Consider the following 229,120-nt stretch of genomic DNA (forward strand, 5'->3'; position numbering starts at 1 on the left):
TCGCGGTCGATCTGGAGAGCGGGGGAGTGGCACGGCTCTGCGCCGACGCCGGCGTTCCGTTCGCGGTGATCCGGGCCATCGCCGACCCGGCGGAGCGGGAGTTGCCTCCCGCGGCGCTGGTCGGCATGGGACCGGGCGGGCGGGTCGCCCTGGGCGCCGTCCTCGCGAGCGTCGCGGCCCGGCCCGGCCAGATCCCGGCCCTGGTCCGGGTGGCCCTGGACACCCGGCGGGCGTTGCGCGCGCTCGCCGCCGTCAGGCTGGCTTGACGTAGTTCTGCGGGAACAGCGAGCGGAGCGTAACCTCGTCGAAATCTCGCTTGAAGGGGATGTCCTGCGCGATCCGGCGGACCCTGGCGACGGCGGGGCGGGAGTCGATGGCCTGGAACCAGCGCTTCAGGTTGGGCGTGGCATCCAGCGGCGTGTCGCTGTCGTTCATCACGTAGGGGGCGCGGTCGATCCAGCCCCAGGCGGCCATGTCGACGATCGTGAACTCGCCGCCGACGAGGTAATCGCGCTCGGCCAGCCGGTCGTCGAGGACCCGGTAGTGGCGCTCGGCCTCCCGGCGATAGCGGTTGGTCGCGTAGGCGCTTTCCGTATGGGTGCGCTGGAAATGCACGGCCTGGCCGGAATAGGGACCGAGGCCGGTCGCGACGAACATCAGCCACGACAGAAGGCTACCCCGGTCTTCCGGCTTCCCGCCGAACTTGCCGGTCTTCTCGGAAAGATAAAGCAGGATCGCGTTGGAATCGAACACCGGCACGCCGTCGTCCTCGATCGCCGGCAGCTTGCCGTTGGGGTTGACCTTGAGGAAGTCGGGGGAGTGCTGCTCGCCCTTGAAGGTGTCGACCGGAACCACCTCGTAGTCGAGGCCGGCCTCCTCCAGGAAGAGGGCCACCTTCATCGGATTCGGCGTGTGGTGGAAATAGAGGCGTATCATGTCGGTTCTTCCCGGAATGTTGCCCTGTAGAATTGCGGTTCGGCACCGATTTGTGCCGTGCCCGGTCAGCCGCTGCGCGCCGCGACGAGGTTCATGACGACGTCGATCCACTCCAGCCCGACCTGGATCTTGACCGGGACCCGGGGTTCGCCGGGCAGGGGGCTCGCGAACCAGGCCGTCGCGGTGCGGTCCACGCCGTACTGGAAGAACTCGCCCTCGTCACGGTCGCGTTCGAATCCGGCGACGGGATGGATGCGGATCGTGCATTTCTCGGCGGCGCCCTGGTGCATGTTGCGCGGCGATTTCTGGAGGGTATCGGGGCCCTCCGACGTCACGGTTACGTCGTAGCGGCGCCGGCCGTCGAAGACCGGAAAGGTGCCGGTGCATCCGGTTTCGCCGCCCGCGGCGATGATCCCGACCGCGGCGCTGACCGGGTCCAGCGTGTTGGGGCGGAACTCCGGCGCGACCGCGCCGGAGGCCAGTTCGGACTGGGGCGGCTCGGCCGTCACGGACACGTTGCCGGCACCGTCATAGTCCAAGGCCAGCGTGCGGTGGCGCTTGCGCTGCCGGCGGTCGGAGCGGAATTGCTCGGGCTCGACGCGGGTGCCTGCCTCCACCCGGCCGTCGGCTGATGCCCGGTAGGACCAGCGGGACAGCAGGTCGATCAGCCGGCCGCCCTTCGCCTCGACGCCTGCGGAGTAGCGGTCGCCCGCGATGTCGAGGGTCATGGCTCCGCTGACAAGGAACAGACCCCCGGCATAGACGTCGTAGTCCAGCTTCATGGCCTCCGCCTGGAGAGGGAGTGCGCACAGGGCGACGGCGGCGGCGCAGGTGCGGATCAGTGCCATGGTGGTTTCCCCGGATCTGGAGAGTGCGGATGATGGTTAACCGCATTCTCCAGGTCCGAGTGGCGACACCGTGGCGGAAAAATTCAGCCCCGGCCGGCGCCCCGGGCGCTGCCCCGGCCGGACAGGCTGGGATTCTGCATGAAATAGGTATGGGCGTTCGGGGCGCCCGGCTCCGCTTCCATCCGGGTGAAGGCGCCGTCCGGTCCCATCAGCCAGCTCTGCGCCCGGTCGCGCAGGTTGGTGCCCATGATCTGCTCGACGATCTGCTCGTGGACGGTGGCGTTCTCGATCGGCACCAGCGTCTCGATCCGGCGGTCCAGGTTGCGCGGCATCCAGTCGGCCGAGGAGATATAGACCTTCGCCTTGGGGGAAGGCAGGGGGTGGCCGTCGCCGAAGCACATGATACGGCTGTGCTCCAGGAAGCGGCCGACGATGCTCTTGACCCGGATATTCTCCGACAGCCCGGGCACGCCGGGGCGCAGGCAGCAGATGCCGCGGATGATCATGTCGATCTGCACGCCGGCGTGGGACGCCTCGTATAGCTTGTCAATGATGTCGGGATCGACGAGGGAGTTGAGCTTGATCCAGATCGCCGCCTTGCGGCCGGCGCGGGCGTGGGCGATCTCCCGGTCGATCATCTCGACCAGCCGGCTGCGCAGGGTCAGCGGCGCGATCGCCAGCTTCTCCAGGTGCTGGGGCTTGGCATAACCCGTCATGTAATTGAACATGACCGAGGCATCGTGGCAGAGCGCCGGGTCGCAGGTGAAGAAGGACAGGTCGGTGTAGACCTTGGCGGTGATCGGGTGGTAGTTGCCGGTGCCGAAATGGACGTAGCTGTGCAGCCCGTCGGCCTCGCGCCGCATCACCAGCGACACCTTGGCGTGGGTCTTCAGGTCGACGAAGCCGTAGACCACGTGGACGCCGGCGCGCTCCAGGTCGCGGGCCCACTGGATGTTGGCCTCCTCGTCGAAACGGGCCTTCAGCTCCACCATGGCGGTGACCGACTTGCCGGCCTCCGCCGCCTCGATCAGGGCCGCCACGATGGGCGAGTTCTTGCTGGTCCGGTACAGCGTCTGCTTGATCGCGACCACCGCCGGGTCGCGCGCCGCCTGGAGCAGGAACTGGACCACCACGTCGAAGCTCTCGTACGGGTGGTGGACCAGGATGTCCTTGTGCCGGATCGCCGCGAAGCAGTTGCCGCCGAAGTCGCGGATCCGTTCCGGGAACCGGGCGGTGAAGGGCGGGAACAGCAGGTCGCTCCGCTCGTCCAGGATGAGTTGCTTGACGTCGCCCAGCGCGATCAGGCCCTTCTGGACGAAGACGTCGCCGGGCGAGACGCGCAACTCGCCGACCAGGAACTCGCGAAGGTCGAGGGTCGTCTCCGCCTCGACCGCGAGGCTGATCACCTTGCCGCGCCGGCGCCGCTTCAGGGCGCTCTCGAAGGTGCGGACCAGGTCCTCGGATTCCTCGTCGATGTCGATCTCGCTGTCGCGCAGCACACGGAACAGGCCGTGCCCGGTCAGCTTGAGCGGCGGCGGGAACAGGCGGTCGAGGAACATCAGCACCAGATCTTCCAGCAGCAGGAAGCGGGTGCCGGAGCCGGGAAGGCGGACGAATCGCTCCAGCTGGGTGGGCAACGGAATCAGCGCGTCGAGCGGTTCGCTCTTCTCCGGGTCCTTGAGCTGGAGGACTAGGGCCACGCCCCGGTTGGCGATGAAGGGGAATGGATGGGCGGGATCGACGGCGATGGGGGTCAGGACGGGGAAGATCTCGCGCAGGAAGCGGTCCTCCGCCCAGTCCCGGTCGGCGTCGGACAGGTCCTTGGGGGCCACGACCCAGATGCCCGCTTGGCGCAGCTCCTCCAGCAGGGCGTTCGCGCAGTCCTGCTGCTGGTCGTTCAGCTGGATGATGGCTTGGTTGATCAGGGCCAGCTGCTGTTCCGGCAGGAGGTTGTCGGGCGTGAGCGCCTTTACCCCGGCGCGCTCCTGGGCCTTCAGCGCCGCGACCCGGACCATGATGAACTCGTCCAGGTTGCTGGCCGAAATCGACAGGAAGCGCAGCCGCTCCAGCAGCGGGTGGTTGGTGTTGTGGGCCTCCCCCAGCACCCTGTCATTGAAGGAGAGCCAGGACAGCTCGCGATTGATGAAGCGGTCGGGCGGCAGTTCCAGCGGTTCGGCCTGCGGCTGCTGCCCGGGCTTGTTCGGGCGCGCCGCCTTCTGCTGGCTGGTCGCTTCCACGGTCGTGTCCATTTCCTTCCCCCAGATGCTGTTCGTCAGCCGTGCCGGTCATCAGCGGCGCAACATGCGGCAACATTCAAGGCTGCCGCATGCAACATTTGTTAACATTTTGTGTCGATTGCCGTCCTGTGTCATATCGCCCCGGCGGGTCCTTGACTTCGACGATCGTTCCGCGTGTCTGTTGCCGCGGGTATCCAAGACGGAGAACAGACATGAGCCGGTACGGTTTCGCCGGGGCGCTGGTCGGAGCGCTGGCCGGGGTGGTGGTTGGCTTGGCTTCGGCGGTTCCGGCCGGGGCGGAGGAGGTGGGCTGCGTCACCACGGCCTGGAAGCTGCTCGGGGCCAACCACAGGGTCTGCGTAGAGGCGTTCGACGACCCGAAGGTCCCGGGCGTCGCCTGCCATCTGAGCCAGGCGCGGACGGGAGGGGTCTCAGGCAGCCTGGGGCTGGCGGAAGACCCCTCGCGATTCTCCATCGCCTGCCGGCAGATAGGCCCGATCACCGTGCCTGACCGGCTGCGCGACAACGAGGAGGTCTTCACCGCCGACACCTCGATCCTGTTCAAGGAGACCCGCGTGGTGCGCATGTTCGACCGCAAGCGCAACACCCTGGTTTATCTGAGCTACAGCACCAAGATGGTGGACGGATCGCCGATGAACGCCGTCTCGACCGTGCCGATCATGCCGTGGCGGGACTAGAGGGGTGCCGAGCGCCCGATGACTGACGAGACCTGACGTGACCACACGAACCCATCCCATCTCCGTCGCTCCCATGATGGACTGGACGGACCGGCACTGCCGGTACTTCCTGCGACAGATCAGCCGGCATGCGCTGCTCTATACCGAAATGGTCACGACTGGAGCGATCCTGCACGGCCCGCGGGAGCGGCTGCTGGCCTTCCATCCGGACGAGCACCCGGTGGCACTGCAGCTGGGCGGCAGCGATCCCCAGGCCCTGGCGGAATGCGCGCGGATCGCGGAAGCCTTCGGCTACGACGAGGTCAACCTGAATGTCGGCTGCCCGAGCGATCGGGTGCAGTCCGGCCGCTTCGGCGCCTGCCTGATGGCGGAACCCGGCCTCGTCGCCGAGCTGGTCGGCGCGATGCGGTCGGCCGTGTCGATCCCCGTGACGGTCAAGTCGCGGATCGCGATCGACGAGATGGAGGAATGGCCGACGCTGGAGGGCTTCATCGCGGCCGTGCGCGCCGCCGGCTGCACCCGCTTCATCGTCCATGCCCGCAAGGCCTGGCTGAAGGGGCTGAGTCCCCAGGAGAACCGCGACATCCCGCCGCTGCGGTACGATCTGGTCCACCGGCTCAAGCAGGAGAACCCGGACCTGGACATCACGATCAACGGCGGCATCCTGGACCTGGACTCGGCGGCCGAGCATCTCCAGGTGGTGGACGGGGTCATGCTGGGCCGGGCCGCCTACAAGAATCCCTACGTGCTGGCGGAGGTCGACCGCCGATTCCACGGGAGTGGCGAATCGGTCCCGACTCGGGAGGAGGCGGTGCGCCGGATGCTGCCCTATATCGAGGCGCGGAGGGTCGAGGGCGTGCCCCTGAATGCCATCACCCGACACATGACAGGTCTGTTCCAGGGGCAACGCGGCGGCCGGGCGTGGCGGCGGCATTTGAGCGAATTTGCCCACAAGACCGGCGCGGGGCCTGAGGTTGTCGAGGCTGCGCTGGCCCGGATCAATCCCTCGAAGGGATTTTCCCAGGCCGCCGAATAAAGGGGCGCGACAAAACGGCCTGTACCGTGTTGTCTGGAATTCGCGGTTTAGCCCTTGACAAACTGCCCGTAAAGACCGAAATGGCCGGCCGTTCACCGATCGGAAATAGCTGTGTCAGATTTTGGTAACGTGAGCGGTGCCGCGAGACGAAGGCGGTGCCGTGACAATGGTTTCCGAACCGAGTGAATTTCTATTCCTCCGCCTCGGCAGGGGTCGGCGGGACTGAGTTGGAAATCCGAGGACAATCGTTATGACCGCCCTTGAAATCACGGCGCAACCTGTCGCCGACGCAGATCGCGCCACTGCGGTGCGCAACGAAACCGCGGGAGCCCGCGGCAACATCGCCTTCGCCGAGCATTCGACCGACCCGGTCCGGCTGTACCTGCGTGACGTGGCGCAGCACCCGCTGCTGACGCGTGAGCAGGAGGTGACGCTCGCCCAGCGCATGGAGGCCGCCCGCTCCGCGATCGATGACGTGATCGCGGCGAGCCCCTTCACGTGCACTCGCCTCATGCAGAGCCTCCAGGGCCTGCGGGACGGTTCCGTGAATGTCGGCACCGTCGTGGACCTGGAGCGCTTCGCCCGCATGGGGGCCGAGGCCGAGAGCGAGGATGCGGCTCTGGACGACGACCTCGCCGAGGTCGCCGATGCGGATTCGGAAGTAGCGGAGGCCGTGGCGGTTCCGGTCGTATCCGCTGCCGAACTGGCCGCGTCGGTGGTCGAGGCGCTGGAGCGGATCGAGGCGGTCCAACGGACCGACGCCGCGGCTGCCGCCGCGCTTATCCGTGAGCTGCCGCTGTCGATCGACCTGCGCACCGAACTGATCAACACCATGCGCGATGTCAACCGGCGCATCGTCGGCGTCGATGGCCGCCTGGCCCGCGTCGTCATGGCCGCAGGCGTCAAGCGCGAGGCCTTCCTGGAAGCCTATCTCGGCTCCGAGGACGAGCAGGACTGGCTGGCGAAGCGGGCTGCCAAGGGCGGTGCCTGGGCCAAGCTGGCCGAGCGCAAGGGCCAGGAAGTCGACGCTCTGTTCGCCGAGCTGGCCGAGATCGGCCAGACCGTCGGATTGCCGATCGGCCAGTTCCGCGAGTTGTCCGCCCGCCTGCAGCGGTCGCAGAACGACCAGATCCGCACCAAGGAGTCCTTCGCCAAGGCGAACCTCCGTCTGGTCGCGGCCCTGGCCCGCAAGCACCTGAACCGGGGCCTGCCGTTCCTGGACCTGGTCCAGGAGGGCAACATCGGCCTGATGACCGCGATCGAGAAGTTCGACTGGCGGCGCGGCTACAAGTTCTCGACCTATGCCACCTGGTGGATCCGGCAGTCGATGACCCGTGCGCTGGCCGACCAGGGTCGCACCATCCGCATGCCGGCCCATGCCTGCGAGGCGCTGACCAAGATCCGCCGCTGCGCGGTCCAGCTCCGCCTGCGCCGGGGCATCGAGCCGACCAACGAGGACATCGCGACCGCGCTGGCGATGCCGGTCGAGAAGGTCGCCGAGCTGCTTCGCATGGCGGCCGACGCGGTCAGCCTCGACGCTCCGGTCGGTGACGACGACGACGGCGCCCGGCTGGGCGACTTCCTGGAGGACAGCGCCACGACCGGCGCGTTCGACGCGATCGCCGCCGGCTCGCTGCGCGAGAAGCTGTCGGAGATCCTGGACGACCTCACCCCGCGCGAGGCCGACATCATCCGCCGCCGCTTCGGCCTTGCCGGGACCGAGGAGACGCTTGAGGACATCGGCCGCGACTACAACGTGACCCGCGAGCGTATCCGCCAAGTCGAGGCGAAGGCTCTGCAGCGGCTCGGCCGGGCCAAGCACGCTCGCGTGCTGAAGACCTTCCTGGAAGGCTGAGGCCGGCCCGGGAGTGAGGGCACACGAAAGCGTCGGCGGGAGAGCGATCTTCCGCCGGCGCTTTCGATTCGGCCTTCCGGATCAGCCGCCGAGCCTGGTCTCCAGCCGCGCCATCAGGCTGTCCAGTTCCTTGTGGTCGTCGGCGTTCAGCCTGGGGCCGGGTGCCCGGACGGCGGCCGAGGACAGGACGCCGCGCCGTCGCAGGATCTCCTTGCGGATCGCGAGGCCGATGCCGGCCTGCTGCTCGTGGCGGACGATCGGCAGGTAGGTGTCGAACAGGTCCTCCGCCCCGTCGGCGTCGCCCGCGAAGAAGCGCCGGCAGACCTGGACCAGCATCTCCGGATAGGCGAAACCGGTCATGGCGCCGTCGGCGCCGCGCCTGAGCTCCTGGGGCAGGTGGAGCCCGCCGTTGCCGACCAGGATGCTGATGCGGCGCCCGCCCGTGTCGGGCCAGGTCCGGATCTGGCTCAGCTTGCGCAGGCCGGGCGCGTCCTCGTGCTTCAGCATCACGATCTGGGGGTGGTCGTCGAACACCCGCCGCAGCGTCGCGACCGACACGGGGACCTGGGTCACCTGCGGAAAATCCTGGAACACCACCGGCACGTCCGGGCCGAGGATGCGCAGGGTCTCCGCGAAGTAGTTGATCACCTGCTCCTCGGTCTTCAGGCCGGACATCGGGGCAATCATGACTCCGGCGGCGCCGGCATCCATCGCGGAGTGGGCGAACGCCGCGAGGTTGTTGGTCCCCGGATTGCTGACGCCCACAATCACGGGGATACGTCCGGCGATCCGGTCGAACACGCGCCGCATGAAGCCCTGCTGCTCGTCCGGGGTCAGTTTCGGCGCCTCGCCCATGATGCCGAGGATCGTCATGCCATCGACGCCGCACTCCAGGTAGAAGTCCACCATCCGGTCGGTGCTGGCAAGGTCCAGCTTGCCGTCGTCCTCGAACGGGGTGGCGGCGATGATGTACACGCCGCTCGCCCGTTCGTTCAGCTTTTCGCCCATTCCTTTTCCTCCCTGCGGCCCCGGATCGGCGGACCCGCGGCCAGCTTATCACCGGTCCGCAGTCTTTTCCTGGTCTGCGGTCTTTTCCTGGTCCGCGGGCTTGTCGCCGCCTTCGCCGGTCCAGTCGTCGGTGATCATGGATTGGGCCTCGCTGATCTGGTCCACCTCCTCCTTGGACGGCGGGCGCGGGATCCGGGGGCTCTTCGGGCTGGTCGCGGTCTCGTTCGGGCGCTGCTCATCGGCCATGCTGATCCTCCTCTGGGGGTTCACCAAGGCTAACAAGAAAGGGAGCGGATGATCACCCGAGCGAGACGTCCAGGTACAGCATGATGACGAACCCAAGCATCAGGCCGACGCTCGCCGCCTTCTCCAGCCCGGCCCGGTGGGTTTCCGGGATGATCTCGTTGCTGACGACGAAGATCATGGCGCCGGCGGCGAAGGCGAGGCCCCAGGGCAGCAAGGGGGCGGCCAGGGACACGGCGAGAAGCCCGAGCAGGGCGCCCAGGGGCTCGACGAGCCCGGTCGCCAGGGCGATGGCGACGGCCTTGCCGCGCTGGTAACCGATGCTGTGGAGCGCCACGGCCACCGCCAGGCCCTCCGGCATGTTCTGGAGGCCGATCCCGAAGGCGAGGGGAAACCCGGTCGCGGTGCTGCCGGTGCCGAACCCGACGCCGACGGCCAGCCCCTCGGGGATGTTGTGCAGGGTGATGGCGATCACGAACAGCCAGATGCGCCGGAAGGTATCGGTCTCCGGCCCCTGGCGGCCCTTGATGAAGTGCTCGTGCGGGGTCAGCAGGTCGAGCGCCCACAGGCAGGTGGCGCCGAGCAGGATTCCGGTGCCGACCACGGCCGGGCCGGCCCCGGTCTCCAATGCCGGCAGGATCAGCGAGAAGAACGAGGCCGCCAGCATCACGCCGGCGGCGAACCCCAGGAGCCCATTCTGGAGCCGGCTTGAGACCTTGCGCAGGAACAGCAGGGGCACGGCCCCGAGGCCGGTGGCGGACCCGGCGGCGAGGCTGGCAAGAAACCCGATGAGAATTATGGACACGCCTTTTCCGTCAATCGTCGGCTGCGGTCGCCACCGTCTCGGCGCCCGGGGGAGAAGTGGTTGATGAAGCGCTCTGGTAAGGGATGAGGAAGGCGAAGGTTGCACCCTCGCCCGGCGCGGTTTCCAACCAGATGCGACCCCCCAGATGTTCGACGATGCGTTTGCAGATGGCAAGGCCCAAGCCGGTGCCCTGCGGCTTGTCGGTCATGGTGTTGCCGACCTGGCGGAACTTGTCGAAGACGATCTCCGCGTCGCCCGGTGCTATGCCCGGACCGTTGTCGGCGACGGAGACGCGGACCCCCTCCGCGACCGGCTCGACGCTGACCACGACCCGGCCGGTTCCGGACGGGGTGAACTTGGCGGCGTTGGACAGCAGGTTCATCGCGACCTGCGTCAGGCGGTCGTGGTCCCCCCATACCGGCGGCACGTCGGCCGGGATGCGCTGTTCCAAAACGACGTCCTTGTCCTTGAACACCTGCGCGGTGGTCGCCGCCGCGTCGCGCATGATCGCGGCGAGATCGACCGGACCGATCGTCCAGTCGATCTCGCCGGCCTCGATCTTGGCCATATCGAGGACCTGATTGATCAGCCGGGTCAGCCGCTCGCTCTCCCGGATGATCACGCCAAGGAACTCCTGCGACTGCTCGCGGTCGATATCGGGGTTGTCGTGCAGGATCTCGGCGAAGGCGCGAACGGAGGTCAGCGGCGTCCGCAGCTCGTGCGTGACGGTGGACAGGAAATCGTCCTTGAGCCGGTCCAGTTCGAGCAGCTTCTCGTTGGCGGCCCGGAGCGCCGCGGAGGTGCGCTCCAACTCGGCGGACTTCTGTTCCAGCTGCCGGCTGTATTCCAGCACCTGGCTGGTCTCGTCCAGCATGCGCAGCAGCTCGGCCATGGTGACCTCGCCGCCCTTGACCGCGGAGGCCAGGGCCACGCGGGCGGACGCGGCACCGACCGCGCCGGCCATCAGCCGCTCGCCGAATCGGACCAGTTCGGCGGTCGCCTGGCGGTCGCGGCGCAGGTCGATGTTGCGGCCCCGGGCGAAGCCGGCGAAGGCCTGCTCGGCCCGCTGCGGCCCGAGGAACCGCCCGACCAGGGCGATCAGGTCGCCGATCGTCGTGCTGCCTCTCCAGGTGCCGCCCTCGATCGAGCGGTCGGTTTGGCGGAACACATCGACGAAGGCGTGTGCCTGCACCCGTTCCCCGACGCTGGGCCGGTCGAACAGCGACACGCCGACATAGAGCCCCAGGTTGGCCAGCATGCTCCAGAACAGCGCGTGCGACAGGGGATCCAGCCCCTCCAGGCCGAACAGCGCGTAGGGCCGCAGCAGGGAGATGCCGGCGGGGCCTTCGGTCAGGAAGCCGGGGTCCAGCCAGCCCGACCGCGCGAAGGACGGCAGCAGCAGCGTATAGGTCCAGGCGGCGATCCCGGCGACCAGCCCGGCGATGGCGCCGCGCCGGGTCGCCCGGCTCCAGAAGATGCCGCCGATCAGCGCCGGGGCGAACTGGGCGACGGCGGTGAAGGAGATCAGCCCGATCGCCCCCAGCGCGTAGGCGCTGCCGGCGAACCGGAAATAGGCGTATCCCAGCAGCAGGATCGTCAGGATGGCGACCCGCCGGATCGCCAGCAGCAGGCGCGTCAGGTCCGGGTGACGGTCAAGCTTCAGGAGGCGCAGGTTGAGCAGCGCCGGGATGACGAGGTCGTTGGACACCATGGTGCTGAGCGCCACCGTCTCGACGATGATCATGCCGGTGGCCGCCGACAGGCCGCCCAGGAAGGCGAACAGGGCCAGGGCGCGCCAGCCTTCCGACAGCGGCACTGCCAGGACGAACATGTCGGGATCGACCGTCCCGCCGGGGAACAGCATCAGGCCGGCCACCGCCACCGGCAGCACGAACAGGTTGATCAGCAGCAGGTAGAGCGGGAACAGCCAGACCGCGCGGCGCAGGTGGGACTCCCGCATGTTCTCCACCACCGTGACCTGGAACTGCCGCGGCAGGCAGATGATCGCCGCCATTGAGAGCAGCGTCACCGTGATCCAGCTGCCGTCCGCCAGGGCCGGCTCCGCGGTCAGCAGGCGGGCGGTCCTCGGGTCGGCCGCGGCATTGTCGAACAGATCGGCGAAGCCGTCGTGCAGGCCCCACACGACCATGATGCCGACCGCCAGGAAGGAGAGCAGCTTCACCACGCTCTCGAACGCCACCGCCGCGACCATGCCCTGGTGGTGCTCGGTCGCGTCGATGCTGCGGGTGCCGAACACGATGGCGAAGGCGGCCATCAGCAGGGCGACGTAGAACGCCTTGTCCGCGAGGAGCGCCGACTGCGGGCCGGTCCCGAAGCCCGACGGATCCGTGCCCGCCAACAGGTCGAAGCTGACCGACACCGCCTTGAGCTGGAGCGCGATGTAGGGCGTGATCCCGACGATCGCGATGGCTGCGACCAGCCCGCCGAGCAGGTGGCTCTTGCCGTAGCGGGACGCGATGAAGTCGGCGATCGAGGTGCTGCGCTGCTTGCGCGCGATGCGCAGGATCTTGGCGAGCACGAGATATCCCAGCACCATGACCAGCGTCGGCCCGAGATAGACCGGCAGGAACCCGATGCCGAGGGTCGCCGCCCGCCCGACGCTGCCGTAGAAGGTCCAGGTGGTGCAGAAGACGCCAAGGGAGAGGGCGTAGACATAGGGGCTCGCGATGACGCTGCGGCCCCGGTCGGCCTGGCGGTCGGCCACCCAGGCGATGGCGAACAGCAGGAACAGGTAGGAGAAGGAGGCGACGGCGATCAGCCAGGCCGGCATTACCGGTCGCTCCCGTCCCGGTTCTGGCCGTCGCGGCCGAGGCCCTCCCGCTGCCGGCGTTCCATCGCCAGCCCGAGCAGGATGATCACCAGGGCCCAGGCGCCGAAGATGTAGACCAGCAGAGCCGGCCACCCGAACAGGGTGCCCGGCGCTCCGAACGCCTTCAGGAGCGGCGGGTTGAACAGCACCAGCGCCAGCAGGAACAGCGCGACGAGGCGTTCACCGGAGGGTGATCCCGGAGATCCCCCCGCCGGCGCCCTGTCGCGCCGGGCGGTCAAAACGCCCGCTCCCGGGCGTGCAGCTCGACCAGCATGTTGGCGCTGCGGATCGCGTCGTCCAGCGTGATGACGTTCTGCTCCCGCAGCATGTCGACGAACCGCAGGAAGATCGCCGCGGTCAGCAGGCTGTCGCCCAGCGCGGTGTGGCGGTCGACCACCTGGATGCCCAGCCGCTTGGCGATTCCGTCGAGCGTGTGGTCGGCGTCCGGCCCCTGGAGCTGGCGCGACAGCAGCATGGTGTCGAGCACGGGATGGTCGAACCGCACTCCGCTGACCTTCTCCTTCATCTTGAGGAACTTGAGGTCGAAGGCGGCGTTGTGCGCGACCAGCACGGCACCCGACACGAACAGATGGAACTGCGGCAGCACGACCGATGCCCGCGGCTTGCCGCGCACCATGTCGTCGGTGACGCCGTGGAACTGGATCGTCTCCGGCGGGATCGTCCGGCCGGGATCGACCAGCTGGCTGAAGGTCTCGCCGGTCAGGATGCGCCCGTTGACGATCCGGACCCCGGCGATCTGGATGATCTCGTCGCCGTCGGACGGGCGCAGGCCGGTCGTTTCGGTATCGAAAACGACGAACGTCAGTTTGTCGAGCGGTGTCCGGCCCAGCTCGGCCGTGGCGATCGGCTGGTGCAGCAGGGAGAAATCGAAGAATTCCGGCCGGGCGGAGGGCGGCGCCCGGTCGGCATGGCCGTGGAGCTGCTCCGTCGGCGGCAGCGGCACCCGCATGCGCGCCTGTCCCGGCCGGGGCGCGTCGCACCACAGCTCGCTGCGGTGATGCTGAAGGACGTCGGTGACGGTCAGGCCGCCCAGGGCGTCGGGCAGGGCCTGCTCCATCCAGCCGTCCACGACGGAGGAGGCGACCGGCGTACCGCTCCACGAGATGTCGACGAAGACCCACGAGCCCCCGGTCTCCGCCGAGAGGTCGAAGTTCCGGGCGCCGGTGACTTCGCCCAGCCGCCGCACCAGATGGTCGAGCAGCACGACGAGGCTGTAGCTGTCGCCGTGCAGCCACTGCGGCAGGCCGGTCAGGGTGATGGCAGGCCCGCCGGCGGCGGCGACCCGGGCGATGACCAGGTTGATCAGGTTGCCGGAATGGATGTCGCTCATCGGCCAGGCACCGGTGATGATGCTCCGGTAGTCGGCGGTGACGCTCTCCAGGCGGCCGGACAGGGCCGCGCATTCCTCCAGGATCACCTGCTCGAAGGCCCTGCGCGACTCCCGGTCCAGGTCGGGGTTGTCGGACAGGGTCTCGGCCGCGGCCAGCAGGTTGGCGACCGGCGGCCGGAACCCTTCCGTCGCGGCCCGGAGCACCGCGTCGCGCTTGCCGAGCGCCGCCAGTTTGGCGGTGACGTCGTCGAACGTGACGACATAGCCGGTCAGGGCGTCCTCCTCCTGGAGGATCAGGCTCATGCGTCCCTGGAGCAGGTAGCGCCCATCGGTGGTGGCGGCGACGAACTCGGCCGTGACGCCCATGGGGTGGCTATGGTGACGCCCGTCCTTGACGCGCAGGGTCAGCCGCTCCAGCGTGTGGAGAACCGGCGCCCGGGTCACCACCTGGAGCAGGTTGCGGCCGAGTCCCAGATCGGCGGTCAGGTGGAGCAGCGTCAATGCCGCCTGGTTGTAGAGAAGGATCTGGTGCTGCTGGTTGCAGACCAGGACACCCTCGTGCAGGTCGCGCAGCAGGGTGGACAGCCGGCTCTTCTGTTCCTGCACGACGGCGGTGGAGGAGGCGACCGCCTCGTCGATGTCCGACCGGGCGGCGGCCAGCTTCTCGCCCAGCTCGTTGATCGCCTGGGGCAGGGGGGAGAGCGCCGCGTACCGCTCCGGCGGGACCCGGGCCGCCACGGTGCCGTGGCCGATCACGCGGGCCTCTCCGGCCAGCGCCGCCAGGGACCGCAGGATGCTTCCGTCGATGATCCGCCACAGGGCGAACACGGTGGCCACGGCGACGGCGACCCCGCCGACGGCCTGGGTCACCACCGGATTGCCGGCCCCGTCGGCGTTGGCGAGCGCCGCCGGCAGCAGGATCATCAGGACGGCGGCGACCGCACCGACCGACGCGAACAGGAGGGCCATTCTGCGGCGTCCGTCCATGGATTGCAGGCTCCCGTGCCGGCGTCAGGCGGCGAGGTGCTTGCGCACCGTTTCGACGAGGTCGCGTGTGGAGAAGGGCTTGGTGACGTAGTCGGTCGCCCCGAGCGCCATGCCCTTCTGCCGTTCCACGTCGCGGCTCTTGGCGGTCAGCATGATCACGGGCAGCCGCTGCCAGTCGGGGTTGGCCCGTATGGTCTGGCACACGTCGAAGCCGTCGCGCTTGGGCATCATGGCGTCGAGCAGGATCAGGTCCGGGACCGATTGCTCCAGCGCCTGGATGACCTCCTCGCCGTTCTTGGCGAGGCGGACCTCGAAGCCGGCTTTCTGAAGCAGGAACTGGAGCGAGAGCAGGATGCTCGGCTCGTCGTCGGCGATCAGGATGGATTGGCTCATGGACGGCATTTCCTCCGGCGCCCAACCCCGCGGCCGGGGTCGTATTCTTATTAGTTATGGTCAACACCAGTGGAGCCCAATGTACCCAGAGGGCTTCTATCCGATCAACAGAGACTATAAGAAAATTGTGATCTATCGGACGCGGATGACATTACCGCGAAGATTTGCCGCACTCCGGAGTTCCGTGGACGCGTCGGCGGCCTCCTTCTCGGTTCCGTAGCGGCCGACCCGGACCACCTTCCAGGTCTTGCCCGCGCCGTTGGTCCAGTCCGAGACGAAGGCGTCCCAGCCCTTCCCCGAAAGCTCGCGCGCGAGGCTGGCGGCGTTGGCCGGGTCCTGGAAGCTGCCGACCTGGACCGTGTAATAGCGGCTGGGGATCTGCTCCGCCGGCCGTTCCCGTGCGGGCCGGTCGGGCACCGGCAGGGTCGGAGGCACCGCGGGGGCGGGAGTGGGGTCGCGCGGCTTCGACACCAGGTCGCTGAGCGCCGCGAGCGCCGGATCGATGGCCGGTTCGGCAGGGGCTTCCGGCTTCTCCGGCGGCGCTTCGGTCACAGCGCCGGGAGACGGTCCGGGCGCCGGCTCCGCCGCGGGGGCAGGCGGCGGCGCTTCCACCGGGGCCGCCTCGGCGGGAGGCGGCTCCAGGGAGGTGGGCGGTGCTTCCGGAACGGCTTCCGCCGTCGTCTCGGCCGGCGGAGGCGGCTCGGGCACCTGCGGCTCCGACGCGCTTTCCGCGGGCGGCTGGGGAGCGGGCGCGGCTTCCTGGGCCGCCTGCGGCGGCGCGTCCTGCGCCGGTGCCGGGACCGTCGGCGCCGGCGGCGGCATCGGCGGAAGGATCGACGTGGGCGGCGGGTCCGCGGCGACCTGCGGAGGAGGGCTCGCCGGCGGAGGCGGGGGAGAAACGGGAACGGCAGGTCGGGGCGGCTCTGCCGACGGCTCGACGGTCACGGTGGTGGTGCGTGGCGGCGCCAGCATCACCGTGCTGACCCAGGCTCCTGCCGCGAAGGTCAGCACCAGCCCCACGGCCATGGCGGTGGATTTGAAGTTCATCGAGCGCTATCCGGCCCGGGCGCGTCGCACCGTCCGGGCAAACTCCGTCTATTATTCCGTCCTTCGGTCGAATAGGCGCCCGGAGGTCTTAATACCCCGTAAATCAAAATGGGGAGGACCCACCGCACAGGCCGCGCGGTGGGTCCTCCACAGTCCGGAATGACCCTGCGGGGCGTTCCGGTCAGGTGCGCGAGACGGTATCGCGGGGCAGCTCGGCCGGCCGGCCGGCGGGGGCCGCCTGCACTTCCGGGGATTCGTCTTCCCGGAGGCCGTTCCGGAACTGCTTCATGCCGCGGGCGATATCGCCCATCGCCTGGGGAATGCGCTTGGTACCGAACAGCAGCATGACGGCTGCCAGAACGACGATCCAGTGGAAGAGGCTGAAGGAACCCATAGTCTTGTCTCCAGTGAGGCCCCGCCTTGCCGGCAGTTCCCGGTTGAGTGGTTTTCCGCTGATGGCTTGCTGCACTTGAAGGATGGGCGGCGGGCCATCCGCCTGCAACCCTTCCGCCTCCTCCAAGCATGATCCGATATTCAGTATAGATGCTCCGGTCGCAACATGACAGCATTAGCTTAATAAGCTTTATTTGCGGCTTGTCGGGCGCGACCGCTGATGATAGCGAAGCGTGCGCCATTGAAGTCCGCATCCCGCGGCCGGCCCCCGCGCCATATCCGGAGTCCGATGTCCGCCCTCACTTTCCAGACCATCGTGGTCTTCGCGCTGCTCGTCGGCGTCTTCGTCGCGTTCGTCCGCGAGTGGGTGCCGCCGGACATCGTGGCCCTGTCGACGGCGGCCATCCTGCTTCTGACCGGCATCCTGGACACCGACGAGGTGCTGTCCGTGTTCAGCAACAGCGCCGTCGCGACGGTCGCCGCGATGTTCGTGCTGAGCGCCGCGCTGGAGCGGACCGGCGTGGTGGAGGCGATGGGCAACGCCGCCATGAGGGTGGTGGGGCGCGACAGGATGCTGGCGTTCCTGATGCTGGTCGGGCTGGCGGTGGTCACCTCGGCCTTCATCAACAACACGCCCGTCGTGGTGATCCTGACGCCGGTCGCAGTCCGGCTCTGCCTCCATCTCGGGATGGCGCCCAGCAAGCTGCTCATCCCGCTGTCCTTCGCCGCGATCTTCGGCGGCACATGCACCCTGATCGGGACATCGACCAACCTGCTGGTGGACGGCGTCGCCCAGCGCATGGGCATGGAAGCCTTCGGCATCTTCGAGATCACCGGGTTCGGCGTGATCATGGCCCTGGTCGGCATCGCGTATCTGGTGCTGGTCGGCTACCGCCTGCTGCCGGAGCGGGAGACCACGGGAGAACTGCTGTCCAACCAGCCCCAGCGGCAGTACCTGACCGAGGTGGTGGTTCCGCCGGGAAGTCCGGTCACGGGCATGACCCTGAAGGAGGCCAAGCTCGTCAACCTCGCCAACGCGCGGGTCATCGACGTGGTGCGGCAGGACGAGTCGCTGCGCCGGCAGCTGGATACCGTCGTGCTGCGCGCGGGAGACCGCATACTAATGAAGAGCGGGATGGAAGGCGTGATGGGCCTGCGGGAGCATGCCGGCTTCGCCTTCGATCCGCAGGTCGACCTTCAGGAGATGTCCACCCGGAGCACCCGCGTCGTCGAGGGCATCATCGGCCCGCGCTCCGGCTTCGTCGATCACCGCTTGGCCGAGTTCAACCTGCGGCGGCGGTACGGGCTTTACATGATTGCGGTACACCGGCAGGGGGTCAATCTCCGGGAGAAGTTCGAGGAGGTCCGCCTCGAGGTCGGCGACATGGTGATCCTGGAAGGTCCCGAGGAGGGGGTCCGGCGGCTGGTCGACTCGGGCGACCTCATCAACCTGACGGAGCCGGTCCATAACCCGATGCGCCGCGCCAAGGCGCCGATCGCGATCGGCGCGGTCCTGGCCGTGGTCATCCTGGCGGCCTTGGACATCATGCCGATCGCCGGGCTTGCGCTGATCGCCGCGGTGGGCGTCGTGCTGACCGGCTGCCTCGATCGCGACGAGGCCTACCGCTCGATCGAGTGGCGTATCCTGTTCCTGATCCTGGGCATGCTGACACTCGGCGCCGCGATGGAGAAGACCGGGGCGGTCGAGCTGGTGGCGGGAGCCGTCGTCGACGCGGTCGGCCGCAACGAACCCCTGATCATGCTGTCGCTGGTCTATCTCCTGGCCTCCGCCCTGACGGAGATCGTCAGCAACAACGCCGTCGCCGTGCTGCTGACGCCGATCGCCATCGGGATCGCACAGCAGCTCGGCGTCGATCCGAGGCCCTTCGTGGTCGCCGTGATGTTCGGCGCCTCGGCGAGCTTCGCGACGCCGATCGGCTACCAGACGAACACGTTCGTCTATGGCGCGGGGGGTTACAAGTACATGGACTTCGTCAAGGTCGGGCTGCCGCTCAACCTGCTTTTCTGGGTGGTCGCGACTTTCCTGATCCCGGTGTTCTGGCCGTTCTGACCGGTGGGGACGGGTCAGTCGGCGAAGCGCGGCATCTTGGACCCGCACAGCAGGTCGTCGAGCCTGTAGGCCATGTCCATCGCCATCTGGAAGGTAGGTTTGTCGAAGCTCGGCTGCGGTCCGGTCTCGTAGCAGAGAAGACGCGCATTCCGGATGGCGGAGTTGATGCTGGCGGGCTGCAGGTGGTGGTTCATGGCGCGTACCCCGGTCGGTGGCGACGGTCCGGCTGGGATCCGGACCGCCTGATCTGTCCACAGGGTACGTGCGCTTAAGGTGAAGGAATAGCAAAAAGCTTTTGAGCTTATGGTAAGGAATCCCTTGATGATCCCGCTTCAAAGCCTCAGTGCATTCCTTCCAGTTCCTGCGCGGTCTGCTGCCCGGGAAGCTTGCCCAGGATGATCATGCCGAGGACCTCGTCCTTGGTGACCTGGGATGTGTGGCAGGTGCCGACCAGCTTGCCGTTCTTCATGACGCTGACCCGGTCCGACAGGTCGAAGACGTCGTGCAGGTCGTGGCTGATCAGGAAGATGCCGATGCCTTCCTTCTTCAGCTGCTTGATCAGTTCCGCCACCTGCCGGGTCTCCTGCGGTCCCAGCGCCGCGGTCGGCTCGTCCATGATCAGGATCTTGGCGTTGAAGTGCAGGGCGCGGGCGATCGCCACCGACTGGCGCTGGCCGCCGGACAGGTTCTTGACCGGCTCCTTGATCTTGCGGAAGTTGGGGTTGAGCCTGCCCATCACGTCGCGGGTCGCCCGCTCCATGGCGTCGTCGTCAAGCGTGCCCCAGGGGGTCATCAGCTCCCGCCCCAGGAACAGGTTGCCGGGGGCGTCGATATTGTCGGCCAGCGCCAGGGTCTGGTAGATCGTCTCGATGCCGAGCGCCTTGGCGTCGCGCGGGCTGCGGATCTCCACCGGCTGGCCGTTGATCAGGATCTGGCCGGAGTTCGCCTGGTAGGCGCCGGACAGGATCTTGATCAGGGTCGACTTGCCGGCGCCGTTGTGGCCCAGCAGCCCGACCACCTCGCCGGGATAGAGGTCCACGGTCACGCCGTCGACCGCCTTGATGCCGCCGAACTGGATGGAGATGTCGCGCATTTCCACCAGCGGAACGTTTCCTGTCATCTCTCGGGCCCTCCTAGCGGCGGCGTTTCTGGTAGACGGTATCGAGCCAGACGGCGAGGATCAGCACGAGGCCGATCACGACCGGCTGCATCGGCGTCGAGATGTCCAGCAGGATCATTCCGCTCTGCAGGCTTTGCATGATCAGGGCGCCCAGGATCGCGCCGGCGATGGTGCCGACGCCGCCGGCCAGCGAGGTTCCGCCGATCACCGCCGCGGCGATGACGGACAGTTCCAGCAGCGACCCGGTGGAGTTGAGGCCGGCGTTCAGCCGCGCGGTCTGGATCGCGCCGGCGATGGCGGCCAGCACGCCCATCAGCACGAAGATCATCACCGTGACCTTGCGCACGTTGATGCCGCCCAGTTCGGCGGCCTCCGGATTGCCGCCGATGGCAAAGACGTAGCGGCCGAACTTGGTGACCTTGGTCAGCGCCGACATGGCGACCGCCACGACGATCAGGATCAGCACGGGGATCGGGATGCCCTGCGGCACCTGGGTGCGCGGCCGATAGTAGGAGTTCATCACCATGACGAACGCCACGATCAGGCCGATGGAGACCGCCAGGATCAGCGCCTCGGCCCAGAGCGGGCGGACGGGGAAGTTGAACCGGTTGCGCCGCTGGCGCGTGCGGACCGTCTTGAACAGCACGGCGGCGATGAACAGACCGCCGACGACCCAGCTCCAGAAGGCGCCGATCGAGCCGTCCAGGCCGCCGCCCAGGAGCTGGAAGGTCGGGTCCATGGGGGCGACGGTCCGGCCCTCGGTGATCCACCAGGCGAGGCCGCGGAAGATCAGCAGCCCGCCCAGCGTGACGATGAAGGCGGGGACGGCGCGGTAGGCCACCCACCATCCCTGGAAGGCGCCGATCAGGGCGCCCATGGCGAGGCCGGCGACCAGGGACACCGCCCAGGTCCAGGAGGTGCCGATCGGCAGCACCTCGACCTGGAGGACGGCCATGACCATGCCGACGAAGCCCAGGACAGAGCCGACCGACAGGTCTATGTGGCGGGCGACGATCACCAGGACCATGCCGGTCGCCATGATGCCGACGACGCTGGTCTGGACCGACAGGTTCCACAGGTTGCGCGCCGTCAGGAAGATGCCGCCCGTCATGATGTCGAGCCCGACCCAGATCACCGCCAGGGCCGCCGCCATGGCCAGCAGCCTGGTGTCGATCTCCAGGGCGGCGATGAGGTTGCGGGCGCCCTGCGGCCGCGCCGTTCCGGGCGATTCAACGACAGTCGTCATTGTCAGGTACCCTCATGCGAAAATCGCGGACCGCCGGAGGAAGCCCGGCGGCCCGCGATCGCCGTTCAACGATTCGGGAGGCGACGGCTCACATGCAGGCTTTGGGAGCCTTGGCCTTGTCGACACCCTGGCAGGCCACGGCCTTGGTCACCCAGCCCGCATCGATCACCAGGTTGAGGTTGTCCTTGGTGATCGGGATCGGGGTCAGGAAGATCGCGTCCAACTCGACGCCCTTGGCGCCCTGGTTCCACTTGGTGGCGCCCTTGATCTGCGAGGCCTCGGCGCCCTTGGCGAGTTCCACGGCGATGTTGGCCGCGGTCTTGCCGAGCTCGCGCGAATCCTTCCAGACGCTGACGGTCTGCAGGCCGCGGGCCACCCGGTTGAGCGCCGCCTGGTCGGCGTCCTGGCCGGACACGGGGATGCCCTGCAGGCCCTGGGCGGAGAGCGCGGCGATGGCACCGCCCGCCGTGCCGTCGTTGGAGGCGACGACCGCGTCCACCTTGTTGTTGTTGGCGGTCAGGATCTGCTCCATGTTCCGCTGGGCGTTTTCGGGCAGCCACCCGTCGGTGTACTGCTCGCCGACGACCTTGATGTCGCCCTTGTCGATCGACGGCTTCAGCACCTCGACCTGGCCGGAATGCAGGAAGTCCGCGTTGGGATCGGCGGCGCTGCCCTTGATGAAGACGTAGTTGCCCTGCGGCTTGACCTTCAGGATCTCGCGGGCCTGGATGCGGCCGACCTCCTTGTTGTCGAAGGTCAGGTAGAACACGCCGGGCGCCTCGATCAGGCGGTCATACCCCACCACGGGGATGCCCTCGGCGGTCGCCTTGGAAATCGCCGGCATGATGGCGTTGTTGTCCTGGGCCAGCACGATCAGCGCGGTGGCCCCGCGGGTGATCAGGCTCTCGACGTCGGCGAGCTGCTTCGAAGGCGAGCTCTGCGCGTCGGCGCTGATATAGTCGGCGCCCAACTCGGCCAGGCGGGCCTTGATGGCGGCCTCGTCGGTCTTCCAGCGTTCCTCCTGGAAGTTGGACCAGCTTACCCCGACGACGACTTTCTGCGCCCAGGCCCCGGTCGATGCCGTCATGACGAGCACCGCGCCCACGCCCATCAGCGCATGCTTGATAGCATTCATTGAGTTCCGCCTCCCCCATAGGTTCATTCTTGTTGGCCCGGCATTACCGTGGCGATCTATTCAAAACTGCTTGAGACAACGCCCGGGCCACCGGACGGTGCGGCATTGTCGCTCTGCTACACACTGCCGCGGCCCAACGATGCCATGGCGCACAGGCCAAATCAATCGGCCTCGCCGGGCATCGGCACCGCCGGCGAAGCGCGGCGGCCGACGCCCTCTCCCGCGGCCGGGAGAGGGCGGAACCGGCGCCTACTGGGCGTCGGCGGCGACCTGCATCTTGACGATGCGGTCGGGGTCGGTCACCGCGCCGTTGCGCATGGACGACCCCTTCTTGATGTTGTCGACGAACTCCATCCCCTCGACCACCTGGCCCCAGACCGTGTACTGGCGGTCCAGGTGGGGGGACGGGGCGAACATGATGTAGAACTGGCTGTCGCCGCTGTTCGGATCCTGGGCCCGCGCCATGGAGACGGTGCCGCGGACATGCTTGTAGTTCGAGAACTCGGCCTTCAGCTTCTGGCCGGACCCGCCGGTGCCGTCGCCCCGGGGGTCGCCGGTCTGGGCCATGAAGCCGTCGATCACGCGATGGAACACGAGGCCGTCGTAGAAGCCTTGGCGGGTCAGTTCCTTGATCCGCGCGACGTGGTTGGGAGCCAGATCGGGCTTCAGCTCGATCACGACTCGGCCATCCTTCAGGTCGAGATAGAGGGTGTTTTCAGGATCCAAGGCAAAAGCCTCCCCACTCCAGAGAAAGGCGCCCATCAGGGTCGCCATGATTAGGGTCTTCAACCAGCGCATCGTTGCTTCCACAGTGCAGGTCGGTGACGCGGGGACCATAGTGGAAGCTGTCGCGGGAAGAAAGCCGTGCCTCGCGACCACCCGTCGGGGGCCGGCCGTCAGCTAGCCGCCGCCAGGGATTTCGACCCGGCGAGCCGCTGGGCGAGCCAATGCGCGAGGCGCTCGGCACCCTCGGCCGGGACATGGAGGCCCAGCTTGGTCCGGCGCCACAGGATGTCGTCGGCGGTGCGGGCCCATTCCCGGTCGACCAGCCAAGCGGCCTCGCGCTCGTACAGGCCGCCGCCGAAATCGGTTCCCATGTCCTGGAGCGAGGCGGCGTCGCCGACGATCCCCTCGGCCATGGTGCCGTAGAGCCGGCACAGGCGTTGCGCCACCGCGGCGGGCAGCCAGGGGCGCCGGGCCTTGAACGCGGCGGCGAAGGGCTCGAACCGCGCGTCCGGCATGTCGCCGCCGGGCAGCGGTGCCTTCGCGGTCCAGGACGGCGCCAGGCCGGGGATGAAGCCCGCCAGCTTGTCCATGGCGTGCTCGGCCAGGCGGCGGTAGGTGGTGATCTTGCCGCCGTAGATCGACAGGAGCGGCGCTTCCCCGGTCCCGCCCGACAGGTCGAAGACATAGTCGCGCGTGACGGTGGACGGGTTCGCGGCGCTGTCGTCGTCATAGAGCGGGCGGACGCCGGAATAGCTCCGGACGACGTCCTGCGGCCCGATCTCCGTCCGGAAATAGCGGTTCACCGCGTCGCACAGGTAGGCGGTCTCCTCCGGATCGATCCGGACATCCGAGGCATCTCCCTGGAACGGGATGTCTGTGGTGCCGATCAGGGTGAAGCGGTGCTCGTAGGGAATCGCGAAGATCACCCTGCGGTCGGTGTTCTGCAGGATGTAAGCGTGGTCGCCCTCGTACAGGCGGGGAACGACGATGTGGCTGCCCTTGACCAGCCGCATGTGGGCATTGCCCTTCTGGCCGGCGATCCCGTGCAGGAAGCGCTCGACCCAGGGGCCGGCGGCGTTGACCAGGATCCGCGCGGTGACCACCCGCTCGGCGCCGGTCGCCAGGTCCTTCAGCCGCGCGGTCCAGCGGCCGCCCTCGCGCCGCGCCTCTACGCAGCGGGTGCGCGGCAGGATCTCCGCGCCGCGCGCGCGGGCATCCATGGCGTTGAGCACGACCAGCCGGCTGTCCTCGACCCAGCAGTCGGAATAGGCGAACCCGCGGGCCAGCTCCGGCTTCAGCGGCGCGCCCTCCGCCCGGTCGGTCCGGAAATCGAGGCTCCTGGTGCCCGGAAGGCTGCGCCGTCCCCCGATATGGTCGTAGAGGAACAGGCCCAGCCTGATCATCCAGGCCGGGCGGAGCAGACGGTTGTGCGGCAGCACGAACCTCATCGGCCAGATGATGTGGGGGGCGATCCGCAGGAGCACCTCGCGCTCCGCCAGGGCCTCGCGGACCAGGCGGAACTCGTACTGTTCGAGATAGCGCAGCCCGCCATGGATCAGCTTGCTGCTGGAGGAGGAGGTGGCGCTGGCGAGATCGGCCTGTTCGCACAGGATGACGGAAAGCCCGCGGCCGGCCGCGTCGCGCGCGATGCCGGCGCCGTTGATGCCGCCGCCGATCACCAGAAGATCCACCGCCGAATCCTGCCGATCCATCTTCATCCTCCGAAAAGCCCCTCGGTATGTTCGAAAACGAACATAATGCGCGTCCTGTGTTTTCGCAAACGAACATTCCCGAATGTCCTTTTTCTGACACGACGGAGTGCTAGCTTCCGTAGGTGAAGCATATCGGCGAGCGGGAGGTGGGGACGCGATGGCGCGTCGCTGGACATGGATTTTGCTGGCATTGATCGCCGTGCTCGGGACCGGGGTGCTGGGCCTGCCGTCCCTGGTCGAATGGCAGGGCGAGCGGATGCTCCGCGACTCCGGCTGGCCGGGCGCTCGGGTCGACGTCGTGCGGATGGACCTGTCCGGCACCGACATCGACATCTGGAACGACTCGGCGAGGGAGCGGCGGATCGGTCGGATCGAGCTGGCCTATTCCTTCGCCGCGGGGATCGGCGGCCGGCTGGACCTGGACATGCCGCTGTCCGGGCTGATGCCGGACGGGATCGAGGCGAAGGATGCCGCCTTGCGTACCTCCGGGACGATCCGGTCGGAGGACGGCCGGTGGAGTTATGTCCCCGACGGGTGCGTCACGTTGACCGCCGCCGGGGCCGCCGCCGGGCCGGTGAAGGTGAGCGAACCGAAATCGCTGTGCCTGCAAGCCGTGCCCGGCAAGGGCTTCCTCGACTACAGCCTGGCCGAGGGCACGACGCTGGCGTTCGCGGTCAAGCCAGCGCCGCTCAGGCTGACCGTGCGGGGAATGCCGGTGGCCGGACGGTTTCCCGCCATGGTGGTCGATGCGGCCCTGGCGGCGACCGGGGCTCCCACGGGGCTTGACGTCGCATGGCGGCAGGGAACGATCTCGCTTCCCCGGCAGGCCGTCGTGGGCGAGGGCCTGTCCGGCACGGCGAGTTTCGATCCGGCGAAAGGACGGCCCCTGACGGCCGATTACGCCATCGCGACGATTCGCCATGACCGGCCGGAGCCGTTGGTGGCGCCGCTTCGGGCAAAGGGCCACGCGGAGGGGGACCCCCTTGCAGCGGTGCGCTTCGATACGCGGCTGGAGGATGCGGCCGGCACGGTCGCCGTCGCCATCTCTGGCGAGCAGGACATGGCTGCCGGGGCGGGGTCGGCCGAGGTTAGGATGCCGCCCGTCCGCTTTCCGCCCGATAGCCCGGGCCTCACCGGCCTGTTCCCCCTCCTGGGCGAGTGGGTCGATAGCGCAACCGGCACCTTCGGCGTGGACGGAAGCTTCGCCTGGGGGGAGGGGAGCGGCAAGGGGAGCGCATCGATCCTGATCGAGGACGCGGCGATCGTGGCCGGCGGCGTCACGGCGCAGGGCATCAACGCGGTCCTGACCGCGGACAGCCTGGCCCCGCTCCGCCTGCCGCCGGGGCAGATCCTGTCGGTCGCGCTGATGGATGTCGGCCTGCCCCTGACGAACGCCGTCGTCGATTTCGGGATCGCGGCGGACAGGCTATCCGTCGCGCGGGCCGAATGGCAGTGGGCCGGCGGGTTCGTGAGGGCCGTTCCGTTCGATGTCGGGCCCGGCGATTTCGAACCGGGAGGCGAGGAGCGGACGATCGAGCTGGAAGCGACGGGAATCGACCTTCAGAAGCTCCTGTCGGTCGCGGCGGTCGACGGACTGTCGGCCACGGGAACCCTGGGCGGGCGCCTGCCTGTCCGGATCGGCCCAGACTCCGTGACCGTCGCGGACGGCAAGCTGGAAACCACGGGGCCGGGCACCATTCGGTACGATCCGGAGGCGCCCCCGTCCTTCCTGGAGGGCGATCCCGGCAGCAGCACGGACATGCTGCTCCAGGCGCTGACCGACTTCCGGTACGAATCGATCGAGTTGGAGGTCAACGGGACGGCGGGCGGCGAGATGGCGATCGGTTTCGCGATCCGCGGATCAAATCCCGATTTCTATGATGGATATCCGGTGGCGCTTAACCTTAATGTCGACGGCGCGCTCGACACGATCCTGCGGCGCGGCATCACAACCTACCGGATTCCGGAAGCGGTACGCGACCGGATCCAGGAATTCCAGGCCCAGGACAAATGACGCACATCCCGATCGCGCGCCGGCGCCTGCTTCTCGGAACGGCGCTGGCCGGCCTCGCCCCGGTGCTGGCGGCCTGCAGCCCGACGGTCAAGGTCGAGGCTCCCGACAAGCCGATCGAGATCAACCTGAACATCCGCATCGAACAGGAAGTCCGGATCAAGGTCGAGCGTGACCTGGAGCAGGTGTTCGCCGACGATCCCGAGCTCTTCGGGTTGCCGTCCGGCAGCGCGCCCCGGAGCGGCGGACAAGGTGCCGGCGAAAAGGGAGGCGGTACGCCATGAGACGTTTGTTGATCGTAGCCGCGCTGGCCCTGTGGGCCGGGGCCGCGGCTCCGGCGGTGGCGCAGGCTCCCCTGGACCAAGCCAAGCAGGCGGGACTGGTCGGCGAGCGGCCCGACGGGCTGATAGGCTTCGTCGCCGGAACCGTTCCCGCCGACATCCGCGCCCTGGTGGACCGGATCAATGCCCAGCGGCTCGACCGGTATGCCCAGGTGGCCCGGACCAACGGGGCGTCGGTCGAGAGCGTGCAGGCCGTGGCCGGCCGCCAGCTGATCGAGCGGACGCCCGGCGGGCAGTACGTCATGACGGCGTCGGGCGACTGGCGGCGCAAATAGGATCAATCCGCCGCGGTTGTTTTTCTACCCTGCGGCACGATCCCGTGCTACGATTTAGGGGTATGTGAACTTCGGCCGCCAGGATACCGTCCCGGCGGCCGAAGACAGGGCTCCAGAGAAGACAGGGCTCCAGAAAGGAGTTTCGGCCATGGTGACGATATCCAGCTTCCTGTCCGCCTATTCGACGACGAGTGCGGCCAGCACGGCCAGGACATCGGCCGCGACGACCGACTCGGCCGCCACCCCGGCGGCTTCGGAGAAGGCGTCGCCGACGACCCGGTCCAGCGGTGCCGCGGGGGCGATCAAGCTGGAGTTCGACCAGGCCAAGCCGCGTACCGCCGACAGCCTGCGGGATCAGCTGCGGACCAAGCTGAACGACGTGCTGGGCGGAATCTACAAGGACAAGGACCAGCGCGCGAAGGCGACGGAGGAGTCGCTGAAATCCCTGTCGTCGCAGATCGACAAGGCGGCGTCATCCAAGGACGTGAAGGGCGTCGAGATCCGGGTCGGCTCGGTCAGCACCAACTATGGATCCTCTTCCAGCGTGCGCTCGATCGGCGTCGAGGTCGGACTCGTGCGGGACAAGAAGGTTTCGTCATCCGACACGACCGTGCTCGACTATCAGGGGAAGACGGTCGGGTTGTCGGCGAAGGAGGTCGCTTCCGGACTGGCCAACGCATCCTATTCGACCACGGGCCGGCTGCCGGCCGATGCGTCCAGCGCCGGGTCGGCCGCCTTGGAGAAGGCCCGGACGGCGTTGTCCAAAGTGCAGCAGACCTCCGACGCCCTGAAGGCTTTCCGCAACGGCGACAGCGGCCCCCTGGACGAGTTGCGGGCGCAGATGCAGGGCGGCAAATCCTCCGCTTCGGCGGCGAGCCAGTCGTCTCCCTCCGATCCCACGGCGGCGTTGATGAGCAGGGACCCGAAGGTCCGCCAGCAGATGCTGTCCCAGATGATGGCCAACCATTACGGCCAGTTCGTCCGCTGACCGGCGGACCGGTGATCCTTCATCCAGGGCTTGGTTATTCCCGGCGGGACGGCTAAGTGTCGCCGTCTCGACGGACGACCGCGACTGGGGAAGAGACCATGACCGCCTTGATCATGCCGCACCACGGCAAGTCACCTGCAATCCATGAAAGCGCCTTCATCGCGGATACCGCGGTGGTCATCGGCGACGTCGAGATCGGCGAGGATTCCGGGATCTGGTTCGGCTGCGTGGTCCGGGGCGACGTCAACGTCGTCCGGATCGGTGCGCGCACCAACATCCAGGACGGCGTGGTGATCCATGTCGCCTCGAAGGGGCAGGGGACCTATATCGGCGACGACATCACCATCGGCCATATGGCCCTGCTGCACGCCTGCACGCTGGAGAGCGGCTGCTTCGTCGGCATGAGGGCCTGCCTGATGGACGGCTCCTATGTGGAGACCGGCGGCATGGTGGCCGCCGGCGCCCTGCTGACCCCGGGCAAGCGGGTCCGCAAGGGGGAGCTTTGGGCGGGAACGCCCGCGCGCTTCATGCGCGAGGTCACCCCCGAGGAGATCGACTTCTTCCCGAGGTCGGCCCGTCAGTACGTGGACTTGGCGGCGAGCTACCGGCGGCCCTGACGGCCGGAAGGCGGCGGGGCAATCGGTGCGCCCGCGCCGCCCGGCCCCTTCCTCAGGTGATCCTGACCGCGACGTAGGAACCCGGCGCATCCTCGATCACCGGCAGCCCGCCGGTCCCGGGGATGCGGGCCTCCACCTTGCCGCCGCCATGCTTGGACAGCCAGCGCTGCCATTCCGGCCACCAGGAACCCGGGTTCTGCTTGGCGGTCGCCAGCCAGTCGTCCGGAGCCTTGGGCAGCTTGGCGTTGGTCCAGTAGCAGTATTTCTCCGCCGCTGGCGGGTTGACCACGCCCGCGATGTGGCCCGACGCCGACAGGACGAACCTGACCGGGCCGGAGAAGATCTGCGTCCCGGCATAGGTCGATTTCCAAGGCGCGATATGGTCCTCGCGGGTCGACAGCATGAAGACGGGCGTCCTGATCTTCCGCAGGTCGATCGGCTCGCCCTTCAGGCTGATGCCGCCCGGCTGGATCAGCAGGTTCTTCTGGTACATGTTGCGCAGGTAGAAGCTGTGCATCCGCGCCGGCATGCGGGTCGAATCCGAGTTCCAGTACAGCAGGTCGAACGGGAACGGGTCCTTGCCCAGCAGGTAGTTGTTGACCACGAACGACCAGATCAGGTCGTTGGCGCGCAGCATGTTGAAGCTGGTCGCCATGGTGCTGCCGTCCAGGTAGCCCTTCTCGTTCATCTTCTCCTCGAGCATCTGGAGCTGCTCTTCGTCGATGAACACGGACAGCTCGCCGGCCTCGGAGAAGTCGGTCATGGTCGTGAAGAAGGTGGCACTGGTGATCCGCTCGTCGCCCTTCGCCGCCATATAGGCCAGGGTTGACGCGAGCAGGGTGCCGCCCAGGCAGTATCCGATGGCGTTGACCTCCGCCTCGCCGGTCGCGAGCTGGATCTGGTCGAGTGCTGCCAGCGGCCCCTCGACCATGTAGTCCTCGAAGCTCTTGGCGGCCAGTTCCTCGTCGGGGTTGACCCAGGACACCATGAAGACGGTGATCCCCTGGTCGACCGCCCACTTGATGAACGAGTTCTTCGCCCGCAGGTCGAGGATGTAGTACTTGTTGATCCACGGCGGCACGATCAGCAGCGGACGCCGCAGCACCTGCTCCGTCGTCGGGCTGTACTGGATCAGCTGCATCAGGTCGTTCTGGTAGACGACCTTGCCCGGGGTCGAGGCGATGTTCCTGCCGACCTGGAAGGCGTCGTAGTCGGTCATCCGGATGCTGAGCTGGCCCTTGCCGCGCTCTAGGTCGTCCAGCAGGTGCTCCAGGCCCTTGACCAGGTTCTCGCCGCCGGACTCCATGGTGGCGCGAAGCACCTCCGGGTTGGTCATGACGAAGTTGCTGGGCGCCATCGCGTCGACGAACTGGCGGGTGTAGAAATCGACCTTCATGGCCGTCTTGTCGTCCAGACCGTCGACGCCGCGGACGCTCGACTGCATGAAGCGGGCGGTCAGCAGGTAGGACTGCTTGATGAAGTCGAACAGCGTGTTCTCGTCCCAGGCGCTGTCCTTGAACCGGCGGTCGTCCTTGGCCGGCAGGATGACCGGATCGGCCTCCTGGCCGAGGAAGCGCTGGGTGGTGCGCTGCCACAGGGTCATGTAGTCCTGCCACAGCGACATCTGGGCCTGCATCAGCTTGACCGGGTCGGCCATCAACCGCGTGGTCATCTCGATGAAGGCATGGCCGATGTTCAGCGGATCGGTCGACGGGGCATGGTTCCCGTCATGAACCTGCCGGGCCAGGAACTCGGATACCAGATGCTGGCTGTGCTCGGCGATGCGGGCCATCGCCCGGCTCAGTTCGACGGGATCGGGGAACTTCACGTCGGAGCCTTGCGTTTCGGCTCCATGCGTTTCGGCCATGTTTTTCGGTCCTCTGCGACTCTACTATGATCTTGCGGTCGGCCGCTGCTCTCTGTGGAAATGCCGAACGCGGAATGCCGGGCTTGCTGGAACGCGCACTTTGATACAACATCGGCGTAATTTTTTCAGCGCCGTGATACTGCGGCGTATGGTTCCGGCGCATTTCGTCCGCGCCCAAACGACGCACCGGGGGGCGCCGAAACCTCCGCCGTGGGAGACTATGACGGCAATGGGTGACAGAAAATATAAAATGGCGACGCAATGACCGGCCCAAGCCCGAACCAGCATCCGCATTCCCGCCCGCGCCGGGCGGCCGCCTGGCGTCTCCTGGCCGCCGCGGCCCTGCTGGCCGGCACGGCGGGATGCGCCGACAGTCCCGTGCTCGACCTGCTGGGCGGCGGCGCCGGCCTGCCGCCCGAGGGGGCGGAACAGGGGCTGATCCGGCGCGCCACCGACGAGGACAAGACCTGGCCGAACCTCGCCAGCGTGCCGCCGCGGCCGACCGCCTTCAGCAAGCCGGCGGAGCGACAGGCCCTGCTGGACAGGCTGAAGGTCGAGAGGGGCGAGGATCTGGCCTCCGGCGCAGACCTGGATGCTCGGGCGCCGGTCGCCCCGGCGCGCCAGGCGCCGCCGACGCTTCCCCCCATGGGGGGCGAGGTTCCGCCGCCGGTCAGCGCCATCCAGATCCCGCAGGCCCCGCCCGCGGCCCCGTGAGCTTCCGCCCGGGGCTTCGGCGGGGCAGGCACGCGCCCCGTATCTTTTGGGGTGAAGCCGCCGCCGAAAAATCTCGATTCCGGAGCGTCGGGGCGGTACATACTGGCTCCCCGCTCCGGTCCGGCTGAAATGCCGCGGCCGGATGGGGCGGCGCGCATTTTTCAGGCGCCCGTATCTCCAGGTTTTCGGGGCACCCATGACGGATAGCGAATTCCACCGGATCAAGAGATTACCGCCGTATGTGTTCGCGGAAGTGAACGCCATGAAGGCGCGAGCCCGAGCCGCAGGCGAGGACATCATCGATTTCGGCATGGGCAATCCGGATCTGCCGACCCCGCCGCACATCGTGGAGAAGCTGATCGAGGCGGTCCAAGACCCGAAGACCCACCGCTATTCCAATTCGCGGGGCATCCCCGGCCTGCGGCGGGCGATCTGCTCCTACTACAAGAAGCGCTTCAACGTGACGCTCGACCCGGAGAGCGAGGCGATCGTCACGATCGGATCCAAGGAAGGGCTGGCCAACCTGGCGCAGGCGATCACCAGCCCGGGCGACATCATGCTGGTGCCCAATCCCAGCTACCCGATCCATCCCTTCGGCTTCATCCTGGCCGGCGCCGCGATCCGCCACCTGCCGATCGGGCAGGGCTACAGCTTCATGGAGTCGCTGGAGCGCGCGGTGAAGCACAGCGTGCCCAAGCCGCTGGCGGTCGTGCTGAACTATCCGTCGAACCCGACGGCCGAGGTCGTCGATCTCGACTTCTACCGGCCGATCGTCGAGTTCTGCCTGAAGCACGGCATCTATATCCTGTCCGATCTGGCCTATTCCGAGATCTATTTCGACGACGTGCCGCCGCCGTCGATCCTGGAGATCCCGGAAGCGCGGGAGATCGCGGTCGAGTTCACGTCGATGAGCAAGACCTATTCCATGCCGGGCTGGCGAATCGGCTTCGCGACCGGCAACAAGAAGCTGATCACCGCCCTGGCGCGCATCAAGTCCTACCTGGACTACGGCGCCTTCACCCCGATCCAGGTCGCCGCCGCCGCGGCGCTCAACGGTCCGCAGGACTGCGTCGCCGAGGCTCGGGCGATCTACAAGGCGCGCCGCGACGTCCTGATCGAGGGGCTGGCGGCGGCGGGGTGGCAGGTGCCCAGCCCGCCGGCCAGCATGTTCGCCTGGGCGCCGATCCCGGCCCAGTTCGCCCACCTGGGCAGCCTGGAGTTCAGCAAGCTGCTGCTCCAGGAGGCCAAGGTCGCCGTGGCGCCCGGCATCGGCTTCGGCGAGTACGGCGACGGCCATGTCCGCCTGGCGCTGGTCGAGAACCAGCACCGCATCCGGCAGGCCTGCCGCAACATCCGCCTGTTCTTCCAGGAAGCCGGGATCGCGCCGCAGGGTACCGCGCGCCGCCCCCCGGTTCCCGCCGGCGCCAAGCAGCGGGCCGCGTCGTGATCGCCCCGCTGAAGATCGGGGTCGCCGGCCTCGGGACCGTCGGCGGCGGCGTCCTGAAGCTGCTGGACGGCCATGCCGACCTGCTGGCCGGGCGGAGCGGCCGGCGCATGATCGTCACCGCGGTCAGCGCGCGGACCCGCGGCCGTGACCGCGGCGTGGACCTCAGCGGCGCCCGCTGGTACGAGGACGCGACGGCGCTGGCCGCCGATCCCGACGTCGACGTCGTGGTCGAACTGATCGGCGGGTCCGAGGGAGTCGCCCGCGAACTGTGCGAGACCGCTCTGTCCCGCGGCAAGCACGTGGTCACCGCCAACAAGGCGCTGCTGGCGCTCCACGGCACCGGCCTGGCCCGGCTGGCCGAGGAGAACGGGGTGGCGCTCGCCTTCGAGGCGGCGGTGGCCGGCGGCATCCCGGTGATCAAGGGACTCCGCGAGGGGCTGGCGGCCAACGGGATCAAGGAAGTCCACGGCATCCTGAACGGCACCTGCAACTACATCCTGACCGAGATGCGAGAGACCGGGCGCGAGTTCGGCGACGTGCTCGCCGAGGCGCAGAAGCTGGGCTATGCCGAGGCGGACCCGAGCTTCGACATCGACGGCGTGGACGCCGCCCACAAGCTGGCGATCCTGACCTCCGTCGCGTTCGGCTGCGCGGTCGATTTCGAATCCGTCCATATCGAAGGCATCCGGCACATCTCCGCGCTGGACATCGACTATGCCCGGGAACTGGGATACCGGATCAAGCTGCTGGGCATCGCCCGGCGCTACAACGGAAACGTCGAGCAGCGGGTCCATCCGGCCATGGTGCCGGTCGATTCGCCGATCGCGTCGGTCGACGGCGTGTTCAACGCGGTGGTGGCGGACGGGGATTTCGTCGAGAAGGTCACCTTCGTCGGCCGCGGTGCTGGCGCCGGCCCGACAGCGTCGGCGGTCGTCGCCGACCTCGTGGACGTGGCGCGGGGCCGGATCTCCCCGGCGTTCGGCGTCCCGTCCGATCGGCTTGAAAGCGTCCGAGCCGCCCCGCCCGAGGAACGCCGAGGAGCGTACTACCTGCGCCTCATGGTGGTCGACCGCCCCGGCGTGATAGCAGAGGTGGCGGCGGCGTTGCGCGACGAGAATGTTTCCATGGAATCGTTCCTGCAGCGCGGCCGTGCGCCGGGAGAAGCGGTTCCCGTCGTGTTGACTACACACGATACCGACGAGGCGTCCATGCAGCGGGCGCTGGAGTCGCTGTCGCGGTTGGAAGCGGTGCTGGAAGCGCCGCGGATGATTCGCATCGAGCAGTTCTGAGCCAGGTCCGACGGGTCGGAGGCCCCGAAAACAGGGCTCCGGCGGAAATTCAATCGACTGAGGAAATTGGGGAAGAACCCCAGGGGGAAAACGATGGTAGAGCAAGCAGCGCGTCAGATGGACCGCAACCTGGCCCTCGAGGTCGTACGCGTCACCGAGGCGGCCGCCCTGTCGGCATCGCTGCTGATCGGCCGCGGCGACGAGAAGCTGGCCGACCAGGCGGCTGTGGATGCGATGCGCCAGGCGCTGAACAGCCTGGCGATCGACGGCACCGTCGTGATCGGCGAGGGCGAGCGGGACGAGGCGCCGATGCTCTATATCGGCGAGAAGGTCGGCACCGGCGGCCCGAAGGTCGATATCGCCCTCGACCCGCTGGAGGGCACCACCATCACCGCGACGGGCGGCCCGAACGCGCTCGCCGTGGTCGCGATGGCGGAGGAGGGCGGCTTCCTGAACGCGCCCGACGTCTACATGGACAAGATCGCGGTCGGCGGCAACCTGCCCGAAAATGTCGTGGACCTGGACGAGACGGTCGCCAATAACCTGAAGAACCTGGCCAAGGCCAAGGGCGCCGAAGTCTCCGAGCTGCTGGTCTGCATCCTGGACCGGCCGCGCCACTCCGAGCTGATCGCCAAGGTCCGCGAGGCCGGCGCCCGAATCATGCTGATCTCCGACGGCGACGTGTCCGGCGTGATCGCGACCTCCCAGCCGGAAAGCGGCGTGGACATGTACATGGGCAGCGGCGGCGCGCCGGAAGGCGTCCTGGCGGCGGCGGCCCTGCGCTGCATCGGCGGCCAGTTCCAGGGCCGGCTGCTGTTCCGCAACGACGACGAGAAGGCCCGGGCGGCGCGCTGGGGCGTCACCGACCTGACCCGCAAGTACGAGCTGAACGACCTGGCCAGCGGCAACGTGATGTTCGCCGCCACCGGCGTCACCACCGGCACCATGCTGCGGGGCGTTCGCCGTTTCGCCGGCGGGGCCGTGACCCACTCGATCGTCATGCGCTCGAAGAGCGGCACCGTCCGCATCGTCGAGGCGCACCACAACTTCCGCCGCAAGACCGGCTTCGGTCCCGCGGATAAGTGAGTTCGCAACACGCCTTCCTGAACGTTACCCGCTCGCTCGGCGGCCGGCGCTGGATCGCCCGGCCGTCCGACGAGCGGACCGCCCTGGCGCTCGCCCAGAGCCACGGCCTGCCGGAACTGGTGGGCCGCGTCCTCTCGGCGCGCGGCGTCGATCTGCCCACGGCGGACAATTTCCTGTCGCCGACGCTCAAGGCGTTGCTGCCCGACCCCAGCCACCTGAAGGACATGGACGCCGCGGCCGACCGCATCGCGCGCGCGATCCGGTCCGGCGAACGGGTGGCGGTGTTCGGCGACTATGATGTGGACGGCGCCACCTCCTCGGCACTGCTGCGCCGTTTCTTCCGCGCGGCGGGGGCGGACCTCTCCGTCTATATTCCGGACCGGATCGCCGAAGGCTACGGCCCCAACGCGCCGGCGCTGATCCGCCTGAAGGAAAAGGGCATCAGCCTGGTGGTCACGGTCGATTGCGGCGTTACCGCCTTCGATCCGCTGGCCGCCGCCGCCGCCGCGGGGCTCGACGTGGTCGTGGTCGACCACCACGCCGCGGAGCCGCGCCTGCCGCAGGCGGTCGCGGTGGTGAACCCCAACCGGGTGGATGACGCCTCGCCGCACAAGACCCTTGCGGCGGTCGGCGTCACCTTCCTGCTGGTCGTGGCGCTCAACCGCGTGCTGCGGGATGCCGGCTGGTGGTCGGCGGGCCGGCCGCAGCCGGACTTGCTGGGCTGGCTCGACATCGTTGCCCTGGGCACGGTATGCGACGTGGTCCCGCTGGTCGGCCTCAACCGCGCCCTGGTGAGCCAAGGGCTCAGGGTGATGGCGCGGCGGTCCAACCCGGGCATCACCGCCTTGTCCGACCTGTGCAAGCTGGCGGAGAAGCCGGACGCCTGGCATGCCGGCTATATCCTGGGGCCGCGGGTGAACGCCGGCGGGCGGGTCGGCGCGTCCGACCTGGGTGCCCGGCTGCTCTCGACCGACGATCCGGCCGAGGCCGCCGACCTGGCGCGCATCCTCGACCAGCACAATACCGAGCGCCGCGCCATCGAGGCGGCGGTGGTCGAGGAGGCCATGGTCCAGGTCGAGGCGGCGCTGGAGGACCTGGGCGGGCTGGTCTTCGCGGTCGGCGAAGGCTGGCATCCGGGGGTGATCGGCATCGTCGCCGCCCGCCTGAAGGAGCGCTACAACCGCGCGGCCTGCGTCGTGGCGCTCGACAAGGGCATCGGAAAGGCGTCCGGCCGGTCGGTCCGCGGGGTCGACCTGGGGGCGGCGGTGATCGCCGCGCGCCATGCCGGCCTGCTGATCGCCGGCGGCGGCCACCGCATGGCGGCGGGCTTCACCGCGGCTGCCGAGCGGCTGCCGGAGCTGAAGCAATTCCTGTCCGACCGCATCGCCGCCCAGCAGGAGGGCGGACCGCTGGCCCCGACCCTGGAGCTGGACGGCGTGCTGTCGGTGGGGGGCGCCACGCCCGACCTGGTCGGTACGCTGGCCAAGCTGGGGCCGTTCGGCACCGGCAATTCTGAGCCCCGCTTCGCGCTGGCCGACGCCCGGATCGCCCATGCCAGCGTGGTCGGCGAGAACCATGTCCGCTGCATCCTGACCAGCGGAGGCGGCGAGCGCCTGAAGGCCATCGCGTTCCGCGCGCTCGACAGCGACCTGGGCAAGGGCCTGCTGAAGAGCGGCGGCGCGCCGCTTCATGTCGCCGGTCATCTGCGCCCCGACAACTGGCAGGGACGCAACGAGGTCCAGCTGATGATCGAGGACGCCGCCCCGGTCTGGGGAGGGAACTGAACCCTTGCCGGGGCGGAGAAATTTCCCACAGAAACTTCGCCGCCCCAGCAAAATCCGCCTTGATTTACCCCCGTCGCCCGGCTATCCATCCACTCACTTCAGCGCCTCGTCCCCTTCGTCTAGAGGCCTAGGACACCGCCCTTTCACGGCGGCGACACGGGTTCGAATCCCGTAGGGGACGCCAGCACTTTTCGATGACTTAGCTGGCCGCGCACTCTTCTGAACAAGCTTTGTCGGGTATTTTGTCGGTAACCCGCCCGCGAATGGTGCTTTGCACGGCCTTGGATCGGCTTGCATTGGTTTGGACTCCAATTCTCAATCCGGGCTGTTTCTCGACGTCTTGGCCGATTCGCGGCTGATGAGCAGCTTGCCGGCCAGCTTCTTCACGACAGGGTCTTTCCCTTCTCTCATCATGGAGAAGAAAGTGCCTCGGCTGATCGAGTGAGAGCTGGCTCAGGAAATCTGGACAGCGGGATAAGTGGAGTTTCTGCCTGAAGGCGGCCGGTATGTGTGCCGCACAGGAGAGAGCATGACGAGAAGACCCCGCCGGAACCACACACCGGCTTTCAAGGCGAAGGTGGCTTTGGCTGCCGTCAAGGGCGAGAATACGCTGGCCGAGTTGGCTCGGCAGTTCGACATTCATCCCAACCAGATCACCCAGTGGAAGGCGCAGTTGCTCGACGGGGCGGCCGGGGTGTTCGGATCGGACAGCTGCGGCGAAAGCCAGCGTCCGGAGGTCGATCTGACGGTGCTACATGCCAAGATCGGAGAGCTGACGCTGGAGAACGATTTTTTGGCCGGCGCGCTCGGCAAAGCGGGCAGGCCTTGCGCAAAGCGACGATCGACCGCTCCCATGATCTGCCGATCACGCGGCAGGCCAAGGTGCTCAACGTCAGCCGGGGCAGTGTTTACTACCTGTCGAGGCTGGCCTCGGCCGCCGATCTCGCCCTGATTCGCCGGATAGATGAACTGCATCTTGATTTCCCCTTCGCAGGCAGCCGCATGCTGCGCGACCTGCTGATCGCCGAGGGCTTTCGGACCGGCCGCTGGCATGTCGCGACGCTGATGAAGCGGATAAGCACCCAGGCCCTCTACCGTAAGCCCAACAGTTCGAAGCCAGCACCGGGCCACAGGATCTATCCGTATCTCCTGCGCAATCTGCCGGTCACCCGTGCCAACCAGGTCTGGGCCATGGACCTGACCTACGTTCGCATGGCGCGTGGCTTCGTCTGCCTCGCCGCCGTGATCGACTGGTTCAGCAGGCGCGTCCTGTCCTGGGGGTTCTCGATCACGATGGAGGCCGGGTTCTGCGTTGAGGCGGTCGAGGAAGCTTTGGCCCGCCATGGCAAGCCGGAGATCTTCAACAACGATCAGGGCAGCCAGTTTACCAGCGCCGCGTTCACCGGCCTGCTGACCGACAACGCCATCGCCATCAGAATGGACGGCAGGGGGCATTGCGCGACAACGTGTTTGTGGAGCGGCTCTGGCGCTCCGCCAAATATGAGGAAACATACCTCAAGGCCTACGATACGGTAGCCGAGGCGCGGAAATCGCTCGCCAGTTACTTCGGCTTTTACAACTCCCGCAGACCTCATTCGAGCCTTGACCGGCAAACACCCGATCAGGCCTACTTCACCCCGCTTCCGCAGGTCGCGGCAGCCTGAACCCCGCAGGCGCTTCACTTGTCCGCTGAAAATGCTGTTCAAATAAATGGAGCCACCTCATTAATTCCGGAAACAGGTGCGCTGGCAAGCGCGCCGGGGCAATCATTTGGGCTGATTTGTGAAGGGTGGATTGGCGTTATTGACTGAAGCGGTGCCTGCTTTCTCTTCTACAATGCTTGCCTGAGAACCTTCTTGTTTGGGCATCACATTAGGTGGCGCTCCAAAGCCGCCTCCCTGAAGCTGGATTCCTGATCGCTCGCTGACATGGTTGTTTGCTCCAACACTAGCACTTACAACCTGAGAAGGCGAAAGCTTAGGTTTCTCGAGTTCCGCATCGCTAATGGTGTAAATATATAGAACATAGACCAAAAAGAACGCAAACGATATAATTAGAATGAATAGGCCGGTTATTGAAGATTTTAGGGACACTTTTCCTTGCTCGAGTGCTATGTTGCTATCTTGAGAAAATGAATCTTTCCCATTTAATGCTAATCGATAGGAGGCCATTAGTTGGAGTGCAGCCAGCATGACACCCGATATAGTTATCGAAACCACCATCCACAGAGTAACGCCTTCGGCATAATACTGCCTTTCAAATTTCGTTTTGCGGATTTTGTAATCGTTGAGCGCGCTTTCATTAAATACCACTGAAATACAAAGATTAGAGAATTCGTATATAATATCTTTCGACATTGTCTGATAACCAGCTAGCTTCATGTAATTGCTCATGCACGAATTCATCGATAGTTTGTCAAGATCATTTTCTGCTGACGTGGCAATCGGTGTTTGTGTCTGGTTGTTGGTCAAGCTGTGATGTGAGAAAAAGATGCCGGCTATAAATCCGAAAAGTACTGCTGTGAGTAGAGTTGTAACTAGTAAGAATAAAATTTTCAGGACATAATTTGATTGCCCGGCATCAATTTCGCGAATAAGTTGGTTGCGTTTCACTGGGTAAATCCATATATCGGTCCTTTGAAAGAGTTGCAATAGCAACTAACTCCAGGAGAAACCGGAGTTGACGGAATATAACAAGTTCCGAACGGAGTTGCACACATAACTAAATTCATTTGCGGTGGGGGAGGTGTCTGCGCCGGCACGAATGGAGCTTGATTTGGGAAGGAAGGAAGCGGAGCGGGTGGTGCCTGAGATGGGCAATCTGTGCTTTGGGTTCCATCAGGGTATGTAGTAGTTTTGCATCCACTCTGAGCATAGGAGGGATAAGCTCCTGGTATAATTTGGATTAGTGCTGATACCAACAGAACATACTTCATGGAAGAGCTCCTCCAGAACTTGTTTAGCCGCATCATACTCGTCTGATACATTCATTTACATGAACTTCGCATTGGTATCAATATTCCATTAAGTGTTATGCCACATTCGGTGGTTCTGGGCTAATTTATAGTTGGCTCATGAAACTATTCAGATCTTGGAACCACTGTCGCTCATTGTAACTTCCGGCCTTGTCGTTTGGCGTAACCGACACATCAGCGATAGGTACCTAAATTCCGGCTGGGCTGCTTTATTCAGAGTGCAAGAGGGTGTTGAGGTGAAGGCTAGCCAAATTCGAGCGATGTGATGGCGTGAGGCGTGAGGCTGATCGCTTGTTGATCTGGAAGGGGGCGCAGCGGGATCCAGGAAGACGCGCGATGGCGGACAAACCCCACCCAACGGATCTGACGGATCAGCAATGTGAACTGATCCGGCTGTTGCTTGAGCACAGCCATGGACGGCGTGGCCAGCGGCACTACAGTCTACGGCGGGTCGTCGATGGGTGCTTCTATGTTCTGCGGGGCGGTATCCCCTAGCGCATGATGCTTCACGATCTGCCGCCGTGGGAGGATGTCTACTATCATCTGCGCACTTGGCGCCGGAAGGGGACCTGGGAGCGGGTCAACCAAGTCTGCGTGAGTGTCATCGGGTCGCCAAGGGACGCAAACCCCAACCTGCCGCGGGGCGATCGACAGCCAGTCGGTCAAGACCATCGAAGCCGGTGGTCCGCGCGGCTATCGCGGCGGCAAGAAGGTGACCGGTCGAAAGCACCATGTGCTGGTCGATACCGAGGGCACCTTGCTGAAGGCCAAGATCCACCCGGGAGAGTGTCAGGAATTTCGTGTGAGGGCGGGCGGTTTCGCATGATCAGGCGAATGCCTTTGTGAAGCGCTCACCGAAGAGGACGGCGAACTGAGCCTTTGCCATGGCCCATTCGCGTGCCGGCATGGTCCACTGTTTCTCGGTCCTGTGCAAGACCAGGAAGATCAGCTTCAGGGCGGCATCGTCAGTCGGGAAGTGGCCTCGGGCGCGAACGGCCCGGCGGAGCTTGGCATTCAAGGATTCGATGGCGTTGGTGGTGTACAGGATGCGCCGGACCTCGGCCGGGAAGGCGTAGAACGGCACCACCTCGTTCCAGGCGCGGCGCCAGCACGGGCCGATGGCCGGATACTTGCGTCCCCAGGCGCTGTCCTCGAAGGCTTCCAGCGCGGCCTCGGCGGCCGTGGCGTCGATCGCCCGGTAGATGTCCTTCAGGGCGGCTGCGACGGCCCGGCGGTCCTTCCAGGAGACGAACTCCAGGCTGTTGCGCAGCAGGTGCACGATGCAGGTCTGGACCATGGCCTGCGGGAACACCGCCTGGATGGCGTCGGGAAAGCCCTTCAGCCCGTCGACCACGGCGATCAGGATGTCCTCCACGCCGCGGTTGCGCAGCTCGTTCAGGACACGCAGCCAGAACTTGGCGCCCTCGTTCTGCTCCAGCCACAGGCCGAGGATCTCCTTGGTGCCGTCGGCCCGCACACCGAGGGCCACGTGGACGGCCTTGTTGCGGACCAGTCCCTCGTCGCGGACCTTGACCCGCAGGGCGTCGAAGAACACTAGCGGGTAGACCGGCTCCAGCGGCCGGGCCTGCCAGGTGGCGATCTCGTCCAGCACGGCGTCGGTCACGGCGCTGATCAGGTCGGGCGAGACCTCCACGCCGTAGAGTTCGCGCAGGTGCCCGACGATCTCCCGGACGCTCATGCCGCGGGCATACATCGATACGATCTTGTCGTCGAAGCCCGGAAAGCGCCGCTGGTACTTGGCGATGAGCTGCGGATCGAAGGTCGCCCGCCGATCGCGCGGGATCTCCAGTTCCAGCTTGCCGGTGTCGGTCAGCACCGTCTTGCGGCCGTAGCCGTTCCGGCCGTTGCCGGCCTCGTCCTCGCCGGCGAGATGATGGTCCATCTCGGCATTCAGCGCCCGCTCGGCAAGTGCCTTCTTCAGGCCGTCCAGAAGGCCGTTCGGATCGAACGCGCTCTTCGCGTCGGACCCGGCAAGAAGTTGGTCGAGCAGGGCGTCAGGGATGACGGGTGGTTTGCGACGAGCCATGCGGGATCTCCTTTTCTCCCAGTATGCCCGCCCTCACACGAAATTCCTGACACTCTCTCCACCCGGTCGATATCCATGACGAGTCGGGCGACATGCTTCTGCTCACCCGCCTGCACGTCCTGCTCCCCACCATCGTGCTGTTCTGGGCCGACAGCAGCTATCAAGGCCTGAATAGCTGGATCCAGGAAAACCTTGGATGGACCCTGACGATTGCCAGGCATTGGTGGACCGGTGTCCGGGGGTTCTGGTGTGCCCCCGGTCAGGAGCCCCCGACCATTCCCGCCGCCTTCCATGTCTTACCGCGCCGGTGGCGATGGGTCGTTGAAAGATCGCTGACCTGGTTCTGCCGCAACTACCGTCTGGCCAAGGACTATGAACGACTACCGGAAACCGGCGAGATGTTCTTCTACATGGCCTTGAGCCGCATCCTGAACATACGGCTGGAAAAACACCTGGAACTGACAACGTAATTTTCGGCCATGATTTAGCAAACCTTCACCTCAACACCTTCTCATTCCTGAACTCATTCCCGAAAAGTTTGTTTTTGTTGGGTATTCTGCCGGCTATGGGGTTTGTGGTCGCGGCGATCGGCTTTGGTTGGAAATGATCAATCCGCTGTTTCCAAAGGAGATAAACGTATCCGGTTTGTACTGTTTTGGACTTTTTCGCGACCCTATCGCGGCTGCGACACGGGTTCTAATCCCGTAGGGGACGCCACTCAAAGTAGTGGTTACGATCGCGGAAAAGCGTGGCTTGCCCAGGCAGCGTCGCCGATCGGCCGGCGGATCGAATGGCCGGGACAATCCTCCGGACTTCCCCCGCGACGCAGTAGACGCCGCCTGCCGAGCGCGCCGTGATCTTTACAAGAGATGGCAGGCTTCAGGACAGCCTAAGGGTCAATGCCCGCACCGCGGTGGCTGCACGACCGTACGGTGATCCAAAGATAGAATATCCCTGAATGGTGCTTCCGTTACACTGATTGAAACGACAGTGTTCATGGAGGCTGCCATGCGCTTGTTTTCTCTTTTCGTCCTTTTGACTCTCGCCATGAGCATTGCGTCTGAAAGCGCACATGCCTGTCCCAAGGGCTATCGGCCCTGCGGGAACTATTGCTGTGGCCAGTGACGGGGCTGGTTCCACCATGGCGATGACGCGATCGACCCTGTTGAAACTGGTGGCCGCCGGCCTCGCGATTGGCGTTCCGACGGTCGGGTTCTTCTTCGCTTCGGCGCAAACCCGGCCGGCCAACGCGATGCGGGAGTCCATCCAGGAACTGGGCTTCTACCCCGTCGTTCCGCCGACGACGCTGGTGGGACCCGGCTCGGTGTATCATGTCACTCGGGACGGACGATTCTACAGGACCATCTGCCGGGCGGATGAAACCGACGTCAGCAAAGTCCTCGTCCGATCGCCCAGCGAGGAAATGATCGCCCACGAACTCCAGCAAGGTGAATACAAGGCAGGTGGGCAAGTCGCCGATTTCCTGAACGCCAAGCTGGGCCGAAACGTCGTCGAGACGGTCACTTACAAGTTATCCGACGTGGCCATGCTGGAGATTCCGCTCGACAAGAACGAGGAGATTTTCGTCAAGCTGACCGCCGAGCCGGGCTGCAAGGCCTGGGTGGACCGCCTGCTCAGCGAGAACGAATTCGTCTGCCAGGGGCAGTCGGTCCTGATCGCGAGCGTCCAGTACAACCTGAAGACTCGCACCGGAGGCGACATCCGGACCGAGGTCAGCGTGCCCGAGATGTCGGAGATGACGTCGAAGCTGGCGGAGGCGGTCGTCGAGGCGCCGAAGGCCTTGGTGAACGCCGATCTGCAGATCCAGGGAGGCAAGATCGTCACCGGTTCCGGATTGAGCTACGGCGTCAAGGTCAACCCTGTCTGCGCCACCCGTCCCGACGACTGGTACCCGCGGCGCATTCCGTGGTCGCTTTATGAGCAGGCGAAGAACTTCGTGTTCATCGACCTGCTGGGGGGATAACGGCCGACCTGTTTCACGAGTGGACGACCGCCCCGGGTTTGCCGAAGGTCCTGGTCCTTGGGACGGTGCATGGCTCCTGACGCGTTCGGCTGTTCTTTGAAGCTTACGCGGTCGTCCGGTTCGGCAAGGCCAGATCCTGCGCTTCGTGCAGTCGTTGGTAAAGGCCGCCGGCCCGGATCAGGCTTTCGTGTGCCCCCTCCGCCGCGATCCCGCCGCCGTTGATGACGACGATCCGGTCGGCGTCGCGGATCGTGGCCAGACGATGGGCGATGATCAGCGAGGTGCGGCCGCGGGCCAGTTCCTGCAGGGATGCCTGGATCGCCCGCTCGGTCTCGGTATCCAGGGCGGAGGTCGCCTCGTCCAGGATCAGGATCGGGGGATTCTTCAGGAAGATGCGGGCGATCGCGACGCGCTGCTTCTGTCCGCCCGAAAGCTTCACGCCACGCTCGCCCACGATCGTGTCCAGGCCGTCGGGGCAGTCGGCGAGCAATCCGTCCAGCCGGGCGCGATGGGCGGCCTCCAGGATCTCGCTTTCCGTCGCGTCCAGCCTGCCATAGGCGATGTTGTCGCGCAGGGTGCCGGCGAACAGGAAGACGTCCTGCTGCACGATGCCGATCTGCTGGCGCAGGGACGCCAGAGTCAGGTCGCGGATATCGTGGCCGTCGATCGTGATCCGCCCCCTGTCGACCTCGTAGAAGCGCGGCAGGAGCGACAGCAGGGTGCTCTTGCCCGCCCCGGAAGGTCCGACGAACGCGACGGTTTCGCCGGCGCGGACCGACAGCGAAACGCCGTCGAGGACCGGCCGGGCCGGATCATAGCCGAAGCGCACGCCCTCGAAGGCGACGGCTCCCTTGAACGCCGGTGCCGCGACGGCGCCGGGACGGTCGGTGATCTCGGGTTCGGTGGCCAGGAACTCCTGGTAGCGGCGGAACCCGGCTATTCCCTTGGGATAGTTCTCGATCACCGCCGCGATCCGCTCCAGCGGCTGGTAGAAGACGTTGATCAGCAGCAGGAAGCCCACGAACTCGCCGATGCTCAGGCTCCCGGCATGGACGAACCAAGTCCCGGCTACCAGCACGACGACCTGGACCAGCCGCATGCCCAGGTAGTTCAGTCCCAGGCTATAGGCCATGATACGGTAGCCGTTGAGCTTGGCTTGCCTGTACTGGCCGTTGTCCTTGGCGAACATGGCCCGTTCGTGGGCCTCGTTGGCGAACGCGCGGACGACCCGCGCTCCGCCGACGACCTCCTCGATCCTGGCGTTGAACGCGCCGACGCGGTCGAACTGGGCATGCCAGTTGGCCGTCATGTCCCGTCCGAACCGCAGCACGATTACCATGACCACCGGCACGATCAGGAGCGTGATCAGCGCCAGCTGCACATGCACCGACATCATCAGCGCCAGGGCGCCGAGGAAGGTCATCACGGCGATGAACAGGTCCTCCGGCCCGTGGTGGGCCAGTTCGCCGATCTCCTCCAGATCCTTGGTGAGGCGGGCTACGAGGTGCCCGGTCTTGTTCTGGTCGAAGAATCGCAGCGGCAGCCGTTGCAGGTGGTCGAAGGCGCGGCGGCGCATCTCGGTCTCGATGCTGATGCCCAGCACGTGGCCCCAGTAGGTCACGACGGCGATCAGGCCCGTGTTCACCAGGTAGACCGCCAGCAGGCCGACGCTCGCCAGCAGGATCAGCTCCCAGTCGCCCTTGGGCAGCAGGTGGTCCACATAAGCCGTCACCGCGAAGGGAAAGCCCAGGGAGAGCAGGCCGGACAGGATCGCCCCGCCGAAATCCACCAGGAACAGCCGGCGGTGCGGGCCGTAATAACTAAAGAAGTCCTTCAACACCATGGGCCCCAAGAATTCTGCCGGACAACGGCCACGAACATGGCAGCCGCGGCATGCGGCTCCGATCCTAAGACGTTCGACGCGTCGGAACCTTCTAAAACGACCCGGCTCCGGCCTGCGCAGTCGGCTCAATCCCGTTCGGCGCGGGAGATCGTGTCGAGGAAGTGGCCCATCGCCAGCTTCATGTCGTTGAAGACGGTACCCTGGGAAATGCCGAGATGGTCGGCGATCTTCGGATAGGACCAGCCCTCGACCCGATTGAGGACCCACACCTTGCGAGCCCGCTCCGGAAGCGTCGCGAGTGCGCCCTTGAAGTTGTTCAGGCGCTCCCGGTGGAGCAGATGGTCCTCGGCCGAGGGGGTTTCGGAGGCGATCTCCAGCGCATCGAACGTTTCGGGCGGACAGATCTCGAACCGCTCCCGCGTCTTTCGCCGTCTCAAGTGATCGAGCGCCAAGTTCTGGACCGTACGATGCAGGAACGCGCCAACATTGTCGATCGACCCGCTCTCCGCCGCCTTGTGGGCCCGCAGATAGCTTTCCTGAAGCACGTCCTCGGCCGTGTGGAGATTTCGCACGACCCTCATGGCGCGCCCGAGGAGGGAATGGCGATGATCGAGATAGATGGCGTTCAAACTTGCGGGCATGGTCAGCCTTATCATGCGTTGCAGGCGCACCTTTCGCGTCGCGGCGGGAGATTTGCCTGCCTGTCCCGGGACTGTTCGTTCCCGGGGGCCTGTGGGATCGTTGCCGCGAAGCCTTGCCAGAATTACCGACCCTCTGCAACTGATAATTATTCGCATTATCAGGGCGGGCGAGCCCGCAGCCTCCGTGCAGAAATCTCCTCCGCATAATGTGTTGTGCATCCCCAGGGACGTCTAAGCTATATACATACCCGGAAATGGAACGGTGGATGACCCGAGTGGAGCAGAGAGAAGCGGACCGTCCGGGTAGTGCCGGAAACTACCGTCACCCCGATTCGATCACCGACGCGGCACTTTCCTGGTTCGTGGCGCTTCAGGACGGAACCGCCGATCCGGAGACCCTGGCGGCCTATGATGAATGGCGCCGCAGCGATCCCCGTCATGGTCCCGCCTTCGACTTCGTCGCGGGCGTCGGTGGAATGCCGGAACTGCGCTCCGCGACACTTGCCAGTCCCGAGGCGTCCGCGCTCCGGACCCGTCCGGCCCGGAAGCCGTCGCGAAGCCTGTGGTGGGCCTCGCTCGCGGCGGCGTCGGTGATCCTGGCGGCCGGCTTCCACCGGCTGCCCGCCATGATGCTGCGATGGAACGCCGACTACCTGACTGATGCCGGCGACCGGCGGGAGGTTGCTCTGCCCGACGGTTCGCGCCTCCTGCTCGACTCCGCTTCCGCCGTGGCGCTCGATTTCGGCGAGGGACGGCGAAACGTCCGCCTGTTGCAGGGGGACGCGTTCTTCGACGTAGTCCCCGACCGGGCGAGGCCGTTTCGCGTGACCGGCAGTTTCAGCACCGTCGAGGTCACCGGAACCGCCTTCGCCGTTCATTCCGACGGGGTGGAGGATGCGATCTTCCTGGAGAAGGGCCGGATCGCCGTCGGCGGGCCGGGCGGTGCCGGGCTGCCCCTGATTCTCGAGCCCGGCGAAAGGGTGACGGCCACGGAAGGCGGGCTGTCCGCCGCCGTCCGGATGGATCCGGCCGTGGCGCTCGCTTGGCGCGAGGGCCGCTATGTTTTCCACGAGCAACCGCTCGGCGAGGTGATCGACAACCTGCGCCGCTACTACGCGGGAACGATCCTGGTGCTCGCCCCCCGGATCGACGAAGAACTGGTGAGCGGGAATTACCGGCTGGACGACCCGGTCGGCGTGCTCCGGTCGCTCGCCGGGGTCGCGGGCGCGAGCCTGACCGTCCTGCCCGGAGGGGTCGTCATCCTCGCCTGATCTTTTTTTGTGAGACCCGCCCGCTCCGGACGTCTGGCTGGATGGGGAGGCGCACAGCCGCGTGCGACCGCTCCCCGACGCCAGCATAAGACGGGAGTTGCAGGGAATGGATTGCCGGACGGGTGTAGCACCTGAAGTTTCGACGCGCGTAAGTGAGAAGGCCGCCCGGCATCTGATCCTGGCCCTGATGGCATCGACGGCCCTGGGTTGTGCCCTGACGATCCCCTCGGCCGCCTCGGCCCAGCAGCAGGCGCCGGCCGGCACCGCGGTCGGCCCCGTCGACTTCGCGATCCCGGCGCAGCCGCTCCAGGCGGCGCTGGACAGCTTCATCCGCCAGACCGGCTGGCAGGTCGGTTATCCCAGCGCCCTGGCTGCCGGCCGCACGTCCCGGCCCGTCGTCGGCGCCATGCCGCCCGCCCAGGCCCTGGAAACGCTGCTGGCCGGGACGGGAGTGGGGTTCCGAATGGCCGGATCGGCGACAGCCTCCCTGGTCTCGACGCAGGCACCGGCCCAGGCGAGTGCGGAAGGGGCGGCGATACCGGCGGGAGCCTTGATGCTCGACCCGGTCACCGTCTCCGGTTCAACCGGCGGCTGGGGAGTCGGCCGGACTACGATCACCGCGCAGGACCTGGAGCGGAGGAATCCCACGAGCCTCCAGCAGGTTTTCGCCGGGGAACCCGGCATCCGGGTCGGCAGTTCCGTGCCGATGTCCCAGAAGGTCTATGTCAACGGCGTCGAGGAGACCAACCTCGCCGTCAGCATCGACGGCAGCCGCCAGAACAACAAGGTGTTCCACCACAACGGCACGACCCTGATCGACCCAAGCTTCCTGAAGGTCGTCCGGGTCGACGCGGGCGTGGCGCCGGCCGATGCGGGGCCCGGTGCGCTGGCGGGGGCCATCGCCTATGAGACGAAGGACGCGCGCGACTTCCTGTCCGAGGATGGTGTCGGGGCCTTTGTCAAGTCGACTCTCAACACCAACGGGCCGGTCCTGACGACCAACCTGGCCGGTTACGGGATGCAACAGGGGCTGGAAGCCCTCGGATACGTCAACTACGGCAAGGGCGGCAGGTTCAAGGCGGGCAACGGCGACGAGGTGGCCGGCACCGGGACCGACATCGTGAGCGGGCTCGGCAAGGCCGCCATCGAGACCGACGGCGGCAACCGGTTCCAGATCAGCTACGAGCGGGTCTACGACGATGCCGCCCGGCCGTTCCGGGCCAATGTCGGCGGTATCGCGGGGCGCCCGCCCTGGGAACCGAAGGTTCGCGACTATACCCTCGATCGGCAGAATACGGTCTTCACATATACCACCACCCAGCCGACGGACCTCTGGGATCCGAAAGTGGTGATGGCCTATGGCCGCACCGACGTGGAAACGCCGATCTTCCTGCGTCCGGTGCCGCCAAGCACCGTTCCCGGCAGCTTCCCCGGCAAGGGAAAGACGGACTCGCTCAACGGCAAGGTCGAGAACCGGTTCTCCTTCGGCTTCGGATCGATCACGGCCGGCACGGACTTCTACCGGGACGAGGGCACCTACGGGGACGAGACCTTCTCCGCCACCGAGAAGGCGAACAATTTCGGCCTCTACGCCCAGGCCCGGGTCGAGCCGTGGGAGCGCCTGCGCCTGTCCTTCGGCCTGCGCGGCGACCGGCAGAAATTCGAGGGAACTACCGGGGAGGAGTGGACCAATTCCGGCATCAGCCACAACGCTTCGGGCGAATTCGACCTGATCCCCGAATTCCTGACCGCCAAGGCGGGATATTCCCACTCCTGGGCGGGCATCCCGCTGGCCGAGAACTTCATCATGAACAGTGCTTGGCGCTACGGCACCGGGCCTGAGCCGGCGACCGCGGACAACGTGACAGCCGGCCTGGAGGCCCGCTACCAGGGGTTCACGGTCGAAGGACGGGTCTTCCGGACCGATATCGACGACGCCCGGGCCGCGCGGTTCGCGGTTGCCAGCGCCACCCTCAGCCGCGACGTCGAGTCGAAGGGCTATGAGCTCGGGGCCGGCTATTCGTGGAACGAAGGCTATGTCCGTGCCAAGTTCGCCGACATCGACGTCACCATCGATGGCCAGCCCGCGGATTCGGACACCGGGACCTATCTCGCCACGCCGATGGGGCAGATCATCACCCTGGGCGGCGCCCAGTCCATCGCGACCTGGGACATGACCGTCGGCGCGGATATGGAGATCGTGCTGGACTACGACGAGGTCCAGGCCGGTCAGCGCCCGCTGGACGGCTACGAGGTGTTCAACGTCTTCGCGGAGTACCGGCCGGCCCAGTATTCGAACCTGAGCTTCCGGCTCGACGTCCGCAACCTCTTCGATGCCACCTACGCGGACCGGGCGACCTACGGGCAGGAATTCGGGACGGTCACGCCGCTCTACCAGCCGGGCCGGTCCTTCCTGATCAGCGCCTCGGCCAAGTTCTGACCCGCGGACGCCGGTACGGCCTTCTTGTATGCCACCGCCAGGATTGGCAAATCATGCCTTCAACTCAGCAGATCGCCGAGCAAGTCACCTTCCAGAGTTTCGCCAACTGCTACTGGCGGGAGATCGATGCCGGCAGATCGGCCCGGCATACCGTGCCGGACGGCTCGGCGGTCGATTGCGTCGAGTGGACCCTGACCTCCCAGCGGGCGGTCCTGCGCAGCGAGATCGTCACCCGGTCGCTGTGCGGGCCGAGCTGCTTCGGCAGGCTCTGGACCCGGTCCCTGGCGGACAGCGTGTGGCAGCAGGTCGAGCCGTTCTCCGCCCTGTGCTCGCTGGCACGGGAAAGCTACGGTCAGGTGCGGGCCGAAGGCGCAGCCGATCTCCGGGACAGCGAGCTGGAACTCCTGCTCCGGGTACTCCAGAGCTACCAGTCGGTGCGTTGCTATCTCGATGCGAACCGGGATTGCCCCGCCGCGGCGGACGATTTCATCGCCGCGGAGCAGTCGCTCGTGTTCGGCCACTGGCTTCACCCGACGCCCAAGAGCGTGCAGGGCATGACCCCCTGGCAGCAGCCGTGCTACGCTCCGGAACTGCACGGGCGGTTCCGGCTCCAGCTCTTCGCCGTCGCGGCGGACCATGTCAGCCACCGCTCCGCTTTCCGGCGAACCGCCCCGGAGATGATCGCCGATGCGCTGGGGACCGACGCCGGCCGGTTCGATCTTGCCGCAGGCGAGCAGATCATCCCCATGCATCCGCTCCAGGCGGAAGCGTTGCTGCTCGATCCTGCCGTCCAGGCCCTCCAGGCGCGGGGCGTGCTTCGGGCGCTGGGGCAGGGCGGGCCGTGCTTCACGGCCACCTCTTCGGTGCGTACGGTCTACAGCCCCGACAGCCCGTGGATGCTCAAATTCTCGCTGCCGGTCCGGATCACCAACTCCGTAAGGGTCAACCGGCGGCACGAGTTGGAAGCCGGCGTCATCATGGCGAAGCTGATCGGCTCCATCGGACCTTCGCTCGGGCAGCGTCTCCGCTTCCTGCTGGACCCTGCCTACATCACGCTGGAGGCGCCGGGCGGCGGCGAGAGCGGGTTCGAGGTGATCATCCGCGAGAACCCGTTCTCCGGCGGCCGGCAGAACGGGATCGTCGCCATCGCCGCCCTCGCCGCCGACCCTCTGCCGGGGCAGGTCTCGCGGCTGGAGCGGATGGTCCGGCGCGTCGCGGCGGCGCACGGCTGGCGGCCGAAGGAAGCGTGCCGCCACTGGTTCGGCCGGTATCTCGCCTGCGCACTGGAACCTCTCGTGAGGTTCTATGACGAGCACGGGATCGCCCTGGAAGCCCATCAGCAGAACGGCTTGCTGGACATCGGAGAGGGGCTGCCGAGCCGCTTCCACTACCGCGACAACCAGGGATTTTACCTGTGCAACTCGTACCGGGAGTCGCTGAGGCGGCATGCCCCGGAGGCCGACAACCTGCCGTCGCTCTATTACGACGAGGACGAGATCAACAGGCGCTTCTCCTACTATGCGATCGTCAACCAGGTCTTCTCGGTGATCGCCCGCATGGGCAAGGACGGCCTGATCGACGAGGAGGACCTGCTGCGCATCCTGCGCGGGCATCTGGAATTCCTGGCGCCGCAGATGAGGTGGGCCGGGCGGTCCTTCGTCGGCGGCCTGCTCGACAGCCCGACGATCGGTGCGAAGTTCAACCTCACCGCTCGGCTGCTCGATATCGACGAACTGCGGACGGCGAACGAGGCGGCGCTCTACGCGCACCTGCCCAACCCCCTGTGCGGGCTGGCGGTCGAGGACTCCGGAAGGGAACGCCATGCCCTTACCCCTTGACCTGCCCGGCCGGGCTGACGAGCGGGTCCTGAGGCAGCTCGTCGGCGCGCTGCTGTTCGAACGGGTGCTGGAGGCCCGGACGATCGAGGTGGACGGAAGCCCGGGCCTCGAATGGGAGTCGGGCGGCGTGCAGTTCCGGTGCAGCGGCTCCGCCGGACCGTTCGGGCGTTTGCGGATCGTCCCGGGATCGGTCCTGATGCGTGTGCCGGGCGGGCAGTGGGTGCCCGCCGACCCTCGCCCTCTGGTCGAAGGCTTGGCGACGCCCGCTGCGTACAAGGTGGCACTGCTGGCGGAACTGGACCGCACGGTGGCGCTGTGCCGGTGGAACGACGCCAACCTGCCCCGGACGCCGCGCCGCGGGATGCCCTTCGCGGACCTGGAAGGCGCGTTGGAGGAGGGCCATCCCTATCATCCCTGCTTCAAGGCCCGCCTCGGTTTCGACGAGGACGATCATGCCGCCTTCGGACCCGAGGCGGGGCGGAGCTTCAGGCTGGTCTGGCTGCTGGTCGAGCGCTCCCGCCTGCACCAGAACCTGGGCGGCGACGAGGAGGCGTTCTGGCGCGCCGAACTGGGCGGCAGGATCTGGGAAGAGCTCGAGGCGCGCCGGGCCGCCGCCGGCAGGAGTGCTGCCGACTACGGCTTCCTGCCCGTCCATCCCTGGCAATGGCGCGCTCTCCGCGACCGCGAACTGGCAGGCTGGTTGGCCGACGGGCGCGCGCACGTCCTGGGGCCACTCGGCGACCGCTATCGCGCCAGCCAGTCGGTCCGGACGCTGATGAATGTCGACGATCCCCGCAGGGCGGACGTGAAGCTGGCGATGAACATCGTCAACACGGCCTCGCGCCGGATCATCACGCCCCATTCGGTCTGCACCGGGCCGGCGATCTCCCGCTGGCTGACCGGCGTCGTGGAGTCCGACCCGTTCTTCGATCAGGTCTGCCCGTTCACCCTGCGGACGGAATATGCCGGCATCATCGCCGACCGGGACGGGCCGCTCGCCGGGCAGCTGGCCGTGCTCTGGCGGCGCAGCGTCGCCGAAACCCTGGGTGCGGGAGAGGCGGCGGTTCCCTTCAACATGCTGATGGTCGTGGAAAGCGACGGCGAACCCTTCATCTCGGAATGGGTCGGGAAGTTCGGCCTGCTTCCCTGGCTGGACCGGCTTTTCGAGACCGCGATCCTGCCGGTCTGGCATCTCCTGGTCTGCCACGGCATCGCGGTCGAGGCGCACGGCCAGAACATGGTCCTGGTCCACCGGGACGGCTGGCCGCAGCGGCTGATCCTGCGCGACTTCCACGAGAGCGTGGAGTACGTCCCCGACTTCCTGAAGGACCGGGAGAGCGTGCCGGACTTCGCCGCTCTGGATCCGGTCTACCGCGACGCTCCCCCCGACCGGTACTACTGGTCGGATCGGGTGGACGCCCTGCGGGAACTGGTGATGGACACCTTGTTCATCTACAACCTGACCGAAGTATCCCATCTCCTGAACCTTCATTACGGCCTGCCCGAACCGGTGTTCTGGCGGAAGGCCCATGACTGCCTCGAGCGCTACGCCCGGCGGCAGGGCCTGGAGGAACGCCATCGGCGGATAGGGCACGCGGCGCGGGAAATACTCACCGAGTCCCTGATGAGAGGAAAACTGCTCAATGCAACGGAAGAACTTCACCATCCGGTCCCGAACGTCTTCGCGGATTTCCGGGGCTGAAGGGACAGGGACCCTTCCGGACGATCGAGGTGCCGCATGATCCGGATCGACGACATGGTCCACGGCCGCACGGAGATCGAGGACCGGGCGGCGCGGTTCGCGGATCAGGCGGGCCTTTCCGGCCGCCCCGGCGTCCGGTTCGCCGCATGCTTCAGCGAAACGATCGACTGGCTGGCCCTCTTCTTCGCCGTCCGGGCCGCCGGCGGCAGCCTGTTGCCGCTCCATCCCAGCACCCCGCCCGTGGCGGCGCGGCGCATGGCGCGGGAAGGGGGCTGCCGCTTCCTGTTCCTCGACGGCATGACGCCCGAGGAGATCGCGCCCGAGGCGGTGGCCGGGGATACCGGCCAGCTGGTGCAGATGAGTTCGGGCACCACGGGCGCTCCGAAATACATCGCCCGGAACTGGGCCGACATTGACCGGGAGATCGAGAGCTATGTCGGCCATTTCCGCGAGCCGGAGGGCATGACCCCGGTGATCGCCTGCCCGACCACCCATTCCTACGGGCTGATCTGCGGGCTGCTGGTCGGGCTTCGGCGGGGAGCGGAGCCGCTGATCCTGAATACCGGGAACCCGAAATACATATTGAAGAAACTGGCCGAGTTGGAACGGCCGCTGCTCTACTCGTCCCCGGTGATCCTCCAGGCGCTGGCGAAGCTGCTTCCGGAGGGAGGGAAGATCCACGCCGCCATGACCTCCGGATCCTTGCTGCCCGACCCCTGGTTCGCGCGGATCCGCCTCAAGACCCGGCACCTGTACCAGCAGTACGGCTGCTCCGAGGCCGGCTGCATCGCCGTCAATCCCGACATGACCTCATCGAACGACATGGGCCTGCCGCTCCCGCATCATCGGCTGCGGACCGGCACCGGCCCGGACGCTCCGGAGGAGATCGTCGTCGAGGGTCCCGACGGGGAGATCCGCACCCGCGACCTGGGCTACCGGAGGCCGGACGGCATGCTGGTCTTCATCTCCCGGCTGGACGACACGATCAACGTCTCGGGCCTGAACGTCTATCCCAAGGATGTCGAGGACGTGGTGATGGCGCTGCCCGGCGTCACGGACGCGGTCGCCTTCCGGAAGGCGGATCCCTTCGCCGGCGAGCGGGTCGGCCTGGTCTTCAGCGCCACCGGGCCGGTGTCCCACCAATCCATCCGCGCCTGGTGCCGGGAGCATCTGGCGGCCCACCAGCAGCCGACCGAGATCTTCCAGGCCGACGCCCTGCCGCGCATGGCGAACGGCAAAATCAGCCGGCGCCAGGTGGCGGAGTCCTACGCGGGGGCCGGCCGATGAGACGGGAAGAAGTCGTCGAGGCCATTCGCACCGTCCTGCGGGACCACCTCCAGAACCAGCACCTGCATCTGTTCGGCCCTTCGGCCCGGCTGAACGAGGACCTCTACATCGACTCCATCCTCATGATGGAAATCTTCCTCCAGTTGGAACTGTCGTTCGACCTCTCCGTGCCGGATCATGTCATGACCTCGCGGGAACTGGCGACCGTCGCGGATCTGGCGGGCCTGTTCGCGGAGGAGGAAGCCGCTCCGCCGGCCGCGCCGGAACCCCCGCCGGGAAGCGTCCACGGCGAGGAGTATGTCGATATCAAGGTGCATTGCTTCGTCAGTTCCGTGTGCGACGCCCTGAAGCGCACGCCGGGCATCGACCACCGGCCGTTCTACTTCGGTGTCTGGGACGCCGATTTCGCGATCGGCGACGGCACGCCGGGCAAGGAGTGGACGCTGCTCTACCACGCCCCATCCGTCAGCCACGACTTCTTCCGCCACTGGTTCCGGCGCCTCTACGGGCCGGAGGTCCGGGAATGGTACGACAGGAACCGGAGCAAGTCCGAGAACCTGACTACCCTGTTGGACCTCGTCGAGACCAGGTCCGACACGCTGAGCGTCATGGCGATGGTGGATCTCCATCACCTGCCCGAACGCGAGAACAAGTTCAACCAGAACCCGTTTCCCCATTATCTCATGCTGGAGAAGTCGGCCGATCCGGAGGTCTTCTTCGTCTCGGACCCCGATTTCCGCTGGGAAGGCGAGATCGCGAAAGAGAAGATCGTCCATGCCTTCTGCCAGCCGACGGTCGGCGGCGGGTTCGCGTTCGACCGGAGGGAGATCCAGGCTCCGGCGGCCGAGGACCTGAAAGCCTACTTCGAAGCCTGTTTCCAGCCCGACGCCAATCCGCTGACCGCCGCGGTCCGCCGGATCGTGGCGACGCACCTCGCGGGAAAGGACGGCCGGAAGCCGAGGGACCTCGGGGCGGCGCTGCGGGAACTGCCGGTCATCTCGATCCGGAAATACGCCTACGAGCACGGGTTCGCGTTCTTCTGGCGCGCCCTCGGCCTGCCCGACGAGACGTTCCTGGTCCATTGCGACAGGATCGAGGAGCTGATCCAGGGTTTCAAGGCGCTGCACTACGCCGTCCTGCGGCTTGCCGAGACCGGCGACACCGGCCTCGCCGCCGACATGTTCGAGCGGCTGGACCGGCTGGACCGGCTCGAATTCGCCGTCAAGGCGGCACTCGGTGCCGTCTTCCGGTCCTGGTGCGAGGCGAACCGACTTTCCGACGATCGACGCCGGCGCGACGCCGAGGTGGCCTGATGAAGATCTCGCTCTGCACCATCACGTTCCGCCATCACCTGCTGTCGCTGGAGGACCTGGCGGTCTGGGCGCGGGCCAACGGCTTCGAGGGCATCGAGCTGTGGGGCGCCCACGCCCGGAACATGGCGCACGATCCCGGGCGGAACGCCGCCTGGCTGGCCGGGTTCGGCCTGTCCGTCCCGATGCTGAGCGACTACCTGCCGCTCGACGGGGACACGGGCGACCTGATGCGCAAGACGGCAGATCTCTGCCGCCTGGCGCAGCGCTGGCGGGCGGGTAAGATCCGCACCTTCGCCGGCGGCACCGGAAGCCGGGAGACGCCGACGGCCCGGCGGGCTTTCATCGCCGACCGGCTGCGCATGATATGCGACTACGCCGCCGCCCACGGCCTGTCGCTCCTGGTCGAGACCCATCCCGGGACGCTGGCGGACAGTCTGGCGGCGACGCGCGCCCTGATCCGGGCGGTGGACCATCCCGCCTTGGGGATCAATTTCGACGTGCTGCACGTGTGGGAGGGCGGCGACGACCCGATCGAGGCCCGCCGGGAGCTGCGCCCCCATATCGGCCATTACCACCTGAAGAATATCCGCTCGCGGGCGGACCTGACGGTGTTCGAGCCCGCCAACGTCTATGCCGCGGCGGGGCGGCGCGACGGGATGGTGCCGCTGTTCGACGGCATGATCGATTACCGCGCCTTCCTGGCCGAGATTTCCGGCGATCCCGACGCCGAAGCCTCGCTCGAATGGTTCGGCAACGATTGCCACGAGACCCTGCGCCGGGACCGTCTCGCCATCGGCGGCGAGCGGGACCGGCACCGGAGGCCGGACGCATCGCCCGCCGCGCGCCGGCCGGCCCCGCCGGACCGTTTCGCCGGGGTCGCGGCCGGGGAGGGCCGGCCTTAGCGGTCGATCTCGCCGAACACGATGTCGATGGAGCCGATGATCGCCACGGCGTCGGCCAGCATGTGCCCCTTGGCCATGGCGTCGATCGCCTGGAGATGGGCGAAGCCGGTTCCGCGGATCTTGCAGCGGTAGGGCTTGTAGGTCCCGTCCGCGATCAGGAACACGCCGAACTCGCCCTTGGGCGATTCCGTCGCCGTGTAGGTTTCCCCGGGCGGGACGTGGAAGCCCTCCGTGTAGAGCTTGAAGTGGTGGATAAGCGCCTCCATGGAGCGCTTCATCTCGCCCCGGCGCGGCGGGGACACCTTGTGGTCCTGGACCCGCACCGGCCCGTCCGGCAGTTGCTCCAGGCATTGACGGATGATTCGGTTGCTCTGCCGCATCTCGTCCATGCGCACCAGGTAGCGGGCGTAGCAGTCCCCGGTGAGCCCGACCGGAACGTCGAAGTCCATCTTGTCGTAGACGTCGTAGGGCTCGGCCTTGCGCAGATCCCATGGAACGCCGGAGGCGCGGAGGCAGGGACCCGTGAAGCCCCAGTCGAGCGCCTCGGCCTCGCTGACGATGCCGATGTCCACCGTCCGCTGCTTGAAGATCCTGTTCTCGGTCAGCAGGTTCTCCAGGTCGTCGACGAACTTCGGGAACTGCTCGGTATAGGCCCAGATGTCGTCGGCCAGGCCCGCCGGCAGGTCCAGGTTGACGCCGCCCGGGCGGAAATAGTTGGCGTGGAGCCGGGCGCCGGATACCCGCTCGTAGAACCCCATCAGTTCCTCGCGCTGCTCGAAACCCCAGAGCGACGGGGTGATGGCGCCGACGTCGAGCGCGTAGGTGGTGATGTTCAGCAGGTGGTTCAGGATGCGGGTGATCTCCGCGTACATCACCCGGATGTACTGGGCCCGCGGCGGTGCCTGGATGCGCAGCAGCTTCTCGATGGCGAGCACGTAGGTGTGCTCCATGCACATCGGGGAGACATAGTCGAGCCGGTCGAAATAGGGGATGGACTGGAGATAGGTCTTGTACTCCATGAACTTCTCGGTCCCGCGGTGGAGCAGGCCGATATGCGGGTCGCAGCGCTCGACGACCTCGCCGTCCATTTCCATGATGAGGCGCAGGACGCCGTGGGCCGCCGGATGCTGCGGCCCGAAATTCATGGTGTAGGTCTTGATCTTGCCGGGCTCGGCGGCGTTGGTCGCTGTCTGGACGGCCATCACTTGTTGCTCCCCGGCTGGTCCTGCCCCGTCGGCGCCTCGGCTTTCTCGTCCCCGGCCAGCATGACGTTGGTCATGCCCTCCCAGGGGCTGAGGAAGTCGAAGGTCCGGAAGTCCTGCTGGAGCTTCACGGGTTCGTAGACCACCCGTTTCTGTTCGTCGTCGTAGCGCATCTCGACGTAGCCGGTCAGGGGGAAGTCCTTCCGCATGGGATGCCCCTCGAAGCCGTAGTCGGTCAGGATGCGGCGCAGGTCCGGATGGTCGGAGAAGAACACCCCGAACAGGTCCCAGATCTCCCGCTCGAACCAGTTGGCGACGGTATAGACGCCGGTGATCGAAGGGACCGCCGAGTCCTCGTCGGTGCTCAGCTTGATCCTGATCCGCTGGTTATGGCGCAGGCTGAGCAGGTTGTAGACCACGTCGAACCGCTCTTCGCGCTGGGGATAGTCGGCGGCGGTGATGTCCATCATCTGCTGGAACTGGCACATGGCGTCGTCGCGCAGGAACGTCATGACCTTGACGGTGTCCCTCCGCTCGATCCGGAGGACCAGTTCGTTCAGCAGAACCTCCGCCGACCGGACTGCGCCGGGCAGGCTTGTCCGGATGTGGTCTCCGAGCTTCTGAAGCGCTTCCGTATTCATCGCAAGTGTCCTTTCCCGCCGCCGGCTCCGGTCGAGCCGACGCGGGCCACAAACAGTCCGTCGGGAGAATTGTCCCGGGGACTCGTGGGTAGACACCCTTCGGACAGGGGCGGCTATTCTTCCGCCAGGGGGAGTCCGCGCGGTGAACGGACGCCGCCGATCCAGGTGTCCAGGACGCGCAGTCCGGCATCGAGCAGGACGAGGTCCGCCCGGTACCCCGCCTCCAGCCGGCCCAGGAGGTCCCGCATGCCCAGGAACGTCGCGGGATAGAGCGACGCCATGCGCAGGCTTTCCTCCAGCGGCAGGCCGAGGAGATCGACGCAGTTCCTGACGGCCGAGGCCATGTCGATGTCGGCACCGGCGAGCGTGCCGCCTTCGGTCTCCAGCCTTCCGCCCCGGCGGAGGATGCGCCGGCCGTACAACTCGAACCCGTCCGCGTCGGTCCCGACCGGGGGCATGGCGTCGGTCACCAGGAACAGCCCGGCCGGTCCCTTGGCGGCCAGCGCCATGCGCAGGGTGGCCGGATCGACATGGATGCCGTCCGCGATGATGCCGCACCAGGTGCCGTTCCGTTCCAGCGCCGCGACGGCCACGCCCGGCTCCCGGCCGGCGATGGGCGGCATGGCGTTGAACAGGTGGGTGAAGCCGGTCAGCCCGTGCCGGACGGCGTCCAGCGTGCGGCCGTGACTTGCGATCGTGTGTCCGGCCGAGACCACGACGCCGGCCCCGGCCAGCCGGGCGACGGTCCGGTCCTCGACCTCCTCCGGGGCCAGGGTGACCAGCACCCGGCCGTGGGGCATCCGCTCCGGCAAGGCGCAGAGGAAATCCAGGTCGGCGCCGTCGGGGTGCCGGATGTGTCGGGGATCGTGGACGCCCGGCTTGTGCGGACTGATGAACGGCCCTTCGAAATGGATGCCGAGGATGCCGCTCCCCGGCCGGCGCATCGCGGCGATCACGGCCTCGGCGGCGGGCGCCATCCGGGAGCGGTCGTCGGTGATCAGGGTCGGCAGAAGCCCGGTGCAGCCGAACCGGCGCAGGGCTGCGGCCATCCGGAGGACGGTCTCCTCGCCGGGATCGCCGTTGAACAGCACGCCGCCGGCTCCGTTGGCCTGCACGTCGATGAAGCCCGGGGCAAGCAGGCTGCCGGCCGGCAGCCGGACGGTCGCGGGACCGGCGGGAACGTCCGCCTCCGCCACCAGGCCGGCGATCACCCCGCCGTCCAGCGCGATCGCCTGGCCCTCGATGATGGCGTCGCCGGTGAACAACCGGGACCCGGCCAGAAACTGTACCAAAGAAAGCGCCCCCCGTATCCGGACCGATGATCGCACCTATAACACCCGGCGCCTCAGGCGGCATCGTGGAAGATGATGCCGAGGGTGTGGCGCTCCCCGGAGCGGACCCGGCTGACGCCGTGCCGGAGGGCGACCCGGTACCAGCCGCGGCTGCTCCGGACGGGCCGCTGGTTGACCGCGAAGACGACGCCGTCGCCTTGCCCGAGCGGCACCACCTCCGCCCGCGACTGCATGCGGGGGCGCTGTTCCGTCAGGACGAACTCGCCGCCGGTGAAGTCGCGGCCGGGTTCGGAGAGCAAGAAGGCGACCTGCAGCGGGAACACGTGCTCCCCGTACAGGTCCTGGTGCAGGCAGTTGTAGTCGCCCTCGCCGTATCTCAGGAGCAGCGGCGTCGGCCTGCCCTGGCCGGCGGCGTGGCAGCGCTCCAGGAACTCGGCATGGTCGGCGGGGAACCTGATGCCGATCCCCAGCGCCTCGTTCCAGCGGTTGGCGATCCCGGCCAGCCGGGGATAAAGCGCGTTCCGCAGCCCGGCGACCGGGTCGGGCAGGGGATAGGCGAAATACTTGTACTCGCCCCGGCCGAAGCCGTGCCGCGCCATGACGACACGGCTTCGGAACGGCTCGTCGCGGCCGTAGAGCGCCGCGACCGCGGCGCACTGCTCGGGCGTCAGGACGGACCCCACGGCGGCGCAGCCATAGGCGTCGAGGTCCGTCCCGATCCGGGTCCAGTCCAGGTGATCCAGGTTCACGATGCGGTTCCTCCCCGGTGATGCCGTCGCCATCGATGACAAAACCGGGAAGGGAGCGCCACCCGGAACTTGCGGGCCTACTCCGCCGCGAGGGCCGCCGGCTGGGTCGGCAGGCGCCGGGCGACGCCCTCCGCGTAGGCCGGGTCGGCCTTCTCGAAATGGGCGAGCTGGCGCCGTTGGATCGCCGCCGGGGCCTGGCCGAGCGAGCCGGCGATGTTGTCCATCAGCCGCTCCCGGGCATCCGCGTCCATCAGGCGGAACAGGTCGCCGGCCTGGGTATAGTCGTCGTTGCCGGCGCGGTGGTCGTAGCGCGCGGCGTCGCCCCGGAGCGCCAGCGGCGGCTCGGCGCGGCGGGCGTCGTCGTCCGGCCCGCCGAAGCTGTTGGGCTGGTAGTTCGGCGTGCCGCCGCCGTTGCCGTCGAACCGCATGGCGCCGTCCCGCTGGTAGTTGCTCACCGGGGCGGAATGGGGCCGGTTGACCGGCAGCAGGCCGTAGTTGCCGCCCAGCCGGTAGCGGTGGGCGTCGGCATAGGCGAACAGCCGGCCCTGGAGCATCCTGTCCGGGCTGAAGCCGATGCCGGGGACCACGTTGGCCGGGCTGAAGGCGGCCTGCTCTACCTCGGCGAAGTAGTTCTCCGGGTTGCGGTTCAGCTCCAGCCGGCCGATCTCGATCAGCGGATAGTCGCCGTGGCGCCAGACCTTGGTCAGGTCGAACGGGTCGAAGGCGTAGGCGTCGGCCTCGGCTTCCGGCATGATCTGGACATAGACCCGCCAGCTCGGGAAGTCGCCGTCCAGGATGGAGCCGAACAGGTCGCGGGTCGCGTGGTCCGGATCGACGCCGGCCATCCTGACCGCCTGGTCGGCGGTGAAGTTCTCGATCCCCTGGTCGGTCTTGAAGTGGTACTTGACCCAGAAGCGCTCGCCCGCCTCGTTGATCCAGGAGAAGGTGTGGCTGCCGAAGCCGTCCATGTGGCGGTAGCCGCGGGGCGTGCCGCGGTCGCTGAACAGGATGGTCAGCTGGTGCATCGTCTCCGGCGAGAGGGAGAAGAAGTCCCAGACCATGGTCGGGCTCTTCAGGTTGGTCAGCGGGTCGCGTTTCTGCGTGTGGATGAAGTCGGGGAACTTCAGCGGATCGCGGATGAAGAAGACCGGCGTGTTGTTGCCGACCAGGTCGTAGTTGCCTTCCTCGGTATAGAACTTCAGCGCGAAGCCGCGGGGGTCGCGCTCGGCGTCGGCCGAACCCTTCTCGCCGCCGACGGTGGAGAAGCGCAGGAACACCTCCGTCTCCTTGCCGATGCGGTTCAGGAACGCGGCCGTGGTCCAGGCCGACACGTCGCGCGTCACCCGGAAGGTGCCGTAGGCGCCGGCGCCCTTGGCATGGACGACGCGCTCGGGGATCCGCTCCCGGTTGAAGTGGGCCAGCTTCTCGATCAGGTGGAAGTCCTGGATCAGCACCGGGCCGCGCGGGCCGGCGGTCAGGGAATTCTGGTTGTCGCCGACGGGAATGCCGAACGTGGTGGTGAGCGTGCTCATGGACTCGACTCCTCCGGGATGGGGATGGGCAAGGCTGGATTGAAGCCGGGCTGGATCGGAGGCGGTCAGCGGATCGATCGGGCGATGTGGCGGCGATAGCGGTGGACCTTCAGCAGAAGGTCGTCCGGCAGGTCGCCTTGCACATGCACGCCGCCGCCCCGGACCTCGAGGCGCCCGCCGCGACGGGTGACCTCGTCGATCAGCAGGCGAAGGCTTTTCCGAATTCCGTTCATCGATCGTCGTCTCCTTGTGGCTTCACGATGCCCCGCCCGGCGTGATAAGACCAATCGATGGTTTGGATTGTATCGATAAGCAGAGCCTATCGCCGGGGGCGCCGCCCGTGAGCTTCGCCGGCCTGTCCCTGCGCGACCTGGAGTACCTGGTCGCGGTCGCCGACCTGCGCCATTTCGGGCAGGCGGCGCAGCAGTGCGGCGTCAGCCAGCCGGCGCTGAGCGGCCAGATCCGCAAGCTGGAGGACCTGCTGGGCACGCCCGTGTTCGAGCGCGCCGGCCGGAAGGTGTTGCTGACGGCGCGCGGCGACGCCCTGGTCGCCCAGGCCCGCCGCGTCCTGGAGGAGGCGCAGCGGCTGGTCGAGCTGGCGCGCGACCTGAACGAGCCGCTGAGCGGGCGGCTCGGCCTCAGCGCCATCCAGACGCTGGGGCCGTACCTCTTCCCCCATGTGCTGCGGCCCCTGCGGGAATGCTTCCCCCGGCTCGACCTGATCCTGGGGGAGGGCAGGACCGGGGAGCTTCTGGCGGGCCTGCGCGCCGGGCGGATCGACGCCGTACTGGTGGCCCTGCCGGTGCGGGAGCGCGGCGTGACGGTGGAGCCGCTGTTCTTCGAGCCCTTCCTGCTGGCCCATCCCGCCGGCCACCGGCTGGGTTCCGGCGCGGCGGTGACGGCCGCCGATCTGCCGGCGGACGACCTGATGCTGCTGGAGGAGGGGCATTGCCTGCGCGACCAGGCGCTGGCCGTGTGCGGCGCCGGCGGTTCCCCGGGCGGCCGGGCGCGCCACGCCACCAGCCTGGAAACCCTGCGCCACATGGTCGCCGCCGGGGCCGGTTACACCCTGATGCCGGCGCTCGCCGCCGGGGAGGACGATACGCTGGGTGGCTTGGTCGCCTACCGTCCCTTCGTCCCCGATCCGCCCGGCCGCACCATCGCGCTGGCTTGGCGGAGCAGCGATCCGCGCGCGGCGCAGTTCCACCGGCTGGCCGACTGCCTGGCGGATGCCGCCCTCAACGCCCGCCCGCCGCGTCCCCCGGGGTTGACGGCGCCGCAGCGATAGCCGGGACAGGAGTCGGGTGGAGATGGGTCGGGTGGAGGTGCTCGATCCGGAAGCCGAAGCGGTCGGCCAGGGCGTCGGCGACGCGCTGGCGGTGGCAGACCGCGGGGTCGGCCTCGAAGCAGAGCAGGGCGCTGGGACGCGCCTGCGCGACGTCGGCGGCGCGCAGCAGGTCGAACTCGGCCTCCGGCGTCGCCATGCGCTCGTCCACGATCCTCCAGAACAGCTCGTGGTCGCCGCGCCGGGCGGCAAGCCTGCCCTCCTTCGGCGTGCCCAGCCCCTTGAGGTGGAGATACTCGATTCCGGCCGCTTCGAGCGAGGCGCGCAGCGTGCTCTTGGAGAATCCGGCGCGCCGCGACAGGGGCAGGTCGCGCACGTCGATCAGCACCTTGACGCCGGCCTGCCCCAAGGCCGCCAGCAGGGCGTCCGACGAGGCCTGCTCGTAGCCGACCGTCCAGATGGTTGGCCCGGTGGTTGGCGCTGCGGCCATGGGTTTCCTCCCGTTCGACTTTGCGGTGATCCCGTCCCGGCCGATCCTGTACAGTCGGGAGAGGCTGGGCAAGGAGGTTACGATGGATCTTCTGGAAACACTCGTCGTCGCGCGCACCGGGGACATCGGCGGGTTCGCGGTCCGCCGGGCGCTGCCGTCGGTCAAGCGGCGCATGGTCGGCCCGTTCGTCTTCCTCGACCAGATGGGGCCGGCGGAGTTCATCATCGGCCACGGCCTGGACGTCAGGCCGCACCCGCATATCGGGCTGGCGACCGTCACCTACCTGTTCGAGGGCGAGATCCTGCACCGCGACAGCCTGGGCACGATCCAGCCGATCCGGCCCGGCGCGGTGAACTGGATGACGGCGGGCAGGGGCATCTCCCACTCCGAGCGCACGGCGCCTGAGCTGCGGGCGCGGGGCTTCAGCCTGTTCGGCATCCAGTCCTGGGTCGCCCTTCCCGCCCATGCGGAGGAGACCGATCCCGCCTTCGTCCACCATCCCGTCGACGACCTGCCGGTGATCGAGGGCGAAGGCAAGCGCGTGCGGGTGATCGCCGGGGCGATGTACGGCGCCGCCTCGCCGGTCGCGACGCTGACCGAGACCTTCTACGCCGACGCGGCGCTGGACGCCGGGGCGAGCATCCCGCTGCCGGCCGACCAGGAGGAACGGGCCGTCTATGTGGTCCAGGGACGTATCGACATCGCGGGCGACCGGTTCGAGCCCGGTCAGCTCCTGGTCTTCCGCCCCGGCGACGCGATCACCGTCACCGCGCTGGAACCGGCGCGGCTGATGCTGCTGGGCGGGGCGGCCATGGACGGGCCGCGTCATATCTGGTGGAACTTCGTCTCCAGCTCGAAGGACCGCATCGAGCAGGCCAAGGCCGACTGGAAGGCCGGGCGCTTCGGCGCGGTGCCGGACGACGCGGAGTTCATTCCGCTGCCGGAGCGGTGACCCGCGCGCCGGCGGCAGAGGCGGTCCGGAAGGGCGCTTTCTGGAAAGGCGGCACCGGGACGGACAGGGAGGTGGAGCCGAACAGGGCCGCCGTCTTGGGGGAGGTCACTATCGGGAGGGCCGAAAGGTCACTATTCCGCGTCGCGGCGGGCCGGGAGGGCTTTGCCGGCGCGGGGTGACGGGCCGCGGGCCTGTCCGGGGCGGCCTGGGCGGGTTCGTCGTCCGGATCGCAGTCCAGGCTCTCCAGGTCGGCGTCGGGGTGCGGCCGGTCGCCGAGGAAGTGGTGCGGGATGCGCCTGTCCTGGACCACGCCGCGCAGCTTCAGCCACAGCTCGACGGCGCGCAGGCTCAGCCCGAGGCTCTTGCGCTCCAGGGCCTCGTCCATGATCGTCCGGACCAGGGCGGCCGCCTCCTCCAGGTCGGCCTGATGGCCGGCGCGGCGGTCGGCTCGGAGCTGGGCCACGCGGACCTGGATCTCCGGCAGGCCCATCAGGACGGCGCCGCGCTGTTTGGCACCCTTGGGCGAGTACCCCGCCCGGCGCGCCGCCTCCGCCGCGCCGACGTTGCAGGCCATGGCTTGGCAGAAGGCTTCCTGGCGGGGCGTCAGCACGATCACGGGCGGGGCGGAGGCGGCTTGTGGCTGTGTCTGGGGCTGGTGGTCGAGCATGGCTGGGGCGCCTTGGCCGTATGAGAACAATTCATGAACATTAGCGTGAATTAGAGTCAGGTTCAAGTTATCCGGAGGGTGCGCGTCCCGCGCACCGCGGGCGGCGGGACGCCGCCCCTCCGCGAGGCTCCCGCTGAGGTGGCGCTGAACCCCCTCACCCCGACCCTCTCCCCCAAAGGGGGCTAGTCTATCAACAGATCTTTTGCCGGAGAGCTACGCCCTCGCACATTGTTGCGAAACGGGCGTAGCCTCTGGCAAAAGTGATGGGTCCAGCCGGCTTGGATTTGGGATAGCCGTCCCAGCCGCCCAAACGGGCGATAAACCATGCGGCCCAAGCCAGCGTGTCGGGCGGATGTGGGTTTTTGCGGGCGGCGGTGCGGCCTTCCAGACGTGGTTGTAGGGCGATCAGGACGCTGACCTGCTGTGCGGAGAAAGTGTCGTCGATCGGGCGAACCAGGACGCCGTCGCGAACGCCGAGCAGTTGCAGGATGTGCGTGGCGGCGACCAGGGCGACGAAAGCCAGCCGCTGAAGGGCGTCGGCGCTTTCGACCTGGCTCGACTCGATATCCAGCCCCTGCGTCTTGAGAGTACGGAAAAGCTGCTCGATGGTCCAGCGCCGCCGGTACCAAAGCACGATTTCCAAGGCTTTTGCGGTGTCCTCGACCTGATGTGTCGTCAGCAGCCGCCAATGTACCGGGTCTTCTCCGGCGGGGGCGTCCACTTCGCGAACATCGACCATTCGAAGGGCGAGCGCCGGTGCGGCGCCGGGGTGTGTCCCGTTCCTGGGCCGTTTCACCGCGACCGCGCCGTAGCGCAGTTCCAGGGTCGCCGTGCGGGCCGAGCGCTTGCCGGGGCGTTCGGGAAGGTCCAGCGTGAAGCGCTCCGCCACCGCCAGCGCGTCGCTCCAGGCGTATAAGTAGCCGCCTCCGGCCAGCGCCCTGTCGCGGCAGGCCCGCGTCAGAAGATCGAAACCCGTTTCCGGCAGCCGCTCCCATTCCTCGTAGATGTCGCTTTCGCGGTCGGCGACGACCGTGACGTGCCGGGCCGTATCGAGATAGTGCTTGGCTGTCTGCGCGCCCTCCAGCCAGCGCATCGATTCCTTGCTCTCGATCGGCAGAGCCCGACGGTGCTTGGCCGCGGTTTCATGACGGGCGTAGACCTGCGCTCCGACAAGTCCCAGACAAGCTCCGCTTTCGGCCTCGACCGCCAGCACCGGATGGACGAACAGCCCGGCGTCCCGGCCATTGCCCACGGTGCCCAGGCCCCGCGTTCGTCCGGCATGGGCCTGATAGTTCAATTCGCTGGTGTCCTGGATGGCCAGAACATGCAGGCCGACGACGCGCGCCCGCATCTGCTCGCCGATCGTGCATTCCATTTCCACCAGTCTTACCTTGGCATTGTTCAGCCAACGCCCGAAGCGAGCCTCTTCGATCCGGTCGTTCGACAAACGCCGAATGCGGACGGTCGAGCGCTCGACCATCCTTTGCAGCAGTTGCCGCCCCCTTTTTTCAGCCGTTCATCGTTGAAACGGCCGACGATATCAACCTGAATGTCCATTCGTGACGCCCTCCGCCTGAGAACGTCACGAACAGAATCACATCCCCGCCAAACTACGCAACTACAGCGACAAACCCGAGTCAACCTGCCGCACCTAAAAAGATCTGTTGATAGATTAGCCCAAAGGGGGCGAGGGGGCGCTGTATGGAAAGCGGTCGCCGCGAGCAAAGCTCCCTCGCCCCCTTGGGGGCTAGTCTATCAACAGATCTTTTGCCGGAGAGCTACGCCCTCGCACATTGTTGCGAAACGGGCGTAGCCTCTGGCAAAAGTGATGGGTCCAGCCGGCTTGGATTTGGGATAGCCGTCCCAGCCGCCCAAACGGGCGATAAACCATGCGGCCCAAGCCAGCGTGTCGGGCGGATGTGGGTTTTTGCGGGCGGCGGTGCGGCCTTCCAGACGTGGTTGTAGGGCGATCAGGACGCTGACCTGCTGTGCGGAGAAAGTGTCGTCGATCGGGCGAACCAGGACGCCGTCGCGAACGCCGAGCAGTTGCAGGATGTGCGTGGCGGCGACCAGGGCGACGAAAGCCAGCCGCTGAAGGGCGTCGGCGCTTTCGACCTGGCTCGACTCGATATCCAGCCCCTGCGTCTTGAGAGTACGGAAAAGCTGCTCAACCCGCCACTCCTAACACCTCTGTAAGTTTGACTGCTCCGAACCCGGCGCCCAGAGTGGGCTGCGACGCGTTGCTGTCGCTGGCACGATGGTTGGCAGGTCGCCATGAGCGATCGGAGGCCGGCGAGCCCGGAGATCTGGCAGACTGTTCCGGCGGATCGGAAGTCCCACCTGATCCGTCTCCTCGCCGGCATGGCCTGCCGCACCCTGGCGGTGCCCGAACCGTCGACGGAGGCGCCTCATGAGCACAATCACGGCTGTGGTCGCCGGACGCGACGGCGGCAAGCTGACGGCGGACCACTTGACCCGGTCGGCCGTCGTCTATGTCCGCCAATCGACCCTCCAGCAGGTTGAGCGCCACCAGGAATCCACTCGCCTGCAATACGCCCTGGTCGAGCGCGCCGTGACCCTGGGATGGCAGCGTCGCCAGATCCTCGTTATCGACGATGACCTCGGCCGATCCGCAAGCTCGGCCGAGGGCCGGCCCGGGTTCCAGCACCTCGTGGCCGAGGTCGGCCTGGGCCACGTCGGCATCGTGCTGGGCATCGAGATGTCGCGGTTGGCGCGGTCCTGCCGCGACTGGCACCAGTTGCTCGAGATCTGCGCGATCTTCGGGACGTTGCTCGGCGACGCCGAAGGCATCTACGACGCGAAGAATTTCAACGACCGCCTCCTGCTGGGCCTCAAGGGCACCATGAGCGAGGCCGAGTTGCACATCCTGAAGACGCGCATGCTGCATGGCAAGCAGGCCAAGGCCGACCGGGGCGCTCTCCAGCTCTGCCTGCCGCGCGGCTATGTCCGGCAGCCCGACGGGACCGTCATTCAGGATCCCGACGAGCAGGCGCGCGCCGTCGTCGCCCTGCTCTTCGACCTGTTCGACCGCCATCGGACGCTGAGCGGCGTCCTGCGCCACTTGGTCGAGCACGGGATCGAGCTGCCGTACCGGACCGGGGGACGGCCCGGCGAGCCGCTCGCCTGGCACCGCCCGAACCGGGCCACGCTGAGCAACCTCTTCCACAACCCGATCTACGCCGGGGCCTATTCCTACGGCCGACGGCCGACCGATCCGCGCCGCCAGAAGGCCGGGCGGCCCGGGACCGGCCGCCGGGTCGCCGCCCCGGGCGACTGGGCGGTGCTGCTCAAGGACCGCTTCCCCGCCTACATCACTTGGGAGCACTATGAGGCCAACCTTCGCCAACTCGAGGCCAACATGGCGCAGGCCACGGGGGTGAGCCGCGGCGGGACCGCGCTGCTGTCGGGACTGGTGGTCTGCGGCCGCTGCGGCCAGCGGATGACCACCCAGTACAGGAGCAACGGCCACGCCGCGCGCTACGTCTGCAACCGGGCGGCATCCAGCTACGCCGCGCCGCTGTGCCAATCCCTGGTCGCGGCGACCGTGGACGAGGCGGTCACGGCCCTGGTGCTGCAGGCGCTGGAGCCGGCCGCCCTCGAGGTCAGCCTGCGCGCCGCCGAGGACCTCGCCGCCGAACGCGCCGCGGTGCAGCGGCACTGGGCGCAGCGGCTCGAGCGGGCGCGCTACGAGGTGAAGCGGGCGTTCCGGCAATACGACGCGGTCGAGCCCGAGAACCGTCTGGTCGCCCGCACGCTGGAACGGCACTGGGAGGCGGCGCTGGCGGCCGAGGCCGACCTGCGGGCCGAGTACGAGCGCTTCCTCGCGCACCAGCCCGCCGTCCTCAGCGGCGAAGAGCAGGCGGAGATCCGCCGCCTGGCCGCGGATCTGCCGGCGCTCTGGCACGCCCCGACGACGACCATGGCGGACCGGCAGGCCGTCGTCCGCCAGATCCTCGACCGGGTGGTGGTCGGCGTGGAGGGCCACAGCGAGACCGTCACGCTGGAGTGCCGGTGGGCCGGCGGCCACAGCACCCGCACCACGCTGGCCCGGCCGGTCGCCCGCCTGGAACAGCTGAGCACCTACCCGGCGTTGCTGGAGCGGGTCGCCGCCCTGCATGCCGACGGCCGGACGGCGCCGGCGATCGCCGACACGCTCAACGCGGAGGGCTGGGTCCCGCCCAAACGCCGCGGTCCCTTCTCGGCGGCAACGGTCCGGGGCCTGCTCTACCGGCAGGGGCTGAAGCGGTGGCCCAACGAGCGGGCCCGGCGCACCATGACGGCATCCCCGCACGATTGGACGCTGGAGGCCCTGGCCCGTCACCTGGACATCCCGAAGCCGACGCTCTACGCATGGCTTCGCAAGGGCGTGATCACCGGCCGGCTGGTCACCGGGGAGGGCAAGTCAGTCTGGATGATCCAGGCCGACGACGCCGAACTGGCCCGGCTACGGACCTTGCACGCGACGCCACGCATGTGGAACCCGGGCTCGCCCGACCCTGTCGAGGACGGCCCGATGTAATTACGGAGGCATCATGTCTGGTCGATCTCGATGGTCCAGCGCCGCCGGTACCAAAGCACGATTTCCAAGGCTTTTGCGGTGTCCTCGACCTGATGTGTCGTCAGCAGCCGCCAATGTACCGGGTCTTCTCCGGCGGGGGCGTCCACTTCGCGAACATCGACCATTCGAAGGGCGAGCGCCGGTGCGGCGCCGGGGTGTGTCCCGTTCCTGGGCCGTTTCACCGCGACCGCGCCGTAGCGCAGTTCCAGGGTCGCCGTGCGGGCCGAGCGCTTGCCGGGGCGTTCGGGAAGGTCCAGCGTGAAGCGCTCCGCCACCGCCAGCGCGTCGCTCCAGGCGTATAAGTAGCCGCCTCCGGCCAGCGCCCTGTCGCGGCAGGCCCGCGTCAGAAGATCGAAACCCGCTTCCGGCAGCCGCTCCCATTCCTCGTAGATGTCGCTTTCGCGGTCGGCGACGACCGTGACGTGCCGGGCCGTATCGAGATAGTGCTTGGCTGTCTGCGCGCCCTCCAGCCAGCGCATCGATTCCTTGCTCTCGATCGGCAGAGCCCGACGGTGCTTGGCCGCGGTTTCATGACGGGCGTAGACCTGCGCTCCGACAAGTCCCAGACAAGCTCCGCTTTCGGCCTCGACCGCCAGCACCGGATGGACGAACAGCCCGGCGTCCCGGCCATTGCCCACGGTGCCCAGGCCCCGCGTTCGTCCGGCATGGGCCTGATAGTTCAATTCGCTGGTGTCCTGGATGGCCAGAACATGCAGGCCGACGACGCGCGCCCGCATCTGCTCGCCGATCGTGCATTCCATTTCCACCAGTCTTACCTTGGCATTGTTCAGCCAACGCCCGAAGCGAGCCTCTTCGATCCGGTCGTTCGACAAACGCCGAATGCGGACGGTCGAGCGCTCGACCATCCTTTGCAGCAGTTGCCGCCCCCTTTTTTCAGCCGTTCATCGTTGAAACGGCCGACGATATCAACCTGAATGTCCATTCGTGACGCCCTCCGCCTGAGAACGTCACGAACAGAATCACATCCTCGCCAAACTACGCAACTACAGCGACAAACCCGAGTCAACCTGCCGCACCTAAAAAGATCTGTTGATAGATTAGCGGTCATGATGAGAGGGGGAGCCTCTGCCCGGATCTTTTGGTTTTTGTAGGGCGGGCGCTGCGGTCGCGGACGGCCGGCGCGTTGGTGTCAGCGATCTTTAGGCCGGCCTACGAGGACAGGCCATAATGATGGTGCCGGTGCGGATTACTGGAACAGGCCGAGCAGGGCCTGGGGGGCCTGGTTGGCGATCGACAGGGACTGGCCGGAAAGCTGCTGCTTGGCCTGGGCGGCCGACAGGGCGGCGGCTTCCTTGGCCAGGTCGGCGTCCACGATCTCGCCCAGCCCGGTGTTGGTGGCGTCGATGATCGAGTTGTTGGACTTGATGGAGTTGTTGACGCTCTTGGCGTCGGCCGACAAGGTGTTCAGGGCGGAGCCGAGGGTGTTTTCGGCCTGGGCGAATTGGCCGCCGGGCTGGAGCAGGGAGGCGGCGGCGCCGGCGGTGGAGACGTCGGCGCTGGACAGCACGTTCACGAGAGAGGTCTGGAGGTCCTGCGCCCTGACCGAGACGGAGCCGCCGCTGCCGTTGGAGACGATGTTCTGGTTCTGCGCGCCCTGGTCGAGCAGGTTGACGCCGTTGTACTTGGCGTCCTTGACGAAAGCGCCGATGTCGCCGACCTGATTTTTGAACTGGGCCTGATAGTTCGCGCGGTCGTCCGCGCTGAGGGACGGGTCGGACAGTTTGATCAGCGTGGCCCTGGCATCCTGGAGGGACGAGGAGATGAACTGCCCGGCCTTGACCGCGACGTCGATCATGCCCTTGCCGACGGCAAGACGCTCGTTCGCGGCGCCCAGCGCGGCCGTGTCGCCGCGCAATCCCTCGGCGACGCTGAAGGCGGCGCCGTTGTCATAGGCATCCGCGACCTTGCGCCCGGAGGCGATCCGCTTCTGCGACGCCTGCACGGCACTCTCCGCCGCGCCGAAGCTGCGGATCGAAGAATAGGAACCGGTGTTGGTGTTGAGTGAACTGATCATGCCGTCACCTCGGCATCGAAATTACCTCTTTATTGCGGATAAGTCAATCGGCTTCCAACCTGGACACCTATGCACGCATACTTTGAAAATCTGCTCGACGCCCTGGCGCCGGCCGACATCGTCCAGCCGCCGCAACGTCCCGGCGCGTTCATCAGCTACTTCCTGAAGCCGATCGGCGGATTGCTGGCCGTCACCCTGGCGGTGGCGGGACTCGCGTCCTTCTCCGAGCTGGCGCTCTACGCCTTCCTGGGCTGGCTGGTGGACTGGATGGCGACCACCCCGCGGGAGGAGTTCCTTCAGGTCCACGGCTGGTCGCTGGCGGGGATGGCGCTGGTCGCGGTCGTGATCCGTCCGGTGCTGGTGCTGGCGTCGCGAGGGCTGATCAACCTGACGCTGATCCCGGCGCTGACCAGCCGGGTCCGGTGGCGGAACTACCGCTGGGTGCTTCGGCAGAGCCTGACCTTCTTCCAGAACGATTTCGCCGGGCGGGTCGCGCAGAAGGTCATGCAGACCGGGCCGGCGCTGCGCGAGGCGGTCGTCAACGTGATCGACGGCGTCTGGTTCCTGGTCACGTTCCTGGTCGGCGCGATAGCGCTGTTCGCGGCGCTGGACTGGCGGCTGCTGATCCCGGTGCTGGCCTGGATGACCGGCTATTCCGCCGTCATCTGGGTCATGGTGCCGCCGGTCCGCCGCAAGTCGGAAGCCCTGTCGGAGGCGACCTCGGCGCTGTCCGGCCGGGTGGTGGACAGCTACACCAACATCCTGTCGGTCAAGCTGTTCGCCCACGCCGAGCGGGAGGACGAGTTCGTCCGGAGCGGGCTGGTGCGGCAGCTCTCGGCCTACCGCGTGGTGATGCGCGCGATCTTCGACATGACGGTGGCCCTGACGGTGCTGAACAGCCTGCTGCTGTTCGCCATGACGGCGCTGGCGATCCATCTCTGGCTGGCGGGGTCGATCTCCGCCGGGGCGATCGCGGTGGCGACCGGGCTGATCATCCGCCTGACCCAGATGTCGGGCTGGATCCTGCGCACCGTCACGACGTTGTTCGAGAATATCGGCACCATCGAGAACGGCATCGAGACGATCTCCAAACCCCACGGTGTGACTGACCGGCCGAGGGCGCCCGACCTGACGGTGACGCGCGGGGCGATCCGGTTCGAGAACGTGCGCTTCCACTACGGCAAGGAGGGCGGCGTGATCGAGAACCTGTCGCTCGACATCCGTCCGGGCGAGAAGGTCGGGCTGGTCGGACGGTCGGGCGCCGGGAAATCCACGCTGGTGAACCTGCTGCTGCGATTCTACGACCTGGAGGGCGGCCGCATCCTGATCGACGGCACGGACATCTCGACGGTGACCCAGTCCAGCCTGCGGGCCCATATCGGCGTGGTGAGCCAGGACACGGGGCTGCTGCACCGCTCGATCGCCGACAATATCCGCTACGGCCGGCCGGACGCCACCCGGGAGGACATGGTCCGGGCGGCGCGGCTGGCGGAGGCGGACGGGTTCATCGACGGGTTGAGCGACCAGCGCGGGCGCGGCGGCTACGACGTGCTGGTCGGCGAGCGCGGCGTCAAGCTGTCGGGCGGGCAGCGCCAGCGGATCGCCATCGCCCGCGTGATCCTGAAGGACGCGCCCATCCTGGTGCTGGACGAGGCGACCTCCGCCCTGGATTCGGAGGTCGAGGCCGCGATCCAGGGGCAGCTTAAGACCCTGATGGAAGGCAAGACCGTGATCGCCATCGCGCATCGCCTGTCCACGATCGCGGCGCTGGACCGGCTGGTGGTGATGGACGGCGGGCGGATCGTGGAGGAAGGCAGCCACCGCGAGCTGGTCCGGCGCGGCGGCCTCTACGCCCGCCTGTGGGAGCGCCAGTCCGGCGGCTTCCTGGGGCTGCCGGCGGAGTGAAGGGGCGTCTTGACGGGGCGGCGGGAGCGGTGGTTTGATTGGTTCTCTAACAAAATAGAACGGTCCGCACGAACGGCATCCGGAAAGGCCCACAAGGGCCGGCATCCACTGGGAGGAAGCACATGAGGAAGTTCCTGGCCGCCACCGGCCTCGCGCTGGCGCTCGCCTTCTCGCACACTCCGGCGCAGGCGCAGAAGCCGACGATCCCGATCATCGTCAAGGATACCACGTCCTTCTACTGGCAGATCGTCCTGGCCGGCGCCCGGCAGGCCGGCATGGACCTGGGCGTCACCGTCCAGGAGCTGGGCGCCCAGTCGGAGGCCGACATCAACGGCCAGATCGGCATCCTGGAGAACGCCGTGTCGAGCAACCCGGCGGCGATCGTGATCTCCCCGACCCAGTTCGCGGCCCTGGGTCCGGCGATCACCGAGGCGGCGCAGCAGGTCAAGATCATCGGCATCGACAGTGCCGCGGACAGCAAGGCCTTCACCTCGTTCCTGACCACCGACAACGTCCAGGGCGGGCGCGCCGCGGCCGACGCGCTGGCGGCGGCGATCACCGAGCAGTACGGCAGCCCGGAGGGCGAGGTGGCGCTGATCACGTCGCTGCCGGGCGTCGGCTCGCTCGACCAGCGGGCCAAGGGCTTCAAGGAGCAGTTGGCCGCTAAGTATCCCAAGCTGAAGCTGACCGCCGACCGGGTCGCCGACGGGCAGCCGACCACCGGCCTGAACATCATGACCGACCTGATCACCGCCAACCCGAACCTGCGGGGCGTCTTCGCCAGCAACCTGATCATGGCGCAGGGCGCGGGGCAGGCCATCGCGGAGAATAATCTGGGCGACAAGATCAAGCTGATCGGCTTCGACAACGACGAGCGGCTGGTCAGCTTCCTGAAGGAGGGCGTGATCGCTGCCCTGGTGGTCCAGGACCCGTACCGCATGGGCTATGACGGGGTGAAGACCGCCCTGGCGGCGTCGAAGGGCGAGGCGGTGCCGGCCGAGGTGGACACCGGCGTCAACGTGATCACCAAGGCCAACATGAACGACCCCCGGTCCCAGGAGCTGCTGAACCCGAAGGTCGAGTGATGACGGCGGCGCCGGTTGCCGCGGGCGCGGCAGCCGTCCCGACGCTGGAACTGCGCAGGCTCGACAAGCGCTTCGCCGGGACCCATGCGCTGAAGGCGGTCAGCCTCGGCTTCCTGCCCGGCGAGGTCCACGCGATCGTCGGCGAGAACGGGGCCGGGAAATCGACGCTGATCAAGCTGCTGACGGGGGTTTATCCCAAGACCTCCGGCAGCATCCTGTGGCAGGGACGGGAGGTCGAGTTCGCCGGCCCGCAGGACGCGCTGGCGCTCGGCATCAACGCGGTCCACCAGGAGGTGGTGCTGTGCCCGCACCTGACGGTCGCGGCCAACATCTTCCTGGGCGACGAGACCACCCGGTTCGGGCTGCTGCGCAAGCGGGAGATGAACCGACGCGCGCAGGAGATCCTGGACGGGCTGGGCTTCCACCTGCCGGCCGACGCCATGCTGAGCGACCTGACCATCGGGCAGCAGCAGCTTGTTGCGACCGCGCGGGCGGCCAGCCGGGGCACCCGCTTCCTGGTGTTCGACGAGCCGACCGGCTACCTGACCCGGGCGGAGACCGACCAGCTTTTCGCCCTGATCCGGCGGCTGCACGCGGAGGGCGTCACGATCATCTATATCAGCCACCGCATGGAGGAGATCTTCCAGATCGCCGACCGCGTCTCCGTGCTGCGCGACGGGCAGCTGATCGGGACGCATGTGGTGGCCGAGACCAACGAGCGCGACCTGATCCGGGAGATGGTGAACCGGCCGCTGGACGAGGTCCACCACAAGGAGGAGATCCCCCTGGGCGAGACCCTGCTGGAGGTGCGCGGCCTGAGCGGCCCGGGCTTCCAGGAGGTCTCCCTGACGGTCCGGCGCGGCGAGATCGTCGGGCTGTACGGCCTGATCGGGGCGGGGCGGAGCGAGTTCGTGCAGTGCCTGTTCGGCCGGACGCACAAGACGGCGGGGGAGGTGCGGCTGAGGGGGCGGGCGGTCGATTTCCGGCGGGAGGCGGACGCGATCGGCAGCGGGCTCGTGCTGCTGCCGGAAAGCCGCCGGGACCAGGGGCTGTGCCTGAACCTGCCGGTGGGCTTCAACCTGAACCTGCCGGTATTCCACAGGATCAGCGTCGCGGGCTTCATCCAGCCCGGCGAGGAACGCGCCCGGGCGGAGAAGCAGATGCGGGACCTGCGGATCGTCGCCGCGTCGCGGAGCGTCGATGCCCTGACCCTGTCGGGCGGCAACCAGCAGAAGATCGTGATCGGCAAGTGGCTGAACCATGGCGCCGACCTCTTCATCTTCGACGAGCCGACCGTCGGCGTCGATGTCGGCACCAAGGCGGAGATCTACAAGCTGATGGCGGCGCTGCTGAGGAACGGCGCCGGGATCATCCTGATCTCCTCCTACCTGCCGGAGGTCCACGACCTGGCCGACACCCTGCACGTCTTCCGCAAGGGGCGGCTGACGGCCAGCTTCGGCCATCGCGGCACCGACCATGAATCCATCCTCGCCGAGGCCATAGGGACCTGAGGGCGGGACCTGAAGCGGAACGAGAAACCATCGGGGGAACCGCCTGAAATGGCTGACGACCATGGCTGATATGGCAATTGCGACCAAGCCCCGGCGGGGGCTCCGGTTCGGCTTCCTGCTGAACCTGACGCTGCTGGGCCTGCTGCTGCTGATGTGGCTGGTGCTGAGCGTCACGACCGACAGCTTCATGACCACCAACAACATCGTCAACCTGCTGCGCCAGGCGTCGCTGTGGGCGATCATCGCGATCGGGCAGACCTTCGTGATCATCACCGGCGGGATCGACCTGTCGGTCGGCGCGGTGGTCGGGCTGTCGAGCACGGTGGTGGCGCTGCTGCTGAAGGCCGACGTGCCGATCTGGCTGGCGGTGACGCTGACGCTTCTGCTGGGGCCGGTGATCGGCTGCTTCCACGCCTTCGGCATCCTGAAGCTGGGGCTGCCGCCCTTCATCATGACGCTGGCGACGCTGACCGCGTTCCGGGGCATCGGGCTGCTGATGACCAACGGCGCCACCATCAGCGGCTTCCCGCCGGCGTTCACCGGCTTCTCCCGGCTGGAGCTGCTGGGCGTCCCGTCGCTGTTCTGGGTCGTGATCCTGATCGCGATACCCAGCTACGTCCTGCTGCACCACAGCCGCTGGGGCCGCTACATCTACGCGGTCGGGAGCAACGCGGAGGCCGCCCGGCTGAGCGGCGTCCACATCGCCCGGACGATCTACCTGGCCTACATCCTGTCGGCCACGCTGGCCTGCCTGGCCGGGGTGCTGACCGCCAGCCGGATCGCGATCGGCGTGGCGACCACCGGCGAGGGCTGGGAGCTCCAGTCGATCGCATCGTCGGTGATCGGCGGGACCAGCCTGTTCGGCGCGGTCGGCAGCATCACCGGGCCGCTGCTCGGCTCGATGCTGCTGACGACCATCAACAACGGCGCCAACCTGCTGAACGTGAACCCGTTCTGGCAGCGGATCATCACCGGCTTCCTGATCATCGCCATCGTCTTCTTCGACCAGCTGCGCCGGCGGAAGAGGCGGTGAGCGGACAGGGGCGGCGTGACGCCGCCCCCTCCCGGGATCAGCGCGACGAGGAAGCGCGCCAGAGGTCGATGCCGCCGTCCGTGGCGAAGCGGTCGATCTCGGCCAGCTCCTCGGGCGTCAGGGGCGAGCCGTCCAGGGCGTCCAGGCTGTCGTCGAGCTGCTCGACGGTGCGGGCGCCGATCAGGGCCGAGGTTACGCGGGGATCGCGCAGCACCCAGAGCAGGGACATCTGGGCCAGCGACTGGCCGCGCCGCCGGGCGATCTCGTTGAGCTGGCGGATGCGCTGGATATTGTCCTCCGACAGGAAGCCCTCCTTGAGGGAGCCGCCGCGGGTGGCGCGGGAGCCTTCCGGGATGCCCTCCAGGTACTTGGAGGTCAGCATGCCCTGGGCCAGCGCCGAGAAGGCGATGCAGCCGATGCCCAGTTCCTCCAGCGTGTCGAGCAGGCCGTCCTCGATCCAGCGGTTCAGCATGGAGTAGGAGGGCTGGTGGATCAGGCAGGGGGTGCCCATGGACTTCAGGAGGTCGGCCGCCTTGCGGGTCATCTCCGGCGAGTAGGAGGAGATGCCGACATAGAGCGCCTTGCCCTGGCGCACCGCCTGGGCGAGCGCGCCCATGGTCTCTTCCAGCGGTGTGTTCGGGTCGACCCGGTGCGAGTAGAAGATGTCGACATAGTCCAGGCCCATGCGCTTCAGGCTCTGGTCCAGGCTGGCGGTCAGGTACTTGCGGGAGCCGAAATTGCCGTAGGGGCCGGGCCACATCTCGTAGCCGGCCTTGGTCGAGATCACCAGCTCGTCGCGGTAGGGGCGGAAGTCGGACGCCATCCAGCGGCCGAAATTCTCCTCGGCGGAACCGGGCGGCGGGCCGTAGTTGTTGGCCAGGTCGAAATGGGTGACGCCCCGGTCGAAGGCCCGGCGCAGGACGGCGCGGCCGGTCTCGAAGACGTCCTTGCCCCCGAAATTCTGCCACAGGCCGAGCGAGATCGCCGGCAGGTCGAGCCCGCTGCGGCCACACCGGCGGTAGGAGAGCCGTCCGTAACGGTCGGCGGCGGCATCATAAGGCATGAAAAGCTCTCTTCCTGTCGAAACACCGTCGTGAAAGAGGCTTAACGCAACGCACCGCCCGCCGGTTGCCGCCCATGCTCAGGCGGAATAGCCGATGCGCAGCAGCAGCGGCCAACGGACCTGCCGGACCTCGCCGGCGTCGGGCCACAGCCGGGCGACCGCCTCGGCGAAGCCGGGCAGGGGGTCGAGGCCCCGCTTCTCCGCCGCCTTGACCGCGGACCAGGTGCCGATGTAGCCGATGAATTTCGGCCGGTCCCACTGCGCGGTCATGTCGATCCGGGGTGGCGGCGCTTCGCGGAAGGGGAAATCGAGGTCCCGGTAGCCGGTGTCCACCAGCTTCCGCTCGGGCGGCCAGAAGCGGCCGATGCCCCCAGTGCCGTCGCCGTAGAACCCGTCCACCACGGCGTCCAGGGCGGGGTCGATCCGCAGCAGCCCGTAGCCGACCAATGCTGCGAGCCCGCCGGGCCTGAGCACCCGGCCGACCTCCGCCCAGTAGGCGGGCAGGTCGAACCAGTGGGCGGCCTGGGCCGCCACGGCGAGGTCGCAGCTCCCATCGGGAATCCCGCTCGCCTCCGCCCTGGCCACCCGGTAGGCGACGCGGGGATGGGGCGTGGCCTGGGCGATCTGCTCCGCGCTGGCGTCGGTCGCCTCGACCCGGTCGAACTCGGCGCCGAGCAGGACCGAGAGCTGCCCGGACCCGCAGCCGCTGTCGAGGGCGAGCCGCCGCGCCGGGGCGGCCGAGGCCAGCGCCTGGGCCAGCGCCGGCGGGTAGCTGGGGCGGCAGTCCGCGTAGAGGGCGGCATGGCCGGAGAAGTGATCCTTGAAGCCGCCCATGTGTCCTCCCTTTGAGGTCGTGTCAGGCGTGCGCCCCCTTGGCCTGGGCGAGGGTGCCGCCGGTCGCGACACCGTAACGCCCGATCGTCATCCCTTCCAGGTCGATGTCGGCGGTGCGTCCCGAGACCATGTCGGCCAGCACGCGGCCGGAGCCGGCCGCCATGGTCCAGCCCAGGGTGCCGTGGCCGGTGTTGAGGTACAGGTTGGCAAGCGGCGTCGGGCCGATGATCGGCGGGCCGTCCGGAGTCATGGGGCGGAGGCCGGTCCAGTACTCGGCCCGCGACACGTCGCCGCCGCGCGGGAACAGGTCGGTCACCACATGGTCCAGCGGCCCCCGGCGCGACGGGCGGAGGGTGAGGTCGTAGCCGGCCAGCTCGGCCGTGCCGCCGACTCGGATGCGGTCGCCGAGGCGGGTGACGGCGACCTTGTAGGTCTCGTCCATCACGGTGGATTCCGGGGCGCCGGCCGGGTCGGTGATCGGCACGGTGAGCGAGTAGCCTTTGACCGGGTAGACCGGGATGCGGATGCCGAGCGGCTTCAGCAGCAGGGGCGAGTAGCTGCCCAGGGCCACCACGTAGCGGTCGGCCGTCAGCTCGCCCTGGTCGGTGACCACGCCGGTGATCCGGCGGCCGTCGCCGGCCAGACTCCGGATGCCGACGCCGTACCTGAAGGTGACGCCCAGGTCCCGGGCGCGCTCGGCCAGCGCCTGGGTGAACTTGAAGCAGTCGCCGGTCTCGTCCCCGGTCAGGCGCAGGCCGCCGGCGAACTTCTCGCGCACCCGGGCCAGCGCCGGCTCCGCCGCGATGCAGCCGTCGCGGTCGAGCAGCTCGAACGGCACGCCGAACCGCTTCAGGATCGCGATGTCGGCGCCGGTGGCGTCGAGCTGCTCCTGCTTGCGGAAGAGCTGGAGGGTGCCCTTGGTGCGCTCGTCATAGCGGATGCCGGCCTCGGCGCGGAGGTCGCGGAGCGTGTCGCGGCTGTATTCGGCGATGCGGACCATCCGGGCCTTGTTGATCTCGTACCGTTCCGCCGTGCAGTTGCGCAGCAGGGACAGGCCCCAGGCCCACTGGGCCGGGTCCATCTTCGGCCAGATCACCAGCGGCCTGTTCTTCATGAACAGCCACTTGACCGCCTTGAACGGCAATCCCGGCGCCGCCCAGGGGGAGGAGTAGCCGGGGGAGACCTCGCCCGCGTTGCCGTAGCTGGTCTCCAGCCCCGCCGCGGGCTGGCGGTCGACCACGGTGACCTCGTGGCCGGCCTTGGCGAGGAAATAGGCCGAGGTGACGCCGATGACGCCGCTGCCGAGAACCAGTACCTTCACGAGACGGTCTCCTTGGGAGAGAGGGGGGCGGGCTCAGCCGCCGAGATAGTGGCGGAAATACCGGCCGCCGAGGCTGGTCAGGATCTCGTAGCCGATGGTGCCGGCGGCCTCGGCCACGGCGTCCACCGGATTGTGCTCCCCGATCAGGTCGACCATGCTTCCGGGGGCGAGGGTCTGGTCGCCGAGGGCGGAGACGTCGAGCGTGACGGTATCCATGGAGACCACGCCGACGACCGGCAGGCGGGCGCCGCCGCGCCACGCCGCACCCCGGTTGCCCAGGCTGCGCAGGTAGCCGTCGGCATAGCCGACGGAGACGGTCGCGATGCGGGCGGGGCCCGGCGCGGTCCAGGTGCCGCCGTAACCGACGCGGGCGCCGGCCTCGACGTCGCGCACCTGGATCACCCGCCCCTGGAGGCGGACCACGCCGCGCATCGGGTTGGGCGCCCCGGCGACCGGCGCGACGCCGTAGAGTGCCGCGCCGGGCCGGGCCAGGTCGAAATGATAGTCCGGGCCGAGGAAGATGCCGGAGGAATTGGCGAAGCAGCCCGGCGCGGCGGGCAGCCGCGCCCGGGCCTCGCGGAAGCGGGCGAGCTGTTCGGCGTTCATCCCGTGGGTCTGCTGCTCGGCGCAGGCCAGATGGCTCATCACGAAGCGCAGGTCGATCCCGTCGAGCCGGGCCGGGTCGGCGGCCAGAAGCTCCATCTCCGGCGCCGACAGGCCCAGCCGCGACATGCCGGTATCGACCTGGAGGATCGCCGGCAGCCGGCGGCCGAGGGACCGGGACAGGCCGGTCCAGGCGTCGATCTGGGGCAGGCTGTTGAGCACGGGGATGACGCGGTGGGCGACGCAGTCGGCCTCCACCCCCGGCATCACGCCGTGCAGGACGAACAGGTCGGCATCGTCGGGAAGGTGGGGCCGAAGCGCTATCGCCTCGTCAAGGTGGGCTACGAAGAAGTGCCGGCACCCTTCGGCGGCCAGGGCCGGCGCCACCCGGGAGGCTCCCAGCCCGTAGGCGTCGGCCTTGACGACGCCGGCGCAGGCGGTGCCGCCCAGCCGGTCGCGGAGCAGACGGTAATTCGCGCGGATCGCGTCGAGATCGACGGTCAGCACGGCGCCTGCGCTTGCTTCACGGGTGTCCAGCATGGGGAGCCTTCTCCGGTTTCGGTAGAGATGTATTCAGCAATCGCCGTGCCAAGCGGGAAAATGCCGATGACCGGCGGGGCGGGCGGTTCCGGCGGGTGCCGGGCTGTACGCGGATGTTTACGGCGGGCGGCATGGGGCGGGCTTCCGGCGCGATTGTCCCTGGGATGCAAGGGTATGGGAAGTCCGTATCGGATTCGTTACACTGTAAGCGATCTTGTACGGAGTGTCCCGGCGTGCGCATCGCCATCAGCTTCACCGACCGCGTCGGCATCGCCCACGAGGTGCTGGCAGTCCTCGCCGCCCGGCGGCTGAACGTCGTCGCGGTGGAGGTCGATCCGCCCGACATCTTCATCGACGCGCCAGAGCTGGCCGGCGAGGCGCTGGACGGGCTGCGGCAGGCGCTGCTGGAGGTCGCGGGCGTCGAGGGCGTGGCCCCGGTGGACATGCTGCCGGGCGTGCGCCGCCGCCTGCACCTGGCGGCGGTGCTGGCGGCGATGCCCGACCCGGTGCTGGCGGTCGATGCCGAGGGGACGGTGATCCTGGCCAACGCCGCCGCCGACGACATCGTGGGCGAGGCGGCCCTGTCCGGCAAGGCGCTGGCCGGCAAGCGGATCGCGGAGCTGACCGGCGACGGGGATTTCCAGCGCGAGATGATCGCCAACGGGTTCCAGGTGCCCGCGCGGGAGGTGATGCTGCGCGGGCAGCCGTTCCAGGTCGATGTCCGCCCGATCGCCGACCAGCCGTCCCGGGTGGCTGGCGGCGTGCTGACGCTGCACGCGCCGAGCCGGATCGGCGAGCGGCTCCAGGCCTTGCGGAACTTCGACGAGGGCGGCTTCGACGCGATCCTGGGCGACTCCCCCGCGATGACGGGGCTGAAGGCCCGGGCCGCGCGCCTTGCCGCGGTCGAGGCGCCGCTGCTGATCCTGGGCGAGACGGGGACCGGCAAGGAGCTGATCGCCCATGCCTGCCACCGGGCCAGCAGCCGGATGGGCAGGACCTTCCTGGCGCTGAACTGCGCGGCATTGCCGGAGAACCTGGCCGAGAGCGAGCTGTTCGGCTATGCGCCGGGCTCCTTCACCGGGGCGCAGCGCGGCGGCAAGCCGGGGCTGCTGGAGCTGGCGCACCAGGGCACCGTGTTCCTCGACGAGGTCGGCGAGCTGTCGCCCTATCTCCAGGCCAAGCTGCTGCGGTTCCTGAACGACGGCAGCTTCCGCCGGGTCGGCGGCGACCACGAGATGAAGGTGGACGTGCGGATCATCAGCGCCACCCACCGCAAGCTGGACCAGATGGTGGCGGAGGGCGGCTTCCGCGAGGACCTGTATTACCGCCTGAACGTGCTGGCGCTCCAGGTCCCGCCGCTGCGGGAGCGCGGCGACGACATCCTGCTGCTGGCCCGCCACTTCATCCTGCGCGCCTGCGCCCAGGTCCAGCGCCGACCCTGCCGGCTGACCGCGGGCGCCGCCGCCGCGCTGCTGGCGAACCCGTGGCGCGGCAACGTGCGGCAGCTGGAAAGCGTGATCTTCCGGGCGGTGACCATGACCGACGGCCCTTGGCTGGACGCGCCCGACCTGGAGATCGCCACCTCGCGCATGGCGGCGGAGCCGGGGCGGGGCGGCGACGGGGCGGGCGAAGGGGACGCCGGGAGCTGGGAGGAGGCGGTCGCCGAGTTCGAGCGCGCGCTGCTGGACCGCCTGTTCCCGCGCTTCCCCTCCAGCCGCAAGCTGGCGGCGCGGCTGAAGACGTCGCACACGATGGTGGCGAACAAGCTTCGGAAGTACGGGATTCCGCAGGGGCGGGGATAGGGGGCGCCGATGCTCCTCACGGCGTTCGGCGCGGCAGGACCCAGCAGGACAGCCCGACGCCGACCAGGACCAGCGCGCCGACGATGATGGTATCGTAGGCGACCGTCAGCGGCCCGAACCGGGCCGGCATGTGGTGCAGGGAGACCCCCAGCAGCGGGATGACGGCGTAGTAGCCGAAGGCGGTGAAGGGCAGGGCGATCAGCGGCAGCAGGGGCCCCCGGATCACCAGCAGCTTGCCGTCTCCGTCAGCGGCGGTGAACGCGCTGGTGTCGCGGGACGCCACGGTGAAATCATGCGCGGCGACGATCGCGGCGATATAGCGATCGGGGATCTGAAAGCCCTTTCCGGCAGTGTGTGCCCTGACGGCCAGATCGGCATAGCGTCGTGCCGCCCTGGTGTCGAACGACAGGATCCGGTCCGCGAACAGCTCCAAGGACGCTATCAGATTCGGAGGGCGAACAGTTCGCTCCGTGGCGCGAGGCGGCCGACTGGTCGGGTGCCGAAAAGTTCTACAGCCGGGGACCCCCGCGCGATTCAGTTCCAAGATCGTCAACCCTCTGCCGGCCTGACCCTTGCCGTGGCGCCGGTCACTTTGCCTATTAGGCGCAGCGCATGCTCCAAGGAAGTTGCGGTCAGCGCCGTCGACAGCGCGTCCGCAGTCGTCGCGTCGTCGGCGATCACGGTCGCCGAGAACACCCGATCGGCGCCTCGTCCGCTTCGCCGTCGGGCAAGCCCACGACCCAGCGCCGGCCATCGGGATGCGGTCCAAAGCCTTCACTTCCCCCATGTCCACCAGGACGCTGGTCATGCCTTCGGCGCGCAGCCGGTCGGCGATCCGGTCGGTGACGTAGCCCTGGGCGATCCCGTTCAAGGTGATTTCCATGGCGGTCCGGGTGAACCGGATCCCGTCCTCCCGGATGTCCAGCATGCGGTGATCGACCAGGGATTCGGCAGCCGCGACCGCGAATGTCCGCGCTCCCCGCGATCTACCGCCACATCTCCTGCGGCTGAGTCCATGCCGCGGTCAGGCTTTCGGGCGGAAGGCCTTGCAGACCGCCGGATCGGTTTCCAGGCGGGGGCCGCCGATCAGGTCGATGCAGTAGGGGACGGCCGGAAACACCGCTTCCAGGCAATCGGCGATGGCCGAGGGCTTGCCCGGCAGGTTGACGATCAGGCTGCGCCCCCGGATGCCGGCGGTCTGCCGCGACAGGATCGCGGTCGGCACGACCCGCAGGCTGACGGCCCGCATCAGCTCCCCGAAGCCGGGCATCATCCGCTGGCAGACCGCCTCCGTCGCCTCCGGGGTCACGTCGCGCGGGGCGGGGCCGGTGCCCCCGGTGGTGACCACCAGGGAGCAGCCCTCGACATCGCACAGCTCGACGAGCCTGCCCTCGATCTCTGGCCGCTCGTCGGGGACGAGACGCCTGACCGCGCGCCAGGGCGTGACCAGCAGGCGCGCCAGCTCCCGCTCGATCGCGGGGCCGCCCAGATCCTCGTAGACGCCCCGGCTGGCACGGTCCGACACGGTGAGGATGCCGATGGGGATGGAGATGGGGGTTGCTGTCATGGTTCAGCCGCCGCTGCATCCGCCGCAGGTCGCCCGGCCCTTGCGGTCGATGCTGATGATCCGGGACGTGTCGTCGAGTGAAGTCATGGAGTGTTTTTCCTGCTGGACCGTTCGATACGGCGGCCATTCGACCACGGGGCAAGCGACCGTTACTTGACTTCGGTCATCCGGTCCGGAGCGACGCCGCCGCCGGCATGGACGCGTGCTTTCACGTGCCGTCATTCCTCCGCCGGGTCTTCCTGGCAGAACTCCCGAAGGGCGTCGATGTCGGAAACCGACACCACGGCGCCCTGCACTTCGACGCCGATCGGCCGCAGCTTGGCGAGCGCGCGGGAGAAGGTTTCCGGCTGGATGCCGAGCCGGCGCGCGACCAGCGATTTTTCGAGCGGCAGCATGAAGGAGGCGTTGCCGGCGCCGGCCGGGCACAGCTTCAGCAGGAAGCCGCCGACCCGCTGCGGGGCGGATTGGACCTGGAGCTGCTCGATCTGCTGGACCAGCGTGCGCAGCCGCATCGACAGCGACCCGAGCATCGCGAAGGCGGTCCGCACGTCGGCCTGGACGCAGCGGGCGAAGGCCTGGGACGTGATCGACAGCGCGCGCACGTCGGTGACGGCCTGGGCGCAGACGGGGAAGTTGCCCTGGGCGAACATGGCGGCCTCGGCGAAACTCTCGCCCGCGTTGACCATGGTGACCACGGCCTCCGCCCCGTCGCGGTTGATCCGGTACAGCTTCACCCAGCCTTCCAGCACGATGTAGAACCGGTCGGCCGGATCGCCCTGCACGAACAGGTCGGTTCCCCGCTCGATCGTCCGCACCGTGGCGGTCGCCAGCAGGGATGCCAGCACCGGCTCGGCGAGCTGCTGGAACAGCGGAAGGTTGCGCAGCAGCGCGGAGTCGCGGGGTGACAGGTCGGCGAGTTGGGCGGGCATGGCGGTCGCGTGCTCCTTCGGGCTGGCCCCGCCGACTATAGCAGTTCGGCGAATGGCAGGAAGTCGACCCTGTCGCCCGGCTCGATCCGGGTGGTTCCGTCCCGCAGCTCGATCAGCCCGTCGGCCTCCACCATGGAGGAGATGACATGCGAGCCGTCGTGGCGAAACTTCGCGACCCGGCCGCCGTCCAGCAGCCGGCCGCGCAGATAGTCGCGCCGGCCGGCCGGCTTGTCGTGGGCGAAATCGGCCGCGACCTGCCAGCGCCGCGGTTCGGCGGCGGCCGCGCCGGCGATCCGGCGGATCAGCGGCCGGGCCACCAGGGCGAAGGTCACCATCACCGCGACCGGGTTGCCCGGCAGGCCCACGAACGGGACCGCGCCGACATGCCCGACCGCCACCGGCTTGCCCGGCTTGACGGCGAGGCGCCAGAACCCCAGCGAGCCCAGCTCGCCCACGGCGGCCTTGACGTGGTCCTCTTCGCCGACCGACATGCCGCCTGATGTCACGATCAGGTCGTGCCCGCAGGCCGCCTCGGCCAGCGTTCCGACGACGCTCCGGCGGTCGTCGCGCACGATGCCCAGGTCGGTCACCGCGCAGCCCAGCCGCTTCAGCATGGCCGTCAGGGTATAGCGGTTGATGTCGTGGATCCGTCCGTCGCCCAGCGGTTCGCCGGGCTCGCACAGCTCGTCGCCGGTCGAGAACACGGCGACCCGGACGGGGGCCCGGACCCGCAGCGCCGCGTGTCCCAGCGCCGCGGCCATGCCGATGTCCTGGGGTCGCAGCACGGCGCCGCGCGCCAGGCAAAGCGTCCCGGCGGAGACGTCCTCGCCGCGCCGGCGCCGGTTGGCGTTCCGGGCCACGGCCGGCGGCAGCGTGACGAACCCTTCCGCCGCGGCGCAGTGTTCCTGCATCACCACGGTGTCGCACCCGTCGGGCAATGCCGCGCCGGTGAAGATCCGGACGGCCTCGCCCCGCCGGACGGGGCGGTCCAGCGGGTGGCCCGCGGCGACCCGCCCGACGACGGGAAGGGTGGACGGCCGGCCGGGTTCCAGGCCGTCGAACGCCACGGCGTAGCCGTCCATGGCGGAGCAGTCCCGGCTCGGCAGGTCTCCCGTCGCGACGATGTCTTCGGCCAGCACGCGGCCGACGGCGTCGCCCAGGCCGACCGTCTCGGCGCCGGCCCCGGGGATCTCGACCCGGTCCAGAAGCGCCCCCAGGGAGGCGACGGGCAGGAGCCGGTGATCGCCGCCGCAGCAGGGGGCGGGGAGGGGGAGGGGGAAATGTGTATCGGGCATGGGATTCAGGCCTCCACGGGTACTCGGGGCAGGGTCTCGGCCATGCGGCTCACGAAGGTGGCGACGTCGAACGCGGTCCGGCAGGCGCAGCCGTGCTCGCAGGCGGTTTCCGTCTCGCCCAGCGGGCGGGCCTCGCCGCGCACCGGCAGGAACCGCCGCTCCACGCCGTCATAGGCGTGCAGTTCGGCGGCCCCCAGGTCGAAGTACCAGCCGTGGAGGGCCAGCCTTCCGGCGACGACCCGCTCCCGGACCCAGGGATAGGTCATCAGGTTGCCCAGCGACTTGACGACCGCCGCCTGTTCCAGCACGCGCCGGCGCACCTCCGGCGGGGCGTCGGAGAGCCGCCGGAAGACTTCCTGCCGGGCGGTCCCGGCGATCTCGACCCAGGCGTCCAGGAAGGTGGCACCTCCGCCGCAGCCGCAGCCGCGGGGATGGGCGGCGAGCGCCCGGATGCCGCCGCACATGGCGTGGCCCAGCACGACGACGTGGCGGACGCCCAGCCCGCAGACGCCGAACTCGATGGCGGCGCTGGTGCCGTGGTGGCGGCCGTCGATCTCGCAGGGCGGCACCAGGGCCGCCACGTTGCGGACCACGAACAGGTCGCCCGGCCGGCAATGGGTCAGGATCGCGGGATCGACCCTGCTGTCCGAGCAGCCGACGACCAGCACCTCGGGCGATTGGCCCTCGTTGACCAGCCGGCCGTACAGGGCGGCATCGTCGCCAAGGGCGCTGCCGCGGAATTCCTCGAACCCGTCGAGCAGCCGTTGCAGGGGATGGGGCATGGCGCGCCTCCTCCCGCCCTACTGGACCAGCGGCGTTTCGGCGCCGCCCAGGTCGATTCCCTCGATCCGGGCCTTGCCCGCCAGGATCTGGAGATACTGGTGGACCGCCTGCCGCCACGCGCTGTCGCGCAGGAAGCCGTGGATCGCGTCCCTGACCGCCTCGTAGGGCAGGTCCTCGCCGTCGATCCTGTGCTCCAGATGCAGGACATGATAGCCGTAGGGCGTCGCCACCGGCACCGGGCAGAGCTGTCCGGGTTCCAGCGCCACCATGAAGGTCTCGAACTCCGGCACGGTCTGGCCGCGCTCGACCTGCCCCAGGCTGCCGCCCTGCGCGGCGGACGGGCAGGCGGAATGCTCCCGCGCCAGGTCGGCGAAGCGGCCGGGATGGTCGGCCAGTTCCGCGATCAGGGCCAGAGCCTTCCGCTTCGCAGCCTCCCGCGCCGCCGCGTCGGAGGGGGCCGCGGGCAGCAGGACATGGCGCACCGCGAACAGGTCGGCGCTGCGGAACCGGGCCGGGTTCCGCGCGTGGTAGCGGCGGCAGACCGCGTCGTCCGGCTCCGGCACCGCGACCTCCGCCCGCAGCAGGGCCTCGACCGCGGCTTCCTCGTCGTCCAGCGGGATGCCCCGGGCGGCGCAGGCCTGCCGAAGCAGCTCCCGCACCGCCAGGGCGTGGGCGGCGGCGGCGCGGGCCTCGGCCAGGGTCTCGCTGGGGTGGTACTGGACCTCGCGGTCGATCTCCGGGCCGGTGATCGCCACGCCGTTCACGCGGATCTCGGAAGGAGGCATAATGGTGTCGGGCATCGGGATCCCTCCCCCTCAGCGGGTGCGGACGATCTGGTACTGCCGGCCGACATAGGCGAACGGCACGCTCCAGACATGGACGAGGCGGGAGAACGGGAAGACCAGGAAGATGGTCAGGCCCAGGACCAAGTGCAGCTTGAAGACGGCCGGCACGTCGGCGATCAGCTCGGCCGCCCCGGGCCGGAAGGTGACGATGTGCTGCGCCCACTCCATGAACTTCACCATGGTCTCGCCGTCCGCATGGGCGATCGAGAAGGGGATGGTGATCAGGCCCAGGATGAGCTGGGCGTAGAGCATCAGCAGGATCGCGATGTCCATGCGGCTGCTGGTGTTGCGGATGCGCGGGTCGGTCAGCCGGCGGCGGACCAGTATCGTCAGCCCGGCGAAGCACATCAGACCGAACACGCCGCCGGCGACGATCGCCAGCACCTGCTTGGCGCCGTGGCCGATGCCGAAGGCGTCGAACACCGCGATCGGCGTCAGAAGCCCCACGGTATGGCCGACCAGCAGTCCCAGGATGCCGACATGGAACAGGTTGCTCGCCAGCACCATGCGCTCCTTGCGGAGCATCTGGCTGGATCCGCTGCGCCAGGTGTACTGCTCGCGGTCGAAGCGGACCAGGCTGCCCAGCAGGAAGACGGTCAGGGCGATGTACGGATAATAGCCGAACAGCAGTTGGTTCAGGTGGCTCATGACGGTCTCTCCGGTCAGGCGGCGGCGGGGCGGACGGGTGGATGGCGCAACTTGGGACAGGCGGCGTCGCCGGGGCCGAAGGTGACGGGCTTCTCCTCCCATTCCTCGTCCAGGGCGGACAGGTCCTTCGCGTCCTCGATCCTGTCGGCCTCGATCACTCCGGCCAGTTTCGCCGGGTCGACCTCGGCCGGGGCCAGCGCGCGGAGCCCGGCGAACACGGCGGCATAGGGGCTTTCCTTCCGCTCCAGCCTGGTCCGGACCGCCTCCAGGATGTGGGCGGCGTCGGCCAGGATCGGCAGGCTGACCTCGGCCGGCACGCAGGCCAGGAACTCGCACAGCACCGGCAGGTAGTCGGGCAGCTCCGACGCGGTCAGCTCCAGCCCGTGGGCGGCGTAGAGCTGGCCGAGGCTCACCATGGCTTGGCCGCGGTCGCGGGACTCGCCATGGACATGCTGGTAGAGGTGCAGCGACAGGGCGCGGCTGCGGTCGAACAGCGCCAGCCATTCCTCCTGCAGGTCGATCAGGTCGCCCCGGCGCAGTGTCTCGATCAGGGCGGCGAGGTCGAAGCGGACCCCGCGCGGCAGGATCTCGTCGTTGGCGAGAACCGCCTCGATCGCGTCCAGCGCCTCGACCGTCTCCGCCTGCGGATAGTCGATCAGCGCGCCGAGCGCCTTGAAGCTCAAGGGCTTGAGCTCCGGATACCTCGGGTTCGACATCACACCGTCTCCTTGCCGGGAGCCTTGCCCCGCGCCTTGTTGCCGCCGAACAGCGAAACCTCGCTCTCGCCGTGGCCGCACCCGTTCCCGAAGCTGAAGCCGCACGAGCCGCGCAGGTCGAAGGCGTTCTCGGCATATTCCCGGTGGGTGGTGGGGATCACGAACCGGTCCTCGTAGTTCGCGATGGCGAGGATTCGGTACATCTCCTCGATCTGGTTCGCGGTCAGCCCGACCTTGCGCAGCACGTCCTTGTTCAGCTTGCCGTCCACATGCCGGCCGCGCTGGTAGATCCGCATGGCGAACATGCGGTTCAGCGCCGTCACCACCGGCTCCTCCCGGCCCGCCGTCAGCAGGTTGGCGAGGTACTTGACCGGGATGCGCAGGCTTTCCACGTCCGGCAGGTCGTCCTTGAAGCCGACATGCCCGCGCTCCGCCGCACCCTGAATCGGCGACAGCGGCGGCACGTACCAGACCATGGGCAGCGTCCGGTACTCGGGATGCAGCGGGAAGGCGATCTTCCAGTCGATCGCCATCCTGTAGACCGGCGAGTTCCGGGCCGCGTCGAGCCAGGCTTCCGGCACGCCGTCGGCGCGGGCCTGCCGGATCACGTCGGGGTCCTTGGGGTCGAGGAAGATCTTGAGCTGGGCCTCGTACAGGTCCTGCTCGGAGAAGGCCGACGCCGCCTCCTCGATCCGGTCGGCGTCGTACAGCATGACGCCCAGGTAGCGGATCCGGCCGACGCAGGTTTCCGAGCAGACGGTCGGCTGGCCGACCTCGAGGCGCGGATAGCAGAAGGTGCACTTCTCCGCCTTGCCCGATTGCCAGTTGTAATAGATCTTCTTGTACGGGCAGGCGCTGACGCACATCCGCCAGCCGCGGCACTTGTCCTGGTCGATCAGGACGATGCCGTCCTCCTCCCGCTTGTAGATGGAGCCGGACGGGCAGGCCGCGACGCAGGCCGGGTTCAGGCAATGCTCGCACAGGCGCGGCAGGTACATCATGAAGGTGTTCTCGAACTCGCCGTAGATCCGTTTCTGGACCCCGTCGAAGTTCTTGTCGGCCGACCGCTTGGAGAACTCGCCGCCCAGGATCTCCTCCCAGTTCGGCCCCCACTCGATCTTCTCCATGCGCTCGCCGCTGACCAGCGAGCGGGGGCGCGCGGTGGGCATGGTCCGGCTCTCGCCCGCCTGCTGGAGGTGCTGGTAGTCGAAGGTGAACGGCTCGTAGTAGTCGTCGATCTGCGGCAGGTTGGGGTTGGCGAAGATCTGGGCCAGCAGGCGGAACTTGCCGCCTATGCGCGGCTCGATCTTGCCGTTGGGCTTGCGCCGCCAGCCGCCCTGCCACTTGTCCTGGTTCTCCCAGTCCTTCGGGAACCCGACGCCGGGCTTGGTCTCGACATTGTTGAACCAGGCGTATTCGACGCCTTCGCGGCTGGTCCAGACGTTCTTGCAGGTCACCGAGCAGGTGTGGCAACCGATGCATTTGTCCAGGTTCAGGACCATGGCGATCTGTGCGCGGATTTTCATGATCGGATAGCTCCTTACTCGGCGGCTTCGGCGGCGGTGCTGGCGGGGGAGGCCGGCCCTTCGAGCCAGTCCACCTTGTCCATGCGCCGGACGATGACGAACTCGTCCCGGTTGGCACCGACCGTTCCGTAATAGTTGAAACCGTAGCTCTGCTGGGCGTAGCCGCCGATCATGTGGGTCGGCTTGGTCACCACCCGCGTCACGGAATTGTGGATGCCGCCGCGCTGGCCGGTGACTTCGCTGCCCGGCACGTTCACGATCTTCTCCTGGGCGTGGTACATGAAGCAGGCGCCGGCCGGGATGCGCTGGCTCACCACCGCGCGGGCGGTCAGCGCGCCGTTGGCGTTGTAGGCTTCGACCCAGTCGTTGTCCTGGATGCCGACCCGCCTCGCGTCCTCCTCGGAGATCCAGACCACGGGGCCGCCGCGGTTGAGCGTCAGCATCAGCAGATTGTCGCTGTAGGTCGAGTGGATGCCCCATTTCTGGTGCGGCGTGATGAAGTTCAGCACCACTTGGTCGTTGCCGTTGGGGTGCGCGTCGATCACCGACCTGACCGTGCCGGTGTCGATCGGCGGCTTGTAGACGCAGAGCTGCTCGCCGAAGGCCCGCATCCAGGAATGATCCTGGTAGAGCTGCTGCCGCCCCGTCAGGGTGCGCCAGGGGATCAGCTCGTGGACGTTGGTCCAGCCGGCGGTGTAGCTGACCTTCTCGGACTCGATGCCCGACCAGGTCGGCGAGGAGATGATCTTGCGCGGCTGGGCCTGCACGTCGCGGAAGCGGATCTTGTCGTCCTCCCGGGTCAGCGCCAAGTGGGCGTGGTCCAGGCCCGTCGCCTTGGACAGGCTCTCCCACGCCTTGACCGCCACATGGCCGTTGGTCTCCGGCGCGAGCGCCAGGATCACCTCCGCCGCGTCGATCGCGGTGTCGATCCGGGCCATGCCCTGGGTCTGGCCCTCCTCGATGACGACGCCGTTCAGCTCCTTCAGGAAGTCGATCTCGTCGCCGGTCTTCCAGGCCATGCCCTTGCCGCCGTTGCCCAGGCTTTCCATCAAGGGGCCGACCGCGGTGAAGCGCTTGTACAGGTTGGGATAGTCGCGCTCGACCACCGCCACGCCGGGCATGGTCCTGCCGGGTACGGGCTCGCACTCGCCGCGCTTCCAGTCCTTGACGTCGACCGGCTGGCCCAGTTCCTGCGCGCTGTCATGCTGGAGCGGCAGCAGCACCACGTCGTTCTCGACGCCCAGGTAGCCGGGCACGATCTCCGAGAACTTGGCCGCGATCCCCTTGAAGATGTCCCAGTCGCTGCGCGCTTCCCAGGCCGGGTCCACCGCCGCCGACAGCGGGTGGATGAAGGGATGCATGTCGGAGGTGTTCAGGTCGTTCTTCTCGTACCAGGTCGCGGTCGGCAGGACGATGTCCGAATACATGCAGGTGGTGGACATGCGGAAGTCGATGGTCACCAGCAGATCCAGCTTGCCCTCCGGCGCCTTGTCGCTCCAGGCGACCTCCGCCGGGCGGACGTCGGTCTCCTCCGCCATCACGGCGTTCTGGGCGCCCAGCAGGTGCTTCAGGAAATACTCGTGGCCCTTGCCGGACGAACCCAGCAGGTTGGACCGCCAGACGAACAGGTTGCGCGGGAAGTTCTTCGGATTGTCCGGGTCCTCGCACGACATCTTCAGCGAGCCCTTGGCGAGCGCCTTGGCGACGTAATCCTTGGCCTCGGCCCCGTCCGCCCTGGCGGACTTGGCGACCTCCAGCGGGTTGGTCTGGAGCTGCGGCGAACTGGGCAGCCAGCCCATCCGCTCGGCCCGGACATTGTAGTCGATCATGCTGCCGGTCCAATCGCCGGGCTCGGCGGTGGGGGACAGGATGTCGTCGACCGTCAGCTTCTCGTAGCGCCACTGGTCCGTATGGGCGTACCAGTAGCTGGTGGCGTTCATGTGCCGGGGCGGGCGGCCCCAGTCCAGCGCGAAGGCCAGCGGCGTCCAGCCGGTCTGCGGCCGAAGCTTCTCCTGCCCGACATAGTGCGACCAGCCGCCGCCCGACTGCCCGACGCAGCCGCACATCACCAGCATGTTGATGATCGAGCGGTAGATCATGTCCATGTGGTACCAGTGGTTCAGCCCGGCGCCGACGATCACCATGGATTTTCCGTGGGTCTTGTCGGCGTTGTCGGCGAACTCGCGGGCGACGGTGATCACCTTGTCACGGCCGACGCCGGTGATGCGCTCCTGCCAGGCCGGCGTATAGGGCACGTCGTCGTCGAACGATGCCGCCACGTTGCCGCCGCCGAGCCCCCGGTCGATGCCGTAGTTGGCGACGAACAGGTCGAACACGCTGGCAACCGGCACCTCGCCGTCCTTCAGGGCGAGCTTGCGGACCGGGACGTTCCGCATCAGCACCGAGTCATGGTCGGTGCCGGTGAAATGGTCGTGCTTCCTGTTGCCGAAATAGGGGAAGGCGACCGGAGCCACGTCGTCGCGGCGGTCGATCAGCGACAGCGCCAGCCGGGTCGGCTGGCCCGACGAGGACTTCTCCTGCAGGTTCCACTTGCCCTGCTGGTTCCAGCGGAATCCCACCGAGCCGAGCGGCACCGTCAGGTCGCCGGTCGTCTCGTCGATCGCCAGGGTCTTCCATTCCGGATTGTTGGTCTCGCCGAGCGCGCCGTCCAGATCCGAGGCCCGGAGGAAACGCTCGGGAACATAGCCGTCGCCCTGCTTCTTCAGCCGGACCAGCATCGGCATGTCGGTATATTTGCGGCAGTAATCCTCGAAATACGGGGACTTTCCGGCGAGGTGCCATTCCTTCAGGATCACGTGGCCCATCGCCATGGCGAGCGCCGCGTCCGTGCCCTGCTTGGGCGCCAGCCACAGGTCGCCGAACTTGGCGGCCTCGCTGTAGTCCGGGGCGACGACGACGCTCTTGGTGCCGCGATAGCGGACCTCGGTGTAGAAGTGCGCGTCCGGCGTGCGGGTCTGCGGGACGTTCGATCCCCACAGCATCAGGAAGGTGCTGTTGTACCAGTCGGCGCTTTCCGGAACGTCGGTCTGCTCGCCCCAGGTCTGCGGGCTGGCCGGCGGCAGGTCGCAGTACCAGTCGTAGAAGCTGAGGCAGGTGCCGCCCATCAGCGACAGGTAGCGGGTACCGGCGGCGTAGCTGACCATGGACATGGCCGGGATCGGCGAGAACCCGGCGACCCGGTCGGGACCGTAGGTCTTGACGGTGTAGGCGTTGGCGGCGGCGATGATCTCCTGGACCTCGTCCCACGACGCCCGGATCATTCCGCCGCGTCCCCGGATGCCCTTGTAGGCACGTGCCTTCTCCTTGTCCTCGACGATGCTGGCCCAGGCCTCGATCGGGCCGAAGCTGCGCCGCGCTTCCCGCCACAGGCGGATCAGCCGCGACCGCACCATCGGGTATTTCAGGCGGTTGGCGCTGTAGAGATACCAGCTGTAGCTGGCGCCCCGCGCGCAGCCGCGCGGCTCGTGGTTGGGCAGGTCGGGGCGGGTCCGGGGATAGTCGGTCTGCTGGGTTTCCCAGGTGACGATGCCGCCCTTGACGTAGATCTTCCACGAGCAGGAGCCGGTGCAGTTCACCCCGTGGGTGGACCGCACGATCTTGTCATGGCTCCAGCGCGCCCGGTAGGCGTTCTCCCACGTCCGGTCTTCCGTCGTCACCACGCCATGACCGTTGGAGAAGGTGCCGGCATTCCTTTTGAAGAATGCCAAGCGGTCGAGAAAATGACTCACGCTGGTCTCCTTGATCCTCACCACGGGCAGGCGGTCGAACCGCCCCGCTTTCGATGGGTGGATACTCGGAGTGGACTGGTGATGCGGCCTTGACTTGGATCAAATGGGCGGGATGAATTGAGATTAATGGCGTTTTGCTGTAGCCATTATTACATTTTGTTCAATGGTGACTTAGCATTTGTCAAGCGGTGAGGGGTGAAGGACGAGATCACGACCGAATGATCGCGTTCAGTGCTCACCTGACTGCGGTTAGGAGAAGGCCTGAAACCGCTCTCGGCTACTGAGCAACCAAGTGGTCGGCGATCAGGAGAGCTGCGCCTTCCGTGCCAGCTTGGGCGATCGGAATGCGATCGATGGGATCCTCATGCAATGGCGGCAAGCGGCGGACCGCAAGGGCATGTCGAGTAGCAACAGGGTCACGCCCCGCCTTCGAACATTTCCTCGATCCGATGAACCAAGTTGCTTTAGTTCAGTTCAGGCCGGTGTATTGCGAAATGAGGGTCGCGTGTCTCAGGTCGCACCGCAGCACCCCTTCGGCGAAACTTCGGCAGGAACATGACCGCATTCCCGCGTCAGCGCCCGAGACGGAACTGCGGATCGAGCCGCGCGGCGGAGCCTTTCGCCCCGCCGCTTCGGCCGTGTTTGCGTCTCAGCACCGCACCTCGGCGCCCTTGCGGGTGTAGAACCACCAGGTGCAGACGATGCAGCTCAGATAGAAGGCGATGAAGATCTCCAGCGCCAGGACCGGGCTGCCGGTCAGCGAGATCGAGGTGCCGAACAGCTTGGGAATGAAGAAGGCGCCGAATGCCGCGACGGCCGAGGTGAAGCCCAGGACCGCCGCCGCCTCGCGCGACGCTTCCGCCGCCGCCTTGACCGCCGCCACGCCGTCCGTGCCGTTGGCGCGCCGGCGCAGCGTCAGGAAGATCGCCGGGATCATCTGGAAGGTTGAGGAGTTGCCGACCCCGGACGCCGCGAACAGGACCATGAACATCGCGAGGAAGCCCCAGAACCCGACGGACTTGTCGGGGAATCCCAGGAAGAAGATCACGCCGGCGCTGGCCGCGATCATCGCCGCGAAGACCCAGACCGTGACCCGCGCGCCGCCGAACCGGTCCGAGATGCCGCCGCTGACGGACCGGGAGAAAGCTCCGACCAGGGGGCCGAGGAAGGCGTAGGCCAGCGGATCGACGCCCGGGAACTGGATCTTGGTCAGCAGCGGGAACCCGGCGGAGAACCCGATGAAGGAGCCGAACGTCCCGATATAGAGCCAGCACATGATCCAGTTGTGCTTGCGCTTGAAGATCACGGCCTGGTCGGCGAACGACGCCTTGGCGTCCGCGATGTCGTTCATGCCGAACCAGGCGGCCACCGTGCTGAGCACGATGAAGGGGACCCAGACGAAGCCGGCGTTCTGGAGCCACATCGCCTTGGTCACGTCGCCCTTGGCCCAGGTCTGCGCGTCTCCGCCGAGGCTGCCGAAGATGCCGGCTGTGATCACCAGCGGCACGACGAACTGCACGACGCTGACGCCCAGGTTGCCCAGGCCGGCGTTCAGCCCCAGCGCCATGCCCTTCTGCGCCTTCGGGAAGAAGAAGCTGATGTTGGACATGCTGGAGGCGAAGTTTCCTCCGCCGAAGCCGCACAGCAGCGCCAGCACCAGGAAGACGGAGTAGGGCGTCGCCGGGTCCTGGACCGCGATGCCGATGCCGAGGGCCGGCAGCAGCAGGCTGGCGGTGCTCAGCGTGGTCCAGGCGCGGCCGCCGAAGATCGGCACCATGAAGCTGTAGAACAGCCGCAGCGTGGCGCCGGACAGGCCCGGCAGGGCCGCCAGCCAGAAGAGCTGGCCGGTGTCGAAGGCGAAGCCGATGGCGGGAAGGTTGACGACGACGACGCTCCAAACCATCCAGACGGCGAAGGACAGCAGCAGGGCCGGGATCGAGATCCACAGGTTGCGCCGGGCGGCCCGCTTGCCGCTTTCCGCCCAGAAGGAGGCGTCCTCCGGACGCCAGTCGATCAGCACGTGGCCCGGAGCCCGGACCGCGGTTTGGTCTGTCATGATGGGGATCCTCGTTTCAGGCGGTGCGGCCGTGGGGGAGCGGGGTTCCGGCGGACGCGGGGACGGGATTGGCGGTTACGCCTTCGGCCAGCTCGGGCACCACGTCGGCCCTGCCGAGGTCGGGATAGCGCCGGCGTTCCATCCGCACGATGGCGGCGTGCATCCACAGGAAGGAGACCGAGACGATCAGGAACAGCAGCATGAAGCAGCTGGACCAGACGCCGGTCAGGTCGTTCAGCGCACCGAAGGCGAGCGGCAGGACGAACCCGCCGAGCCCTCCGATCAGGCCGACGATGCCGCCGACCGAGCCGACATTGTCGGGGTAGTAGACCGGGATGTGCTTGTAGACCGCGGCCTTGCCGAGCGACATGAAGAAGCCCAGCAGGAAGGTCAGGATCGTGAAGGCGACGACGTCGATGCCGAAGGAGAAGGTGATGTCGCCGCGGATGCCGTGGACCGTGTAGTCCGTCGAGGGATAGGACAGGACGAACGTGCAGGCGACGCCCACGGCGAAAGTCCAGTACATGACGCGGCGGGCGCCGATCCGGTCGGACAGCACGCCGCCGAACGCACGGAAGATCGAGGCCGGGATCGAGTAGGCCGCACCCAGCATGCCCGCCGTCTTGATGTCGAGCCCGTAGGCGCCGACATAGTAGCGCGGCAGCCAGAGCGCCAGCGCCACGAAGGCCCCGAACACGAAGAAATAGTACAGCGAGAACCGCCAGACCTGGATGTTGGCCAGGGGCGCGAACTGGGCCGCCAGGCTCGGGGGTGCTGCATTGCTTTGGCGCCGCGAGCGGATGACCGGGTCATCCTCGGTCATGAACCAGAACAGGGCGGCCATGACCAGCAGCCCGGCCGCCCACACCTGGGCCACGGCCTCCCAGCCGAACGCGACCATCACGAAGGGGGCGGCGAACTTGGTGACGGCGGCGCCGACATTGCCCATCCCGAAGATGCCGAGCGCGGTTCCCTGCTTCTCCCGCGGGTACCAGCGGGACACGTAGGCGACGCCGACCGCGAAGCCGCCGCCCGACAGGCCGACGCCCAGCGCCGCGACGAGGAACTCGCCATAGGTTTCCGCCCAGGTCAGGACCCAGGTTGCCAGCGCGGCGGCCACCATGATCGCCACGTTGACGATTCGACCGCCGTACCGGTCGGCCCAGACGCCCAGAATCAGCCGGCTGAGCGAGCCGGTCAGGATCGGCGTGCCGACGAGCAGGCCGAATTCGGTTTCCGAAAGGCCGAGGTCCTTCTTAATCTGGATGCCGATGATCGCGAAGATGGTCCACACCGCGAAACACGCGGTGAAGGCCACGGTGCTCAGGGTGAGCGCCCGCGTCTGCTGAGCGGTCGTCACTCCCGGTTTGGCCCCTTGCATAACCGTTACCTCCTAGTTTCGGGAAGGTCGCGTTATCGGGGTCGCGAGCCTTTCTCCTGAGGCCTTGTATGATCGCGAAGGGGCAGCAGGCTTGACTCAGGTCAAAACCGATAGTAACTGCGACAGGAAGTCCAGTTTTGATTTTTTGCGAGTTGATGATTGATAAATATCAATTCCACTAACTATAAAGTGATTGAGACTCTATTGGACGGGGTGCCCTGACATGAAGGATTCGGATAGGGATTGGATTTCCAGCCACCCGGTCTTCAACTCCTTGCCGGCCAGCGATCTGGTCGTTCTGCTCCAGGGGGTGATCGTGCAGGATCTTCCCGCGGATGCGGTCCTGTTCAGCCAGGGCGAATCACCGGATTTCCTGCACGTCCTGATCGACGGAAGGGTGGGGCTGATCGGCGAGGGCGCCGACGGCAAGCAGGTCGTGGTGGAGTTCATGGAACCCGGAGAGAGTTTCATCCTGGCCGCGGCCTTGACGAACGCCCCGTACCTGATGACGGCGAGGACGCTTCATCGCTCGCGGGTGATGCTGATCCCGGCGAAGCAACTCCGGGAACGCGTTTCCACCGATGCCGCGCTGGCGTCCAAGATGCTTGCCTCGCTGGCCCGGCATTACCGCATGCTGGTCCGCCAAATCAAGGATCTGAAGCTTCGCTCCGCGACCGAACGTCTCGGCTGCTACCTGCTGGCGCTCGCCGAGCAACGGCCCGCCGGACCGGACGCATCGGTAACCTTGATGCTGCCGGTCGAGAAGGCGCTGCTGGCCACGCGGCTCGGCACCACCCCGGAGAATCTGTCCCGCGCGTTCGCCAACCTGCGCTCCGCCGGCGTCAGGACCTCCGGAGCCACGGTCACCATCGCCGACCTGGCACGGTTGCGGACGGCTTCCTTCTCCGACCCCGCGATCCCGGACTGAGCGCCCCCATCCCGGACGGCCATCGGCCGGGGCGCTGGTCAGGGTCGGAACGAATTCCAGGGGGATCGAGAAGGACGCGACCCTCCCCCGGCGGCCGCTTCAGGGCGACAACCAGTTGCCGAAGATTATCCAGGGCGTCACGTTCCGCAATGGCATCGAGCTCGATGAGCGACCTTGCCCATCACCCAGGCCTGATCCCGGGTGACGCTCGGACGGAACACGGCTTCCCCGTCGATCCCGAAATAGAACGACAGATCGGCATTGACCACGGGGCCGCGCACGATGAACTCGTGCTGCGAATGGCTGACCGGGACCAGCAGGGTCCGGTCCGTCCCGGGAACCGGGAGCCCGGTGTCGATCCGGAACGGCGTGAGGACATCGCGGCCGTGATAGATCAGGTCGCCGAAATTGGCGAAATACCGGGAATCCCTGACCTCCAGATCATGGCCGGTCATCGTCATCGCCTCCAGCAGGGCGTTCGGCGTCTCCACCAGCCGTCCGCCCTCGACGGCGATCCGATACCGTGCCCCGCCATTCGGTGAGTTCAAGGAGAGGCGGTTCAGCAGCTCCGAAAGCCTCAGGCTGTCGGCATACCGTTCGGCCAGCACCGGATCGATCCGGTCGCCGGCTTCCAGTCCGAAACCCAGGGGCCGCAGATAGGTATCCGGTGCCGGGGAATCGCCGACGGCGGGAAATCCCAGTTCCTCCTCGATGGCAGCCCCGCCCGCCGCTCCGGCCTGCGGAGAGGACTCATTCGCCGGATGGTCCATCGCCGCCGCGGCAAGCCGGACGGCGCGGCCCAATCCCGATACGGTCATGCCTGGGAAACTGTCCAACTCCTCGAAGTCCTTGCCGAGGACCAGTTCGCGCAGCCGCTTGATTTCATCCGGTCCAAGGATGCCTCCCGCTCTCGGATCACGACCCAGGCGCTTGTACAAGGCCTCCACGAAGTCCGGGTTTCGGGACAACTCGGACATCACCTTTGACACGGGCGGCGCAGGCGCCTCGTCCGCCAGCAACGGGCTGCGGCACGCCAGCATGCCTGCAAGGAAGAGAGCCGAAAGATAAAACGTGTGCTTCAGGCCGGTATTCATGGCAACTCGTTTGCCACGAGGGCAGGGCGGTCAGGTTCCTGCCCGCAATTCCCGCGCTTGGTGCAGGACTCAGCCAAGTGGACGAGAAGGATACGCCGCACCTCCTCGATCGTGTGGGGATTGGCTTGCGTCGAATGGCCGGATCGGACGATGTATTCGGATTCGACGCCCTCGATATGGGCACTCCGGTATTCGACGACGCCGTCGTCGCCGACCTCGACAGGGCCGTCCCCGCGCACGGCGATGATGGAGTGGGCCTTGACCCCTTCGGTGATGGGTGTACGCGCCAGCGTCTGGACCAGCACGCTGCCTGGCGTCATGCCGTAGACGCTGCCGAACCCCGTCTGGCTCGTCAGCGTGGTGGTCTCCCCGTCGCTCTGCGCAAGGACTTCCGAGGTCGCCCTCAGGATGTTTCCAGGCAGACGCACCAGACTCGCGATGTAGTGGCTGATCCGGTTTCCAGCGACATAGCTGCCGCCATGGGGGGTCGCGATGAAGACGAGGCGCTTGACCGACGGAACCGGCTTCACGAACAGGGAGCGCTTCAGCAGGTCGCGGCTCTCCGGGCTCATTCGCAGTTCGTCGGGCGGCTTGCGGAATGCCGCGGTCCAGAACCTGTCGCCCGACTCGACCGCCGTCAGTTTCGTCAGCAGGCCGCCCTGGCTGTGGCCGATGACGACCATCTCGCGCAGTGCCGGATCGCTTCCCGACGGGTCCAGGGCGGAAATCGCTTCTTGCAGGGATTCCCGCAGCAGCATTGCCGAGTAGGGGACCGGATTGCCGGTTTCGTAACCGAAGAACCAGAATTGGAAGTGATCGCGGATGCGCGGGTCGCTCCTCAGGTCGTTCAGCATCTCGGCCCAGCGTGCCGGGCTCGACGCCGTCCCGTGGACGAAGACGACGGGAAAGCGGCCGGGTTTATAGGGTTCCAAGGCGCCCAGGCGGGTCGGACTCTCGGCCAGCAGGCTGCCGCGCAGGAAGCCGGCGAGTTCCCAGTCCCAGACCGTCGACCCGCTGAGCATGTAGGCGAGCGTCGACGTGTATTCGATCTCCAGGGGAACCTGCTGACGATCGATCAGAACCGCCTGGGTGTCGGAGGAAGCATGAAGTTCAAGCTGAGCCCGCACCGATCCATGCGCAAGCTGGCGCCGGGGATCATCGACTCGGAGCAGGGCGGTCACCGGCACCTTCACCCGTTGGCCGACCTGGAAGCCCTTGGTGACATTGGTCTGGGTCGTGCCCGCCGCCAAGGGTGCGCCGATGCCGGATTGGCGGTAGCGGTTGTCCAGGCCGCGGATCTCCAACTCGGCGACAGGGAAGAAGTCTGCCAGCTCGCGTCCACCCCACTTGAGGTCCCCCGGATTGAAGTCCACATCGAGCCGGCCGAACGGCAGCGGATAGCTCGCCGACTGGATGGCGATCCTCTTGCCGTCGCCGTCGGTCAATCCCGATGTCAGGCCGCGATTGTACAGGTCGCTCGCGAGCCTTAATCGCGGGTCGTAAGGATCGGGCGGCTGGCCGGCATCTCCGGGAAACAGAAAGGCGTAGGCATAAAGGGCGGATGCCAGATAGTAGGGACGTCCGCCGCGCTCCTCGGCGTGCAGGAACGACATCTCCGCAAGGGCGAAGATGTCGTTCGCTTCGCCGCGTCCTTCGGTGACGGCGGCATGGAGTTCGGCGATGGCGTGTTCGGGCTTCTCCCGGAAGCGGTCCGTCAGATATCGTTGCCGCAGCACGTTCCTGGTCGGATCACTGAGAGTATGCGCCGACAGGACGTTGCGGGTGAGTTGCTGATGGACCGTGGCATGGTCCACGTGTTCGACGCTGATCGGCGTGGCGCAGCCGCCGGCGAAGAGAACTCCGGCCAGCAAGATCAGGCTGACGAAGCGGTTTGAGCAGGTTGGCCACATCATGCGGAAGACATCCTTGCCGGTCAACCCGATGAACCAAGGGGGCCTAGTGACCAGGAGGCGGGTTGACCGTGACGTACGTGACGCTTCCGTTCACATAAGCCTGGTTGTACCAGGACCCGCCGCACCCGTAATAGCTTGTGCCGCCCGCCGACACGATGGTCGGTGAGCAGGGAAGCACCGTCACATAGGTCGGGCCGGCGACCACCGGGGCCGCCGTCGCGGCGCCGGCGACGTAGCCGAGGGTCGCGCCGACCGCGGCGCCCGCCAGGGCGTATCCCCACTCATCGTCATCATCATCGTAATGGTAATGGCTGTCCCAATCGTTGGATATGTTCTGCGCCGCCAAGGCACGGGCTTGCGTGCGCTCGGTGGCGCCCTGCTGGCGGATATCGGTGCGCTCGGTATAGCCCTGCTGGCGGCTGTCGGTGCGCTCGACGGAAGCCGTCTGCCGCTGCTCCTGCCGCTCGGTCCGTTCCTGCTGGCCGGATGTGCGCGTATCGGCCCGCGCCTGGGTGCGGGTCTGCTGGGTCTCGGCGCGCTGTCCCGAACGCGCCGTGGATCCTGCCTGGCGAGACGCGGTCTGTGCGGAATCGCTGCGTTGACCCGACCGTTGGGTAGCTCCGGCCTGCCGTGCCCCTGTCCCTCCGGCGGGTCTCTGCGCCGAGAAGCTGCCGCCTGCCGCGGCGCCCGAACGGGAGTAACCTCCCCCACCGGCACGTCCGCCGCGTCCGCCGGCGGCGTTGGCTTCCGCCACCAGCGTCGCCGCCAGGATCAGGGACGAAGCGACCGAGACGGCGGTCCTGGCATGTCGGGTCTTCATTTCGGTAATCCTTCCATGCTGCCGGACGCTGCCGGCATTCCGTCGGCTGGTGCTTCACCGGTGATGGACGGCTGATCTGTCCCGGACCGGCGAACCCGGACCACGAACGGGATGGCTTTGGCACCCTCCGGCGGGCGGAAGGCCAGATCCACCTTCGAAAGGTCCGGATCCAGCTTCCAGTCCGAGAACTCGGCCCGGTACTGCGGCGCGCCCTCTTCGTTCTTGTAGGTGATCGACACCCGTTGCGGCAGGGGCGCATCGCCGGCGGCAACCCAGAGTTCGAAGTCGACATCGGCGCTCCGGCCCGCCAGATGGTCGGTCGGCACCCGGGTGAGGGTATTGCGCTCCACGTAGTCTATCGACTCAAGCCGCTGCTCAAGCTCGTCCGGCAGCGTGGTGACCAGCAGCAGTGCCAGCGGCAGCCGCATGCCCAGATCCTGGATCACGTAGCGCACCGCATCGTCCACGGTGCCCGCCTTCTCGATCTGTCCGTAGACGTTCTCACCGGGATTGAACACGGTTATCGCCTTGCCATCGAAGAACACCAGGGCCTGCGTCCCGTCGCTCTCCTCCACCTCGACCCGCAGCCGGTCGGGACGGCTCAATGCGACCTTGCGCCGTTCGCCGAACTCGATCTTTTGGCCCGTGTCCTGGATGACGTCGTAGCCGGCCTGGATGGTCACGCTGAATCCCTGAGCCTGAGCCAGAGTCTCGGCCATGAGATCGAGAATGCCCAACGCCCGGGCGTCCATCGGCGCGTCATCGGATGACGGCTCGTCGAGTGAGTGTTCGTCGAGTGGCTGTTCTTCGGCTGCCGGTTCATCGACCGGCGGTTCCTCGGCGGCCACGACAGGACCGAAAATCAAGGAGACGCAGAGCAAGGGCCATGCCGGCCACCTCGCGATTCTCATCGCTGCCCCTCCTGAACGCCACGCTGGTAGGCCCGCTCCTCGGTCTTCTTGTGGTAGTCGTAGAGCATGCCGCCGGTCAGGCCGACGCCCGCGCCGATGGCCGCTCCCATGCCGGCGTTGCCGGCGATGGCCCCGATCACCGCCCCGCCGGCCGCACCCCCCGCCGTACCGCTGAGCGTACGCTGCTGTGTCTGGGACATGTCGCTGCACGCGGCAAGGGCGAGTGCGACGCCCGCGATGCGGGTCAGCCGTGCAACGGTCCGGGACAGGTTCGTATCCGTGCCCATGGTTGTTCCTTTCGATCGGAAGCCGGTCATCATCCGTGGCAGGGATAGCGTTGGGCCAGGTAGCGGAAGATTCCTTCGACCGGCGGCGTCTCCATCGCCCGAGGGTTCTGCCGCGCCCAGGCGACGAATCCGGTGATGGCCTCGTTGCGCGACGGTCGCGGGCTCGGCTCGCAGAACAGCGGCGGCTTGTCCGTGGCCGCGATCTGATGGTACTGGTAGGCTCCGACCGCGAAACCGTGGCAGAAGTGCAGCGCGGCGATCCCGGTGGGATCGGTCGGTTCAGCCTCGCACAGCCGGACGAGATCGCCCGTGGTCTTGACCAGGAAAGCCGTTTCGGAGGGGCTCGATCCCGTCTGCGCACGTACGGGAGCAACCGTCAGGGCAGCCAGGGCCGCAATGGCGGCTGCGAGAGCGGGCATGGATCGATGGTTCATCGTTTGCTCCCAGTTTTCCTGCATCGGCAGCCCAGGCGCCGTGCTCAGCGGGCCTCCCGGCCCTGGACTCGGTCGACGCCTTTCCGCAGGTCCTCGGCCGCCTGCCGGGCGGCTGAGCGGGCGGTGTCCATGGTCGACAGGGTCGCTTCGAGATCGAAGACCGGCGGATTGTATTTGCGGACCGCGGCGACGAGCAGTTCGGACGACTGACTGTCATAGACCTCGGCGGCCAGGATGACCGCGCCGGTAAAGGATCCGCTGCCGCCGGAGGCACCCTGGACGGCATTGGCGACGGCGCCGATCGGCAAGATCCGGGACACCGTGGCGGCTCCGGGGACCGTTTGCTCCACGCCGACAAGCTTCGTCACGATGCGCGCCGTATTGGGGCCGGGCTGCGACGTGACCGCGTAGCCGCCGCTGCTCAGTTCTCGGCGCATCGCGCTGGTGAGATACCGGGCGATCTCGGTGATCTGGGAGCTGGTCATGCTTCCGAAGCTCGCCTCGGTGCCGCGGTAGACTTCCACCGGCTCGATGATGAACCGGGTGTACTGCCGGAGGTCGGCGTTCGATGTCCGGTAGACCCAGGCGCCCGGCCTCTCCGGATCCTGGCTCATGGACGCGGCGGACGCCATGCCGGCGGGCCGCTGCGTGGAATCGGTGGACGAGCACCCCGCCAAACCGACGATGATGGTCAGGGCCCCGGCCAAGGCCCCCAGCGGACCGATCGAGAGCTTCATGTTGTTGTCCTTGGCACTTTTATTCCGAAGACTATTGAGCCGCGCCCGGGGTCCGATTTAGAAGTATCTTTCGCCCTAGTTTTCGTGATGCAACGGTAACCTGCCACCGTGTTACCGTAACCGATCGCCATTTCGGGAAGGTACGGGCGCGCCCGCCGGAGGGAAGTGTAGAATGCCTATGCGCGCACGTTCGGCCTGTTCGGGCGCTCGGCCAGCATCGTGGTCGTGCGGATCGGAACCAGCTTCACCACCTTCGGCGTGACTTGGCAGTACACCTGGTTCGATTGAATCCGCAGCCGCCGGACAGGCGCTCAGTCTCTCTCGCCGGCGGCTTCCCAGTACGGGGCGACGTCCAGCCCGGCTTTCCTCAGCCCGTCGATCATCCTGGCGATGATGGCCGGATCGATGTTCCGCCGCTCGAACTCGAACACGGCCTTGTCTCCGAAATTCGGGTAGAGCCGCAGGATCTCGTTGATTTCGTGGGCCGCGTCGTCCTTGCTGCCGGTCTGGCCATGGATCATCGCGAGCACGACATGGGTGTAGACGAGGTTCGGAGTCCCGATCCTTCGGGCCTCCGCCAGAGCCTCGTCGTACCGTCCATGCATGTAATGGAACAAGGCGATGAAGAGGCGATACCAGCTGGGTTGAGCCGGGTTGCGTTCGAACGCCTCCCTTATGAGGGGAATACCCGTGTCCCAATCACCGGTGAGACTGTAGGCCCTGCCGAGATCGGCGAGGATGTCGCTGTCGTGCGGGTTGAGAGCAAGCGCCCGCTCGTACGACGCGATGCTGAGAGGCACCTCGCGCCGCAGCCAGTGGGCAATCCCGAGGGCCTGGAGCGGCAGCGGATTGTCCGGCGCCAAGGCCACGGCGTGACGCGCCACCTGGAGGGCCGTGCCGACCGGATCGGGACGCTCGGTGCTCGGGTTGAAATCGACCCGGAGCTCGTCCGTGTAGATGAAGGCGAGGGCCGCCCAGGCATCGGCGTAGTTGGGATCGGTCTCGACCGCCCGTTCCAGGCAGGCCCGGACCTGTTTGTGCATCTCCGCGTCCGGCTGCCGCCAGTACTCACGGGTCCGCAGGACACATTCGTAGGACGACAACGAGTCGGAAGCGCGCCCGGCGGTGCTTTGCAACTCCACCTTCTCTATGACGCCGTGCGGCTGCACCAGCACGCGGGCGGCCTTGGCGGCGATGTCGTGCCGCAGGTCGATCATGGTACCGGAATTGAATTCCCGCCGGAAGCTGTCGGACCAGAGATACCGGTTGTCCGAAGCCCGCAGCAGGGCCGCGTTGACCTGGATCTCGCCCGCCACCCGGGTGATGCTGCCCTTCAGCACATAGTCTATGCGGGCGTCCGGGACGGCGTCGCGCAGAGCGGGCCCGGTGCGGAAACGGAAGCTGGTGTCGGCATCGTAGACGAGGACGTTCTTGAAGCGTAGCAGGGCGTTGATGACTTCCTCCGTGATTCCCCTGGCGAAGATTTCCTGCGCCGGGTCGTCACCGTCATTCTCGAACGGCACCACCATGATCGAGGGAACCCGCCCGGTGATTCTCCGCTCCTCTTCGGAAACCTGGGTCTGGAGAGAAAGGCCTTCTCCCCAGAGGGGCATGATCAGCACGGCCGACAGGGACAGGATGCCCACCAGAAGGCAAGTCCGCTTCGGCAAGGACCAGCGGGACGGCGTCAAGGGCGGACTCGAAGGCACCGCCTCCCCGGCGACCTGATCGGCAGCCGCGGGAGTTGGATTGATCTCGACCAGTCGTCCCGCAGCCAACCGTCCCTCGGCTGGCTGTTCATCATCTTCCAGGGGGACGGGAACGGAGGCTGCGGCCTCATCCCTCACGATGAACCGAGGCACATAGCCACCCTTCGGGATCGTGATCCGGACCCGGTCCGCAATTCCCTCGGTCAGATAATAGTGCTCCAGGCAGCGGCGGAGCCGGCCGGCCTCGATCCGGACCACCGGATCGGTTACGGGGTCGAAGCTCGGATCCCGGTCGAAGGCGTCGATCGCGATGGTGTAGGCTTTGATCCGATCGGCTTGTCCCGCAAGCGTTTCCTCCACGATGAATTTCAGGAAACGCCGCTTCCTTTCAGAATTGATGAACTCCCGGCTGTTGATGACGCGCTGGAGCGTTTCTTGGATGAGCTGGGGCGGAATCACTTCGTCGGCATCATGAGACATGGGACTGCCTGACCGTTTGTCGCACTCGAATTGAGGTCGATACATCGGCGCTCTGAGAGTTTCGACTTTGCACAGCGATTAGAGAAGACTAGCAAATCTCTTGCTGGATTCGTTGAATGATATCAATGGTAGTTCATGAGTCCAACTGACTATCGGCAATATAGAACCGCTTCTAGAGCATCTTGATCAACCCGTGCGCACGCACTGAGAGTTCAAGAAGCCTGACTGCTCTGCAATGGGTGCAATCGTCCAGATTTTTGAAAGTAAATTCATGACCATTAGTTTATATTGATATTAATTGATGGTCACAAAAAAGGTAGGCTCAATACTTTTGCTAATGCCACTGATCCGCAGTGATGGATAGCCTTTATGAAGACTATAGGATTGTGCCTGATCTTTCAGGCCGCGAAAAGTGATATGTTCCAATAACCCAGCGATACCACCTTGGCATCCCGCTTGCGCACGGGATTCGCGTGATCGACCTGTTACGGTATCAAGTTTACGGTTGCAGGCTTTACAGGTGCGGGCGAGCCGATCAGCCTTCTGGCTGGCTTGTTTGACCGCTCGACCTATCAGCCGATCAGCCGCGGACTCAGCTTCCGCCTTCTCAAGCATCGAAGGCTTTACTCCAAAACCGGTGAGAGCGTCCATGTCGGAGAGGGTTCGGTATATCGTCGAACGGTTTCCAGACTTGGCGTCGGCTGTCAAGCAGTACAGTTCGGACAATCGCTTCTTCCGCGGACTATGCGAGGACTACGGAGAGGCGGTCGAAGCCTTGCTGCAATGTGAAAGTTCGAACAGTCCCAGGGATTCCGAACGTGCCGACGCCTGCCGCGAACTCATCATGGATCTTGAACGTGAAGTCCTGATCGAGCTGCATCGGTGGAACGATGACCACGGAGGTCCCGCCTGAACCGCATCGGAGGCCCGGAAACGGGTCCGGGCCTGATGCAGGTTACCGTAGCATACTCCCGCCGATCCGCGCCCGGTCCCATCCTGCAGCCCTTGATGCATGAACTTGCCCAGAGGGCAAAACCACGGGAGAAAACAATGGGCAATAGAGCCGAGAGCCGCACCTGGTCATCCCCGCTCATCACCGCCGGCATCGTCGTCAGCCTGCTTCTCGGCGGTTTCGCCCTGTCCCCCACCATCGCGGCCCCCCGGACCGCCGAGACCGAGAAGACGGCCGACAAGAAGAACGCCGAGCACTATATCGAACTGGTGCGCCGGGATCTGCGTCAGGACAGGCGCGAAATAATCGGGGAGGCGCTGGCCCTCAATCCGTCAGAAGCCGAAGCGTTCTGGCCGGTCTACGAGCGCTACGAAGCGGAACTGAACCGTCTCGGTGACGAGAAGCTCGCCTTGATCAATGATTACGCGGATAACTACAAAACCATGACCGAGGCCAAGGCCGGCGAACTGACCCGCAAGGCCATAGACCTGGACATCCTGCGGACGAGCCTGCTGCAGCAATACCTGCCGCAATTCCAGAAGGTGCTGACCAACAGGCGCGCCGCGCAGTTCTATCAGATCGAGATGCCCCTGCTGAAGATCGTCGATCTTCAGATCGCCGCCCAGTTGCCGATGATGCCCTGATCGGCCGGCGCTCACGCCTCGCTGTGGGCGGCAGGCTTGCGACTCCGCCTCTCTTTCTCCATCCCGATCCATTCCATGACCAGCGTACAGCCGAGGGCGATAAGGCACGGTCCAAGAAACAGCCCGATGAAGCCGAAGGTGAGCAGGCCGCCGAACAGTCCGAGAAGTATCATCATCATGGGAAGGTCGCTGCCCCGGCTCACCAGGAAGATTCGCAGCAGCGCCTCGATCACGCTGAACACCATGACGCTCCAGACGATCAGGAAGATGGCCCACCCGGTCTCCCCGATGGTGAACAGCCAGATCGTCGCGGGCAGCCAGATCAGTATCGGCCCGACCGGGACCAGCGTCAGGAAGAAGCATAGGAACCCGAGCAGGATTGCCCCGGGGACACCGGCGATCCAGAAGCCGATCGCCGCCAGAACGGCCTCCGTAAGGTTGGTTCCGATGATGCCGTAGACGACACTCTTCAAGGTGCCGGCCGCGACATCCAGCAGACGGGGGCCTCGCCGTCCGGCCAGCCGCTCCAGCACGGAGCCGAGGGCCACGGCGGCGCGCTGGCCATCACGGTACAGGAACAAGGCGATCAGCAGGCTGATGAAGATTTGCAGTACGCCTGAGCCGATCAATGCGCCGAAGCCAAGGATCCAGGCTCGCGCGTGCTGGACATAGGGTTCCAGCGTGGCGGCCGCTTCGACGCTGCCAGCTGACAGGTCGGACCAGAACGCGTGGAACCGGGACCCCAGCAGCGGCACCGTCTCCACCCAGGGCGGCGGGCACGGGGAACACCGCTGTTCCGCCATTCCTGAAGCTTAGCGGCAATCTGCGCGACATTCTCCGCCAGATTGTGGCCGAGCAGCACCAGCGGGATCAGGAAGACGGTGAAAGCCGCCAGGGTCAGGAGGGCCGCCGACGCGCCCGTACGCCCGCCCAGCGCCCGCGTCGGCCTGACGTGCATCGGCCAGGTCGAAATGGTGAGGATGATGCCCCACAGCAGCGCTGACAGGAACGGCTTCATCACCAGATAGCACCCGATCGCCAGGATCAGCAGGCAGGCCAGGGCCACCACGCGCTCGACCAGATGGTCGCCGTCATTTCTTCGAAGGCGGCTGCCCAGGCCGGTGGTTTGAGCAGCACTTCCCAAATGCCTGTCGATCATGGTCGGCGCCCCTCCAACGAGTATGTCCAACGCGTTCCAATACCTCCCGGTGGCAACGCGGGAGACATGGAAATCGGCGTCAGTAAACGCATCGCGCGCGATCGATGCCGACATGAGGCCAAGTCAATGAAATCAGTATCGGCGTCCTCGCATGGCGTCGGCAGTAGCTTACGGTAGCAAGCCGTGGTGTGAGGGCACCGCCGCCGGATCACCGGCCCCGAAAATCGCCAGCCGAGCGGGTACGCTGGCATCCATTCTTCGGAGGCTTTCCATGGTACTGCCATCTCTCCAGGGGAAACGCGGCCTCGTGGTGGGTATCGCCAACGCGAACAGCATCGTTTCCCCCCAAACTTCGCAACAGGAGATCCCATTGGGATGCGGCATATGCAGGATCTAGATCTGCAAGGATCCACTCATCCAGGGGGCGAGCCGATCCCGAACGAGAAGCGTGTCGGCGCTGGCCGTACGGAACTGCATCTGCCAGCGCCCTGTAGCGTTCGCTGCAATGCCCAGGGTTAATAAAGCTTTTGTGCAAGTTTTGGAGTCCAAATGCTGACCCCAGTTACCAAAAGAGTTCTTATGCATGTTGTTAACCACCGCAGAGGTAATGTTGCATAAAATCCAGGAATTTTACTTTCAAATGGTGAACTATGCCATGGCGCGCTCCCAGTCGCGGATTTTCCAGTTTGGACAATCCGGGAAAGCCTTGATCTCTCGAAGATCGATTGGCCGGCCCCAGCGTGGCAGCCTGCGCAATAAAGAAGGGAACCATCACCGCATCGCCCCCTCCCAAAACCCCCGCAGCATCCCCTCCAGCCCCCCGTCATCCCCGCCGCTCACCATCGCGCCGAACGCATGCGTGCCGAGATAGTCCGCGTGCGCATAGGCGGCGGCGCCGTCGTCCAAGGCTGGTACGATGATGGAGGATCCTGCCGCCCTCGTGCCGTTTCGGCGCAGGGCGTCGCGGTAGACGTGGAGGTCGCGGAGTGCGTCGTGGATCGAGCCGCGGCTGGCGCGGTACTTGGCGTCCAGGACCAGCCAGCGACCGCAGGCGCCGTCCTTGTCGAACGACACGATGTAGTCCGGGCGGAACTCTCCAGTCAGGCAGTGCCATTCGCGGACGCGGTTGGACAGTGCGTGGAATTTCCGCTGGTAGTACGGTGCTGAACCGTCTTTCCGCGCGCTCCGGCTCGGCGCGCAGGATAGGGGTAAGGAGGGCGCGCAATCTCTCGGTATCGACAAGTCCGGCCTGCATGACATCGCTCAGAAGATCGAGCACGGCATCCGTGGCGACGCCGAGGTGCCGCGCGCGTTGCCGTGCGGGAGCGGGGACCTGGGTCCGAAGCGATATGCGGAGGTCGGCGCCGCGGGCTTTCGAAAATCGCGGGCAGGCGGGAAGAGTGCGGCGCCAGTACTTGGCCGCCCAGGAAGCGCTAGGCAAACAAGGCTTTGGTAGGGAGTTGGTTGGGGGACTAGGATTCGAACCTAGGCTGGCGGAGTCAGAGTCCGCTGTCCTACCACTAGACGATCCCCCATCAAGCTCAGGTGCGGTGCGCTTCGTTTCGGCGCCGTCCCGTGCTCGGGTGCCGGTGTATAGCAAAGCGGATCGGCGTGCGAAAGCCCTTTTTCCAACTTTTTTCCGCGCGCCGTCCTCCGGCCGCCCTCCCGCTGCCCGACCAATTAAGGAGGGACGCCGCCGAAAGGCGTCCTTTCATCGCGGGGGAGGATTGAGCTACCATGATCAATCCGGGCGCTCGGCCCGGATCGGCCATGTTCAGCCATGGTCGGCCATGGGGGCGTCCGCGGAGACGGTTGGGGGCAGCGTGAACATCGAGTTGGGCATCGATCGGCAGGGGACGGCGGCGGGCATGCGCCCGGCTTCGTACACGCGGCCGGTTTTCGCCGCGCTCGATCTCGGCACCAACAATTGCCGATTGCTGGTGGCGAAGCCGCTGGTCGGCGGCGGGTTCCGCGTGATCGACGCGTTCTCTCGCATCGTCCGGCTGGGCGAGGGCGTCAGCCGGACGCGGATGCTGTCCGAGGCCGCCATGGAACGCTCGCTGGCGGCGCTTCGCATCTGCGCCGCCAAGCTGGAGCGGCGCGGGGTCACGGCGGTGCGGGCGGTCGCGACCGAGGCGTGCCGCCGGGCCGAGAACTGCGACGACTTCATCGATCTGGTGGAGCGCGAGACCGGCATCCCGCTCGACATCATCTCGACCCACGAGGAGGCGCGGCTGGCGTTGGCCGGCTGCGCGCCGCTGCTGGACCCGGCCGTGCGCAACGCCCTGGTGTTCGACATCGGCGGCGGCTCGACCGAGCTGATGTGGCTGGAACTGGGCAGCGGCGGGCGGCCGCGCATGATCGACCAGATCTCGGTGCCCCAGGGAGTCGTCGGCCTGACCGAGTCGTACGGCGGCGACCGGGTGTCGGCATCCACCTACGTGACCATGGTGGACGAGATCGCGGAGGCGCTGGCGGCGTTCGAGGCGCGCAACGGCATCCGGCGCTCGGTCGAGCGCGGCGAGGTCCAGATGCTCGGCACCTCCGGCACCGTCACCACGCTGGCCGGCATCCATCTCGGCCTTCAGCGCTACGAGAGGTCGGTGGTGGACGGCAGTTATCTCCAGATCGACCACGCCCGGGCGGTCAGCCGCCGGCTGCTGGAACTGGACTTCAACGGCCGCGCCGCCTATCCCTGCATCGGCCGGGAGCGCGCCGACCTCGTCGTCGCCGGCTGCGCCGTGCTGGAGGCGATCTGCGACACCTGGCCGGTCACGCGGCTGCGGATCGCGGACCGCGGCCTGCGCGAGGGGATCCTGGTCGACCTGATCGCCGCCAACGGGTCCTGAGCGGCCTTGCGCCTGGCCCCGGGGTGAAATTTGCCGCGTGAAACCGGCTTGCACTTCCTATATCAGGCACCATGACCAGCAAATCCTCCGGACCGAACACGCCCAGCGGCCGCAATTTCGGCGTGCGGGTGAAGACCGCCAAGAAGCGCTCCCTGTCGTCCACCCTGTGGCTTCAGCGCCAGCTCAACGATCCCTATGTCGCGGAAGCGCAGAAGCGCGGCTACCGCAGCCGCGCCGCGTTCAAGCTGCTCCAGCTCGACGACAAGTTCCGCATGCTGGCGCCGGGCAAGCGGGTGGTGGACCTGGGCGCCGCCCCCGGCGGCTGGACCCAGGTGGCGGTGGAGCGGGTGAAGCCGCAGAACGGCAAGGGCAAGGTCGTCGGCCTTGACATATTGGAGATGGAGCCGGTCGAGGGCGCCATAACCTTCCAGTGCGACTTCAACGACGACGACGCGCCCGACCGGCTGAAGGAAGCCCTGGACGGGCCGGCCGACATCGTGCTCAGCGACATGGCGGCGCCGACCACCGGCCATCCCCAGACCGACCATATCCGGATCATGGCCCTGGCCGAGCTGGCCTATGACTTCGCCGCCCAGGTGCTGGCGCCCGGCGGCGCCTTCGTCGCCAAGGTGTTCCAGGGCGGCACGGAGCGGGAGCTGCTGGACCGGCTGAAGCGGGACTTCGCGTCGGTCAAGCACGCCAAGCCGCCGGCCAGCCGAGCGGATTCCGCGGAGACCTACGTGGTGGCGACCGGCTTCCGCGGCGCGTCGGCCGATCATCTCCGGGGTCTGGGAGCCGACGGGAGCGAGTAGGGCATCCCTTGGACCGGATCTATCTGGACCATATGGCGTCCACGCCGCTCGACCCGGCCGTCCTGGACGAGATGCTGCCCTGGCTGGCGCCGGGCGCCGCCGGCAATCCCCACTCGGCCGGTCACCGCGCCGGCTGGCGCGCGGCGGAGGCGATCGAGCGGGCGCGGGGCGAGGTCGCGGCCCTGATCGGCGCGCGGCCCGGCGAGGTCCTGTTCACCTCGGGCGCCACCGAGGCGAACGGCCTGGCGCTTCTGGGCGCGGTGCCGGAGGGGTGGCCGGTCGCTGCATCCGCCATCGAGCATCCCAGCGTGCTGGCCTGCGTCGCGGAGCTGGCGCGGCGGGGGCATCCGGCCCGGCTGCTGCCGGTGGACGGCGCGGGGCGGGTCGATCCCGGGGCGCTGGACGGGATGGGGCCGGCGCTGGTCTCCGTCATGGCGGCCAACAACGAGGTCGGGACGATTCAGCCCGTCGGCGAACTGGCGCGGCGCTGCCGCGAGGCCGGCGGGCTGTTCCATACCGACGCGGTCCAGCGCCTCGGCAGCGGGAGGATCGACGTCGCGGCGCTGGGCATCGACCTGCTGAGCCTGTCCGGGCACAAGCTGCACGGGCCGATGGGGATCGGCGCCCTGGTCGTGCGGCAGGGGGTGGCGCTCCGGCCGCTGCTGTTCGGCGGCGGGCAGCAGGGCGGGCGCCGGCCTGGAACCCTGCCGACCGCCCTGTGCGTCGGGCTGGGTGCCGCGTGCCGGATCGCGGGGGAGCGGCGGGACGCCGAAGCCCTGCGGCTGGCGGGGCTGCGCGAGCGGCTGTTCGGGGCGCTGGCGGCGGGCCTGCCGGGGCTTCGGCGCAACAGCCCCGAGGGGGACGGCGGGCTGCCGGGCTGTCTACACGTCTCCGTTCCCGGGGCGGACGCGGCGGACCGGCTGCTCGACCTGGACGAGCTGGCGCTGTCCACCGGGTCGGCCTGCAGCAGCGGCCAGGGCGGGCCGTCCCACGTGCTGCTCGCCATGGGCCGCTCGGCGGAGGAGGCGTTCGGCAGCATCCGGATCGGGCTGGGGCGCTTCACGACGGAGGGTGAGGTCGACCGCGCGGCGGCGCTGCTGGTCGAGGCGTTCGGCGGCCCGCGGGGCTGAGTTCAGGCCCGGGGGTCGTAGTCCAGCACGTCGGCCAGCGCCGCCCGGGTCTCGGTCACGACGAAATCCGCGAAGGCCCGGGCCTTGGCCGGGAGCAGGGTGCGGTGCGGATAGAGCACGGCGAGGACGGCCGGTTCCGGCGGGAAATCGGGCAGGACGACGCGCAGCGCGCCGCTGCGCAGATGCCCGGCCACCTCCCACACCGGCTTCATGGCGATGCCCTGGCCGTCCAGCAGCCAGTCCGTCAGGACATCGCCGTAGTCGGCGTCGAAGCTGCCGGTCACCGCGACCTTGGCGGGTCCTTCGGGAGTGTTCAGGCTCCACTGGTATTGCTGGGAGCCGGGGAAGCGCAGCAGCAGGCAATTGTGGCCGGCCAGGTCCTCCGGCCGCTCCGGCTCGCCGGCGGCATCGAGATAGGCGGGGGCGGCGCACAGCACGCGCGGGCAATCCGCGATCTTGCGCACGACGAAGGCGCTGTCGCGCAGCACCGCCATGCGGATCGCGACGTCCACCGCCTCGTGCAGCAGGTCGATCAGGTGGTCGGACAGCCTCAGGCGGACATCGACCAGGGGATAGGCCTCGCGGAATCGGGGGATCATCGGCCCCAGCACGCGGCGGCCGAACCCCAGCGGGGCGGTCACCCTCAGGCTGCCGGACGGAACGCCGGTCGCGGAGGCCAGGTTGGTCTCGGCCCGCTCGACGGCGTCCAGCACCTCCAGGCAGTCACGGTAGAAGATGTGGCCGTGCTCGGTCGGCTGGAGCTGGCGGGTCGTGCGGTTGAGCAGGCGCACGCCCAGATGCTGCTCCAACTGCTGAATGCGGTGGCTGACCACCGCCGGCGACATGCGGAGGCTGCGGCCGGCGGCCGACAGGTTGCCCATGTCCACGACCCGGACGAAGGTCCGCATGTTCTCGAGCAGTGACACGCCCGCTACCCTTTCCTGTCCGGGGCCGCCTCAGGGGGGCGCCCGATCTTTCTGAATCGTTTGAAGGTCCTGCCGCACGGCCCCGCTTCCCGGCCGGCGCGAACGCGTTTACCGTTCATGCCGCACCGCATCCATCGGCAAGGGGGCGGGCAGGGAACAGCGGAGAGGGCGAGATGGACGCGATCGTTTGGGAATGGGTGAATTTCATGCTGCGGTGGCTCCATGTCATCACGGCGATAGCGTGGATCGGGTCGTCCTTCTACTTCGTGCATCTCGATGCCAGCCTGCGCCGCCGCGAGGGCCTGCCCAAGGGAACCCACGGCGAGGCGTGGCAGATCCACGGCGGCGGCTTCTACCACATGGTCAAGTATAACGTCGCCCCGGCGCAAATGCCCGACGAACTGACCTGGTTCAAGTGGGAGGCCTATGCGACCTGGATCAGCGGCTTCTTCCTGCTGGTCGTGCTGTATTACCGCGGCGCCGACCTGTTCCTGACCGACCAGACCGTGATGGAGCTGTCCCAGTGGCAGGCGATCGCGATCAGCGCCGGGTCGCTGGTGCTGGGCTGGGTCGTCTACGATCGGCTGTGCAAGTCGCCGGTGGGCCGCAACGACACGGCGCTGATCCTGACCGGCTTCGTCCTGCTGGTGCTGGCGGCCTGGGGCTTCTCGGAAGTTTTCAGCGGGCGCGGCGCCATGCTCCAGGTCGGCGCGCTGATCGGCACCATGATGGCGGCCAACGTCGCGCATACCATCATTCCCAACCAGAAGAAGGTCGTCGCCGACCTGCTGGCCGGGCGCTCGCCCGACCCGGCCCTGGGCAAGGAGGCCAAGCAGCGCTCCATGCACAACAACTACCTGACGCTGCCGGTGCTGTTCCTGATGGTCAGCAACCACTACCCGCTGGCCTTCGGGACCGGCCACATCCCGGAGATCGTCGCCCTGGTGCTGGTGGTCGGCGCCACGATCCGCCACTTCTTCAACAGCCGCCATGCCGGCAAGCCGACGCCGTGGTGGACCTGGGGCGTGGCGGTCGCCGGGGTCGCGGGCATCATCTGGCTGAGCGCGCTGGGTCCGAACGCCGACGCGGTGGCCTCCGCCGCCAACGCGGCCGAGCCGGTCGAGTTCGCCCAGGCCGAGGAGGTGATCCTGACCCGGTGCAGCATGTGCCACGCCGAGACCCCCGCGTGGGAGGGCCTGCCCGCGCCGCCGCGCGGGGTCCGGCTCGACACGCCGGAGGAGATCCGGCGCCACGCCGGGCAGATCCGCCTGCAAGCCGTGTTGTCCGACGCCATGCCGCCGGGCAACATCACCATGATCACGCCGGAGGAACGGCAGGTGCTGGCGGCCTGGACCAACGGCGCCAGATGATCGAAGCGGTCGGCCGGCGGGAACGGACGACAGGGTACGGGAGCGTAGCGGAAGGATGAGGGACATGGTTGGATCGGCGCCGGAGCTGAAGGCGATCCGCGGACGGCTGCTGAGCTTCACGGCCGAGCCGGCCGGGCCGGGCGACACGGCGAGCTACCGCCTGATCGGGGACGGGCTGGTCGTGGTGCGGGACGGCAGGATCGCGGAAGTCGGCGAAGCCTCGGCGCTGCTCCCCGGCCTGCCGCCGGGAACGCCGGTGGACCATCACCCGGACGGGCTGATCGTACCCGGGCTGATCGACACCCACATCCATTTCCCCCAGACCCAGGTGATCGCGTCCTACGGCGCGCAGCTCCTGGAATGGCTGAACAAATACACCTTCGTCGAGGAGCAGCGCTTCGCCGACCCCGATCACGCGGCCCGCAACGCTGTTTTCTTCCTGGACGAGCTGCTGCGCAACGGCACGACCACGGCGGTGGTCTACGCGACCGTGCATCCCGGCTCGGTCGAAGCCCTCTTCGCGGAGTCGGAGCGGCGCGGGACCGCCATGATCGCCGGAAAGGTGATGATGGATCGCAACGCGCCGCCCGGCCTGCGCGACACGGCGCAGTCGGGCTATGACGACAGCCGGGCGCTGATCGGCCGCTGGCACGGGCGGGGCCGGCAGCTCTACGCCGTGACCCCGCGCTTCGCGATCACCTCGACCGAGGCGCAGCTGGAGGCGGCGGGCGCCCTGAATCGGGAGTTCTCCGGCGTCTACATGCAGACCCATCTGTCCGAGAACCTGAAGGAGATCGAGACGGTGCGCGGCCTGTTCCCGGACGCCCGCCACTATACCGACGTCTACGACCGCTACGGGCTGCTGGGCGAGCGCTCGCTGTTCGGCCACTGCATCCATCTGGAGGACGACGAGGTCCTCCGGCTGTCGGAGAGCCGGTCGGTCGCGGTGTTCTGCCCGACCTCCAACCTGTTCATCGGCAGCGGGCTGTTCGACCTGGAGCGGCTGGCGCGCGGCGGGAACCCGGTGCGGGTGTCGATCGCGACCGACGTTGGCGGCGGCACCAGCTATTCCATGCTGCGCACGGCGGCGGAGGGCTACAAGGTGCTCCAGCTCGGCGGGCAGAACCTGCCGGCGCTGTCGGCCTTCCACATGATGACGCGCGGGAACGCCCTGAGCCTGGGGCTGGGCGGCACCATCGGCACGATCGAGCCCGGCTGCTTCGCCGACTTGGCGGTGCTGGACGCGCGGGCCACGCCCGCCATGGCGCACCGGATGGAGACGGTGGCCGGCGACCTGGACGAGGAACTGTTCGTCCTGATGACCCTGGGCGACGACCGCGCGGTGGCCGCGACCTATGTCCAAGGGCGGCGGGTTTGGGACCGGGAAATGGGCGGATCAGGCTGACTTGGCGTTGCAGCCGGTGACGATGTCACTGGCCGGGTCTGTTCATGTCGTCCCGAACTTCGGCACGCTGTCCAGCAGGGTGCGGGTATAGGGATGCCGTGGGGCGTCGAACAGGGTGCGGCGCGGGGCCTGCTCGACGATGCGGCCCTGGCGCATCACGGCGACGGTGTCGCACAGGGATTCGACGACGGCGAGGTCGTGGCTGATGAAGAGGTAGGCGAGGCCCAGGTCCGTCTTCAGTCGGTTCAGCAGGTTCAGGATCTGCGCCTGGATCGACACGTCCAGGGCGGAGACCGGCTCGTCCAGCACGATCAGCCGCGGATCGGCGGCCAGCGCCCGGGCGATGCCGATGCGCTGGGCCTGCCCGCCGGAGAGTTCGTGGGGATGGCGGTCCAGGAATTCGGGCCGCAGGTTGACGAGGTCCATCAGCTCCTCGACGCGGCGGCGCCGGTCGGGCTTGGGCATGCCCAGCAGGTGGATCAGCGGCGCCTCCAGGATGGCGGCGACGGTCTTGCGCGGGTTGAGCGCGCCGGACGGGTCCTGGAAGACGAACTGGACCTTGCGGTGGAACTCCCGGGAGCGGCGCCGGCCGACCTCGGCGCCGTCGATCAGGACGGTGCCGGAGGTCGGTTCCTCCAGGCCGACCAGCAGGCGGGCCAGGGTCGATTTGCCGGACCCGGATTCGCCGACGACGCCCAGCGTCTCGCCCGGGCTGACGGCCACGCTGACGCCGTCCACCGCCTGGATCCGCGGCTTGCGGGACCAGCCGCCGCCGAAGCTCTTGTGCAGGTCGCGGGCTTCGAGCAGGGGGGCGGTCATGCCTCGCGCGCCCTGATGCAGCGGGAGGCCCGGCCGGGGGCGAGAGGATCGAGTTCGACGTCGGCGGCCCGGCAGCGGTCGATGACCCGGTCGCAGCGGTCGGCGAAATGGCAGCCGCGGGGCAGGCGGTTGACCGCCGGGGGCAGTCCCGGGATGGCGTCCAGCGCGCGCTCCGGCCGGCCCAGGACCGGCACGCAGGACAGCAGCCGGCGGGTGTAGGGGTGGCGCGGGTCGCGCAGCACCTCGGCGACCGGTCCGGTCTCCACGACGCGGCCGGCATACATCACCATCACCCGGTCGCAGAGTTCGGACACCACGCCGAAATCGTGGGTGATGAACAGCAGGGCGGTGTCGCGCTCGCGGCGCAGGTCGCGCAGCAGGTCCAGCACCTCCGCCTGGATCGTCACGTCGAGCGCCGTGGTCGGCTCGTCCGCGATGATGATGTCGGGGTCGTTGGCGAGCGCCATGGCGATGCCGATGCGCTGGCGCTGCCCGCCCGACAGCTCGTGCGGGTACGAGGCGGCCCGCCCGGCGGCGTCGGGGATGCGGACCCTGTCCATCAGCTCGACCGCGCGGGCCATGGCGTCGGCCCGGCCCTTGCCCTGGTGGCGGCGGATCGTCTCGGCGATCTGCTCGCCCACGGTCATCAGCGGGTTCAGGGTGCCCAGCGGGTCCTGGAAGATGTAGGCGATCCGGTTGCCGCGCAGCTCCTGGAGTTCGGCAAGCTTCAGGCCCAGCAGGTCCCGGCCGCGGTAGCGGATGCGACCCTTGACGATGCGGCCCGGCGGCGTCGGGACCAGCCCGAGTATCGAGAGGGCGGTGACCGACTTGCCCGATCCGGACTCGCCCACGATGCCGAGGCATTCGCCGGGGGCGAGGTCGAAACTGACGTCGTCGGCCGCCTTGTAGCGCTCCCCGCCCAGCAGGAAATGGGTGCTGAGGTTGCGGACGCTCAGCAGTGCCGCGGGATCGGGCGGGTCGCCGGCGAGCGAGCCCGCGTCCGGGGCGACTTCGGTCGCGGCACCCGGGCGGACCAGCCCGCCGGAGCGGAGGCGGGGGTCGAGCATGTCGCGGATGCCGTCGCCCACCAGGTTGATGCCGATCACCAGCAGCAGGATCACCAGCCCGGGGATCAGCGCCACGTGGGGGGCCACCAGCACGAGGCTGCGCGCCTCCCCCAGCATGGAGCCCAGGTCCGCCTGCGGCGGCTGCGCGCCGAGGCCGAGGAAGCTCAGCCCGGCGGTTTCCAGGATCATCCAGCCAAGCGTGGTGGACAGGGTGATGACGATGACCGGCAGGAGGTTCGGCAGGATCTCGCCGGTCAGGATGGAGAAATCGCCCTGGCCGCCGAGGCGCGCCGCGTCCACATAGTCCCGGCGGACGAGGCCCAGGGTGACTCCCCGCACCGACCGGGCGAAGAACGGGATATTGACGATCGAGATGGCGAACAGGGCGTTGAGCAGCCCGGGACCCAGCGCCGCGACGATGGCCAGCGCCAGCAGCAGGTAGGGAAAGGCCATCAGCATGTCGATCGCCCGCATCAGCACCGTGTCGACCCAGCGGCCGTAGAAGCCGGCGACGATGCCGATCAGCGAGCCGACCAGGGCGGCGGCCAGGGCCGCGACCGCCCCGACCGCGAGGCTGACGCGGGTGCCCCAGACGATGCGGGACAGCATGTCCCGGCCGAGCTGGTCCGCCCCCAGGAAGTGGCCGGGGCTGAAGGGGGCGGCCAGCCGCGCCGGCAGGTCGGTGGCGTTGGGGTCGGGCAGGGGCAGGATCGGCGCCGCGACGGCGGTCAGCACGATCACCGCCAGGATCGCGAGCCCCAGCACGGCCAGGTGGTTCCGCCGCAGCCGCGCCCACCAGCCGGGCCGCTGCGGGCGGCGGGGGGCGGTATCCGCGGCGGCGGGAGCTTCGGCCGCCGTCATGTGCCGATCCTCGGGTCGAGCATGTGCTGCACCAGGTCGGCCGCCAGGTTGATCAGGACGTAGCAGGCGGCGACGACCAGGACGCCGCCCTGGACCAGCAGGATGTCGCGGGTCGAGATCGCGGTGACCAGCATCCTGCCGATGCCGGGCCACTGGAACACGGTCTCGATATAGACGGCGCCGCCCAGCACGAAGCCGGTCTGGATGCCGATGACCGGCACGATGTTGACCAGGGCGTTGCGCAGCGCGTGCCCGTAGGTGACGGTCCGCTCGTCCAGCCCCTTGGCGCGGGCGGTCCGGACGAAGTCCTGGCGGAGCACCTCCAGCATGGTGGAGCGGGTCAGGCGCGCGATCACGCCGGTCGCGACCACGGCCAGCGTGATCGCGGGCAGCGCCAGATGGTGGAGCAGGTCGGGCAGGTCGCCGCCGCCATAGATCGCGTACATGCCGCTGACCGGAAACCATCGGAGCTGGACCGAGAATACCAGCACCAGGATCAGGCCGAGCCAGAAGGACGGGGTGGACAGGCCGACCAGGACCAGGAGGGTCAGGGTCTTGTCCTGCCAGCCATATTGCCGGACCGCGGAGACCACGCCCGCCGCGAGGCCGAGGACGGTGCAGAGGACGAGGGAGGCGCCGGCGAGCAGCAGCGTCGGGCCGAGACGGTCGCCGATCTCGTCCAGGACCGGGCGGTTGAGGCTGTAGGACCGGCCGAAGTCGCCCAGCATCAGGTTGCCCAGCCAGATCCCGTACTGCTCGACCAGGGAGCGGTCGAGCCCCAACTCCCGGCGCAGGTCGGCGACGTTCTCCGGCGTGGCGAAGCTTCCCAGGATGGCGAGCGCCGGGTCGCCGGGGATCAGCGCCATGATCAGGAACACGATCACCGAGATCCCGAACAGGACCGGCACGATCATCGCCAGCCGGCGAAGCGCGTAGGACAGCATCGGCACGTCCCCTAGCCGCCGGACTTGGAGACGTGGGCGAGGTCGAGCAGGAACGACGGCTGGAGCTCGAACCCCTTGACGCGGTCCGTGGCGACCGCGTTCTGCTTCCAGTTCGCGACGAAGGCCCAGGGGGCGTCCTCCCGCACGATGCGCTGGACCCGCTTGTAGAGGTCGGCTCGCTCGTTCCGGTCGGTCGATCGCCGGGCCTCGACCAGCAGGCGGTCCACCTCCGGATTGGAGTAGTAGCCGGAATTGAACCCGCCGCTCTCGGGCAGCGCCTCGGTCCGCAGGGTCAGGAAGGGCAGAGTGTCCGGGTCGTTGGTCATCCAGGCCATCTGCGCCATGTCGGCCTTGCCGGCGAGGCCCTGGTTGACCAGTCCCAGGTAGGTGTTCCACTCGTAGGTCTGGATGTTCACCTTCAGGCCCACCTTGGCGAGGTCGGCCTGGATCGCCGTCGCCATGGGGATCGGCGCCAGCATGCCGGAGCCTCCCTCCGCGACCAGGAAGGTCAGCTCGGCATTCTCGGCCCCGGCCTCGCGCAGGAGCCGGCGGGCGCGGTCGGGGTCGTGGGGATAGGGCTCCAGGGTGTCGTCGTGGGCCCACTCGAAGGCGGCGGGCACGATGCTGTCCGCGACCGTCGCGGTGCCCTGGAGCACCTGGGTCACGAGCGCCTGCTTGTCGATCGCAAGGTTGACCGCGCGGCGGGCACGCGGGTCCTTGAAGGGGCCTTCCCGGGTGTTGAGGATCAGGAACCAGAGGTGCGGACCGGCCTGCTCGTACAGGGTGAAGCCGCCCGCCTTCTGGAGCAGGTCCACGGCGTCGGGCGGCACCTCGACCATCAGGTCCAGGCCGCCGGCGAGCAGTTCGGTCAGCCGGGTGTTGGCGTCGGTCAGCGGGCGGAAGATCACGGCCTGGAGCGTCGGCGCGCCGTCCCAATAGTCGGCGTTACGCTCCAGCACCACCTTGGCGTTGCTCTCCCACTGAGCGAACCGGTAGGCCCCGGTCCCGACGGGCTGGCGGCCGAACTCCTTGCCGGCGGCGCGGACCGCGGCGGGTGAGACCAGCAGGCCGGTCGGGTAGGCCAGGTTGGACAGCAGCGGGGCGTAGGGTTCCTTCAGGTGGAACCGGACGGTCAGCGGATCGACCGCCTCGGTCCGTTCCACCGCGCTGAAGAAGAAGGCCAGCGGGAACGGGCCGGTGTCGTGCTGCGGGTGCTTGTCGTCGAGCATGCGGTCGAAGTTGAACTTGACCGCCTCGGCGTCGAACGGCGTCCCATCGTGGAAGGCGACGCCGTCGCGCAGGTGGAAGGTATAGGTCTTGCCGTTCTCCGAAACCTCCCACGAGCGGGCCAGGGCCGGCTCGACCTCCAGGGTGCCGCTCCGGAACCGCACCAGCCCGTCATACAGGTTCATCAGAATGCGGAAATCGTTGGTCGCGGTCACGGCGTGCGGGTCCAGCGACTTCGGTTCGGCGATCTGGCCGACGACCAGGACCTCGTCCGGGATCTGGGACGCCGCCGGGTTCCGGACGGCTCCTCCCATCAGCAGGAGGGCCGCCAGGGCCATGCCGGTGGCTGCCGCCGCCCAAGTCTTGCCTGCCATTCCGGACCTCCCCGATATCCCGCCGTCCTTTCGGGAACGACTGGAGGGGACCGTTGTTCCGGGCGGCGGAACTCTCAGGAGGTCAGGTCAGGCCGGCATAGATCGCCTTCAGGTCCACCGAGCAGCCCAGCGAGGGCAGCCCGACCAGGCCGTGCCCCTCGAAGCGGAGGCTGGTCCAGGAGCCGGAGAAGCGCCGGTGGACCTCGACCAGCTTGTCCGAGCAGGACGCGGCGAAATAGGCCTGGAGCGACGGGACCTTGAGATAGGCATCGCGCCGGGCGCGCCAGCGCGGGTCGCTCGGGTCCCCCTCGTCCACGTCGACGGCCAGGATCGGGGCCACCGGCCGGCTGCGCCCGAGCGAGCAATGCCCCTGCACGACCACCACGTCGGGCCACAGTTCCTCGCCCGCCGGGCCGGGGATGACGACACCGCCGCTCAGTACATGGAAATCCTGGCGGATCGGGCAGGCCCGATGGATGGCGACCAGCAGGTTGGCCGACACCGCCGCATGGGACAGCCGGCCGCCGTCGTCGGGCTGGCCGGTGTCGAAGTGAAGGGCGCCGCTCCCCTGCATGGCGGAGCGGCTGGGAATGAGGCTTCCCGGCATGGTACTGGAATCCATTGCTGTACGTGAAATCCGCGACCGCGGACCGTGCCGCCCGCTACATCGTGTCGACGGTGCTTCCGGGGGCGGCAGGGGAGAAGTAAACTGGCACGTATCGAACGGGATGACAATGATCCTTTAGACTTCTATCAACCACAAATGATTTGGTAAAAGGCTATCGATACATCCGTATGCTTGGGCGGGCGGGTCCTGTTCTTCGCCCGTATGCAGCGATCGGAAAGACCGGGATGGCAGCGTGACGATTCGCAGACGCAGTTTGATGGAGCATCCGCTGTGCGGCGCCGATCTCCGCACCCTTTCCACCGTCCTGGTGCGGAACGGTCCCGTTCCGGCCGCCCATCTGCCGCAGGTCGCGGCGGCCTTCGGGTCGGCCCTGGGGCGGCTGCCGTTCACGGCGGCGGAGCGGGCCTGGACGGCTTGGCGGCTCCGCCGGGAACGGGACCTCCCGCCGCCGCTGTTCATCCTGGGCCACTGGCGGAGCGGTACAACCCACCTCTACAACGTCATGAGCCGGTCTCCCCGGTTCGGCTTCGTGCCGCCGCTGGCGGTGGGACTGCCCTGGGACGTCCTGACCCTCGGCCGGTTGCTGCGGCCGTGGCTGGAGCGGGCGCTGCCGGAGAGCCGCTATATCGACAATGTCGCGGTCACCCCGGACAGCCCGCAGGAGGACGAGATCGGGCTGGCCAACATGATCCCGCTGTCGTTCTACCACGGGATCTATTTTCCGCGCCGGTTCGACGAGAACCACGCCGCCGGGGTCTTCCTCGACGGCTGCGGCGAAGAGGATATCCGGCGCTGGCGGGATGCCTTCGTCTATTTCCTGCGCAAGGTGGCGCTCCAGCAGGGACGCGACTGGCTGCTGGTCAAGAACCCGGTCCACACGGCGCGGGTGGACCTGCTGCGGGCGATCTGGCCCGACGCGAAGTTCATCCACATCCACCGCGACCCTCACGAGGTCTTCGTCTCCACCGTCGGCTTCTATCGCAAGCTGCTGGCGCAGTTCGCCCTGCAGCCATACGAGCATGTGGATATCGAGCGCGTCGTGCTGGAAACCTATCCGCGGATGATGTCCGCCCTGATCGAGCAGACCCACGACCTGCCGTCCGACCGCTTCGTAGAGGTCGGTTTCGACCGGTTCGAGCGGGACCCGCTGGGGGAGGTCGCACGGATCTACAGGACGCTCGACCTGCCCGGGTTCGACGAGGCGAGGCCGCGGTTCGAGGCCTACCTGGGCACCGTGAAGGATTATTCGAAGAACAGCTACCGGCAGGACGAGGCCGTCCGGCAGCGGGTCCGGCAGGCCTGGGCTCCCTATGTGGAGCGCTTCGGGCGGGAGACGGCGGGGCTTGCCGGGTGAGGCTGGCGGCCGTCGTCCTGGTGCTGGCGCTCGCGACGGGGCCGGCGAGGGGGGCGACATGCGGACCGGTGACACTGGTCGACGAGGCGACCGGGCGGGTGGTGGTCGGGGCGGAGGACATCGCCCTGGATGCCGGGAGCGGCCTGGCCGTGATATCCGCCCATGACCGGCTTTCCGGGGACGACCCGAGGGGCGGGCTGTACGAGCTGGATCTGGAACGCCTCGAACCGGGCGGGGTGCGGGTGCGCGACCTGGCGGGAGGAGCTGTCCGGCGACCCCACGGGATCGACCTGTACGAGGGGAAGACCCTGTTCGTGGTCGATCGGGGAGACGGGGCCGCCGGTTCGACGGCGGTCCGGATCATCGGGCTGTCCGACGGGGAGAGGCGCCGCGTGGAAAGCCCGCTGCTGTGCCGGGCCAACGACGTGGCGGCGCTGGACGGGGAACGGTTCCTGTTCACCGCCGACCACGGAGCCTGCGGGAGCCTCGGCGTGGCGGCCGAGAACGTCCTGGGGCTTGAGCGGGGCTTCGTCGGGTATTTCGACGGCGACGCCGTCCGCGCGGTCGCGCACGGCCTGGATTTCCCCAACGGCATCGCGGTGGATCGGCGGCGCGGCGACGTCGTGGTGGCCGCGACGCGGGGCCGGGAGCTGCTGGTCTATGGGCTGGCGGACCTGATGGAGGGCAAGCCGGCCCGCCGCAGGATCCCGCTCGACGGCGCGCCGGACAATCTCTCCATCGAGGGAGGCGGCGGGATCCTGGCGGCGCTGCATCCCGCCCTGTGGCGCCTGGCGCTCCACCGTTACGGGCTGCCGGGGGGAGAACGGGCGCCGGCGAGGATCGAGGCGCTGGACCCGGAGGGCGGCGTGCGGCGGATCTTCGAGGACGACGGCGCCCGCCTGTCGGCCGCGACGGTGGCGGTGAGGTGGCGGCACAAGCTGCTGATCGGGTCCGTGCTGGGCGAACACCTGCTGCTGTGCCGCTGATCAGGCGAGATCGCGGAGCGTGTCGGCGAGGGTCTCGGCCAGCGGGCGCGGCGCGAAGCCCAGGTCGCGGCGGGCCTTCGACGTATCCAGCTCGACCCCGGCCAGCGCCAGCCGCACGCCTGTCAGGGGAGCCTGGGGAGGGCGGTGGGTCACATGGTCGGCCAGCCATTCCGACGCATGGCCGGCGGCCAGGGCGAGCCGGCCGGGGATCGCCCGGCTCTTCCCGGCGTGCCCGGTCAATGATGCCACCCGGTCGATCAGGTCGGCCATGGCGACGGTCTCGCCGCCCAGGATGTAGCGTTCGCCGATACGCCCCCGCTCGGCCGCGAGGATGTGGCCCAGGGCGGCGTCCCGCGCGTCGACCAGGTTCAGCCGGCAGGGCAGGTGGAACGGCATGGCGCCGGCGGCGAGCATGCGGAGCATCCGCGTCGGCGGCGTGCCGCTGCGGTCGCCGGGACCGACCAGGGCGGTGGGATTGACCACGACGACCGGCAGCCCGCCGCGGGCCGCCTCCAGGGCCGCCTGTTCCGCGAGGAATTTCGACCGGCAATAGGGGCCGGCCATGTCGTCGAGGCCGGTGCGGGTGTTCTCATCGACCATCCGCCGACCATTGGCGGGCCACGGGATCAGGACGGCTTCGGTCGAACAGTGGACGAGGCAATCCAGATGCCGGCGCGCGGCCTGCTCCAGCACGATCTCCGTGCCGACGCGGTTGACCTGATCGAAGCTGGACTTGTCCGAAAGCCAGAGGTGGGGAATGCCGGCCAGATGGTAGAGGCGGTCCATGCCATCCAGCGCCCGGGCAACCGCCGAAGCGTCCGTGACCGAGCCGGCGACGGCATCGACGCCGGGGGGCAGGGAAGCGGATCCGGCGGTATCGAGCACGCGGACGCGCTCGCCCCCGGCCAGCAGGGCAGCGACCAGATGCCGGCCCAGGAAACCGCACCCGCCGGTGACCAGCGAGGCGGTCATGCCGGCAGGTCGAGGAAGTTAATGCCCATCATTCCGTCTGCTTCCCGTTGGCTGAAGGCGTGCCGGTGGTTCACCCAGCTTTAACAAACCTGGGCCGATCATCGACCCTGATACTGGAACGCTTGATTGATGCCTGGAACAGAGGGAATGCGACGATACCGGTGACAATGCCATGAGTACGCTCCGCAGGATCGACAAGATATCCGCCTCGGCACCTTATCTGCTTCATGTCGCTTGGCGGGGCGGCGTGCACGATGACGTAGACATGACTGGTGTGGTGAATGGTCTTGAGATATTCGCTTCACTGAGGGATCTCGTACTATTCGCAACGGTGAAGGTCGTAGATTGGGGCAGCGGGATCGGGTGGCATAACGGCCTGGATTATTCGTCTGAATCCTTGGCTCATCTTGCCGAGGAACAGCGAGATATGCCCGCCCTCTAGAGAGGTTCCCTATCAGGTTGAACCGCTCCGGTCCTCGCGACCGGCCGTTCCACTCGGCGCACTGTGTTGCGCCATGGGCGCAACCTACAGCTATCAGCTCAATGCAGGGCGAAGGTGATGTGTGCCGACGATCGTAGGTTGCGCCCATGGCGCAACTTATCGGATCAGCTATCTCGGCCGGATCGACCTGATCGGGTACAGCTCTAATTGAGGAGGTGGCAGGAAGCAAAGGGCTTGTCGATCCAGGAAACAGCCGATGTCATCGGTGTCGCGCCCAGCACCATGAAAGAAACCTGCGCCGTCCCGGTCACCCCGTCACGCCATCGGCGTAGGCGTTGAATTCGCGGGTCAGGGCGGGGATGCCGCCGGAGCGCAGGGTGGCGGCGAAGTCCGAGCGCTGGACCGCCAGTTGGCTGACGCTGCCGTTCAGCAGGACGTCCACGATGCCCCAGCCGTCTCCCATCCGGCGCACGACATAGGTCAGGACGACGGGGCTGCCCTGCGGGCGCAGCAGGCGGGTTTCCACCAGGGTGGTGTTGCGCGGGCCGCTCCGCTCGCCGGCGATCTCGATGGTCTCGCCGGAGTAGCCGTCGAAGCGGCTGACATACTGGGCGGCGTTGCGGCGGGCGAAGGCACCGAGCAGGGCGCGGCGCTCGGGCTCCGGCGCCCGGTCGTAGCCCGGAACGGCGACGCGGAGCGACGTTTCCAGGTCGAAGCTCTCGCGGATGACACTCTCGAAGTCGCGCAGGCGCGCGGCGGCCGGGACGCCGGACTCGGCGGCGCGCATCAGGGTCAGGATGCCGTCGTTGAGCCGGGTGACCGGGTCGGCCGGCCGGTCCGCATGCGCCGCCCCGGCGGTCAAGACGAGCAGGAGGCAAAGGGCGGTCCGGGTGATGAATGCGATCATCGTCTCATCCGTTCCAGTTGGATCATCAGGGCCGGCAGCAGGATCAGGGCGCAGACGACCGTGGCGAGGATGGCGACCGCGAGCAGGATGCCCATGCTCGAAAGGCCGTGGTGGCGTGATACGGCGAGCGTCGCGAAGGCGGTGCTGGTGGTCAGCGCGGTCAGCAGGACGGCCCTGGGCGTGCTGGTGACCAGCAGATCGACGCCGAAGCGCCGGCCGGGTGCCCGCTCCCCCAGCAGATCCTGCCCGCGCATGACCATATGGATGCTGCTGGACACGCCCAACCCGAACAGCAGCGGGATCACGATGATGTTTGCGAAGTTGAACGGCATTCCCAGCAGGACCGAGGCCGCGAGGGTGTAGATCGACGCGACGACCAGCGGCGCCAGGATCAGCGCGATCCCCGTGGCGCTGCGCTGGACCACGATCAGCAGCAGCACGATCGCGCCGAGCGTCACCGCGACCGCCTGACCGAAGGAAGCCAGGATGATCCGGCTGGCCTCCGTGACCGTCACGGGAGCGCCGATGGCGGTCGGTTCGGCCGCCAGGATCGGTCGCGCGAAGTCCGCCATGGCCCTGCTGTCGGAGATGTCCCGGTCGGGCAGGACCTCGATCCGCGCCCGCCCGTCATCGGCGATCCAGCGGCGCGCCAGCGAGGGCGGCAGGTCCTCCAGCGTGGCGGGCCGCTCGACCTCCAGCCCCAGGGCCAGCCTGTCGAGGAGGGCGGGCAGGCCGCGGGTCAGGGCATGGTCCAGGGCGGCCGCCGTCCCCGGTTCCGCCGGCAATCGCGCGACCGCCTCGGCGAGGCGGCGGACCCCGGGCTGGTCCCCGTGCTGCGCGAGGATTGCCCGCAGGCGTTCCAGCGCCCCGGCCGGATCCCCGGGAGGAGGAGTGCCCGCGGCCGAGAGGCTGGGCGCGAGGATCAGGGCGAGGTCGCCGATGGCCGCCAGCTTCTCGTCCTGCCTCGACGGAACGTAGCTGGACGCGGTCCGGACCTGGCCGACACCGGGCAGGCCACGCAGCCGTTCGGCGGCGGCGTCGGCGGACGCGAGGTCGGCCGCCAGGATGTTGACGCCATAGGGCGAGGTGTCGGGGGAGTTCGCCAGATCGCGGTAGGTCTGCACCGCCTCGGTCGTCTCGTCCTGGAGGTTCAGCGGGTTGGCATCGAGCCGGGCCTGCGGCAGCAGAGCGGCGGCGGCCAGAAAGGCCAAGCCGCCGGCGATCAGGATCGCTCGGCTGTTGCGGTCGATCCAATCGGCGAAGGCGACGTTCTCGCGGACCTCCGCCCGGGTGCCCGGACCCGGTCGCAGCAGCGTCAGCAGAGCGGGAAGCACCGTCACGCTGGAGAACAGCGCGACGCCCATGCCCAGGCCCGAGATGATGCCGAACTCCGCAAGGCCCCTGTAGTCGGTCGGCACGAACGACACGAACCCGATGGCGGCACAGACAGCGCTGAGCGTCAGCGCGGGGCCGACCGCGGCGGTGGCGCGCTCGGCGGCGAGCCGCGCCGGCGTGCCGCCCGCGACCAGTTCCTCCTGATAACGAAGGCCGAGATGGCCGCCGAAATCGTCGCCCAGCCCGAAGAACATCACGGCGAAGGTCACGGAGATCAGGTTGAGCTGTCCGACGGTCAGGGCCGCCAGCCCCGAGGTCCAGAGCAGGCCGATCACCAGCGTCACGAGGATGGCGCCGATCATCCGGGCGGAGCGGATACCGACGATCAGCACCAGCGAGACGAGGATGAAGGACAGCACGCTGGCGAGCGTCGCGCCGGCCGCGACCGTGTCCAGTTCGGTCTGGCGCAGCGCCACCGTCCCCGTCACCCGTGCGGTGACGCCCTGGCCGGCCTCCTCCCGCTGCAGGTCCGCCAGGGCGGCGCGCACCGCGTCCAGGGCGGGACGGCCGCGCGCCAGGGTGGCATTGTCCACCACCGGCCGCACGAGCACGAAGCGCCGGTTGCCGAGCCTGTCCAGGCCGGCGCCCGCGACCAGCCCGGTCCACGACAGATGGGCCGGCTGCCCCTGGGCCACCTGTTCCGTGGCGGCGGCCAGGGCGTCCAGCAGACGGCCCAGCTCGGCCGGCGTGCCTTCGTCGGCATGCCCAAGGACGAGATCCAGCATGTCGGCGATCCCGCCCAGCGACGGATCGGCGCTCAGCAGGCCGAGCGCGGCCTGGGCGCCGGCCAGGCGGGTGACCAGGTCCTGGAGGGCTTCGGGTTCGAGGAAAAGCAGGCCGTAGCGGTCGAAATAGGGATCGGCGGACGGCACCTCGACCCCGTGCAGGACATCGGTCCGCCGCCGCAGGAGATCCGCGAGCCGAAGCGCCGCGGCATCCGCCCGCTCCGGCCCGTCCGCATCGATGACCACGACGATCTGGTCGTCGATGAAGGGAAAGGCCTTGCGGTAGGTTTCGGTATGCTGCCGGAACGGAACGTCCGGGGAGATCATGTCCGTCGTGCTGGTGTTGATGCCCAGATGGGTCGAGGCGTACCAGCCGGCCGCCCCCGCGAGCAGGAGGGAGAGCAGGACGGTGACCGCCGGCCGGCGGCAGACGAGTCCTACCCAGCGTTCCAGCACATGGCGGCCGAAGGTCTGCAATCGTCCTGCTCGCACGAACTCGCTCCAGACAGGGAAATGGCGGGGCCGGGATCACGACGTGAAGATGCCGTCCACGGGTGCGTAAACAAGCCGATGCGGCGGAGTGCCCCGGAGATGGGCGGGATCAGAACTTGTGGGGGCCGAGGCGGATCGTGCCACCCCGCCGGGAGGAGGACCAGCGGTATTGCGGGTCGTTGTCGATCAGGGCCGAATGGTCGCTCAGCCGGTTGCGCTCCAGCCAGCCGACCGCCGCCTCCAGCTCGGCCAGCGTCATTTCGGCGCGGCTCTTCCCCAGCACCCGCTTCAGGATCGCGTTGTAGGCATGATAGCCGGAGTTGCGGCGGATCAGGTGGGCGTCCTCGTCCTCGATCACCTGGGCGGCGACCATCTGCCCGATGCGCTGGCGCAGCCGGTGCTCGGCGATCGACGGCGGTTCGAGCAGCGGCAGGCCGGGCTGGGCCTGGAGGCCGTCCGCCGGCGTCGAAGGGGCGGGCGAGCCGAAATCGGGGCCCGGCGCCACGGTGTCGAACCGAAGCGCGGTCGCGTTGGAGTGCAGCGGCGTGATCGCGGGCGCGCGCTCGCGGTCGATGCCGTCGAGCGGCAAGGCGTGCTGGGCGCGGCGCTTCGGCACTCGCGCCTTGGTGCCCTGTTCCGTCTCGATCTGGTGGCGGAAGCTGCGGAACATCGGGTCGTCGGGGTGGTAGACCAGGGCGGACTGGCCGTCATAGTCGCCGGCATGGGGATCAACCCGCGTCGCGCGGGCGATCATCTGCTCCAGCCAGGGCCGCGACCGGATGTGGGTCAGGCAGGCGATGTGGGTGATCTCGGGGCAGTCCATGCCCTCGTACGCCATCGAGACCGTCACCAGGATGGCCGGAAAAGGGCGCATGCGGAACTCCGCGATGGCTTCCTGGGAGTCCGCGACGTCGCTCATGGCGGCGCGGACCATGATCTCCCGCAGGTCCTGCGGGAACCGGGATCGCAGGCTCTCGACATAGCGCCACGCGGTGGCCTGGTCGGGGGCGACGACCAGCAGCTTGCCGAGCCCCCGGACATCGTCGCCCGGCCGGGCGCCCAGGGTTTTCCGGCGGGCCGCGCGATGGTCGCGGCAGGCCCGGTAGGCGACTCGCAGCAGGGCATCCGCGAACTCCGTCCGCAGGACCGTGAAGAGCGCGTCGTGGGCCAGTTCCCCGGACTGTGAAAGCGATTCGACCGTGCGTTGCTGGGATAGCGGGTCGCGCCATTCCGCATCGCCGTCCAGGGCGCCGAACGTGACGGGCAGGACGGCGCGTTCCGCCAGGGCCTGCCGGCGGCTGTAACCGACGATCGCCCAGCTTTCCGCGTTGAAGTCGATTTCGCGCGTCCGCCGTGCCCCCTGAGGCTGTTTGTACGGCAACCAGAGGATCGCCTTGCCGTCCGTCCTCTGCAAGGTGCCGGACATTAGGAGCCGTACCGCGGACAGTTCCAGCAGCGGCAGGATGCTGTGGCTCCAGGCGGTTTCGTCGGCGGCGTTGGTCAGGTTGTCGAGGTCCGACAGGGCCGGCAGATGGTGAAGCTCGTCGATCGCCAGCAGGTATCGATGTCGCTGGAACTCGGCCAAGTGAAGTTCGGGCGCCGCCGCGACCGCCTGGTAGGTGGTGACATAACCCTGCAGGCCGCGGCAGGGGTCGGGAGAATTCTCGGCCGCCCTCACGGTCAGGGTGTGACCGAGAGCCGTACGCCATACCGGGTCGATGAACGCCTCCTCCGCCTGAAGCCGGAGGCTGTCGCGCGGGACGATCCAGCAGACCCGGTCGGCGACGCCCGCCTCGATCAGGCGGGCCGCCGCGATGACCGGCAGCAGGCTCTTTCCGCCGCCCGGCGTGACGGCCGCGAGTATGTCGCGCACATCGGTCTGCCGCCCGGCGATAGCGCGGACAATGTTGCTGACCATTTCCTGGTGACGGCGGAAGGGCCGGGTCATGCGCTTAGGACTGGCTCCCGGAAGGCGAGGGCAGGCTGCAACATACCATGAACATGGTATTATTCAAGGTTGCGGTACACCACCTGTTGTAGGTAGGTGGCAAGGAGTACGGGACGCTGCGGCACATGGCGGTATTCCACCTGTTGAGGGTGGTACGTCACACCACGCGCGCAAAAGGTTCATGGATCCCTACATCACCCTGCTGACCGGCCTTGGGCTTGTCATCCTCGGCATAGCCTGGCTGCCGATGCTGCTCCGGGACCTGCCCCTGTCGCTGCCGATCTTCTGCGTGCTGCTCGGGCTGGGGCTCTTCATCGCTCCCGGAGTGGGACCGGACCCGGATTTCATCATCCAGTCCGGCTTCATCGAGCGGATCACCGAACTGGTGGTGATCATCGCCCTGCTCGGCGCCGGACTGAAACTGGACCGGCGGGTCGGGTGGAGGCGGTGGCGGACGACCTGGCTGCTGCTCGCGGTCACCATGCCGCTGTCGATCGCCGGCATCGCGCTGGTCGGCGTCTGGACCCTGGGCCTGTCCCTGCCTGCCGCCATCCTGCTGGGGGCGGTGCTGGCTCCGACCGATCCGGTGCTGGCATCCGACATCCAGGTCGGTCCGCCCCGGTCCGGCGGGGAGGACGAGGTGCGCTTCAGCCTGACCTCGGAGGCGGGGCTGAACGACGGGCTGGCCTTCCCCTTCACGCATCTCGCGGTCGCCATGGCCGCCGCCTCCGCCGCGGGCAGCACCGCCCCGGGCTGGTGGACGGTGGAGTGGTTCCTCGACGCCGTCCTGTGGAAGCTGGCGGTCGGCGTGGCGGTCGGGTGGGCGGTCGGCCGGTTCCTGGGATTCCTGGTGTTTCGGCTGCCGGACCAAGCACGGATCGCCGACACGCGGGAAGGGCTGGCCGCGCTGGGCATCACGCTGGTGTCATACGGCGTGACCGAACTGGTTCACGGCTACGGGTTCCTGGCGGTCTTCGTCGCCGCCACGACGCTTCGCCATACCGAACGGTCCCACGATTACAACGAGGCGCTGCACACTTTCTCGGAGCAGATCGAGAAGCTGCTGATGATGGTCGTGCTGGTCCTGTTCGGCGGGGCCATCGCCGGAGGGCTGCTCAGCTCCCTGACCTGGAGCGCCGTGCTTGCCGGGCTGGCCTTCCTGTTCGTGATCCGGCCCGTGGCGGGCATGATCGGCCTTGCCGGAACACGCCTGCCCTGGTCCGAGCGCGCCGTGATCGGGTTCTTCGGCATCCGGGGCATCGGGTCGTTCTATTACCTCGCCTATGCGGTGAACCACACCGAACTCGCCGAGCAGCATGTGCTGTGGGCGGTGACCGGGTTCGTCGTCGCCGTGTCGATCCTCGTCCACGGCATTTCGGTGACGCCGGTCATGAACCGCCTGGAAGCCCGCTGGCGCCGCCGCGAACCCCGCGATGTCGGGACCGGGGCCGATCCCGACGGGGTATCGATCCGGAGCCCGATGTACGAGGCGGACGACGGGGACGGCGGAAAGGCGGAAGATCGGCAGCGGGACAGGGAGCGGGTGCTCGACGATTGATCCGAGCGCGCCGCTCACCGTACCGGGTGGACGGGTCAGCGCCGCCGGTCGTAGAGCACGCGGCTGCGCAACGTGCCGTCGATGGCCCGCATGTCGGCCAGGATCTCCTGGTCGTCCACCTCGCCGTCGACGTCGAACACGACGTAACCGATGGACGGGTCGGTCTGGAGATACTGGGCCGCCATGTTGAGGCCGCGCGACGCGAAGACCTCGTTCAGCTTCCGCAGCACGCCCGGAACGTTGGCGTGGATATGCAGGAAGCGGACGCCGCCTTCGCGGACGGGCAGCTGGACTTCCGGGAAATTGACGGCGCCCATGGTCGAGCCGTTGTCCGAGTACTCGATCAGCTTGCGCGCCACCTCGTTCCCGATGTTGGCCTGCGCCTCCATCGTCGATCCGCCGATATGCGGGGTCAGGATCACGTTGGGCAGGCCGCGGAGCGGGCTGACGAACTCCTCCGCGTCGCTCGCCGGCTCGACCGGGAAGACGTCGATCGCGGCGCCGCGCAGGTGGCCCGACTTGAGCGCGCCGGCCAGCGCTTCGATGTCGATGATGCTGCCGCGCGCCGCGTTGATCAGGTAGGCGCCCTTCTTCATGGCCCGGATCTGCTCCGGCCCGATCATGTCGCGGGTCTGGGCGGTGTCCGGCACGTGCAGGCTGACCACGTCGGAGAGGGTCAGCAGCTCGTCGAGGGTGCGGCACTGCTGGGCATTGCCCAACGCCAGCTTCTTCTGGATGTCGAAGAAGCGGACGCGCATGCCGAGCGCCTCGGCGATGACCGAGAGCTGCGTGCCGATATGGCCGTAGCCGACGATGCCCAGCACCTTGCCGCGGATCTCGTAGCTGTCCTTGGCCGACTTGACCCAGCCGCCCTCGTGGACGATCCGCGACTTGTCCCAGATCCCGCGCATCAGCATGATGATCTCGCCCATCACCAGTTCGGCGACGCTGCGGGTGTTGCTGTGCGGGGCGTTGAACACGGGTATGCCGAACCGCCGGGCGGTGTTGAGGTCCACCTGGTTGGTGCCGATGCAGAAGCAGCCGATCGCCATCAGCTTGTCGGCCTGGCGCAGCACCGTCTCCGTCAGTTGCGAGCGCGACCGGATCCCGACCATGTGGACGCCGGACAGGCGCTCGATCAGGTCGGCCTCGTCCAGCGCCTTGGGAAGCCGGGTCACGTTGGAGTAGCCATGTTCCGCCAGATCGGCGACGGCATTCTCGTGGATCCCTTCCAGCAGCAGGATCGAGATCTTTTCCTTGGGGAACGACAGTCGGGACATTTCAGTTTCCACGCGATGGACCGGGTCGAGGCGGAAGGGTTGCGCCACGGGCGGGTCATTCTGCTTATTTCAGGCGTCGAATCAAACGGTGGTTGGCTGCTGCGACTCCTGGGCATGGCAGGAGGGCGACTTGGGCCGGCGGGAAAGGATTTGTTGAGGGATCGGGCCGATACTTCGGGGATGGTGGGCATCCCGCGGCACCTGATGTCGAGAACGACATGATCAAGATTGAGATAACCCTCAGCACGGCCAAGCTGAACGCGGATCGACACCGGGACGACCAGCTCGATCCCCTGGACTACGCTCAGAAGCTCGCCGTCCATCTGCAGCCCCGGCTCGACCATGTGGTGGTGAAGACGACCGCGTTCGGCCGCGACCACAACATCGATATCGTCCTTCCGGAAAAGGCGGCGAACCACCTGGACATGACCGATATCCTGGCGCGCCGCATCGCGGAAGCCGTGCGGGCCTTCCACGCGACGGCGCCGGACCATGTGCTGCGGCTGCCGAAGCGCCGCTTCTTCAGCGTCGGATAGGGCTGGCTCAGCGGTCGGCGTCGGCCAGGGCGACGACCCGCTCCGCCGGGAAGCGGCAGGATACCCGGGTTCCCGAACCGACCTCGCTGACCAAGTGCAGCGTCCCGCCGTGGAGCTCCATCAGGCGCTTCGCCAGCGGCAGTCCCAGGCCCGTACCCTCGTACTGGCGGCAGAACCGGCTGTCGACCTGGCCGAACCGTTCCAGGGCGGTCGGGACGTCCTCCGGCGCGATGCCGATCCCCGTGTCGCCGACGGCGATCTCGAAACCGTCGCAGTCCGGTCCCGCGGTGATGCTGATGGAGCCGCCGGACGGCGTGAACTTGACGGCGTTCGACAGCAGGTTCAAGAGGATCTGCCGGACCCGCCGGGCATCTGCCCGGAGCCGGACGCCGGACGGGGGCGGCCGGCAGGAGAGGGTCAGCTCCGCCTTGTCGACCTGCCCGCTGATCATCTGGACGGCGTCGGCCAGCATCCGGTGGACATCCACCGTGTCCTCGACCAGTTCGAGCCGGTTGGCGTCGAGCTTGGAGATGTCGAGCACGTCGTTGATCAGGCTGAGAAGATGGGAGCCGCTGTCCCGGATGATGCCGGAATAGTCGCGGTACCGTTCGTCGCCCAGCGGCCCGTACGCCTCGTTGACCATCAGGTCGGCGAAGCCGATCACCGCGTTCAGCGGCGTGCGCAGCTCGTGGCTCATGGTGGCGAGGAACTGCGATTTCGCCTGACTGGCCGCGGCGGCGGCGTCGAGCGCCACGGTCAGGTCGCGGGCGGTGGACCGCAACTCCCGCTGGGTGGCCTCCAGCTCGGCGACGTAGCGGCGCAGGCGCCGGGCCTCGCGCTCGGCCCGCGATGCCAGGTGCTGGTCGAGGAGGGAGCCGGCGAGGCCGAAGGTGATGATGGTGATCGTCACCGCAGCCACGGCTATGGCCAGGGATCGCGGCGCGATCACGTGGGCCGGCATCGCCGTGGAAGGATCGGGCTCGACCGTGACGCCCAGCATCGCCGTGAAATGCAGGGTGCAGATCGCGCCGGCCAGGGTCAAAGTGCCCAGGCACCGCCGCGCTGCTCCCGGACTGCCGACCAGGCGGAACGCGGCCATGCCGAGGCCGACGCTCAACGCCACCGAGACGGCGACTTCCACGGAACCGTAGGCGAGCCGGGCCGGCGCATGGATCGCCGCCATGCCGACGAAATGCATGGCGGCCACGGCGCCGCCCGTGATCGCGCCGCCCCGCAGGCCACCCGCGCGCCGGGACAGCGCGAGGGAGAAGCCCATTCCCGTCCCCGTGATCGCGACGATGATCGACAGCAGCGTCAGCTTCAGGTCGTATCCGATCTGGATGCCGGGCAGCCAAGCCAACATGGCGACGAAATGCGTGGCCCACGCGCCGCAACCGGCCACCGAGGCGGCGGCGGCGCACCATGCCCATCGCTGCGGCCATTGGTAACCTGTCCGGGTGCCCGGTCCCGTCTCCGCGGCGGCGCGGGCATGGTCCAGCAGGGTGAGCGCTGTATAGCAGGAGAAGAGCGAGATAAGGCCGGCAAGGATCACCAGATAGGGATCATGACCCATCGCCATGACGCCCTGGCCTGGAGGATGGCTCGACAGAAGCGCTGAAGTCATGCTGGAGAGTATCGCCAAGAGGAAATCCGGTGCCGCGCCACCTCGGGCCGGGACGATGGACGCCCCGACAGTCGATGCGGCATCAGATTGACCTGATAGAGGCGATAAATTCGTTAACGGTACGTTCCATTTCCGTCGCCTCGCCGCCCAGCCGTTCGGCGGCCCGCTGCAGTTCGCGGGCGACCGTCTCCGTCTCGCGGGCGTGGTCGCTGACCATCGCGATGTCGCTGCCGATGCGGTCGACGCTGCCCGAGACGTTCTGGGTGGTCCGGGCGATCTCGCGCGTGGCGCTGCGCTGCTGCTCGACGGCTCCGGCGACCGACCCGGTCGCGACGTCCATCTGCTCAATGATCGAGGAGATGCCCCGGATCGCTTCGGTCGCGTTCAGGGTCTCGTGGCGGATGCCGTCGATCCGGGCGGAGATCTCCTCCGTCGCGCGGGCCGCCTGCGAGGCCAGGTTCTTCACCTCGTTGGCGACGACGGCGAAACCCTTGCCGGCCTCGCCGGCCCGCGCCGCCTCGATCGTGGCGTTGAGCGCCAGCAGATTGGTCTGTTCGGAGATGTCGCGGATCAGCAGCACCACGTCGCCGACCCCCTGGGCCACCCTGACCAAGCTTTCCAGGTCGGCGCGGACCCGGTCCGCCTCGGTCACGCTGCGGCGGGCGAGGCCTGCGGTGGACAGCATGTTTTCGGCGATGCCCGCGATGGACGCGGCCATCTCCTCCGTCGCCGACGCGACCGCCCCCAGGTTGCGCCCCGTCATTCCGGCCTCGTCCGCCACCGTCTCGGACCGCTTCATCGCCTGCTCGGCGACTTCCAGGAGCTGGCGGGCGTCGTCGAGCTGCTGGCGCGACGCGGTGGAGACCTGCTGCGCCAGCGGCAGCAGCCGCCTTTCGCAGGTCTGGGCAAGGTCGCCCAGCACCTGGCGCCGTTCGGAGTCGGCCTGCATGCGGGCGCTTTCCGCCCTGGCCTCGGCCTCGATCCTCCGGCGGGCATTGTCCTTGAAGGAGACCAGCGAGTCGGCCATCTGGCCCAGCTCGCCCTTCTCGCCCTGGTTGGGGATCTCGGTCTCGAGCATGCCGTGGGCGATCGCGTCCATCGCCCCGCTCATGCGCGAGATGCCGCCCGAGACATAGCGGCCGAGGATCAGGGCGAAGGCGAGGGCGGCGGCGATGGCGATCGCCAGGGTCGTCACGATGATCGCGACGGAGTTCCGCTTGCCTTCCTCGGCTGCCGCCAGTCCGGTCTCCGACAGGGACCGCGACTGGCTCGACGCCTCGACGGCGGCGGCGTTCATGTCGCGCGCGAGACGCACCGCGCCGGCCTGGAGGTCGATCTGGGACACGAAGCTCTGTTCGAGGGGGGGCAGCAGGTCGCGCATCCTGGCGATCAGGTCGCTGTCGCCGGTCAGCCGGGCGATCTCGTCGAGATATCCTACGACCCGCGCGAGGGTTCCGGCGATCTCTTCCCGCAGCACCTCCCGCTTGCCGGAAGAAAGGTCGGACAGGGCGAGGGCTATCTGAAGCGCCGCGGTCCGGATCTGCCGGCCGCGGTCGGCGGCGTTCATGGCGTTGGCGAACGCGGACCGGGCCTGGACCGCCCGGGTCTCGGCCGCGGTCCGGATGCCGACATAGCGCTCCTTGGTCGACTCCATGGTCGAGGCGATGCCCCGCGACTGGGCTTCGTCGATCGCGGAGAGCTGGAGCAGTTCGGCGCGGGCGACCGCCATCTGGCGGGTCAGGTCGATCACCTGAAGCGCCAGGGTCTTCATCTCGTCGAGTTCCGGATGGGTGATCACGGGCACCGCCGCGCCATCGTCGATCACCCCGGTGGCGCGGGCGCGCCACGCCCAGGCGGTCAGGTCGCCCGCCTCTGCCCGGATCGACGGTTCCGTGTCGGCGGGCAGGCCGGCATGGATGTCGTCCATCTCCTTCAGCAGGCGGAAGATCACCTCACGGTAGCTCTCGTAACCGGCATAGGCCGCCGAGGTCTCTCCGATCGAGATCGCGTAGGCCTCGATGATCGAGAAGGCGGGGCCGGCATCCTCCGGCGGCATGGCGGACGTCCGTTCGGCGGCGAGGCCGAGCGCTTCCAGCGCGGGCGTGATCTCGCTGCTGTCGGGATGGTTGAGGAAGGCCATCTCGGCGAGCTGGGCCTCGATCACGCCGTCGCGGATCGTCAGGACGAGGTCGGCCATGGTGCTCGCCTGCCGGGCCGCCGTCTCCGCCTCGTCCAGGTCGTTCCCGGCCGCCCGGGCGAGCTTGACCTGGGCGGTTACGATCTGGTCGGACAGCATCCCGAGCTGCTGGACGGACCGCCCGATCGCGGCATCGCCCTGGAGCAGCTTCTCCTGGACGTCGACGAAGGCACGGAACGCCTGCGCGTACCGGTCGGCCGCTGCCTGCTCGGCCATCATGCCGCCCTGGGCGAACTGGTCGATGATCGAGGCCAGCCGCCGCTTCGCTTCGTCCGAAGCCGACAGGTCGCCGCGCAGGGCGCTCCATTCCAGAGCCCTGACTTCCCCCAGCGCGAGGGAAAGCCGGGTCGCCGACGTGCCGTGCTCGACCGAGTCGGCGTAGCGGTAAAGTCCGAGCAATCCCACCACGCCGACCACGGCGACGAGGCCGATGACCGTGAAGTATCCCGCGGCGATGGCGGTCTTGAGCTTCATGATGTCCCTGCGAGGTGGAGGCCCTGGGTGGTGCGGTTCCGCCGGACCGGCACCGCACCACCCAGGCCCGCACCGTGACGTTACGCCCGAAGTGGTAACCAGCAGGCTAAAAGGCAGATAGGATCCGGCCTCTTCGGCCATGAGGCCGCGGTCAGCGGATCGGCTTCTTCCCGATGGTCTCCAGCGCGACCCGCAGCGTGCCGATGCCGGAGTCATAGTCCCAGGCATTGCACGCCTTGTTGCCGTCGCCGCGCATCGTCCGGGCACCGGCCTTCGCGGCGTCGTCGATCTTGGCGGCGGCCAGGCTGTCGTCGAACTGGCTGATCAGCACCTGGCAGGTCACGGCCTTGGCGATCTCCGCCTTCTTCGGCTCGGGCTCGGGTGCCGGCTCCGCGACGGGCACGGGTTCCGCGGACGGGGCGGCATCGCCGGCCTGGGCGAAGGCAGGCCAGCTGCCGGCGGTGACGGCCGTGGCCGCAAGGGCCGCGACGAGGAGTGATGCGAACCTTGCCGGAATTCCTTCGACCGCGGGAATACGGATGGATTTCTTCATGGCGAACCCTCCTGTTGCCGTTTTGTCATGAGAGAAACCGATTGTGGTATTGACTGTCAATCCGCGCGATCGGTGGAAGGAACGCCTGAGCTAACGCGTCACAGGGGCGCCGATTTGCTCGCCTGCGGCAGGCGGACCCGGTGGGCTAACCTTGCCGCGCCATAGAGGAGGTCCCATGGACGGAAACCGGCAACCGAAGCATCACGATGTCCCGGAGATCGACCGCATCGCGAGGCCGCGACCTTGACCGGCGACACGGGAGCCACCGGCCGGAACCCGCCGGCGGGGCATGGCCGCTACGGCTACTCGCCGATCCGGGGGAGGAAACCCTATGACTGGCCGGGAGGGCGGCGCCTGGCGGTCTATGTCGGGCTCAACCTGGAGCATTTCGCTTTCGGCGAGGGGCTGGGGGCGGAACTGGCTCCCGGCGGTCCGCCGCCGGACGTGCTGAACTATGCCTGGCGCGATTACGGGAACCGGGTCGGGGCGTGGCGGATGCTGGACCTGTTCGACCGGCTGGGCTGGCCGGCATCGGTCCTGGTCAACGGCGCGCTCTACGGCTACTGCCCGGAGCTGGTCGCCGCCTTCCGCGAGCGCGGCGACGAGATCGTGGGCCATGGCTGGACCAACGCGGAGCGGCAGGGCACCCTGGACGAAGCCGCCGAGGCGGCCCTGATCGCGGACAGCACGCGGGTCATCGCCCGGCACGAGGGCAGGGCGCCCACGGGCTGGCTCGGACCCTGGATTTCCGAGAGCGGCGTCACGCCGGACCTGCTGGCCGAGCAGGGCTACCGCTATCTCCTGGACTGGTGCATGGACGACCAGCCGGTCTGGATGAACACCCGCGCCGGCCGGCTGCTGGCGGTTCCCTATCCCCAGGAGCTGAACGACATCCCGGCGATCGTCGGGCGCCGCATGGGCGCGCCGGAGTTCGCCGACATGATCGTGGACCAGTTCGACGAAATGCTGGAGCAGTCGGAACAGGGTCCGCTGGTGATGGGCATCGCCCTGCATCCCTATCTGGTCGGCCAGCCCTACCGGCTGCGCCACCTGCGCCGGGCACTGTCCCATATCGAGGCGCACCGCGACCGCATCTGGCTGACCACGGCCGGCGCCATCGCCGAACACTGCCGCGGCCTGCCGGAGGGGGTGGTCCCGTGACGGCTGTTCCAGCCTGGATCAGCCGGGCAGCCAGGTCTTGCCGCGAGGCTTGGCGAAGGGCGACAGGTCGCGCTTCAGGAAGGTGCCGTGGCCGGGTTGGCCGACCACGGCCCCATCCTCCACGACGATGCCGCCGCGCACGATCACGGTGGTCGGCCAGCCGGTGATCTCCATGCCCTCGTAGGGGGTGTAGTCGGCCCCGTGGTGCAGGTTCTCCTGGCGGATCGGGCGCCGAAGCTCGGGATCCCAGATCGCGATGTCGGCGTCGGCTCCGACCGAGATCGTCCCCTTGCGCCCCGCCAGCCCGTACATCCGGGCGTGGTTGGTGGAAGTGAGCGCCACGAACTGCTGTAGGTCGATCTTCCCCTTCACCACGCCTTCGGAGAACAGGATGGGCAGCCGGGTCTCGATGCCGGGGATGCCGTTGGGCACCCAGCGGAAGGCCGTCCGCTCGCCCTTGCGCTTCTTGCCGGCGGGGCTGTCGTAGCGGAACGGGCAATGGTCGGAGGAGTAGGTCGTGAAGGTGCCGTTGGCCAGCCCCTGCCAGCAGGCGTCCTGGCTTTCCGGATCGCGGGGCGGCGGGCTGCAGACATATTTCGCCCCTTCCATGTTGAGGCCGCGCAGGTCCTCCGCGGTCAGCACGAGATATTGGGGGCAGGTCTCCCCGTAGATCTTCAGGCCGCGCGACTGGGCCCAGCGGATCTGCTCGACCGCGTCGCCGGACGAGACGTGGACGATCATGATCGGCACGTCCACCAGCTCGGCGAAGGTGATGGCCCGGTGGGTCGCCTCGCGCTCGACCGGGGCCGGGCGGGAGGTGCCGTGGAAGTAGGGCTCGGTATGGCCGGCCCGCTCCAGCCGCTCGGTCATGTAGCGGATCGCGTCGTAGTTCTCCGCATGGACCATGACCAGCGCGCCCTCGCGCCGGGCGACGTCGAACACCTCCAGCATCTCACGGTCGTTCAGCTTCAGGTCGTCATAGGTCATGAAGACCTTGAACGAAGTGTAGCCGTCGTTGACCAGGGCCGGCAGGTCCTGGCCCAGCGTCTGCTCGTTGGGATCGGAGACGATCAGGTGAAAGCTGTAGTCGATCAGGCACTTGCCCTCGGCGCGGGCGTGATAGTCGGACACGGCGGCCCGCAGGCTCTGGCCCTTGTGCTGGAGCGCGAACGGAATGACCGTCGTGTTGCCGCCGGCCGCGGCGGAGCGGGTGCCGCTGAGAAAGTCGTCGGCCATCACCGTCTCGTCGCCGGAGGGCTGGTCGATATGGACGTGGCTGTCGATCCCGCCCGGCAGTACGAGGCGCCCGCCGGCGTCGATCTCCCGGCTGCCGGCCGGCAGGCGGTCGGCCAGCGCCGCGATCCGTCCGTCCCGGATGCCGACGTCGCAGCGCGAAGTTTCGGAAGCGGTGACCACCGTGCCCCCGCGGATCACCAGGTCGAAGCTGTCCATGGCGCGTCCCTTTCCGCTCACAGGAGGCCGTCGAGAGCTTCGACCAGCCGGTCGACCTCGTCCACGGTGTTGTAGTGGACCATCGAGACCCGGACGACGCCCTTGGCCGGTGTCAGGCCGAGCCGGTCGATCAGGCGGCGGGCGTAGAAATCGCCGAACCGGATGCCGATGTTGCTGCGGTCGACGCCGGTGACGATCTCGTCCGACTGCCGTCCCCGGGCCACGAAGCTGATGGTCGGGACCCGGAGGGACCGGTCCGCCTTGGCGTGGCCGATGATGCTGACGTCGTTGCGGCCGCGCAGGTAGGAAAGCAGGCGTTCGGCCAGCGCCTCCTCCTGCGCGGCGATCGCGTCGAAGGCGGCCAGAATCTGGCCGCGCCGGTCGGCCCGGGCGCCGGTCCTGCCGCCCAACTCCGCCAGGTAGTCGGCGATGGCGGTGCAGCCGACCGACAGCTCGTAGTTCACGTTGCCCTGCTGGAGCTTGTAGGGCACGACCTCCCGGCCGATGAAGAAATGGTTCAGGCTGGGCAGCGCCAGCAGCTGGTCGTACTTGCCGTACAGCACTGCATGGTGCGGGCCGTATACCTTGTAGAAGCTGAAGACGTAGAAATCGACGTCCCAAGCCGTCACCTCGACCGCCCGGTGCGGCGCGAGCGCCACCGCGTCAACCACGACGCGGGCGCCGCGCTCGTGGACGAAGCGTGTGATCTCGGCGACCGGGTTGATGGTGCCGAGGATGTTGGAGGCATGGGTGAAGCAGACCAGCCGGGTGCGCGGGGTCATCAGCGCGTCCAGGTCGGCGAGGTCCAGTTCCAGGGTCTCCGGATTGACCGCCCAGACCTTGATGACGGCGCCCCGGTCCTTGAGCTTCAGCCAGGGGCCGATATTGGCCTCGTGGTCGGTGTCGGTGACGACGATCTCGTCGCCCGGTTCGATCCCTTCGGCCAGCGCAGCGGCCAGGGTGTACATCAGGGCCGTCGTGGACGGCCCCATCACCACCTCTTCCGGCCGCGAGGCGCCGATCAGCTCGGCGATCACGGCGTGGGCGTCGCGGACCCGCGCGCCGGACCGCTGCGACACGTCGTAGCTGGCCCCGAGCTGCACGTTGCTGGTCAGCAGATAGTCGGAAATCCGGTCCGCGACCCCGCGCAGCGTCTGCGAGCCGCCGGCATTGTCGAAGAACACCCAGTCGCCGGCCAGTGCCGGGAACTGGGAACGGACGTAATCGAGATCGAGGGCGGGCAGCATGCCTCTACACTCCTGTCAGGGGGCCCGCCCGACCGCGATGGGATCGGGCAGGTCGAAGAATTCACAATCGGCGGAGGCGTCGAAGGCCCGGCCCATGACCATGACGAAGTCGGCCGGCCGGTCGAGCGCCACGAGCGGGCAGTGCCAGACGCCGGGTCGGTAGTTGATCGCCTGGTCCCCGGCGGCGAGGAAGGCTTCGGCCCGTTCCGGGACGGGCAATCCGTCCGCGTCGGAGGGCACCGCGACCACGAGGTAGCGCGCCGCGTTCATCGGCACGAAGAGCTGGCTGCTCAGGGGATGGCGCTCCAGCAGGGGAACCGGGTGGGGCAGGACCGAGGCGTCGATGCGGTAGACGGCGATGGTCGGCGCCGTCTCGCCCAGGCTGCGTTCCAGCCGGCCGACGCCGTCGAACCGGTCGGCGCGCCCGTCGTTCACCCGGCTGACGGTGCCCAGCCCGGCCTGGATCACCTCGCCGAACGGAGCGAATGCGGCGGGATCCAGCGGGCGGGCGGCGATCGGGATGCCGCTCACCGGCTTTTCCCGATGGCGAAGCGCTTCTCCAACGTGCCGACGATCCGCACCAGCGGCAGCAGCAGCAGAAGATATATCACGGCGGCACCGATCAGCGGCGTGGGGTTCGCGGCGAGGGCCTGCGCCTGGGTCGCCTGCTTCAGCAGGTCCGGCATGGCGACGACCGAGGCCAGGGCGGTGTCCTTCATCACGTTGATGCAGTTGTTGGTGATCGGCGGAATGACCAGCCGGAAAGCCTGGGGCAGCACGACGTACCACATCATGCCCCAGTACTTGAGCCCGAGCGCCTGGCTCGCCTCGAACTGGCCGCGCGGCACCGCCTGGATGCCGGCGCGGAAGATCTCCGCCGCGTAGGCGCAACTGACCAGCGACAGGGCCGACGTGGCCGCCGCGAAGGGCGACAGGCGCAGCCCGACGAAGGGCAGGGCGTAATAGATCACCACCAGCAGGACGAGGATCGGGATCGCGCGGAACAGGTCGATATAGGCGACCGCCAGGGCCGCCAGCGGCCTCGGCCCGTACATCCTGAGCAACGCCATGAACAGGCCGGCGACCAGACCGATCACGATGCTGGTGACGCCCAGGCTGAGCGTGGTGCCCAGCCCGAGCAGCAGCAGGGGGAGCGAGCTTTGCAGCACGCTCCAGTTAAAGAAGGTATCGACGATGTCCATGCGTCAGGGTTCAGGACTTGGGCTTGGGCATGTCCATGACTTCGGCGGTGCTGGTGCCCGCTTCCGGCTTGGTGCCGAACCATTTCTCGTGCAGCGCCGCGATCGTGCCGTCCTTCTTCATGGCGGTGATCTGCTCGTTCACCTGGGCCGCCAGGGGGCTGCCCTTGGCGAACATGATCGAGTAGCGCTCGCCCGTCTGGATGCGCTGGGCCACCTTGAACTGCGGCTTGTCCTTGGTGAAGTAGAGCAGGGCGGGGATGTCGCTGACATAGCCGTCGAGCCGGCCGGCGGCGAGGTCGAGCATGGCGGGTTGAAGCCCCTCGAAGCGGCGGATGTCCCCGAAACCGTACCGGGCCTGGTTCTGGGTCGCCCACATGTCGCCGGTGGAGCCGGTATCGACGCCGATCGCCTTGCCCTTGAGGTCCTCGACCTTGGCGATTCCGCTCTTGGACAGGACGGTCAGCGACTGGTCGCTGTCATAGTAGGGCTGGGCGAAGCTGACCGATTCCAGCCGCTTCTCGGTGATCGTGATGGACGAGATCGCCATGTCGATCCGGGCGGACTGCACGGCGGAGAACAGGCCGTTGAACGGGATGTTCACGATCTCGACCGACTTGCCCATGCGCTTGGCGATCTCGTCGACCAGGTCGATCTCGAACCCGACATTCTTGCCGGTGGCGTCCTGGAACTCCCACGGGACGTTGCCGATGTTGGCGCCGACCGTCAGGTCGGCGGCCCTGGCGTTGCCGGCCAGGGCGGCGGTGGCGATGACGGCCACCAGGGCGGTCTTCAGGAAGGTCCTGCGCATCTCGTCTCCTCACATCAATGTTTGACGATGGCTATCCCCGGGGCCGGCCTGCCCGTCGTCGTTCGTCGCAACTGGTCTGACCGGCCAGACCAGTGGATTGGACCTGTTTTTCGGGGTAGGGTCAAGCAGCCAAATGGATGCGCGGGAGCGGGAGCCTGGAATGAACAAGGTCGGCGGCAGGATGCTGGTGCCCCAATCGGCGGTTCAGAGGATCCAGGCGATGATCCTGGAGGGACCGCTGGCGCCGGGGGAGCGCCTGCCGGCCCAGCGCGAACTTGCCGAACAGCTCGGCATCAGCCGGGCGTCGCTACGCGAGGCGCTTTCGGTGCTGGAAACCCTGGGGCTCGTCCGGGTGGAAGTCGGGCGGGGCGTCTTCGTCGTCGAGCCCGGCGGCGGTCCCGCGGGCAGGGCTCCGGAACCGAAATGGCGGTTCGCCGACCGGTACTCCCAGCACGAGGTCTACGAGACCCGGCTGACGCTGGAGCCGCGCGCCGCCGGGTTGGCCGCCGTGAAATCCACCGCCGGACCGCTGGCGGAGATCGGACGTTCGGTGGACGGGATGCGCCGCGCGGTGGAGTCCGGCGACCTGATCGCGGTCGCGGAGTGCGACAGCGCCTTCCATCGGACCATCGTGGAGTGCAGCGGCAACCGCATGTTCGTGGAGTTGTTCCGCACGGTGAACGGCGTCATGGACGAGATCCAGCGCCTGCCCTTCATCCATCATGACCGGATCTGGGAAACCGTTCACGAGCACGAGGCGATCCTGACAGCCCTCAACGATCGCGACGCCGCTGGGGCGTCCGCGGCAATGGCGCGTCACATCACGGCCGCCGCAGGGCGCATCGGCGTAGTCCTGGAAGGCTGAAAGCCGGCGGAACCCATACCAATTTCGTATGGAAGCCTGCATTTTTATTCCATTTGTATGTATTCTTTGGTTTACCCAAGAAGGGTTACTATACGGGTATCAGGTAATCAGGGGTCTCTTGTCATGTTCGGAAATATTCGAGTGGCCGCATTGGCCGCCAGCGCTCTTCTATTGTTCAGCGTCGACGGTGCCCAGGCACAGCAAGCCCGCACGCTCAAGCTCGGGCACATCCTGGGCTCGGACTCCCAGTTGGGGGCCGGGGCGGCCGCCTTCGCGGACGAGGTCGCCAAGCGCACCTCCGGCCGGTACAAGATCGAGCTCTATCCCAACGCCGCCCTGGGCGGGGAGGTCGAGGCGATCAAGGCCGTGCAGCTCGGCACCGTAGAGCTGACCTTCGTGACCGGCGCTCCCATGCTGAACTTCGTCCCCGACGTGGGCGTCTTCGGCATCCCGTTCCTGTTCCGCGACGCTGGCCACGCCCATCGGGTGTTCGATGGCGAGGTCGGCCAGGAATACCTGGAGAAGTTCCGCGCGCAGGACATGGTGGCGCTCGCCTGGGGCGAGAACGGCATGCGCCACATCACCAATGCCAAGCGCCCGATCTCCGCTCCGGAGGACGTCAAGGGTCTGAAGCTCCGGGTGCCGCAGAGCGAGGTGATGGTCGCCGGTTTCAAGGCGCTGGGCGCCGACGTGGCCCCGCTGGCGTTCCCGGAACTGTACAACGCGCTGCAGAGCGGCCAATTCGACGGGCAGGAGAACCCGATCGCCACCATCCTGTCGGCCAAGTTCGCCCAGGTGCAGAAGCACCTGACCCTGTCGGCCCACAGCTACGATCCCGCCGCCTTCCTGATGAGCATCGACACGTTCGAGGACATGTCGGACGAGGACAGGGCCGCCTTCGTCGAGGCCGCGAAGGTCGGCGGGAAGGCCTCGCGCAAGGCGGCGGCCGATGCCCAGGCCAACGGCGTCAAGACCCTTCGCGAGCAGGGCCTCCAGGTCGTGACCGAGATCGACCGGGCGGCCTTCGCCAAGGCCGTCGCTCCGGCGATGCCCGACCTGGAGAAGAAGTTCGGCGCGGCTCAGGTCGAGCGGATCAGGAACGTCCAGTGACTTCGGCATCCGCGCGGACAGGGGTGGCCGCGCGGATCCGCAACGGGGGGCCGGCGATGATCGCCGGGATTGGGGAGCTTACATGTCAGCCTGGGCAAGACTTTCGAATATTCCGATAGCGTTGCGGATCTCGGGCGGATTCGCCCTTCTGCTCGTGCTGCTGGGAACCTTGTCGTTCTTCGCCGACCGGAACGCCGCGGAGACGACCGCCGGCATCGCCCGGCTACGGTCGGTCAGCGACGCGGCCACCGTCTCGGGCTTGCTGTCGATCGACATGGAAGGGGCCCGCGGGGCCCTGACGCAATATGCGCTGACGGAAGCCGACGGCGATCTGGCAGCCGCGAACCACGCGCTGGAGGTGCTGGGCGCCGCCATCGCGACGCTCGACGCCGCGGCGCTGGACGCGGACGCGGCCCTGGTCGGCCGCATCGCGAAGGCCGCGGAAGCCCACGACGCCGCGGCCCGCCAGAGCGTCGCCGCGGTGTCGGAGCGGCGCATCGGCGTCTCGGCCCTGGTCAAGGCTTCCACCGGCCTGGGCACCACCACGTCCGCGATCGTCGGCACGGCGGTGCGGGACGGCAAGGCCGAGGTCACGGAACTGGCGGTGAAGCTGGCCGAGGCCGGGCAGGCGAGCGCCCTGGCGGCGACGCGCTATGTCTCGTCGCGCAATCCCGCCGACGCCGGGATCGCCGTCAAGGAGGCCGAGCGGTTCTCCGAGACCCTGGCAGGATTCGCGGCGGCGACCACCGAAAGCCGCCGGCTCCAGCGGTTCGCCGCCGCCCTGCCGGCGATCCTGGACGAATACCGGAAGGCGCTGGACGGCGTCGTCTCGGCGACTGACCGGTTCGCGGCGGCGGGTGCCGAGCGGATCCGCGCCGCCGAGGCCCTGGGGACCGCCATCGGGCAGCTGCGCCAGGCCAGCACCGACGGCCAGGACCGGACCTTCTCCCAGATGACCGAGGCCGCGGAGCAGGCGCGGGCGCTGGGGCTGGCCGTGGCGGGGGGTGCGCTGCTGATCGGGATCGTCATGGCTTTCCTGATCGCCCGCAGCATCACCCGGCCGATCCGGTCGCTCAGCTCCATCATGGGGCAGCTGGCGGGCAACGACCTGTCGGTCGAGGTCGGTTTCACCCGGCGGGGCGACGAGATCGGCGGGATGGCGCGGGCGGTCGAGACCTTCAAGGCCAATGGCCTGGAAGTGAGGCGGCTGCAGGCGGAGCAGGAGGAGATCAAGCGCCGGAGCGAGGCGGAGCGCAAGGCCGACCTGATAAGGCTGGCCGACGGGTTCGAGGCGAACGTCAAGGGCGTGGTCGACGCGGTGTCGTCCGCAGCGACCGAGATGGAGCGCAGCGCCGGGGCCATGTCGAGGACGGCGGAGTCGGCTTCGCACCAGGCGGTGATCGTCGCCGCGGCTTCTGAGCAGGCGACCACCAACGTCAACACGGTCGCGGGCGCCGCGGAGGAGCTGTCCGCCTCGATCCAGGAGATCAGCCGGCAGATGTCCACCTCGCTGAGGATCACCGCCCAGGCGGTCCAGGACGCCGAGCGGACCGACGCCCTGATGCGCGGCCTGACCGACGCTGCCCACGAGATCGGGCAGGTGATCGAGTTGATCAATTCCATCGCCGGGCAGACCAACCTGCTGGCGCTGAACGCCACGATCGAGGCCGCGCGGGCCGGGGAGGCCGGCAAGGGCTTCACGGTGGTGGCCAGCGAGGTCAAGGCGCTGGCGTCCCAGACCGAGCGGGCGACCGGGGAGATCCAGGCCAAGGTGCTGGAGATCCAGCAGGCGACCGGCAATGCCGCGGGGGCCATCCAGGGGATCGCGCGGACGATCGGCCAGATCAACGAGATCTCCTCCAGCGTGGCGGCGGCGGTCGAGCAGCAGAACGCGGCGACCGGCGACATATCGCGCAACGTCCAGCAGGCAGCCGCCGGGACGCAGCAGGTGTCCGGCAACATCGCCGGGGTCTCCCAGGCGTCGAGCGAGACCGGGGCGGCTGCGGGGCAGGTGCTCGATGCGGCGGGAAGCCTCGCCCTGGAGGCGGAGCGGCTGCGCGGCGAAGTGGCCCGCTTTCTCGCGGACGTCCGCTGCGCCTGACGGCGGAAGGCCTGGAACATGTCGAACCGCGGCGGGGGCGCCGGCACGAGCTGCCGGCGCCTTTCGTCCTGCCGGCCGGGGGCATGCCGATAGGCCGCTGACAGAACGGGCGGCGGGGGCTATATCGGTGGCGCAGCGCCATTGAGAGTGAGCCCATCATGACCAGCTCCGCCGAACGACCCGACACGACCAGGCCAGCAGAGACGATCGAGGTGCGGCGCAAGCGGCTGACCTTCCGGAGTTGGCACCGGGGAACCCGCGAGGCGGACATCCTGCTGGGCCGTTTCGCCGACCGGCACCTGCCGGCTTTTGATGCCGCGCAGCTGGACCGGTACGAGCGCCTCTTGGAACTGAGCGATCCCGATCTTTATAACTGGATGTCCGCGCGCGAGCCGGTTCCGCCGGAGCACGACAACGACGTGATGCGGCTGCTGATCGCGTTCAATTTCAAGACTACCGTCGCTTGACCCTCCTGGTTCGATAACAGACCCTTGATAAAGATCAAACTAGACCCCGGCCAACCGTCCCGCCTGCTGATCGCCGGTGCGCCGGAAGGGCAGGACGCCCGAGTCCTCGCCGACATCGCGAAGCGCCGCGGTCCTTCCGGGCTGCTGCACGTGGCGCTGGACGACCAGCGGATGGCCCGCCTGGCCGAGGCGGTCGGCTTCTTCGCGCCCGAGATCGAGCTCGTGCAGATCCCGGCCTGGGACTGCCTGCCCTACGACCGCGTTTCGCCCAACGTCGATATCGTCAGCCGCCGGGTCGAGGGGCTGACCCGCCTGATCGAGCCCGGCAAGGGTCGGCCCAGGCTGGTGCTGACCACGGTCAACGCGCTGCTCCAGAAGGTGCCGCCGCGCGGGACCTTCGCGCATGCCACCTTCCGCGCCGGCGTCGGCGACCGCATCGACCTGGACAGGCTGCAGGCCTATCTGGCCCACAACGGCTATACCCGCGCGCAGACCGTGCGGGAGCCGGGCGAGTTCGCGATCCGCGGCGGCATCGTCGACCTGTTCCCGCCCGGCACCGAGGAGCCGCTTCGGCTCGACCTGTTCGGCGACGAGCTGGAGGGGGTGCGCGCCTTCGACCCGATGAGCCAGCGGACCACCGAGAAGCGCGACGGCATCGCCCTGAAGCCGATGTCGGAGGTCTTTCTGGACGAGCAGTCGATCGCCCGCTTCCGCTCGGGCTATCGCGAGCTGTTCGGCGTCGTGCTGGACGAGGACCCGCTGTACGAAGCGGTCAGCGCCGGGCGCAAGCATGGCGGCATGGAGCACTGGCTGCCGCTGTTCCATTCCGGCATGGAAACGATCCTGGACTATGTGCATGACGCGGTCGTGACGCTCGATCCGCAGGCGGAAGAGGCGCGGGATTCCCGGCTGGCGCAGATCGCCGACTTCTACCATGCGCGCAAGACGCTGCAGGCGGTGGAGAAGAAGGCCAACAATCCCGTCTACAAGCCGCTGCCGCCGGAGATGCTGTACCTGGACGAGGACGGCTGGAACGCTCTGCTGGGCGTGCGGGCGGTAGGCCAACTGATGCCCTTCGCGCTGGCCGAGGGGCAGCCGGGGGTGGATGCCGGCGGACGGCGCGGCCGGGACTTCGCCGACGCCCGGGCCAAGCCCGACGTCAACGTGTTCGACGCGCTGAAATCGCACATCGAGGAGCTTCAGAAGCACGACCGGCGCTGCGTCGTCGCCGGCTACAGCCAGGGCGCGCGCGACCGGCTGCTGACCGTTCTGCGCGACCACGGCATCGAGCGGGTCGAGGTCTGCGAGAGCTGGGAGGGGGCGAGGCGGCTCGACCGGCGCACCACCGCGCTGATCGTGCTGGGGATCGAGACCGGCTTCGCCGCGCCCGACGTGGCGGTGATCACCGAGCAGGACATCCTGGGCGATCGGCTGGCCCGGCCCACCAAGAAACGCCGCCGGTCCGCCAACTTCATCGCCGAGCTGTCGAGCCTGAGCGAGGGCGACCTGGTCGTCCACGTCGATCACGGCATCGGACGCTACGACGGCCTGGAGACGCTCCAGGTGACGGGCGCGCCGCACGACTGCCTGCGTCTGATCTACGAGGGCGGCGACAAGCTCTATCTCCCGGTCGAGAACATCGAGCTGCTGTCGCGCTACGGGTCGGAGGACAGCGCCCAGCTTGACAAGCTGGGGGGCGTCGGCTGGCAGGGCCGCAAGGCCCGGGTCAAGAAGCGCCTGAAGGACATGGCCGAGGCGCTGCTGAAGATCGCGGCCGAGCGGGAGCTGCGCCGGGGCACGCCTGTTTCGGCACCTGACGGGATCTATGCCGAATTCGCGGCGCGGTTCCCCTATCCCGAGACGGAAGACCAGCTCCGCGCGATCGAGGAGGTGCTGGAGGACCTGCAGTCCGGCCGGCCGATGGACAGGCTGGTGTGCGGCGACGTGGGCTTCGGCAAGACCGAGGTCGCCCTGCGCGCCGCCTTCATCGCCGCGCTGTCCGGCATGCAGGTCGCCGTCGTGGTGCCGACCACGCTGCTGGCGCGCCAGCACTCTCGCACCTTCGAGAAGCGGTTCGCCGGCCTGCCGGTCCGGATCGGCCAGCTCTCCCGCCTCGTGTCAGCGAAGGAACAGAAGCTTGTCAAGGAAGGTCTCGCCGCCGGAACGATCGACATCGTGATCGGGACCCACGCGCTGCTGTCCAAGACGGTGCAGTTCAAGGACCTGGGCATGGTGATCGTGGACGAGGAGCAGCATTTCGGCGTGAAGCAGAAGGAACGGCTGAAGCAACTCCGCGCCGACGTCCATGTGTTGACCCTGACCGCGACGCCGATCCCGCGGACGCTACAGATGGCCCTGGCCGGGGTGCGTGAGCTGAGCCTGATCGCGACGCCGCCGGTGGACCGGCTGGCGGTGCGGACCTTCGTGCTGCCCTACGATCCGGTGGTGATCCGGGAGGCGATCCTGCGCGAGCATTACCGCGGCGGCCAGACCTATTATGTCTGCCCGCGGCTGGAGGACCTGCCGCGCGTCTACGAGCGGCTTCAGGAGCTGGTGCCGGAGGTCAAGGTCGTGATGGCCCACGGCCAGATGGCGGCGACCCAGCTGGAGGAGGTCATGACGGCCTTCGACGACGGACAGTTCAACGTGCTGCTGGCGACCAACATCGTCGAATCGGGCCTGGACGTGCCGAACGCCAACACGATGATCATCCACCGTTCCGACCTGTTCGGCCTGGCCCAGCTCTACCAGCTGCGCGGCCGGATCGGCCGGTCGAAGGTCCGGGGATACGCCTACCTGACCTATGCGCCCCGGACCGTCCTGTCCGCCACCGCGACCCAGCGGCTGCACGTGATCGAGACGCTGGACAGCCTGGGCGCCGGCTTCCAGCTCGCCAGCCACGACATGGACATCCGCGGCGCCGGCAACCTGCTGGGCGAGGAGCAGTCGGGACATATCAAGGAGGTCGGCGTCGAGCTGTACCAGCACATGCTGGAGGAGGCGGTCGCGACCGCCCGCAGCGGCGCCGGTGCCGCCGCGGACTCGGAGGACACCTGGACCCCGACGATCAACCTGGGCATGCCGGTCCTGATCCCGGAGGCGTACATCGCGGACCTGAACGTACGGCTGGGGCTGTACCGCCGGATCTCGGAACTGGTGGACCGGAGCGAGATCGACAGCTTCGCGGCGGAACTGATCGACCGTTTCGGGCCGCTGCCGCCGGAGGTGGAGAACCTGCTGAACGTCATGACGATCAAGCAGCTCTGCCGCACCGCCGGGGTCGAGCGGGTCGACGCCGGGCCGAAGGGCGCCGTGCTCTCGTTCCACAAGAACAGCTTCGCGCGGCCGGACCAGCTCGTGATCTTCATCGGCAAGCAGGCCGCGACCATGAAGCTGCGGCCGGACCACAAGCTGGTCTATACCCGCACGTGGGACGACACGGCGACCCGGGTCAAGGGCGTGCAGCGGCTGATGCAGGACTTGGCCAAGCTGGCGGCCTGACGGCCGCCGGCCTCAGGCCCGGGGGGTGACCGGCTGGGCCACCGCATCGACCTCCTCCGCCGCGAGGTCGAGCAGCGGCATGAAGGCGGTCGGCTCCTGGGCGCCGGCAAGCGCATAGCGCCGGTTGAAGATGAAGCAGGGCACGGCCTGGATGCCCAGTTGCCGGGCAACCGACTCCGTCGCCCGGATCGCCGCCACGTCCAGGTTGCTGGCCAGATAGTCGCGGGTCAGGTCCGGGTCGAGGCCGGCCTGCGCCGCCTTGGCCAGCAGGACGTCGCGGTCGCCGATGTCCAGGCTTTCGATGAAGTAGGCGTTGAACAGCAGGTCGGTCATGACGTCGGCCAGCCCCGATCGGCCGGCCAGCCGGACCAGCCTGTGCGCCGCCAGCGTGTTGGGCGTGCGTCGGATGCGGTCCAGCCGGATCGGGATGCCGTCCTTGGCCGCGGTCTCCTCGATCACGCCGTAGACCTGCCGGGCCCGCTCGATGCCGCCGAACTTCGCGGCGAGATAGGCTATGCGGTCGATCCCGGCCGGCGCCATGTCCGGGTTGAGCTCGTAGGGCTGCCAGCGGCGTTCCAGCGGCAGCCTGGGCCGCTCCGCGAGGGCGAGCTCCAGCCGGCGCTTGCCGATATAGCACCACGGACAGATCAGGTCGGAATATATCTCCACTATCATGGGGCTGATTATAGTCTCTTGAGCGTTCCGATTGCGAGGGTGCTTGACCTTTCGGGGCTCAGGTCCAACCATCCGCCTGAGGACCGAGGGAGCCTCCGCCAGTAGAACAAACGAAATGCCCGGCCGTGCTCCCGGCACCGGCGGCATTTGAAAAGAAATCGGCAGCGAAGACCATGAGCACGACAGACCTTTCCGGCCATATAGCCTTCGTCACCGGCGCGTCCGGCGGACTCGGGCGGCATTTCGCGATCACCCTGGCCCGGGCCGGCGCCAAGGTGGCCCTGGCGGCGCGGCGTCCGGACGCCTTGAAGGCCGTAGCCCAGGAAATCGAGAGTTTTGACGGGCGGGCGATCGCCGTGCCGCTCGACGTCACAGACGCGGCGTCGGTTCGCGCCGCCGTCGAGGCGGCCGAGACCGAGCTGGGGCCGATCACCGTGCTGGTGAACAATTCCGGCGTGACCGAGACGGTGGCGGCGCTCGACCAGGACGAGGCGTCCTGGGACCGGGTGCTCGATACCAACCTGAAGGGCGCCTGGCTGGTCGCGACCGAGGTGGCGCGGCACATGGTGCGGCTCGGCCATGGTGGCAGCATCATCAACATCGCGTCGATCCTCGGGCTGCGCCAGGGCGGGCAGGTCACCGCCTATGCGACGTCCAAGGCGGCGCTGGTCCAGCTGACCAAGCAGCTGGCGCTGGAGCTGGCGCGCTATCAGATCCGCGTCAACGCGCTGGCGCCCGGCTATATCGAGACCGACATCAACCGCGACTTCTTCGGCACCGATGCGGGCAAGGCCCTGATCCGGCGGATCCCGCAGCGGCGGCTGGGCCAGGCGGCGGACCTGGACGGGCCGCTGCTGCTGCTGGCGTCCGACGGCAGCCGCTACATGACCGGCAGCGTGCTGGCGGTCGATGGCGGCCATCTGGTCGGATCGCTCTAGAAACTTCAGCAACTGTTCTGGTGAACCTCCATGGATTTCACGCTTTCCCCCGAGGTCGAGGATTACCGGCTCCGCGTCCGTGACTTCGTCGCCCAGCGCATCCTGCCGCTCGAGTCCGATCCGGCGAGCTACGACGAGCATGAGAACATCGCCGACGCTCCCCTGGCCAGCCTCCGTGCCCAGGCGAAGGAGGCCGGGCTGTGGGCGCCGCAGATGCCGAAGTCGCGGGGCGGCCTGGGTCTGGGCGTCGTCGGAATGGCGGCCCTGTACGAGGAGATGGGCCGGTCGATCTTCGGGCCGGTCGCGTTCAACGCCGCCGCTCCCGACGACGGCAACATGATCGTGCTGGAGAAGGTCGCGACCGAAGCCCAGAAGGAGCGCTGGCTCCAGCCGATCGTCGACGGGAAGGTCCGTTCCGCCTTCGCAATGACCGAGCCCATGCCGGGGGCCGGCTCCGATCCCTCGGCGATGAGGACCCGGGCCGAATGGCGCGGCGACCGCTGGGTCGTCAACGGCCACAAATGGTACATCACGGGGGCCGGGGTCGCCCGGCACTTCATCCTGATCGCGCGGACCTCCGACGATTCTCGGAAGGGACTCAGCGCCTTCCTGTTCGATGCCGACCAGCCCGGCTGGGAGATCGTCCGCCGCATCCCGATCATGGGACCGGAGGAGCATGGCGGCCATTGCGAACTGCGCTTCGACGGACTGGAGATCGCGCCCGAGAACGTTCTGATGAACATCGGCGACGGGTTGAAGCTGACCCAGATCCGGCTCGGCACCGCGCGCCTGACGCACTGCATGCGCTGGCTCGGCATGGCCAAGCGCGCGACCGAGATCGCCGCGACCTATGTCCGGGAGCGCGACAGCTTCGGCTCCAAGCTGCACCAGCACGAGGGCGTGCAGTGGCTGATGGGCGAGGCGGCCATGGCGATCGAGGTCGGGCGGCTGCTGACCATGCGGGCGGCGTGGAAGCTCGACCAGGGCGATTTCGCCCGGAAGGAGGTTTCCATGGCGAAGATCCAGGTCAGCGAAACCCTGCACAAGGCGGTGGACACGGCGATCCAGCTATGCGGGGCGAGGGGCTATTCCAAGGACACGCCGCTGGAGTGGATGTACCGCTATGCCCGGCAGGCCCGGCTGGTGGACGGGGCGTCGGAGGTCCACAAGATGGTGCTCAGCCGGTTCTACATGGACGAGGGCATGGATTTCTGGGGTTGGCGGTGACGCTTTGTTAACCGCATCGCGAAAGACTATCTCTCGGAGTTCCGTTCCGGTGGCGAGCCATGTCCGACAGCTACACCAATGCCAAAATCCGGGAGGCCCTGGTCGCCTCGCAGGGTAGCCGCGCCCGCGCCCAGGATATTCTCCTGGGTTGGGCCCAGGCCGACGACCGGCTGCTGCGCGGGCTGGTCACGCCGTACCTGAAGGGCATCGTGACCGGAACGGTCGAGCGGGTGACCCGTCCGGGTTCCGGCGCGGCGGCTGTGCCCGCGCCGGCGCCGGCGGTGCAGAAACCTGTGGCCCCGAAGCCCCCGGTACAGAAGCCTGCGGGCCGGCCGTCGCCGCCGCGCCAGCTGTCGCCGGAAGCGCTGGACAAGGCCTTGTCCATGATGGGGCAGGGCGTGCCGCCGCGCCCGGCCGCCGCGACGCCTCCCCGGTCGGCCGGCGCGCTGAAGCTGGGGACCACCAACCCGGTTCCGCCGACCAAGGCCGGCGCCAAGCACCAGCAGACCATGCGCGCGCTCGCCGCGCTCTACGCGCGCAAGCACCAGAACTGAGGTATCCGCCCCGGCCTGATCCGGTTACTTTTCCGGCTTCTGCTCCGCCTTGCGGGGCCAGGCGGGACTGATGCCGACCAGGGTTTCCTTGTTGCCGTAGGGCTCGGGCCTGGTATGGCATTCGACCTGGGCGAGCGTCCGGTAGCAGTAGAGTTCCGGCTCGACGCGGGTGACCACCTCGGGATAGGGACGGCAGTAGTGGCGCGTCCGCTCGTAGTTCACCAAGCTGCAATCCTCGTCCATGATGTAGGACGCGGCATGGTCGGTGATCGTCTTGCCGGTATTCACCAGCAGGACGGCCGAAGCGCCGGTGGTGGCCGCGCCGACCGGGCCTTCGATCAGGGAGCAGCCGGCGAGCAGGCCGGCGGCGAGAAAAACCGTGATGCGTGGTGCCGCGTCGGCCATGCAAGATCCCCTCATCGCAGCAGGACGCACTGGTGTACCCGGCACTGGACGAGGACGAAGGCATCCTTGTTCTTCCCGCCGGTGCAGGACACCTTGAAGACCGTTTCTCCCACGCCGCCGACGATCTGGCGCAACGGCTCGATCTTGCCCGGCTTGCAGTTGGCGGCGAGGGCCACGGAGCGGGCCTCGGCCTGGCTCGCCCGGGCGGGAAGCGTAGCCATGAGCATAGCCGCAGCCCCGGCAAGGACTGCCGCAGAACCCAGGACCGGCAACCGGCTCGACCGTCTTTCCGTCGCGTATCGCATACCCTGTGATAGAACGAGGCCGGTTAAGCATTCGAAAAGAAGGGTCGGGACGTGCTCCACATCTATGTCGATGCCGACGCCTGTCCGGTGAAGGACGAGGTCTATCGGGTTGCCGAACGGTACCGGCTGAAGGTCACGCTGGTGGCGAACAGCCCTTTCCGGGTGCCGTTCGACGAGCGGATCCGGCTGGTGGTCGTCAGCGGCTCCTTCGACGCCGCGGACGACTGGATCGCCGAGAATTGCGGCGAGGGCGACATCGTCGTCACCGCGGATATCCCGCTGGCGTCCCGCTGCCTGAAGATGGGCGCCCGGGTGATCGGTTCTACCGGCAAGCCCTTCACCGACGCCACCATCGGGCAGGCGCTGGCCGGGCGCGAGTTGAGCCAGCATCTTCGCGAGAGCGGGCTGATCACCGGCGGGCCGGCGCCGCTGGGAAAACAGGACCGTTCGCGCTTCCTCCAGCAACTCGACCAGGACATCCAGGCGATCCGGAGAAGCGTTGGAATCAAGTGAAACCGAGCGGTCGATTTTCCGTGAATTTCCCCTTGCGGACCCGGAATCCGGCTGCTAGAAACCCTCTCACTGATCCCGGTTAGCTCAGTTGGTAGAGCAGTGGACTGTTAATCCGCCTGTCGCTGGTTCGAGTCCAGCACCGGGAGCCAAATCAAGAAGGTCTTCCTTCCGCAACGCCGCAGCATCCGCTGCGGCGTTGTTTCGTTTCGAGGCATCGGTTCGGGCGGCTCCGTCAGGGAGCGTTGTACCAGACCTTGCCGAAAGTCGAGATATCGTAGCCGAGAAGGTCCCGGGACTTGGCGATCGCCTCCTCCGTCCGGGCGAAGGCAAGCAGCGCCTGCATTTCGGGTTCGAAATAATCCCGCCGGCGCATCACGAGGTCGTAACGTTCGCGGTGGAGCGGCACGAAATCCAGACGAAGTTGCCGTGCCACCGCGCGGACCGCCACCCCGGTGTCGGCACGGCCGTCGAGGATCGCGAGACCGACTTCCAGCTCGCTCCGGGCGGGATGCTCGGCGACGGGGAGGTCGCTCCAGCCGATGCCGGCGCGGTCCAGCAGATCATCCATCAGCACGCGGGCACCCGAAGCCGGCGGTCGCGCCGCGATGCGCGGCTTCTTCGTCGCGAGATCCTCGATCCGGGACAGGCCGAGCGGATTGCCGGAGGCGACCACCAAGCCTTGCTCCCGCCATGCCCACTCGATCGCCACCACGTCGAGGTCGCCGAGCTTGCTCCGGATCGCGGGAATGTTGTAGTCGCCGGTCTCCGGCGAGAGGATGTGGATGCCGCAGGCGGCGGCTTGGCCGGCGGCCAGCCGTTCCAGGCCGTCCAGGCTGCCCCCGGTCAGCAGGGCCAGCCCGCAGCCCGACGTGGAAACGCACCATTCCAGGAACGGATCATGGCTCCCGGCGATCACGCGGGGCGCGGCGGTGGCGGCGGGAGCGTGCCGCTCGGCAGCGGGAGGCTCGCTCAGCTTCAGCCACTGGTCGATCTGGGCTTTGGGGAAAAGCCACTTGCCGCCGACGCGGGTGCAGGGGATGGCGGCCTGCCGGACCAGATCATAGATCTTGCGTTCCTTGATCCGAAGATAGGCTGCCACCTCCTGGGTGTTCATCAAGTCGGACATCCCCGGACCTCTCGCTGCATCGGGTCGTTGGTCTTGGACGCGATCGCGCCGGATGCCAACTATAGCCGCCGTGCCGGCCGACGCCAGGGATGTCCGGAAGCGGTCAGCTTCCCGCCTTGTCGGCGTTCGGGAAGAAGAGCTGCTCGCCGTCGATCCTGTAGCCCGCGATGGCTTGCTGTCCCTCGGTCGAGGTCAGCCAATCGATGAAGCTGACGCCGGCCTCGACCTTCACATGCGGATGCTTCTCCGGATTGACCAGCATGACGCCATACTGGTTGAACAGCCGTTTGTCACCCTCGACCAGGATTCGGAGATCCCCCCGGTTCTTGAAGCTCAGCCAGGTTCCTCGGTCGGCCAAGGTATAGGCGTTCATCGCCGCGCTGGTGTTCAGTGTCGGCCCCATGCCGGAACCGGTGGCGCGGTACCAGTCGGACGATGCCCCGGAGACGTCCACGCCGGCCATCTGCCAGAGCCGCTGCTCGGCCTTGTGCGTTCCGCTGTCGTCGCCGCGGGAGGCGAACGGAGCCTTGGCGGCCGCGATCTTCTCCAAGGCCCCGGTGACGTTCTTCATGCCCGCGATCCCGGCCGGGTCCGATGCGGGGCCGACGATGACGAAGTCGTTGTACATCACGTCGTCGCGCTTCTTGGCGAAGCCGTCGGCGACGAACTTCTCCTCCGACTTGGCGTCGTGGACGAACACGACGTCGGCGTCGCCCCTGCGGCCGGTTTCCAACGCCTGGCCGGTGCCCTGGGCCACGACGCGCACGTCGATTCCGGTTTTGTCCTTGAAGATCGGCAGGATGTGGCCGAACAGGCCGGACTGCTCGGTCGAGGTGGTGGACGCGACCGTGATGAATCGGTCCTGCGCCGGGGCGGGCAGGCCGGAGCTCGCGCACAGGCCCGCAGCCATCAGGGCGCCGAACAGGCGCCGCCGCGTCAGGGTGGTCAGCATAGGAGGTCTCCTCTCAGGAAGGCTGCGGCTTCTTGGGTCCGCGGTTGGTCGAAGAAGGCCGGGGCCGACGTCTGCTCGATCAGCCGGCCGCGGTTGAGGAAGATGATTTCCTGCGCGATGCGGCGCGCCTGCCCGAGGTCGTGGGTGGTCATGACGATCTTGATGCCGTCCCGCACGAATTCCCCGATCATGGACTCGACGGCGCGCGTGGCCGTGGGGTCGAGGTTGGCGGTCGGCTCGTCGAGGAACAGCACTTCGGGCTTCAGGGACCAGGCGCGCGCCAAAGCCAGCCGCTGCTGCTCCCCGCCCGACAGGACGCGGGCCGGACGGTCCGCCAGCGCACCCAGCCCGAAGCGGTCGAGCGCCGCACGGGCCGCTTCGCGGCGGGCCTTGTATCCGAGTCCGGAGAGGGCAAGCGCGTGGACGAGGTTCCCGAATGCCGACCGGCGCAGCATCACCGGCCGCTGGAACACCATGGCGTCCCGCCTGCGTCCGAGCGCGGCGCCGGGACCGAGCCAGCTCACGGTGCCGGCGGTCGGGCGAATCAGGCCGTGGCAGAGGCGCAACGTCAGGCTCTTGCCGGCACCGTTGGGACCGAGCACCGCCGTGGGACCGCGCCCGTCCAGCACCAGGTCCAGCCCCGGGATCAGCGTCGTTCCCCCGACCGCATAGCGGACTTCCTTCAAGCGAAGCGGCAGGCTGGTCGGTAGATCACGCATCGGGCTTCCCGGGATCGGCGGCCGGAGGAACGCGGCGGCCAACCCCGAACCTCCTGCCGGTTTCATGCAAGAACATGCAGAAACCTGCAAGATTTCCAGAGAAAGCGCAAGTCTGCGGACGATTGCGCTCTGTGGAGAATCCCTTTCATGCCGGCGATCATCTGGAGCGCGGGGCGGTCGAACTGCGGGTTGGGTGCCTATTCTTTAAGCAGGCCGTGTACCGAAAGATCTCCCGGCTCCATACTGGCAAAAAAAAGAGCGGGGCAGCGGATGAACCGCTGCCCCGCCTTTCGGTCGGTAGCTGAGCTTCGAAAGGGTCCGATCAGACCGAGTAGTACATCTTGTACTCGATCGGGTGCGGCGAGGTCTCGAAGGCCATCTGCTCTTCGCGCTTCAGCTCGATGTAGGCCGCGATCATGTCCGGGGCGAAAACGTCGCCCTTGGTCAGGAAATCGTGGTCGGCTTCGAGGCTGTCGAGCGCCTGGCGGAGCGAGCCGCACACGGTCGGGACCGCGGCCAGCTCTTCCGGGGGCAGGTCGTACAGGTTCTTGTCCATCGCGTCGCCGGGATGGATCTTGTTCTGGATGCCGTCCAGGCCGGCCATCAGCATGGCGGCGAAGGCCAGGTACGGGTTGGCCGACGGGTCGGGGAACCGGACCTCGACGCGCTTGCCCTTCGGGCTCGCGACATAGGGGATGCGGCAGGACGCCGAGCGGTTGCGGGCCGAGTAGGCCAGCAGCACCGGAGCCTCGTAACCCGGGACCAGACGCTTGTAGCTGTTGGTCGACGGGTTGGTGAATGCGTTCAGCGCGCGGGCGTGCTTGATGATGCCGCCGATGTAGTACAGCGCCATGTCGGAAAGGTCGGCGTAGCCCGAGCCGGCGAAGATCGGCTGGCCATCCTTCCAGATCGACTGGTGGCAGTGCATGCCCGAGCCGTTGTCGCCGTAGACCGGCTTCGGCATGAACGTGGCGGTCTTGCCGTAGGCCGCGGCGACGTTATGCACCACATACTTGAACTGCTGCATGTTGTCGGCGGTCTTGACCAGCGTGTCGAACTTGATGCCGAGTTCGTGCTGGGAAGCCGCCACCTCGTGGTGGTGCTTCTCGATCTCGACGCCCATCTCGCCAAGCACGGTCAGCATCTCGGCGCGCAGGTCCTGGCCCGAGTCGACCGGCGGAACCGGGAAGTAGCCGCCCTTGACGGTCGGGCGGTGGCCCAGGTTGCCGTCCGGCAGTTCCTTGCCGGTGATGTACGGGCCTTCCTCGCTGTCGATCTTGTAGAAGCACTGGTTCATCGAGACTTCGTAGCGGACGTCGTCGAAGACGAAGAACTCGGCTTCCGGACCGAAATAGGCGGTGTCGCCGATACCGGCCGCTTCCATGTGCGCCTGGGCCGCCTTGGCGATCGAGCGCGGGTCGCGGTTGTAGGGCTGGCCGCTGGAGGGCTCGTAGACGTCGCAGAAGATGTTCAGCATCGGCTGGGCCGCGAACGGGTCCATCACCGCGGTCGCGGCGTCCGGCATCAGGGTCATGTCGGACTCGTTGATCGCCTTCCAGCCCGCAATCGATGAACCGTCGAACATGATGCCGTCGGTGAAGGCTTCTTCGTTCATCGTGGAGACGTGCTGCGCGGTGTGCTGCAGCTTGCCGCGCGGGTCGGTGAAGCGAAGGTCGACGTACTTGACGTCGTGTTCCTTGATCAGGTCGAAGACCTTGCTGATGTCAGACATGCCTCGGGATCCGTTTCTATGGTTGACGCTGGCTCGCTCCCGCCGAGGAGGACGGGGAGAAACCGATTTTGGTGACGCGCGCGGGCGTTGTTATGTCACGACCTTTCCGGACGCACAATCCACAGCTTATCCGTCAGCGGAATTGCGGCAATGTGGCTGTCCGGCCGGCTTTGCCCGCGATGTTTATCGAGCCGGACGCGCGGCCGGATCGGCCGGCGTCAAGATCTGATCCGGGACGGCCGCGGTGGCTTCCCGCGCTGCGCGCGAATCGCCGTGGGCCGTCCGAATGGGGTGGAGCGGTCAGGGGCGGTCGATGCGCGTCAGACGGCGTCGCTTCCCTTCTCGCCGGTTCGGATCCGGACGACTTCCTCGACCGGAGTCACGAAGATCTTGCCGTCGCCGATGCGGCCGGTGTGGGCAGCCGTCTGGATGGCCTCGATGGCGCGGTCGACCAGACTGTCGTCCATCACCACCTCGATCTTCACCTTCGGCAGGAAGTCCACGACGTATTCCGCGCCACGGTACAATTCCGTATGACCCTTCTGCCGCCCGAAGCCCTTGGCCTCGGTGACGGTAATGCCCTTGATGCCGACCTCGTGAAGGGCTTCCTTCACTTCGTCGAGCTTGAACGGCTTAATGATGGCTTCGATTTTTTTCATGATGCTGATCAACGACTCCCCGTGGATGGCGGCGCGCCACCGAGCGGTGCTCATCATCCCGTAAAGCACGGGGCATGCCAACGCCCGATTGCCTTGCCGGAGCAAGCGGGGCGGTCTTTCTGCAGCAGCGCCTGCCGCCGCAGCCGGCACGGATCTGATGAGCTGGTGTGCACATTGCCTAAACAGTGTGCAGATCGACACGTCACGCCGCCGCGTGGCACTTCGGCCGTCCGAGGTCGATTTCGTCCCTTGACGGGGCTCCGGCGATTTGGCATAGACACGGCCCCAACGGTGGCGGCGGTAGCTCAGTTGGTAGAGCCCTCGGTTGTGGTCCGAGTGGTCGTGGGTTCGAGTCCCATCCGTCGCCCCATCCCATTCCGGGAAATTCCCTTCCGAATAGAGCGAAGTCGGCGCATCCTGCGGCCCCCTTGGGGAGCGCGGGCTGTTATGCTTTGCCCCATGCCGTTCTGCCGGCATGCAGCCGGCCGACATGGCCGAGTTCCAACCGGGAGTTCTCCGATGGCAGCACAGAACGCTTTGCTGACGGTCGCCGAGATGTATCGTGCGGACGCGCTCACGATCGAGGGCGGCGTTTCCGGCGAAACCCTGATGGAGGCGGCCGGGGCCGCCGTCGCCCGGGTCGTTTCGGCCCGCCGGCCACCCGGTACCGTGGCCGTGCTCTGCGGGCCCGGCAACAACGGCGGCGACGGTTTCGTCGTCGCCCGTCTGCTTGCGGGGCAGGGATGGTCGGTGCGGGTCGGGCTGCTCGGCAGCCGCGAGGCTCTGCGGGGCGACGCCGCGGTCATGGCCGGGCGCTGGAACGGGCCGGTGGCGTTCCTCGCGCCCGAACTGCTCGACGGGGCCGATGTCGCGGTGGACGCCCTGTTCGGGGCCGGCCTGTCCAAGCCGCTGGAGGGCATGGCGCGGGCCGTGGTGGAGGATCTGGCCGCCCGCGCCGTTCCGACGGTGGCGGTGGACATCCCCAGCGGCATCCACGGCGATACGGGCGCCGTGCTCGGCGCCGCGGCGCCGGCTTGCGTGACGGTCACCTTTTTCCGGAAGAAGCCCGGGCATCTGTTGCTGCCCGGTCGCGTCCTGTGCGGCGACTTGGTGGTGGCCGACATCGGGATTCCCGACCGGGTGCTGGACGGGATCGCGCCGAGGCTCGCCGAGAACGGGCCGGCATCCTGGTTTTCGGGGTTTCCCTGGCCGAGGCTCGACGGTCACAAGTTCGACCGGGGCCACGCCGTGGTGTTCGGGGGCGCCCGGATGACCGGTGCCGCCCGCCTGGCTGCCCGGGCGGCGCGGCGAGTCGGCGCGGGACTGGTCAGCATCGCCTGCGACCCGGGGACCTTCCCGATCTATGCCGCATCCGACCCCGGCACCATCGTGTCCCCGCTCGACGACTCGGGGAGTTTCGATGACCTGATGTCCGATCCGCGCCGCAATGCCGTGCTGGTCGGGCCGGGAGCGGGGACCGGGACGGAGACCTGCGGCCATGTGCTGGGCGCGCTCCGGGCCGGCAAGGCGATGGTGATCGACGCGGACGGCTTGACCGCCTTCGCCGACCATTCGACCGACCTGTACCGCGCCCTCAGCGACCGCTGCCTGTTGACGCCCCATGCCGGGGAGTTCAAGCGCCTGTTCGGCATCGAGGGAGACAAACTGTCGCAAGCCCGCCGGGCGGCGGCCCGGGCGGGTGCCGTCGTGCTGCTGAAGGGGCCCGATACCGTGATCTCCGCGCCGGACGACCGGGCGGTGATCAACGCCAACGCGCCGCCCGAGCTGGCGACGGCCGGGGCCGGCGATGTGCTGGCCGGGCTGGCCGTCGGCCTGATGGCCCAGGGGATGCCGGCCTTCGAGGCCGGCGCCGCGGCGGCCTGGTTGCATGGGGAGGCGGCCCGCGCCGTCGGCCCCGGGCTGATCGCGGAGGACCTGTCGGAAGCGCTTCCCGCCGTGCTGCGCCGCCTGCGCGGGGACTCGTGAAGCTTCCGTGAAGTATGGCCGCCGCGGCGGCTTTGCCCTTGATCGGCCGGCCGCGAGTCCACCAAGATCGCGGACATGACCCAGCTCCCGACGCCCCTCGAAGAGCAGCCGTCCCCCTCGCTGTTCGACCGTACCCTGGAGAACCTGCGCTCCGCCTGGCGCGACATCGCGGCCTTCTCGCGCGAGGCGGTCGGCGCGACGCCGCGGCCCCACCTGCCGCGCGAGGATGCGGACCGGCTCCGCGTCCAGATGCAGGCCTGCCTGGCGGGGCGGGGCGGCGAGGTCTCGGCCCGCGCCCGGGCGGCCGAACTGGGCCGCACCTATCTGAGCCTCGACTCGACGGGGCGGCGTAACTTCCTGACGATCCTGTCGCGCGACTTCGACGTGGACCGGGCCACGGTCGACCAGGCGGTCGACGCCTTCCACAAGGCGCCGGACCCCGTGCTGCGCGGCAAGGCGGAGCGTAAGCTCCGCGAAGCCCTCGAGCCGGGGCGGATGCGGTTGCTGACACAGTTCAACGGCCTGCCGGAGGGGGTGAAGTTCCTCGTGGACATGCGCGCCCAGCTCCTGGAATGGGCTTCGGACGATCCGCTGATGGCCGCCCTGGAGGCCGACCTCAAGACGCTGCTGAAGAACTGGTTCGATGTCGGCTTCCTGGAACTGCGGCGAATCACCTGGGACAGTCCGGCCGCGCTGCTGGAGAAGCTGATCGCCTACGAGGCGGTGCACGCCATCCGGGGATGGCAGGACCTGAAGGACCGTCTCGACTCGGATCGCCGCTGCTTCGCCTTCTTCCATCCCCGCATGCCCGACGAGCCGCTGATCTTCGTCGAGGTCGCGCTGGTCAGCGGCATGTCGGGCAATGTCCAGACGCTTCTGGACGAGGCGGCGCCGGTCCAGGACCCGCAGACGGCGGATACCGCGATCTTCTATTCGATCTCTAACGCCCAGAAGGGATTGGCGGGGATCAGCTTCGGCAACTTCCTGATCAAGCGGGTCGTCGACAGCCTGACCGCCGAGTTCCCCAAGCTGAAGTATTTCGCGACCCTGTCGCCGATCCCCGGCTTCCGGCGCTGGCTCGATGCCGAGATGGCCGCGGCGGAGGCGACCGACGACGGCGATATCCTGACGACGTCGGAACGGGCCCGGGTCGCCGACCTCTTCACGGATACCGAGATCCTGCCCGCGGAGAAGGCCGCCAGTCTTGCCGCGGTGCTGGATCGTCCCGGATGGCACCGCGACGAGGCGATCGTGAAAGTGGTGAAGCCGATCCTGATGCGTCTGTGCGCCACTTACCTGATCGAGGCGAAGGCGGGCCGGCGGGCGCGGGACCCGGTCGCCCACTTCCACCTGTCGAACGGCGCCCGCATGGAGCGGCTGAACTGGCTTGGCGACACGTCGGAAAACGGGCTTCGCCAATCCGCGGGCATGATGATCAATTACCGCTACAAGCTGGCCGATATCGAGTCCAATCATGAAGCATACACGGGCGACGGAAATATCAATGTTTCCTCATATGTCCGCGCGCAGCTCAAGAGTACCGGATGATGTCAATCAAATTGTCTCAAATGTGTTGCATGTTGCTTTAACTCTTCATAAAGAGGGGTCCTCTAGTCTTTGCGGTGCTGTTATTAACCACGCTAGAGCGGGACGGAACCCATGTTCTTGAGACGGCGGAAGGCTCCGGTAGACGTTATCGAAGGTTCGGTGTTCCGGCGGACCACGCCCGGCAAGATAGTCGAGACCGCGCGCGTGCTGGCGGTTTCCAAGGACAGCGTCGGAATTCCCCATGTCCGTTTCAGCGTGCATTATGAGCGCGTCGATACGGCGGACGAGTTGCGGACCCTGGCCCTCAGCTCCTTTTCCGAACTGTTCAGCGAGCGTGTGCTCGCCTGACCCTCTCCGGCCCGTCCGGGGCGGCGGCGCGGCAGTGGCCGTGCCCCGGTTCGAGCCCCTTTCGTTCGTGCGGAAATCTTAGCCTGTTTGTCCCGAAATCGGTGTGCTATAGAGGCAAACCCGGCGGGCGGGTGTCCAATTTCGCCTGCGCGGGGCTGCCTGTGCGGGCGTGGCGGAATTGGTAGACGCGCCGGATTTAGGTTCCGGTGACGCAAGTCGTGGGGGTTCGAGTCCCTTCGCCCGCACCATCAGGCCAGCCGTACCCGAGGTTCTCAAGCCGCGACCGGCGAGCACCGGTCGCCAACGAAACAGGCTTCCAGTCCAATGCAGATTACCGAGACGAGCGCCGACGGCCTCAAGCGTGAATACAAGGTCGTCATTCCCGCCCAGGAGATCGAGACGAAGGTCAACAGCCGGCTCCAGGAGCTGGGCAGGACGCTTCGGATACCGGGCTTCCGCCCGGGCAAGGTCCCGATGCCCATCGTGAAGCAGCGCTATGCTCAGTCGGTCATGGGCGAAGTCCTGGAAGCGGCGGTCAATGACAGCTCGCAGCAGGCGATCGACGAGCGCGGCCTGCGCCCGGCGCTCCAGCCGAAGATCCAAGTGACCGCGTTCTCGGAAGGCGGGAATCTGGAATACGACATGGCGGTGGAACTGCTGCCGGATATCGAGCCGGTCGACTTCTCCACGATCGAGCTGGAGCGGGTCGTCGCCGAGGTGGACGACAAGCAGGTCGACGAGACGCTGGAGCGGCTGGCCAAGAGCAGCCGCGACTCCCAGCCCGTGACCGAGGATCGCCCGGCCCGCAACGGCGACATCCTGGTGATCGACTTCGCCGGCACCGTCGACGGCGAGGCGAAGCCCGGCATGGACGCGAAGGATCACCGGCTGGAGCTCGGCTCCAACAGCTTCGTCGGGACCTTCGAGGAGCAGCTCGTCGGCTCCAAGCCGGGTGATCACCGCACCGTGACCGTGACCTTCCCCGAGAACTACGCCGCGGCCGAGCTCCAGGGCAAGGAAGCCGTGTTCGAGGTGGACGTCAAGGAGATCCGGGAGCCCGCGGCGGCCGTCATCGACGACGAGTTCGCGAAGAAGTTCGGCGCGGACGACCTTGCCGCCCTGAAGCAAATGATCAAGGACCGCATCGGCCAGGATTACGCCGGCATCTCGCGTTCCAAGGTGAAGCGCACCCTGCTCGACAAGCTGGCGGATACCCACAGCTTCGACGTCCCGGCCGGCATGGTCGACATCGAGTTCGAGACGATCTGGAACCGGCTCCAGGAAGAGCTGAAGCGGGGCGGCCCCGACGCCGAGGAGGCCGGCAAGAGCGAGGACGAGCTGAAGGCGGAGTACCGGGGCATCGCGGAACGCCGCGTCCGCCTCGGGCTGCTCCTTTCAGAAGTCGGTCGCCGCAACAATATCCAGGTGACCCAGGACGAGTTGAACCGGGCCCTCATCACCGAGGCCCAGCGCTATCCGGGGCAGGAACGCGAGGTGTTCGAGTTCTTCCGCAGCAATCCGCGGGCGATCGACAACCTTCGCGCGCCGCTGTTCGAGGACAAGGTCATCGACTTCATCCTCGAACTCGCTAAGGTGAACGAGAAGACCGTCTCGGTCGAGGAACTGGTGCGCGATCCGGACGAGTCCGAGGATACCGCCGCGGCCTGATCGGGCTTTCGGCGGACCGCGCCCGGCGAATCGGGTCCGGTGCGATCGGGTCCGGGCGACCGGGCCCGCGGGACGGGATCGATGGGACGGACGGCCCGGCGGCACCAGCCGGCGGGCCGCCATCAGGGATCAAAGCCCTGGCTGCGGGCCCGAGACCTCGGGCCGCGCGAGGCAGGGAAACGGGAGAGTCGAAAAGAATGAACGATTTCGAGCCGCGGATGAACGCTCTGGTCCCGATGGTCATCGAACAGACCAATCGCGGCGAGCGCGCGTTCGACATCTATTCGCGCCTCTTGAAGGAGCGCATCATCTTCCTGATCGGTCCGGTCAACGACGGCGTTGCCAGCCTGATCTGCGCGCAGCTCCTGTTCCTTGAGTCGGAGAACCCGACCAAGGACATCTCCTTCTACATCAATTCGCCGGGCGGGTACGTGACCTCCGGCCTGGCGATCTACGACACCATGCAGTACATCCGGCCGCCGGTCTCGACCGTCTGCATCGGCCAGGCCGCCAGCATGGGCTCGCTCCTGCTGACCGCGGGCGCGCCCGGCAAGCGGTTCTCCCTGCCGAACAGCCGGATCATGGTCCACCAGCCCTCCGGCGGTGCCCAGGGGCAGGCGGCCGACATCGAGATCCAGGCCCAGGAAATCCTGAAGCTGCGGTCCCGGTTGAACGACATCTATGCCAAGCACAGCGGCCAGACCCTGGACGTGATCGAGGCTGCGATGGAGCGCGACAAGTTCATGTCGCCGGAGGAAGCCAAGAGCTTCGGCCTGATCGACGAGGTGGTGACGAGCCGTCCGGCGGGCGTGGGCGACACGCCGGCGACTTGATCGCACCAACTAGATATTGATCGCCGCGTATTGCGTGTTGTTGAATAGGATTGTTCCAGTGCGGCAAGGTCAACGATAGGTCTTGCCGCCGGGTTTTCCCGGGACACCCTGTTTCTGAAAGGCGTTTGGAACGGTTGTTCGCCCAAGCTGTACCAACGGGTCGCCGGACCGAACGCCACTCGGTGCTGTGACGGAGCCCATATGACCAAGTCCACCGGCGGCGATTCGAAGAATACCCTCTACTGCTCCTTCTGCGGAAAGAGCCAGCATGAGGTGCGCAAGCTGATTGCCGGCCCGACGGTGTTCATCTGCGATGAATGCGTCGAACTATGCATGGACATCATCCGCGAAGAGAACAAGACGACGCTGGTGAAGTCCCGTGACGGGGTGCCGACTCCGCGCGACATACATGCCGTGCTGGACGACTATGTGATCGGCCAGGATCACGCGAAGAGGGTTCTGTCGGTCGCGGTGCACAACCACTACAAGCGACTGGCCCACGGCACCAAGCACAACGACGTCGAACTGGCGAAATCCAACATCCTCCTGATCGGCCCGACCGGGTGCGGCAAGACGCTGCTGGCCCAGACGCTGGCCCGGATCATCGACGTGCCGTTCACCATGGCGGACGCCACGACCCTGACCGAGGCGGGATATGTCGGCGAGGACGTCGAGAACATCATCCTGAAGCTGCTGCAGGCCGCCGACTACAATGTCGAGCGAGCGCAGCGCGGCATCGTCTATATCGACGAGGTCGACAAGATCAGCCGCAAGTCCGACAACCCGTCGATCACCCGCGACGTCTCCGGCGAGGGCGTGCAGCAGGCACTGCTTAAGATCATGGAAGGGACGGTCGCCTCCGTGCCGCCCCAGGGTGGCCGGAAGCATCCCCAGCAGGAGTTCCTGCAGGTCGACACCACCAACATCCTGTTCATCTGCGGCGGCGCCTTCGCCGGCCTCGAGAAGATCATCGCCCAGCGCGGGCGCGGCACCTCGATCGGCTTCGGGGCGGACGTGCGGGGACCGGACGAGCGCCAGACCGGTGCGATCCTGCGGGACGTCGAACCGGAGGACCTGCTGAAATTCGGCCTGATCCCCGAATTCGTCGGCCGGCTGCCGGTGGTCGCGACCCTGTCCGACCTGGACGAGGCGGCGCTGATGGAGATCCTCACCAAGCCTAAGAACGCCCTGGTGAAGCAGTACCAGAGGCTGTTCGAGATGGAGGATGTCCGGCTGGAGTTCGCCGACGAAGCGTTGAAGGGCATCGCCAACAAGGCCATCGCGCGGAAGACCGGCGCCCGCGGACTGCGCTCGATCATGGAAGGCATCCTGCTGGATCCCATGTTCGAGCTGCCCGGGCTCCAGGGCGTGGAGGAGATCATGATCAACAAGGAAGTTGTCGAGGGACGGTCCAAGCCTCTCTACATCTATTCCGACAGGCGCGGCGACCTGGCGCCCGGAGCGTGAGTTCCCGTGCCGCTCCTTCGAGGTGTCAAGACCTTGAAGGGGCGGCCTGTCTGGACCACGTTAGGATCAAGCCGCCACCTGTCCTTACGCCCACCAGGGGTGAGACTCCTTTCAGGCCCATATCGGGCTGACGGCCTTCACACGAGAGGCGCACCATATGTTTGAAATCCCCCGTGGAGCTTTGTACCCGGTCCTGCCGCTGAGGGACATCGTCGTCTTTCCGCACATGATCGTGCCGCTGTTCGTAGGGCGCGAGAAGTCCGTGCGGGCGCTGGAAGACGTGATGAAGGACGACAAGCAGATCCTGCTGGTCACCCAGAAGAACGCGGCCCAGGACGATCCTTCCCCGGCGGACATCTACTCCGTCGGTACCGTCGGTACGGTGCTCCAACTGCTGAAGCTTCCGGACGGCACCGTCAAGGTGCTGGTCGAGGGCGGCCAGCGGGCGTCGATCACCAAGTTTTCCGAGAACGACGATTTCTTCCAGGCACATGCCGAACTGATCGACGAAAAGGCCGGCGAGGCCCAGGAGCTCGAAGCCCTGTCCCGCGCCGTCGTCTCGCAGTTCGAGCAGTACATCAAGCTCAACAAGAAGATTCCGCCCGAGGTCCTGGTCTCGATCAACCAGATCGACGAGGCCGGCAAGCTGGCCGATACGGTCGCCTCGCATCTGGCGCTGAAGATACCCGAGAAGCAGCAGCTGCTGGAGACCGCCACGGTCGGCGAGCGGCTGGAGCGGGTCTACGCCTTCATGGAAGGCGAGATCGGCGTCCTTCAAGTCGAGAAGCGCATCCGGAACCGCGTCAAGCGGCAGATGGAGAAGACCCAGCGCGAGTACTACCTGAACGAGCAGCTGAAGGCCATCCAGAAGGAGCTGGGCGAGTCGGAGGACGGTCGCGACGAGGTCGCTGAGCTGGAAGACCGGATCAACAAGACCCGCCTGTCCAAGGACGCGCGCGAGAAGGCGCTGGCCGAGCTGAAGAAGCTGCGGTCCATGAGCCCGATGTCGGCCGAGGCGACGGTCGTCCGCAACTACCTGGACTGGATCGTCAGCATTCCCTGGAAGAAGCGCACGAAGATCAAGCGCGACATCAAGCTGGCCGAGAGCGTGCTGAACGCCGACCATTTCGGCCTGGAGAAGGTCAAGGAGCGCATCCTCGAGTACCTCGCCGTCCAGCAGCGCATGACCAAGGTCAAGGGTCCGATCCTGTGCCTGGTCGGCCCGCCCGGCGTCGGCAAGACCTCGCTCGGCAAGTCGATCGCCAAGGCCACCGGTCGCAACTTCGTCCGCATGTCGCTGGGCGGAGTCCGTGACGAGGCCGAGGTCCGCGGCCACCGCAGGACCTATATCGGCTCGATGCCCGGCAAGGTCATCCAGGGCATGAAGAAGGCGAAGTCGTCCAACCCGCTGTTCCTGCTGGACGAGGTAGACAAGCTCGGCTCCGACTGGCGCGGCGATCCGTCGTCGGCCCTGCTCGAGGTGCTCGATCCGGAGCAGAACGGCACCTTCGCCGACCATTACCTGGAGGTCGACTACGACCTGTCGGACGTGATGTTCGTCTGCACGGCCAACACGCTGCGCATGCCGCAGCCGCTGCTTGACCGCATGGAGATCATCCGCGTCGCCGGCTACACCGAGGACGAGAAGGTCGAGATCGCCAAGCGCCACCTGCTGGAGAAGCAGCTCAAGTCGCACGGCCTGAAGAAAGGTGAGTTCACCGTTTCCGACGACGCCCTGCGCGACCTGATCCGCTACTACACCCGGGAGGCCGGCGTCCGCAGCCTGGAACGCGAGATCGCCAACCTTGCCCGGAAGGCGATCAAGGAGATCCTGATGAAGGGTCTCGACAAGGTCCAGATCAACCGCCGCAACCTCGACAAGTATGCCGGCGTCCGCAAGTTCCGCTACGGCGAAGCGGAGCTGGAGGATCTGGTCGGCGTCACCACCGGCTTGGCCTGGACCGAGGTCGGCGGCGAATTGCTGTCGATCGAGGCGGTCATGCTGCCCGGCAAGGGCAAGGTGACGACCACCGGCAAGCTCGGCGACGTGATGAAGGAATCGGTCCAGGCGGCCGAGAGTTACGTCAAGTCGCGGGCCGCCGTGTTCGGCATCCGGCCCGACCTGTTCGGCAAGAAGGACATCCACGTCCACGTTCCGGAGGGGGCGACTCCGAAGGACGGTCCGTCCGCCGGCGTCGCCATGGTGACTTCGATCGTGTCGGTGCTGACCGGCATCCCTGTCCGCAAGGATGTCGCCATGACCGGCGAGATCACCCTGCGTGGCCGGGTCCTGCCGATCGGCGGGCTGAAGGAGAAGCTTCTGGCGGCCCTGCGTGGCGGCCTCAAGACCGTCCTGATTCCCAAGGACAACGAGAAGGACCTCGCGGAGATCCCCGACAACGTCAAGAAGGGGCTGCGAATCATCCCGGTGTCCATGGGTGACGAGGTGCTCCAGCATGCCTTGACCCAGCCGCTCGTGCCGATCGAGTGGAGCGAACCGTCGGAGGAGGCCCAGGTAACCCCTCCGGGTGGTGATACCGACCGCGAGGAAGTAATTCGGCATTGAGATCGGCCGCGGAAACCGCCTAAATTCCCTGCGCCGCTGCGGCCCCTCCGACCATGGGGGCCGTAGCGGACCCAGCAGACATTTTCCGCGCGAGGGTTGAGCCGGGGGGTTCAATGCTTTGTTTAGGCGGTTTTCAACGGGGGGCTCACCAGTGAACAAGAATGATCTCGTCGCGCTTGTGGCGGACGCGGCCAGCCTGTCCAAGGCGGACGCGACCAAGGCGGTCGACGCCGTTTTCGATGGCATCATCAGCACGCTCAAGAAGGGCGAGGAAGTGCGACTCGTCGGCTTCGGCACCTTCGCCGTTTCCGAGCGCGCGGCATCCGAGGGGCGCAACCCGCGGACCGGCGAGAAGATCGACATTCCGGCTTCCAAGCAGCCGAAGTTCAAGCCCGGCAAGACCCTGAAGGACGCCTTGAACTGAGGCGTCCCATACGGACAGCCTGACGGCGGACGGCGCCGACGGCATTCGTCCCGAGCGGCACGAGCCCGCGACCGCATCGCCGGTCGCGGGCTTGTGCGTTCCGGTTCCAGTTGCTAGAAGGACCTCACCCGGTGCGGCGACTGCCGGCCGGGCGGAAGGGCGATTAGCTCAGCGGTAGAGCGTCTCGTTTACACCGAGAGGGTCGGCGGTTCGAACCCGTCATCGCCCACCATTCCCACTCCTTCCCTCGTCGTCATCCGGCCCTGCATCGACCACGGGGTCCGTCCCGAGGTGCGGTCTAATGGCGCACCCGATCCGGCCGGCGGCACGAAGGGAAGGGGACCCGATTGCAAACCGACCCGTCTGGCAACCTTTTTGGACGCGGATGACTGATTGATGTCGTTCAGCCATTGACAGCGGCGGGGCCGTGTCGTACTTAGCGCCCACCACGACGCGGGTGTAGCTCAGTTGGTTAGAGCGCCGGCCTGTCACGCCGGAGGCCGCGGGTTCAAGTCCCGTCACTCGCGCCATTTTCCCTAAAAAATCTAAGCAGTATCAATCGTTCAGCGAAAGCTGCGACGCGTTTTGCGCGTGCGGAATTTCGCCTAATTGTCTTTCCTTGGACTCCCTTTCAGCCTATATTCGCCCCTGCCCGACGGGTCGGGTAACCAATTGAAAAGCTGCCAAGCTGGCTCCGAGTCGGCCCCTATGCGCCGGGCTCGCCACGCTGAAAGGCAGTCCACTGCGAGGAGCGTTATGGCCAATCCCCTGGTCGTCGAATACCTGCCCATCCTGATCTTCCTTGGGATTGCGGTGGTCATCGCAGGTGCCGCCGTCGCCGCATCCTTCCTGGTCGCGTCCCAGAAGCCGGACAGCGAGAAGGTCTCCGCCTACGAATGCGGTTTCGAGCCCTTCGATGACGCCCGCAGCAAGTTCGATGTGCGGTTCTATCTGGTCGCCATTCTGTTCATCATCTTCGACCTGGAAGTTGCGTTTTTGTTCCCATGGGCCATATCACTTGGTGACATCGGAATGTTTGGTTTCTGGTCGATGGTCGTGTTCCTTGGCGTACTGACCATCGGCTTCATCTATGAATGGAAGAAAGGAGCGCTGGAATGGGAGTGACTTCCAACCAGCCGTCCGCCGGCCAGACCATCCTGGGCCAACCCGGGCTCGGGCAGCCGTCCCAGGGCCTGATCCTGCCGGGCCGGGGGGCGCCGCTGGCGCCGGGCGCCGACCAGGACGCCTATCTCAAGACCGTCACGGACGAACTGCAGGACAAGGGCTTCATCGTCGCCAAGTTCGACGCCCTGCTCGACTGGGCGCGTACCGGCTCCCTGTGGCCCATGACCTTCGGTCTGGCTTGCTGCGCCGTGGAGATGATCCACGCCTACATGAGCCGCTACGACCTCGACCGGTTCGGCGTCATTCCGCGCCCGAGCCCGCGTCAGAGCGACGTCATGATCGTCGCCGGCACCCTGTGCAACAAGATGGCGCCGGCGCTGCGCAAGGTCTATGACCAGATGGCGGAGCCCCGGTGGGTGATCTCCATGGGGTCGTGCGCCAACGGCGGCGGCTATTACCACTACTCCTACTCGGTGGTGCGCGGCTGCGACCGGATCGTTCCGGTCGATATCTACGTTCCCGGTTGCCCGCCGACTGCGGAAGCCCTGGTCTACGGGATTCTGCAACTCCAGAAGAAGATCAAGCGCGGCAATCGCATCGCGCGTTAATAAAGGCAGTCCCGGATCATGAGCGACCAAGCGCTTCAGGAACTGAGCGATCACCTCCAGGCGCGCCTGGCGGACGTCATACTGTCCGCCGGCATCGAGCTGGGCGAATTGATCATCAAGGTGCAACGCCAGTCGATCGTGCGCGTCATGACGTTCCTGCGCGACGACACCAGCTGCCAGTTCAAGCAGCTGATCGACCTCTGCGGGGCGGATTATCCCTCGCGCGAAGAGCGCTTCGAGGTGGTCTACAATCTGCTCAGCCTGAAGCACAATCTCCGCATCCGGGTGAAGGTGACGACCGATGAGGACACGCCCGTCCCGTCCATCTCGGAAGTGTTCAGTGCCGCTCCCTGGTTCGAGCGCGAGGCCTGGGACCTGTACGGCATCTTCTTCTCGGATCACCCCGACCTGAGGAGGATCCTCACGGACTACGGGTTCGAGGGGCATCCCCTGCGCAAGGACTTCCCGCTGACGGGCTACGTCGAGCTGCGCTATGACGACGAGCAGAAGCGGGTCGTCTACGAGCCGGTCAAGCTGACCCAGGATTTCCGATCCTTCGATTTCCTCAGCCCGTGGGAGGGCATGACCAATGTCATGCTGCCGGGCGACGAGAAGGCTGAGGCGCCCACCGGCGCCGCCCAGCCGGGGAGCAACAAGTAATGGCGACCGCGACCACCACCGCCGAGTCGAAGATCAAGCCGTTCACCATGAATTTCGGGCCGCAGCACCCTGCGGCCCACGGGGTGCTGCGCCTCGTGCTGGAGATGGACGGCGAGGTCGTCGAGCGTGCCGATCCCCATATCGGGCTGCTTCACCGCGGTACGGAAAAGCTGATCGAATACAAGACCTATCTCCAGGCGACGCCCTATTTCGACCGCCTCGACTATGTCTCGCCCATGTGCCAGGAGCATGCCTTCGCCCTGGGCGTCGAGAAGCTGCTTCGCATAGCGCCGCCGCCGCGCGCCCAGTATATCCGGGTGATGTTCAGCGAGATCACCCGGATCCTGAACCACCTGCTCAACATCACCACCTACGCGCTCGACGTCGGCGCCATCACGCCGTCGCTCTGGGGCTTCGAGGAGCGCGAAAAGCTGATGGAGTTCTATGAGCGGGTGAGTGGCGCCCGGCTCCACGCCAACTATTTCCGTCCCGGCGGAGTCGCCTTCGACCTGCCGGCCGGCCTGGCCGAGGACATCTGGGAATATACCGAGCGCTTCCCGAAGTTCATGGACGACCTGGAAGGCCTGCTGTCGGAGAACCGCATCTTCAAGCAGCGGACCGTCGACATCGGCATCGTCAGCGAGCAGGAAGCGTTGGACTGGGGCTTCACCGGCCCGATGCTGCGCGCCTCGAACGTCGCCTGGGACCTGCGCAAGGCGCAGCCCTATGACGTCTACGACCAGATGGAGTTCGACGTTCCGGTCGGCCTGACAGGAGACTGCTACGCCCGCTATCTCGTCCGCATGGAGGAGATGCGCGAGTCGAACAAGATCATGCGCCAGTGCCTCGAGAAGCTGCCGGACGGCCCGGTGAAGGTGCAGGACCACAAGATCGCTCCGCCGCGCCGCGGCGAAATGAAGCGGTCGATGGAAGCCCTCATCCATCACTTCAAGCTCTATACCGAGGGCTACCACGTGCCCGCCGGCGAGACCTACACCGCGGTCGAGGCGCCCAAGGGAGAGTTCGGGGTCTATCTGGTGTCCGACGGAACCAACAAACCGTATCGCTGCAAGATCCGCGCGCCCGGCTTCGCCCACCTCCAGGGCCTCGACTTCATGTCGAAAGGCCACATGCTGGCGGACACGGTGGCGATCATCGGGTCCATGGATGTCGTGTTCGGAGAAATCGATCGATGAGCGCAAACGGAACGGCGCCCGCAGGGCCGAAGGATTTCGCCTTCACAGCGGAGAACCTGGAACGCGCCAAGCACATCATCGCGAAGTATCCGCCCGGCAAGCAGGCCAGCGCGGTGATGCCCCTGCTCGATCTGGCACAGCGCCAGAACGACAACTGGCTGCCGCGCGCCGCCATGGACTACATCGCCGACATGCTGAGCATGCCGCGCATCCGGGTGTACGAGGTGGCCACCTTCTACACCATGTACAATCTAAAGCCCGTCGGTAAGCACTTCGTGCAGGTCTGCACCACCACGCCGTGCTGGCTGCGCGGGTCGGACGATGTCGTCAAGGCGTGCGAGCGCAAGCTCGGCATCGGGCTGGGCGAGACCACGCCGGACGGCCAGTTCACCGTGATCGAGGTCGAGTGCCTGGGCGCCTGCGTGAATGCGCCGATGGTCCAGATCAACGACGATTACTACGAGGATCTGGACGCCGCCAGCACGGAAGCCCTGCTGGACGCCCTGAAGCGCGGCGAACGGCCCGCACCGGGGCCGGTTTCCGGCCGTCAGACCTCCAGCCCGGCTGGGGGACCGACGACGTTGAAGGGCAGGGTGCCGCAGGCGCCGTCGGCGACGGCTGCCGATTCCACCCACGGCGATGACTGAGGGGGCGTGATGCTTCGGGACGAAGACCGCATTTTCACCAATCTCTACGGCTTCGAGGATTTCGGGCTGGACGCCGCGCGTGGACGGGGTGATTGGGACAACACCAGGGACCTGATCCTGAAGGGCAGGGAATGGATCATCAACGAGACCAAGGAGTCCGGGCTACGCGGCCGCGGGGGCGCCGGCTTCTCCACGGGTCTCAAATGGTCGTTCATGCCCAAGCAGACCGGCGACCGGCCGCACTATCTGGTGATCAACGCCGACGAGGGCGAGCCGGGTACGTGCAAGGACCGCGACATCATGCGCCACGATCCGCACAAGCTGATCGAGGGCTGCCTGATCGCCAGCTTCGCCATCGGCGCCAACGCCTGCTACATCTATATCCGGGGTGAGTTCTACAACGAGGGCTCCAACCTCCAGCGCGCGATCGACGAGGCCTACGCGGCCGGCCTGATCGGCAAGAACGCGTGCGGGTCGGGATGGGACTTCGACCTCTATCTTCACCGCGGCGCCGGCGCCTATATCTGCGGCGAAGAGACCGCGCTGATCGAGAGCCTGGAAGGCAAGAAGGGCCAGCCCCGCAACAAGCCGCCTTTCCCGGCCCAGGCGGGCCTCTATTCCTGCCCGACGACGGTCAACAACGTCGAGAGCATCGCGGTGGTCCCGACGATCCTGCGCCGGGGCGCCGCCTGGTTCGCCGGCCTCGGCCGTCCGAAGAACACCGGGACCAAGGTGTTCTGCATCTCCGGCCACGTGAACAAGCCGTGCAACGTGGAAGAGGAGATGGGGATCCCTCTGAAGGAGCTGATCGAGAAGCATGCCGGCGGCGTCCGCGGCGGCTGGGACAACCTGCTCGCCATCATTCCCGGCGGCTCGTCGGTTCCGGTCCTGCCCCGGTCGATCTGCGACACCGTCCTGATGGATTTCGACAGCCTGCGCGAGGTCCGGTCGGGTCTCGGCACCGCCGGGATCATCGTCATGGACAAGTCCACCGACATCGTCAAGGCGATCGCCCGCCTGTCCAAGTTCTACATGCATGAGAGCTGCGGCCAGTGCACGCCGTGCCGCGAGGGCACCGGCTGGCTGTGGCGCGTGATGGAGCGCATGGCGCAGGGCAGGGCGCGCATCGACGAGATCGACATGCTGTTCGATGTCACCAAGGAGATCGAGGGGCACACCATCTGCGCCCTGGGTGACGCGGCGGCCTGGCCCGTGCAGGGCCTGATCCGGCACTTCCGCCCCGAAATGGAACGGCGAATCCTCCAGTACACCGGCGCCCAGCGCGCCGCGGCGGAATGACCCGGCAGCCGAACGTAGCGACGAGACACCACTATGCCCAAACTAACGATTGACGGGATCGAGGTCGAGGTCGAGCCGGGTACTTCCGTGCTGCAGGCCTGCGAGCAGATCGGCATCGAAATCCCGCGCTTCTGCTACCATGAGCGGCTGTCGGTACCGGCGAACTGCCGCATGTGCCTGGTCGAGATGGAAAAGGCCCCCAAGCCGGTCGCGTCCTGCGCCATGCCGTGCGGCGAGGGGATGGTCATCAAGACCAACACCGAGCTCGTGCACAAGGCGCGCAAGGGCGTGATGGAGTTCCTGCTGATCAACCATCCGCTGGACTGCCCGATCTGCGACCAGGGCGGCGAGTGCGATCTGCAGGACCAGGCGATGGGCTACGGGTTCGACCGTTCGCGGTTCCAGGAGAACAAGCGGGCGGTCAAGGACAAGTACCTGGGGCCGCTGATCAAGACGATCATGACGCGGTGCATCCACTGTACCCGCTGCATCCGCTTCGCGGACGAGATCGCCGGCGTGCCCGAGCTGGGCGCCACCGGCCGCGGCGAGCACATGGAGGTCGGGACCTACATCGAGCAGGCCATTTCGTCCGAGCTGTCCGGCAACCTGATCGACGTGTGCCCGGTCGGCGCGCTGACCTCCAAGCCCTATGCCTTCACCACCCGCCCCTGGGAACTGCGCAAGACCGAAACCATCGACGTGATGGATGCGGTCGGCAGCAACACCCGGGTCGATACCCGCGGTCCCGAGGTGATGCGGCTGACCCCGCGGCTGAACGAGGACGTCAACGAGGAGTGGCTGGCCGACAAGAGCCGCTTCCACTACGACGGCCTGAAGCGGCAGCGCCTGGACCGGCCCTATGTCCGCCGTGACGGCAAGCTGCAGCCTGCCACCTGGGCCGAGGCCTTCGCCGCCATCGCCGAGCGCGTGAAGGGCGTTCCGGGCGAGCGGATCGCCGCCCTGGCCGGCGACCTGTGCGACGCCGAGTCCATGATGGCCCTGAAGGACCTTGTCGAGGGGCTCGGATCGGCAAACCTCGACTGCCGCCAGGACGGCGCCGCGTTCGACACCTCGGCGCGCGCGGGCTACCTGTTCAACACCACGATCGCCGGCATCGAGAAGGCCGACGCGATCCTGCTGGTCGGCACCTTCCCGCGCTGGGAAGCGCCGATGGTCAACGCGCGGATCCGCAAGCGCTACCTGATGGGCGGCCTGAAGGTGGGCGTGGTCGGCGAGCAGCGCGACCTGACCTATCCCTACGCCTACCTGGGCGCCGGTCCGCAGACCCTCCAGGAGATCGCCGAGGGTCGGCACGAGTTCTGCGACGTGCTGAAGAACGCCAAGCGGCCGATGCTGATCCTCGGCACCGGACCGCTGCGGCGGGCCGACGGTCCGGCGATCCAGGCGCTTGCCCGGCAGGCGGCCGAGGCCAACAACATGATCCAGGACGGCTGGAACGGCTTCAACGTGCTGCATACCGCGGCGGCACGTGTCGGCGGCCTGGAGATGGGCTTCCTTCCGGGGCAGGGCGGCAAGGGCACCGCGGACATCCTGGAAGCGGCCACGGCCGGCCAGATCGACGTCGTCTACCTGCTGGGCGCCGACGAGATCGACACGGCCAAGCTGGGCAACTCCTTCGTGATCTACCAGGGTCATCACGGCGACCGGGGTGCCCATCGCGCCGACGTCATCCTGCCCGGTGCCGCCTATACGGAAAAGAACGGCCTGTACGTCAACACCGAGGGCCGGGTCCAGATGGCGCGCATGGCGGTCTTCCCGCTCGGCGAGGCCCGGGAGGACTGGAAGATCCTGCGCGCGCTCGGCGAGCAACTCGGCGTCCGGCTGCCGTATGACAGCCTGGCCCAGGTCCGCAAGCGGCTTGCCGAGACCAGCCCGACCTTCCGGAACATCGAGGGGCTGACGGTCGCCGAGTGGGGACCGTTCGGCCGGCCGGGCCCGGTGGACGCGGCGCCGTTCCGCTGCCCGATAGAAAACTACTACATGACCGACCCGATCAGCCGCGCCTCGGCCACGATGGCGAAATGCACCGAGACCTTCGTGCTGGCTGGCAACGAGAGGACCGGCACCCATGGCTGAACTTTGGACCGGCTATGCCTGGCCGACGATCATCATCGTCCTCCAGATCGTCGCCATCATCATCCCGCTGCTGCTCGGCGTCGCCTACCTGACCTATGCCGAGCGCAAGGTCCTGGCGGCCATGCAGCTGCGCCAGGGGCCCAACCTGGTCGGTCCTTTCGGTCTGTTCCAGCCGCTCGCGGACGGGCTCAAGCTGTTCGGCAAGGAGACGGTCATCCCGGCGGGTGCCAACCGCGTGGTGTTCGTCTTCGCGCCGATGCTGACCTTCCTGCTCAGCCTGATCGCCTGGGCGGTGATCCCGTTCGACACCGGGATGGTGCTGGCGAACATCAATGTCGGCGTGCTGTACCTGTTCGCGATCTCGTCGCTGGGCGTCTACGGCATCATCATGGCCGGATGGGCGTCGAACTCGAAATACGCCTTCCTGGGCGGCCTCCGCTCGGCCGCCCAGATGGTGTCCTACGAGGTGTCGATCGGCTTCGTGATCATCACCGTGCTGCTGTGCGTCGGCTCGTTGAACCTGACCGACGTGGTCATGGCGCAGAAGACGGTATGGTTCGCGATCCCGCTGCTGCCCATGTTCGTCGTGTTCTTCATTTCGGCCCTGGCCGAGACGAACCGTGCGCCGTTCGACCTGCCGGAAGGCGAGTCGGAACTTGTCGGCGGTTACAACGTCGAATATTCGGCGATGACCTTCGCCCTGTTCTTCCTGGGCGAGTACGCGAACATGATCCTCATGAGCGCGATGACGTCGATCCTGTTCCTAGGCGGCTGGCTTCCTCCGCTGGACATCCCGCCGTTCAACTGGATCCCGGGACCCATCTGGTTTGCGCTCAAGATCGCGTTCGTCCTGTTCGTCTTCCTCTGGGTCCGCGCCACCGTGCCGCGCTACCGCTACGACCAGCTGATGCGGCTGGGCTGGAAGGTGTTTCTGCCCTTCTCGCTGTTCTGGGTGATCCTGACCGCAGGCGTGCTCGTCGCCTTCGACTGGTTGCCCTAACCCTTGCATGATCTCATGCGCGCCGCCGAACGGTTCTCGATCCCGGCGCGCATGACAGGAGAACTGAAGACATGGCATTCCTGGATCGCACTGCGCGGGGCTTCTTCCTGACGGAATTGCTGTCCGGACTGGGCCTGACTTTCAGCTATATGTTCCGGCCGCGGGTGACCCTGAACTATCCCTTCGAGAAGGGGCCGATCAGCCCGCGGTTCCGGGGCGAGCACGCGTTGCGCCGTTATCCCAACGGGGAAGAGCGCTGCATCGCCTGCAAGCTGTGCGAAGCCGTCTGCCCGGCCCTGGCCATCACGATCGAGGCCGAGCCGCGTGACGACGGCAGCCGTCGTACGACCCGCTACGACATCGACATGACGAAATGCATCTATTGCGGCCTGTGCCAGGAGGCCTGCCCGGTGGACGCCATCGTCGAGGGACCGAATTTCGAGTTTTCCACGGAGACTCGTGAAGAGCTTTTCTACAATAAGGAAAGACTGCTCCAGAACGGCGATCGCTGGGAGGCCCAGCTCGCCGCGAACGTTGCGGTCGACGCTCCCTATCGCTAAAACCCCAACCCGTGCGGGGTCTCCGCCGCGATCGCGGCGGGGTCCCGGACGGTCCGCAAGACACTGCAAGAACCCGACAAAGGGACTCCGGAAGTGAGCACAGACACCTTCCCTCATCACAAGAGGCGGGGAACGCCATGATCGTGCAGAGCCTGGCTTTCTATTTCTTCGCCGCGATCCTGGTGGCATCGGCCGTCATGGTCATCGCGGCCCGCAACCCGGTGCACTCGGTGCTCTTCCTGATCCTCGCCTTCTTCAACGCCGCGGGGCTGTTCGTGCTGATCGGCGCGGAGTTCGTGGCGATGATCCTGGTGATCGTCTATGTCGGCGCCGTCGCAGTGCTCTTCCTGTTCGTGGTCATGATGCTGGACATCAATTTCCGCGAGCTGCGGTCGGGGGCGCTCCAGTATCTGCCGATCGGCATCACCGTGGGCCTCATCCTGCTGGTCGAGCTGGCGCTGGTGCTGGGGACCTGGGTGATCGTGCCGGACCTCGCGGCCGTCTCCGCGGCGCCGATCCCGGCTCCCGACCAGATCACCAACACCCACGCCCTGGGCCTGCTGATCTACACCCATTACGTCTATCTGTTCCAGGCGGCCGGCCTGATCCTGCTGATCGCGATGATCGGCGCCATCGTGCTGACGCTGCGGCAGCGCGAAGGCGTGCGCCGTCAGAACATCAGCACCCAGGTGAGCCGCCGTCGCGAAGAAGTGGTCGCGATCCGCAAGGTCCCGACCCGGGGAGGTGTCTGAATGGAAATCGGTCTCGCCCACTACCTCACCGTCGCGTCGATCGTTTTCACGCTGGGCGTTTTCGGGATCTTCCTGAACCGCAAGAACGTGATCATCATCCTGATGTCGGTCGAGCTGATCCTTCTGGCCGTCAACATCAATCTGGTGTCGTTCTCGGTCTTCCTCAATGACCTGGTCGGTCAGGTCTTCGCGATGTTCATCCTGACCGTCGCGGCGGCCGAAGCCGCGATCGGCCTCGCCATCCTGGTCGTCTACTTCCGCAACCGCGGCACCATCGCCGTGGACGACATCAACATGATGAAGGGCTGAGGCGGCGATCATGGAAGTAGCAGCAATTTTCCTGCCGCTCCTGGCGGCTTTCATCGCGGGATTCTTCGGGCGCTTCATCGGCGACCGCGGGTCCCAGATCGTCACGTCGGGCGCCGTCTGCGTCTCGGCCCTCATCTCCATCTGGCTTTTCGTCGACGTCGCGCTGAACGGCAATGCCCGCACCGTCGAGCTGATGACCTGGATCGACAGCGGCACCTTCGAGGTGTCGTGGGCGCTCAAGTTCGACACGCTGACCGCGGTCATGCTGATCGTCGTGAACGTCGTGTCGTCGATGGTCCATGTCTACTCGATCGGGTACATGAGCCACGACCACCACAAGCCGCGCTTCATGGCCTATCTCAGCCTGTTCACCTTCTTCATGCTGATGCTGGTGACGGCGGACAACTTCGTCCAGATGTATTTCGGCTGGGAAGGCGTGGGGCTGGCGTCGTACCTGCTGATCAACTTCTGGTATGAGAAGCCGAGCGCCAACGCGGCGTCCATGAAGGCGTTCATCGTGAACCGGGTCGGCGACTTCGGCTTCGCCCTCGGCATCATGGCGATCTTCTTCCTGTTCGGCTCGGTCCATTTCGACACCGTGTTCGCCGCGGCGCCGCAGATGGCCGGCCACTCCATCAATTTCCTGGGCTTCGACCTCGACGCGCTGACCGTCGCCTGCCTGCTGCTCTTCATGGGCGCCATGGGCAAGTCGGCGCAGCTCGGCCTGCACACCTGGCTGCCGGACGCGATGGAGGGGCCGACGCCGGTGTCGGCGCTGATCCACGCCGCGACGATGGTCACCGCCGGCGTCTTCATGGTCGCCCGCCTGTCGCCGATCTTCGAATACGCCCCGATCGCCCTCAACGTCATCGCCGTCGTCGGTGCCTCGACCGCCTTCGTCGCCGCGACGATCGGCCTGACCCAGTTCGACATCAAGCGGGTCATCGCCTATTCGACCATGAGCCAGCTCGGCTACATGTTCTTCGCGCTCGGCGTCTCCGCCTACAGCGCGGCGATGTTCCACCTGATGACGCACGCCTTCTTCAAGGCCCTGCTGTTCCTCGGTGCCGGGTCGGTGATCCATGCCATGTCGGACGAGCAGGACATGCGCAAGATGGGCGGCATCTGGCGCCTGATCCCGGTGACCTACGCGATGATGTGGATCGGCAGCCTGGCGCTTGCCGGCATCCCGTTCTTCGCCGGCTACTACTCCAAGGACATCATCCTGGAGGCAGCCTACGCCGCCCATTCCGGCGTCGGCACCTATGCCTTCTGGCTCGGCATCGCCGCGGCGCTCATGACGGCATTCTATTCCTGGCGCCTGATCATCATGACCTTCCACGGCAAGCCGCAGGCCAACGACCGGGTCATGGCCCATGTCCACGAAAGCCCGCTGATCATGACGATCCCCCTGGGGGTCCTGGCGATCGGCGCACTGTTCTCCGGCGTCGTGGCCTATGGCTGGTTCGTCGGCGAGAACCGGGCGGAGTTCTGGGGCAAGGCGATCTTCGTCCTGCACGAGCACGACACGGTCGAGGCCGCGCACCACGTGCCGGGCTGGGTTCCGCTGGCACCGTTCGTGGTCGGCCTGATCGGCATCGGGCTGGCGTACCTGTTCTACATGTTCATGCCGCACCTGCCTTCCCTGGTGGCCTCGAAGCTGGGCGCGGTCTATCGGTTCGTCTATCGCAAGTGGATGTTCGACGAGCTTTACGACAGGCTGTTCGTCCAGCCGGCCAAGTTCCTGGGCTACGGCCTCTGGAAGTCCGGTGATGGCGCCATCATCGACGGCGTCGGCCCCGACGGCGTCGCCGCCGCCACCCGCGACGTCGCACTCCGCGCCGCCCGCCTGCAGTCCGGCTATGTCTATCACTACGCGTTCGCGATGGTGATCGGCGTGGTGCTGCTGGTCGGCTGGTTCTACTTCTTCGGTTGATACGGCGAGGCAAGACTGATCATGGCTGGCTGGCCCATCCTGTCGCTGACGACATTCCTGCCGCTCGTCGGTGCCGCGTTCATCCTGCTGATCCGCGGTGAACCCGATGTTGTGGCGCGCAACGCCCGTAACGTGGCGTTGTGGACCTCGCTGATCACCTTCGTGCTGTCGGTGTTCATCTGGTTGAACTTCGACAGTTCCTCCGCCGCGTTCCAGATGGTGGAACGGGTCGAGTGGATCCCGGCGTTCAACGTCTATTACCACATGGGCGTGGACGGCATCTCCGTGCTGTTCGTGCTGCTCTCGACCTTCCTGACGCCGCTCTGCATCCTGTCGAGCTGGGAGTCGGTGAAGACCCGCGTCAAGGAGTACATGATCGCCTTCCTGGTCCTCGAGACCCTGATGGTCGGCATGTTCTGCGCGCTGGACTTCGTCCTCTTCTACATGTTCTTCGAGGGCGTGCTGATCCCGATGTTCCTGATCATCGGGGTCTGGGGCGGCGCCCGGCGCGTCTACGCGGCGTTCAAGTTCTTCCTCTACACGCTGCTCGGCTCGGTGCTGATGCTGCTGGCGATCCTGGCCATGTATTTCGTCGCCGGCACGACCGACTTGCCGACGCTGATGCAGACCGACTTCCCGCGCAGCATGCAGATCTGGCTTTGGCTGGCGCTGTTCGCCTCCTTCGCGGTCAAGGTGCCGATGTGGCCCGTCCACACTTGGCTGCCCGACGCCCACGTGGAGGCGCCGACCGCCGGTTCCGTCATCCTGGCCGGCGTGCTGCTGAAGATGGGCGGCTACGGCTTCCTGCGCTTCTCGATCCCCATCCTGCCCGAGGCGACCGAGTACTTCACCCCGCTGATCTATACCCTGAGCGTGGTGGCAATCATCTACACCTCCCTGGTCGCGCTGGCGCAGGAGGACATGAAGAAGCTGATCGCCTACTCGTCGATCGCCCATATGGGCTTCGTCACGATCGGCATGTTCACCATGACCCAGCAGGGCGTGGAAGGCTCGCTGTTCCAGATGCTCAGCCACGGCATCGTGTCCGGCGCGCTCTTCCTCTGCGTCGGTGTGGTCTACGACCGGCTGCACACCCGCGAGATCGCGCGCTACGGCGGGCTGGTCCACAACATGCCGAAATACGCCGTCGTCTTCATGATCATGATGCTGGCATCGGTCGGGCTGCCCGGCACCAGCGGCTTCGTCGGCGAGTTCCTGATCCTCATCGGCGCGTTCCAGGACAACACCTGGGTGGCGTTCCTGGCGACCATCGGCATCATCCTGGGCGCCGCCTATATGCTGTGGCTCTACCGCCGCATCATCTTCGGCAAGATCACCCGGGACGACGTCAAGGGCATGCTGGACCTCACCCCGCGTGAAGTCGCGATCTTCGTGCCACTGATCGTGCTGGTGCTGTGGATGGGGATCTACCCCTCCAGCTTCCTGAACGTCATGTCGGTGTCGGTCGAAGCCCTGATCACGAATTACCAAACCGCTCTGGCCGACGGTGCCGGTACCGCCGTCGCGGTACGATAAGGCGGGGGAACAAGCAAAATGACCGAATTTCCCGATCTGATGCCGGCCCTGCCGGAGATCTTCATGGCCGTATCGGCCATGGCCCTGCTGATGCTGGGCGTCTTCCGGGGCGACGGCAGCACGCGGCTGATCTCCTACCTGACGGTCGGCGTCCTGCTGGTCGCCGCGGTGATGGTGCTGTCCGGCCCGGGTACCCGCGAGATCACCTTCAGCAACCTCTTCATCATGGACAGCTTCGGCGGTTTCATGAAGGTGCTGGTGCTGATCGGCTCCGCCCTGTCCGTGCTCGTCTCGATCAACTATATCGAGCGCGAGCAGATGAAGCGGATCGAGTTCCCGGTGCTGATGCTGCTCGCCACGGTCGGCATGCTGATGATGGTGTCGGCCAACGACCTCATCTCTCTCTATGTCGGCCTGGAGCTGCAGAGCCTGGCGCTCTACGTCATCGCCGCCTTCCGGCGCGACTTCGCCAAGTCGAGCGAGGCGGGCCTGAAGTACTTCGTGCTCGGCGCCCTGTCCTCGGGCATGCTGCTGTACGGCGCCTCCCTGGTCTACGGCTTCGCCGGCACGACCAACTTCACCACCCTGGCCCAGCTCTTCGCGACCCATGCCCAGCAGACCGGGCATGCCTCGATCGGCCTGATCGTCGGGCTGACCTTCGTGGCCGCCGGCCTGGCCTTCAAGATCTCCGCGGTGCCGTTCCACATGTGGACGCCGGACGTGTATGAAGGTGCGCCGACGCCGGTGACCGCCTTCTTCGCCGTCGCTCCCAAGGTCGCCGCCATCGCCCTGTTCGTCCGTTTGCTGATCGAGCCGTTCGGCGCGATGGTCGACCAGTGGCGCCAGATCATCTACTTCACCGCGCTGGCCTCCATGGTGCTGGGATCGTTCGCCGCGATCGGCCAGACCAACATCAAGCGCCTGATGGCCTACAGCTCGATCGGCCACATCGGGTTCGCCCTGGTCGGGCTCGCCGCCGGGACCGAGCTCGGCGTCCGCGGCGTGATGTTCTACATGGCGATCTACATCTTCATGAACATCGGCACCTTCGGCGTCATCCTGTGCATGCGCCAGAACGGCCGGATGGTCGAGGAGATCACCGATCTGGCGGGCCTGTCTAAGACCCACCCGATGCTCGCCCTGGCCATGCTGATCTTCATGTTCTCCATGGCCGGCATCCCGCCGGCGGCGGGTTTCTTCGCCAAGCTGTTCGTCTTCCAGGCGGCCATCCAGGCGCACCTCTATTCCCTGGCGGTGCTCGGCGTGCTGGCGAGTGTGGTGGGCGCCTTCTATTACCTGCGAATCATCAAGGTCATGTATTTCGACGAGCCGGTTGAGCCGCTCGACCGGAATATCAGCAGCGAGATGACCCTGGTGATCGCCGGCACGAGCCTGTTCACGCTGCTCTTCTTCTTCTTCCCGGCCCCCCTGCTCGACGGCGCAGCCGCGGCCGCGGCCTCGCTCTTCGCTGGATGAGCGGGCCGGTTCCAGCGAACCGGGTGCTGCCCGGGCTGCCGTCGGCCTACAATCTGAAGGCATACGACAGCCTGGGGAGCACCAACGACGAGGCCAAGCGCCTCGCCCGCGACGAGGGTGCCGTCCACGGCACCCTCGTGTGGGCTCTTCGGCAGACCGAGGGCCGGGGACGCCGGGGCAGGCCGTGGGTCTCGCCGGAGGGCAACCTGTATGTCAGCCTGATCCTCCGTCCGGGCTGCCGGCCGGCCTCCGCGGCCCAGCTGTCGTTCGTGACGGCCGGGGCGCTGGCCGATGCGCTCCAGCCGCTGCTCCCCGAAGCCGTCTGCCAGTGCAAATGGCCGAACGACCTTCTTCTGGACGACCGGAAGGCTGCGGGCATCCTGCTAGAATCCGAAACGGACGAGGCCGGGAACATCGACTGGCTGGTCGTGGGCGTCGGCATCAATGTCCAGCATTACCCGCCTGCTTCCGAGTTTCCCGCGACCTCCCTGCGCAACGAGTGCAGCCGGCTCGACGAGCCCGGGCCGGTCCTGGTGCGTTTCGCCCAGGCCTTCTCCACCTGGTACGACGCGTGGAAGGCCGACGGCTTCGCGCCGGTCCGGGAGGGCTGGCTTCAGCTCGCCCGCGGGATCGGGGGTCCGATCACCGTCAGGCTGTCCGACCGGACGCTGACCGGCGTGTTCGCGGATCTGGATGCGGACGGCGCCTTGCTGCTCGACCTGGACGGCGGGGAGCGCCGCCGGATCACGGCCGGGGATGTGTTTTTCCCGGGGCTTTCTTCGCCCGGATCAGGCGGAGGGACCTGACATGCTGCTTGCGATCGACGCCGGCAACACGAACGTGGTGTTCGCCATTTTCGACGGGGATCGCAAGCAGGGGCAGTGGCGGATCGCGACCGACGGCCGGCGCACCGCCGACGAGTACGCGGTCTGGCTGACCAGCCTGATGGCGATGAAGGGGTTGAAGCGCGAGGACGTGGACGCCGCTATCCTCGGAAGCGTCGTTCCCGCCGCGACGTTCAATCTCCAGCGCCTGTGCCGCGACCATTTCGGCGTCGAGCCCATGCGGATCGGGGAGCCGGGGGTACGGCTCGGCATCGAGATCAGGATTGACAACCCGCGCGAGGCCGGCGCCGACCGGTTGCTGAACGCCATCGCGGCGGTCGCCACATATCCGTCACCCCTGGTCGTGGTGGATATCGGGACCGGGACCACCTTCGACATCGTGGACGCGGAGGGCGGCTTCTGCGGCGGCGTCATCGCGCCGGGACCGAGCTTGGCGCTCGACGCCCTGCACCGGGTCGCGGCCCAGCTTCCGAAGGTGGATATCGTCCGGCCGGCGGCGGTCATCGGCAAAGGCACTGTCGGCGCGATGCAATCCGGCATGTTCTGGGGTTATCTCAGCATGATCGAGGGCTTGCTGACCCGCATCCAGGCCGAGCTGTCGCCGACCGGCGATCCTCCGGTGACCGTGATCGTCACCGGAGGGCTGGGCGCGCAGTTCGCCGAAGCTACCTCGATGATCCATCACATCGACAACGAATTGACCCTGCGCGGTCTCCTGCTGGTCCACCAACGCAACATGGCTTCATGACATCATCCCCTGATCCCCAATCCATCGGGTCCAGCCCCTTCGATCCCGATCGGCCCGGTTCGGACGCGATCTATTTCCTGCCGCTGGGCGGGTCCGGCGAGATCGGCATGAACCTCAATCTGTACGGTCATGCCGGGAAATGGCTGATGGTGGATCTGGGGATCTCGTTCGGCGACGAGACGATGCCGGGCGTCGACGTAATCATGCCCGACCCGACCTTCATCCGGGACCGCCGGGACGACCTCGTCGGCATCGTCCTGACCCACGCCCACGAGGATCACCTGGGGGCGGTCCAGTACCTGTGGCCGGAGCTCCGCTGCCCCGTCTACGCGACGCCCTTCACCGCGTCGGTGCTGCGGGCCAAGCTGCTGGAGCGCAACCTTGCCGGCAAGGTGGAGATCATCGAGGTGCCGCTCTCGGGACGGTTCTCCGCCGGGCCGTTCGAGGTGGAACTGATCACCGTCACCCATTCCGTGCCCGAACCCAACGCCCTCGTGCTGCGCACGCCGCTCGGGGCCGTGCTGCATACCGGCGACTGGAAGCTGGATCCCGACCCCGTCGTCGGCGCCCCGACCGACGAGGCGGCCCTGATGCGCCTGGGCGGCGAGGGCGTGCTGGCGATGGTGTGCGACAGTACCAATGCCATGGTTCCGGGAATTTCGGGTTCGGAGGCGGCGGTGCGCGACAGCCTGATCAAGCTGTTCGGCCGGCTCAAGAACCGAATCGCGATCAGTTGCTTCGCGACCAACGTCGCGCGGCTGGAAAGCATCGCCGCGGCCGCCACGGCGACCGACCGGAACGTCGCGCTGGTCGGGCGCTCCCTGTGGCGCATCAACGAGGCGGCCCGGGCCAACGGGTACCTGAAGGACGTCCCACCTTTCCTCAGCGAGCGCGATGCCGGCTTCCTGCCGCGTGAGAAGACCGTGCTGGTCTGTACCGGAAGCCAGGGCGAGCCCCGGTCCGCGCTCTCCCGGATCGCCGCGGACGACCATCCCGAGATCGCGCTGGAGCGCGGCGACACCGTCATCTTCTCGTCGCGCGAGATCCCGGGGAACGAGCGGGCGATCGGTCGGGTGCAGAACATGCTGGTCGGGCAGGGGGTGGAGGTCATCACCGCCGACACCGAGTTCGTCCATGTGTCCGGCCATCCCGCCCAGGACGAGTTGGTCCGCATGTACCAGTGGGTGCGCCCGAAGTTGGCGGTCCCGATCCATGGCGAGATCCGCCACCAGACGGAACATGCGCGGCTGGCGCGCGACTGCCAGGTGCCCGACACGATCATTCCGGAGAACGGCTCGATCATCCGGCTGGCGCCCGGGCCGGCGGAAGTGGTCGGGCAGGTCCAGCACGGACGGCTGGCCCTGGACGGCAAGCGGATCGTGCCGCTGGATGCCGGGGTCATGCGGGGCCGGCACCGCATGATGTACAATGGTGCCGCGGTGGCCACCCTGGTCATGGATTCCGAAGGCGAACTGGTCACCCATCCGCAGGTCGCCGTCATGGGGCTGCTCGAGGGACCCGAAGCCGGGGAGATCCTGACCGAAGTCGGATTCGCCGTGCGAAAGGCCGTCGAAGAGCTCTCCCGTCAGTCCCGGCTCGACGACGAGGCCGTGCGCCAGGCGACCCGCATCGCGGTCCGCCGGAGCCTCAACGCCAGCCAGGGCAAAAAGCCGCTCACCGAAGTCCATCTGGTTCGGCTATAGGGATGGGGAGCGGGCCGTGGAACCCGGCACCGCCATCGATGGACCAAGTCAGAAAGACCAAGGGGGAACCATGATCGGCAAGCTCAACCACGTGGCTATCGTCGTGCCCGACCTGGAGAAAGCGACGGCCCTTTACCGCGACACGCTCGGCGCCGCCGTCTCGGCTCCGGTCGACCAGCCGGCCCACGGGGTGACGGTGGTGTTCGTCGAACTGCCCAACACCAAGATAGAACTGCTGTATCCCCTGGGCGATGCCAGCCCGATCGCCAAGTTCCTGGCCAGCAATCCGTCGGGCGGAATCCACCATGTCTGCTACGAGGTGCCCGACATCCTGGCGGCCCGCGACAAGCTGAAGGCCGACGGGGCCCGCGTGCTGGGCGACGGCGAACCCAAGATCGGCGCCCACGACAAGCCGGTCCTGTTCCTCCACCCCAAGGACTTCCTGGGCACCCTGGTCGAACTGGAGCAGGCCTGATCGATGGGTTGGGTAACCGGCATCGCCGTCTATTTCGTCGTCTGGTGGACAGTCCTCTTCGCCGTGCTTCCCTGGGGCTCCCACGCGCCGGAGGAGCCGGAGCCCGGCATGGCCGCGGGGGCGCCCGCCAAGCCCCGCATCGGCCTGAAGTTCCTGGTCACCACCGGGGTCGCGGCTGTCGTCTGGCTGATCATCTATTTCATCGTCACGTCCGGGCTGATCTCGTTCCGGACGTGACCTCAGCGGAGGTCACGTCGCGCCATGGGCCTGTCCTATTGCGAAGCAGCACCTGGGCATCCGTGGCACGGGCCTTATCATGACGGGGAGTACGGGTTCCCGTCCGCCGACGAGCGGGTCCTGTTCGAACGGCTGGTCCTGGAGATCAACCAGGCCGGACTATCCTGGCTGACCATCCTGAAGAAGCGCGCGGCCTTCGCCGCCGCTTTCGAGAATTACGACGTCGACCGGATCGCCGCCTACGGCGAGGAAGACCGGGCGCGGCTGCTGGGCGACGCCGGCATCATCCGCAACCGGCTCAAGATCGATGCCGTGATCGAGAACGCGCGCCGCGTCCAGGCCCTCCGTGCCTCCCACGGCGGTTTCGCCGGATGGCTGGACAGCCACCATCCGCTGGACAAGGCGGGGTGGGTGAAGCTGTTCAAGGCGCAGTTCCGCTTCACGGGCGGGGAGATCGTGAACGAGTTCCTGATGAGTCTCGGCTATCTGCCCGGTGCCCATAATCCGGGCTGCCCGGTGCATCGCCACCTGGAATCGCTTGATCCCCCCTGGATTCGGGCTGAACGGAGCGGGTTTACCGGATATCGAGCTTAAACTTTGGGCAAACCGTTGGGCGAAACGCGCTCAATTGCACAGGGCTTAAGCAAAAGAGCAAGAAAATGAGCAAAAGAAAAGGCAAGCTCCATTTTGTGGCTTGCCTTGCTCAGTTCCTCAGACAATAATTTTTATCGCTGAGAGGGTTTATCCCTCTTACCGACGCCTGGTGGCGATTCCTCCCTAACTTCAGGCCGCGCTGCGGTGACAGCGCGGCCCTTTTCTTATTGTGAGCGAAACCTTACGCCATGCTTGCGTCATCGTCACCTGTTTTCTGCCCAATCCATGGCTCTTTGCCGCGGTACTGATCATGTCGCGGTTCAGCCGGGCATGCGGGGCGGATCGGGCAAAACGGTTGTGGCCGATACCGCCGAATTGGTACAAAGGCATCCGGTCACACGCGGCTTTCAGGGCAGGGCGTCTCGCGTCATGGGCAACGGCACACCTGCCTCGAAATGCGTAAGGTCTTTCAGAAAAATCCCGGGTTCCAAGCCACCCTGCGGGTCTTCATCCTGCATAGGGCTGCCTGCGGCCGGCTTACCGCCCGTCCCGTCACTTGAACCAACTCTCTCGGAGGGAACAAGAAACATGCTCAACAGACGCCAGTTCGGTCTTTCGGTGGCCGGGACCGCCGCAGCCCTCAGTGTCGGTCCGACGGTCGGTCGCGCGTTCGCCGCCGACAAGCTGAAGGTCGGCTTCGTCTATGTCGGTCCGGTTTCGGATCACGGCTACAGCTATCAGCACGACCTGGGCCGCCGCCACATCGCCGAGCATTTCGGCGACCGGATCGAGACCACCTATGTGGAGAACGTGGCCGAGGGTCCCGACACCGAGCGGGTGATCAACCAGCTGGCCGCCGGCGGCGCCGGGCTGATCTTCACGACGTCGTTCGGGTTCATGAACCCGACGCTGAAGGTCGCGCAGCGTTTCCCCAAAGTGAAGTTCGAGCACGCGACCGGGTACAAGCGCGCGGCCAACGTGGCCACGTATTCCGGCCGCTTCTACGAGGGCCGCACCGTCTGCGGCCTGCTCGCCGGCAAGATGACCAAGTCCAACATCATCGGCTATATCGGGTCCTTCCCGATCCCCGAGGTGGTCAGCGGCATCAATGCCTTCACGCTGGCGCTGCGCAGCGTCAATCCCCAGGCGCAGGTGCGGGTGGTCTGGGTGAACAGCTGGTACGACCCGGGCAAGGAGGCGGCCGCCGCCAAGGCGCTGATCGACCAGGGCGCCGACATCCTGGCCCAGCACACCGACAGCCCGGCCCCGATCCAGGAAGCCGAGGCCCGCGGCATCCATGCCTTCGGCCAGTCTTCGGACATGAGCCGGTTCGGCCCGAAGGCCCACCTGACCTCCATCGTGGACGACTGGAATCCCTACTACCAGCAGCGGGTCCAGGCCGTCCTCGACGGCACCTGGAAGTCGGAGGATTACTGGGGAGGCCTCGCCACCGGGACGGTCTTCCTGCCGCCGTTCAACGATGCGGTCCCTGACGACGTGAAGGCGCTGGGCAACAAGGCGATCGAGGACATCAAGTCGGGCGCCCTGCATCCCTTCACCGGCCCGATCAAGGACCAGTCCGGCAAGGTCGTGATCGCCGAGGGCAAGACCGCCACCGACCCGGAGATCCTGTCGATGGCCTATTACGTGGAAGGCGTCCAGGGGACCCTGCCCAAGTAACCTGCCCAAGTAAGCGGTGCCTGCCGGGGGCGTGTCGCGCGCCCCCGGCATGGACTTGCCGGCATGGACTTGTCCGGCGCTATTCCCTACAGTCCGCTCCGATCGGACTGGCCATGGGCCGGTCGTCCCCGAGCCCCGTGAGAAGTCGAATGCGGTTGTCCGCCTATTTCCTGCCCACCCTGAAGGAAAACCCCAACGAGGCGCAGATCGTCTCGCACCGGCTTATGCTGCGCGCCGGCATGATCCGGCAGACCAGCGCCGGCATCTATGCCTGGCTGCCGCTGGGGTTCCGCGTGCTGAAGAAGATCGAGCAGATCGTGCGCGAGGAGCAGGACGCCGCGGGCGCGCAGGAACTGCTGATGCCGACGATCCAGCCGGCAGAGCTGTGGAAGGAAAGCGGCCGGTACGACGATTACGGCAAGGAGATGCTGCGCATCCGCGACCGGCACGAGCGCGAGATGCTGTTCGGCCCGACCAACGAGGAGATGATCACCGACATCTTCCGGTCGGCGGTGAAGAGCTACCGCGACCTGCCGCGGAACCTCTACCATATCCAGTGGAAGTTCCGGGACGAGATCCGCCCCCGATTCGGCGTGATGCGGGGGCGCGAGTTCCTGATGAAGGACGCCTACTCGTTCGACCTGGACCAGGCCGGCGCCCGCCGCTCGTACCAGAAGATGTTCCTGGCCTATCTGCGGACCTTCGCCCGGCTCGGCATGAAGGCGATCCCGATGCAGGCCGACACCGGCCCGATCGGCGGCGACCTCAGCCACGAGTTCATCATCCTGGCGGAAACCGGCGAGAGCGGGGTGTTCTGCGACAAGGAGTGGCTGGACCTGGACGTGCTGTCCAGCGCGCCCGGATTCGACGACGACCTCGCGCCGTTCTTCGAGAAATACACCAGCATCTACGCCGCCACCGACGAGAAGCACGATCCCGCCACCTCGCCGCTGCCGGCGGGGGAGCTGGTGAACGCCCGCGGGATCGAGGTCGGCCATATCTTCTATTTCGGCACCAAGTACTCGGCCCCGCTGGGCGCCGTGGTCGCCGGGCCGAACGGCGAGCAGGTCACCCTGGAGATGGGATCGTACGGCATCGGCGTGTCGCGGCTGGTCGGCGCGATCATCGAGGCGAGCCATGACGAGGCCGGCATCATCTGGCCGGACAGTGTGGCGCCCTTCAAGGTCGGCCTGATCAACCTGAAGACCGGCGACGCCGAGTGCGACCGCGTTTGCGACGAGCTGTACCGCGACCTGAACGCCGCGGGCGTCGAGGTGATCTACGACGACCGCAACGAGCGGGCCGGCGGCAAGTTCGCCGACATGGACCTGATCGGCATCCCGTGGCAGCTGACCGTCGGTCCGCGGGGGCTGAAGAGCGGCGTCGTCGAGCTGAAGCGCCGTGCCACCGGCGAGCGCGAGGAACTGTCGCGCGACGCCGCCCTGGCCAAGCTGACCGCCTGAGACCGACACGCACCGCCCATCAGTCCAAAAAGGCCTTACAGGCATGATCTTCGGCGCTTTCGAACGCATGGTCGCGATGCGGTACCTCCGCGCGCGGCGGCAGGAAGGCTTCATCTCGGTGATCGCCGCGTTCTCGCTGCTGGGCATCGGGCTCGGCGTCGCGACCCTGATCATCGTGATGGCCGTCATGAACGGCTTCCGGTCGGAACTGCTGGGCCGGGTGCTCGGCCTGAACGGCCACATGAACGTCTACGCGATCCAGGGCCCGCTGCCCGACTACCAGCCGCTCGCCGACCGTCTGCGGCAAGTGCCCGGCGTCACCTCGGTGACGCCGACCGTCGAGGCGCAGGCCCTGGTCACTGTCCGAGGCGTGTCGTCCGGCGCCATCGTCCGAGGGATCGCGCCCGAGGATTTCCGGGTCCGGCCGACCGTCTCCAACCATATCGTGCGAGGGTCTCTCGACCGTTTCGAGGACGAGAACGTAGCTATCGGCATCCGGATGGCGCAGCGGCTGGGTCTCGCCGTCGGCGACCAGCTCACGCTGATCAGCCCGCAGGGGAACACCAGCGCCTTCGGGACGGTACCGCGCATGCGGGCCTACACGATCGGCGCGATCTTCGACGTCGGCATGTTCGAGTACGACAACAACTTCATCTTCATGCCGCTGCCGGCCGCGCAGGTCTTCTTCCGGGTGCCCGACGCGGTGACGACGCTGGAGTTGATGGTCGAGCAGCCCCGGCTGATCTGGGAGTACCGCGGGCCGGTGCAGGAGGTGCTGGGCGGCCGGGCGCGCCTGGTGGACTGGCAGCAGTCCAACGCCAGCTTCTTCAACGCCCTTCAGGTCGAGCGGAACGTCATGTTCCTGATCCTGACGCTGATCATCCTGGTCGCCGCGTTCAACATCATCTCCAGCATGATCATGCTGGTGAAGGACAAGGGCAGGGACATCGCGATCCTTCGTACGATGGGTGCCACCCGGGGCATGATCCTGCGCATCTTCTTCCTGGCCGGCGCCAGCATCGGCGTGATCGGAACGGTGTTCGGCCTCGTCCTGGGCGTCGCCTTCGCCGACAATATCGAGTCGATCCGGCAGGTGATCCAGAACCTGCTGGGTACCGAACTGTTCTCGGCCGAGATCTATTTCCTGACGCAGCTGCCGGCGGAGATCGACTGGTCCGAAGTGGCCCGGGTGGTTCTGATGGCGCTGGGGCTGTCCTTCGGCGCCACCATCTATCCGGCGTGGCGGGCGGCCAAGCTCGATCCGGTCGAGGCGCTCCGCTATGAGTGAGGCGAGGAACGGGGCGGCCGAGCCCATGATCCGGCCCATGATCCAGATTGACGGGGTCGTCCGGACCTTCAGGCAGGCGGGCCAGCCGCTCGAGGTGCTGCGTGGCGCGTCACTCCAGGTCGCCGGCGGCGAGCTGGTGGCCCTGGTCGGGCCGTCGGGCGCGGGCAAGTCGACGCTCCTGCACATCGCCGGCCTGCTGGAGCAGGCCGACGGCGGCGAGATCCGCATCGCGGGCAAGCTGGCCAACACCTTGTCCGATGCCGACCGGACCTCCTTGCGCCGCCAGTCCATCGGGTTCGTCTACCAGTTCCACCATCTGCTGCCGGAATTCAGCGCGCTGGAAAACATCGTGCTGCCGCAGATGATCTCCGGCATCTCGAAATCCGTGGCGCGGAAGCGGGCCATGGAACTGCTGGACCTGGTCGGCCTGGGTGCGCGGGCCGGCCACCGGCCGGCGCGGCTGTCGGGCGGCGAGCAGCAGCGGGTCGCGATCGCCCGGGCCCTGGCCAACCGCCCGAAACTGCTGATCGCGGACGAGCCGACCGGCAACCTGGACCACAAGACGGCGGAGGACGTGTTCGCGATGCTGGCGAACCTGGTTCGAGGCGGCGATTTCGGGGCGCTGGTCGCGACCCACAACCTCGACCTGGCCGCCCGCATGGACCGGGTGCTCGAACTGAGAGACGGTGTTCTGGTCCAGCATTGAGCAATGCCTTACCCTGTCCCCGGGGCGTACGGCGATGCCCCGGACCACGACAGGAGGGTTGCGCCATGGACCGTAGGATCATCGAGCTCTACGACGAATATACCCACGCCCCGCTGGACCGCCGGGTCTTCATCAGCCGCCTGACCGCCTTGGCGGGCAGCGCCGCCGCCGCAGCAGCCCTGCTCCCCCTGCTGGAGAGCAACTATGCCCTGGCGCAGGTCGTGCCGGCGAACGACGCGCGGCTGGAAACCTCCCGCATCACCTGGCCGGGCGCTTCGGGCGACCTCAAGGGCTACCTGGCCAAGCCCAAGGGTGCCGGAAAGCTGCCGGCGGTGATCGTGATCCACGAGAATCGGGGTTTGAATCCCCACATCGAGGACGTGGTCCGCCGCGTCGCGCTGGAAGGCTTCGTGGCGCTGGGCCCGGACATGCTGAGCCCGCTCGGCGGGACGCCGGCCGACGAGGATCAGGCCCGGACGATGATCGGCCAGCTCGACGGCAAGCAGACCCTGGACAACTTGGTCAGGACCGTCGGATTCCTCCGGAACCACCCCGGGGCGACCGGCAAGGTGGGGGCCATGGGCTTCTGTTGGGGCGGCGGCATGGCAGGCATGCTGGCGACGGCGTCGCCGGATCTCGACGCTTCGGTGGTCTATTACGGCCGTACTCCGCCGCTGGAGGCGGTGCCGAACATCCGGGCGAAGCTGCTGCTGAATTATGCCGGACTGGACGACCGCATCAACGAGAGCGTCCCCGCCTTCGAGGCGGCGCTGAAGAAGGCCGGCGTCGATCATGCCCTGCATATGTACGAGGGCGCCAACCACGCCTTCAACAACGACACGGCCCCGGCGCGCTACGATGCGGCGGCCGCACGGCTGGCCTGGACCAGGACCGTCGAATTCTTGAAATCCAGCCTGGGCACCTGACGGAGCGGGGAGGGGGCTTGGCAGGGACCGGCAGCATAGTGGCCTCGGGTGTTCCATGATGCCGAGGTCGGCCGGCATTCCCATACTTTCGGTCGGCGCGTCGAGCCGGGCGAGGCTGGCAAGAGCCTGCAGCAGCATCAGGGGTCTTCTGTATGTCGGAACACCGATCAGGACCCTCGTGTCCGGGCACCGCTGGGATTGGCGGCTGCTGAACGGCCCGACAGGACCGCTCCCGACCTGTCCGCAATGCCCGGCAGATTATCTGTTGCCTTGCCGTCACTCCCGTGCCGGGTTCCATCCGCCAGGCGGGCCGATACTCGGCGTCAAGAGAAAGTTGCGCATGACGCCGGGGCTCCGGCTTGGCATGCTGGGCGCCCGACACACTCCGCCTCCCGAGTACAGCATCCGATGCCGATCGCCGACTTCGTCCACCTGCGCGTCCACTCCGCCTATTCGCTCTCCGAAGGAGCGATCAAGATCAAGGAGCTGGTCAAGATCTGCCAGAAGCAGGAGATGCCGGCGGTCGCGGTCACCGACACCGGCAACTTGTTCGGCGCACTGGAATTTTCCCTGGCAGCCATGGACGCCGGCGTGCAGCCCATTCTCGGTTGCCAGCTCGGTATCCGGCGCATGGGGCCGGCCGCGAACGGCGGCGGCAAGCCGGTCGGGAAGGGCGTGAACATGCCCGACCAGCTCGCCCTCCTGGTGCAGTCCGAGACCGGCTACCAAAACCTGACGAAGCTGATCAGCAAGGCCTTCATGGAGGGGGATCCGACCTCGGCGCCCCAGATCGCCCTGCAGGATCTCGAAGGCTTCACCGACGGGCTGATCGCCCTGTCCGGCGGACCGTCCGGATCGGTCGGACGCCTGTTCGCCGAGGGGCACAAGCCCGCCGCGCGCGACGTCGCCGAGCAGCTGCGCCGCCTGTTCCCCGGCCGGCTCTATGTCGAGCTGATGCGCCACGGGCTGGAGGTCGAGGATCGCATCGAGCCGGATCTGGTCGACCTGGCCTATGACCTGGACCTGCCGCTGGTGGCGACCAACGACTGCTTCTTCTCGACGGAGGACATGTACGAGGCCCACGACGCGCTGCTCTGCATCGCCGAGGGCTCCTACGTGGTCGAGGCGGAAAGGCGGCGCCTGACGCCGGAGCACCGGTTCAAGACGGCCGCCGAGATGCGCGAGCTGTTCGCCGACCTGCCGGAGGCGGTGGACAACACCCTGGTGATCGCGCGGCGCTGCAGCTACCTGCTGAAGCCGATCAAGCCGATCCTGCCCGCCTTCCAGGCTGCGGCCGAGGGCGGCAGGACCGAGCCGGAAGAACTGCGCCACCAAGCCCACGAGGGCCTGACCTGGCGGCTCGAAAAGCAGGTCTTCACGCCCGAGATGACGGCAGAACAGCGCGCGGAAACCGAGAAGACCTATCGCGAACGGCTCGACTTCGAGTTGAACGTGATCGAGAACATGAAGTTTCCCGGCTACTTCCTGATCGTCTCGGACTTCATCAAGTGGGCTAAGCGCCACGAAATCCCGGTCGGGCCGGGCCGCGGCTCGGGCGCCGGCTCGGTCGTGGCGTGGTCGCTGACCATCACCGACCTGGATCCCCTGCGCTTCGGCCTGCTGTTCGAGCGGTTCCTGAACCCCGAGCGCGTGTCGATGCCAGACTTCGACATCGACTTCTGCCAGGACCGCCGGGACGAGGTGATCCGCTACGTGCAGGGCTATTACGGCCACGACCGGGTCGCCCAGATCATCACCTTCGGTAAGCTCCAGGCGCGCGCCGTGCTGCGCGACGTCGGCCGGGTGCTCCAGATGCCCTATGGGCAGGTCGACAAGATCTGCAAGCTGGTGCCCAACAATCCGGCCAATCCCGTGACCCTGGGACAGGCGATCGAGGGCGAGCCGATGCTTCAGCAGGCCCGGGATTCGGACGAAACCGTCAAGCGCCTGATCGAGATAGCGCTTCGCCTGGAAGGACTGTTCCGCCACGCCTCGACCCACGCGGCCGGCGTGGTGATCGGCGACCGCCCGCTGGACCAGCTGGTGCCGCTCTACCGCGACCCGCGCTCGGACATGCCGGTCACCCAGTTCAACATGAAGTATGTCGAGCAGGCCGGGCTGGTGAAGTTCGACTTCCTCGGCCTGAAGACCCTCACCGTCCTCCAGCGCGCGGTGGAGCTGATCACCGAGCGCGGCGACGTCATCGACCTGTCGAACCTGCCGCTCGACGACGTCAGGACGTACGAGATGATGTCGCGCGGCGAGACGACCGGCGTGTTCCAGCTTGAAAGCTCTGGCATGCGCGACGTGCTGCGCCGCCTCAAGCCGAACCGGTTCGACGACATCATCGCGCTGGTCTCGCTCTACCGTCCCGGCCCGATGGACAACATCCCGACCTACATCGCGGTGAAGAACGGAGAGAAGGAGCCGGACTACATGCATCCCTGGCTGGAGCCGATCCTGAAGGACACCTTCGGGATCATGATCTACCAGGAACAGGTCATGCAGATCGCCCAGGTGCTGTCCGGCTACTCGCTCGGCGGCGCCGACCTGCTGCGCCGCGCCATGGGCAAGAAGATCCAGGCCGAGATGGACGCCCAGCGCAAGCTGTTCATCGACGGTGCCGTCGGCAAGGGAGTCGACGGTGAGCAGGCGGGCCTGATCTTCGACCAGGTGAACAAGTTCGCGGGTTACGGCTTCAACAAGTCCCACGCCGCCGCCTATGCGCTGGTCGCCTACCAGACCGCCTATCTGAAGGCCAATTACCCGGTGGAGTTCCTGGCGGCGTCCATGACGCTCGACCTGGGCAACACCGACAAGCTGAACACCTTCCGGCAGGAACTGGTCCGCCTCAAGATCCGCCTGCTGACCCCCGACATCAACAAGTCGAACCCGGTTTTCCGGGTGGAGCTGCTGCCCGACGGCGAGCGGGCGATCCGCTACGCCCTGGCCGCCGTCAAGGGCGTCGGCATGCCCGCCATGGAGGCGGTGGTGAGCCAAAGGAACGAGGGCGGCCGCTATACGGACCTGTTCGACCTCGCCCGCCGGCTGGACACCAAGGTGATCAACAAGCGCCAGTTGGAGAACCTGACCTGCGCCGGCGCCTTCGACAGCCTGAACGGCAACCGCCGGCAGGTCCATGGCGGCATCGAGACGCTGATCCGCTATGCCCAGGCCGCGGCGGCCGAACGGGAGAGCGGGCAGTCCAGCCTGTTCGGCGGCGGGGGCGGGGTGACGCTGAAGGTGCCCGACCTGCCCAAGGTGGCCGATTGGGACCAGCTGGACCGGCTGGCCCACGAATTCAACGCGATCGGCTTCTACCTGTCGGCCCATCCGCTCGACGGCTTCGCCAAGCCGCTGTCGCGCCTGCGGGTGGTGAACTCCGCCGATCTGCTCAAGAAGGCGACCGGCGGCGGCTCGACCCGGTTCCCCATGGCGGGCGTGGTGATCAACCGTCAGGAGCGGGTCGCCAAGAGCGGCAACCGCTTCGCCTTCGTCAGCCTGTCGGACTCCACGGGCGTCTACGAGGTGACCCTGTTCTCGGAGCTGCTGGCGACCTCGCGGGAGTTGCTGGAGCCGGGCAAGAGCGTGGTCCTGATGGTCGACGTGCAGGTGATGGGCGAGGACATGCGGCTGACCTGCCACGACGTGAAGCCGCTGGAGGACGAGGTCGCCCGCGCCGCCGAGGGACTGCAGATCATCCTCAGCCAGCCGGAAGCGGCACCGCATCTGCGCAACATCCTGGACCAGATCGGGCGGGGCCGCGGCAAGATATCGATCCTGGTCGATGTCGGCGGCATGCGGGAAGCCGAGATCGCGCTCCCCGGGGCCTATGCCGTGTCGGCGAAGGGCAGGGCCGCGATCAAGGCGATTCCCGGCGTCGCGGACGTGCTCGATCTTTAGGCGTTTCGCCGGGGCATGCCCCGCCTGATGCATGCGGATATGGTTGCCAAACGCGGGGCGCCGGGCTATCTATCGCCCGTCGCAAAACCTCACGCGGGCTTGCGGTCCATCGGTCCATAGGCCGGCGGCCCGCTCCGGTGTTCACATCTCGTGGACCACGCCCGCGGCGGAGCAACCGGAAAAGGACTGTTTTCCATGCCGATGCCTTCATTCACCATGCGCCAGCTCCTGGAAGCCGGCGTCCATTTCGGCCACCACACCCGCCGCTGGAACCCGAAGATGCAGCCGTACATTTTCGGCGTGCGCAACGGCGTCCACATCATCGACCTCGAGCAGACCGTCCCGATGCTGCACCGCGCCATGACCGCGGTCCGCGACGTGGTGGCGGGCGGCGGGCGCGTTCTGTTCGTCGGCACCAAGCGTCAGGCTCAGGAGAAGGTCGCCGACTCCGCTTCGCGCTGCGGCCAGTACTATGTCAACCACCGCTGGCTCGGCGGCATGCTGACGAACTGGAAGACCATCTCCCAGTCGATCAAGCGCCTCCGCGAGATGGAAGAGCGCCTTCAGGACACCAATATCGGCCTGACCAAGAAGGAAACCCTCCAGCTCACCCGCGAGCGTGACAAGCTGGAGCGGGCGCTCGGCGGCATCAAGGAGATGGGCGGCCTGCCGGACATCCTGTTCATCATCGACACCAACAAGGAGTCGATCGCGGTCCAGGAAGCCAACAAGCTCGGCATCCCGGTCGTCGCGGTGATCGACAGCAATTCCGATCCCGACGGCGTCGCCTTCCCGATCCCGGGCAACGACGACGCGCTGCGCGCGATCGATACCTACTGCGAGCTGGTTTCCGGCGCGGTGCTTGATGGTCTGCAGGCCGAGATGATCGCGTCCGGCATCGATGTCGGCGAGCAGGCCGAAGGCGTCGAGGAAGATCTGCCGGCCGACGAGGACGTCGTCGTCGCCGAGGGTACCGACGGCGAAGCCGCGGTTTCGGAAGGCGCCCAGGCCTGATCCGTCAGATCGGGCAACCGGGCGCTTGGGTGCGTCCGGTTGCCCTTATTTTTATGTGCTGACCAGACAGATCATTCAGGAAGAGGTCCAAGATGGCCGAAATCACAGCCTCGCTCGTCAAGGAGCTGCGCGAAAAGACCGGCGCCGGCATGATGGACTGCAAGAAGGCGCTGACCGAGACGTCGGGCGACCTTGAAGGTGCCGTCGACTGGCTGCGCAAGAAGGGCCTCGCCGCCGCCGCCAAGAAGGCCGGCCGGGTCGCCGCCGAGGGTCTGGTCGCCGTCGCGACCGCCGACACCGTCGGCGCCGCGGTCGAGGTCAACTCCGAGACCGACTTCGTCGCCCGCAACGACCGGTTCCAGGCCTTCGCCAACCAGGTGGCGCAGCTGGCGCTCCAGGGCGACGGCACGATCGAGTCGCTGCAGCAGCAGGCGTTCCCCGGCACCGACCGCAACGTCGCCGACGAGGTCACCAACATGGTGGCCACGATCGGCGAGAACATGAACCTGCGCCGCGTCTCGCGCATCGCCGTCGAGCAGGGCGCCGTCGCCAGCTACGTCCACAACGCGCTGGCTCCGAACCTGGGCAAGATCGGCGTGCTGGTCGGCCTGGAGTCCACCGGCGACCGCGCCCGCCTGCTCGAACTCGGCAAGCAGATCGCGATGCACATCGCCGCCGCCCGTCCGGAAGCGGTGAACATCGAGGACGTGGACGCCAGCTCCCTGGAGCGTGAGCGGAGCGTCCTGGCCGATCAGGCCCGCGCCAGCGGCAAGCCGGAAGACATCATCGCCAAGATGGTCGAGGGCCGGCTCCGCAAGTACTACGAGGAAGTGGTCCTCCTGGAGCAGGTCTACGTCATCGACGGCGAGAACAAGGTCCGCAAGGTCGTCGAGACGGTCGCCAAGGAGATCGGCGCCCCGATCAAGGTCGTGGGCTTCACCCGGTTCGTCCTGGGCGAGGGCATCGAGAAGGAGCAGTCCGACTTCGCCGCCGAGGTCGCCGCCCAGGCGAACGTCGGCCGCTGAGGCTCCTGGCGGCCGTCCCGCGGGGCGGCCGCCGGCTCGAACGAGCGCTGGCTTGGGGATTACCTTTGATGACTGCGATGGAGGGGGCTATGCCCACCAACGCCCGGTATGGTCGCGTCCTGCTGAAGATTTCCGGCGAGGCGCTGATGGGCAATCGGGAATACGGGCTTGACCCCGAAATCGTCGACCGCGTCGCCGATGAGGTGAAGTCGGTCGTCGGCATGGGCGTCGAGGTCTGCCTGGTGATCGGCGGCGGCAACATCTTCCGCGGCGTCTCTGGCGCCGCGACGGGGATGGAGCGGGCGACGGCCGATTACATGGGCATGCTCGCGACGGTGATCAACGCGCTTGCGATGCAGAGCGCACTGGAGCGCAGGAGCGTCCAGACCCGGGTGCAGTCCGCCATTCCGATGGCCAGCGTCTGCGAACCCTACATCCGGCGGCGCGCCGTGCGCCACATGGAGAAGGGGCGGGTCGTGATCTTCGGTGCCGGAACGGGTAACCCGTTCTTCACCACGGATACCGCGGCGGCGCTGCGCGCGTCGGAAATGGGCTGCGACGCTCTCCTGAAGGGCACCAAGGTGGACGGCGTCTACTCCGCCGATCCCAACAAGGATCCGTCGGCTCAGCGCTTCGAGACGTTGACCCACCTTGAGGTTCTGGCGAAGGATCTCCAGGTGATGGACGCCTCGGCCATTTCGCTGGCGCGCGAGAATAAAATTCCCATCCTAGTGTTCTCGATCCATACGGCCGGTGCCTTCGCCGAAGTCATGGCGGGGCGCGGCAAGTTCACGATCATCACGGAAGAGGGCTGAACTACCGTGGCCGACCCTGATATTGACTCGCTCAGCCGCCGCATGGACGGCGCCCTGGAGTCGCTGCGCAAGGAATTCGGCGGGCTGCGCACTGGCCGCGCCTCCGCCAGCCTGCTGGAACCGATCACCGTCGAGGCCTATGGCCAGCAGATGCCGCTCAATCAGGTCGGGACCATCAGCGTGCCCGAAGCGCGCCTGATCACGGTGCAGGTCTGGGACCGCGGCATGGTCAAGGCCGTCGAGAAGGCGATCCGCGACGGCGGTCTGGGGCTGAACCCTCAGACCGATGGCCAGAACGTCCGCGTGCCGATCCCGGACCTCAACCAGGAACGCCGGGCCGAACTGTCCAAGGTCGCTTCCCGCTACGCCGAACAGGCCCGCGTCGCCGTGCGCAACGTACGCCGCGACGGCATGGACATGCTGAAGCGCATGGAAAAGGGCGGCGACATCAGCCAGGATGAACATAAAACCTGGGCCGACGAGGTCCAGTCCATGACCGACGCTCACATCAAGAAGATCGACGAAGCGCTCGCGGCCAAGGAAAAAGAGATCATGCAGGTCTGACCTCGATGCAGGGGACTATGACCACGACGGGCGCCTTGCCGCAGCATGTAGCGATCATCATGGACGGTAACGGCCGCTGGGCGAAAGCCCGCGGCCTGCCGCGGACCGCAGGCCATCGCAAGGGCATCGAAGCCGTTCGGCGGACGGTGGAGGCTGCCCGCGAACTGGGCATCCCTTACCTCACCATGTTCGGGTTCTCGTCGGAGAACTGGCGCAGGCCGGAGGGCGAGATCTTCGACCTCATGCAACTTCTCCGGTTCTATCTGCGCAGCGAGATCGCCGAACTCCATAAGAACGGCGTCCGGCTGAGGGTGATCGGCGACCGCTCCCGCCTGTCCGGCGACATCGTCACCATGATCGAGAAAGCGGAGGAGTTGACCCGCGGGAACCGCGCGCTGAACCTCACCATCGCGCTCAGCTACGGCTCCCGGCAGGAAATCGCGGGAGCCGCCCGGCAGATGGTCAGGGACGCGCTGGAAGGGCGGCTCAATCCCGAGGACGTGACCGAGGAGTCCTTCTCGGGCCGCCTGCTGACCCGTGAGATTCCCGATCCCGACCTGTTGCTGCGCACCAGCGGCGAGCAGCGGATCAGCAATTTCCTGCTGTGGCAATTGGCCTATACCGAGCTGGTCTTCGTCGATACGCTGTGGCCTGATTTCACGAAGCGCGATCTGGAAGATGCAATCCGAGAATTCAACCAGCGCGACAGGCGCTACGGCGCAGTCGGGACTCGGTAGATCGGGAAACCTGCGCACCAGGATCCTTTCCGCTCTGGTTCTCGGACCCGTCGTTCTTCTGGCCGTCTATCTCGGCGGCTGGGTCTTCGAAGTCCTGATCCTGACCTTCGCGGTCCTGGCGGTCGCGGAATGGACCCGGCTGGTCGAGCCGGACCGTTCCCGGTGGATCGCTTCCCTGCCGGTGGCGGCGGTGGCGGCGATCCTCATCGCGGACTTCATCTTGGGGGCGGCTGTGTCGCTCCTGCTGGCCGCAATCCTTACGGTGGCGCTGCTCGGCTACGCCTGGATGTCCCGTTCCGACCACCGCTGGCTCTTCTCCTTCGGCATTCCCTACATCGTCTTCGGCAGCGTCTCCCTGATCTGGGTGCGGGGTCACCCGGAGGACGGGCTGGGGCTGCTCATCTACCTGCTGTTCTGCATCTGGGCGACCGACATCGGTGCCTACGCCGCCGGCAAGAGCATCGGAGGACCGAAGCTGGCCCCCCGCATCAGCCCCAAGAAGACCTGGGCCGGCCTCATCGGCGGTATGCTGAGCGCCGCCGTGTTCGGGGGCGGCGTCGCGGTGGCGTTCGATGCCGAGCTACCTTGGCTGGCGGCCGCGCTCGGCATGCTGCTCGCCGTGGTCGGCCAGATCGGCGATCTGTTCGAGTCGGGCATAAAGCGCCGGTTCGACGTCAAGGACAGCGGGCGTCTCATTCCCGGCCACGGCGGTCTGCTGGACCGCGTGGACGGACTAATTGTCGCAGCGCCGGTCTTCGCGCTGTTCCACGCGACTTTGGGGAAAGCTCTCGCATGGTGGTAGCAGGCGCGCGTATGTCGGAGCCGACCGGATCTCCCCGGCGCGTCACGATCCTTGGATCGACCGGTTCGGTCGGCCGCAATACGGTGGACCTGATCTCCCGCGATCCGGGAGCCTACGCAGTCGAGGCGCTGACCGCCGGCCGCAATGTGGCGCATCTGGTCGAGCAGGCCAGGACGCTGCGCCCGGCGCTCGTGGTGATCGCCGATCCGGCGGGCTATCAGCCGCTGCGTGACGCGCTGGCCGGGAGCGGGATCGAGGTCGCCGCCGGGCCGGAGGCGGTGGTCGAGGCTGCCCGGCGGCCGGCCGACTGGGTGATGGCCGCCATCGTGGGCGCCGCCGGGCTGGAGCCCACGCTGGCCGCCGCTCGGCGCGGCGCCGTCGTCGCCTTCGCCAACAAGGAATGCCTGGTCTGTGCCGGACCCCTGATGATGGACGTGGTGCGGGATTGCGGTGCCACGCTGCTGCCGGTCGACAGCGAGCATAACGCAATCTACCAGGTGTTCGACTTCGAGCGGCGGGATTCGATCCGGCGTCTGCTGCTGACCGCTTCGGGCGGGCCTTTCCGCCAATCCTCCAGGGCGCAGATGGCCGAAGCCGGGCCGGAGCAGGCATGCGCCCACCCGACTTGGCAGATGGGTGCCAAGATCTCGGTCGACAGCGCCACCATGATGAACAAGGGCCTGGAGATCATCGAGGCGCATTTCCTGTTCGCCATGCCCGAGGAACGCATCGACGTGGTGGTTCATCCGCAATCGGTGATCCACAGCATGGTCGAGTATGTCGACGGCTCGGTGCTAGCCCAGATGGGAACGCCCGACATGCGGACTCCGATCGCCTTCGCGCTGGGCTGGCCGAAGCGGATCCCCACGCCGGCCGCCCCGCTGGATCTGATCGGCGCCGGTACGCTGACCTTCGAGGCGCCGGACCCTGAGAGGTTCCCGGCGCTGCGCCTCGCCCGCCACGCCTTGCAAAGCGGCGGAGGCGCTCCTACAATTTTGAACGCGGCGAACGAAGTGGCCGTCCAGGGATTCCTGGAACGGCGCATCGGTTTCCTGGATATCGAGCGCGTGGTCGAGCAGTCGCTGGAGCGGTTGCCACATTCGCGCCTTGATCATCTGGACGATGTGCGCCACATCGACGCGGAAGCTCGCCGTCAAGCGAGCGAAATCTTGGCCCGCTGCAGCGAATAGAACCTGAGCCGCGGGCGGCGGGAGAACCAATGGAATTCCTCACCGGTCTGTGGACCTACGTCATCCCCTTCCTGGTCGTCCTGACCGTGCTCGTGTTCGTTCACGAACTCGGGCACTACTGGGTCGCCCGCCGCAACGGCGTGCGCATCGAGACCTTCTCGATCGGGTTCGGTCCGGAGCTGTTCGGCCGCACGGATCGCGCGGGCACCCGGTGGAAGTTCAGCGCGATCCCGCTCGGCGGCTACGTCAAGATGTTCGGCGACGCCGACGCGGCCAGCACGCCCAGCGGCGCGGTCCGGACCATGACCCCGCAGGAGCGCGAGGTTTCCTTCTTCCACAAGCGCCTGGGCCAGCGCGCCGCGATCGTGGCGGCCGGCCCGATCGCCAACTTCCTGTTCGCCATCATCGGCCTGACGCTGCTGTTCTCGCTCTACGGGCAGCCCTACACGCCGCCGGACATCGGCACGGTGCAGGAGCAGAGCGCCGCCGCCCGCGCGGGCATCCTGCCGGGCGACGTCATCGTGGAGATCGACGGCCAGCCGATCGAGCGTTTCGAGGAGGTCCAGCAGATCGTCCGGTTCAACCAGGGAACCCCCCTGGCGCTGGTGGTCGAACGCGACGGCAGCCGGTTGCCCCTGACGGTCACGCCCGAGATCACCCAGATCACGGACCGGATGGGCAACACCCATTCCATCGGCCTGCTGGGGATCGGCCGGGCCGGCATGGAGTACCGCAGGCACGATCCCCTGACGGCCCTCTGGCAGGCCGGCCGGGAAACCGTCAATCTGACCGTGGGCACCCTGGGCGCCGTCGGCCAGATGATCTCCGGCTCGCGCGGGACCGAGGAACTGGGCGGCCCGCTGCGCATCGCGCAGATGTCCGGCGAGGTCGCGCAGAGCGGCGTCGTGGCGCTGGTCTGGTTCATGGCGATCCTCTCGGTCAATCTCGGCCTCATCAACCTTTTTCCCATCCCGATGTTGGACGGCGGCCACTTGTTGTTCTATGCCGTCGAGGCGATCCGTGGTAAGCCGCTCGGCGACAGGGCTCAGGAATATGGCTTTCGGATTGGTTTGGCCCTGGTGCTCACCTTGATGGTCTTCGCGACCTGGAACGATCTGGTGCACCTGCGTGTGGTCGACTTCTTCCGTGACCTGATTTCCTGACGGGATAGGAAGTTATTGGGGGTTTCAGTTGGGGCTGAACAGGTTTTTGGCAGCCTGCGTGCTGGCTGCGTGCACGACGACGGCTACGTCGACCATCGCACTGGCCCAGGGACTGCCGACCACGGTGGCGCAGGCCAATTTTTCCGGCGGCACCATTTCGGACATCCGGGTGGAAGGCACCCAGCGAATCGAGCCGACGACGGTACGGTCGTATCTGGTGGTCAGGCCCGGAGATCCCTTCAGCCCGTCGCGGATCGACGATTCGCTGAAGGCCCTGTTCGCCACCGGCCTGTTCGCGGACGTGACCCTGCGGCGCGAGGGAAATACCCTCGTGGTCAACGTGGTCGAGAACCCGATCATCAACCGGATCGCCTTCGAGGGTAACCAGCGGATCGAGGACGCCGACCTGGAGCGCGAAGTCCAGCTTCGGCCCCGCGTCGTCTACACGCGGACGCGCGTTCAGAACGATGTCCAGCGCCTGCTCGAGATCTATCGGCGCAGCGGTCGATTCGCCGCGACGGTCGAGCCGAAGGTCATCCAGTTGGACCAGAACCGCGTCGACCTGGTGTTCGAGATCGACGAGGGCGCCCGCACCGGCGTTCGCCGGATCAACTTCATCGGCAACGAGATGTTCAGCGACAGCCGGCTGCGGGAGGAGATCCAGACCCGCGAGTCGCGCTGGTACCGGTTCCTGACCACCGACGACACCTACGATCCCGACCGTCTGACCTTCGACCGCGATCGGCTGCGCCGCTTCTACCTGTCGCGCGGCTATGCGGATTTCCGGGTCGTCTCGGCGGTCGCCGAGCTGACGCCCGACCGCGACGGCTTCTTCATCACCTTCACGGTGGAGGAGGGCGAGCGCTACAAGTTCGGCAAGGTCGGCCTGGAAACCGAGCTGCGCGACCTCGACGCCGAAAGCCTGCGCGACCGGCTCACCACCGAGGAAGGCGACTGGTACAACGCCGAGGAGGTCGAGACCTCGATCGCCAACCTGACCAATGCCGTCGGCGATCTGCAGTATGCCTTCGTGGACATCCAGCCGCGGATCGTCCGCAACCGCGAGACCCGGACGATCGACGTCGTCTACGAGATCGGCGAAGGCCCGCGCGTCTTCGTCGACCGGATCGATATCACCGGCAACGTCCGGACCCTGGACCGGGTGATCCGGCGCGAAATGCTGCTGGTCGAGGGCGATCCGTTCAACACGTCGAAGCTGAGGCGGTCCGAGCGCCGCATCCGCGACCTCGGGTTCTTCGAACGGGTCAACATCTCGACGGCGGAAGGCGTCCAGCCCGACCGGTCCGTCATCCAGGTCGACGTCCAGGAGCAGTCGACCGGCGAGATCGAGATCGGCGCCGGCTTCTCCACGATCGACGGTCCCCTCGCCAATTTCGGTATCCGGGAGCGCAACCTGCTCGGTCGCGGCCAGGACCTGCGGTTCGCCGCGACCGTGTCCGGGCGGACGCAGGAATTCGACCTCAGCTTCACCGAGCCCTATTTCCTGGAGCGCGACCTTGCGGCGGGCATCGACCTGTTCCGGATCACCCGCGACAACCAGGATGAAAGCTCCTACGACGAGGCCAATACCGGCATCGGCTTCAGGCTGGGATATCCGCTGACCGAACGCCTGCGCCAGCGGCTGAACTATACCCTGCAGCAGACGGAGATCGAGAACGTCGCGGCCGACGCCTCCCGCTTCATCCGGGAGCAGCAGGGAAGCCGCATCGTCTCGCTGGTTGGTCAGGAACTGCTGTACGACGCGCGCGACAGCCGGATCAACCCGACCGACGGCTACTTCATCCGCCTCAACAACGAGGTCGCGGGCCTGGGCGGCGACGCGCAGTTCTCGCGCAACCGGCTGGGCGCCGGCGTCTATTTCCCGGTCACCGAAGGAACGGTCCTCAGCTTCCTGGGCGAGGTCGGGTTCATCGTCGGCATCGGCGAGGACGTGGCGATTTCCGATCGCTTCTTCATCGGCGGCGACAGCCTGCGCGGCTTCGCTCCGGCCGGTATCGGCCCGCGCGAACTGGTCAGCGACGACAGCCTGGGCGGCAACCGGTTCGCCCGCGGCAGCGTCGAGCTGGCCTTCCCGATCGGATTGCCGGACGAGTTCGGCGTGACCGGCCATACCTTCAGCGACTTCGGCACCTTGGGCGACGTCGACGCGACGGCTCAGAACGCGAACGAGCGTCTGGTCGATGACGACGCGATCCGGCTTTCCGTCGGCGCCGGCATCTCCTGGCGGTCGCCCCTCGGCCCCATCCGCGTCGATCTGGCCTTCCCGATCCTGAAGGAGGACTACGACAAGAGAGAGGAGTTCCGCTTCAGCTTCGGCACCAGGTTCTAGCCATGAAGCGTGGTGCGGGCCCCATCAGGAGGCTTCTGATCGCCGCCGGCCTCGGCTTGGCCATCGTGGCCGGCCAGCCGGGCGGGGCGGCTGCCCAGCAGCTGCCCGCGACGGCGGTGGCCGTGGTCGATGTCCAGCAGATCATGCAAGTGTCGGCGGCGGCGCAAAGCATCCAGAAGCAGCTCGACGCCCAGCGCCAGACGTACCAGAAGGAAATCTCGAAGCAGGAGGAGAACCTGCGCGCGGCGGAACAGGAACTGGGCCGCCAGCGCTCCAACCTGGCTCCGGAAGCCTTCGAGCAGAAGCGGCGGGAATTCGAACAGCAGGTCGCCGATGTCCAGCGCTCGGTGCAGAACCGGAAGCGCGTCCTGGATCAGGCGTTCAATGAGTCCATGAAGAAACTCCACGAGACGATGCTGGAGGTGGTCGCCGAGGTCGCCGGCGAGCAGAAGGCCAGCCTTGTGCTCGCCAAGCAGCAGGTCGTGATCGCCGAGAAGTCGCTTGACCTGACCGGCTCGGTGCTCGACCGTCTTAACAAGAAGCTGCCGTCGGTGGCGGTCACCGTACCCAAGAGTTGACTTGACCTACCGCCCGGATTTGGGAACAAGCAGCCGATCGGAACCCAACGAAGAACGGAGCCATGCCGGACCCTCGCTTTTTTACCGCCGCAGGCCCCTTCACCCTCGAACGGCTGGCAGGCATCGCCGGCGCTGAACTGGCGCCCGGAGCCGATCCCGCCGCCGAGTTCACCGATGTCGCTCCGCTGGATACCGCCGGCCCTGGGGACGTCAGCTTCCTGGACAACAAGAAGTATGTCGGGGCCTTCGAGGCGAGCCGCGCCGGCGCCTGCATCGTCCACCCCGACTTGGTTTCGAAGGCTCCGCCCGGCATGGCATTGCTGGTGACGCCGAAGCCGTACCGGGGCTATGCCCTGGTCGCGCAGGCCTTCTATCCGGTGCCGGCCCCGAAGCCCGGAATCTCGCCCCAGGCCGTCGTCGACCCGACAGCCGCGATCGGGGAGGGGACGGAAGTCGGTCCGGGCGCGGTCATCGGTGCCGGGGTCCGCATCGGCGCACGCTGCCGGATCGCGCCGAACGCCGTGATCGGCGACCGGGTGGAGATCGGCGACGACACCACCATCGGAGCCTGCGCGTCGCTGAGCCACTGCCTCATCGGGAGCCGGGTCAACATCTATCCGGGCGCCCGGATCGGCACCGACGGCTTCGGCTTCGCGATGGATCCCGCGGGTTATGTCCGGGTGCCGCAGCTTGGCCGGGTCATCGTCGAGGACGACGTGGAAATCGGGACCAACTCGACCATCGACCGGGGAGCCGGGCCCGACACGGTGATCGGGCGCGGGTCGATGATTGATAATCTGGTCCAGATCGGGCACAACGTGGCCATGGGGCCGGGGTGCGTGATCGTCGCGCAATCCGGAATCTCGGGCAGCACGCAGCTTGGTCATCACGTGGTTCTGGCGGCGCAGGCCGGTCTGGCCGGACACCTCAAGGTCGGTGCTGGCGCGCGGATCGCCGCGAAGGCCGGCGTGATGCGTGACATTCCACCCGGTGGCGAGGTTGGAGGAGTCCCGTCGGTTCCCATGAAGCAATGGTTGCGTCAGGTCGCGGTGCTGGCGAACCTGACCCGCGGGAAATCTACCCGCCGCAAGGAAGAATGACATGGAAGTAACCTCCGCCAATCAGGCGACCGACCATCCGGGCAGCGAAGAGCAGAGCGGCATCGACATCGATATCCTGCGAGTCATGGAGATGATTCCGCACCGCTATCCCATGTTGATGATCGACCGCGTCACCAATGTCGTGGCCAATGTCAGCGCCGTGGGGGTCAAGAACGTCACGATCAACGAGCATTTCTTCCAGGGCCATTTCCCGCAACGGCCGGTGATGCCGGGCGTCCTGATCGTCGAGGCGATGGCGCAGACCGCCGGGGTGCTGGTGGTGCATACGCTTGGAGCGGACGCCGAGGGCAAGCTCGTCTATTTCATGTCGATCGACGATGCGCGCTTCCGCAAGCCGGTCACCCCGGGCGACACCGTCCACATCCATGTGACCAAGCTGCAGCACCGCCGCAACGTTTGGAAGTTCAAGGGCGAGGCCAAGGTGAACGGCGTCCTCTGTTCGGAGGCGACCTTCGCCGCGATGATCCTGGATGAGTGAGCGACCCCCTGCCATGACTGAAAGCATCCATCCAACGGCGATCGTCGATCCGGCGGCCCGCATCGGTTCGTCCGTGGTGATCGGCCCCTTCTGCGTGGTCGGTGCCGACGTCGTGCTGGAGGATGGTGTCCGCCTGCATTCCCACGTGGTCGTCGAAGGGCGGACGAGGGTCGGCCCCGGCACCCAGATCTTTCCTTTCGCGTCGATCGGACACGCTCCCCAGGACCTGAAGTTCCACGGCGAGCCGTCGGAACTGATCATCGGCGCCAACAACCGCATCCGTGAGCATGTCACCATGAACCCCGGTACCGAAGGCGGCGGGATGGTGACCCGGGTCGGGGACAACTGCCTGTTCATGATGGCGTCGCATGTCGCCCATGACTGCATCATCGGCAACAACGTGATCCTGGCCAACAACGCGACCCTGGGCGGCCACGTCACGGTGGGCGACCACGCGATCCTGGGTGGCCTGTCGGCGGTCCACCAGTTCGTCCGGATCGGTGCCCACGCCATGATCGGCGGCATGTCCGGCGTCGAGCAGGACGTCATTCCGTTCGGGCTCGTGATGGGCGAGCGCGCCCGGCTGAACGGCCTCAACCTCGTCGGCCTGCAACGCCGGGGCTTCGGCAAGGACGATATCCGCGCCCTGAGGGCGGCCTACAAGCTGCTGTTCGCCGCGGAGAAGACGCTGGCCGAGCGGGTCGAACAGGTCGGCGCCGAATTCGGCGAACAGCCCGTCGTCGGGGATATCCTGTCCTTCATCCGCGCCGAAGCCTCGCGCCCGATTTGCCAGCCCCGCGCGGAGAATGCCTCCTAAACTCGGCATCATCGCCGGGGGCGGCGACCTGCCGCTCCGGCTGGTCGAGGCCTGCCGTTCCGCCGGGCGCGAGGTGTTCGTGCTGGGGTTGGAAGGGCATGCCGACCGTGAGGGCGGAAAGCTGCCGGTCGACCGCTGGTCGCGGCTCGGCGCCGCGGGCGCCATGCTCGATGCCCTGCGCGAAGCGGGCGTCCGCGACATCGTCCTGGCCGGCCGGGTGCGCCGACCCAGCCTGGCCGAGCTGAAGCCGGACTGGCGGGCCGCCCGCCTGTTCGCCCGCATCGGTGCCCGCGCCCTGGGCGACGACGGGCTGCTGAGAGCGGTGACCAGCGAGCTGGAAACCGAAGGATTCCGTGTCGTGGCGACACAGGACGTCCTCCGCGACCTGCTGACACCCGCCGGGAACCTGGGGGCGCTCGCTCCGGACGCGCAGGCGGAAGTCGACATCGCCCGCGGAGTCGAGGTCATCCGCGCGCTGGGACACCTGGATGTCGGGCAGGCGGTGATCGTGCAGCAGGGGATCGTCCTGGGCGTCGAGGCGGTCGAGGGCACGGACGCCCTGATCGACCGCTGCGGAAGCCTGCGCCGAGAGGGACCCGGCGGCGTGCTCGTAAAGATGAGCAAGCCCGGGCAGGATACCCGCTTCGACCTTCCCACCGTCGGAGCCGTCACCGTCGAGCGCTGTGCTGCGGCGGGACTGCGCGGGATCGCCGTTGAAGCCGGAAAGAGCATCATGCTGGACCGCGAAACCATCGCCGAGACGGCCGACGCGCGTGGCCTGTTCATCGTCGGCCTGGAAGTGCCGCAGTGACGGAGCAGGGACCTTTGGTCTTCCTGATCGCCGGGGAACCGTCGGGCGATCTCCTGGGCGCGCGGCTGATGACCGCCCTGAAGCGCCGTGCCGGAGGGCCCGTCCGGTTCGCCGGCGTCGGCGGGGAGCGCATGATCGCCGAGGGGCTCGACACCTTGTTCCCGCTCCATGAGCTGTCGCTGATGGGCATCGCGGAACTGGTGCCGAAGCTGCCCAACCTGGTCCGGCGGCTGGCCCAGACCGCGGCGGAGATCCGCCGCCTCCGGCCAGACGTCGTCGTCACGATCGACGCTCCCGACTTCTGCTTCCGCATCGCGAGGCGGTTGAAGGGGCAGGGCATCCCGTTCGTGCATTACGTGGCTCCCAGCGTCTGGGCTTGGCGGCCCAAGCGGGCGCGGAAGGTCGCCCGGGTGCTGGACCATCTGCTGGCGCTGCTTCCTTTCGAGCCGCCCTATTTCGAGCGGGAGGGCCTGCCCTGCACCTTCGTGGGCCACCCCATCGTCGAGGGGGGAGCCGCGTCGGGCGACGGCGTCCGGTTCCGCGCCGCCCACGGCATCGCGCCGACGGACCGCCTGCTGACGGTATTGCCGGGCAGCCGGCGAAGCGAGATCAGCCGGCTCCTGCCGGACTTCCGGGAGACGATCGGGCGCCTGGCGCCGCGCTATCCGGATCTGGTGGTCGCCGTCCCGACGGTTCCGCATGTGCGTGATAGCGTCGCTTCGGAGATATCCTCCTGGCCGGTGCGGACGATCCTCGTGGAGGGGGACCAAGACAAGTACGACGCCTTCGCGGCTTCGGAGGCGGCCCTGGCTGCTTCGGGCACGGTGGCGCTGGAACTGGCTCTGGCCCGCCTGCCGGCGGTGATCGCCTACCGAATGCATCCCGTGACCATCGGGCTGTACCGCCGCTTCATCCGCGTCAAGTACGCGAACCTCGTCAACATCATGCTGGACCGCATGCTGGTGCCGGAGCTGCTCCAGGAGAACTGCACCCCGGAGAAGCTCGATGCCGCCATCACGAAGCTGCTCGACGATCCCGCGGCCCGGCGGGAACAGCAGGAAGGCGTTGCCGAGGTGGCACGGTGGCTGGGGCTTGGCGGCCCACCGCCCAGTGAACGCGCCGCCGACGTGGTTCTCGCGGTCGTGAGGGGGCGGAACGGGGCGGTATGACGTTAATTGGAAGGTCAGAAAAAAGGAGGGAGATCCATGGCCAAGTTCCGCATGCTCCACACGATGCTCCGGGTCTACGACCTGGAGAAGTCGATCGATTTCTACACCCGACTGCTCGGCATGAAGCTGCTGCGGCGCAACGATTACGAAGGCGGACGGTTCACCCTGGCTTTCGTCGGTTACGGCGATGAGTCGGACCATACGGTCCTGGAACTCACCCACAACTGGGACCAGAAGGAACCCTATGATCTCGGCAGCGCCTACGGCCATATCGCCATCGGGGTGCCGGACATCTACGCCACCTGCAAGGAACTCGAGGCGGAAGGGGTGAAGATCCCGCGTCCGCCCGGCCCGATGAAGCACGGCACGACGGTCATCGCCTTCATCGAGGACCCGGACGGCTACAAGGTCGAGCTGATCGAGCGGAGCTGACACGAAAAAGGCGCCCCTTCCCGCACGGGGAGGGGCGCCCTTTCGTCGGGCCTGCCGGACAGGACGGGAAGCCTGATCGTTACTGCCGCAGCAGGTACCAAAGCATCCCGCCGACCGCGGCGATCAGCAGGACCAGCTTGGCCAGGCGGATCAGCCGGAGGCGCATCGGCGGCCGGTTGTCGTTCGCCGGTGTGCCGAGATGCCGCGTTCCCCGTATCGTCGCGATCGCGACAGGGGGCTTCCGGGCGGATCCGTCGGAACCGCCCGAGCCGAAATGAGGCGTGGTTCGCCGGTTAGCCACGCTCGTTCAGCGGAACGAACTGCCGGTGCGTCGCACCGGTATAGAGCTGACGCGGACGGCCGATCTTCTGCCCCGGATCCTCGATCATTTCCTTCCACTGGGCGATCCAGCCGACGGTGCGGGCGACGGCGAACAACACGGTGAACATGCTGGTCGGGAAGCCCATGGCCTTCAGGATGATGCCCGAATAGAAGTCGACGTTCGGGTAGAGCTTCTTCTCGATGAAGTAGTCGTCCTCGAGCGCGATGCGCTCCAGCTCCATCGCGATGTCGAGCAGCGGATCGTTCTTGATGCCGAGCTCGCCCAGCACCTCGTGGCAGGTCTTGCGCATGACCTGCGCGCGCGGGTCGAAGTTCTTGTAGACCCGGTGGCCGAAGCCCATCAGGCGGAAGCTGTCGTTCTTATCCTTGGCGCGCTTGATGAACTCGGGGATGCGGTCCTTGTCGCCGATCTCCTGCAGCATCTTCAGCACGGCCTCGTTGGCACCGCCATGGGCGGGACCCCACAGGGACGCGATGCCGGCGGCGATGCAGGCGAACGGGTTGGCGCCCGACGAGCCGGCAAGCCGGACGGTCGAGGTCGAGGCGTTCTGCTCGTGGTCGGCGTGCAGGATGAAGATCCGGTCCATCGCGCGGGACAGGATCGGGTTGACCTTGAAGGTCTCGCACGGCACGCCGAAGGTCATGTACAGGAAGTTCTCGGCATAGCTGAGATCGTTCCGCGGATACATGAAGGGCTGGCCGACCGAGTACTTGTAGGCCATGGCCGCCATGGTCGGCAGCTTGGCGATCAGCCGATGGGAGGCGATCATCCGCTGGTGCGGATCCTCGATGTCGGTGCTGTCGTGATAGAAGGACGACAGGGCGCCGGTCACGCCGCACAGGACCGCCATCGGGTGGGCGTCGCGGCGGAAGCCGCGCAGGAAGTAGTTGATCTGCTCATGGACCATCGTGTGGTAGGTGATGGTCTTGTCGAAGGTGGCGAGTTGGTCGGGCGATGGCAGCTCGCCGTGGAGCAGCAGATAGCAGACTTCCAGGAAATTGCAGTTTTCGGCCAGATCCTCGATGGCATAGCCGCGGTGCAGCAGAATCCCCTCATCGCCGTCGATGTAGGTGATCTTGGATTCGCAACTGCCGGTCGAGGTGAAGCCCGGATCGTAGGTGAAATATCCGGTTTCGGCATAAAGTTTGCGAATATCGATCACTTCCGGACCGGTCGTGCCTTCAAGTACCGGAAAATTATAGGATTTCCCGGTGCTGTTATCAGTCAGCGTAACCGTTTTCTGGCTCATCTCGGCACTTCCTTGTGATTGCGGCCTCGGATTTCCCCGGACCGTCTCATATCAGGAGAGAATAATGCTGCAAAGCGGTCTTGGCAACGCAGCGCGTCGGCCCTAGCGCGGCTGCGCAACATCAGCAATGCGCGCGAGGGTTTCGGTTTTCCCTAATAACTCTGCAACCTCGAAAATGGGTGGGGAAATTGTCGAGCCCGACAACGCCGCCCTGAGCGGCTGCGCCACCTTGCCCAGCTTCAGACCCCGGTTCTCCGCGAATTCCCTTACTTTCGTCTCTATATCGGTCGAATTCCAAGCGTCGAATGGCCGCAACTCATCGGCCAGATCGGCGAGCAGGGTGGCTCCGTCCCCGGCCACCAGGTCGGCCGCCTTTCCCGTCACGGCGATCGGCCTGTCTGCAACGTAGAATTGTGCGGACTCGGCGAGTTCAACAAGCGTCTTGGCGCGTTGCTTAAGGCCCGGCATGGCCCGCGTCAACAGGTCGCGGCCCGAAGTCCCGATCGTCCTGCCAAGCCTGGTCTCGATGATCGGCGTGATCAGCCCGGTCAGGCGGTCGTCATCGGCCAGCCGCATGTAATGGGCGTTGAGGTTGTCCAGCTTGGCGAAGTCGAACCGGGACGGCGACCGCCCGATCCCGCCGAGGTCGAACCACTCGATAGCCTGCTCCGTCGAGATGATCTCGTCGTCGCCATGCCCCCATCCGAGGCGGAGCAGGTAGTTGCGCACCGCCTCGGGCAGGTAGCCCATGTCCCTGTAGGCGTCAACGCCCAGGGCGCCGTGACGTTTCGACAGTTTCGCGCCGTCAGCCCCATGGATGAGAGGGATATGCGCGAATTCGGGCAGGTCCCACCCCATGGCACGGTAGATCTGCACCTGACGGAAGGTGTTGGTCAGGTGGTCGTCGCCACGGATCACGTGGGTCACGTTCATGTCGTGGTCGTCCACCACGACCGACAGCATGTAGGTCGGCGTGCCGTCGGCCCGCAGCAGGACCATGTCGTCGAGCTGCGCATTCTGCACCCGCACCTCGCCCTGGACATGGTCCTGGACGACGGTCTCGCCCTCCTGCGGCGCCTTCAGCCGGACCACCGGGGCGACCCCGGCGGGAGCTTCGGACGGATCGCGGTCACGCCAGCGGCCGTCGTATCGCATCGGCTGGCCCGCCGCCTTCTGTGCCGCGCGCATGGCCTCCAGCTCTTCCTGGCTGGCGTAGCAGCGATACGCATGACCGGCCTCCAGCATCCGATGGGCCACCTCTGCATGGCGGTCCCGCCGCTCGAACTGCGAGACGGCTTCGCCGTTCCAGTCGAGTTCCAGCCATTTCAATCCGTCGAGGATCGCCTCGACCGCCGCGTCCGTGGAGCGGGCGCGATCGGTATCCTCGATGCGCAACAGGAAGGTGCCGCCGTGGTGGCGGGCGAACAGCCAATTGAAGAGGGCCGTACGCGCCCCGCCGATATGGAGAAACCCGGTGGGCGAGGGCGCAAAACGCGTGACGACGGACATCGTAACCGCAATTCCGATCTGCACTGACAAAATGGTAACGGCTGACATAGCACATAGGTGCCCGACATGCACCCCAACCGGCGGGACGATGGTAAGGCTTGCTCTGCACGCGCTCGCCGGCTGCCTGGCGGCGGAGCGGGAACGCTGGATCCTCTGGGCGCCGGTCGGCATCGGGACCGGAGTCGCCGGCTATTTCGCGCTGCCCGCCGAGCCTCCGGAATGGACCGGCCCGGCCGCCGCGCTGGTCCTCGTCGCGGCGGCCGTCCTGGCGCGGCGCCGCGTGGTGGCGCCTCTCGCCTGCCTGGCGGTCCTGACGGTGGTGCTGGGCTTCACCGCCGCCCAGGTCCGGACGGCGACGGTGGCGGCTCCCTTCCTGGCGCGGGAAATCGGACCGGTGCCGCTGACCGGCCGGGTGATCGCCATCGACCGGCTGGAGAAGGGCGGCCGGGTCCTGCTGGGCGACTTGTCGATCCCGCGGGTGGAGCCCGGGGCGACGCCCCGCCTGGTGCGCGTGCGGCTGCGCGATGCCGCCCAGTTGCCGGCGCCGGGCGAGCGGGTTCGCATCCTTGCCGTGGTCGGCCCGCCCGGAGTCCCGGTGGCGCCGGGAGCCTACGACTTCGCCAGGACGGCCTTCTTCGCCGGAATCGGCGGGGTCGGCTACGCGGTCGGGCGCGTGGAACGGGTGGAGCCGGTACCGGCCGGGCGCTGGGCGGACCTGATGGCCCGGACCGAGCGCGTGCGTCTCGCCATGGCCCTGCGCATCGACGAGGCGGTGGGCGGCGCGGAGGGCGGGGTGATCGCGGCCCTGATGACCGGCCAGCAGACCGCCATTCCCGAGCAGGTGATGGAGGATTTCCGCGGTTCCGGCCTTGCCCACCTGCTGTCGATTTCCGGCCTTCACGTCGGGTTGGTCGCCGGCCTCGTGTTCTTCGCGGTCCGAGCCCTCCTGGCGCTGGTCGAGTCGGTCGCGCTGAACCGGCCGATCAAGAAGATCGCCGCCGTCGCCGCCATGGCGGCCGCGTTCTGCTACATGCTGGTGGTCGGTTCGCCGGTCCCGACCGAGCGCTCGGTCCTGATGACGGGGCTTGCGCTGGCCGCCATCCTGATGGACCGCAACCCGTTCAGCATGCGCCTGATCGCCTTCGCGGCGACGGTCCTCATGCTGAAGGAGCCGGAAAGCCTGCTCGGCGCCAGCTTCCAGATGTCCTTCGGCGCCGTCGTGGCCCTGATCGCGGCCTATGAGGTGATCAGCCCCCGGTGGGCCCGGATGCGGCGGGAGACGGGGCCGGTCGGACGCGCGGCGCTCCACATCGCCGGCATCGCCCTGACGTCGGTGATCGCGAGCCTCGCCACCACGCCCTTCTCGATGTTTCATTTCCAGCAGGTGCAGTACTACGGCGTGCTCGCCAACATGGTCGCCGTGCCGGTCACCTCGTTCTGGGTGATGCCACTCTGCCTGGTGGTCTACCTGGCGATGCCGTTCGGTCTCGAACAGCTGCCGCTGACGGGCATGGGCTGGGGCGTCACCGTGATCATCGAGACCGCGCGGGTCACGGCCGGTCTGCCGGGCGCGTCCCAGCTGGTCGCGGCCATGCCCGGCTTCGCACTTCCCGTCATGGCGTGCGGCGGTCTGTGGCTCGCCCTTTGGCGGCAATGGTGGCGCCTGCTCGGAATTCCGCCGATCGCCGCCGGTCTCCTGACGCTGGCCCTGGACGACCGGCCCGACATCATGGTCGACGAGGCCGGCAAGCTGATGGCGGTGCGCGACGCGTCCGGCGCGCTCGCGCTGTCGTCGCGAAACGCCGGCCGTTTCGCGGCCGAGGTCTGGCTCCGCCGCGACGGGGCGCTTCAGGCCGGCGTCTGGCCGCAGCAGGGCACAGGCGCCGGCGGCATGCTGACCTGCGACAGGTCCGGCTGCCTCTACCGTGCCAAGGGCCACACCGTGGCGCTGGCAAGGTCCAGGCAAATGCTGGCGGAGGACTGCGCGGTGGCCGACATCGTGATTTCCGCCGATCCGGCGCCTCGCGGCTGCGCCGCCGGACTGGTGATCGACCTCTGGAGGCTGCGTCGCGACGGCGCCCACGCGATCCGTCTGGCACCGGGGTCCGTACGGGTCGATACGGTGGCCGCCGATCGCGGACGGCGTCCCTGGACCGGCACCGACGGATTACCGCAAGAAGGCCGCGAGCGGTGACGGTACGGCGAACTACCCCTTTCGGGCGCTGGCTTGAGGGGGCCTTTCGGGTGTTTACACCTCTGACACGATGTTCAGAGGTGAATTATGCGTAAGCTCGTCCTTTCGATCTTCCTGTCCGGATCCCTGCTGGCCACGGCCGGCTGCGCGGACGGGATCGGCACGAAGCAGGGCGTGGGTACCCTGGGCGGCGCGGCGGCGGGCGGATTGGCCGGCTCGCAGTTCGGCAAGGGCAAGGGGCAGCTGGCGATGACCGCGGGCGGCGTCCTTCTCGGCGCGTTGCTCGGCGGCGAGGTCGGGAAGTCGCTCGACCGGGCGGACCAGGCCTATGCGACCCAGGCGGCCAACCGGGCCTATGATGCGCCCGTGGGCGAGACCATCCAGTGGCAGAACCCGGAGAGCGGCAACTACGGGACGGTTACTCCGATCCGCGAAGGCCGCAACACGCAGACGGGCCAGTATTGCCGGGAGTTCAACCAGACGATCTATGTCGGCGGACGCGCGGAGCAGGCAACCGGCCGTGCCTGCCAGCAGCAGGACGGCACCTGGCAGAT

General features: G+C 67.3%; 200 protein-coding genes, 7 tRNA genes and 2 pseudogenes (2 of these 209 cut by a window edge). 113 read left to right on the top strand and 96 right to left on the bottom strand.

The genetic code is table 11. The annotated features are described in order from the left end of the window. On the top strand, positions 1 to 266 hold the 3' end of the coding sequence (locus JL101_RS09785) for a phosphorylase family protein (protein WP_203102539.1). Its footprint begins 337 nt before the window's first position; only the last 266 of its 603 coding nucleotides appear in the window; its start codon lies beyond the left edge, outside the window; its stop codon occupies positions 264 to 266. On the opposite strand, the gene JL101_RS09790 is transcribed toward JL101_RS09785, so the two are convergent. From JL101_RS09790 to JL101_RS09800, 3 genes are all read right to left on the bottom strand, one after another. After that, positions 253 to 936, bottom strand: a complete 684-nt coding sequence (locus tag JL101_RS09790; RefSeq protein WP_203102541.1) for a glutathione S-transferase family protein — start codon at positions 934 to 936, stop codon at positions 253 to 255. The genes JL101_RS09785 and JL101_RS09790 overlap by 14 nt on opposite strands. 65 nt (positions 937 to 1,001) lie before the next feature. After that, entirely contained in the window at positions 1,002 to 1,784 is a 783-nt protein-coding gene (locus JL101_RS09795; protein ID WP_203102543.1) for a DUF3108 domain-containing protein, read from the bottom strand. 83 nt (positions 1,785 to 1,867) lie between these two features. Then, positions 1,868 to 4,033, bottom strand: a complete 2,166-nt coding sequence (locus JL101_RS09800) for an RNA degradosome polyphosphate kinase (protein WP_203102545.1) — start codon at positions 4,031 to 4,033, stop codon at positions 1,868 to 1,870. A gap of 200 nt (positions 4,034 to 4,233) precedes the next feature. Between JL101_RS09800 and JL101_RS09805 the strand changes: the two genes are divergently transcribed. The 3 genes from JL101_RS09805 to JL101_RS09815 all read left to right on the top strand — a co-directional run bounded on the left by JL101_RS09805 (position 4,234) and on the right by JL101_RS09815 (position 7,610). Next, positions 4,234 to 4,719 carry a CreA family protein gene (locus JL101_RS09805; RefSeq protein ID WP_203102547.1) on the top strand — a complete coding sequence of 162 codons (486 nt, stop codon included), beginning with the start codon at positions 4,234 to 4,236 and terminating at the stop codon, positions 4,717 to 4,719. 73 nt (positions 4,720 to 4,792) lie between these two features. Further along, positions 4,793 to 5,755, top strand: a complete 963-nt coding sequence (gene dusA / locus JL101_RS09810) for a tRNA dihydrouridine(20/20a) synthase DusA (protein ID WP_211111283.1) — start codon at positions 4,793 to 4,795, stop codon at positions 5,753 to 5,755. Positions 5,756 to 6,005: 250 nt separating this feature from the next. Next, entirely contained in the window at positions 6,006 to 7,610 is a 1,605-nt protein-coding gene (locus tag JL101_RS09815; RefSeq protein ID WP_203102550.1) for a sigma-70 family RNA polymerase sigma factor, read from the top strand. Positions 7,611 to 7,691: 81 nt separating this feature from the next. Here the strand turns inward: JL101_RS09815 and JL101_RS09820 are convergent, their stop codons facing one another. The 9 genes from JL101_RS09820 to tatA form a co-directional block, all read right to left on the bottom strand. Further along, on the bottom strand, positions 7,692 to 8,618 hold the full coding sequence (locus JL101_RS09820) for a dihydrodipicolinate synthase family protein (protein ID WP_203102551.1): 927 nt from the start codon (positions 8,616 to 8,618) through the stop codon (positions 7,692 to 7,694). 48 nt (positions 8,619 to 8,666) lie between these two features. Next, positions 8,667 to 8,864 carry a hypothetical protein gene (locus JL101_RS09825; RefSeq protein WP_203102552.1) on the bottom strand — a complete coding sequence of 66 codons (198 nt, stop codon included), beginning with the start codon at positions 8,862 to 8,864 and terminating at the stop codon, positions 8,667 to 8,669. 52 nt (positions 8,865 to 8,916) lie between these two features. Further along, entirely contained in the window at positions 8,917 to 9,666 is a 750-nt protein-coding gene (locus JL101_RS09830; protein ID WP_228435385.1) for a ZIP family metal transporter, read from the bottom strand. 10 nt (positions 9,667 to 9,676) lie between these two features. Continuing rightward, the gene (locus tag JL101_RS09835) at positions 9,677 to 12,457 is read right to left on the bottom strand and encodes a sensor histidine kinase (protein ID WP_203102553.1); all 2,781 of its coding nucleotides are present in this window, start codon (positions 12,455 to 12,457) and stop codon (positions 9,677 to 9,679) included. After that, entirely contained in the window at positions 12,457 to 12,735 is a 279-nt protein-coding gene (locus tag JL101_RS09840) for a hypothetical protein (protein ID WP_203102554.1), read from the bottom strand. Before JL101_RS09840 ends, JL101_RS09835 begins: the two co-directional genes overlap by 1 nt. Then, entirely contained in the window at positions 12,732 to 14,816 is a 2,085-nt protein-coding gene (locus JL101_RS09845) for a 3'-5' exonuclease (RefSeq protein WP_228435386.1), read from the bottom strand. Before JL101_RS09845 ends, JL101_RS09840 begins: the two co-directional genes overlap by 4 nt. Before the next feature lie 42 nt (positions 14,817 to 14,858). Next, positions 14,859 to 15,227, bottom strand: a complete 369-nt coding sequence (locus JL101_RS09850) for a response regulator transcription factor (protein ID WP_203102558.1) — start codon at positions 15,225 to 15,227, stop codon at positions 14,859 to 14,861. Between the two features lie 132 nt (positions 15,228 to 15,359). Next, complete coding sequence (locus tag JL101_RS09855) at positions 15,360 to 16,274, bottom strand: SPOR domain-containing protein (protein WP_203102559.1); 915 nt, start codon at positions 16,272 to 16,274, stop codon at positions 15,360 to 15,362. Positions 16,275 to 16,455: 181 nt separating this feature from the next. After that, positions 16,456 to 16,668, bottom strand: coding sequence for a twin-arginine translocase TatA/TatE family subunit (tatA, locus tag JL101_RS09860; protein WP_203102560.1), 213 nt, complete (start codon positions 16,666 to 16,668; stop codon positions 16,456 to 16,458). Between the two features lie 288 nt (positions 16,669 to 16,956). Here tatA and JL101_RS09865 point away from each other — a divergent pair, with 288 nt between their 5' ends. After that, on the top strand, positions 16,957 to 18,738 hold the full coding sequence (locus tag JL101_RS09865; protein WP_203102561.1) for an SLC13 family permease: 1,782 nt from the start codon (positions 16,957 to 16,959) through the stop codon (positions 18,736 to 18,738). A 14-nt stretch (positions 18,739 to 18,752) separates the two neighbouring features. Here JL101_RS09865 and JL101_RS09870 read toward each other — a convergent pair whose 3' ends face one another. From JL101_RS09870 to glpD, 6 genes are all read right to left on the bottom strand, one after another. After that, positions 18,753 to 18,932 (bottom strand): hypothetical protein, encoded by a 180-nt coding sequence (locus JL101_RS09870; RefSeq protein WP_203102562.1) that lies wholly within the window; start codon positions 18,930 to 18,932, stop codon positions 18,753 to 18,755. Between the two features lie 146 nt (positions 18,933 to 19,078). Next, on the bottom strand, positions 19,079 to 19,858 hold the full coding sequence (locus tag JL101_RS09875; RefSeq protein WP_203102564.1) for an ATP-binding cassette domain-containing protein: 780 nt from the start codon (positions 19,856 to 19,858) through the stop codon (positions 19,079 to 19,081). 13 nt (positions 19,859 to 19,871) lie between these two features. Continuing rightward, positions 19,872 to 21,104, bottom strand: coding sequence for a sugar ABC transporter permease (locus JL101_RS09880; RefSeq protein ID WP_203102566.1), 1,233 nt, complete (start codon positions 21,102 to 21,104; stop codon positions 19,872 to 19,874). Between the two features lie 88 nt (positions 21,105 to 21,192). After that, a complete protein-coding gene (gene xylF / locus JL101_RS09885; protein WP_228435387.1) occupies positions 21,193 to 22,239 on the bottom strand; it encodes a D-xylose ABC transporter substrate-binding protein in 1,047 nt (348 codons plus the stop codon). Between the two features lie 249 nt (positions 22,240 to 22,488). Next, positions 22,489 to 23,013, bottom strand: coding sequence for a peptidylprolyl isomerase (locus JL101_RS09890; RefSeq protein WP_228435479.1), 525 nt, complete (start codon positions 23,011 to 23,013; stop codon positions 22,489 to 22,491). A 122-nt stretch (positions 23,014 to 23,135) separates the two neighbouring features. Beyond that, positions 23,136 to 24,677 carry a glycerol-3-phosphate dehydrogenase gene (gene glpD / locus JL101_RS09895; RefSeq protein WP_228435388.1) on the bottom strand — a complete coding sequence of 514 codons (1,542 nt, stop codon included), beginning with the start codon at positions 24,675 to 24,677 and terminating at the stop codon, positions 23,136 to 23,138. Positions 24,678 to 24,858: 181 nt separating this feature from the next. On the opposite strand from glpD, the gene JL101_RS09900 reads away from it, so the two are divergent. From JL101_RS09900 to JL101_RS09920, 5 genes are all read left to right on the top strand, one after another. Then, the gene (locus JL101_RS09900; RefSeq protein WP_203102570.1) at positions 24,859 to 26,691 is read left to right on the top strand and encodes an intermembrane phospholipid transport protein YdbH family protein; all 1,833 of its coding nucleotides are present in this window, start codon (positions 24,859 to 24,861) and stop codon (positions 26,689 to 26,691) included. Next, on the top strand, positions 26,688 to 26,972 hold the full coding sequence (locus JL101_RS09905) for a YnbE family lipoprotein (protein WP_203102572.1): 285 nt from the start codon (positions 26,688 to 26,690) through the stop codon (positions 26,970 to 26,972). Before JL101_RS09900 ends, JL101_RS09905 begins: the two co-directional genes overlap by 4 nt. After that, entirely contained in the window at positions 26,969 to 27,304 is a 336-nt protein-coding gene (locus JL101_RS09910; protein ID WP_203102574.1) for a YdbL family protein, read from the top strand. The genes JL101_RS09905 and JL101_RS09910 overlap by 4 nt, the downstream gene beginning before the upstream one ends. Positions 27,305 to 27,452: 148 nt before the next feature. After that, positions 27,453 to 28,292 carry a hypothetical protein gene (locus tag JL101_RS09915; RefSeq protein WP_203102576.1) on the top strand — a complete coding sequence of 280 codons (840 nt, stop codon included), beginning with the start codon at positions 27,453 to 27,455 and terminating at the stop codon, positions 28,290 to 28,292. 98 nt (positions 28,293 to 28,390) lie between these two features. Further along, entirely contained in the window at positions 28,391 to 28,909 is a 519-nt protein-coding gene (locus JL101_RS09920; protein ID WP_203102578.1) for a gamma carbonic anhydrase family protein, read from the top strand. Positions 28,910 to 28,961: 52 nt separating this feature from the next. On the opposite strand, the gene JL101_RS09925 is transcribed toward JL101_RS09920, so the two are convergent. Next, complete coding sequence (locus tag JL101_RS09925) at positions 28,962 to 30,776, bottom strand: PHA/PHB synthase family protein (protein WP_203102580.1); 1,815 nt, start codon at positions 30,774 to 30,776, stop codon at positions 28,962 to 28,964. 261 nt (positions 30,777 to 31,037) lie between these two features. On the opposite strand from JL101_RS09925, the gene JL101_RS09930 reads away from it, so the two are divergent. From JL101_RS09930 to JL101_RS09960, 7 genes and pseudogenes are all read left to right on the top strand, one after another. Beyond that, complete coding sequence (locus JL101_RS09930; RefSeq protein WP_203102582.1) at positions 31,038 to 31,490, top strand: hypothetical protein; 453 nt, start codon at positions 31,038 to 31,040, stop codon at positions 31,488 to 31,490. A 196-nt stretch (positions 31,491 to 31,686) separates the two neighbouring features. Continuing rightward, on the top strand, positions 31,687 to 32,937 hold the full coding sequence (locus tag JL101_RS09935; RefSeq protein WP_203102584.1) for an LL-diaminopimelate aminotransferase: 1,251 nt from the start codon (positions 31,687 to 31,689) through the stop codon (positions 32,935 to 32,937). Next, on the top strand, positions 32,934 to 34,226 hold the full coding sequence (locus JL101_RS09940) for a homoserine dehydrogenase (protein WP_203102585.1): 1,293 nt from the start codon (positions 32,934 to 32,936) through the stop codon (positions 34,224 to 34,226). Before JL101_RS09935 ends, JL101_RS09940 begins: the two co-directional genes overlap by 4 nt. 117 nt (positions 34,227 to 34,343) lie before the next feature. Further along, a complete protein-coding gene (gene glpX, locus JL101_RS09945; RefSeq protein WP_203102607.1) occupies positions 34,344 to 35,312 on the top strand; it encodes a class II fructose-bisphosphatase in 969 nt (322 codons plus the stop codon). Beyond that, positions 35,309 to 37,096 (top strand): single-stranded-DNA-specific exonuclease RecJ, encoded by a 1,788-nt coding sequence (gene recJ / locus JL101_RS09950; protein WP_203102592.1) that lies wholly within the window; start codon positions 35,309 to 35,311, stop codon positions 37,094 to 37,096. The genes glpX and recJ overlap by 4 nt, the downstream gene beginning before the upstream one ends. A 108-nt stretch (positions 37,097 to 37,204) precedes the next feature. Further along, positions 37,205 to 37,280, top strand: a tRNA-Glu gene (locus tag JL101_RS09955). Positions 37,281 to 37,625: 345 nt separating this feature from the next. Continuing rightward, positions 37,626 to 38,760: pseudogene (locus JL101_RS09960) on the top strand (IS3 family transposase). A gap of 102 nt (positions 38,761 to 38,862) precedes the next feature. On the opposite strand, the gene JL101_RS09965 reads toward JL101_RS09960, so the two are convergent. After that, positions 38,863 to 39,708 (bottom strand): hypothetical protein, encoded by an 846-nt coding sequence (locus tag JL101_RS09965; protein WP_203102594.1) that lies wholly within the window; start codon positions 39,706 to 39,708, stop codon positions 38,863 to 38,865. Between the two features lie 605 nt (positions 39,709 to 40,313). Then, positions 40,314 to 40,484 carry a hypothetical protein gene (locus tag JL101_RS09970; RefSeq protein WP_203102596.1) on the bottom strand — a complete coding sequence of 57 codons (171 nt, stop codon included), beginning with the start codon at positions 40,482 to 40,484 and terminating at the stop codon, positions 40,314 to 40,316. 184 nt (positions 40,485 to 40,668) lie between these two features. Here JL101_RS09970 and JL101_RS09975 point away from each other — a divergent pair, with 184 nt between their 5' ends. After that, the gene (locus JL101_RS09975) at positions 40,669 to 40,896 is read left to right on the top strand and encodes a transposase (protein ID WP_407697420.1); all 228 of its coding nucleotides are present in this window, start codon (positions 40,669 to 40,671) and stop codon (positions 40,894 to 40,896) included. Here JL101_RS09975 and JL101_RS09980 read toward each other — a convergent pair whose 3' ends face one another. Further along, positions 40,897 to 42,117: an IS256 family transposase gene (locus tag JL101_RS09980; protein ID WP_203104651.1), complete on the bottom strand. Its 1,221-nt coding sequence runs from the start codon at positions 42,115 to 42,117 to the stop codon at positions 40,897 to 40,899. A 92-nt stretch (positions 42,118 to 42,209) separates the two neighbouring features. Here JL101_RS09980 and JL101_RS09985 point away from each other — a divergent pair, with 92 nt between their 5' ends. Together JL101_RS09985 and JL101_RS09990 are read left to right on the top strand one after the other, a co-directional pair. Next, positions 42,210 to 42,587, top strand: coding sequence for a transposase (locus JL101_RS09985; RefSeq protein WP_203104254.1), 378 nt, complete (start codon positions 42,210 to 42,212; stop codon positions 42,585 to 42,587). A 671-nt stretch (positions 42,588 to 43,258) separates the two neighbouring features. Then, entirely contained in the window at positions 43,259 to 44,101 is an 843-nt protein-coding gene (locus JL101_RS09990; RefSeq protein ID WP_203104252.1) for a hypothetical protein, read from the top strand. A gap of 103 nt (positions 44,102 to 44,204) precedes the next feature. On the opposite strand, the gene JL101_RS09995 is transcribed toward JL101_RS09990, so the two are convergent. Beyond that, positions 44,205 to 45,944 carry an ABC transporter ATP-binding protein gene (locus JL101_RS09995; protein WP_203104250.1) on the bottom strand — a complete coding sequence of 580 codons (1,740 nt, stop codon included), beginning with the start codon at positions 45,942 to 45,944 and terminating at the stop codon, positions 44,205 to 44,207. Positions 45,945 to 46,069: 125 nt separating this feature from the next. After that, complete coding sequence (locus JL101_RS10000) at positions 46,070 to 46,585, bottom strand: RNA polymerase sigma factor (RefSeq protein ID WP_203104248.1); 516 nt, start codon at positions 46,583 to 46,585, stop codon at positions 46,070 to 46,072. Positions 46,586 to 46,851: 266 nt separating this feature from the next. Between JL101_RS10000 and JL101_RS10005 the strand changes: the two genes are divergently transcribed. The 7 genes from JL101_RS10005 (at position 46,852) to JL101_RS10035 (ending at position 57,338) form a co-directional block, all read left to right on the top strand. After that, on the top strand, positions 46,852 to 47,856 hold the full coding sequence (locus JL101_RS10005) for a FecR family protein (protein ID WP_211111320.1): 1,005 nt from the start codon (positions 46,852 to 46,854) through the stop codon (positions 47,854 to 47,856). 187 nt (positions 47,857 to 48,043) lie between these two features. Next, positions 48,044 to 50,296, top strand: coding sequence for a TonB-dependent receptor (locus JL101_RS10010; RefSeq protein WP_203104242.1), 2,253 nt, complete (start codon positions 48,044 to 48,046; stop codon positions 50,294 to 50,296). Positions 50,297 to 50,349: 53 nt separating this feature from the next. Next, on the top strand, positions 50,350 to 52,134 hold the full coding sequence (locus JL101_RS10015) for an IucA/IucC family protein (protein ID WP_203104240.1): 1,785 nt from the start codon (positions 50,350 to 50,352) through the stop codon (positions 52,132 to 52,134). Beyond that, a complete protein-coding gene (locus JL101_RS10020) occupies positions 52,118 to 53,836 on the top strand; it encodes an IucA/IucC family protein (protein ID WP_203104237.1) in 1,719 nt (572 codons plus the stop codon). The genes JL101_RS10015 and JL101_RS10020 overlap by 17 nt, the downstream gene beginning before the upstream one ends. 36 nt (positions 53,837 to 53,872) lie before the next feature. Next, positions 53,873 to 55,123, top strand: a complete 1,251-nt coding sequence (locus tag JL101_RS10025; protein ID WP_203104235.1) for an AMP-binding protein — start codon at positions 53,873 to 53,875, stop codon at positions 55,121 to 55,123. After that, positions 55,120 to 56,436 carry a DUF6005 family protein gene (locus JL101_RS10030; RefSeq protein ID WP_203104233.1) on the top strand — a complete coding sequence of 439 codons (1,317 nt, stop codon included), beginning with the start codon at positions 55,120 to 55,122 and terminating at the stop codon, positions 56,434 to 56,436. The genes JL101_RS10025 and JL101_RS10030 overlap by 4 nt, the downstream gene beginning before the upstream one ends. Next, entirely contained in the window at positions 56,436 to 57,338 is a 903-nt protein-coding gene (locus tag JL101_RS10035) for a sugar phosphate isomerase/epimerase family protein (RefSeq protein ID WP_203104231.1), read from the top strand. Before JL101_RS10030 ends, JL101_RS10035 begins: the two co-directional genes overlap by 1 nt. Here JL101_RS10035 and JL101_RS10040 read toward each other — a convergent pair. The 6 genes from JL101_RS10040 to JL101_RS10065 all read right to left on the bottom strand — a co-directional run bounded on the left by JL101_RS10040 (position 57,335) and on the right by JL101_RS10065 (position 62,987). Then, complete coding sequence (locus JL101_RS10040; protein ID WP_203104228.1) at positions 57,335 to 58,540, bottom strand: NADH-quinone oxidoreductase subunit D; 1,206 nt, start codon at positions 58,538 to 58,540, stop codon at positions 57,335 to 57,337. The two genes, JL101_RS10035 and JL101_RS10040, sit on opposite strands and share 4 nt — an antisense overlap. After that, positions 58,540 to 59,181, bottom strand: a complete 642-nt coding sequence (locus JL101_RS10045) for an NADH-quinone oxidoreductase subunit C (protein WP_203104226.1) — start codon at positions 59,179 to 59,181, stop codon at positions 58,540 to 58,542. The genes JL101_RS10040 and JL101_RS10045 overlap by 1 nt, the downstream gene beginning before the upstream one ends. A 113-nt stretch (positions 59,182 to 59,294) precedes the next feature. Next, the gene (nagA, locus tag JL101_RS10050) at positions 59,295 to 60,473 is read right to left on the bottom strand and encodes an N-acetylglucosamine-6-phosphate deacetylase (RefSeq protein ID WP_203104223.1); all 1,179 of its coding nucleotides are present in this window, start codon (positions 60,471 to 60,473) and stop codon (positions 59,295 to 59,297) included. A 53-nt stretch (positions 60,474 to 60,526) separates the two neighbouring features. Continuing rightward, entirely contained in the window at positions 60,527 to 61,222 is a 696-nt protein-coding gene (locus tag JL101_RS10055) for a 2OG-Fe(II) oxygenase (RefSeq protein ID WP_323374721.1), read from the bottom strand. 77 nt (positions 61,223 to 61,299) lie between these two features. Beyond that, the gene (locus tag JL101_RS10060) at positions 61,300 to 62,754 is read right to left on the bottom strand and encodes a catalase (RefSeq protein WP_203104218.1); all 1,455 of its coding nucleotides are present in this window, start codon (positions 62,752 to 62,754) and stop codon (positions 61,300 to 61,302) included. Positions 62,755 to 62,819: 65 nt separating this feature from the next. After that, positions 62,820 to 62,987, bottom strand: coding sequence for a hypothetical protein (locus tag JL101_RS10065; protein WP_203104216.1), 168 nt, complete (start codon positions 62,985 to 62,987; stop codon positions 62,820 to 62,822). A gap of 107 nt (positions 62,988 to 63,094) precedes the next feature. Between JL101_RS10065 and JL101_RS10070 the strand changes: the two genes are divergently transcribed. Next, on the top strand, positions 63,095 to 64,042 hold the full coding sequence (locus tag JL101_RS10070; RefSeq protein WP_203104214.1) for a LysR substrate-binding domain-containing protein: 948 nt from the start codon (positions 63,095 to 63,097) through the stop codon (positions 64,040 to 64,042). Here the strand turns inward: JL101_RS10070 and JL101_RS10075 are convergent. Further along, complete coding sequence (locus JL101_RS10075) at positions 63,993 to 64,529, bottom strand: DUF488 domain-containing protein (RefSeq protein ID WP_203104212.1); 537 nt, start codon at positions 64,527 to 64,529, stop codon at positions 63,993 to 63,995. The two genes, JL101_RS10070 and JL101_RS10075, sit on opposite strands and share 50 nt — an antisense overlap. An 82-nt stretch (positions 64,530 to 64,611) precedes the next feature. Here JL101_RS10075 and JL101_RS10080 point away from each other — a divergent pair, with 82 nt between their 5' ends. Continuing rightward, on the top strand, positions 64,612 to 65,481 hold the full coding sequence (locus tag JL101_RS10080; RefSeq protein WP_203104210.1) for a pirin family protein: 870 nt from the start codon (positions 64,612 to 64,614) through the stop codon (positions 65,479 to 65,481). Here JL101_RS10080 and JL101_RS10085 read toward each other — a convergent pair. Together JL101_RS10085 and JL101_RS10090 are read right to left on the bottom strand one after the other, a co-directional pair. Next, positions 65,459 to 66,148 carry a terminase small subunit gene (locus JL101_RS10085; protein ID WP_203104208.1) on the bottom strand — a complete coding sequence of 230 codons (690 nt, stop codon included), beginning with the start codon at positions 66,146 to 66,148 and terminating at the stop codon, positions 65,459 to 65,461. The two genes, JL101_RS10080 and JL101_RS10085, sit on opposite strands and share 23 nt — an antisense overlap. Positions 66,149 to 66,338: 190 nt before the next feature. Further along, on the bottom strand, positions 66,339 to 67,628 hold the full coding sequence (locus tag JL101_RS10090; protein WP_228434914.1) for an IS4 family transposase: 1,290 nt from the start codon (positions 67,626 to 67,628) through the stop codon (positions 66,339 to 66,341). A gap of 930 nt (positions 67,629 to 68,558) precedes the next feature. Between JL101_RS10090 and JL101_RS10095 the strand changes: the two genes are divergently transcribed. Further along, positions 68,559 to 70,688, top strand: a complete 2,130-nt coding sequence (locus tag JL101_RS10095) for a recombinase family protein (protein WP_228435389.1) — start codon at positions 68,559 to 68,561, stop codon at positions 70,686 to 70,688. Positions 70,689 to 70,699: 11 nt separating this feature from the next. On the opposite strand, the gene JL101_RS10100 is transcribed toward JL101_RS10095, so the two are convergent. Continuing rightward, positions 70,700 to 71,593 (bottom strand): IS4 family transposase, encoded by an 894-nt coding sequence (locus tag JL101_RS10100; RefSeq protein WP_228435390.1) that lies wholly within the window; start codon positions 71,591 to 71,593, stop codon positions 70,700 to 70,702. Positions 71,594 to 71,934: 341 nt separating this feature from the next. Next, positions 71,935 to 72,762, bottom strand: coding sequence for a flagellin N-terminal helical domain-containing protein (locus tag JL101_RS10105; RefSeq protein ID WP_203099093.1), 828 nt, complete (start codon positions 72,760 to 72,762; stop codon positions 71,935 to 71,937). A 69-nt stretch (positions 72,763 to 72,831) separates the two neighbouring features. Between JL101_RS10105 and JL101_RS10110 the strand changes: the two genes are divergently transcribed. From JL101_RS10110 to JL101_RS10125, 4 genes are all read left to right on the top strand, one after another. Then, positions 72,832 to 74,667, top strand: coding sequence for an ABC transporter ATP-binding protein (locus JL101_RS10110; RefSeq protein ID WP_203099092.1), 1,836 nt, complete (start codon positions 72,832 to 72,834; stop codon positions 74,665 to 74,667). A 122-nt stretch (positions 74,668 to 74,789) separates the two neighbouring features. Continuing rightward, entirely contained in the window at positions 74,790 to 75,752 is a 963-nt protein-coding gene (locus JL101_RS10115) for an ABC transporter substrate-binding protein (protein ID WP_203099091.1), read from the top strand. Further along, positions 75,752 to 77,263 carry a sugar ABC transporter ATP-binding protein gene (locus JL101_RS10120; RefSeq protein ID WP_203099090.1) on the top strand — a complete coding sequence of 504 codons (1,512 nt, stop codon included), beginning with the start codon at positions 75,752 to 75,754 and terminating at the stop codon, positions 77,261 to 77,263. The genes JL101_RS10115 and JL101_RS10120 overlap by 1 nt, the downstream gene beginning before the upstream one ends. Positions 77,264 to 77,324: 61 nt before the next feature. Further along, positions 77,325 to 78,296: an ABC transporter permease gene (locus JL101_RS10125; RefSeq protein ID WP_203099089.1), complete on the top strand. Its 972-nt coding sequence runs from the start codon at positions 77,325 to 77,327 to the stop codon at positions 78,294 to 78,296. Between the two features lie 37 nt (positions 78,297 to 78,333). Here JL101_RS10125 and mgrA read toward each other — a convergent pair whose 3' ends face one another. The 4 genes from mgrA to alr all read right to left on the bottom strand — a co-directional run bounded on the left by mgrA (position 78,334) and on the right by alr (position 82,657). Continuing rightward, the gene (gene mgrA / locus JL101_RS10130; protein ID WP_203099088.1) at positions 78,334 to 79,359 is read right to left on the bottom strand and encodes an L-glyceraldehyde 3-phosphate reductase; all 1,026 of its coding nucleotides are present in this window, start codon (positions 79,357 to 79,359) and stop codon (positions 78,334 to 78,336) included. A gap of 78 nt (positions 79,360 to 79,437) precedes the next feature. Continuing rightward, on the bottom strand, positions 79,438 to 80,193 hold the full coding sequence (locus JL101_RS10135; RefSeq protein ID WP_203099087.1) for a class I SAM-dependent methyltransferase: 756 nt from the start codon (positions 80,191 to 80,193) through the stop codon (positions 79,438 to 79,440). Between the two features lie 22 nt (positions 80,194 to 80,215). Then, a complete protein-coding gene (locus tag JL101_RS10140) occupies positions 80,216 to 81,514 on the bottom strand; it encodes a D-amino acid dehydrogenase (protein WP_203099086.1) in 1,299 nt (432 codons plus the stop codon). 33 nt (positions 81,515 to 81,547) lie between these two features. Then, the gene (alr, locus tag JL101_RS10145) at positions 81,548 to 82,657 is read right to left on the bottom strand and encodes an alanine racemase (RefSeq protein WP_203099084.1); all 1,110 of its coding nucleotides are present in this window, start codon (positions 82,655 to 82,657) and stop codon (positions 81,548 to 81,550) included. A gap of 233 nt (positions 82,658 to 82,890) precedes the next feature. On the opposite strand from alr, the gene JL101_RS10150 reads away from it, so the two are divergent. After that, complete coding sequence (locus JL101_RS10150; protein ID WP_203099083.1) at positions 82,891 to 84,459, top strand: sigma 54-interacting transcriptional regulator; 1,569 nt, start codon at positions 82,891 to 82,893, stop codon at positions 84,457 to 84,459. A 16-nt stretch (positions 84,460 to 84,475) separates the two neighbouring features. Here JL101_RS10150 and JL101_RS10155 read toward each other — a convergent pair whose 3' ends face one another. The 14 genes and pseudogenes from JL101_RS10155 to JL101_RS10210 all read right to left on the bottom strand — a co-directional run bounded on the left by JL101_RS10155 (position 84,476) and on the right by JL101_RS10210 (position 99,954). Further along, a complete protein-coding gene (locus tag JL101_RS10155; RefSeq protein WP_203099110.1) occupies positions 84,476 to 84,892 on the bottom strand; it encodes a PIN domain-containing protein in 417 nt (138 codons plus the stop codon). 116 nt (positions 84,893 to 85,008) lie between these two features. Next, complete coding sequence (locus tag JL101_RS36880) at positions 85,009 to 85,155, bottom strand: hypothetical protein (RefSeq protein WP_407697434.1); 147 nt, start codon at positions 85,153 to 85,155, stop codon at positions 85,009 to 85,011. A gap of 124 nt (positions 85,156 to 85,279) precedes the next feature. Continuing rightward, positions 85,280 to 85,387 (bottom strand): annotated as a pseudogene (locus JL101_RS36885) (FAD:protein FMN transferase); the annotation flags it as partial. A 96-nt stretch (positions 85,388 to 85,483) separates the two neighbouring features. After that, the gene (gene mog, locus JL101_RS10160) at positions 85,484 to 86,026 is read right to left on the bottom strand and encodes a molybdopterin adenylyltransferase (protein WP_203099081.1); all 543 of its coding nucleotides are present in this window, start codon (positions 86,024 to 86,026) and stop codon (positions 85,484 to 85,486) included. Between the two features lie 218 nt (positions 86,027 to 86,244). Further along, positions 86,245 to 86,955, bottom strand: a complete 711-nt coding sequence (locus tag JL101_RS10165) for a Crp/Fnr family transcriptional regulator (protein ID WP_203099080.1) — start codon at positions 86,953 to 86,955, stop codon at positions 86,245 to 86,247. Between the two features lie 35 nt (positions 86,956 to 86,990). Then, positions 86,991 to 88,250, bottom strand: coding sequence for a molybdopterin molybdotransferase MoeA (locus JL101_RS10170; protein WP_203099079.1), 1,260 nt, complete (start codon positions 88,248 to 88,250; stop codon positions 86,991 to 86,993). A 5-nt stretch (positions 88,251 to 88,255) separates the two neighbouring features. Then, on the bottom strand, positions 88,256 to 89,032 hold the full coding sequence (locus tag JL101_RS10175) for a carbonic anhydrase (protein ID WP_203099077.1): 777 nt from the start codon (positions 89,030 to 89,032) through the stop codon (positions 88,256 to 88,258). Positions 89,033 to 89,050: 18 nt separating this feature from the next. After that, positions 89,051 to 89,833 carry a peptidylprolyl isomerase gene (locus JL101_RS10180; RefSeq protein ID WP_203099075.1) on the bottom strand — a complete coding sequence of 261 codons (783 nt, stop codon included), beginning with the start codon at positions 89,831 to 89,833 and terminating at the stop codon, positions 89,051 to 89,053. 15 nt (positions 89,834 to 89,848) lie between these two features. Next, the gene (narI, locus tag JL101_RS10185) at positions 89,849 to 90,526 is read right to left on the bottom strand and encodes a respiratory nitrate reductase subunit gamma (protein ID WP_203099074.1); all 678 of its coding nucleotides are present in this window, start codon (positions 90,524 to 90,526) and stop codon (positions 89,849 to 89,851) included. Between the two features lie 14 nt (positions 90,527 to 90,540). Further along, the gene (narJ, locus tag JL101_RS10190; protein ID WP_203099073.1) at positions 90,541 to 91,242 is read right to left on the bottom strand and encodes a nitrate reductase molybdenum cofactor assembly chaperone; all 702 of its coding nucleotides are present in this window, start codon (positions 91,240 to 91,242) and stop codon (positions 90,541 to 90,543) included. After that, the gene (gene narH, locus JL101_RS10195; protein WP_203099072.1) at positions 91,242 to 92,768 is read right to left on the bottom strand and encodes a nitrate reductase subunit beta; all 1,527 of its coding nucleotides are present in this window, start codon (positions 92,766 to 92,768) and stop codon (positions 91,242 to 91,244) included. Before narH ends, narJ begins: the two co-directional genes overlap by 1 nt. Before the next feature lie 14 nt (positions 92,769 to 92,782). Then, positions 92,783 to 96,517, bottom strand: coding sequence for a nitrate reductase subunit alpha (locus tag JL101_RS10200; RefSeq protein WP_203099071.1), 3,735 nt, complete (start codon positions 96,515 to 96,517; stop codon positions 92,783 to 92,785). Between the two features lie 649 nt (positions 96,518 to 97,166). Next, entirely contained in the window at positions 97,167 to 98,573 is a 1,407-nt protein-coding gene (locus JL101_RS10205; protein WP_203099070.1) for a NarK family nitrate/nitrite MFS transporter, read from the bottom strand. 16 nt (positions 98,574 to 98,589) lie between these two features. Next, a complete protein-coding gene (locus JL101_RS10210) occupies positions 98,590 to 99,954 on the bottom strand; it encodes an MFS transporter (protein WP_203099069.1) in 1,365 nt (454 codons plus the stop codon). 223 nt (positions 99,955 to 100,177) lie between these two features. Between JL101_RS10210 and JL101_RS10215 the strand changes: the two genes are divergently transcribed. After that, positions 100,178 to 100,882 carry a cyclic nucleotide-binding domain-containing protein gene (locus JL101_RS10215; protein WP_203099068.1) on the top strand — a complete coding sequence of 235 codons (705 nt, stop codon included), beginning with the start codon at positions 100,178 to 100,180 and terminating at the stop codon, positions 100,880 to 100,882. Positions 100,883 to 101,019: 137 nt separating this feature from the next. Here JL101_RS10215 and JL101_RS10220 read toward each other — a convergent pair whose 3' ends face one another. The 9 genes from JL101_RS10220 to JL101_RS10260 all read right to left on the bottom strand — a co-directional run bounded on the left by JL101_RS10220 (position 101,020) and on the right by JL101_RS10260 (position 109,993). Beyond that, the gene (locus tag JL101_RS10220) at positions 101,020 to 101,850 is read right to left on the bottom strand and encodes a hypothetical protein (protein WP_203099067.1); all 831 of its coding nucleotides are present in this window, start codon (positions 101,848 to 101,850) and stop codon (positions 101,020 to 101,022) included. A gap of 122 nt (positions 101,851 to 101,972) precedes the next feature. Next, positions 101,973 to 103,889 (bottom strand): esterase/lipase family protein, encoded by a 1,917-nt coding sequence (locus JL101_RS10225; protein ID WP_203099066.1) that lies wholly within the window; start codon positions 103,887 to 103,889, stop codon positions 101,973 to 101,975. Between the two features lie 43 nt (positions 103,890 to 103,932). Next, complete coding sequence (locus tag JL101_RS10230) at positions 103,933 to 104,709, bottom strand: hypothetical protein (protein WP_203099065.1); 777 nt, start codon at positions 104,707 to 104,709, stop codon at positions 103,933 to 103,935. Next, positions 104,706 to 105,620 (bottom strand): DUF2092 domain-containing protein, encoded by a 915-nt coding sequence (locus JL101_RS10235; protein ID WP_203099064.1) that lies wholly within the window; start codon positions 105,618 to 105,620, stop codon positions 104,706 to 104,708. The genes JL101_RS10230 and JL101_RS10235 overlap by 4 nt, the downstream gene beginning before the upstream one ends. After that, complete coding sequence (locus tag JL101_RS10240; RefSeq protein ID WP_203099063.1) at positions 105,617 to 105,907, bottom strand: glycine zipper family protein; 291 nt, start codon at positions 105,905 to 105,907, stop codon at positions 105,617 to 105,619. The genes JL101_RS10235 and JL101_RS10240 overlap by 4 nt, the downstream gene beginning before the upstream one ends. Positions 105,908 to 105,936: 29 nt before the next feature. Next, positions 105,937 to 106,341 carry a Rap1a/Tai family immunity protein gene (locus JL101_RS10245; RefSeq protein ID WP_203099062.1) on the bottom strand — a complete coding sequence of 135 codons (405 nt, stop codon included), beginning with the start codon at positions 106,339 to 106,341 and terminating at the stop codon, positions 105,937 to 105,939. Positions 106,342 to 106,385: 44 nt separating this feature from the next. Then, entirely contained in the window at positions 106,386 to 107,078 is a 693-nt protein-coding gene (locus tag JL101_RS10250; RefSeq protein WP_203099061.1) for a DUF3313 domain-containing protein, read from the bottom strand. Between the two features lie 311 nt (positions 107,079 to 107,389). Further along, on the bottom strand, positions 107,390 to 109,267 hold the full coding sequence (locus JL101_RS10255) for a tetratricopeptide repeat protein (protein ID WP_203099060.1): 1,878 nt from the start codon (positions 109,265 to 109,267) through the stop codon (positions 107,390 to 107,392). Positions 109,268 to 109,561: 294 nt separating this feature from the next. Beyond that, positions 109,562 to 109,993, bottom strand: coding sequence for a hypothetical protein (locus tag JL101_RS10260; protein WP_203099059.1), 432 nt, complete (start codon positions 109,991 to 109,993; stop codon positions 109,562 to 109,564). Between the two features lie 282 nt (positions 109,994 to 110,275). Between JL101_RS10260 and JL101_RS10265 the strand changes: the two genes are divergently transcribed. Next, positions 110,276 to 110,863: a hypothetical protein gene (locus tag JL101_RS10265; protein ID WP_203099058.1), complete on the top strand. Its 588-nt coding sequence runs from the start codon at positions 110,276 to 110,278 to the stop codon at positions 110,861 to 110,863. Positions 110,864 to 110,874: 11 nt separating this feature from the next. Here the strand turns inward: JL101_RS10265 and JL101_RS10270 are convergent, their stop codons facing one another. The 4 genes from JL101_RS10270 to JL101_RS10285 form a co-directional block, all read right to left on the bottom strand. Further along, the gene (locus JL101_RS10270) at positions 110,875 to 111,576 is read right to left on the bottom strand and encodes an AI-2E family transporter (RefSeq protein ID WP_228435482.1); all 702 of its coding nucleotides are present in this window, start codon (positions 111,574 to 111,576) and stop codon (positions 110,875 to 110,877) included. After that, positions 111,489 to 112,136, bottom strand: coding sequence for an AI-2E family transporter (locus JL101_RS10275; RefSeq protein WP_228435391.1), 648 nt, complete (start codon positions 112,134 to 112,136; stop codon positions 111,489 to 111,491). Before JL101_RS10275 ends, JL101_RS10270 begins: the two co-directional genes overlap by 88 nt. A 657-nt stretch (positions 112,137 to 112,793) precedes the next feature. Then, a complete protein-coding gene (locus JL101_RS10280) occupies positions 112,794 to 113,282 on the bottom strand; it encodes a nuclease domain-containing protein (RefSeq protein ID WP_228435392.1) in 489 nt (162 codons plus the stop codon). A gap of 201 nt (positions 113,283 to 113,483) precedes the next feature. Beyond that, positions 113,484 to 113,557 (bottom strand) — tRNA-Gln (locus JL101_RS10285). Between the two features lie 288 nt (positions 113,558 to 113,845). Here JL101_RS10285 and JL101_RS10290 point away from each other — a divergent pair. From JL101_RS10290 to JL101_RS10300, 3 genes are all read left to right on the top strand, one after another. Next, positions 113,846 to 114,871: a Ppx/GppA phosphatase family protein gene (locus tag JL101_RS10290; RefSeq protein ID WP_228435393.1), complete on the top strand. Its 1,026-nt coding sequence runs from the start codon at positions 113,846 to 113,848 to the stop codon at positions 114,869 to 114,871. Between the two features lie 71 nt (positions 114,872 to 114,942). Beyond that, positions 114,943 to 115,683, top strand: coding sequence for an RlmE family RNA methyltransferase (locus tag JL101_RS10295; protein ID WP_203099055.1), 741 nt, complete (start codon positions 114,943 to 114,945; stop codon positions 115,681 to 115,683). An 8-nt stretch (positions 115,684 to 115,691) separates the two neighbouring features. Continuing rightward, positions 115,692 to 116,813 carry a cysteine desulfurase family protein gene (locus JL101_RS10300; RefSeq protein ID WP_228435394.1) on the top strand — a complete coding sequence of 374 codons (1,122 nt, stop codon included), beginning with the start codon at positions 115,692 to 115,694 and terminating at the stop codon, positions 116,811 to 116,813. A gap of 2 nt (positions 116,814 to 116,815) precedes the next feature. Here JL101_RS10300 and JL101_RS10305 read toward each other — a convergent pair whose 3' ends face one another. Next, on the bottom strand, positions 116,816 to 117,739 hold the full coding sequence (locus JL101_RS10305) for a LysR family transcriptional regulator (RefSeq protein WP_203099054.1): 924 nt from the start codon (positions 117,737 to 117,739) through the stop codon (positions 116,816 to 116,818). 173 nt (positions 117,740 to 117,912) lie between these two features. Here JL101_RS10305 and JL101_RS10310 point away from each other — a divergent pair, with 173 nt between their 5' ends. Together JL101_RS10310 and guaD are read left to right on the top strand one after the other, a co-directional pair. Beyond that, entirely contained in the window at positions 117,913 to 119,109 is a 1,197-nt protein-coding gene (locus JL101_RS10310; RefSeq protein WP_203099053.1) for a urate hydroxylase PuuD, read from the top strand. Between the two features lie 64 nt (positions 119,110 to 119,173). Next, complete coding sequence (guaD, locus tag JL101_RS10315) at positions 119,174 to 120,514, top strand: guanine deaminase (RefSeq protein ID WP_456115343.1); 1,341 nt, start codon at positions 119,174 to 119,176, stop codon at positions 120,512 to 120,514. A gap of 42 nt (positions 120,515 to 120,556) precedes the next feature. On the opposite strand, the gene JL101_RS10320 is transcribed toward guaD, so the two are convergent. The 5 genes from JL101_RS10320 to JL101_RS10340 all read right to left on the bottom strand — a co-directional run bounded on the left by JL101_RS10320 (position 120,557) and on the right by JL101_RS10340 (position 126,413). Beyond that, positions 120,557 to 121,333, bottom strand: a complete 777-nt coding sequence (locus tag JL101_RS10320; RefSeq protein WP_203099051.1) for an ATP-binding cassette domain-containing protein — start codon at positions 121,331 to 121,333, stop codon at positions 120,557 to 120,559. Further along, positions 121,330 to 123,261 (bottom strand): dipeptide/oligopeptide/nickel ABC transporter permease/ATP-binding protein, encoded by a 1,932-nt coding sequence (locus JL101_RS10325; protein ID WP_203099050.1) that lies wholly within the window; start codon positions 123,259 to 123,261, stop codon positions 121,330 to 121,332. Before JL101_RS10325 ends, JL101_RS10320 begins: the two co-directional genes overlap by 4 nt. Continuing rightward, a complete protein-coding gene (locus JL101_RS10330; protein ID WP_203099049.1) occupies positions 123,258 to 124,205 on the bottom strand; it encodes an ABC transporter permease in 948 nt (315 codons plus the stop codon). The genes JL101_RS10325 and JL101_RS10330 overlap by 4 nt, the downstream gene beginning before the upstream one ends. 11 nt (positions 124,206 to 124,216) lie before the next feature. After that, the gene (locus JL101_RS10335; RefSeq protein ID WP_203099048.1) at positions 124,217 to 125,806 is read right to left on the bottom strand and encodes an ABC transporter substrate-binding protein; all 1,590 of its coding nucleotides are present in this window, start codon (positions 125,804 to 125,806) and stop codon (positions 124,217 to 124,219) included. Between the two features lie 82 nt (positions 125,807 to 125,888). After that, positions 125,889 to 126,413, bottom strand: a complete 525-nt coding sequence (locus tag JL101_RS10340) for a Uma2 family endonuclease (RefSeq protein ID WP_203099047.1) — start codon at positions 126,411 to 126,413, stop codon at positions 125,889 to 125,891. 253 nt (positions 126,414 to 126,666) lie between these two features. Here JL101_RS10340 and JL101_RS10345 point away from each other — a divergent pair, with 253 nt between their 5' ends. Then, positions 126,667 to 127,788, top strand: a complete 1,122-nt coding sequence (locus JL101_RS10345) for a sulfotransferase family protein (RefSeq protein ID WP_228435395.1) — start codon at positions 126,667 to 126,669, stop codon at positions 127,786 to 127,788. Then, a complete protein-coding gene (locus JL101_RS10350; protein ID WP_203099046.1) occupies positions 127,785 to 128,774 on the top strand; it encodes a hypothetical protein in 990 nt (329 codons plus the stop codon). The genes JL101_RS10345 and JL101_RS10350 overlap by 4 nt, the downstream gene beginning before the upstream one ends. Here JL101_RS10350 and JL101_RS10355 read toward each other — a convergent pair whose 3' ends face one another. The 4 genes from JL101_RS10355 to JL101_RS10370 all read right to left on the bottom strand — a co-directional run bounded on the left by JL101_RS10355 (position 128,775) and on the right by JL101_RS10370 (position 135,655). After that, positions 128,775 to 129,746 carry an NAD-dependent epimerase/dehydratase family protein gene (locus tag JL101_RS10355; RefSeq protein WP_203099045.1) on the bottom strand — a complete coding sequence of 324 codons (972 nt, stop codon included), beginning with the start codon at positions 129,744 to 129,746 and terminating at the stop codon, positions 128,775 to 128,777. Positions 129,747 to 130,495: 749 nt separating this feature from the next. Beyond that, entirely contained in the window at positions 130,496 to 131,095 is a 600-nt protein-coding gene (locus JL101_RS10360) for an ABC transporter substrate-binding protein (protein ID WP_203099043.1), read from the bottom strand. Then, positions 131,092 to 133,692 (bottom strand): MMPL family transporter, encoded by a 2,601-nt coding sequence (locus tag JL101_RS10365; RefSeq protein WP_211111209.1) that lies wholly within the window; start codon positions 133,690 to 133,692, stop codon positions 131,092 to 131,094. Before JL101_RS10365 ends, JL101_RS10360 begins: the two co-directional genes overlap by 4 nt. 124 nt (positions 133,693 to 133,816) lie before the next feature. Continuing rightward, complete coding sequence (locus JL101_RS10370; protein WP_203099041.1) at positions 133,817 to 135,655, bottom strand: DEAD/DEAH box helicase; 1,839 nt, start codon at positions 135,653 to 135,655, stop codon at positions 133,817 to 133,819. 181 nt (positions 135,656 to 135,836) lie between these two features. On the opposite strand from JL101_RS10370, the gene JL101_RS10375 reads away from it, so the two are divergent. Then, the gene (locus JL101_RS10375; RefSeq protein WP_203099040.1) at positions 135,837 to 137,213 is read left to right on the top strand and encodes a cation:proton antiporter; all 1,377 of its coding nucleotides are present in this window, start codon (positions 135,837 to 135,839) and stop codon (positions 137,211 to 137,213) included. Positions 137,214 to 137,248: 35 nt separating this feature from the next. Here JL101_RS10375 and serA read toward each other — a convergent pair whose 3' ends face one another. Continuing rightward, entirely contained in the window at positions 137,249 to 138,493 is a 1,245-nt protein-coding gene (serA, locus tag JL101_RS10380) for a phosphoglycerate dehydrogenase (RefSeq protein WP_203099039.1), read from the bottom strand. 218 nt (positions 138,494 to 138,711) lie between these two features. On the opposite strand from serA, the gene JL101_RS10385 reads away from it, so the two are divergent. Further along, a complete protein-coding gene (locus tag JL101_RS10385) occupies positions 138,712 to 139,029 on the top strand; it encodes a hypothetical protein (RefSeq protein ID WP_203099038.1) in 318 nt (105 codons plus the stop codon). Between the two features lie 7 nt (positions 139,030 to 139,036). Here JL101_RS10385 and JL101_RS10390 read toward each other — a convergent pair whose 3' ends face one another. From JL101_RS10390 to JL101_RS10400, 3 genes are all read right to left on the bottom strand, one after another. Next, complete coding sequence (locus JL101_RS10390; RefSeq protein ID WP_203099037.1) at positions 139,037 to 140,653, bottom strand: sensor histidine kinase; 1,617 nt, start codon at positions 140,651 to 140,653, stop codon at positions 139,037 to 139,039. Positions 140,654 to 140,735: 82 nt separating this feature from the next. Beyond that, positions 140,736 to 143,324 carry a methyl-accepting chemotaxis protein gene (locus tag JL101_RS10395; protein ID WP_203099036.1) on the bottom strand — a complete coding sequence of 863 codons (2,589 nt, stop codon included), beginning with the start codon at positions 143,322 to 143,324 and terminating at the stop codon, positions 140,736 to 140,738. A gap of 151 nt (positions 143,325 to 143,475) precedes the next feature. After that, on the bottom strand, positions 143,476 to 143,877 hold the full coding sequence (locus tag JL101_RS10400) for a hypothetical protein (protein ID WP_203099035.1): 402 nt from the start codon (positions 143,875 to 143,877) through the stop codon (positions 143,476 to 143,478). Positions 143,878 to 144,120: 243 nt separating this feature from the next. On the opposite strand from JL101_RS10400, the gene JL101_RS10405 reads away from it, so the two are divergent. After that, positions 144,121 to 145,038 carry a polysaccharide deacetylase family protein gene (locus JL101_RS10405; RefSeq protein WP_203099034.1) on the top strand — a complete coding sequence of 306 codons (918 nt, stop codon included), beginning with the start codon at positions 144,121 to 144,123 and terminating at the stop codon, positions 145,036 to 145,038. An 18-nt stretch (positions 145,039 to 145,056) separates the two neighbouring features. On the opposite strand, the gene hydA is transcribed toward JL101_RS10405, so the two are convergent. Genes hydA through JL101_RS10430 form a run of 5 tightly spaced genes read right to left on the bottom strand, consistent with a single transcriptional unit; the run spans position 145,057 to position 149,747 of the window. Next, positions 145,057 to 146,490 (bottom strand): dihydropyrimidinase, encoded by a 1,434-nt coding sequence (gene hydA, locus JL101_RS10410; protein WP_203099033.1) that lies wholly within the window; start codon positions 146,488 to 146,490, stop codon positions 145,057 to 145,059. Between the two features lie 17 nt (positions 146,491 to 146,507). After that, positions 146,508 to 147,737: a cysteine desulfurase-like protein gene (locus JL101_RS10415; RefSeq protein WP_203099032.1), complete on the bottom strand. Its 1,230-nt coding sequence runs from the start codon at positions 147,735 to 147,737 to the stop codon at positions 146,508 to 146,510. A gap of 15 nt (positions 147,738 to 147,752) precedes the next feature. Next, positions 147,753 to 148,268: an ureidoglycolate lyase gene (locus JL101_RS10420; protein ID WP_203099031.1), complete on the bottom strand. Its 516-nt coding sequence runs from the start codon at positions 148,266 to 148,268 to the stop codon at positions 147,753 to 147,755. Continuing rightward, positions 148,265 to 148,939 (bottom strand): amino acid ABC transporter permease, encoded by a 675-nt coding sequence (locus JL101_RS10425; RefSeq protein ID WP_203099030.1) that lies wholly within the window; start codon positions 148,937 to 148,939, stop codon positions 148,265 to 148,267. Before JL101_RS10425 ends, JL101_RS10420 begins: the two co-directional genes overlap by 4 nt. A gap of 10 nt (positions 148,940 to 148,949) precedes the next feature. Continuing rightward, on the bottom strand, positions 148,950 to 149,747 hold the full coding sequence (locus JL101_RS10430; RefSeq protein WP_203099029.1) for a transporter substrate-binding domain-containing protein: 798 nt from the start codon (positions 149,745 to 149,747) through the stop codon (positions 148,950 to 148,952). A gap of 160 nt (positions 149,748 to 149,907) precedes the next feature. Between JL101_RS10430 and JL101_RS10435 the strand changes: the two genes are divergently transcribed. The 5 genes from JL101_RS10435 (at position 149,908) to mfd (ending at position 157,791) form a co-directional block, all read left to right on the top strand. Next, on the top strand, positions 149,908 to 150,612 hold the full coding sequence (locus JL101_RS10435; RefSeq protein WP_203099028.1) for a FadR/GntR family transcriptional regulator: 705 nt from the start codon (positions 149,908 to 149,910) through the stop codon (positions 150,610 to 150,612). 141 nt (positions 150,613 to 150,753) lie between these two features. Next, the gene (locus tag JL101_RS10440) at positions 150,754 to 151,722 is read left to right on the top strand and encodes a DctP family TRAP transporter solute-binding subunit (RefSeq protein ID WP_203099027.1); all 969 of its coding nucleotides are present in this window, start codon (positions 150,754 to 150,756) and stop codon (positions 151,720 to 151,722) included. 82 nt (positions 151,723 to 151,804) lie between these two features. Further along, positions 151,805 to 153,823, top strand: a complete 2,019-nt coding sequence (locus JL101_RS10445) for a methyl-accepting chemotaxis protein (RefSeq protein ID WP_228435396.1) — start codon at positions 151,805 to 151,807, stop codon at positions 153,821 to 153,823. A gap of 158 nt (positions 153,824 to 153,981) precedes the next feature. Then, positions 153,982 to 154,290, top strand: coding sequence for an FAD assembly factor SdhE (locus JL101_RS10450; RefSeq protein WP_203099026.1), 309 nt, complete (start codon positions 153,982 to 153,984; stop codon positions 154,288 to 154,290). Positions 154,291 to 154,314: 24 nt separating this feature from the next. Next, on the top strand, positions 154,315 to 157,791 hold the full coding sequence (gene mfd / locus JL101_RS10455) for a transcription-repair coupling factor (protein WP_203099025.1): 3,477 nt from the start codon (positions 154,315 to 154,317) through the stop codon (positions 157,789 to 157,791). 12 nt (positions 157,792 to 157,803) lie between these two features. On the opposite strand, the gene JL101_RS10460 is transcribed toward mfd, so the two are convergent. Then, on the bottom strand, positions 157,804 to 158,466 hold the full coding sequence (locus tag JL101_RS10460; RefSeq protein WP_203099024.1) for a DsbA family oxidoreductase: 663 nt from the start codon (positions 158,464 to 158,466) through the stop codon (positions 157,804 to 157,806). A gap of 173 nt (positions 158,467 to 158,639) precedes the next feature. On the opposite strand from JL101_RS10460, the gene JL101_RS10465 reads away from it, so the two are divergent. The 3 genes from JL101_RS10465 to JL101_RS10475 are packed head-to-tail and all read left to right on the top strand — an operon-like array spanning position 158,640 to position 161,185. Continuing rightward, a complete protein-coding gene (locus JL101_RS10465) occupies positions 158,640 to 159,404 on the top strand; it encodes an SDR family NAD(P)-dependent oxidoreductase (protein ID WP_203099023.1) in 765 nt (254 codons plus the stop codon). Positions 159,405 to 159,434: 30 nt separating this feature from the next. Further along, positions 159,435 to 160,631 (top strand): acyl-CoA dehydrogenase family protein, encoded by a 1,197-nt coding sequence (locus tag JL101_RS10470; protein ID WP_203099022.1) that lies wholly within the window; start codon positions 159,435 to 159,437, stop codon positions 160,629 to 160,631. A gap of 59 nt (positions 160,632 to 160,690) precedes the next feature. After that, positions 160,691 to 161,185 carry a hypothetical protein gene (locus tag JL101_RS10475; protein WP_203099021.1) on the top strand — a complete coding sequence of 165 codons (495 nt, stop codon included), beginning with the start codon at positions 160,691 to 160,693 and terminating at the stop codon, positions 161,183 to 161,185. A gap of 24 nt (positions 161,186 to 161,209) precedes the next feature. On the opposite strand, the gene JL101_RS10480 is transcribed toward JL101_RS10475, so the two are convergent. Beyond that, positions 161,210 to 161,590 carry a hypothetical protein gene (locus JL101_RS10480; protein ID WP_203099020.1) on the bottom strand — a complete coding sequence of 127 codons (381 nt, stop codon included), beginning with the start codon at positions 161,588 to 161,590 and terminating at the stop codon, positions 161,210 to 161,212. A gap of 11 nt (positions 161,591 to 161,601) precedes the next feature. Further along, positions 161,602 to 161,811 carry a hypothetical protein gene (locus tag JL101_RS10485; protein ID WP_228435397.1) on the bottom strand — a complete coding sequence of 70 codons (210 nt, stop codon included), beginning with the start codon at positions 161,809 to 161,811 and terminating at the stop codon, positions 161,602 to 161,604. A 135-nt stretch (positions 161,812 to 161,946) separates the two neighbouring features. On the opposite strand from JL101_RS10485, the gene JL101_RS10490 reads away from it, so the two are divergent. Together JL101_RS10490 and JL101_RS10495 are read left to right on the top strand one after the other, a co-directional pair. After that, positions 161,947 to 162,408, top strand: coding sequence for a YaiI/YqxD family protein (locus tag JL101_RS10490; RefSeq protein ID WP_203099018.1), 462 nt, complete (start codon positions 161,947 to 161,949; stop codon positions 162,406 to 162,408). Positions 162,409 to 162,481: 73 nt separating this feature from the next. Continuing rightward, positions 162,482 to 162,557, top strand: a tRNA-Asn gene (locus JL101_RS10495). Positions 162,558 to 162,640: 83 nt separating this feature from the next. Here the strand turns inward: JL101_RS10495 and JL101_RS10500 are convergent. The 5 genes from JL101_RS10500 to JL101_RS10520 form a co-directional block, all read right to left on the bottom strand. Beyond that, positions 162,641 to 163,534, bottom strand: a complete 894-nt coding sequence (locus JL101_RS10500) for a helix-turn-helix transcriptional regulator (RefSeq protein ID WP_203099017.1) — start codon at positions 163,532 to 163,534, stop codon at positions 162,641 to 162,643. 103 nt (positions 163,535 to 163,637) lie between these two features. Continuing rightward, positions 163,638 to 164,486, bottom strand: a complete 849-nt coding sequence (locus JL101_RS10505) for a substrate-binding domain-containing protein (RefSeq protein ID WP_407697423.1) — start codon at positions 164,484 to 164,486, stop codon at positions 163,638 to 163,640. Continuing rightward, a complete protein-coding gene (locus JL101_RS10510) occupies positions 164,480 to 165,205 on the bottom strand; it encodes an ATP-binding cassette domain-containing protein (protein WP_203099016.1) in 726 nt (241 codons plus the stop codon). Before JL101_RS10510 ends, JL101_RS10505 begins: the two co-directional genes overlap by 7 nt. A 322-nt stretch (positions 165,206 to 165,527) precedes the next feature. Then, positions 165,528 to 166,937, bottom strand: a complete 1,410-nt coding sequence (glnA, locus tag JL101_RS10515; protein WP_203099015.1) for a type I glutamate--ammonia ligase — start codon at positions 166,935 to 166,937, stop codon at positions 165,528 to 165,530. A gap of 320 nt (positions 166,938 to 167,257) precedes the next feature. Next, positions 167,258 to 167,608, bottom strand: a complete 351-nt coding sequence (locus JL101_RS10520; RefSeq protein WP_201080761.1) for a P-II family nitrogen regulator — start codon at positions 167,606 to 167,608, stop codon at positions 167,258 to 167,260. A 282-nt stretch (positions 167,609 to 167,890) separates the two neighbouring features. Here JL101_RS10520 and JL101_RS10525 point away from each other — a divergent pair. From JL101_RS10525 to gloA, 54 genes are all read left to right on the top strand, one after another. Next, positions 167,891 to 167,966 (top strand) — tRNA-His (locus JL101_RS10525). 149 nt (positions 167,967 to 168,115) lie between these two features. Further along, entirely contained in the window at positions 168,116 to 169,582 is a 1,467-nt protein-coding gene (locus JL101_RS10530) for an NAD(P)H-hydrate dehydratase (RefSeq protein WP_203099014.1), read from the top strand. A 75-nt stretch (positions 169,583 to 169,657) separates the two neighbouring features. Continuing rightward, positions 169,658 to 171,130, top strand: a complete 1,473-nt coding sequence (locus tag JL101_RS10535) for a malonyl-CoA decarboxylase (RefSeq protein ID WP_203099013.1) — start codon at positions 169,658 to 169,660, stop codon at positions 171,128 to 171,130. Positions 171,131 to 171,247: 117 nt separating this feature from the next. Next, complete coding sequence (locus JL101_RS10540) at positions 171,248 to 171,478, top strand: hypothetical protein (protein ID WP_201080754.1); 231 nt, start codon at positions 171,248 to 171,250, stop codon at positions 171,476 to 171,478. Positions 171,479 to 171,641: 163 nt separating this feature from the next. Then, positions 171,642 to 171,726: transfer RNA gene (locus JL101_RS10545), tRNA-Leu, on the top strand. A 76-nt stretch (positions 171,727 to 171,802) separates the two neighbouring features. Then, positions 171,803 to 173,146 carry a trigger factor gene (gene tig / locus JL101_RS10550; protein WP_203099012.1) on the top strand — a complete coding sequence of 448 codons (1,344 nt, stop codon included), beginning with the start codon at positions 171,803 to 171,805 and terminating at the stop codon, positions 173,144 to 173,146. Positions 173,147 to 173,343: 197 nt separating this feature from the next. After that, positions 173,344 to 173,979, top strand: a complete 636-nt coding sequence (clpP, locus tag JL101_RS10555; RefSeq protein WP_201080751.1) for an ATP-dependent Clp endopeptidase proteolytic subunit ClpP — start codon at positions 173,344 to 173,346, stop codon at positions 173,977 to 173,979. Between the two features lie 201 nt (positions 173,980 to 174,180). Beyond that, entirely contained in the window at positions 174,181 to 175,446 is a 1,266-nt protein-coding gene (gene clpX / locus JL101_RS10560; RefSeq protein ID WP_201080750.1) for an ATP-dependent Clp protease ATP-binding subunit ClpX, read from the top strand. 157 nt (positions 175,447 to 175,603) lie between these two features. Next, positions 175,604 to 178,012, top strand: coding sequence for an endopeptidase La (gene lon / locus JL101_RS10565; protein ID WP_203099011.1), 2,409 nt, complete (start codon positions 175,604 to 175,606; stop codon positions 178,010 to 178,012). Between the two features lie 151 nt (positions 178,013 to 178,163). Next, positions 178,164 to 178,436, top strand: coding sequence for an HU family DNA-binding protein (locus tag JL101_RS10570; RefSeq protein ID WP_203099010.1), 273 nt, complete (start codon positions 178,164 to 178,166; stop codon positions 178,434 to 178,436). 157 nt (positions 178,437 to 178,593) lie between these two features. After that, positions 178,594 to 178,668 (top strand) — tRNA-Val (locus JL101_RS10575). Between the two features lie 221 nt (positions 178,669 to 178,889). Further along, a tRNA-Asp gene (locus JL101_RS10580) sits at positions 178,890 to 178,966 on the top strand. A 226-nt stretch (positions 178,967 to 179,192) separates the two neighbouring features. Next, positions 179,193 to 179,561, top strand: coding sequence for an NADH-quinone oxidoreductase subunit A (locus tag JL101_RS10585; RefSeq protein ID WP_201080744.1), 369 nt, complete (start codon positions 179,193 to 179,195; stop codon positions 179,559 to 179,561). Continuing rightward, positions 179,531 to 180,169 carry a NuoB/complex I 20 kDa subunit family protein gene (locus JL101_RS10590; RefSeq protein WP_407697424.1) on the top strand — a complete coding sequence of 213 codons (639 nt, stop codon included), beginning with the start codon at positions 179,531 to 179,533 and terminating at the stop codon, positions 180,167 to 180,169. The genes JL101_RS10585 and JL101_RS10590 overlap by 31 nt, the downstream gene beginning before the upstream one ends. Before the next feature lie 18 nt (positions 180,170 to 180,187). Next, entirely contained in the window at positions 180,188 to 180,829 is a 642-nt protein-coding gene (locus JL101_RS10595) for an NADH-quinone oxidoreductase subunit C (protein ID WP_203099009.1), read from the top strand. Then, the gene (locus tag JL101_RS10600; RefSeq protein ID WP_201080740.1) at positions 180,829 to 182,025 is read left to right on the top strand and encodes an NADH-quinone oxidoreductase subunit D; all 1,197 of its coding nucleotides are present in this window, start codon (positions 180,829 to 180,831) and stop codon (positions 182,023 to 182,025) included. Before JL101_RS10595 ends, JL101_RS10600 begins: the two co-directional genes overlap by 1 nt. Next, positions 182,022 to 182,672: an NADH-quinone oxidoreductase subunit NuoE gene (gene nuoE / locus JL101_RS10605; protein WP_203099008.1), complete on the top strand. Its 651-nt coding sequence runs from the start codon at positions 182,022 to 182,024 to the stop codon at positions 182,670 to 182,672. The genes JL101_RS10600 and nuoE overlap by 4 nt, the downstream gene beginning before the upstream one ends. Before the next feature lie 9 nt (positions 182,673 to 182,681). Next, positions 182,682 to 183,971: an NADH-quinone oxidoreductase subunit NuoF gene (gene nuoF, locus JL101_RS10610; RefSeq protein WP_201080736.1), complete on the top strand. Its 1,290-nt coding sequence runs from the start codon at positions 182,682 to 182,684 to the stop codon at positions 183,969 to 183,971. A gap of 33 nt (positions 183,972 to 184,004) precedes the next feature. Further along, entirely contained in the window at positions 184,005 to 186,068 is a 2,064-nt protein-coding gene (gene nuoG / locus JL101_RS10615) for an NADH-quinone oxidoreductase subunit NuoG (RefSeq protein WP_203099007.1), read from the top strand. After that, the gene (gene nuoH / locus JL101_RS10620) at positions 186,061 to 187,068 is read left to right on the top strand and encodes an NADH-quinone oxidoreductase subunit NuoH (RefSeq protein ID WP_203099006.1); all 1,008 of its coding nucleotides are present in this window, start codon (positions 186,061 to 186,063) and stop codon (positions 187,066 to 187,068) included. Before nuoG ends, nuoH begins: the two co-directional genes overlap by 8 nt. A gap of 71 nt (positions 187,069 to 187,139) precedes the next feature. Beyond that, positions 187,140 to 187,628 carry an NADH-quinone oxidoreductase subunit NuoI gene (gene nuoI, locus JL101_RS10625; protein ID WP_203099005.1) on the top strand — a complete coding sequence of 163 codons (489 nt, stop codon included), beginning with the start codon at positions 187,140 to 187,142 and terminating at the stop codon, positions 187,626 to 187,628. A gap of 137 nt (positions 187,629 to 187,765) precedes the next feature. Beyond that, on the top strand, positions 187,766 to 188,380 hold the full coding sequence (locus JL101_RS10630; RefSeq protein ID WP_203099004.1) for an NADH-quinone oxidoreductase subunit J: 615 nt from the start codon (positions 187,766 to 187,768) through the stop codon (positions 188,378 to 188,380). Beyond that, a complete protein-coding gene (gene nuoK, locus JL101_RS10635) occupies positions 188,381 to 188,689 on the top strand; it encodes an NADH-quinone oxidoreductase subunit NuoK (RefSeq protein ID WP_201080726.1) in 309 nt (102 codons plus the stop codon). A 10-nt stretch (positions 188,690 to 188,699) separates the two neighbouring features. Continuing rightward, positions 188,700 to 190,625, top strand: a complete 1,926-nt coding sequence (gene nuoL, locus JL101_RS10640) for an NADH-quinone oxidoreductase subunit L (protein ID WP_203099003.1) — start codon at positions 188,700 to 188,702, stop codon at positions 190,623 to 190,625. Positions 190,626 to 190,646: 21 nt separating this feature from the next. After that, positions 190,647 to 192,161 (top strand): NADH-quinone oxidoreductase subunit M, encoded by a 1,515-nt coding sequence (locus JL101_RS10645; RefSeq protein WP_203099002.1) that lies wholly within the window; start codon positions 190,647 to 190,649, stop codon positions 192,159 to 192,161. Between the two features lie 18 nt (positions 192,162 to 192,179). Further along, positions 192,180 to 193,637: an NADH-quinone oxidoreductase subunit NuoN gene (gene nuoN, locus JL101_RS10650; RefSeq protein ID WP_203099001.1), complete on the top strand. Its 1,458-nt coding sequence runs from the start codon at positions 192,180 to 192,182 to the stop codon at positions 193,635 to 193,637. Further along, positions 193,634 to 194,443: a biotin--[acetyl-CoA-carboxylase] ligase gene (locus JL101_RS10655; RefSeq protein WP_203099000.1), complete on the top strand. Its 810-nt coding sequence runs from the start codon at positions 193,634 to 193,636 to the stop codon at positions 194,441 to 194,443. The genes nuoN and JL101_RS10655 overlap by 4 nt, the downstream gene beginning before the upstream one ends. Before the next feature lies 1 nt (position 194,444). Further along, positions 194,445 to 195,230: a type III pantothenate kinase gene (locus JL101_RS10660; RefSeq protein WP_203098999.1), complete on the top strand. Its 786-nt coding sequence runs from the start codon at positions 194,445 to 194,447 to the stop codon at positions 195,228 to 195,230. Continuing rightward, positions 195,227 to 196,933: a ribonuclease J gene (locus JL101_RS10665; protein ID WP_203098998.1), complete on the top strand. Its 1,707-nt coding sequence runs from the start codon at positions 195,227 to 195,229 to the stop codon at positions 196,931 to 196,933. Before JL101_RS10660 ends, JL101_RS10665 begins: the two co-directional genes overlap by 4 nt. Positions 196,934 to 197,003: 70 nt before the next feature. Next, positions 197,004 to 197,408, top strand: a complete 405-nt coding sequence (gene mce / locus JL101_RS10670) for a methylmalonyl-CoA epimerase (RefSeq protein WP_203098997.1) — start codon at positions 197,004 to 197,006, stop codon at positions 197,406 to 197,408. Between the two features lie 3 nt (positions 197,409 to 197,411). Next, positions 197,412 to 197,645 (top strand): DUF1467 family protein, encoded by a 234-nt coding sequence (locus tag JL101_RS10675; protein ID WP_201080711.1) that lies wholly within the window; start codon positions 197,412 to 197,414, stop codon positions 197,643 to 197,645. Between the two features lie 24 nt (positions 197,646 to 197,669). Beyond that, a complete protein-coding gene (locus JL101_RS10680) occupies positions 197,670 to 198,239 on the top strand; it encodes a DNA-3-methyladenine glycosylase I (RefSeq protein WP_203098996.1) in 570 nt (189 codons plus the stop codon). 588 nt (positions 198,240 to 198,827) lie between these two features. After that, complete coding sequence (locus tag JL101_RS10685; RefSeq protein ID WP_203098995.1) at positions 198,828 to 199,919, top strand: BMP family ABC transporter substrate-binding protein; 1,092 nt, start codon at positions 198,828 to 198,830, stop codon at positions 199,917 to 199,919. Positions 199,920 to 200,068: 149 nt separating this feature from the next. Then, positions 200,069 to 201,382, top strand: coding sequence for a proline--tRNA ligase (proS, locus tag JL101_RS10690; RefSeq protein ID WP_203098994.1), 1,314 nt, complete (start codon positions 200,069 to 200,071; stop codon positions 201,380 to 201,382). A 43-nt stretch (positions 201,383 to 201,425) separates the two neighbouring features. Further along, on the top strand, positions 201,426 to 202,670 hold the full coding sequence (locus JL101_RS10695) for a lipoprotein-releasing ABC transporter permease subunit (protein ID WP_203098993.1): 1,245 nt from the start codon (positions 201,426 to 201,428) through the stop codon (positions 202,668 to 202,670). Between the two features lie 37 nt (positions 202,671 to 202,707). Next, complete coding sequence (locus JL101_RS10700) at positions 202,708 to 203,376, top strand: ABC transporter ATP-binding protein (protein ID WP_228435399.1); 669 nt, start codon at positions 202,708 to 202,710, stop codon at positions 203,374 to 203,376. 65 nt (positions 203,377 to 203,441) lie between these two features. Continuing rightward, entirely contained in the window at positions 203,442 to 204,302 is an 861-nt protein-coding gene (locus JL101_RS10705; RefSeq protein WP_203098992.1) for a dienelactone hydrolase family protein, read from the top strand. A 408-nt stretch (positions 204,303 to 204,710) separates the two neighbouring features. Further along, the gene (gene dnaE, locus JL101_RS10710; protein ID WP_203098991.1) at positions 204,711 to 208,205 is read left to right on the top strand and encodes a DNA polymerase III subunit alpha; all 3,495 of its coding nucleotides are present in this window, start codon (positions 204,711 to 204,713) and stop codon (positions 208,203 to 208,205) included. A 195-nt stretch (positions 208,206 to 208,400) separates the two neighbouring features. Next, a complete protein-coding gene (gene rpsB / locus JL101_RS10715) occupies positions 208,401 to 209,219 on the top strand; it encodes a 30S ribosomal protein S2 (protein ID WP_203098990.1) in 819 nt (272 codons plus the stop codon). A 92-nt stretch (positions 209,220 to 209,311) separates the two neighbouring features. Next, positions 209,312 to 210,244, top strand: a complete 933-nt coding sequence (gene tsf / locus JL101_RS10720; protein WP_203098989.1) for a translation elongation factor Ts — start codon at positions 209,312 to 209,314, stop codon at positions 210,242 to 210,244. 89 nt (positions 210,245 to 210,333) lie between these two features. Further along, positions 210,334 to 211,059 (top strand): UMP kinase, encoded by a 726-nt coding sequence (gene pyrH / locus JL101_RS10725; RefSeq protein WP_202680392.1) that lies wholly within the window; start codon positions 210,334 to 210,336, stop codon positions 211,057 to 211,059. 6 nt (positions 211,060 to 211,065) lie between these two features. Continuing rightward, positions 211,066 to 211,623, top strand: a complete 558-nt coding sequence (frr, locus tag JL101_RS10730; protein ID WP_158045670.1) for a ribosome recycling factor — start codon at positions 211,066 to 211,068, stop codon at positions 211,621 to 211,623. Positions 211,624 to 211,640: 17 nt separating this feature from the next. Then, on the top strand, positions 211,641 to 212,360 hold the full coding sequence (locus tag JL101_RS10735) for an isoprenyl transferase (protein ID WP_267133555.1): 720 nt from the start codon (positions 211,641 to 211,643) through the stop codon (positions 212,358 to 212,360). Next, positions 212,302 to 213,162, top strand: coding sequence for a phosphatidate cytidylyltransferase (locus tag JL101_RS10740; RefSeq protein ID WP_203098987.1), 861 nt, complete (start codon positions 212,302 to 212,304; stop codon positions 213,160 to 213,162). The genes JL101_RS10735 and JL101_RS10740 overlap by 59 nt, the downstream gene beginning before the upstream one ends. Further along, the gene (locus JL101_RS10745) at positions 213,153 to 214,352 is read left to right on the top strand and encodes a 1-deoxy-D-xylulose-5-phosphate reductoisomerase (protein ID WP_203098986.1); all 1,200 of its coding nucleotides are present in this window, start codon (positions 213,153 to 213,155) and stop codon (positions 214,350 to 214,352) included. The genes JL101_RS10740 and JL101_RS10745 overlap by 10 nt, the downstream gene beginning before the upstream one ends. Positions 214,353 to 214,381: 29 nt before the next feature. After that, complete coding sequence (gene rseP / locus JL101_RS10750) at positions 214,382 to 215,515, top strand: RIP metalloprotease RseP (protein WP_203098985.1); 1,134 nt, start codon at positions 214,382 to 214,384, stop codon at positions 215,513 to 215,515. A gap of 58 nt (positions 215,516 to 215,573) precedes the next feature. Next, entirely contained in the window at positions 215,574 to 217,865 is a 2,292-nt protein-coding gene (bamA, locus tag JL101_RS10755; protein WP_228435400.1) for an outer membrane protein assembly factor BamA, read from the top strand. 2 nt (positions 217,866 to 217,867) lie between these two features. Further along, positions 217,868 to 218,443 (top strand): OmpH family outer membrane protein, encoded by a 576-nt coding sequence (locus JL101_RS10760; protein WP_203098983.1) that lies wholly within the window; start codon positions 217,868 to 217,870, stop codon positions 218,441 to 218,443. Positions 218,444 to 218,505: 62 nt separating this feature from the next. Continuing rightward, a complete protein-coding gene (gene lpxD / locus JL101_RS10765; protein ID WP_203098982.1) occupies positions 218,506 to 219,543 on the top strand; it encodes a UDP-3-O-(3-hydroxymyristoyl)glucosamine N-acyltransferase in 1,038 nt (345 codons plus the stop codon). 1 nt (position 219,544) lies between these two features. Continuing rightward, on the top strand, positions 219,545 to 220,042 hold the full coding sequence (gene fabZ / locus JL101_RS10770) for a 3-hydroxyacyl-ACP dehydratase FabZ (protein WP_203098981.1): 498 nt from the start codon (positions 219,545 to 219,547) through the stop codon (positions 220,040 to 220,042). A 13-nt stretch (positions 220,043 to 220,055) separates the two neighbouring features. Then, positions 220,056 to 220,859: an acyl-ACP--UDP-N-acetylglucosamine O-acyltransferase gene (lpxA, locus tag JL101_RS10775; RefSeq protein WP_203098980.1), complete on the top strand. Its 804-nt coding sequence runs from the start codon at positions 220,056 to 220,058 to the stop codon at positions 220,857 to 220,859. Further along, complete coding sequence (locus JL101_RS10780) at positions 220,849 to 221,670, top strand: LpxI family protein (protein ID WP_203098979.1); 822 nt, start codon at positions 220,849 to 220,851, stop codon at positions 221,668 to 221,670. The genes lpxA and JL101_RS10780 overlap by 11 nt, the downstream gene beginning before the upstream one ends. Then, positions 221,667 to 222,839: a lipid-A-disaccharide synthase gene (gene lpxB, locus JL101_RS10785; protein ID WP_203098978.1), complete on the top strand. Its 1,173-nt coding sequence runs from the start codon at positions 221,667 to 221,669 to the stop codon at positions 222,837 to 222,839. The genes JL101_RS10780 and lpxB overlap by 4 nt, the downstream gene beginning before the upstream one ends. Positions 222,840 to 222,875: 36 nt before the next feature. After that, complete coding sequence (gloA, locus tag JL101_RS10790; protein ID WP_203098977.1) at positions 222,876 to 223,271, top strand: lactoylglutathione lyase; 396 nt, start codon at positions 222,876 to 222,878, stop codon at positions 223,269 to 223,271. A gap of 79 nt (positions 223,272 to 223,350) precedes the next feature. Here gloA and JL101_RS10795 read toward each other — a convergent pair whose 3' ends face one another. The 3 genes from JL101_RS10795 to gltX form a co-directional block, all read right to left on the bottom strand. Further along, positions 223,351 to 223,572 (bottom strand): hypothetical protein, encoded by a 222-nt coding sequence (locus JL101_RS10795; protein ID WP_203098976.1) that lies wholly within the window; start codon positions 223,570 to 223,572, stop codon positions 223,351 to 223,353. Further along, on the bottom strand, positions 223,565 to 224,863 hold the full coding sequence (gene gltA / locus JL101_RS10800) for a citrate synthase (RefSeq protein ID WP_203098975.1): 1,299 nt from the start codon (positions 224,861 to 224,863) through the stop codon (positions 223,565 to 223,567). Before gltA ends, JL101_RS10795 begins: the two co-directional genes overlap by 8 nt. A gap of 102 nt (positions 224,864 to 224,965) precedes the next feature. Continuing rightward, positions 224,966 to 226,372: a glutamate--tRNA ligase gene (gene gltX, locus JL101_RS10805; RefSeq protein WP_203098974.1), complete on the bottom strand. Its 1,407-nt coding sequence runs from the start codon at positions 226,370 to 226,372 to the stop codon at positions 224,966 to 224,968. An 88-nt stretch (positions 226,373 to 226,460) separates the two neighbouring features. Between gltX and JL101_RS10810 the strand changes: the two genes are divergently transcribed. Together JL101_RS10810 and JL101_RS10815 are read left to right on the top strand one after the other, a co-directional pair. Next, positions 226,461 to 228,566 (top strand): ComEC/Rec2 family competence protein, encoded by a 2,106-nt coding sequence (locus JL101_RS10810; protein ID WP_203098973.1) that lies wholly within the window; start codon positions 226,461 to 226,463, stop codon positions 228,564 to 228,566. Positions 228,567 to 228,653: 87 nt separating this feature from the next. Continuing rightward, on the top strand, positions 228,654 to 229,120 hold the 5' portion of the coding sequence (locus JL101_RS10815; protein WP_203098972.1) for an RT0821/Lpp0805 family surface protein. It continues 10 nt past the right edge of the window; the window shows 467 of its 477 coding nt (coding positions 1–467); the start codon lies at positions 228,654 to 228,656; its stop codon lies off the right edge, out of view.

It is taken from the genome of Skermanella rosea (genome assembly GCF_016806835.2).
Taxonomy (GTDB): Bacteria; Pseudomonadota; Alphaproteobacteria; order Azospirillales; family Azospirillaceae; genus Skermanella; species Skermanella rosea.

What these genes read in the sequence shown, in the direction of transcription:
- nuoL (WP_203099003.1), top strand. Translation starts at nt 188,700, where the DNA reads ATGGAAGTAGCAGCAATTTTCCTGCCGCTCCTGGCGGCTTTCATCGCG.
- JL101_RS10340 (WP_203099047.1), bottom strand. Translation starts at nt 126,413, where the DNA reads ATGCCGGGAAGCCTCATTCCCAGCCGCTCCGCCATGCAGGGGAGCGGC.
- JL101_RS09855 (WP_203102559.1), bottom strand. Translation starts at nt 16,274, where the DNA reads ATGAACTTCAAATCCACCGCCATGGCCGTGGGGCTGGTGCTGACCTTC.
- JL101_RS09835 (WP_203102553.1), bottom strand. Translation starts at nt 12,457, where the DNA reads ATGCCGGCCTGGCTGATCGCCGTCGCCTCCTTCTCCTACCTGTTCCTG.
- JL101_RS09790 (WP_203102541.1), bottom strand. Translation starts at nt 936, where the DNA reads ATGATACGCCTCTATTTCCACCACACGCCGAATCCGATGAAGGTGGCC.
- JL101_RS10045 (WP_203104226.1), bottom strand. Translation starts at nt 59,181, where the DNA reads ATGAATACGGAAGCGCTTCAGAAGCTCGGAGACCACATCCGGACAAGC.
- JL101_RS10035 (WP_203104231.1), top strand. Translation starts at nt 56,436, where the DNA reads ATGAAGATCTCGCTCTGCACCATCACGTTCCGCCATCACCTGCTGTCG.
- JL101_RS10430 (WP_203099029.1), bottom strand. Translation starts at nt 149,747, where the DNA reads ATGCGCAGGACCTTCCTGAAGACCGCCCTGGTGGCCGTCATCGCCACC.
- JL101_RS09815 (WP_203102550.1), top strand. Translation starts at nt 6,006, where the DNA reads ATGACCGCCCTTGAAATCACGGCGCAACCTGTCGCCGACGCAGATCGC.
- JL101_RS10585 (WP_201080744.1), top strand. Translation starts at nt 179,193, where the DNA reads ATGGCCAATCCCCTGGTCGTCGAATACCTGCCCATCCTGATCTTCCTT.
- rseP (WP_203098985.1), top strand. Translation starts at nt 214,382, where the DNA reads ATGGAATTCCTCACCGGTCTGTGGACCTACGTCATCCCCTTCCTGGTC.
- JL101_RS10100 (WP_228435390.1), bottom strand. Translation starts at nt 71,593, where the DNA reads ATGGTCGAGCGCTCGACCGTCCGCATTCGGCGTTTGTCGAACGACCGG.
- clpX (WP_201080750.1), top strand. Translation starts at nt 174,181, where the DNA reads ATGACCAAGTCCACCGGCGGCGATTCGAAGAATACCCTCTACTGCTCC.
- narJ (WP_203099073.1), bottom strand. Translation starts at nt 91,242, where the DNA reads ATGTCGAACCCGAGGTATCCGGAGCTCAAGCCCTTGAGCTTCAAGGCG.
- JL101_RS10355 (WP_203099045.1), bottom strand. Translation starts at nt 129,746, where the DNA reads ATGACCGCCTCGCTGGTCACCGGCGGGTGCGGTTTCCTGGGCCGGCAT.
- JL101_RS09800 (WP_203102545.1), bottom strand. Translation starts at nt 4,033, where the DNA reads ATGGACACGACCGTGGAAGCGACCAGCCAGCAGAAGGCGGCGCGCCCG.
- glpD (WP_228435388.1), bottom strand. Translation starts at nt 24,677, where the DNA reads ATGGATCGGCAGGATTCGGCGGTGGATCTTCTGGTGATCGGCGGCGGC.
- JL101_RS10395 (WP_203099036.1), bottom strand. Translation starts at nt 143,324, where the DNA reads ATGAAGCTCAAGACCGCCATCGCCGCGGGATACTTCACGGTCATCGGC.
- gloA (WP_203098977.1), top strand. Translation starts at nt 222,876, where the DNA reads ATGGCCAAGTTCCGCATGCTCCACACGATGCTCCGGGTCTACGACCTG.
- glnA (WP_203099015.1), bottom strand. Translation starts at nt 166,937, where the DNA reads ATGTCTGACATCAGCAAGGTCTTCGACCTGATCAAGGAACACGACGTC.
- JL101_RS10090 (WP_228434914.1), bottom strand. Translation starts at nt 67,628, where the DNA reads ATGGTCGAGCGCTCGACCGTCCGCATTCGGCGTTTGTCGAACGACCGG.
- mce (WP_203098997.1), top strand. Translation starts at nt 197,004, where the DNA reads ATGATCGGCAAGCTCAACCACGTGGCTATCGTCGTGCCCGACCTGGAG.
- JL101_RS10080 (WP_203104210.1), top strand. Translation starts at nt 64,612, where the DNA reads ATGGATCTTCTGGAAACACTCGTCGTCGCGCGCACCGGGGACATCGGC.
- alr (WP_203099084.1), bottom strand. Translation starts at nt 82,657, where the DNA reads ATGCTGGACACCCGTGAAGCAAGCGCAGGCGCCGTGCTGACCGTCGAT.
- JL101_RS10005 (WP_211111320.1), top strand. Translation starts at nt 46,852, where the DNA reads ATGACCCGAGTGGAGCAGAGAGAAGCGGACCGTCCGGGTAGTGCCGGA.
- JL101_RS10040 (WP_203104228.1), bottom strand. Translation starts at nt 58,540, where the DNA reads ATGGCCGTCCAGACAGCGACCAACGCCGCCGAGCCCGGCAAGATCAAG.
- JL101_RS10335 (WP_203099048.1), bottom strand. Translation starts at nt 125,806, where the DNA reads ATGGCAGGCAAGACTTGGGCGGCGGCAGCCACCGGCATGGCCCTGGCG.
- proS (WP_203098994.1), top strand. Translation starts at nt 200,069, where the DNA reads ATGCGGTTGTCCGCCTATTTCCTGCCCACCCTGAAGGAAAACCCCAAC.
- JL101_RS10685 (WP_203098995.1), top strand. Translation starts at nt 198,828, where the DNA reads ATGCTCAACAGACGCCAGTTCGGTCTTTCGGTGGCCGGGACCGCCGCA.
- JL101_RS10655 (WP_203099000.1), top strand. Translation starts at nt 193,634, where the DNA reads ATGAGCGGGCCGGTTCCAGCGAACCGGGTGCTGCCCGGGCTGCCGTCG.
- lon (WP_203099011.1), top strand. Translation starts at nt 175,604, where the DNA reads ATGTTTGAAATCCCCCGTGGAGCTTTGTACCCGGTCCTGCCGCTGAGG.
- JL101_RS09865 (WP_203102561.1), top strand. Translation starts at nt 16,957, where the DNA reads ATGTCCGCCCTCACTTTCCAGACCATCGTGGTCTTCGCGCTGCTCGTC.
- JL101_RS10250 (WP_203099061.1), bottom strand. Translation starts at nt 107,078, where the DNA reads ATGAAGCTCTCGATCGGTCCGCTGGGGGCCTTGGCCGGGGCCCTGACC.
- JL101_RS10240 (WP_203099063.1), bottom strand. Translation starts at nt 105,907, where the DNA reads ATGGGCACGGATACGAACCTGTCCCGGACCGTTGCACGGCTGACCCGC.
- JL101_RS10535 (WP_203099013.1), top strand. Translation starts at nt 169,658, where the DNA reads ATGACCCAGCTCCCGACGCCCCTCGAAGAGCAGCCGTCCCCCTCGCTG.
- JL101_RS10095 (WP_228435389.1), top strand. Translation starts at nt 68,559, where the DNA reads ATGAGCACAATCACGGCTGTGGTCGCCGGACGCGACGGCGGCAAGCTG.
- pyrH (WP_202680392.1), top strand. Translation starts at nt 210,334, where the DNA reads ATGCCCACCAACGCCCGGTATGGTCGCGTCCTGCTGAAGATTTCCGGC.
- JL101_RS10680 (WP_203098996.1), top strand. Translation starts at nt 197,670, where the DNA reads ATGGGCCTGTCCTATTGCGAAGCAGCACCTGGGCATCCGTGGCACGGG.
- JL101_RS10705 (WP_203098992.1), top strand. Translation starts at nt 203,442, where the DNA reads ATGGACCGTAGGATCATCGAGCTCTACGACGAATATACCCACGCCCCG.
- lpxA (WP_203098980.1), top strand. Translation starts at nt 220,056, where the DNA reads ATGACTGAAAGCATCCATCCAACGGCGATCGTCGATCCGGCGGCCCGC.
- JL101_RS10030 (WP_203104233.1), top strand. Translation starts at nt 55,120, where the DNA reads ATGAGACGGGAAGAAGTCGTCGAGGCCATTCGCACCGTCCTGCGGGAC.
- JL101_RS10060 (WP_203104218.1), bottom strand. Translation starts at nt 62,754, where the DNA reads ATGAGCACGCTCACCACCACGTTCGGCATTCCCGTCGGCGACAACCAG.
- JL101_RS10325 (WP_203099050.1), bottom strand. Translation starts at nt 123,261, where the DNA reads ATGACGGCGGCCGAAGCTCCCGCCGCCGCGGATACCGCCCCCCGCCGC.
- xylF (WP_228435387.1), bottom strand. Translation starts at nt 22,239, where the DNA reads ATGAATGCTATCAAGCATGCGCTGATGGGCGTGGGCGCGGTGCTCGTC.
- JL101_RS09905 (WP_203102572.1), top strand. Translation starts at nt 26,688, where the DNA reads ATGACGCACATCCCGATCGCGCGCCGGCGCCTGCTTCTCGGAACGGCG.
- JL101_RS10445 (WP_228435396.1), top strand. Translation starts at nt 151,805, where the DNA reads ATGTCAGCCTGGGCAAGACTTTCGAATATTCCGATAGCGTTGCGGATC.
- JL101_RS09825 (WP_203102552.1), bottom strand. Translation starts at nt 8,864, where the DNA reads ATGGCCGATGAGCAGCGCCCGAACGAGACCGCGACCAGCCCGAAGAGC.
- hydA (WP_203099033.1), bottom strand. Translation starts at nt 146,490, where the DNA reads ATGGACAGCTTCGACCTGGTGATCCGCGGGGGCACGGTGGTCACCGCT.
- JL101_RS10530 (WP_203099014.1), top strand. Translation starts at nt 168,116, where the DNA reads ATGGCAGCACAGAACGCTTTGCTGACGGTCGCCGAGATGTATCGTGCG.
- JL101_RS09990 (WP_203104252.1), top strand. Translation starts at nt 43,259, where the DNA reads ATGGCGATGACGCGATCGACCCTGTTGAAACTGGTGGCCGCCGGCCTC.
- JL101_RS09995 (WP_203104250.1), bottom strand. Translation starts at nt 45,944, where the DNA reads ATGGTGTTGAAGGACTTCTTTAGTTATTACGGCCCGCACCGCCGGCTG.
- JL101_RS09980 (WP_203104651.1), bottom strand. Translation starts at nt 42,117, where the DNA reads ATGGCTCGTCGCAAACCACCCGTCATCCCTGACGCCCTGCTCGACCAA.
- narH (WP_203099072.1), bottom strand. Translation starts at nt 92,768, where the DNA reads ATGAAAATCCGCGCACAGATCGCCATGGTCCTGAACCTGGACAAATGC.
- JL101_RS10600 (WP_201080740.1), top strand. Translation starts at nt 180,829, where the DNA reads ATGGCGACCGCGACCACCACCGCCGAGTCGAAGATCAAGCCGTTCACC.
- JL101_RS10180 (WP_203099075.1), bottom strand. Translation starts at nt 89,833, where the DNA reads ATGCCCGACACCATTATGCCTCCTTCCGAGATCCGCGTGAACGGCGTG.
- JL101_RS10215 (WP_203099068.1), top strand. Translation starts at nt 100,178, where the DNA reads ATGAAGGATTCGGATAGGGATTGGATTTCCAGCCACCCGGTCTTCAAC.
- JL101_RS10175 (WP_203099077.1), bottom strand. Translation starts at nt 89,032, where the DNA reads ATGCCCCATCCCCTGCAACGGCTGCTCGACGGGTTCGAGGAATTCCGC.
- JL101_RS10505 (WP_407697423.1), bottom strand. Translation starts at nt 164,486, where the DNA reads ATGCTGACCACCCTGACGCGGCGGCGCCTGTTCGGCGCCCTGATGGCT.
- nuoG (WP_203099007.1), top strand. Translation starts at nt 184,005, where the DNA reads ATGCCCAAACTAACGATTGACGGGATCGAGGTCGAGGTCGAGCCGGGT.
- JL101_RS10010 (WP_203104242.1), top strand. Translation starts at nt 48,044, where the DNA reads ATGGCATCGACGGCCCTGGGTTGTGCCCTGACGATCCCCTCGGCCGCC.
- gltA (WP_203098975.1), bottom strand. Translation starts at nt 224,863, where the DNA reads ATGAGCCAGAAAACGGTTACGCTGACTGATAACAGCACCGGGAAATCC.
- JL101_RS09820 (WP_203102551.1), bottom strand. Translation starts at nt 8,618, where the DNA reads ATGGGCGAAAAGCTGAACGAACGGGCGAGCGGCGTGTACATCATCGCC.
- JL101_RS10255 (WP_203099060.1), bottom strand. Translation starts at nt 109,267, where the DNA reads ATGTCTCATGATGCCGACGAAGTGATTCCGCCCCAGCTCATCCAAGAA.
- JL101_RS10210 (WP_203099069.1), bottom strand. Translation starts at nt 99,954, where the DNA reads ATGCAAGGGGCCAAACCGGGAGTGACGACCGCTCAGCAGACGCGGGCG.
- JL101_RS10375 (WP_203099040.1), top strand. Translation starts at nt 135,837, where the DNA reads ATGGATCCCTACATCACCCTGCTGACCGGCCTTGGGCTTGTCATCCTC.
- JL101_RS10425 (WP_203099030.1), bottom strand. Translation starts at nt 148,939, where the DNA reads ATGGACATCGTCGATACCTTCTTTAACTGGAGCGTGCTGCAAAGCTCG.
- JL101_RS10400 (WP_203099035.1), bottom strand. Translation starts at nt 143,877, where the DNA reads ATGAAGAAATCCATCCGTATTCCCGCGGTCGAAGGAATTCCGGCAAGG.
- JL101_RS10135 (WP_203099087.1), bottom strand. Translation starts at nt 80,193, where the DNA reads ATGGGCGGCTTCAAGGATCACTTCTCCGGCCATGCCGCCCTCTACGCG.
- JL101_RS10205 (WP_203099070.1), bottom strand. Translation starts at nt 98,573, where the DNA reads ATGACAGACCAAACCGCGGTCCGGGCTCCGGGCCACGTGCTGATCGAC.
- JL101_RS10810 (WP_203098973.1), top strand. Translation starts at nt 226,461, where the DNA reads ATGGTAAGGCTTGCTCTGCACGCGCTCGCCGGCTGCCTGGCGGCGGAG.
- JL101_RS10370 (WP_203099041.1), bottom strand. Translation starts at nt 135,655, where the DNA reads ATGACCCGGCCCTTCCGCCGTCACCAGGAAATGGTCAGCAACATTGTC.
- JL101_RS10735 (WP_267133555.1), top strand. Translation starts at nt 211,641, where the DNA reads ATGACCACGACGGGCGCCTTGCCGCAGCATGTAGCGATCATCATGGAC.
- JL101_RS10165 (WP_203099080.1), bottom strand. Translation starts at nt 86,955, where the DNA reads ATGCCCGCCCAACTCGCCGACCTGTCACCCCGCGACTCCGCGCTGCTG.
- gltX (WP_203098974.1), bottom strand. Translation starts at nt 226,372, where the DNA reads ATGTCCGTCGTCACGCGTTTTGCGCCCTCGCCCACCGGGTTTCTCCAT.
- JL101_RS10295 (WP_203099055.1), top strand. Translation starts at nt 114,943, where the DNA reads ATGACCAGCAAATCCTCCGGACCGAACACGCCCAGCGGCCGCAATTTC.
- JL101_RS10110 (WP_203099092.1), top strand. Translation starts at nt 72,832, where the DNA reads ATGCACGCATACTTTGAAAATCTGCTCGACGCCCTGGCGCCGGCCGAC.
- rpsB (WP_203098990.1), top strand. Translation starts at nt 208,401, where the DNA reads ATGCCGATGCCTTCATTCACCATGCGCCAGCTCCTGGAAGCCGGCGTC.
- JL101_RS10660 (WP_203098999.1), top strand. Translation starts at nt 194,445, where the DNA reads ATGCTGCTTGCGATCGACGCCGGCAACACGAACGTGGTGTTCGCCATT.
- mgrA (WP_203099088.1), bottom strand. Translation starts at nt 79,359, where the DNA reads ATGCCTTATGATGCCGCCGCCGACCGTTACGGACGGCTCTCCTACCGC.
- JL101_RS09875 (WP_203102564.1), bottom strand. Translation starts at nt 19,858, where the DNA reads ATGACAGGAAACGTTCCGCTGGTGGAAATGCGCGACATCTCCATCCAG.
- JL101_RS10485 (WP_228435397.1), bottom strand. Translation starts at nt 161,811, where the DNA reads ATGGCTACGCTTCCCGCCCGGGCGAGCCAGGCCGAGGCCCGCTCCGTG.
- JL101_RS10665 (WP_203098998.1), top strand. Translation starts at nt 195,227, where the DNA reads ATGACATCATCCCCTGATCCCCAATCCATCGGGTCCAGCCCCTTCGAT.
- JL101_RS10470 (WP_203099022.1), top strand. Translation starts at nt 159,435, where the DNA reads ATGGATTTCACGCTTTCCCCCGAGGTCGAGGATTACCGGCTCCGCGTC.
- JL101_RS10330 (WP_203099049.1), bottom strand. Translation starts at nt 124,205, where the DNA reads ATGCTGTCCTACGCGCTTCGCCGGCTGGCGATGATCGTGCCGGTCCTG.
- JL101_RS09935 (WP_203102584.1), top strand. Translation starts at nt 31,687, where the DNA reads ATGACGGATAGCGAATTCCACCGGATCAAGAGATTACCGCCGTATGTG.
- JL101_RS10675 (WP_201080711.1), top strand. Translation starts at nt 197,412, where the DNA reads ATGGGTTGGGTAACCGGCATCGCCGTCTATTTCGTCGTCTGGTGGACA.
- JL101_RS10435 (WP_203099028.1), top strand. Translation starts at nt 149,908, where the DNA reads ATGAACAAGGTCGGCGGCAGGATGCTGGTGCCCCAATCGGCGGTTCAG.
- JL101_RS09870 (WP_203102562.1), bottom strand. Translation starts at nt 18,932, where the DNA reads ATGAACCACCACCTGCAGCCCGCCAGCATCAACTCCGCCATCCGGAAT.
- JL101_RS10065 (WP_203104216.1), bottom strand. Translation starts at nt 62,987, where the DNA reads ATGAACGGAATTCGGAAAAGCCTTCGCCTGCTGATCGACGAGGTCACC.
- nuoI (WP_203099005.1), top strand. Translation starts at nt 187,140, where the DNA reads ATGGCATTCCTGGATCGCACTGCGCGGGGCTTCTTCCTGACGGAATTG.
- JL101_RS10125 (WP_203099089.1), top strand. Translation starts at nt 77,325, where the DNA reads ATGGCTGATATGGCAATTGCGACCAAGCCCCGGCGGGGGCTCCGGTTC.
- JL101_RS10450 (WP_203099026.1), top strand. Translation starts at nt 153,982, where the DNA reads ATGACCAGCTCCGCCGAACGACCCGACACGACCAGGCCAGCAGAGACG.
- JL101_RS09925 (WP_203102580.1), bottom strand. Translation starts at nt 30,776, where the DNA reads ATGGCCGAAACGCATGGAGCCGAAACGCAAGGCTCCGACGTGAAGTTC.
- guaD (WP_456115343.1), top strand. Translation starts at nt 119,174, where the DNA reads ATGGTTGGATCGGCGCCGGAGCTGAAGGCGATCCGCGGACGGCTGCTG.
- JL101_RS09985 (WP_203104254.1), top strand. Translation starts at nt 42,210, where the DNA reads ATGCTTCTGCTCACCCGCCTGCACGTCCTGCTCCCCACCATCGTGCTG.
- JL101_RS09920 (WP_203102578.1), top strand. Translation starts at nt 28,391, where the DNA reads ATGACCGCCTTGATCATGCCGCACCACGGCAAGTCACCTGCAATCCAT.
- dnaE (WP_203098991.1), top strand. Translation starts at nt 204,711, where the DNA reads ATGCCGATCGCCGACTTCGTCCACCTGCGCGTCCACTCCGCCTATTCG.
- JL101_RS10385 (WP_203099038.1), top strand. Translation starts at nt 138,712, where the DNA reads ATGATCAAGATTGAGATAACCCTCAGCACGGCCAAGCTGAACGCGGAT.
- JL101_RS10740 (WP_203098987.1), top strand. Translation starts at nt 212,302, where the DNA reads ATGCAATCCGAGAATTCAACCAGCGCGACAGGCGCTACGGCGCAGTCG.
- JL101_RS10465 (WP_203099023.1), top strand. Translation starts at nt 158,640, where the DNA reads ATGAGCACGACAGACCTTTCCGGCCATATAGCCTTCGTCACCGGCGCG.
- JL101_RS10500 (WP_203099017.1), bottom strand. Translation starts at nt 163,534, where the DNA reads ATGTCCGACTTGATGAACACCCAGGAGGTGGCAGCCTATCTTCGGATC.
- nuoH (WP_203099006.1), top strand. Translation starts at nt 186,061, where the DNA reads ATGGCTGAACTTTGGACCGGCTATGCCTGGCCGACGATCATCATCGTC.
- JL101_RS10075 (WP_203104212.1), bottom strand. Translation starts at nt 64,529, where the DNA reads ATGGCCGCAGCGCCAACCACCGGGCCAACCATCTGGACGGTCGGCTAC.
- JL101_RS10745 (WP_203098986.1), top strand. Translation starts at nt 213,153, where the DNA reads ATGGTGGTAGCAGGCGCGCGTATGTCGGAGCCGACCGGATCTCCCCGG.
- JL101_RS10460 (WP_203099024.1), bottom strand. Translation starts at nt 158,466, where the DNA reads ATGATAGTGGAGATATATTCCGACCTGATCTGTCCGTGGTGCTATATC.
- glpX (WP_203102607.1), top strand. Translation starts at nt 34,344, where the DNA reads ATGGACCGCAACCTGGCCCTCGAGGTCGTACGCGTCACCGAGGCGGCC.
- JL101_RS10780 (WP_203098979.1), top strand. Translation starts at nt 220,849, where the DNA reads ATGCCTCCTAAACTCGGCATCATCGCCGGGGGCGGCGACCTGCCGCTC.
- clpP (WP_201080751.1), top strand. Translation starts at nt 173,344, where the DNA reads ATGAACGATTTCGAGCCGCGGATGAACGCTCTGGTCCCGATGGTCATC.
- JL101_RS10000 (WP_203104248.1), bottom strand. Translation starts at nt 46,585, where the DNA reads ATGCCCGCAAGTTTGAACGCCATCTATCTCGATCATCGCCATTCCCTC.
- JL101_RS09880 (WP_203102566.1), bottom strand. Translation starts at nt 21,104, where the DNA reads ATGACGACTGTCGTTGAATCGCCCGGAACGGCGCGGCCGCAGGGCGCC.
- JL101_RS10235 (WP_203099064.1), bottom strand. Translation starts at nt 105,620, where the DNA reads ATGAGAATCGCGAGGTGGCCGGCATGGCCCTTGCTCTGCGTCTCCTTG.
- JL101_RS09795 (WP_203102543.1), bottom strand. Translation starts at nt 1,784, where the DNA reads ATGGCACTGATCCGCACCTGCGCCGCCGCCGTCGCCCTGTGCGCACTC.
- JL101_RS10760 (WP_203098983.1), top strand. Translation starts at nt 217,868, where the DNA reads ATGAAGCGTGGTGCGGGCCCCATCAGGAGGCTTCTGATCGCCGCCGGC.
- serA (WP_203099039.1), bottom strand. Translation starts at nt 138,493, where the DNA reads ATGTCCCGACTGTCGTTCCCCAAGGAAAAGATCTCGATCCTGCTGCTG.
- JL101_RS10700 (WP_228435399.1), top strand. Translation starts at nt 202,708, where the DNA reads ATGATCCAGATTGACGGGGTCGTCCGGACCTTCAGGCAGGCGGGCCAG.
- JL101_RS10120 (WP_203099090.1), top strand. Translation starts at nt 75,752, where the DNA reads ATGACGGCGGCGCCGGTTGCCGCGGGCGCGGCAGCCGTCCCGACGCTG.
- JL101_RS10595 (WP_203099009.1), top strand. Translation starts at nt 180,188, where the DNA reads ATGAGCGACCAAGCGCTTCAGGAACTGAGCGATCACCTCCAGGCGCGC.
- fabZ (WP_203098981.1), top strand. Translation starts at nt 219,545, where the DNA reads ATGGAAGTAACCTCCGCCAATCAGGCGACCGACCATCCGGGCAGCGAA.
- JL101_RS10475 (WP_203099021.1), top strand. Translation starts at nt 160,691, where the DNA reads ATGTCCGACAGCTACACCAATGCCAAAATCCGGGAGGCCCTGGTCGCC.
- nuoF (WP_201080736.1), top strand. Translation starts at nt 182,682, where the DNA reads ATGCTTCGGGACGAAGACCGCATTTTCACCAATCTCTACGGCTTCGAG.
- JL101_RS10230 (WP_203099065.1), bottom strand. Translation starts at nt 104,709, where the DNA reads ATGAAGACCCGACATGCCAGGACCGCCGTCTCGGTCGCTTCGTCCCTG.
- JL101_RS10480 (WP_203099020.1), bottom strand. Translation starts at nt 161,590, where the DNA reads ATGGCCGACGCGGCACCACGCATCACGGTTTTTCTCGCCGCCGGCCTG.
- JL101_RS09930 (WP_203102582.1), top strand. Translation starts at nt 31,038, where the DNA reads ATGACCGGCCCAAGCCCGAACCAGCATCCGCATTCCCGCCCGCGCCGG.
- JL101_RS10415 (WP_203099032.1), bottom strand. Translation starts at nt 147,737, where the DNA reads ATGCTGCCCGCCCTCGATCTCGATTACGTCCGTTCCCAGTTCCCGGCA.
- JL101_RS10510 (WP_203099016.1), bottom strand. Translation starts at nt 165,205, where the DNA reads ATGCGTGATCTACCGACCAGCCTGCCGCTTCGCTTGAAGGAAGTCCGC.
- JL101_RS10085 (WP_203104208.1), bottom strand. Translation starts at nt 66,148, where the DNA reads ATGCTCGACCACCAGCCCCAGACACAGCCACAAGCCGCCTCCGCCCCG.
- JL101_RS09805 (WP_203102547.1), top strand. Translation starts at nt 4,234, where the DNA reads ATGAGCCGGTACGGTTTCGCCGGGGCGCTGGTCGGAGCGCTGGCCGGG.
- JL101_RS09890 (WP_228435479.1), bottom strand. Translation starts at nt 23,013, where the DNA reads ATGGCGACCCTGATGGGCGCCTTTCTCTGGAGTGGGGAGGCTTTTGCC.
- nuoK (WP_201080726.1), top strand. Translation starts at nt 188,381, where the DNA reads ATGGAAATCGGTCTCGCCCACTACCTCACCGTCGCGTCGATCGTTTTC.
- nuoN (WP_203099001.1), top strand. Translation starts at nt 192,180, where the DNA reads ATGACCGAATTTCCCGATCTGATGCCGGCCCTGCCGGAGATCTTCATG.
- JL101_RS10280 (WP_228435392.1), bottom strand. Translation starts at nt 113,282, where the DNA reads ATGTCATGCAGGCCGGACTTGTCGATACCGAGAGATTGCGCGCCCTCC.
- JL101_RS09850 (WP_203102558.1), bottom strand. Translation starts at nt 15,227, where the DNA reads ATGAGCCAATCCATCCTGATCGCCGACGACGAGCCGAGCATCCTGCTC.
- JL101_RS10320 (WP_203099051.1), bottom strand. Translation starts at nt 121,333, where the DNA reads ATGACCGCCCCCCTGCTCGAAGCCCGCGACCTGCACAAGAGCTTCGGC.
- JL101_RS10265 (WP_203099058.1), top strand. Translation starts at nt 110,276, where the DNA reads ATGCATGAACTTGCCCAGAGGGCAAAACCACGGGAGAAAACAATGGGC.
- JL101_RS10275 (WP_228435391.1), bottom strand. Translation starts at nt 112,136, where the DNA reads ATGTCGGCATCGATCGCGCGCGATGCGTTTACTGACGCCGATTTCCAT.
- tsf (WP_203098989.1), top strand. Translation starts at nt 209,312, where the DNA reads ATGGCCGAAATCACAGCCTCGCTCGTCAAGGAGCTGCGCGAAAAGACC.
- JL101_RS10630 (WP_203099004.1), top strand. Translation starts at nt 187,766, where the DNA reads ATGATCGTGCAGAGCCTGGCTTTCTATTTCTTCGCCGCGATCCTGGTG.
- JL101_RS10695 (WP_203098993.1), top strand. Translation starts at nt 201,426, where the DNA reads ATGATCTTCGGCGCTTTCGAACGCATGGTCGCGATGCGGTACCTCCGC.
- JL101_RS10105 (WP_203099093.1), bottom strand. Translation starts at nt 72,762, where the DNA reads ATGATCAGTTCACTCAACACCAACACCGGTTCCTATTCTTCGATCCGC.
- JL101_RS10020 (WP_203104237.1), top strand. Translation starts at nt 52,118, where the DNA reads ATGCCCTTACCCCTTGACCTGCCCGGCCGGGCTGACGAGCGGGTCCTG.
- JL101_RS09915 (WP_203102576.1), top strand. Translation starts at nt 27,453, where the DNA reads ATGGTGACGATATCCAGCTTCCTGTCCGCCTATTCGACGACGAGTGCG.
- JL101_RS10015 (WP_203104240.1), top strand. Translation starts at nt 50,350, where the DNA reads ATGCCTTCAACTCAGCAGATCGCCGAGCAAGTCACCTTCCAGAGTTTC.
- narI (WP_203099074.1), bottom strand. Translation starts at nt 90,526, where the DNA reads ATGAGCCACCTGAACCAACTGCTGTTCGGCTATTATCCGTACATCGCC.
- JL101_RS09970 (WP_203102596.1), bottom strand. Translation starts at nt 40,484, where the DNA reads ATGGCTGTGCTCAAGCAACAGCCGGATCAGTTCACATTGCTGATCCGT.
- JL101_RS09910 (WP_203102574.1), top strand. Translation starts at nt 26,969, where the DNA reads ATGAGACGTTTGTTGATCGTAGCCGCGCTGGCCCTGTGGGCCGGGGCC.
- nuoE (WP_203099008.1), top strand. Translation starts at nt 182,022, where the DNA reads ATGAGCGCAAACGGAACGGCGCCCGCAGGGCCGAAGGATTTCGCCTTC.
- mog (WP_203099081.1), bottom strand. Translation starts at nt 86,026, where the DNA reads ATGACAGCAACCCCCATCTCCATCCCCATCGGCATCCTCACCGTGTCG.
- JL101_RS10170 (WP_203099079.1), bottom strand. Translation starts at nt 88,250, where the DNA reads ATGCCCGATACACATTTCCCCCTCCCCCTCCCCGCCCCCTGCTGCGGC.
- JL101_RS10590 (WP_407697424.1), top strand. Translation starts at nt 179,531, where the DNA reads ATGGAAGAAAGGAGCGCTGGAATGGGAGTGACTTCCAACCAGCCGTCC.
- JL101_RS09845 (WP_228435386.1), bottom strand. Translation starts at nt 14,816, where the DNA reads ATGGCCCTCCTGTTCGCGTCGGTCGGTGCGGTCGCCGCCGTCCTGATG.
- JL101_RS10025 (WP_203104235.1), top strand. Translation starts at nt 53,873, where the DNA reads ATGATCCGGATCGACGACATGGTCCACGGCCGCACGGAGATCGAGGAC.
- tatA (WP_203102560.1), bottom strand. Translation starts at nt 16,668, where the DNA reads ATGGGTTCCTTCAGCCTCTTCCACTGGATCGTCGTTCTGGCAGCCGTC.
- JL101_RS10645 (WP_203099002.1), top strand. Translation starts at nt 190,647, where the DNA reads ATGGCTGGCTGGCCCATCCTGTCGCTGACGACATTCCTGCCGCTCGTC.
- JL101_RS10310 (WP_203099053.1), top strand. Translation starts at nt 117,913, where the DNA reads ATGGACGCGATCGTTTGGGAATGGGTGAATTTCATGCTGCGGTGGCTC.
- JL101_RS10360 (WP_203099043.1), bottom strand. Translation starts at nt 131,095, where the DNA reads ATGATCGCATTCATCACCCGGACCGCCCTTTGCCTCCTGCTCGTCTTG.
- JL101_RS10390 (WP_203099037.1), bottom strand. Translation starts at nt 140,653, where the DNA reads ATGACTTCAGCGCTTCTGTCGAGCCATCCTCCAGGCCAGGGCGTCATG.
- JL101_RS10245 (WP_203099062.1), bottom strand. Translation starts at nt 106,341, where the DNA reads ATGAACCATCGATCCATGCCCGCTCTCGCAGCCGCCATTGCGGCCCTG.
- lpxD (WP_203098982.1), top strand. Translation starts at nt 218,506, where the DNA reads ATGCCGGACCCTCGCTTTTTTACCGCCGCAGGCCCCTTCACCCTCGAA.
- JL101_RS10115 (WP_203099091.1), top strand. Translation starts at nt 74,790, where the DNA reads ATGAGGAAGTTCCTGGCCGCCACCGGCCTCGCGCTGGCGCTCGCCTTC.
- dusA (WP_211111283.1), top strand. Translation starts at nt 4,793, where the DNA reads ATGATGGACTGGACGGACCGGCACTGCCGGTACTTCCTGCGACAGATC.
- JL101_RS10225 (WP_203099066.1), bottom strand. Translation starts at nt 103,889, where the DNA reads ATGATGTGGCCAACCTGCTCAAACCGCTTCGTCAGCCTGATCTTGCTG.
- tig (WP_203099012.1), top strand. Translation starts at nt 171,803, where the DNA reads ATGCAGATTACCGAGACGAGCGCCGACGGCCTCAAGCGTGAATACAAG.